Consider the following 230,686-nt stretch of genomic DNA (forward strand, 5'->3'; position numbering starts at 1 on the left):
GACGTAGTGCCCAGGCGGTTCACGAGCGTTTCGCAAGCTTCGGACTTGGTGGCGAGGCGTTCAGCGAGACGTTCCCGCTGGTGGCGTTGAACGTGCCGGCGGGTGCTGACCTGGCCGCGATCAAGCAGTTGTTGGTGTCGGGGGAGGCGCAGGGCTGGTGGAAGTTCGAGGAGGGTTGCGTCACCGACGCCTGGCGCGCCGCATAGCCGGTTTGGTCGGCGTCGTATGAGGCCGAGGTGGCGCCCGGACGATGCGGGGCAAGGGACTGCTCTGCGCGGAGGCGGCGAACGCGTGCCGCTGGCGTGCCGGCTGGTGTTGTCCGCGCAGGAGTGGGCGCTTCCCGTGGGCAGACCGGTCGCGCCCTCGGCCGGAACTGCCGGTCGTTGACCTCGAGTAAGAACAAGTGCTGGGGGTCGCTAATCGGCTGGCCGCTCGGCGGGTGGTAACGGCGGACGGGAGCGATTCGATGCTGTGGCGCCGGTCGGATCAATGCAGGTCGTTGACCGCGACGCCCTCGACATCGGCGTCGTTCGCCAGGGCGGCGCGTAGGTGGCTGCGCCCGATCCGCCCGAAGCCGTTGGGGCCGATGCGTACCGCCATGGCGTTCACTTCCTCCTGTCGTTCTTGTCGTTCGGCGTGGATGGTGCCGCCGCCCGGAACACGTCGAGGGCGCCGGCGCGGGCGTCGTCGAACGGGCCCGGGTCCTGCTGCGCGATCGCGAGGGCGATCACGGACTCGCCGATGGCCGGGCGGATCCGTGACCGGCTGCCTTGGCACCGGTGACCGGACGCGGCGCCCACCGGCGCCGCGTCCGGGTCCTCCCTCAGTACCGGTAGGCGCGGATGACGGTCTGGTTGACCGTGTTACCGCTGGTGTCCGTCGCGGCGGACCGCAGCGAGACGAAGCCGGTGCCGGCCGGGTTGCGCACCCAGGCGACCGCCTTCTCGCCGGACCGCCGCACGGGCAGCTGCCGCCAGGTCTTGCCGTCGTCGAAGGACGCTTCGACGGTCAAGGTCTTGGTCCGGCCCGGCGCCGCTCCGACCTGACGGTCGAGCGAGACTGGGATCGCGAACAGCCGGCCGGCCGGCGCCCGGTTGTCGATGTCGAGCTCCGGGGTGTACCGGATCGCCGTCATCGGCAGCTTCACCAGGTCGCCGTCGCTGACGTGCGCGGACTTGAAGGTCCACTCCGCGTCGACCACGGTCGACAGGGTGAACGCCGGGTCGCTGCGGAAGGTTGCGGCCAGCCGGTAGTCACCCTTCTCCGCCGGCACGTCCCACGACCAGGGCGCCTGGTTCGCGTCGCCGACCTTGACCCCGTTGCGGTAGAGGTCCACCTGCACGCTGCCGCCGACGATCTGCCGGAACCCCATGTGCCCGCTGCCGTCGCCGTGCAGCGGCCCCGGTCCGCCCATCGTGTCGCCCCAGTAGCGGGTGGCGAACTGTTGGCCGAAGTTCGGCTCTGGGAAGACCGGCCCGGCCACCGCGTTGGCCCACTTCACCGTGTACGTGCGGCCGGGCCGGAAGCTGGCCCACGTCGACTGGTAGTAGGTGTATCCCTGCTGGGCCGAGGTCGACTGCCACACCGCCAACTTGTCCTGGTTGTAGTACTCGGTGATGGTGCTCGGCACGTCGTAGGTGAAGCTCGGCGGGGCCTGGCGCCCGTCGGCCGACCGGGTGATCGGCGAGTTGCCGGGCGCGTGCGCGAACGCGAGCCGCGAAACCGGCACGCCGGCAACGTCCGCGCCGACCTGGGAGCGGACCGTGGCGAAGTCACCCGTGCGCAGCTTGCGGGTCAGCCCGGTCATCATCCTCTGCGGTTCGTAGAGGTAGACCCGGTAGACGTACGGGCTGTTGTGCAGGCGGCCGTCCTGGGCCACCTGGCCCCACGTCCCGTTGACGTAGGAGACGAAGCCAGGTGTCTTGCCGGCCCCGATCTGTGCGGTCCGCACGTGGTCGAAGGGAACGTTCATCAGCACGCCGTACGGGTCGTTGCTGCCCCAGATCTGCGGCTGCTCGGTCCGGATCGTCCAGCCGGACTCCTGGAAGACTGCGGTGGCCTTCGGGTTCGGCACCGACACCGCGATCGGCTTCGCCAGGCGGGTGTCCATGGTGAGCGCCTGGTCCCTGGTCAGGTCGAGGCTCGGGCGCACCAGCGACGTGATCTGCGGGAAGGACGGGTCGCCGCTCTGTAGGTAGGTCTGGACCAGGTAGCGGCCCGCGCGGATGCGGTACCGGGTGGTCGCGGGGTCGCCGAGCACCAGAATGGCCTGCCGGTCCAGGTCGGTCAGGATGGTCACCCAACCCTGCCCGGCCGTGGGTGCTCCGCCGTCCGGCCCGACGAGCTTGAGGGTCAGCAGGTGGCGGGCGACGTCGAGCGCGACCGGGGTCTGCACCTGCGTGCCACCGCCGGTGGCGGTCACCTCACCGCCGAAGTAGCGGTCGGGCAGGTCGACGCTGGCCTGCACGGTGATGGTCACGGTGGCCGTGCCGCCGGCCGGGACCGTGACCGAGGAGGCGCTGAGGCTGAACAGGCCGGCCGGTGCCGGGGCGCCGTCGGCGTCCTTGGCGTCGAGGGAGACGGCCAGGGTGAGGGCAGAAGAGCCGCTGTTCGCGTACGTGACCGTGTGCGTCTGCGCAGCGGTGGTCCGTTCGAAGGCGACGCTGGCCGGGCTAGCCGTGACGGTCTGCTGGATCGCCCGGGCGACGTCGACGAAACCCGCGCCCTGCTCGTAGACGCCGATGGCAGCGCTCGGCTGCGCGGCCGCCATCAGCGTGGACTTGATCCGCTCAGGCGTCCAGTCCGGGTGCTGCTGGGTCAGAATCGCCGCCGCGCCAGCAATGTGCGGAGTCGCCATCGAAGTGCCGGAGAGGCTGGCGTACTGCGGGTTCTCGTCGTCCGGCCACAGGTCGGAGGTCGAGCTGCGCGCGGCGACAATGCCAACACCGGGTGCGGTGAGGTCCGGCTTGATACCGGCGTCACCCGCGCGCGGACCACGGCTGGAAAACTCGGCCAGCTCGCCCGTCCTGGTCACGGCACCCACGGTCAATGCCTCGGCCACGCCGCCGGGCGAGTTCACCGTGGACTCGCCGGCCAGGCCGTCGTTGCCCGCGGCGACGACGAAGAGCATGCCGTAGCGGTGGGTGAGGTCGGCCAGGGCCGCCTCGATCGGGTCGGTCTCCGGGCTGTCCGGGCCGCCGAGGCTCATGTTGGCGACCTTGACGCCCTGCTGCGCCGTCCAGGTCATGCCCGCCAGGATCGCCGACTCCGGGCAGCCCTCTGCGGTGCAGACCTTGGCGCTGTAGAGAGTCGCGCCGGGTGCCATGCCCTGGTAACGGCCCTGGGATGCGGCGGCGCTGCCGGCGATGGTGGAGGCGACGTGGGTGCCGTGGCCGACGCGGTCGAGGGCATCTGGGTCGGCGGTGAAGTTCTCCGCGGCGGCGACCTGTCCGGCCAGGTCGGGGTGGGTCTGGTCGACGCCGGTGTCGATCACGCCGACCTTCACCCCCGTTCCCGTCCAGCCTGCCTTCCAGGCCTGCGGCGCGCCGGTCAGCGGGACGCTGACGTCGAGGGTGGGTTGGCGCAGTCCGTCGAGCCAGATCTTGTCGAACCCGGGCCGCAGTTGCCGTTCGGTGCCACTCGCGGCGGACGTGATGCTGTTCCAGAAGGACACCGCGTCCGCGCGGCTCTGCGCGACAGCGCTCGCCCCGGAGAGCGCCCGGGTGGTCCGGGCGCCGACCAGGCCGGTGGGGGCGACGCTGCTGTGCTGGACGATGAGTGGCAGGGCGGCCCGGGTGTCGTCGTAGCCGAAGCGGACCAGCATCGAGATGTCGAAAAGCCGGGAGTCGAGCTTGCCCCGGTTGAGCAGGCCCACGGCGTCGGCGGGGATGACCCGCACGTCCTCGCCGGCGCTGTGGGTGATGAACGGGATCCGTTCCCGTCCCTTGCCCGGCACGACGTCGACAGCGGTCTGGCCGTCCACAGCACCGAGGCGGACCACGTCGCCGGTGAGCAGAGTGACCGTCCGGGGCTTGGACGCGACCACGGGTGTGGTCGCCGGCTTCCCGGCCCCGGGCTGCGCCGACGCCGGCACACCGCCCGGAGTCACCACCGAGACGCCCAGCACCAGCAGTGCCAGCGCCGACAACTTGCGAACTGAACGCATCATTCTCCCTGGATCGAACGCGAGAGGTATCCAGGTGATCTTGACCCGACCGGCGAGTGGAAGTTTATCCCGAGTGACCTGGGTCACTGTGCGGGGTCAGGCCTCCGTGGGCGACGGCGGGCGTTGCCGGGCGAAGCGCCGCGCGCTGGGGACGGTCGCGGCGAGCGCGGGGGCGAGGAAGCAGACGAGGGCGCTGGTGCCGAGTACGGCGGTCGTGCCGAAGGTGTCGATCGCGGGGGCGATGAGGGCGAGGCCGAGCGGGGCGAGCCCGTAGGAGGTCAGGAAGTCCAGCGAGGACACCCGGGCGAGTTTGCGGGGTTCCACCTCGCGTTGGGTGGCGGTGAACCACGGCACGTTGAACAGTTCGATCCCGACGCCGGCGAGCACGTACGCGGTGATCACCAGGAGGGGGTGCACGGGCAGCATGAGGCTGAGCGGGGCGAAGCCGTAGCAGGCCAGGCCGGCGAGCGCGGCCCAGCCCTGGTCCCGCGGGCGCCACCGCGCGATCAGCAGAGCGCCTGCGAGTGCGCCGACGGTGTACGCGGTGGCGGCGCCAGCCAGGACGGCCTCGGTGCCGTACCGGTCTCGGCTGATCAGCGGTAGGGCGACACCGGTGGCGGAGTAGCCGGTGGCGATGACGGCGGTCAGCGCGCCCAGGCCGGCGAGGAACCAGGGGTGTCGGCGGGCTTCGCGCACCCCGTCGGCGAACTCGGCGAAGAAGGTGCCGTGGGACTGTCCGGCCTGTGGCACGGGTGCTCCCGCCGGGGGCAGCAGGGCCGTGACCAGCCAGAGCAGGGCAATGCCGAGGAGCAGGGCGCTGGTGTCGAGAACGGTGGCCAGCAGCGCGGTCAGTGCGGGTGCGACCAGCGTGGTGACCCGGACGGAGAGGGTCATGGCGGCGTTGGCCTGCTGGCGCTGTTCTTCGTCCACGACTTCGGCGGTCAACGCCTGGAACGCCGGCCGGCATGCGCCCTGTCCGGCCCCGGCGACCACCGCCGCGACGGTTGTCAGCGGCACCGACCAGCCCATTCCCGCCGCGATCACTGGCGTCGCGGCCGCGGCGGCCAGTCCGGAGAACAGGACCACCCTGCGGCGGGAGTAGCGGTCGGCGACTACCCCGCCAACGGCGACCGCGGCGAGGAAACCCACTGTGCGGGCGGCCAGCAGCAGCCCGAGCCCGGCGGGGGAGAGTTCACGGTCGAGTACCGCGAGGCCGAGGACGAACGGCAGCGCCCAGGTCGCCAACCCGGACGCGGTGGTGCCCGACCACAGGCGGAGAAACGCCTGATCCCGCAGGACGGACGGCTGCCTCGGGGCGTTCTGGGAAAGGCGGGGCGGTGCGGTCACGAGCGAGGGCTCCTCCTGCGGCGCCGGCTGCCGCGCCGTCACCGGGTACTAATAAGAATGGTTGTCGTTACAGTACGACTGACGGCTCTTCGGTAGCTCGGCGCCCCTGAAGAGACGGAGCCGTCGAGGTTGCCGGACGGTTCGCGGCCTGGGCGACCTGTCAGGGGCGACAGAGAGCCCGCATGGGCTCACGACCTGTGTATCCGGGCTGCTCGCGCCGGCGCAGGGTCGTCGGTACCTCGCGGGGTCGAGGCAAGAAATGCACCCGATCACGCGCAATCAGGCACCTTGCTAGGACATGGCTCGGAAGGACCGCTAAAGTACCCTGGTGAAAATGGTTTCCATCGCAAGCGTACAGGGGTACCTCGGATGAAGATCGCGTTCGTCGGCAAGGGCGGCAGCGGCAAGACCACGCTGGCCGCCTTGGTCGCCCGTCACCTCGCCGCCGCGGGTCGTCCGGTGCTGGCCATCGATGCCGACATCAACCAGCATCTGGCATGCGCGCTCGGTGCCGATGTGCGTCAGGCGGCACAGCTTCCGCCGCTGGGCGAGTCCCTGACTGAGATCAAGGAGTACCTGCGGGGCGACAATCCGCTGATCAGTTCGGCGGCGGCGATGGTCAAGACCACTCCGCCCGGCACCGGTTCCCGCCTGCTGCGGATCGTGGAGGACAACCCGATCTACGCGGCCTGCGTTCGCGAGGTGAACGGCGTACGGCTGGCCGTCACCGGCGCCTTCACCGAAGCCGACCTGGGCGTGGCCTGCTACCACTCCAAGGTCGGCGCGGTCGAACTCCTGCTCAACCACCTCGTCGACGGACCCGGCGAATACGTCGTGGTCGACATGACCGCCGGTGCCGACTCGTTCGCCTCCGGCCTGTTCACCCGCTTCGATCGCACCTTCCTGGTCTGCGAGCCGACGCTGCGCAGCGTCGCCGTCTACCAGCAGTACGCCGGCTACGCCCGCGACTACGGGGTCGCGCTCAGCGTCGTGGGCAACAAGGTCGAGGACCCGTCGGACGTGGACTTCCTCCGCGACCATGTAGGCGCGGACCTGCTCGCCTGGATCAGCCGCTCCGGGTACGTGCGGGCGGCCGAACGTGGCACCGTCGGCCCGCTCGACGAACTCGAAGCCGCGAACCACGCCGTGCTGGCACAGTTGACCGAGACGGTCGACGCGACGGCCCAGGACTGGGTCGCGTTCACCCGGCACGCCCACGAGTTCCACCGCCGCAACGCCAGCGCCTGGGCCAACGACCGTACCGGGGTGGACCTCACCGCACAGATCGACCCGGATTTCGCGATGGGTCCGGCCGCGCTGCGTCGTCCGGTGCCGATGGCCGGCTGAGCTTCGGGTAACGGCGGTGGGGTCAGCGCGCGCAGGTGGCGCAGGTGCCGAAGATCTCGAGGGTGTGACCGACATCGGTGAACCCGTGCTGGGCGGCCACCTGGTCGGCCCAACGCTCCACCGCCGGCCCGGCCACCTCCACCGTCCGGCCGCAGTTGCGGCAGACGAGGTGGTGGTGGTGCCTGCCCTGGCTGCATCGACGGAACAACTGCTCCCCGCCGGGTAGCCGGGTGGAGTCGATCTCCCCGGCGTCTACGAGCAGTTGGAGCGTCCGGTAGACGGTGGTGAGTCCGACCCGCGCCTCACGGGCAATCAGCATCTGGTGCAACTGCTGCGCGGTGTAGAAGCCCTCGACCTCGCGCAGCAGGGCCAGGACCTCGGCCCGCTGTCGCGTGTTCCGGGTCACGTTTGGCATTGCCTGGTTCACCGTACCGCCGTCTCCGTGAATGTCTCCGCTGGCAGCGCAGCCAACCTTGAAGGCCTGGCCGCGTCGTGGATAACGCCTGATGGCAGGCGTATCCATTATGCGTCGTCCCGAAGGTCGGCGGCTCGTCACAGCACGAAGCGGTCAGGGCGGTTTCCGTCGTGATAGTGGAGCCGGCGGCCGTTGCCGGACAGGGAGATCGACTTCCGCGCCGGTGCGGACCGTCCCGGCGCCCAGCTCCGACAGGTCGTGCCGGACCAGTAGTCGCGATGGGTCGTCAGCGAGCAGGGCGTGCCGGACCGGCAGCCGCGATGGGTCGTCAGCGAACAGGGCGTGCGCCACCGCGACGGTGATGCCCGGCGCCGTCGGCGCGGTCCGCGGCCGGCCGGCGGGCCAGGGATCTTGCCGGCCCTGGGGTACCCAGCTCGACGCACCCGTGATGAAACTGGTTTCCAGTACCATCTAGTCGGGTGGTTTCATCGCGGGGAGGAATCGTGGAAGGTGACCCGTACTCGGAGTCGGGCGAGTACCTGGACCTGCTCAGCCGGGGTGCGTGGCGGGCGTTGCGGGTGCCGGTCGGGGAGGCGTTGCGGCAGGCGGTACCAGTGGCCGGGCCGGTGGTGGATGTCGGTGCGGGGACCGGGCTCGGCGTCGTGGTCGCCGCCGAGGCGGTAGCGGGCGCTGGCATCGTCGCCGTGGAGCCGTCGCCGGTTCTGCGGGCGGTGCTGCTGGCGAGAGTCGCCGGCGTCGAGGAATTGCGGCGGCGGGTGACGGTGCAGGCCGCGGACGTGGCGAGCATGCGGTTGCCGGCTGAGGTCGGCGGAGTCATGGCGATCAGCATGATCGGCCATCTCTCGCCAGCGCGGCGGGCGGCCTTCTTCGCGGACGCCCGGAAGCGGCTGGTTCCCGGGGCACCGTTGATCGTGAACCTACAGCCGCCGGCCGAAGTGACCACGATTCCGCAGACCGAGTTCGCCTCGGTGGCCGTCGGCGACCGGACCTACGTTGGCAGCGGGGCGGCGCGTCCGGCCGGGGAGGACAGCGTTACCTGGACGATGACATACCGGGTCCTGACGGTTCACGGTGTCGTCGAGCGGGAGGTCGTGGTGGATTACCAGTGGTACGTGCTGTCCCGGCAACAGCTCCTGGACGAGCTGGCCGGAGCGGGATTCACCGCGTCAGTGGGGGAGATGGACGTGGTCACCGCCACCCCGCACGACTGAATGCCACGTGTCGTCAACCGCTGTCGGGCCATGCAGACAAGCGGATGGCTGAACCGAGTGGCTGATGCGCACAATTCTCCTGTTACCGGATGTATCGGTTGCCAGAGCGGGGCCGGATCACCCCTTGCGGTTCGCCGCGTCGAGCGGGCAGGTCGGCATGTGTAGCTCTGCGCATCTTGTTGCGTTTGAAAGTCATGTTCGACAAGATGGTGCCCGTTCCCCGGGGGGCCACGACGGCGGTACCTCCGGCTGGTCCGTGACGTCGGGGAGGCGGTATGACCGAGGAGGCGCGGCGCAAGGCGGCCCTGGTGGGGGCCTTCGACCGTGGGGCGGCGACCTATGACCAACTCGGGGTCGACTTCTTCGGTCCTCCGGGGGTGGAACTGGTACGCCGCGCCGGGGTGCGGACCGGCCAGCGGGTGCTCGATGTCGGTTGCGGGCGGGGTGCCGTGCTGGTGCCGGCGGCCCGCGCCGTGGGTGTGGCCGGTCGGGTCGTCGGTATCGATCTGGCGCCGGCGATGGTCGAGTTGACCCGGGCCGAGGTCCGCGCGGCGGGACTGTCGCAGGTCGAGGTCGAACTGGGCGATGCCGAGTCACCCCCGCTGCCGTCGGGGGAGTTCGACGTGGTGCTCGGTGGGTTCGTGGTGTTTCTCCTGTCGGATCCGGTCGCCGCGCTGCGTGGATACCGGCGGTTGCTGTGCCCGGGCGGCCGGATCGGCATGACCACTTTTGCCAGCCAGGACCCGAGGTTCACCGAGGCGATGCGGGGGTTGGCCGGTTATCTGCCGGCCGATCGGCGGCGGTCGCCGACTGCGGAGCAGGATGCGCTGTTCGCCACCGTGGACTCGACCGCAGCGCTGCTACGGGAGGCGGGATACCGGGACGTGGACGTCACGGAGGCCGCGTTCCAGAGCCGGTTCCGGGACGTCGAGCACTGGTCGGCCTGGGTGTGGTCGCACGGCGCGCGCAGCCTGCTGGAGCAGATCCCGGCGCAACGGTTGCCGGAGGCGTTCGCCGAGGTGACCCCGGTGGTGGAGGGTGCCCGCGCGGTGGACGGCGACCTCGTGTTCACCACCACCGTCCGGTTCGCGGTAGCGGTCTCGCCAGGTTGACCGGACCGCCGGGCGTCATTGACTGATTCCCCCATCCGTGCTGGTCCGGCGGGCGGTCCGGCCTCCAGTGCGCCCGGTCCATGTCCGAAGACCCTCGACAAAGTTGAAAATGATTGTCATTATGCTTAGGTGACTTCCTCGCACCCGTTCGCCGGCTCGACAGTGGATGCCCTGCACCCGACAGATGGCGCCGCGCTGGTGGTGTCCGTGCGGCTGCTTGCTGGGCAGGGGCCGGTGGGCCCTGACATCGCCCGGCTCGTCGAATCGTTCTCGCGACTCGCCCGGGCGCCCCAGGTCGCCCGGCCAAGGGCCGTTCCGGAGCCGTGGGTGTTCCGGATGCTGCTCGACTCCCGGACCGTCCTACGGGGTGAGGGGGAGATCCCGCTCACCCGCCGGGAGTTCGACCTCCTCCGGCACCTGGCCCAACATCCGCGCCGGGTCTTCACCCGGATGCAATTGCTGCAGCAGGTGTGGGGTCACGCGCATGTCGGCCAACGCACCGTCGACGTGCACGTCAGGCGACTCCGGGTCAAGGTCGGGCTCGAAGTTCCGCTGGTCGCCACGCTGCGCGGCGTCGGCTACCGGCTCGGTGACGACGTGACGGTGGCGGTGGTGCCCGAGGTGGCACCGCCTCAATCGAGCTGCGCGGCGTCGGCTACCGGCTGGGTGACGACGTGACGGTGGCGGTGGTGCCCGAGGCAGCGCCGCCTCAACCGAACAGATGATGCAGAAACGAAAACGATTCCCGTTATAGTTCCCAACTTGAGGGAGGCAACCGTGTCCAGACGATGTGAGGTCAGCGGGGCGCAGCCGAGCTTCGGCAACGCCGTGTCCCACTCCCACCGGCGTACCCGCCGCCGCTGGAACCCCAACCTGCAACGCCACCGCTACTGGCTCGCCTCCGAACGGCGCTGGGTCACCCTGCGCCTCACCGCGAAGGCGATGCGTACGGTGGACCGCGACGGGATCGCGCGAGTGGTTGCCGGGCTCCGGGCCCGAGGGGTGCGGGTCTGATGGCCCGCCGTACCGACCTGCGGCCCATCGTCAAGCTGCGCAGCACCGGCGGCACCGGCTACACGTACGTCACCCGGAAGAACCGTCGCAACAACCCGGACCGGCTCGTGCTGCGCAAGTTCGACCCGGTACTGCGCCGGCACGTCGACTTCCGCGAGGAGCGCTGATGGCCCGGCGCAGCCTGGTCAACCGGCAGGCCCGCCGGGCGGATCTGGTCCTCCGGTACGCCGAACCCCGGGCCGAGCTGAAGCGGATCATCGCGGCCCCGCAAACCGAGCCGGCAGTACGCGCCGACGCGGTGCGCCGGCTCAGCGCCCTGCCCCGGGACTCCAGTCCGGTACGGCTGCGTTCCCGCGACCAGCTCGACGGACGGCCCCGAGGCGTGTTCGGCCGGTTCGGGTTGTCCCGGATCCGGTTCCGGGAGCTGGCGCTGCGCGGCGAACTGCCCGGCGTCCGCAAGGCGTCCTGGTGAGAACGAGTCCAGCGGCGGAGGTGCCGGGGAAGAGCCCGAGCGGCCCAAACCGAGGCGAAGAGCTGCCGTGCGCGGGAGCGCCCGGCTGTCGGGAAAGGAGCATGATGATTGTTAGATCGCGGCCCCGAGGGATCGGGGTCCTGGTCACGGTGGGGGCGGTGATCGCCGGCACGCTGCTGGCGCCGGCAGCCGCCTCCGCGGCGGAGAGGGTGGTGCTGGCGAAGGGGCATACCGACGCGGTCGACGTGCACTATGCGGACGGCGCGCTGTCGTTGAAGGTGAATGACGACACGATCGAGCCGTCGGTGATCCGGGATCCGGCCGACGTCACGTTCCAGGTGTTGCCGGGTGCGGAGGCACCGGTGCCGGACGACGACCGGTTCGCCTTCCTCGGGCCGGCGGGAACGGCGATCTGGCTGTTACCGATGACCCAGGACCCGGAGCTGCTCTGGCCGGGCTGGAACACCACGACGCTCGCGTCCGGTGTCTTCACCGGCGACCAGGTGCGGCTGAGCCTGCTCGACGTACAGGGGCCGGGTGCGGTGAACGTGTTCACCCAGGACGTGTTCGGCGGGCCGATCGTCAAGTTCCGCAGCGACGACGGGCTGCCGGACGTGATCGACGTGCCGGTACACACCCACGCGCACGCGAACTGGGCGTTCAGCGCGCTCGGCAGCTACACCCTGACCTTCCAGGCCGACGCGACGTTGGCCGGCGGCGGCACGGTCAGCACCGGACCGGTGGACTACTCGTTCGTGGTGGGCGAGCTACCGGACCCGACACCGCAGACCGAACTGAGCATCACCGGCCTCGCCGGGGAGTACCAGCCGGGCGAGACGGTGACGCTGACCGCCGTACAGACGCCGCCGTCCGAACTGGACCACTACCACTGGTTCAGCAGGTGCCAGGGCGCCGAGGACTGGACGGTGATCTCCGGCGAGGGCGGTGCCGGCTACTCGTTCACCGCGACCCGCGAACTCAACGACTGCCAGTACCTCGTCCGGCTCTACGACTCCGACCACAACGTGGTGGACAGCAGCCCGCCGGTCACCTTGCGGGTGGCCACGGCGCCGTCGACCCCGGGCGCATCACAGACGATCACCGCCTCGATCGACGGTACCCAGGGCGGGCTGGTGGTCAGCGTCGACCCGGACGACCGGGCCGTGGTGCTGCCGCCGGCCCGGCTCAACGCCGCTGGCGACCGGTGGGAGAGCACCGGCGAACTGCGGCCGGTGACTGTCACCGACACCCGTACCGGCGGTCCGGGTTGGAATGTCTCCGGGCAGATACCGGCGAACTTCACCGGTCCGGACGGGGCGACCTTCGGCGCCGACCGGCTCGGCTGGACGCCGCGGATCCTCAGCCAGGGGACCGGGCAGGGTGTGGTCGCCGGTCCGGCGGTCGGCCCGGCCTCCGGGGGCGGGCTCGCTGCCAGCAGCGTGCTCGGCTCGGCACCGAACGGGGCCGGTCGGGGTACCGCACAGCTCTCCGCCGAGCTGCAACTGAGTCTGCCGACCGAAACCGCCGCGGGTACGTACACCTCGACCCTCACCCTGACGGCGATCTGACCGTCACCTGATTGCCCGGGGCGGCGGCTCGATCCCGATCAAGCTCCTCCGGACCGCCTGCACCGGGTAGCGACCCGGCCGAGGGGTGGAGCCGAGCGGTCTGCATACGCTCGTCCACCCCTCGGTCGCGGTCGCGACGACGACCCACGAAAGACCTACGAACGGAACCCGCGACCCCGCCATGCGACTGCCAGCCGTCACCGCCGTCGGCGTCGTCCTGATCGGCCTGGCCCCACCCGTGGCCGTGACCGCCCCGACGCCGACCCCCGCCGCGCCGACCCCGGCCGCGTCCGCCACTACCGGTCCCGCCGGCACCACATCCCCGCCCGCCAGGTCCCCGCTCACCTGGGGCGTGACACCGTCGAGTCCGAAGGGACCGGACGGCAGGGCCTCGTTGCGCTACAAGCTCGACCCCGGTGCCAGCGTCACCGACTACGTCGCGGTCACCAACCACTCCGCCGAGCCGCTCACCCTGACCGTCTACGCCAGCGACGCCTTCACCACCGGACAGGGCGGCTTCGACCTGCTCGCCGGCCAGGAGAAGCCGGTCGACGTCGGCGCCTGGGTCCGACTCACCACCCGGACGCTGACGGTCCCGGCGACCTCCCGGATGGACCTGCCGTTCACCCTGACCGTGCCGGCCAACGCCACGCCGGGCGACCACACCGGCGGCATCGTCGCCTCCCTCGCCGCCACCGGCACCGACGCCCAGGGCAACCAGGTCTCGGTCGACCACCGGGTCGGCACCCGCGTCTACCTCCGGGTGACCGGCGAGCTGCGACCCGCGCTGGCCCTGGAAGACTTCCGGGTACGGCATCGGGGCTCGTACAACCCGATCGCCGGCGGCGAACTGACCGCGAGCGCCATGCTCCGGAACACGGGCAATGTCCGGCTCGGCGGCCAGCCGGCGCTGCGGGCGACCGGGCCGTTCGGGCTCGCCGCCCGGACCGCCACCGGCGCCCCGTTGCCGGAGATCCTGCCCGGCGACGCGGTACGGGTGAGCGTCCAACTGTCCGGGGTGCCGCCGCTGTTCCGGCTGACTGCCACCACCACCGTCACCCCGGCGACGGTGGACGGCCAGGTGATCGACCCGCCGCCGGTCTCCGTAGCCGACAGCAGGGCGGTCTGGGCTGTGCCGTGGAGCCAACTGCTACTCGCCGTCGCGACGATCGTCGGCTGCTGGGCCCTGGTGGTGCTCCGCCGACGCCGACGGCAGCGTACGGCGCGAGAGCTTGCCCAAGCTGTTGCCGCGGCCAGGGAACAGGGACGCATCGAGGCTGCGGAAGGACCCGCGGACAGCTCCGCCGACGGGGCGCCGAACCGACTGAACGGCCGGACACCCGGCGCCGCTCCCGGTGCGACCCGCTCCGCTGAGGAGTCGTCGGAGGACCCCGAGAGATGAGCGCGCGATCCGGTCTTCGCCCCGCCCCGCCGGCCGGGGTGTGATCTTGAGAATTCTGCATGCCAGCAAAGGAGGATGATGAGAATTCGCAGTTTGCGCGCCGGTGCCGCCGGCCTCGCGGCGGCCGTACTCGCGCTGGTCGTCGGGGTCGCACCGGCCCGGGCCGCCCCGGTGCCGGTCAGCGCCGGCGGCGCCGACCTGATGTCCGTCTCACTCGTCGACGGCACACTGTCCCTGCGGATACGTGACGCCAGCCAGATCGCCCGGGGAGTCCCCGGACACGATCCGGCCGATGTCGTCCTGGGACCGGAGGGCGGAGTGGCCGGCCGGGTGCCGGCCGACAGCCGCTTCTCGTTCCTCGGCGCGCCCGGTCAGCCGGTGTGGCTGCTCGCCACGGTGGGCACCGCCTTCCCCAGCTTCGACAGCACCGGCGTGGGCCGGGGGGCGGTGCGGGGGGACAGGATCACGGTGTCGTTGCGTGCCGCCGACGGTCCTGGCCGGTTCACCGCCTACCGGTTGTCCGGCCTCGGTGCGGTCGCGCCGCTGTTCGGCACCGGCATCGCCGGTCATGTCGAGCTGCCCACCGCGACCCGGACCCCGGCGGTGCTCTGGGCGTTCGACGCCGCCGGCGACTACCGGGTCACCCTTGCCGCGTCGGCGACGTTGCCCTCCGGCCAGGAGGTGAGCACCGAGGCGACCTACCAGGTGACCGTCCCACCGATCACACCGGGACCGTCGGTGGCTCCGCCGTCCCCGGCGGGCCCGGCCGGCGGGGCGAAGGCCCTGCCGCGGCCGATGGCGGAGGCACCGGCGGCACGCCGAGGCAACCCACCGGCGCTGAAGGCACCCGCGCAGGCGCCGCCCCCGAAGGTCGCGGCCGCGACGACCGGCACTCGCAAGGTCATCTCGGACGGGCACGTCGACATGGGGCCGCAGTTGACCGGTGACGCGTGGAGGATCCGGCTCAAGGACGACACGGTCAGCCCGGCGGTCTGGCGGGAGCTGTCCGATGTGGTCCTGCATGTCAAGGACAAGGCCAAGACCACGGTACCGGCCGGGGCGGACTTCCTGGGCAAGGAGGGGGACACGGTCTGGCTGTTGCCACAGGCGCAGCAGTCCGGGGTCGTCTGGCCCGGCTGGAACACCCAGCACGAGTCCGTCGTCGGGGCGGTTCGGGGCAACGTGGTCTGGACCCTCAAGGGCGTCGACGGCCCCGGGAGATTCGTGCTCTTCCTGACCGGCTCGTTCGGCAGCGCCGATGTGCTGTTCGACTCGGCCGAGAGCCTGCCGCAGCAGTTGAGCATCCCGCCCAACACCCACGCGCACGGCAACTGGGGGTTCAGCGAGCCGGGACTGTACCGCCTGGAGGTGCAGATGAGCGGCACCACCAACGCCGGAAAGGCGGTCACCGACACCAAGACCCTGACGATCGCGGTCGGCGACAGCACGGATCCGGACAGCGGCTTCGGCGGCGGCGGATCCGGTGACGGGTCCGGCAACGGCTCGGGCAACGGAAACGGCGGGCTGCCCCGTACCGGTGAATCGTGGGTGGTTCCGGCCAGCTTCGGTGGGGCGCTCCTGGTGGCCGTCGGGGTGCTGCTGGTCTACCTGGCCAGACGACGTCGCCCGACCGGCCCTGGGCACGTTCAGGAGAACGGCGCGTAACGGCCGGTGCTACCGGCGGCGCGGAGTCGCACCGGTGGCCATTCAGCGCCCGGGCTTCCCATCTGCCGTTCGGATGGGAAGCCCGGGCGCTGTTTGTTGTCACGCTCGCCACTTCCCGGGGCAACCAAAAACGACTATCGTTTTCAACAAGCGGTCCGTCGGGGATCGCGGGGAAAGGAGTTCTCCGTGCGTAGTACCTCCCGCCGTCTACTCGTGGTGGGCACCATCGGGGCCGCATTGGTCGCCTCGGCGGTGCCGGCCCAGGCTCAGGTGGCCACCGCGTCCCGCGTCATGCTCGCCGCCGGCCATGTCGACGTGGTCGACGTCGAGTACGAGGACGGCGCCCTCGAGATCGGCGTGCACGACGAGACCGTCGAGCCCGGCGTCGAGCGTGAGCCGGACGACGTGCTGTTCAAGGTCAAGCGCGAGGCCGGGACGACCGTCCCGGCCGATCCCGCGTTCGGGTTCCTCGGTGCTCCCGGCGCCCCGGTCTGGATCCTGCCCGAGGCGCAGGACGAGAACCTGCTCTGGCCCGGTCTGTCCACTGAGGAGTTGGAGACCGGAGTGTTCTCCGGCGACGCGGTCACGCTCAGCGTGGTACGGGTCGTCGGGCCCGGCCAGTTGGCCGTCTACACCGAGAACGCCGTCGGGCAGCCGAACGTGCTGGTCGACAGCGGCGACGGGACTCCGGACGCGATCGGCCTGAGCGTCGCAGACCACCTGCACGCCAACTGGGCCTTCGACCAGCCGGGGACCTACACGGTGAAGGTGAAGGCGACGGCCACGCTCGCCGCCTCCGGCCAGCGGGTCAGTTCCGAAACCGTCAACCTCCGCTTCGTCGTGAAGCCCTGACCGGAGAGAAGGACCTGTGCGAGGCAAGCGAATGAGTATGCGTAGCGGGGGCCTGGTCGGTCTGATCCTGGCCGGCGCGTTGCTCGGCGGGACGGCGGTGCCCGCCCAGGCGGCGCCGGTCGTGCTGACCAGCGGCCATGTCGACGTCCTCGACGTCGACTACGCCTCCGGCGCGCTGGTGGTCAACGTGCTCGACGGGACCGGGGCCACCGACGTCGAACGCGACCCCGCCGACGTCGTGTTCCGGGTGCCGCCGGCGGCGAAGGTCAACGTGCCGGGCGGATCCGCCTGGTCGTTCCTCGGCACCGGCGGGCAAGCCTGGATACTCCCGCAGGCCAACACGAGTGGACTGCTCTGGGCCGGTTGGAACACCACCGAGGTGCCCAGCGGGGTCTTCCAGAACAACCGGGTGACCTTCCGGCTCACCAGCGTCAGCGGACCCGCCGGATTCAGCATCTACACCACCTCTCTGGGATCACCGAGCGTGCTGTTCGACAGCGGAAACGGTCTGCCGGACAACCTGAACGTCAACTACAACTCCCACGCCCACGTCAACTGGGGCTTCGACGCGGCGGGTACCTATGCCGTCACCTTCCAGGTGACCGGCACGCTCGCGGCGACCGGAGCCACCGTCAGCTCCGGATCGAAGACCTTCACCTTCGAGGTCCTCGCCTAGTCCGCGCGCCCGGACCGGGCAGGTCACCGTCGGAAACGGTCGGCCGGTGCGGCGTCCCACAACCGGCGGGGCGCCGCACCGGCCGTCGGCGGTGCCGTCGGTCGAGATCGGCGACGGGCGGCGGGAAGTGGTCCGGGCGGTGGCGGCGGCCACCTGGGTGGTCAGGGAGAGCACGATCGTCGTGCTCGTCGCCGAACTGACGGCTGGGACCAGGGGCCCGATCGGCAGGCCCGGTCACCGTGTCGGGAGAGGATGGTGTACCTGGCCGTCGACGGGGTCCTCCGGCAGTGGGTCCGGGGTGGTCAGGTCGAGCACCTCGGAGGCGAGCCGGGCGATGTTGTCGACGGTGGTCCGCCGACCGCCGGCGGCCTCGACCATCAACAGCAGATGCCGTACGCCGGGAACCGCCGCCGCCTCGGCGAGCCGCTGCCGGCAGCGGGCCGGGCTGCCGATCGGGTGGATGTCCAGGAGCGTGTCGACATATCGGCTCCGCTCCGGCCGAGGCGACCGCGAGCCGTCGATGCGGACGTACTCGTCGGTGCCGGACAGCAGCCCCGGCAGCCCGGCGCGCACGGCGGCCTCCGCCTCGGCGTCGGTGTCGGCGACGTAGGCCAGCTGGGCGCTCGCGTGTGCGACGCTCGCGGGCAGGTGGCCGTGCGCGGCCGCGACCTGGGCGTACCGGTCGAGCAGTTCCGCCTTTTCCGCGTTGGTTGCGTGCATGCCGAGCAGCAGCGGGAGCCCGCGCCCGGCGGCCAACTCGACGGTCGGCACGGAGGTGGCGGCGATCCAGACCGGGATCTGTCTGCGCGGCCGGGGCACCACGCGGACCGTACGGAACGGGAACCGGCCGCCGCCGGCCACGTACTCGTCGCCCTGGAGCCAGCGCGTCAGCAGGTCGACCGACTCGGCGAAGCCGTCGGTGTACCTGTCCAGCCCGGTGCCGAAGACCTCCAGGTCGACCCATGGCCCGCCCCGGGCGACGCCGAGGGCGAACCGTCCACCGGAGAGCTCGTCGAGCAGGACCGCCTCCTCGGCCAGCGCCACCGGGTGGCGATTGGACAGGATGCAGGCCGCGGTGCCGACCGTCACGCGTCGAGTGGCGCCGAGCAGGTGCGCGGCGAAGGCGGGAGCGGACGGGCAGACGCCGTACGAGGTGAAGTGGTGCTCGGCGATCCATACCCCGGCGTAGCCGTACCGTTCCGCTGCCAGGCCGTACTGGTGGGCCGCCGCCAGGGACTCGGCTGCCGTCGTGCCGGGATGCTGCCCGGCGAGCAGGAACAGGTGCGCTGCCACCTGCTCCGCCCGCCGGACGGCCTCGGGCGGATCAGCAGTCACGCAGTTCGGGTGACTGGTTGAGGAGCTGGCCGCGGGCGGACACGAAGCGACGGTAGGCGTCGGAGTCGACCGCGGCGGGACGGAACGCGGCCACGCGGTGGCAGTTCTGGAAGGCGAGCCGGACGCCGAAGTGCTGCTCCAACCCGGCTCGGATGGCGTCACTGGCCAGGGCGCGCAGCAGTTGTCCGCGCTCGGCCTCACTTGGTGGCGGGATGACGTTGTCGGCGAAGTCGTCGTCGGAGGCGTTGAGGTCGGCGACGACGTGGCTGACCGTCTGCCATGCGTACGGCAGCGAGTCGCGGACGCAGGCGACGAATTCCGCATCGTCTACCGGGCCTCGTTCGGCGGCTTCCAACAGGGCGGGGGGAACAGCGAGAGACATGGCCCTCCTCAGACGTTGACCGAAACGATCGTGACACCCATTTTCTTCTTTACGATGTGTGTGCGCAACGGTCGGAAAGAGTAATTCTGCTGTGGACGTGCCATGAGCGGGTCCCGCGGGTCGGTGCCCGGGACGTTGGTGGCCCGTCGGTTTGGACGCTCGGGCTCCGACCGGTTCCGGGAGGCGGACCGTAGAGTAAGTTGATAACCGTTCCCATTTTCATGGTATCGTGCTGTCGGTTCGTGGTGGTCGCCGCAGCCGGGAACAGCGACTCGTCTCCAACCTGGCCGGGACGACAGACGCAGGGTCCGTGACACGTGGGGAGGGTCGTGCGTATGCCTGCCGTGAGGCGGCTTCCCCGCAGCGCGGTCGTGCCGCTGATCGGGTACCGGAGGCGAATGGTCGCGCTGACAGTGCTCGTGGCGCTCCTCGCCAGCGGTTGCCGGTCGACCGTGATGCTGAGCGGGCACGACGAGCGGGTGCAGGTCGTCACCACCACCGGCATCCTGCGGGACCTGGTACGCCATGTCGGCGGTGACCGGGTCGCGGTCGGCTCCCTGGTGCCGGACGGTGCCGATCCGCACAGCTACGAGCCCTCGCTTCGCGACGTCCGCAACGTGGTCTACGCCGACGTGGCGTTCAGCAACTACCTGCTGCTGGAAGAGCACGCGATCATCAAAACGCTGGACGCCAACCTCCGGAAAGGCGTACCGAACATCTCCCTCGCCGAAGGGGCGGTGAAGTACGCCGCCGAGATCATCCCGCTGGTCGAGGACGTCTCGCTCGACACGATCTGGCTGGGCATGCGGGTCCGGGGCACCGGTACGGCCGATGGTGCGAACCGTTCCTCGGACATCCTGCTCAGCGCCACGGGCGCCGCCGGACCGGGCACCATGACGGCCTACCTGACCGAGTCGTTCGGCAACCCGTCGTTCTACGTCAACTCCGCCGACGGGTTCGACCCGGCAAACGGGTTCAAGGACGACACCGCCCGACTTCCCCCGGACGCGCACACCCACATGAGCTGGGCGTTCACCAAGCCGGGCGTCTACCGGCTGACCATGCGCGCCCAACTCGCGGTCACGCCCGAGACGAAACCCGTCCCGGTCGGGGAGCAGACCTTCACCTTCGCCGTCGGGGTGGACCCGCACTCGGTGCCGGGAATGGCCGGTGCGGAGGTGCTGAACTCGGGGCACGCCGATATCACCGTCGACCTCGACCAGAGACGGCTGTACCTGTTCGCCGACCCGGAGGGCGGCGGCGAGGCCGACCAGCGAGCGTTCGACCCGGCGACGACCGTGATCGAGGTACCGAACAAGGCGTTGCTGGAGGTGCCCGGCGACCGCAAGTTCCGGTTCCTGGGCCGGCCCGGCACCCAGGTCCACCAACTACCCCAGGCGGTCCTCGGCAAGCACGTACACGGCGAGATCGACCCGCACCTGTGGCAGAACGTCCGCAACGCCATCGCCTACGTGGAGCTGATCCGGGACACCCTGACCGGGATCGACCCCGCCGGCGCCCGCGAATACCGGGCACATGCCACGGACTACATCGCCGAACTGGAGCGGCTCGACACCTACGTCCGGGACACCATCGCCCAGATACCCCCGCCGCAGCGGCACCTGGTCACCACCCACGACGCGTTCGGATACCTGGGCGACGCCTACGACGTGCAGATCTCCGGATTCGTCACCCCGAACCCGGCCACCGAGCCCAGCCTCGCCGACCGACGCCGACTCACCGAGACGATCCGCAACCTGGACATCCGCGCGGTGTTCCTGGAACCCAACCTGGCGGCCCGCTCGACGACGCTGACCGAGGTCGCCAGCGAGCAGAGCCTACGGATCTGCGAGATCTACGGGGACGGCTTCGGCGGCGACGTCCGGAGCTACGTACAGATGATGCGGTTCAACGCGGAATCGCTGCGAGACTGCCTGACCAGGCCGAACAACGGGAGGCGACAGTGATCGGCGCACCGGTGCGATCGAGCGGGCGCGGGATGGCGAGGGCCGCCGTCCGGTGCGGTGCGGCGGCAGCCGCGCTGCTGGCGCTGATCGCGCCCGTGACACCGGCGGTGGCCAGGGAGCCCACGCCGGGGCTGGACCAGTCGATCGCCCCGGACCAGCCGCTCGCCACCGATCGGGCAGTGCTGAGGGCCGGGCACGTGGACATCGGCCCCCGGTACGTCGACGACCGGTGGACGCTGCTGGTCCACGACGACGCGGAACGGCCGGTGTGGCGCAGCACCGACGAGACCGTACTGCACGTCTCCGATGCCGCCCTCCAGACCGTTCCGGACGATCCGGCGTACTCGTTCCTCGACGTCGAGGCCGGTGCACGGGTGCACGTGGTGCCGCAGACGCAACAGCCGGACGTGGTCTGGATCGGCTGGAACACCCAGGATCCCCGGGTGATGCGGGACATCGACCGTGGCGTGACGCTGACGCTGCTCGGCGTCCGCGGGCCGGGCGCGATGACGGTGTACCTCCAGTCGGGCAACTTCGCCGCGCCGCAGGTGTTGTGGCGCTCCGCCGAGCCGAAACCGCAGCCGCTGTGGGTGGAGGTGAACACCCATACCCACGCCAACTGGGTCTTCACCCGGCCGGGTGTCTACCTGGTGGCCATCCAGGTCTCGGCAGACCTGGCCAGCGGGGAGCAGGTCTCGGACACCAGGCTGCTCCGGGTCGCCGTGGGCGACGCGACCAGCACCGACGAGGCGTTCACGGCGAGTGCGGACATCCCGTCCGGGCCGGCGGTCCAGCCGGCGTCGGACAGCGACACCGCTGCGCCGGACCGCTCCGGCGGCGGCAGGTCGGCCCTGATCGCCCTGCTCGCCGGGGTCGCGGTGCTGCTCGTCGTCGCCCTGGTCTGGGTGCAGGTCCGCGGCGGCAGTGCCAGGCGCCGCGCCGAGCGCGAGCGAGCCGTACGGGCAGCGGCAGCGCCGACCGACGGAGATCCGACGTCGGAGAGCCGGCCGTGAGGGCGCTCGACATCGCCGACCTGAACGTGGATCTCGGCGGCCGGCCGGTGCTGCGGGACGTACGACTGCACGTCGAACCGGGTGAGCTGGTCGGGCTACTCGGGCCGAACGGCGCGGGCAAGACCACCCTGCTGCGGGCGGTGCTCGGGTTGGTCCGCACCCGGGGCGGGCAGATCCGGGTCGACGGCGAGCCGGCACGGCGCGGACGTACCGCGATCGGCTACGTGCCGCAGCGCCACGAGTTCAACTGGGACTTCCCGATCTCCGTCGAGCAGACCGTGCTGACCGGCCGGACGGGGCGGCTCGGGCTGCTGCGCCGGCCCGGCGTACCGGACTGGCGCGCGGTGGGGGAGGCGCTCGACCGGGTACGGCTGGCCGGGCTGCGTACCCGGCCGGTCGGTGAACTCTCCGGCGGCCAGCGGCAGCGGGTCCTGGTGGCCCGGGCTCTCGCGCTGTCGCCGCGGATCCTGCTCCTCGACGAGCCGTTCACCGGGCTGGACCTGCCCACCCAGGAACTGCTGGGCGACCTGTTCGGCAGCCTCGCCCAGGAGGGCCGGGCGTTGCTGATGACCACCCACGACCTGGTCGCGGCGTTGCAGTCGAGTAGCCGGCTGGTGCTGCTGAACGGCCGGGTCACCGCCGAGGGGCGGCCGGCGGAGCTGCGTGACCCTGAGGTCTGGCAGCGGACGTTCGGGGTCAGCGAGCGTTCCGCGTTGCTCAAACTCGTGAAGGCGGCCTAGTTGTCGATCACCGACTTTCTCACCGACCTGTTCAATCCCGACCTCGCCTTCCTGCCCAAGGCGTTGGCGATCGCGGTGATGTCCAGCGTGGTCTGCGGCGTGGTCGGCTGCTATGTCGTCCTCCGGGGGATGGCCTTCATCGGCGACGCCGTGGCGCACGCGGTCTTTCCCGGGCTCGCGGTCGCCTTCGTGTTGCAGGGCAGTCTGGTGCTCGGCGGCGCGGTCGCCGGTATCGCCACCGCGCTGATGATCGCGGTCTTCGCGCAGAACCGGCGGTTGAAGGAGGATTCGCTGATCGGCGTCTTCCTGGTCGCGACGTTCGCCCTCGGCATCGTGATCATCTCGCAGGCGCCCGGTTACGCCGGCTCGCTGCAACAGTTCCTGTTCGGCTCGATCACCGGCATCCCGGACCGGGACCTGTACCTGGTGGGCGGCACCGGGCTGCTCATCCTCGGCCTGGTGTTCGCGTTGCACAAGGAACTGGTGGCGGTCAGCCTCGACCGGGAGATGTCCCGGGCCATCGGCCTGCCGGTCTTCTGGCTCGACATCGTGCTCTACGTACTGGTGACCCTGGCCGTGGTGATCTCCCTGCAGACCATCGGCAACATCCTGGTACTGGCCCTGCTGATCATCCCGGCCGCGACCGCCCGGTTGCTCACCGACCGGCTGGGCGTGATGATGCTGCTCGCCCCGGTCGTCGGCGGCGCGTCCGCGGTCGTCGGGCTCTACCTCTCCTGGAGTTACGACACCCCGGTCGGCGGCACCATCGTGCTGGTCGCCACCGCCGCGTTCCTGGCGTCCTGGCTCTTCGCACCCCGGCACGGCCTGCTGACGAAGCGTTGGCGCCGACCACGAGGTAGCGCATTCGACGAGCAACTGCCCGCGAGTGACCTGGCGTACCAAAACTCCTGAGCAAGAGTCGGGTCTCCACCGCTGGGTCGTCTGCATGGCGGGGACAGATCCGTCGCCGGGGTCAGGGTCGGAGGTTTCGGAGGTATCCGGCGAACTTCTCCAGGCCGTCGACGTTGCGCGGTCCGCTGATTCCCTCGTTGTAGTCGAGGACGAAGAACCGGTTGTTGACCACGGCGGGCAGGTTCTTGGTGGTGGGGAAGGTCTTCAGGAAGTTGATCTTCTCCTGGGCTGGCTTGTCTCCGTAGTCGAGGATGACGATGATCTCCGGCTGGCCTTGGACGACGGCTTCCCAGCTCACCTGGGTCCAGCGTGCGTCGAGCTGCTCGAAGATGTTCCGGGCGCCGGCGAACGAGATGATGTCGGTCGGCGGTACCTGCCGGCCGGCGGTGAAGGGCTGGTCGGTGCCCGAGTCGTACAGGAATACCGGGGTCCGGTCCGTGCCGGTCGTCTGGGTCTTCACCGCCTCGACGCGTTGCCGCAGGCCCTGGACGACCTCGGTTGCCCGTGCCTCGACGCCGAAGATCCGGCCGAGGCGTTCCAGGTCCGTGTAGAGGCCGTCGAACGGGGTCGTCCGCTCGGGGAAGCCCGGATAGTTGAAGCAGGATTCGGTGTGCATGAAGCTCTGGATGCCGAGGCCGTCGAGGATCTCCGGGGTGATTCCCCGCTTGTCGCTGAATCCGGAACCCCAGCCGGCGACCACGAGGTCGGCCTTGGCGTCCACGACCAGCTCCCGGTTGAGTAGGTCGTCGCTGAGGAATTCCACCTTCGCGTACTCCTGCGCCCAGGGTGACTCGGTGACCGGTGGGTTGGCCGGTGGCATGACGTACCCGTGGACATGGTCGGTCAGGCCGAGCGCGAACAGCTTGTCGGCGCTGCCGCCCTCGTAGACGACGGCCCGTCGGGGGGTGCTGTATTCGACCTTCTCGCCGCAGCGCTGCACGACCACCTTCCGGTCCGGGGCGGCGGACTTGTCGACGGTGGCTCCGCAGGCGGACAACAGCGCGACGGCGACGAGGCCGGTGGCGGTGCCGCGGATGGTCGCGGTCCGGCGGTGCGGGTTGGGCATCAGTGTGCTCACTTTCCGATCGGTGTCGGGTGCGTCGTGTGGGGTGGCGCGAGGGAATACAGCAGTTGTGGGTCGCCGGTCAGGGGATGGGTGACGACGGTGGCGGCCACCCCGAAGACGTTCCGTACGAGGTCGGCGGTGAGAACCTCTGCGGGCGTGCCGGCGGCGACGAGCCGCCCGCCGGAGAGCACGCCGATCCGGTCACAGGTCGCGGCGGCGAGGTTCAGGTCGTGCAGGACCACCAGGACCGTCAGCGAGGTGCCTTTGAGCAGGGAGAGCAGGTCGATCTGGTGCCGGATGTCCAGGTGGTTGGTCGGTTCGTCGAGGACCAGGATCTCGGGCTCCTGCACGAGCGCCCGGGCCACGAGCACGCGTTGGCGTTCGCCGCCGGAGAGACTGAGGACGCCCCGGTCGGCGAGATGGGCGATGTCGAGCCGCTCCATGGCGTGGTCGCACAGTTCCCGCTCCCGGGCGCTGAGCGGCCGGTTGCCGCGCAGGTGTGGTGTTCGGCCCATGGCGACGACCTCGGCGACGGTGAAGTCGAGGTCGGTACCGCCGTCCTGGGTCAGCGCGGCGATCGACCGGGCGCTCTTCCGCCGCGGCACGGTGGCGAGGTCGTCGCTGCCGACGCGTACCATGCCCCGGCTCGGCCGGAGCGCCCGGTAGACGCAACGCAGCGCGGTGGACTTGCCGGAGCCGTTCGGTCCGACCAGCCCCACCGTCTGCCCTTGGCCGACGGTCAGGGACAGGTCGCGGACGAGCAGATGACCGTCGACCGCGACCGTGACGGCGTCGAGTCGCAGATCCATCGTCACCGGCCACCGAACAGGTAACCCCGGCGACGCATCAGCGCGATGAACGCCGGAACCCCGACCAGTGCCGTGATCACGCCCAGCGGAAGCTCCCGGGGAGCGACCACGGTTCGTGCGAGCAGGTCGACCCAGACCATGAACAGCCCCCCGGCCAGCGGCGTCACGACCAGGACCCGGGCATGGGCCGCGCCCACCACGATGCGGACCAGGTGCGGCAGCACCAGCCCCACGAAGGCGATCGCCCCGCTGACCGCGACCATCGCGCCGGTGACCAGCGAGGTGACGACGAACAGGCCGGTACGGGCCCGGGTGCTGTCGACGCCGAGGCTGGCGGCGGTCTCGTCCCCGAAGGTCATCACGTCGAGCGTTCGGCTCCGGTGGTGCAGCAGGAGTGTTCCGGCGAGCACCGCGACGGCGACCGGCGGCAGTACGCCCCAGGTGGCCGCACCGAAGCCGCCCATCGACCAGAACAGCAGCGTGCTCGTCGCCTCGCTGTCCGGCGAGAAGTAGATGATCATCGCCATGACGGATTGGAAGCCGAAGGACATCACCACACCGGTCAACACCAGCCGCAGCGGCGTGAGCCCGGCCCGGCTGTAGGAGGCGAGGAACACCAGGGCGGTGGCGACGAGCGCGCCGACGAAGGCACCCGCGGAGACCGCGTAGACCCCGGCGAAGGCGAGCCCGCCGGAGACGGTGACCGCGACCGCCCCGACCGACGCGCCGGAGGAGACACCGAGCACGAACGGATCGGCGAGCGCGTTGCGCACCAACGACTGCACCGCGACCCCGACCGCGCCCAGGCCCGCGCCGACCAGCACCGCGAGCAGAACCCGAGGGGTACGGATCTGCCAGACGATCTGATAGCGGGTCACCTCGTCGCTGCCGATGGAGCCACCGGTCAGTCCCGCCCAGAGATACCGCACCGTGTCTGCGGGCGGCACCACCGCCGCGCCGAGACCGATCACCACCGGCACGGAGACGAGCAGGGCGCTCAGCAGCAGACCGACGAGCAGTACCAGGTTGCGCCCCGCCGGCCCGGAGGTACGTCGCACCCCTCGGTCTGACGCCGCGCGGGCGTCGACCGCCGCCTCGGGTCGGGCTACCCCGTCCGGGAGGGGGCGCGTCGACACGGCGAAGTCTCCTAGTAAATGAAAGTGGTTTTCGCTTCCGCCTGGACGCTAGCACAACTGTTCCGGTCGACGGCGGGTACCCCGAGCAGCCGAGCGAGTGCCCGGCGTGGCGATGGGCGGCGACAGTTGCGTGGTGGATCATGCCCACGCATGGCCCAACTGCCCGACCGGATGTAGCGGGCGGCCCTACGGCGCTACCCAACTGACCCAACTGGCAGCCAACTGCGCGCGGAAACCGCAACCTGAAGATCTGACCGCGCGGTCACCAGCCGTGTCGTTCGTCGGTGGGCAGGATCAGGATCGCGGCCGCGACGTCGAAGCTCATCAAGGCCAGACAGTGGACGGCTGTCGGTGCAGGACCCGCTCGGCTGCCTCATGCTCGGGCAATCGAACTGTCCGCGACCAAGCTCAACGTGGAGTTGACGTTTCGACGGGCGTCGAGCGCGGCAACGCCAGCGTCGCCGATCCGGGGCCGGGCCGGCCCCGGATCGCCCGGTTCAGGGTTGGTCGTCGTAGAGGCGGGTGAGGGCAGCCGCGCCGAGCCCGGCCGGCCGGAGCCGGTTCTCCACGACGGCCGCGGGCACGCCGAATCCGAGCAGGTAGAGGACGGTCTCGCCGGTCCCGTCGATGCCGAGCGCCCGCTCGACCTCGCTGTCGCGGAAGGCGGCGGTCTGGTACGGCCCGAGGCCGTGGGCCGTGGCGACGAGCGCGAAGGTCTGGCCGAGGTGCCCGGCGTCGAGGTACATCACCCGCAGCGCCCGGGCGTTGTGGTACTTGTGTGCCAGCCGCTCCACCACTCCGGTCACGAAGAGCGTCACCGGCGCGCGCGCACACATCACCTGCTGGTGCGACAGGTGCGTGAGCTGGGCCTGGTCCAGCCGTTCGCGGAGGAATTCGAGGCAGTGCGCGACCGGCTCGTAGTGGTACAGGCCGTCGTCCAGTCCGGCGACGCCCCGCAGGTTCACGTAGATCTCGAGTTCCGATCGGGCTCCTCCGTTGGCGTACGGCCGCAATGGCAGCGCGCCGAGCCCGTCGATGTCGACAAAGGATTGCGGGGCGAAGGAATAGAACAGTACGGCGGAGAGCTGCTCGACCTCGACCGCCCGCTCGTCGAATTCGCGCACGGTACGTCGGTTCAACAGGACGTCGACGAATCGGCGCGACTCCACGGGACGGGGCCGGGGCAGCACGACGGTCGGCGCTTTGGGATAGCGCTTGAACAGCGGCGGCTGCGCGTGGGCGGAGACGTCGGCGTAGACCCGCTCGGCCTCCTCGGCGGAGGCGGCGAACGGAACGTCCTTGGTACCGAAGTGGAACAGCATCGCCTCCGGTCCCCAGCGCCGCCACGCACCGTTCGCGTCCGGATTATCGCCGCCGGCCGCGGCTCGGCGTACCAGCCCGGCGGCGTGGAGTTCGGTCAGCGTGGCGTGGACCTCGGCGGGGTCGACGTCGTAACCGTCGGCACGCAGGTCCTCGGTGACCTGCTGCACGGTCGCCCCACCGGCGCAGCGGTCGAGAATCAGCAGGGTGTCCCGGCTGACCTCGCAGACCTGACCGGTCATCGCGTCCAACGCGGTCGCCCTGCCGTCGTACCAGGAAATCGTGAGGGTTGATCTGGTGACGAACTCCATCGCGTGCCGACCTTTCCCGCCGCGCCGGTGTGTGCCCCCTGGGAGGCACACACCGGCGCACCGCAACGCGTCCTACTTCGCTGACGGGGCGTACGCGACGCTGACCGACGGCGAGTACGCGACGCTCGCGGCCGGCGAGTACGCGACGTCCACCCGGGACTTCACCACCCGCGTCACCGTGGCCTGGAGCTTCTTCTTCAAATCAGACACCTCCATCTGATGTCCGTGGGCATCTGCCCTGGAATTGCTCGTCAGTACAGTTGCCGGCCGAATGACCGTCAAGGTCCGGCAAAATGAGTCGTGAACGACCGGCGGCAGGCCGCAGCGCCGCACGGCACCGGCCCGAGTCAGGGCGGCGGCCAGCATCACGCGCCGAGGGAGAGGCGCGGAAACGCGCGCGCAGAGAAGGCGCGCGAGGAAGAGCGCGCGGGAGAGGACGCGCGGAAGGTCGATCGGGCGGGGGAGCGGACTCAGCTCAGGTAGTCCTCCTTTCCGCCGTCGCGGACGATGTCGAGGGTGACGCAGTGGAACCCGCCGCCGAGGACCCGCGCGTGCCGCAGCCGCCGTGGGATCACCGTGATCCCCTTGCTCTCCAGAGCCCGGAGCAGCGCCGGCTGGGTCGCGTCGACGATCGCGGTGTCGGGGTTGACCATCAGGAGGTTCATGCTGATCCACCGCTCACTGAGGGTGTGTGGCAGCGCCGTCGGTGCGGTGGCCATCTCCGGGCACCACAGGATGTCCCACGTGTCGAACGGCTCCGGAACGGCGTCCGGCGTGATCCGTTCCGGGTTCAGCAGGACCAGGCCGGGACGTAGCAGGGCGATGGTGCTGTCGATGTGGGTGTAGCCGTAGACCCCGCGCAGCGGATGCAGCCGCAGCTCGGGATCGATCAGGTGCAGCGTCGAGGCGAGCCACCGCATTCCCAGCTCGTTGCCGCTGCGGGAGATCTGGTAGAACAGGTCCCGGCCGAGCCGGAGTACGTTCGCGGCGTCGAACACCGGTTCCGCCTCGCCGAGCAGCGGACGGCCGAGGTCGTCCCACTCGTACAGCTCGTCGCGGAGCTGCGGCCGGGGCCCGGCGATCCAGCCGGCTCCCTCCCGCAGGTAGTCCTGGAACATCGGCCGGAGGTTGAAGACCTCGAAGTAGCGGGAGCGCATCGGGCTGGGCACCTCGATGATGGTGGATCCCACGATGAGCGTGATGTCTCGCGGACAGTAGGAGATGTAGCCGTCGGCGGACCAGTCCGGGCTGGTGAACTCCCGGCGGTGATCGACGGCGGGCGGGCGGTGCGTCTTCACTCCCAACTCGCGGAGCGTCTCCACCAGTTCGGCCAGGTCCTCGTTCGACTCCTCGATCACCTGGCGGGGGAACTCGCCCTGGTGCACGGCCCCGAGTTCGGCCGGGGTGAGGGTCGGATAGCAGGCGAGCCATGCGGAGGGGTCGGTCATCCGGGGCACCCGGGCATGGGTGGCGTCGCCCACGACGATCTCACGGAGCTGGGTGAACTCGTCCCACGAGTTGACGGCGGCGGTACGGGACATCTCTGATCCTTTCGACGGGTCACCGACACCTCCGGCTGGAGGCGTCGTTCTCCACGTATCGGCGGGCCGCGCGCAGGCCGGCGCGCCCGAGTCTGATGAGGTAGCGGGTCTCGTCGCTGCGGTTGCCCTTGAGCACCCACTCCCGGGCCGCACCGAGCAACTCCATCGCGGCGGTCGCGTGCACGTACCGGGGCAGCGCGTGCTGCTCGGCGGGGGTGAGCGGCGCGGCGGGGTACATCCCGAGCAGGGTGTCGACCCGCTCCCCGAGCGACCGGGGGTCGCCGTGCATGAGGTTGACCGCGACCATCGCCAGCTCGTGCACCCGCGGACAGCGGTTGGCCACCGCGAAGTCGAGGATCGCGACCCGGTGCGGCGAGGTGGGCAGCACGTTGGCCTTGGTGAGGTCGCCGTGCACCAGCGCGTGCGGCAGGACCGCCCGGTCGACCTCGGCGAACGACGCCACGGCCCGTTCCACCTGGATTCGGTCGTCGGCCGGCAGCAGCGGCAGCATCTCGCGGGCGAGCGCACTGATCTCGTGCACCGCCCACCAGTCCGGCACCGGCGCGAAGTCCCGCTGGATCCGATGGATGCGGCCCACCTGCGCCATCAGGTCGGCGAGTTGGTCGGCGTTGGGATGTCCGTCGCGATCGAGGAAGGTACCGCCGTCCAGGTGGTCCATGACGATCAGGCGGTTGCCGGACGGCGGATGGCACAGCAGCGCCTCGCCGGCGGTGGGGTGGAGGCGGGGGTGCCGCACCCCGGCCGCGAGCGCGGTACGGATCACCTCGACGTACCGGGTGGTCAGGGGCTCTGGCCGATGGATCGTGAAGATCTTGAAGACGTACCGGCCGGTCCCGGTCTCCACCAGGAGATTGCAGTCGTCGTAGCCGACCGTGCAGACGCGGTGGTGGTACACCGGGCCGAGGTCACAGCGGGCCGCCGCCCAGGACACGAGGTCGGGCAGGAGCTCGGGCCGGTGGATGCGCCGGAGCGGGTCCGGATCGTTGTCGATCAGCATGCCGACCCGGCCCTCGACGGGGATCCGGCACCGGTGTCGGCACGCCACGCGCTGGCCTGCACGCCGGCGGCGACGACCGTGACGGCCCCGGCGAGGGCGAACATCGCGGTCAACGAGATCGCGCTGGTGACCCAACCTCCGGCCAGCGCGCCGAGCGTCGAGCCGCCGCACAGGGCCACCCGGTGCACCGAGGTGACGCGGCCGAACAGGTGGGCCGGGGTGCGGCGCTGCCGGGTGGAGAACGCGATCACGTTCCACACCGCGAACCCGGCGCTGCTGAACGCCAGCAACGGAAGCACGACCGGCAGCGGTGGCGCGACGGCCAGCGCCAGCGCGGGCAGGCCGGCGACGAGCACTGCCCCGGTCAGCAGCGGCACCGGCCCGGCGTACCGGGCGAGCCGCTCGGCGGCCAGCCCCCCACCGGCGCCGCCGGCCGCCCCGGCCGCGAGCAGCAGACCGTACCCGGCCGGCGGGAGGTGCAGGACGTCGGCCGCGAAGACGACCAGGACCGCCCACCACGCCGCGTCGGCGAACGCGAGCAGGGCGCCGGAGGCGGTGACGGTACGGAGCTGCCGGTGCCGGGCCAGCCACCGGATCCCCACCCCGAGCTGGGTATGCAGCGGTGAACCAACCACCGCCGGTTTCGGCACCCCCGGCTCCGGCGCGGCCGGCACTGTCGTGGCGCGTTCCGGCGCGGCCGGCACTGTCGTGGCGCGTTCCGGCGCTACCGCCGATCGGATGCTCCGGGGGAGGGTAAACACCAGTGTCACGGCGAGGGCGAGCACCAGGCCGTCGGCGGCCAGGGGCAGCGCCATCGCGACCGCGAACAGTGCCGCGCCCAGCAGCGGTCCCAGGAACTCGTTGCCGAGCACCTCGCTGCTGAGCAGGCGGCCGGCCGCCCGTTCGAGAAGCCGGTCGCCGACCAGCCGGGGCAGCAGGCTCGGTGCCGCCGTGTCGCGGAAGGTCTCGGCCGTGCCGATCACGAAGGCGACGGCGACCAGCAGTGCGATGGTGGCCACCCCGACGGCGACGCAGCCGAGCAGCACCGCCAGCACGGCCACCCGGCACACGTCGGCGACCAGCAGGATCCGGGCCGGCGGATGGCGGTCGGTCAGTACTCCGGCGTAGAGCCCGAAGGCCAGCCACGCGGCGTGCTGCGCGGCGAAGACGGCGGCCACCCCGACGGGCTCTCCGGTGAGCGCCGCCGCGAGCAGCGGAAACGCCCCCGCCCGGATGCCGTCGGCGAGGTTGGTCGAGGTGGTGGCGGCCCAGTACCGCCAGTAGGCACCGCCCAGCCGGTCCCCGGCCGCCGTTGTCGGCACCACCTGGCACTCAGGCAAGGATGTCTCCAATCGGCGGCAGCCCGGACGACGGGTACCGGGAGGCGGTCCACCGGTCGTTGTAGACCGTCTCCAGGTACCGGTCGCCGAGATCCGGGCTGACCGCGACGATCCGGGAGCCCGGTGGGATGGTGGGGATCAGCCTGCGGACGGCCGCGAGGACGCTGCCGGTGGAGGCACCGACCAGCAGGCCGTAGCGCCGGGCAGTCTCCCGACAGGTGGCGATGCTGTCCACCTCGCTGACGTGGCAGGTGTCGAAGTCACCGCCGTCCTCGCGCAGGATCGCGGGCCGGACGCTGGTGCCCAGTCCCGGAAGGTGCCGTACGCCCGGCGGGGCGCCGAAGGTGACGGATCCCTCGGCGTCCACCGCGACGATCCGGGTCTGCGGGCTGTGCTCGCGGAAGTAGTCCACGCATCCGATCAGGGTTCCGGTGGTGCCGGCGCCGACGAACAGGACGTCGACGGTGCCGAACTCCTTGTGGATGCTGCTCGCGGTGTGCGTACGGTGCGCCCGCGGGTTGGCCGGGTTCGCGTACTGGTTGAGCCAGACCAGGCTCGGGTCGGCGGCGAGCGCCCGGTGGATGTGCTCGATCCGGCTGCGGAGGAACCCGCCGCCGGCGTCGGGGGTGGCGATGACGGTGACCGTCGCGCCGAGGCAGCGCATCGTGTCCACGGCGGCCCGGTTGGCGTTGAGGTCGGTCACGATGGTGAGCGGGTAGCCCTTCGCCGCGCAGACCATCGCGAGTGCCGTCCCGAGGTTGCCGGAGGAGGACTCGATGATCCGGGACCCCGGGACGAGGAGCCCGTCGCGTTCGGCGTCCTCGATCATGGATACCGCCGGCTTGAGCTTGATCGAGCCCGCCGGATTCAGCGCCTCGATCTTGAGGTACAGCTCGACGTCCGCCCGGTCGGCGAAGCGGGGGAGCACCAGGAAGATGTCGTCGGTGACGATCTCGTGGACACCCTGGTAGATCATCGTGGCGCCTCGCACCAGGTACTGCCGCGCGCCGCACCGTGCAGGGCGTTCGCGACGGCCGGCGTCGAGTCGGGCAGCAGCCGGCACCACCACCCGGACGGGCGGCCGGCCACGGTGAACAGCCCGGGTTGGATCTGGGCGATGTCGATGACGACGTCCTCGTCGCCGGGCCCGGCCGGCCGCAGCCACGGGAACGGCACCGGCATCGGTGAGACCAGCCGTTGGAGCACGGACGGCGTCGCCGTGGCCGCGTCCCGGACCGCGGCCCGGAACTCCTCGGCCGACCGCAGCGCGCCGATCACCACGCCCGCGCCGAGGCTGCCGATGCAGGGCTTGACGATGAGCGCCTCCGGGACGAGGGGCAGCGGATCGGCGCGGCCCAGCCCGGCGAATCGCCAGTGCTCCGGACCGGCTCCGGTAAGCATCCAGGTCGGCGGGACGTACCGGTCGACCATGTCCCGTTCCGCCGCGGTGAGCAGGCCGCGGCCGGCGGCCTCGTGCAGCATGGCGAACGAACCCTTCTGCGCCAGCCACTCGTGGCGGAATCCGGACACCAGCACGACGTCGCCGTTCTCGGCCGCGGCGAGGATCTGGTGGGCCGACCCGGCGTCTTCGATCAGGTCCTCGATGACGAAGTCCCGGTGGACCGCGTGCACCGGAAGCCGCCCGTGCCACAGCCGCCCGTTCGCGTACCGCAGCTCGGTCTGCGCGCACACCACCGGGTCCAGGCCGCCGGCCCGGTACCGGGCGGCGAGCTGCGGGTACTCGAGGGGGAAGTTCTCCAGGTACCCCGCCCAGTCGACGATCGCGACCCGGGGCCGGTCCTCGACCGGCAGGTCGGCGCAGCGGGTCAGCACCTCGGCGACCAGTACGTCGACCGGCGCCACGTTGCCGGCCCGGTGCGCGTCCAGGAACTCGGCGAGGAACGGTTCGGCGCGTACGTGCCGGTCGTAGTCCCCCACCAGCAGGCCACCGACCGAGGCGCCGTTGTTGATCTCAAGGAGCCGCCAGCCCTCGTCGCCGAGCAGGAAGTCGGTCCGCGCCACGGGTATCTCCCGGGGTACCTCGGCACGGATGAACGGCCGCATGCCGGCCGGTACGCCGAAGGCGTCCAATGCCCCGTCGAGATCGCCGAAGAGCAGCCGGGGCAGCCGGGGCAGCAGGTCGCCGACGACCCGTCCCACCTCGGCGAGGACGCTGTGGTCTGCGGCGTCCAGCAGCAGCGGCACCGCGCCGAGCGGGGCCCGCAGCCGCGGCGACCACTGCATCACCTGGTCGGCGGCGAGCCCGTCGGCCAGCGTACGGAGTGCGACCGCCGCCCGGTCCCGGTGCCGGTCGAGGTGGGCGACGAACTCGGTGTGCAGCCGCATTCAGCCTCCTTCCGGACGGGCCGGTACGGGTGCTCGGGCAGCCCGCCACCACAGCGTTCGCAGCTCGGACGTCAGGGTCCCGTCCGGTGTACTCAGCCACAGTCGCGGCGGCTCGGGAAGCATCTCGGTCAGGGTGAGGGTGGTCGCCGTACCGACGGTGCGGACGAAGCTGCGCACCGACAGCACCGACCCGAAGTCCAGGAACATCGGCTTGGCCTCGGCGTCCACCAGGTAGAAGGCGTGCCGGGGCAGGCCGAGCCGGCGCCGCCAGTCGTGCAGCCGGCGCCAGTCCCGGGCGGTCGGCTCCGGCCCGCCGAACGTCGGCACGTCGGCGGGTCGCGGATCCCAGCGGCGGCGTTGCAGCACGACCCCGTCCACCACGATGCGCGGGGTACGTTCGCCGACGCTGATCCGCGGGAGTTCGAGGGCGGGCGTCGCGCAGCACACCAGCCCGCCGACCGGTACGTCGGTGTCGTCGTACTCGGGCAGCAGCCACAGGTCCCGGCGGGTGTGCGGGTCGTGGAGTCCGATGAACCCGTTCGCCCAGCGCCGTACCCGCAGGGCGTCCACGGGTACGGCGCCCGGCACCGGCGACGCGGTGTCGAGGCAGAGCAGCCGGTGCCCGGCCGGCGAGTTGTCGGTCCCCTTCTGTACCCGCCGGACCTCCTGCACCGTCGGCATGGCGGGGGCGAGCTGCTCGGCGAGCAACCGCCCGAGCTGTGGTACGCCGAGTTGCTCGTCGGAGTAGAGGCCGCGCACCGGTCGGGCCAACTGCGGCCAGATGTGGTGCAGTTCGCTCAGCACGACGAGCGGCTCACCGCCGCCGCCCCCTGCACCGCCGCCGACCGCCTCCGGGCCGGCCGTGGGCTGGCCGACGAGCATGAGGTCGGCGGCACCGAAGAGGGGCCAACGGTCGAGATCGGTGCGGATGAGCCCGGCGGCCTCCAGGTCGGCACGGGTCAGCCGGACCGTCGCCACCGCCGGGTCGACGAGTCGGGCCAGCCGCTCGGTCGCGCCGGCCGGGAGGGACGGGGACCACCGCCGTACCTCCGTGGCGGGCAGGTCGGCGCAGCTCCGCCCGGACAGCAGTTGGTCCAGCTCCCGCTGCCCCGCGACGCGCTCGTCGATCGCGAGCGAGGCGAGGAGGTCCAGCACGGTGCCGAGCCGGTCGGCCAGCCGCCGTGCCCCGGCGTCACCGATCCGCAGTTCGCGGACGTTGTCGAGGGCGTCCTCGTACAGGATCGCCCGGTCAGCCGAGATGCGCCCGCCGCCGCGCCAGGCGGCCCGGCCGGTCAGCGCGGTGAACCGGTCGGCGAGCGCCGACAGCGCTTCGGGCCGGCGCGGATACCGGAGGTCGGCGAACCGGGTTATGTCGTCGAGCAGGGCTGCCGCCTCGGCCGCCGGAGGGGCGCCCGTTCCGGCGAGCAGTCCGCGCAGGTCGGCCCCGGGGTCGGCGGTGTGGTCGCGGAGGTGTCGGTCGAGTCGCAGGAGACCGCGTCCGGCGAGTTCGGTGGCGATCGCGACGGTCTCGCCCAGCCCGGTCTCGGCCGCGATGCCAGCCAGGGTCCGGCTGCCGTCGGCGCGGTCCAGCACGGCCCGCTCGGCGCGGCTCAGCCCCGTCTGCCCGACGCCGATGACCCGGCGCGGCCGGCGCAGGCGCACCCCGAGGACGGGGTCGCTCAGCACCGCCTCCGCCAGCGCCTCCGCAGCCCAGAAGCTGATCGAGGTACGGCGCCGTCCCCGGCGGCCGTCGCCCAGGCACCAGTAGGCGAGTTCGCCCAGCACCGGGTCGCGGTACGCGGCACGGACGCCCGACCCGGCGGCGGTCGGGGACGCGTCGCCGACCCGTACCAGGCTGAGAGGTCCGACGTGCCCGGTCGTCTCGGCCTTGGCACAGAAGCGCTGAAGGTACCGGTAGGCGGTGGTTTCGACCCGCGGGCTCATCCGGCCGCGTTCCACCGACCGGACCAGCTCGTCGTGGGCGTGCGGGCTGGCCATCAGCACGCCCTCGAGGAAAGCCTCGTCGTACGCGCGTTTCCGCAGCAGCTCGCCCTCGGCGGCGAGGGCGGTGCCGAGCGACGCGGCCAGGGCTGCCTCGGCCGCGTGGTGTGCCGTCAAGGCGGTGTGCCACCAGTGCGTGACCTGGGCGGCGACCGGCGGGACGGTCGGGGCGGGTCGATAGTGGATCACGGCCTTGAGCGTGCGGTTCAGGGCCGGCCGCTGCTCGTGGTCGCACTCCGCTTGCGCCCGCTTCAACGCCGCGATCACCTCGGTACGCACCCGGCCCAGCTCCGCCGCGCTGGCCGCCGCCGCCTCGGCCCGGGGTTCCAGCTCCGCCTGCCCGAGGTCGTCGAGCCACTCGAACGGCAACCCCGCCGAGCGCAGCAGCCCGACCGGAAAGAGCTGCCACGGGGTGCGGCTAGCCATCGGCGGACAGCCTCTCGCAGGCGGCGGAGAGCCGGGCGAGCCCTTCCTGCCAGCGGGCGGGCGGAAGCGCGAACGAGAGCCGGAGGAAGTACCCGCGCCGGCGCCACCAGGAGGTGGAGTGTCCGAAGGCCGGACCGGGCAGGGTCTGCACGCCGTACTCGCGGAACAGGCGGTGGGTCGTGGCCAGGACGTCGCGTCCGTCCAGGGCCGGAAGCCGTACGAAGGTGTTGAAGTCCCCGCACCAGGGCGGGGCACCCACGATCGTCTCTCCCCAGCCGGCCAGCGAGGCCACGTTCCCGGCCAGGGTCTTGCGCAGCGAGTCCCGCCACCCGGCGAGTCCGTTCGCGGTTCTGGGCGTGCCGAGCCGGGCCCCGGCCCGGTCGAGGAAGCCCCGGAGCCCGGGCAACCCGGCGTGGTACGGCCGCAGCAGTTCCTCGAGGCGGTCCCAGGGGTCGTCCGGCGCGGACCGGGCACTGTCCGCCGCCACCGCCAGCATGCGGTCCATCAGCAGCGCCGGAGCGGCCAGCCCCGGCGAGGAGGGCGCGATCAGCTCGTTGAAGCCGGCCAGCCGGGCGATCAGGTCGGCGTCGGCGATCATCCAACCGATCCGGAAGCCCGGTACGGCCCGCGACTTGGACAGGCTGCCGACGGTGACCACGCCCCGGGCGTAGTCCTCCTCGGCGGCGATCGACAGCAGGTGCGGCAGCCCGCCGACCGCGGCGACATCGGACGAGACGGTGTCGTGCAGCACCGTCACCCGGTGCTCTCGCGCCCAGCCGACCAGCTTGCGCAGCTCGGCCTCGTCGTACCGCTCGCCGGTCGGGTTGTTGAACGTGTTGACGTACACCACCCGGGTGTCGGCGGTGGCGGCGGCGGTCAGCTCGTCGACGGTCGGCAGCCACCGGTCCGGCTCCTCGGACGTCACCTCGGTGATCCGGAATCCCGCGTCGGCGAGGGCGGCGCCGGCGAGCGGGAACGTCGGTGCCGGCAGCACGGCGTGCGCCCCGATGCCACCACCGGGATGCAGCCCTCGGGCGAGGAGGGCGAGGGCCGCGCTGGCACCCGCGGTGACCAGGACGTTCTCCACCCCGACCGCGACCTCGGCCCGGGTCGCCTCGTACGCCGCCACGGCGGCCCGGCCGACGAGGTGGCCGTCGGGCCCGTCGTAGTCGTGCCAGAACAGCGGGTCGCGGGCCGCACCGAGCGCGAAGTCGACCAGTTCCCACGGCGGCTCGGTGAGGTTGACCCCCGAGGAGAGGTTGATGATCGCGTCACCCGGGCGGCGCGCCCGATAGCCGACCTGCTCGTCGAGGGCGTAGTTCACGGCGTCGACGGCCAGCATGAACCGCCACGGCGCGAACGGGATCTCCAGGGTCGGCATGGCTAGCGCTCCTCGGCCGGACGGTAGACCGAGACGTGCTCGGTGCTCTCGGCGGTGAACGGGGTGCCGGCCCAGTCGGCGTACCGGGCCGCGAGCCGCAGCCCGGCGAGCCGGGCCATCAGGTCCAGCTCGCTCGGCCAGACGTACCGCTGCATCAGAGGGCGCAGCTCGGCTCCGCCCTCCCTGATGATCATCTGCTGGGTACGGAGCTGCTGCCGGACCGGATCGTGCAGGGTGATGTTCAGGTCCACGTACGCCGTCTCCACCTCGAAGATCCGTACCTGCTGGCCGTCCCGGAGGCGCCCGACGTCCGGCACGTTCACCTGCACCACGAACGCGCCACCGGGGCTGAGCTGCGCCGCCGAGTTGGCGAACGCGGCCACCTGTTCCTCCTGGGTCAGCAGGTGCAGCAGCGTGTTGAAGGCCGCGTAGACGACGTGGAACGGTGCCCCGTCGACCCGTACCGCGGTCATGTCGCCGATCGACAGCCGCAGCCGACCGTCGGCGTCGGCGGTACGGCAGCGCGTCAGCATGGCCCCCGAGGTGTCCACCCCGGAGACGTCGCAGCCGAGCGCGGCCAGCGGTATCGCCACCCGACCGGTGCCGACGCCCCATTCCAGTGCCCGGGGTGGCTCGACGCCCTCGGTCGCCGCCGCGGCCCGGGCCGCGAGGTCGTGCAGGAACGCCGCGGCCCGGTCGGCGTCCGGCGGCGTCTGCCCCGGCTTGTCGTAGATGTCCGCGATCCGGTTGCCGTACGTCGACGAGGTGTATCCGTGCACTCAGGTCCCCGCTTCCCAGTGGTCGTCGACGCCGGTGCCGTCGGTCGGTGCGACCCCCGGCGTCAGGCCGGTGGCGATCCGTGGCGTCAGCCCGGCGGCGATCCGGTCGGCCCGGTCCCGGGCCTGCCGCCAGTCCGCCCCGTCGGCGATGACCCAACCGAGCCGGTCCTCGCCGCTCCGGGGGCGCCGGACGGGCGTACCTTGTTGTCGGTCGACTCCGATCCGGTGGAATCCGGGGAGGGTGAGGGCGGCGTCGACCCCCGCGATGCCGGCGAGCCGGCCCGCGCGGTCGGCCACGAGGAACCGGATCGCCGCCGCGCCGCGCCAGGTCGGGTGCCAGCTAGGTGCCCGGCCCAGGCTCAGGTCGTAGACGACGTCGTACGGGTTGGCGCCGCTGCAGCGGGCGACCAGGTCCATGATGTAGTCGCCGCCGGAGCGCGCGTTCACCTCGACCACCCTCGGTCCGGTGGCGGTAAGGAAGACCTCGACGTGTACGAGGGTGTGGTCGGCACCGACCGCGCGGGCCGCGTCGAGCGCCGTCGCCACCACCGGATCGGCGTCCGTGCCCCGGTAGGGCAGCGCGTGTCCGAGTTCGACGGGATACCCGCCCCCGGTCGTGGTCTTGTGGGTGACGCAGATCGGGGTCGGCCGGCCGTGCCACACGAACGCCTCGACGCTGTACTCCTGGCCGTGCACCAACTCCTCGACCAGCAGCGGCGGTTCGTCCCGGGACCGGGGGCCGGCGAGCTGGGCGTGGGCCGCCGCCAGCTCGTCCGGGCCGGCGACGCGGATCTTGCCGGCCCCGGTCTGGTCGGCCACCTTGAGGATGGCCGGGTAGCCGACCCGGGCGGCGGCCTCCCGCGCCGAGGTCAGGTCGGTGCAGGTCGCCCACTCCGGAATGGATACTCCCGCCTTCTCCAGGGCCGTGCGTTGCTCGATCTTGTTGGCGTTGCGCAGGGCCGCACCAGGGTCGACGAACGGCAGCCCGAGGTCGGCAGCCACCTCTGCCACGAGCGGGAACAGCTCGTCGTACAGGGTGAGGACGGCGTCGGGGCGGGCGAGCCCGACCGCCCGGTCGATCCCGGCCCGGACGCCTCGGGCGTCCAGGATGTCCGGCACCGGCACCGCCAGGTGCGCCCAGGACAGCAACGGCGAGGTGGCCTCCTCCACCAGGACGATCCGGTAGCCCCGCTCCAGCCCGGTACGCAGGGCCAGCTCGCGGTGCTCGACCGCGCCGACGATGAGCACAACCTTCGACACCAGCGGATTCCTTCTAGATGATGCGGCGGCCGTGGGACCGGAACCGCGGCAGCGAGGCGCAGACCATCGTGCGCAGCAGCCACCGGTCGGTGCCGTCGTGCCGGGCGGCGAACGGAGTACGGGAATGCACGACCCGGCGGTTGTCGATGACCAGCAGATCGCCGGGACGCAGTACGTGTCCGTGGTGCACGGCGTCGAGTTGCGTACGCAGTTCGCGCAGTGCCTCCTTGCCCTCCCCGTCCAGCGCCGTGAGGTAGTGGTCGTCGTAGCAGATCTCCGGGGCGTGGGGCGCACCGAACAGCACCGGCGTACGGCAGGGGGAACCGTCGTCGAGAACGTGCGCCGAATCGGGCGCCATCTCGAAGCGCGGCTCGGAGAGAATCCGTCGGGTCCGGTCGTCGAGTACGACATCCCGAGCGGCGGCGTATCGGGTGACCGCGGCCTCGGCTCCGCGTAGGCACAGCAGGCCGAAATAGTCGCAGCGGTCGGGGCTGAAGCCGTCCTCCACGTGCCAGTCGAGCATTCCGCCGCTGCTCTCGCTGGTCTGGGTGAATTCCATGTTCGGCGCCGGTACGACGTGCTGCACGAGCTTTCCCTGGTACAACGTCCGGAAATTGAACGGCTCGCCGAGCAGCATCGTGATTCCGAGGAGTTGGAGCGCCGCGTGCTGGACGGCGTGGCCCGCCAGCGGTGCCGCCGACGCCGACGGGTTGGTGCCGAAGTTCGTCTCCGGCAACACCCCGCGAACCAGGAGCACGTCACCGTGCTCGGCCCGGCTCCGGTAGGCGTGGACCGCCCGGACCAGCGCCGGCGGGGTCGCGGCGGCCACGGCGGTGGCGGCGGCCATCATCTCGTCCGGGTCGGACCGGACAAGGTCGGTCGCCCGCAGGACCTCGTCACCGGCCCGCCACATCGGGGCGGACTCGGCGGGGCGCAGACTCACCACGTGGCCTGCGGCCGTTGGCAACGTCGTCAATGCATCCTCCCCCGTTTTGCGTCGACGCTGTTATGTACTCAGCCGGATCGGCACCGGTCAAGGTGGGTGACGTGGTCGCACACGAACGGGCACCCGGGTAGTTGGGCCGGGTCGGGCTGAAGTTCTTGAAGAAGATCAGGAAGAATTGCGGCCCGGGTGTCCGGACATGGATTGCCGGCACCCAGGAACGGACCCGGCTTAGCCCACCAGAATGGTGGGAAATTGCCGTCCCGCACCGATCTGGGCGCCCGCCGCACGGCGTGGGCACGCTTTCTCCTCGGCGCCGACCGGTGGTCGGGTGGAATCGGTGCCGGCGGCTACCCTTCGTCGCGGCGGGACGCCCCGTCGCGGATCCGCAACGGACAGTCCCAGTTCGGGCCGACGGGCGCACCGGAAAATCCCGGCGCCTGCGGATCGTCCAGCGTATCCGGCAGCGACGGGTTGACCGATCCCTGCAACCGGGCGTCACGCTCGCGGATCTTGTCCTGGAACCGCAGGAATTCCTCGTCGGAGGGAAACTTCGCCCGGTCCTGCTCCGGCGGATTGAATATCAGCGTCGGCCACGCGAAGCGGCGGGCGTACCGGGATGCGCCGGGATAGAGCGTCACCACCAGATGACCGAGCCCGGCGAACGAGAACGCGAAGTCGGCGTGACCGGGGTCGGTCGAGTACCGGGCGTCCCACGGCTCGTCGTCCAGGTCGTGCAGGTCCTGGAGCACGCCCCACACCAGCCGGTCCCAGTCCCGCTCGTCGGCGACCACGCGGGGCTCCAGGAAGCTCCCCACGTACGTGTAGAGGTCGCCCATCCGGCGCCGCACCGTCCGGAAGTGGCGGAGATCGGCGGCCAGGCTTCGGGTGCTTCCCGCCGCGCCCAGCTCCTGGTGGACGTTGAACAGGTAGCTTCCCACCCGGAACGCGGACCGCGCACCCAGGCAGGGAAAGGGACCGTCCAGCACGAGGGCCCGGAGCTGCGCCTCGACCAGGCGTTTCACGTCGTCGGGCACCGGGCCGGCGGCCACCGCCGACCCGGGCCGCGGCGGTTCCCCGGACAGCCGGTTCACCTGCCCGCCCTCACGGTCGTCTCCGGTGCGCCGCCGGCACCGCCCGGGTCGACCTCGCCCGTGGCCTGGATCCGGCGTTCGAGCGCCCCGGCCAGTTCCCGCCAGGCCGCCGCGCAGTCGAGCGCCATCTCCGCGATGAGGTACGCGCAGTGTGGCGGCACCGCGTCCAGCAGGTCCGCCCAGTCCTCGGTGCCGATCAGGTGGACGTCGAGCCAGCGGATCACCTCGCGGCCCACGGTGGTGTGCCGCAGCGCCGGGTCCCGGGCGAGGTTGCGCAACCGCTCCCGCTGCGACTCCGGTGCGACCCGATCCGGCAGCCGACGGGGCGCGCTGGCTGCCCGTACCGACCCGCCCGGGTTTCGGGCGCCGGCCGGGACCGGATCGAGTCCCTTGCGGAGCCGTTCCCGAACGTCGCGTACGGTGCCCGGCGAGACGCCGGCCACCTTCGCGACCTGGCGCAGCGACGCGTCCGGGTTGGCTCTGATGAACTCGGCCGCCCGCCGCCGGCCGGTGCTGATGTCGACCGGCCGCACCCGACCGTCCCGGCCCAGCCGGGCGTGCAACCGCGGATCCGCCGCGGTTGCACGGCTCCGGATCCCGGCGACCGTCCTGGCGGCCAGCCCGGTAGCCCCTGCGATGGCCCGGTCCGACCAGTGGGGATGGGACGCGACGATACGTGCTGCGGCCGCCTCCCGATCGGCCAGCGACAGCGGCAGGCCGTGCGCGGTGTTCTCCTCGACCGCGCGGACGAACGCCGCCTCGGCGTCGCCGTCGAAGAAGACGGCCTTGATCCGCTCGTCACCGCGGAGCTGGGCGGCCCGCAGCCGGTGCACCCCGTCGATCACCCGCATCGTCGGCAGATGCACCAGGATCGGCGGCAACGACGCCTCGATGCCGGCGAGCAGGCGGACATGTTCCGGATCCTCCCCGGCCAGCCTGGGCGAGTCGGCGATGCCGAGCCCGGCCACCTCCAGCAGCGCCGCCGGCCGTTGGTCGGCGGCCGGCTGGTGCGTCGACAGGGCGCCGCCGGAACCGGACGTACGGCCCCAGCCGGCGGGGCGGGTCACCGTCGCGGTACGTGGCAGTTCCCCCTCCACCCGACCCGGCGCGGCGACCGGTACGAGCACCGGGCGCCCGTGGTGGTGCGGCCGCACGGTGGCGACGGCGTGCGTACTCCTGGCCTCGGACATGACAGGCGTCCCTCCCTTTCGAGAGCCGACGTGTGCGTACCGACAGGGTGTTGCCGGTCGGTCGCGGCGGACCTCACCAGGCGGGGTGGGCAGATGCCGGGCCGACCGGGGGTCGACCCGGACCGGTGCGAGGCACGGCGCCATCACCGGCGAGCACGCCCGGGTTGGGTGATGACCCGCGACCTTCGTCGGGTCACCCCGGTGCCGTGCGCTGGCATCTCGGCCGGGCCTGGATTCGGCCGGGCCCGGCGGCCGTACAGTTCGTCGTCCTCCCCGCCGACGACTGCCGACAGTCAACCGGAGGGCGTCTTCAGATCGGCTTCACGCCGGTTTACCAGCGTCGGTACGAGGCACGGGCAGACCTGCCCCGAGTACGGCCGGCCCGCCGACACGTCCCTGACCCGCGGTGGCGAACCAGCACACGGACCCGCAGCCTGCCGGACACGTTCGTCTACCGGCTCGGTGACGGACTCGGCGACACCGCCACCGTGACCGTCCGGATGAAGGACTGACCACCCAGCTGGTACCCGGCCTCGGCCCGGTGCGGTAGCACTTCCGCCTCCGACGGACCGCAAGGGGAGGTTGAAAGAGGTTCAGTGATGGTGTGATCGTCGAACGCCCACGAGTCGACTCGTAGCGGTCATACGGCGGTGCGGTCCGCCGTTCCGCTGCCGGGGCCGGACGTCCACCTGTGGGGGTTGGCTGATCGGCGTGCACGGCTGGACGCCTGGACGACGTGTGACCTTGCGACTGCGCAGAGTAGCTTCGGGGTGAGGTGTCGGCGGCCGTGGACTCGATGCCTTGAATCGCGGGCGGTCCGTCCGCCGAGAGATCCCGTTATCTGGACCACGGCCTCGGCAAGGAGCTGTGTCATGTCCGTTGCCAGCACCATCCTGACCATCGGCTGTCGTCGGACTGGCCGGCGTGCCGGCCCGTACCTCGGCACGCTCCTGCTGGCGGCGGGGTTGGTGACCGCGGTGCCGGCACCGGCCGCGGCGGAGGTCACCGGCACGGAGGTTCTCGCCTGGGGGGCCAACCAATACTTCCAACTGGGCGACGGTACCGATACGCCGCGCCCGCTGCCGGTGCGCGTGTTGCTGCCGACGGGCACCACATACACCCAGATCAGCTCGGGTGGGGCCCACAGCCTGGCAATCACCAGCGACGGGTACGTGTACGGCTGGGGGCAGAACGCCTTCGGCCAGCTCGGCGACGGGAGCGACTTCGTGCGGACCACTCCGGTGCTGACGTTCATGCCCGCGGGCAGTGCGGTCGCGGTCTCTGCCGCTGAGCGCCACAGCGTGGGGCTGACCTCGTCCGGGCAGGTATACGCGTGGGGAGCGAACGAGTTCGGGCAACTGGGCAACGGCATGGCGGAAGAGTCCCAACCCTGGCCCGTCCCGGCGGCCATGCCGGCCGGCACCACGGTCGTCGCGATCTCGGCCAGGGGCGGGCACAGCCTGGCATTGACCTCCACCGGGCAGGTGTACGCCTGGGGCATCAACAACGCCGGCCAACTTGGCAACGGCACCACCGAGCGAAGCCACGTGCCGGTGCCGGTGTCGTTACCCGCCGGCACCACGGTTGTCGCCATCGCGGCCGGGAGCGCCCACAGTCTCGCGCTGACCTCCACCGGCCAGTTGTTGGCCTGGGGCAGCAACGGCGGTGGCCGGCTCGGTGACGGCACCACCACCCAACGGACCACACCGGTGCCGGTGTCGCTGCCCACGGGGACCTCGGTCACCGAGATCGTCGCCGGTTCCTCGCACAGTCTGGCCATCACCCCGACGGGGCAGGTACTGACGTGGGGGAGTGGTCGTACGGTGCCGGTGCCGGTGCCGCTCCCGGCCGGCACCACCGTTGCCACCGTTGCCGCCGGAGGCCACAGCCTCGGCCTCACCTCGACCGGACAGGTGCTCGTCTGGGGTACCGACGACAGCTCCACACCGACGGTGGCAACGCTCCCGGTCGGCGTCTCGGTGACGGCCGTCGCCGTCGGTGCCTCCTTCAGGGTGACGCTCGGGTCGCGGCTGCCGGCCCCGGTAGCGGGCTGGGGAAGGAACGGATCCTTCGAGCTGGGCAACGGCTCCAGTCTCGACTACCGGGCCCCGGGCCGGGTCGCGCTGCCGGCCGGCACCACGGTCGGCGACGTCGCCGCCGGCTACCACCACGGCCTGGTGGCCACCTCCACGGGCGGTGTGCTCGGCTGGGGGGCCAACGGTAACGGTCAACTCGGCGACGGTACGACCACGAGCCGCGCCATCCCGGTGCCGGTGTCGCTGCCCGCCGGCACCGTGGTCACCGCTGTCGCCGCCGGACTCGCGCACAGCCTCGCCCTGACCGACACCGGTCAGGTCTACGCCTGGGGACGCAACGGCGCGGGACAGCTCGGTGACGGCACCACCGTCTCCCGCACCAGCCCGGTACCGGTGTCACTCCCCACCGGCGTCACGATCACCGCCATCGCCGCCTACAACGTGCACAGCCTCGGGTTGACAACCACCGGTCAGGTCTACGCCTGGGGGAACAACACCTACGGTCAGCTCGGCGACGGCACCACCGTCTCCCGTAGCACCCCGGTGCCGGTGTCGTTGCCGGCGGGCACCACCGCGACCGGACTGGCCGCCGGCGGGTTCCACAGCCTCGCCCGGACCGCCGCCGGCCCGGTGCTGGCCTGGGGATACAACAGCGTCGGTCAGCTCGGTGACGGCAGCACCACCAGCCGCAGTACGCCGGTGCCCGTGTCACTGCCGGGCGGCACCACCGTCACGAGCCTCGCCGCCGGCCTCCTGCACAGTCTGGCGGTCACCTCCACCGGGCAGGCGCTCGCCTGGGGGAGCAACAGTGTCGGCCAGCTCGGTGACGGCACCATCACCAACCGCAGTACACCGGTGTCCGTGTCACTGCCCGCCGGCACCACCGTCACCGCGGTCGCCGGCGGCAGTGTCCACAGCCTCGCCGCCACCTCCACCGGTCTGGTCCTCGGCTGGGGACGCAACAACTACGGCCAACTCGGCAACATCGACATACCGGTCAGCAGCCAGGTTCCGGTGCCGACGACCCAGCCCCTCGCCACCCCGGCCGTTGACGTCACCGCCGGCGAGCACCACAGCCTCGCCCGATAGCGGCCGCAGGCGCCGGGTCCGGTCTTCTCGTTGCCGGTCTTCCGCCTACTGGACCGCGAATCGCTCCATCCGGAGAGTGCCGGAAGCCCGCGTTGGCCGGGGCGACGATGACCGGTACGCTGCGGGGCGGCCCAGGTGTAGACAGGATCGACAGGAGACGCCGTGCCTCCCGCAGAAGCCGTTCCGATGTTCAGCCCGGAGCTCCGTCGCGGACTCGGCCGGCTGCTCGCCCTCGCTCTCCTGCTGACCGTCGGTCTGGCCGCCACACCGGCCCAGGCGGCGACCAACCTGGTGCGGAATCCGGGGCTGGAGACGTTGGGCGCCGACGGGTTCCCGACCTGCTGGGAGCGGTCCGGGTTCGGCGACAACACGTACACGTTCGGCCCGACGACCGACGCGCGCAGCGGTAACCGGGCCATGCGGATCGCCATCACCGAACTGACCTCGGGCGACCGGAAGGCGATGATGCTGGAGAACGCGGAGTGCGCTCCCCGCGTCACCGTGGGTCGCCAGTACGACCTCTCGGTCTGGTACAAGTCGACCACCGCCGCCAACGCGATCACGCTGTTCCGGCACGACACCCGGGACGGCTGGCAGTACTGGCTGGATCCGGCGACGCTCGCGGCGACCACCGCCTGGCAGCAAAAGGTGGTGCGTACGCCCCCGATCCCGGCGAACACCGACCAGATCACCTGGGGCGTCAGCATCTACAGCACCGGCACACTCACCACCGACGACTACTCGATGGTCGACGTGAGCGCGCCGACGCCCACCCCCAGCGGGTGCAGTGACGCCACCGGCTGCACCAGGGGCAGGTGGCAGGTCATGCCGTACGAGTCGACGGTGCGCGGCATCCACGCGGTGATGCTGCACAACGGCAAGGTGCTGCTCGTCGCGGGCTCCGGCAACGACCCCAGCGCCTTCGAGGCCGGCACGTTCAAGACCGCCGTGTACGACCCGGCGACCGGCGCCTTCACCAACGTCGCCACGCCGGTCGACCTCTTCTGCGCCGGGCACGTGCAGTTGCGCGACGGCCGGGTGCTCGTGATGGGCGGCAACAAGGACTACCCGAGCGCCGACGGCACCGTGGGTTACCAGGGCCTGAAGAACTCGTACATCTTCGACCCGGCCACCAACAAGTACAGCCGGACGAACGACATGCTCGCCGGCCACTGGTACCCGTCGGCAACCATGCTCGGCAACGGCGACATCCTCTCGCTCGGCGGCCTCGGCGAGGACTCCACCGGCACCACCACCACCGACTACTTCAGCTCCGCCCAGCAGCGCTGGCTGCCGATGAACGAGGTGAAGCAGACCTGGTCCTGGTGGGGCCTGTACCCGGCGATGGTGCTGATGCAGGACGGCCGGCTCTTCTACACCGGCAGCCACACGTTCGGCGTCGGCCTGCCGGGCAGCGGAGCGTCGATCTACAACTACGGCACCGGGGCGATCACCGACGTGCCCGGACTCCAGCGCAAGGACGAGCGCGACCAGTCGATGAGCGTGCTGCTCCCGCCGGCCCAGGCGCAGCGGGTGCTGACGGTGGGCGGCGGCAACGGCGACGCGGGCGCGACCGCGCACCGGCTGACCGACATCATCGACCTCAAGGCCGCCAGCCCACGGTACGAGCCGGGTCCGCCGCTCCCGCAGGGCACGCTGACCGGTGGCGTGCCGCAGGGCGACGACCAGGGCAAGATGTACGTCTCCCTCGTACTGCTGCCCGACGGCACGGTCTTCGAGACCGGCGGCGCGCTGCACAACCGGGCCGACCCGGTCTTCGAGGCGTCGATCTTCGACCCGCAGACCAACCGGTTCCGCCAGGGCATGGCGACCGACCCGGTGCCGCGCACGTACCACTCGTCGGCGTTCCTGCTGCCCGACGGGCGGGTCATGGCGGTCGGCGACAACCCCGGCAACGGGTCGTTCGACACCCGGATCTCGATCTACTCGCCGCCGTACCTCTTCAAGGGCGCCCGGCCGGTGATCCAGACCCTGGCCAGGACCAACTGGGGGTACGGCAGCACCCAGCGGATCACCGTCAACGCGGCGGTGACCCGGGCGTCGCTGATCCGGCCCGCGGCCGTCACGCACTCGTCCGATCCCAACCAGCGGTTCGTCGAGCTGCCGATGACGGTCAACGGCAACACCATCGACCTGAACGTGACGAGCAACCCCAACCTGGCCCCGCCCGGCTGGTACATGCTCTTCGTGCACAACGCCAACGGCGTACCGTCGATCGCCAAGTGGGTCAAGCTCGGATGAGTCGCTGGTTCCGTGCCGTCGCCGGCTGGGTGAGGGCCAGCGGTCGCCGTGGACAGCTCGGCATCGCGGCGGTGCTGGTGGTGCTCGTGCTCGCGGTCGGCGTCGTCGGTGTGCTGGTGGCCGGCGGCGGCGATCCCGACATCCTCTGGGGCGGTGGCACCTCGGCGGCGCCGGCCGACGAGCCGGCGGTGGAGAGCGGCGGTGAGTCGGAGCCGGGGCAGCGCGACGACGCGCCGGATCCGACCGGCCCGGTGGGGTCGCCACCGCCGTACGTGCAGCCCTTCGCCGAGCAGCCGGGTGCCAAGCCGCGCGGGGCGCGGCCGTCGCCCACCGCCGGGGTCGAGATCGCCGAGGGTACGGACGGCTGCGACCACGCGTACGGCGACCGCGACGTCTGCGTACCGTGGAAGTTTCCGGACGGTGTGACCGACAGGTGCGGGTGGCTGCGAGAGCGCGGGTTCGAGCCGCTTAAGATCACCGGTGGGCGCGACCGGCACGGTCTGGATCGCAACGACGACGGGACCGCGTGTGGCGCTGGGGATTGACACAATCGCCTGCCCGACAAGGGGATTTGCATGTGTCGGCACTGTTCTATCCTGCTCCGATGAATAGGGCCGCTCGCTCGCAGCTCCCGGTGGCGACCCCCAACGGAGAGGTGCACATCCCGTTGCCGCGCCGGGTGGGTCTGGTGGAGACACCGGAGCCCGCGGCGGACGCGACCATCCTGCTGCCGAAGTCGCCGACCGAGGAGGAGGCCGAGCGCCGGCAGCGGCGGGCGGCCTGGCAGCGCCGGATCGCCTGGGGCGCACCGGCTCTCGTGACACTGGTGCTCTGTGTGATCGGCCTTACCGGGCCCGGGCTGTGGGCCGACGAGCTGGCCACCTGGGGCATCACCACCGTGTCGTGGTCGGAGCTGTGGCGCCAGCTCGACGGGACCGACGCGACCATCGGTCCGTACTACGTCCTGATCCGGGTCTGGACGATCGCCTTCGGGGATTCCGACCTGTCGCTGCGCCTGCCGTCGGTGCTCGCGATGGTCGGTGCCGCCGCGGTCGTCGGGCGGATCGGCACCCGGCTCGGCTCGCACCAGATCGGCCTGCTCGCCGGGCTCACCTTCGCGATCCTGCCGATAACCACCCGCTTCGGGCAGGAGGCCCGCCCGTACGCGCTGGCCACGCTCGCCGCGGCGGTGGCCACGCTGCTGCTGCTCCGCATGCTGGAGCGGTTCACCCTCGGCATCGCGCTGATGTACGCGGCCGCCGTCGCCGCGCTGGGCCTGATGCACCTGGTCGCGCTGCTGCTGCTCGCCGCGCACGGCCTGGCCGTACTCCTCATGAAGCCGAAGCTGCTGTGGCGGTGGACGCCGAGCGCGATCGCCGGGCTGATCCCGCTCTTGCCGATCATTCTGATCGGACGCCGCCAGCAGGGAACCCAGATCGGCTGGATCCCGTTCACCGATCTGCACCAGGTCGAGGCGTACGCCCTGGAGTTCTTCGGCGGCGCGCTGATCGGCGGCGCGGTGCTCGCCCTCGGCGTGGCCGCGATCTCCCGCGAGCGGGGCGCCGTGGTGGCGATCAGCCTCGGCGTCGTACCGGTCGGGCTGCTCATGGCGCTCGGTTCGGTCACGCACATCTGGCAGCAGCGGTACGTGCTCTACACGATCGTCGGCTGGGCCGTGCTGGTCGGCCTCCTGCTCGCCAAGCGCGGGCTGCTCGCGGCGATCTCGGCGATGGTCGCGCTGGTTGTGCTCGCCCTGCCCGGGCACGCCGAGGTGCGCAAGTCCTCGTTCCGGTACCAGGACACGAAGGCGGTGGTGGCACTGATCGAGCGCGACTACCGCCCCGGCGACGGCATCGTGTACGGGCTCAAGGACCGTGGTCCCGGCGTACTCAACCGGGACATCATCGCCCACTACCTGCCGGCGGACCGCCGCCCGACCGACCTGCTCATGGACCGCCCGATGCGTACCGACGGGTGGATGGTGGCGAGCGAGCACCAGGACGTGGCGGCCCGGCTCGGCGAGACGCAGCGGCTCTGGGTACTGCGCCTGGGCGAGTACGGCGACCCCCTGGACGACCTCGACGGAGCGAAGAAGGACGTCCTGAAGGAACGTTATGATGTCACGGAAAGCTGGTGGACAACGGGCTATACCGTCGCGTTGCTGACCCGGAAGGACTCCGCGTGACGATGCACGTCGCCGCCTCGCGCCGCGACGAGCCGGGTGAGCGGACCCAGATCATCCCGCAACAGCGCTCCGGCGAGACGCACGTCATGCCGGCCGTACGCATCCCGATCACAACCCGTGCGACCACGATGGCGCAGCGTCATGCGAGCTGGCTGCCCCGGATGTGGCCGCTCGTCGCGTGGTTCGTCGTCGTCCTCGGGGTCACGCTCTGGCTGAGCGTCAAGTCGACCGGGCCGCTCGGTGCCGTGGTGACCGTCCTGTGGACGTATCCGGTGATCGGGACGATCCTCGGCCTGGCCGGCGCGTTCGTGACGCGGCGGCGGCTGCGTCGCGACCGGCTCACCGCCGCCGACGACCAGATCATCCGGTGCCGCGACCGGCTCGTGGTGGTGGTACCGACAATCGGCCGGCACGACACCTACCCGGCGCTCGACCGCGTCGTGCACTCGTACATCACCTACCTGCCGGAGTGCTTCCCCAAGCTGCGCGTCGACGTCGTCATCGAAGAGGGCTGCGAGGCGGCGGAAAAGATCTACAAGCTGGGCGAGGTCAGCCGGTACATCCGGGTCGTCACCGTGCCCCGGAGCTACCACACCGTCAACGGCACCAGGTTCAAGTCGCGGGCCAACAACTACGTGCACGAGCTGCGCATCGCCCAGCACGAGGACCGGGACGACGTCTGGGTGCTGCACATGGACGACGACACCGGCGTGGGGCTGGACACGGCGATCGCGCTGGCTCGCCTCATCGAGCAGCAGCGCGACCTCGGCGACAAGGCCTGCCACCTCGCCCAGGGCATCCTCACCTACCCGCGCGAGCACGCCCGCAACCGGCTCACCTGGCTGGCCGACGCGAGCCGGCCGATCGCGGACGTGACCATCTACTCGGCGTTCACCGGTGGCGGCCACCCGCTGGCCGGCGTGCACGGCGAGCTGCTGCTCGTCCGTGCCTCCGTGGAGGCCGAGATCGGCTGGGACTTCGGCCCCGAGGCGATCGTCGAGGACGCCCAGTTCGCGCTGATCTTCAGTCGGCGGTACCCCGGGCGGAGCGCCTGGTTCGCGGGCCGCTGCTACGGCGCCTCGCCGGCCACCGTACGGGACTTCTTCCGGCAGCGGGAACGGTGGGCGTGGGGCTTGATCGGGCTGGCACTCGACGACCGGATCCCACTGCGCGACCGGCTCTACATCGGGTACTCGACGTTCACCTGGGTGGTCAGCCCGCTACAGCACATCGGCACCGTCATGCTGGTGGGCTGGATGCTCGGGTCGTACGACACGGTGCCGATCACCCTCCTGGTGCTGCCGATCTGGGCGCTCAACATGGCGTACGCGATCTGGCTCTACACGGAGGGCCTGCGGATCAACGTGAGCGTCTCCCGCCGGGCGAAGTACCGGTGGTGGGAGGGGATAGCGGTGATCCTGCTCGTACCGATCTTCTCGCTGATGGAAGGGGCCGGCGCGATCCGTGGCCTGATCCGGCACCTGCGCGGCGGCCAGCAGCAGTTCGTAGTGATCGCAAAGCCGATATGAGGACCGTCGGCATCCGGGGAAGGGCCGTGGCGCGCTGCGCCACGGTGCTGGCAGTGCTGCTGGCGGCCGGCTGCTCGTCCGGCGAGGGCGGTCCGCTGACCCGCCTCTCCCAGGCACCGCCGGGCGCGTCCGGCCCCAGCGCGTCCGCCGAGCCGCAGGTGACAAAGGTGCGGCTGCCGTGGCAGCCCGGCATGCGTCAGCACGGCATCGCGATCTACTGGGAGAACAACCAGAACGACACCGACCAGATCGTGCGCGCCAAGGCGCAGAAGGTGCTCGACCACGTGGTCGGGCTCGGCGCAAACTCGATCTCCGTCTCGTTCTCGTTCGTGATGGACTCGGCGTACGCCAGCGCGGTGCGGATGGATCACCCGATCACCCCGTCGCCCGCCCGCCTGGAGATCGTGCTGGACGAGGCCAACAAGCGCGGCCTGCGTACCGCCGTCCGGCCGATGCTCAACGAGCGCAACCTGACCACGGACGACCCGGACATGTGGCGGGGTTCGATCCGTCCGCAGAGCCGTACGAAGTGGTTCGCGTCGTACCGAGACATGCTGGTCACGTACGCGAAGGTGGCCGAGGCGGCAAAGGTCGCCACGTTCGTCGTCGGCACCGAGCTGAACTCGCTGGAGAGCAGCACCACCGGCTGGCGTACGGTCGCGACCGGTGTGAAGGCGGTGTACAAGGGGGAACTCGACTACAGCGCCAACCACGACCGGCTCCGGAAGACCGGTCCGGCGTCGGGCATCACCCTCTCCGTCGACGCGTACCCGCCGCTGAAGGTGGCTGACAGCGCCCCGGTGAGCCGGCTCGTCGACGGGTGGAACGACTGGCTCGACGACAACCGTGGCGAGGGCCCGATCCGCAATCTGGTCCTGGCCGAGGTGGCGATCGGTGCGCGCCCCGGGGCGTACGAGGAGCCGTGGTCACCGCACGCCAAGGGTTCGATCAAGCCCGAGATCCAGCAGCGCTGGTTCGACGCGGCCTGCCAGGTGATGCGCGAGCGGGACCTTGCCGGCATCTACTTCTGGATGATCAACCTCGACGCCGACCCGAAGGCGAAGCCGTCGGGCAAGTCCCCGATGGACTTCCTGGGCCGGCCGGGCGAGCAGAACATCACGCGCTGCTTCACGAAGGACGCCAAACGGGCTGGCTGACGGCGGCCGATCCCTAGGTCAGATCCCGGATCAGTACGTCGGAGCGGAAGCCGACATACCTGGCCGGGCCTCGTCTGGTGTGCACGGCCGTCCGCGAGTACGAGGAGTCGAACGCGCGCCGGAGGGTGGCCCGGCTCTCGGTCGCCCACGACGGAGAGATACTGCTGTCGGAGCTTGAGGACCGAACCGACCGGGCGACCGTAGCTCTCAGGTATGACCGCGCCTTTGGCGCCTCGGTGTGACGACGTCCGAGGTGGATCGGTGGTTGCCTTCCAGGCCATGGGATCCAAGGGTGTGCTCAGCTATCTTCTGATCGCTTTCGGACTGGCGTGGGCGGCCGTCTTCGTCGCGCACGCGGTGCTCGGCTGGTCGATGGCCGACCCGGTGACCCAGCTGACCGTGGGGCTCCCGATGGCGTTCGGGCCGGCGATCGCGGCCGTCGTCGTACGCCGCTGGGTCACCAGGGAAGGCTTCGCCGACGCCGGCTTGGCGCCGCGCCTGCGGGCCGCGAAACGCTACTACCTGATCGCCTGGGTCGGCCCCGTGCTGGTGCTGGCCGTGACCGTCGGCTTGGCCACCGCCTTCGGGCTATACGAGCCGGCCCTGGCCGATCTCCCCGGCCCCGCCACGCTGCTGGTGCTCGTGGCGCCCGTCGTCCTGACCCCGTTGTTCTGGGGTGAGGAGTTCGGCTGGCGGAGCTACCTCCAACAGCGGGTCGGTCGCAGTCCCGCCCGCGCCGCGCTCATCACCGGTCTCGTCTGGGCCGCCTGGCACTACCCGTTGGTCTTCACCGACTACGCCGGCTACCCGAGCCCGCTGCTCGGGATCGTCACCTGGACTCTCCTGATCGTCGCTCAGGCCGTGATCCTGGCCTGGCTGTTCCTGCGCTCCGGCAGCGTCTGGGTCGCTTGCCTTGCCCACGCCGGCAACAACATGGTCATCGGGACGCTCTCCGCCGTCCTGCTGGTCGACGCCGGCGGCCTCGACCCCGCATCCGCCGACCTGCTGGGCCTGGTCCCGCTGGCGGCCATCTGTGCCTGGATCCTGCTCACCGGCCGGTTGGTGCCACCCGCCGAGCGCGAAGAGCCATGACCCGGCGCGTGGGTACCCTCCGGTCTGGAACGTCTGTGCAAGTCGGGGCCGGGGTTGTGTCTCGGCGCTTCACCCCGCTGGCCGTCACCGTGACGGCCAGCCCATCGAGATGAGCTTCGGCATGTCGACGATGCCGGTGGCGAGTGCTTCGCTGATTTCCCGTAGGGCAGCTTGCTGGTCCCGGGTGAGGCGGTCGAACAGTAGCGATCGAACTTGTTCGACGTGACCGCGAGCGGCTTGTCGGACCTTCTCCATGCCCTCGTCGGTGAGTTCCGCCAACTGACCCCGGGCGTCTGAGCGGGACGGCACTCGGCGGACCCAGCCATCGCGTACCAGGCGGTCGATCGCGTGGCTCAGCCTGCTGCGGTCGAAGACGCACGCTGCTGCGAGGTCGGCCATCCGCATCGAGCGTCCGGGCGCCTCCGAGAGCCGGGTGAGGATCTCGTAGTAGGCGAAGGAGAGGTCCGCGTCCTGTTTCAGCCCCTGCTCCAGCCGGTCGGACAGCAGACGGCTGGCCAGCAGGAAGCTGCGCCACGTCCGCTGCTCCTCGTCGTCCAGCCACCGAGTATCCGTCATCACAACCTCCCGTCGAGTAGTTGAACTTTCATCATCCGATGCTACTGTAAGACAGGTGCTGAAAATTCAACTACTTTGCGGGAGGGATCTTCGATGAACCGCCTGGAAGGCAAAGTGGCGATCGTCACCGGTGCGGCCGGCGCTCTGGGATTGGCGGGAGTGCGGGCGATGGCGGCCGAGGGTGCGCGCGTCGTGATGATGGACCTGTCCGCGACCGTCCACGAGCGGGCGAAAGAGCTCACCGAGGATGGCTACGATGTCACGCCCTACGTCGGTGACGTCAGCGTCGAGGACGACATCGCAGGCGTCGTGGCGCTCGCCAAGGAGACCTACGGACGGCTCGACGTGCTGTGGAACAACGCCGGGCTGGTGTCCGCCGAGTGGATTCTCCAGGACACCGACGTGGTCGGCATCAGCCGTGACTACCTGATGCGGACCCTGGAGGTGAACACCGGCAGCGTCTTGCTCGGCAGCAAGTACGCCATCCCAGTGATGGCCGAATCCGGCGGTGGATCCATCATCAACACCTCATCGGTCCAGGCCGCGGGCGGAGACCTCGCACTGGTCGCCTACGGCACGAGCAAAGCGGCGATCAACTACCTGACGAAGTCGGTAGCCACCTCCTTCGGCCATCTCGGGATCCGCAGCAACGCGCTGGCTCCGGGGCTGATTCCACCGCCCCCCTCAGCAGGAGGATCCGGCGGACCACACCGGCTCGAGGACGTAGCGCCGACAAAGCTCGTCCTGGACTCCCAGATGCTCAACGCTGTCGGGCAGCCAACGGACGTCGCCAACGCCGTCGTGTTCCTCGCATCCGACGAGTCGAAGTTCCTCACCGGCCAGCTCATCTATGTCGACGGCGGGGTGACCGGTCATCTACCGACACTCGCCGACCGTCGCAGGCTGGCCAGTACCTGAGCGCTCGCCCGCACTGCCAGCAGAACCGCATTCGTCACAAGAGAGGCCCCACCATGTCCAACCTCGTCAACCTCGCCGTGATCTACTACTCCGCGACAGGCACCGGCACGGCGATCGCCAATGAAATCGCCGGCGCGGCCGAATCCGCTGGCGCCGCGGTGCGGGTCCGCAAGGCCGCCGAACTGGCGCCGCAGGCCGCGATCGACTCGAACCCGCACTGGGCCGCTCACCACGCGGCCACCGCCGACGTGCCGACTCCGAGCCCCGAGGATCTCACCTGGGCGGATGCCGTCGTCTTCGGCTCACCGACGCGATTCGGCAACATCGCCGCCCAGCTGAAGCAGTTCTTCGACACATTGTCGCCGCTGTTCCAGGCAGGCGCGCTCGCCGACAAGGTCTACAGCGGCTTCACCTCGACCGGAACCCGACACGGTGGGCACGAGTCGACCCTGCTCGCCATGTACAACAGCATTCACCACTTCGGCGGAATCATCGTGCCGCCGGGATACACCGACCCGGTCAAGTGGGTCGACGGCAACCCCTACGGCACCTCCCACCACGCGGTGCTGGGCCCCGACCTCGGCTCGATCGACGAAGACACCCGCAACGCCGCCCGCCACCAGGCCGAACGGGTCGTGCGGATCGCGCGGGCGCTCAAGCAGGGAAGCCCCGCCTGACGCGCGGCCTCGTGCCACCAACCACCAACCACACCTGGAAGCCATCTCAGAAAGGAAATCACCGTGGCACGCATCTGGCTGGTCACCGGAGCCGGCTCCGGTCTCGGTCGCGAGATCTCCCGAGCAGCCCTCGCCGCGGGGGACACGGTCGTGCTGAGCGATCGCCGTACGGCGGGGGCGGAGGAAGTCGTCACCGCATACCCAGACCGCGCCCGCACCCTGGAGCTCGACGTGACCGATCCCGCACGAGTCAACGCGGCCGTCGAAGAGATCGTTGGTCAGTACGGGCGGATCGACGTGCTCGTCAACGCCGCGGGCCGGGGCCACATCGGTGCGGTCGAGGAGACCACCGAGCCCGAACTCCGTTCTCTCATGGAGCTGATCTTCTTCGGCCCAGCGGCCCTGACCCGGGCGGTCCTGCCTCACATGCGAAAGCAGGGCAGCGGCGCGATCGTCCAGGTCAGCAGCCTCGGCGGGCAGTTGTCAGTCCCCGGCATGTCCGCCTACTCGGCAGGCAAGTTCGCGCTGGAAGGCTTCTCGGTCGCCCTCGCCCAGGAAGTCGAGCCACTCGGAATAAAGGTCCTGATCCCACAGCCCGGACCGATGCGGACCAACTTCGCCGGCGCCGCTATCACCGAGTCCGCTCACATCGACGCCTACGACGGCACGGTCCGCAAGCTGCGCGAGCACGTGAACGAGGTCGGCGGCAAGGAGGCAGGCGACCCCACGAAGATCGCAAGCGCTATCCTGACCGCGTTGGCCCACGACAACACCCCACTGCGGCTTCCGATGGGCAACGAAACCCTGGATCGCCTCAACGCCACCGCCAAGCAGACACAGCAAGAGCGGACCGCCTGGGAAGCCGTCATCCGTGGCACCGACTTCGACAAATGAAAACCCCCACTCCGGCGCACCTCGCCTGCGGGTGTGTCAGAGGGACTGCGTAGATTGAACCTTTTTCAACCTCTCCTTGCGGTCCGGCGGACCGCAAGGTCGGACGTGGTGCGTAGGCGTCGCGCGGTCCAGGTTGAAAAAGGTTCATTCATCGACACACTCCGGACATGAGCGGATCGCCACGCGCGGATGTCGGCGCGGCCTGGCCCAGCACGTCCCCGCCAGAATCGGCCCCGCCGGAACACAGGTTCGCGGCAGTGGTTTGCGGCTCTGGAATCCGATCGCCGCGCTGCCGTCGCCGATCTATGCTGCGTGTCCGGTCGTACGGCGAAGGGCTATTTGTGAGCTTCCCTCAGTTGCAGGCCCGTACCCGCAGATTCACCCATGGCCTGCCGCAACGGTTCCAGATCCGTGGCGACGGACGTCAGATGCTGTTCACCCGCACGCGTGCTGGCGACGACCCAATCGCATGTCTCTGGCTGTACGACGTTGCGGCACGCAGCGAACGGCTGCTGTTGGACCCACGCGAGCTGGCTGTCGACGACGGTGACCCGCCTGCGGCCGAACGGCGCCGCCGCGAGCGTGCCCGCGAAACCGGTGGCGGGGTCACCGAGTACGGCTGCGATGCCGACCAGTCGATCGTCGCGGTAGCGCTCGGCGGCAAACTGGTGGTGCTCGACCCGGCCACCGGCGCTACCCGGACCCTTCCGTCCGCCTGTGGTGTGGTCGATCCCCGGCCAGACCCGAACGGCCGGTCCATTGGATATGTCAGCGGCGGTGGGCTGTACGTCGTCGACGTCGACGGCACCGGCATGCGGACCCTGGCCGCGCCGGAGGCCCCGCAGGTGAGTTACGGACTCGCCGAACACGTCGCAGCCGAGTCGATGCACCGCCGACGGGGCTGGTGGTGGGCCCCGGACGGTCAGCGCCTGGTCGCGGCAAGAGTAGATGAGAGTCGCGTGCAGGTGTGGCACCTGGCCAACCCCGCCGACCCCACCACCACGCCGGTAGCCATGCGCTACCCGGCCGCGGGTACCGCCAACGCCGATGTCAGTCTGGTCGTCCTCGGCCTCGACGGCAGCAGAGTCGAGGTCGACTGGGACCGGAAGGAGTTCGAGTACCTCAGTGCTGTCACCTGGGACCGCAACGGTTTAACCATCGCCGTACAAAACCGGTCCCAGACCTGCGTCCGGGTGCTCCGCGTCGATCCGGACACCGGCGCCAGCCACGTCGAACACGTACAGACGGATCCGGCCTGGGTATCGCTGGTGCCCGGCGTACCAGCACGTACCGCCGACGGCGCTCTGGTCTGGACCGCCGACATCGAAGAGACCCGGCACCTACTCGTCGGCGGTGAGCCCGTCACGCCGCCCGGACTGCAGGTACACGAGGTTCTCGATGTCGACGGAGACATCGTGTTTTTCGCCGGTTCGACCGACCCGACCGAGCGGCACGTATGGACCTGGTCCGCCGTTGCCGGACTGTCCCGGCTGACGGCTCCCGGTGTGCATGACGGCCACCGAGCGGGCGGAACGACCGTCCTCATAAGCCGCAACCTGGACGAGCCGGACCCGCAGATCAGCGTGCGAACCATCGACGGATCTTCGGCCCGACTCACCAGCCACGCCCAGACGCCGCCGTTGACCCCTCGGGTCGACCTGTTCGAGGCCGGCCCCTTCCGGCTGCGGACCGCCGTGATCCTTCCTACCGGCTATCAGCCAGCAGACGGCCCGCTTCCGGTGCTGATGGACCCGTACGGCGGGCCAGCAGGCCAACGGGTACTCGCCGCGCAGTCGGTGTACCTGACCTCGCAGTGGTTCGCCGACCAGGGCTTCGCCGTGGTGATCGTCGACGGACGCGGCACCCCAGGCCGCGGCCCACGCTGGGAGCGGCTGGTGCACGGCGACCGCGGCACGGCACCACTGGAGGATCAGGTCGAGGGCCTGCGTGAGGCAGCACGCCGATACCCGCAGCTAGACCTGACCCGCGTCGGGATCCGCGGCTGGTCCTTTGGCGGCTACCTCGCGGCGCTGGCCGTGCTACGCCGCCCCGATGTGTTCCACGCCGCGATCGCCGGCGCAGCAGTCGTAGACCAACGCCTCTACGACACCCACTGGCAGGAGCGTTTCCTCGGCCACCCCGACGACAACCCAGAAGCCTATGACCGCAACACACTGCTCGGTTACGCTCCCGAACTGCGGCGGCCGCTGCTGCTGATCCACGGACTGCTGGACGACAACGTCCATCCGGCCCACACGCTACAGCTTTCCGCGAAACTACTGGCCGCCGGGCGGCCACACAACGTGTTGCCACTACCCTCCGGCACCCACATGATCAGCGAAAGCTACGCTGCGCGCCTCTTGGACGCCCAAGTGGACTTCCTCCGCACAGCGTTAGGCACTGCCGCGACCGTCGTGGCCGACCCCGACAGGACCGGCGCAACGTAGTCCCGGTGTCGGACATCCCGCGGTCCGTGGGGGTGAAGTTGGATCTTGCGCGACCGAGCGGGAGGCGGCAGGATGCTGGAAAGCGCTTGCCCAACGGAGGGCGATGCGAGATGGAGAACAAAAGTGCGAAAGACACTACGTGAACTCGTACCCTTGCCCCTGACGCTGGCCGTGAGCCTGTCCCTGTTCGGCTTCAGTTCTCCGGCCGCGAGCGCTGCCCCTGCGTCCAGCCCGCGCAAGATGGAGTATCTGACACGCGGCTTGGTCGCCGCCCAGACCCCGGACGGCGTATTGCTGAGTTGGCGCTTTCTGGGCAACGAACCTGACGGCATCTCCTGGAACGTCTACCGCAAAGACGGTGATGCGGACTTCGTGAAGATCACCACGATCGCGCCTAGGGACGTCCAGCCGGAAAGCGACTACGACACGAACCCCGGCATTGTGAAGGAAGACGTCACCCCGTCCAACTACACCGACCCGGACGGCGTTCTCGCCTCCGTCTACGAGGTCGCTCCGGTCGTCGACGGCGTCGAGGGCGAGAGACAGGGCATGAGCGTGCCCATGTTGTCAGCCCTGGCCGGGCAGGCAGGCCAGGCCAACAGGGGTGCGGCGACTTACATCCCGCTCAAGCCCGCGCCGGCTCCCGTGCCGCTCGTGCACTTCACCTACCGTGGCCAGCGGTTCGGCCCGGGCACCAATCTGAACGCGGCCAACATGGTCATCCCGGGTACCGGGAACCAGAACTGGTACGTCGTCGACATGGATCTGCTGAGAGCATTCCGTGTGGCGTACGACGATCAGGCGACCGTGACGCAGGAGCAGTTGGACGGTTGGGTCGCCACGCTCAACGAGCACAACATGACCCCCAACGCTCTCGGCGTCGCCACCTATACCACCGCTCGGCCGCTCACGAACTCCCTCGTGAACGGCAAGATCACAGAAGCGCTGTACAACGAGCTGGAAGCCGAGTTCATCAAGTATGTGGAGAACCTGGATTCCGGCACGTCGCTTCCCTACGCGAAGACCAGCACCGGCGCGGTACACACGTCGCAGAGCAGCGCCTACTCCACGCACGACATGACGGTGGGCGATTTCGACGGCGACGGCGAATACGAGATCGTCGTCAAGTGGCGCAGCACCCAGCAAGACCCGATGTATTCCGAGCCGATCTTCGGCGGCAGTAACACCACGACCGCGCCAGAATACATCGATGCGTACAAGCTGGACGGCACCCTCCTGTTCCGTGTCGACATGGGCTACAACGTGAGAGCGGCCAACGACCACGAGACCACCCTGTTCAGCGAGGACTTCGACGGTGACGGCAAGGCTGAGCTGATGCTCAAGACCGGGCTGGGCACCCGCATCGGCAACTGGGACGAGGCATCGCAGTCCGTCGTGTATCCGGACACCCTCGACACCGTCGTGGGCGGCGAGGACGGCCTGAAAACGACCACGGACAAGTTCGAGGAGTACTTCGCCAGCGGCAACACCGCGGCTCTGGACACCTACTGGTCGCTCCTCAACAGCTTCACCATCAGCTACCGCAGCCCGGTGGCCGGAGGTGGCAACGACGGAGTCAACGATCCGGCCCTCAAGCGGTGGATCAAGACTTACCACGTCGGCCCGATCGGCCCCGCCAAGGACGACCAGGAGTTCTTCTCGGCCTTCGAGTGGGACGCCGACGCCGGCAAGGGCGTGCTCATGGACAGCGCCAAGTACCCGTTCCCCTACGAGGGCAGCGTCGACGGCGACAACTGGGCCATGACACCCGCCACCCAGCGCGGCAATTTCTCTTACCTGGCCTACCCCGGCCCCGGCGCCGGTAGCGGCCCTGGTGATTACAAGTCGCAGATGATGGCCCCCTCGGAGGCCTACTGGCTTGAGCACCCCTGGAAAGCGGCCGTGTGGGGCGACGCGCAGGGCAACCGCGGCAACCGCTACGTCGGCGTCGTGGCCGCCCTGGACGGCAAGCACAACTATGCGGTCTCCCAGCGCGGCTATTACGTGCGGACGACTATGGCCGCCTTCCGTATCGTCGACGGCAAGGTCACCCTCCAGGCCAGCTTCGACTCGGACGACCCGCAGTACTGGTCGCTGGGCGGCACCGCCTACGACTACCAGAACCGCGGCAACCACCACACCGATTCCGGCGACCTCGACGGCGACGGCCGGGATGAGATCGTGATGAAAGCCATGGTCCTCGACCTGAACGCCGACGGTACCAAGATCTTGCCCGAGGTGGTCAACGGCGACACCATGCCCACGATCGAGGGGCAGAACAGCGTTCCTCCGGTTGCCGGCAGCTTCGAGTTCGCCACCGACGCGGTCCGGAACAACCCGCTGAACACGTGGGCTCCGCTCCGCCACGGCGACCGCAGCGCGCTGCTCCCGGTCGACAAGGACAACAACGTCCGCATGTGGTCCGGCAGCGAGGAGAACCTGCTGGACGACATCCGCACCGGTAGGCAACATGGCTGGATGCCCGGCCCGGAGGCGCACGACCCGATGAAGGGCAAGCGGCGCAACGACCAGGGCGAGGTTGTGCACGAGAACTCGATGATCTTCGGCGTGTACGCCGGTACCGACGCGGAGGGAGCGGTCGCCGGCAACTTTTCCAACCGCTGGCCCGGCGCGCAGGGACACTCGCAGAACGGTGCCAGGAGCATGGTCACCGGCGAGCTCCTGAACGGCAGCCACAACGTGAGCAGCGGCCAGTACGCCATCTGGTTCGGCGGTGGCCTGACGGCCATGGCCGCCAGCAACGCGACCATCAGCACGGTCGACGATCTGACCTTCACGCCCTCCTCGTATCTCGCGACCGGCCTCACATCGACCGGCAACAAGAGCACTCCCACGCTCAAGGCCGACCTGTTGGGCGACTGGCGCGAGGAGCTTGTGCTCCGCGCGTCCGGCAACCGCCTGGCCATCGTCACCACCCTGTCGCCGACCGAGTACGGCATCCGTACGCTGATGCACGACCCGATGTACCGCCTCGGGGTGGCGAACAAGAACACCGGCTACGACCAGTTTGGATTCGCCAGCTTCTATCTGGGTGACGAGGCTGAGCTGCCCCCGATGAGGACGGACATCTCCGTCCCGGCCGCGCCCGACACGACCGCTCCGACGATCACGGTCAAACCGGAGTCGAAGGGTAGGGACGGGGTCTACAGCAATGTCTCCTTCAAGCTGTTCGACGCCGGCAAGGTCGACAAGCTCACCCTGAACGGGGTCGAGAAGGACCTGACCGACAACACCCACTCCGATCTCAACGGGGTCGCGCCGGGCGCGTTCGGCGGCAAGGCCGGTAGCAACGAGCTGAAGGTGTACGACGTGGCGGGCAATGTCACGACGCTGACCTTCGTGTTGGACGTCACGGGCCCGACGGTGACGGTGAAGGACGGTGCCACCGAGACGGTCGGTACGGCTACGGCCGGGTACGAACTGGTGTCGTTCAAGCTGTTCGACGCCGGCAAGGTCGACAAGCTCACCCTGAACGGGGTCGAGAAGGACCTGACCGACAACACCCACTCCGACCTCAACGGGGTGAAGCCCGGTGTGTTCGGGGCGGTGCTCGGGGCGAACGAACTGAGGGTGTACGACGTGGCGGGCAACGTCACGACCGTGGCCTTCGCGCTGGTCGAGCCGAAGCCAGCGGTTCCGGCCTGGGACTCGAAGAAGGTGTACAAGAACGGCGACCAGGTGTCCTACAACGGAGCGATCTACATCGCCCAGTGGTGGACGCAGAACGAGAAGCCCGGCAGCACCACGACTGGTTCGTGGATAGAGCAGGGCGCCCTCGTGCCGGCGGCCGGGGCCGACGTCCGGGCCTGGACCGCGTCCTGGGTCTACACCGGAGGCGAGGTGGTCGCGTACCACGGCCACACCTGGAAGGCCAGGTGGTGGACCCGGAACCAGCAGCCGGGCGGCCCCAACGGCCCCTGGCAGGACCTCGGCACGTACTGACAACGGACGCCAGGGGAGGGTCGGTCCGCAGGGGCCGGCCCTCCCTGCTGCACCGAGAGCCACGAGTGGCACCCTTCCGCGTCCGCCAGTTGCGACTTGTGGGGCTCGAATACTCAGCCGTGGGTCCCGCCCCCTGGGTTCGCGGGGCCGACGCCGGACCAGCGAAAGCGGGTGGTCGCCGTCCAGCGCGACCGGCGTACGCCCGCCGGGGGATTTCCGCGTCGGAGAACGTCGATGCTTCGACGGCGGCCGTTCATGTACGTACCGGCTCCGCGAAAGCACACGTCGTTACGTTCGTCGGACCCGCCCAGAAGGAGGTCCACAATGGATCGGCGTAACATGCTCCGTGCCACGGTACTCGGAGCCGGCGCGGTAGCGCTGCCGTTCACCGCTTGGTCGGCGGCGTACGCGGCACCGGCGCAGGTGGCGCCCGGCCCGTACGGTTCGCTGCAAGCGGCCAACGGACACGGCATTCAGCTCCCGGCCGGCTTCACCAGCCAGATCGTCGCCCGTTCCGGTCAGGTCGTGCCGGGCACCTCGTACACCTGGCACAACGCCCCCGACGGCGGTGCGGTCTTCGCCAACGGTAGCGGCTGGATCTACGTGTCCAACTCCGAGACCAGCGCCGGCTCCGGCGGCGGTGCGTCCCGAATCCTCTTCGACTCCAGCGGAGCCGTCATCGGAGCGTCCCGGATCCTCTCCGGCACCAACAACAACTGTGCGGGTGGCAGGACGCCCTGGAACACCTGGTTGTCCTGCGAAGAGGTCAGCCTCGGTCGGGTGTGGGAAACCTACCCGCTCGGCGGCACCGCCGTGGTCCGCCCGGCGATGGGCCGGTTCAAGCACGAAGCCGCCGCCGCCGACCCGGACCGGCGGGTCATCTACCTCACCGAAGACGAGAGCAACGGCAAGTTCTACCGGTTCATCCCGGACACCTGGGGTGATCTCTCCACCGGCAGGCTGCAGGTGCTGGTCGCCGGCAGCGGTACCTCCGGCTCGTTCAGCTGGGCCGCCGTGCCCGACCCGGACGGCTCCCCGACCACGACCCGGTCGCAGGTCTCCGGGGCCAAGTCGTTCAACGGCGGAGAGGGCTGCTACTACTCCAACAACACGGTGTGGTTCACCACCAAGGGCGACAACCGGGTCTGGCAGCTCAACCTCGGCAGCAACACCTACGAACTCGCCTACGACGACAATCTCGTCAGTCCCGGCGCGGCGCCGCTGACCGGCGTGGACAACATCACTGGTTCCACGTTCGGCGATCTCTATGTCGCGGAGGACGGCGGCAACATGGAGATCTGCATGATCACGCCGGACGACAAGATCTCGGTCTTCCTGCGGATTACCGGCCAGGGCTCGTCGGAGATCTGCGGTCCCGCGTTCACCCCGGCCGGCAATCGGCTGTACTTCTCGTCCCAGCGCGGCACCTCGGGTTCCTCCTCCGGCGGCATCACATACTGCGTGACCGGACCGTTCCGTACCTGAGCCCGGCTCCGCCCCGCACCACGACCACCACCGCAGACGCTTTAGAACCCGCACCGGTGTGTGCGGTCGACGTCCGGGGTGATCCGGGCGTTGGAGAGCGAGAGCCCGATGCCGGACCGGTACGGCGGCCGACCAGCCTTCGGACGGCCGCCGGCCGCGTTCAGCCGCGGCCGCGCACGAGCGGCAGAAACACCTCGTCCACGATCTCGACCAGCACCTCGTCGGGCACGGCGGGAACGCCGCGCATCGCGTATTCGGCGCGCAGCAGCATCATCGGCGTCGTCGCGACCCGGTGGTGCGCGGCCGGGGCGGGTGCCTCGCCCCGGGCCACGGCGCGCTCCAGCATCGCCAGCCAGGCGCGGTCCATGGTGTCCGCGCCGGAACGCTCCCGCATCAGGGTGAGCAGCTCGGGGTCGTCGGCCGCGGCGGCGAGCAACCCGCGCAGGATCGCCCCGTGCGGCGACGACCACGTCTCGTTGGCCCGCCGCAGCATCTCCAGCGCGTCGGCCCGCAGGGTGCCCGTGTCCGGGTTCGGCATCACGGCGTCGGACAGGTGACGGTACGCCGCGATACCCAGTGCCGCCCGGTGCGGCCACCGGCGGTAGATGGCGTTCTTGTTGGTCCCGGCCCGGGCGGCGACCCGGTCCATGGTCATCCCCGGATAGCCGGACTCGCGCAGCTCCTCCGCCGCCGCGTGCAGGATCGCCCGCTCCAGCTCCTCGCCCCGGCGCCTCGTGCTCATGTCTTGCAGGGTACTGGACGTACCCTATAAGGTACGCCCAGTACCTTACGAACGGGGGAGCCGTCCGATGCGCGTCTTCGGCATGAACTACGACACCGGTTTCGTGAGCGCGGGGTCCACGACCCACGAGCCGTTCGACCCCGAGACCGTGCGGCGCGACCTGCGCGTCATCCGCAACGAACTGCGCTGTGACGCGGTGCGCATCACCGGCGGGGTCCAGGACCGGCTCGAGCTGACCGCAGGGTTCGCCGCCGAGGCCGGGCTCGAGGTGTGGTACTGCCCGTTCACCAACGGCCTCGACCGCCACGGGCTCATGGCGTTCGTGCTCGACGGCGCGGAGCGGGCCGAGCGGATACGGCAGCGCGGGGCGTCCGTCGTGTACCTCACCGGCTCCGAGATCGCCATGTTCACCGACGGCTTCCTACCCGGCCGCGACCTGGCCGAGCGCATGGCACTGTTCACCGACCCGATGCGGATGCGGGAGGCGGTCCCGGCCGCGCGCGCCGCGGTGCGCGACTTCCTCGCCGAGGCGGTGCCCGCGGTGCGGGAGCGGTTCGGCGGGCCCGTCGGCTACGCCTCGATCCCGCTGGAGGCGGTGGACTGGGCGCAGTTCGACATCATCGCCAGCGACGCCGGTTACCGCGACGCGACCAACGCCGCGGCGTTCCCGCAGACCCTGGCGGCCGCGGTGGGGCAGGGCAAGCCCTACGCCGCGACCGAGTTCGGCTGCTGCACGTTCCGGGGCGCGGCCGACGTCGCGGGCGGGCCGGAGCCGGTGACGTACGACGAGCACGGCCGCGCCGCGAAGCTCACCGCGGGGCTGGAGCGCGACGAGGAGGGCCAGGCCCGTTACCTCGTGGACCTGCTGCGCGACTACGAGGCCGGCGGGGTGGAGGCGGCGTTCGTGTACACCTTCGCGAACCGGCACCTGCCGACCACCGACGACCCGGAGCGCGACTTCGACCTGGCCGCGCGCGGGATCGTCCGGGTGCTGCCGGACGGCTCGTGGACGCCGAAGGCCGCCTTCCACGCCCTCGCGGCGTACGGCCGCTCGCGCGCACACCAAGGGTGAAGCTGAGGTCGCGTCGGCCAGCACCTGCCGGGCCGCGGGAGGCGCCTTGCGGATCACGAAGGCCGCGGGCGTGGCCGTCGACCCGAACAGCGTGCACGGACCGGGGTCGGGGTGGGCGTATCGGCGCCCGACCCCAAACCCCGGTGCTGGCTTGCCGGCCTGTTGCGGCCCGCGCCCGGAACTATTCGGTCCAGGGCAGGCCGGTCGGGCTCGGGTACCAGGCCGGACCGTCGCTACCCCAGCTCCAGTGAGGGCTGGTGCTGGTGCCGGTCAGCGCGACCGAGTCGCGACGCTCGGCCGTGTTCGTCCGGAAGACCAGCGACGCCGTCGAGGTCACGTCGGGCCGCTTCGGGGTGAAGCGCACCGCCACGACGCAGGTCCGGCCCGGGGCGATCGTACGACCCGAGCACTGGTCCCGGTCGACCCGGAACACGTCCTGCTCACGGTCGCCACGGAAGCTGTCGCGCGTTTCCCGGATCGCACCCTCGATCTCGGTCGAGTAGATCCGCAGCGGCTGGTCGCCGGTGTTGGTGACCGTGACCTTGCGCACCTGGCCGAGCGTGCCCACCGGCTGGGCGGTGAAGACCGGGGTCTCGGTGGAGAACTTCGGCCCGGCAGCCGCCGGTCCGATCTGGATGGTCTTCGAGGTGGTGATCGGCGCGAGCGAAGCGCTGTCCGTGTACTGCCGCATCGAGTCGTTCGTCACGGTGACCGTGACGGAACCGCGGCGCAGTGCCGTCAGCGTCCGCGTCTGCGGGTCGAGGATCGCGACCTTGCCGGCGCGGCGGGCCTCGGCGGTGGCCTCGGCGCCGCTGCCGATCGCGAGGCTCGACGATCCGCTCCAGTGCACGGACATCGGGTACTGCAGCGGCACCACCCGCGTGCCGGTGGACACCCCCTGGGGCTGGACGATGCTGCCGCTGAGCTGCGCCGTCCTGTTCAGGTCGAGCGTCTCCGGCGCGTTCAGCGTGATCGACTGGGCAAACGCCCGCACGTCCGCCTCCAGCCACTGCTGGTCCGCGTGGCGGAGGCTGTTCACCGACCAGTTCACCCAACCGGTGAAGCCGCCCCGGTCCGGCGTGCCGTACGGGTCCTTGCCCGACGACGGCAGCACGACGTACGGGACGCCTTCGACGCGGTGGACGTTGGCGATCTGGGCGTGGGAGCCGAACATCACGGCGCCCTTGCCGGAATCGTCGCGGAAGTCGGTGAGCAGCTTCTCGACGAGCGCCACCTCGTCGCGATCACCGAGCTGGCTGGCCTTTACCTCGGCCGGATCGTCGACCGGGTGGTGGGCGGCCACGACGACGTTGCGTACCGACGGGTCACGCCTGGCGCCGTCGAGCGCCTGCTGCATCATCGGCAGTTGGGCCCAGGCCGTGCCGCGAAGCGTGCCGAGGGAGCTGGCCAGCAGGATGAACCGGGTGCCCTTGTGGTCGAACGTCCGGTACGGCTGTCCGAACTCGGCCTTGAACGCCGAGAGGTCCGACTGGGTGTTGTTGAGCCCGTAGGACTCGTGGTTGCCCGGGACGTAGTAGCAGGGCACCTTGCCGCTGCGCGGGTCGGGCGTGCTGTACTCGGCCGGCTCCTTGCCGACCGGGATCAGATCGCATCCCGCGTCGGTCAGCACCCGCCGGGCCAACGCGAGATCCTGCGGCAGGCCGCGGTCGGTGATATCACCGTTGAGGATCACCAGGTCCGGCTTGGTCTGCCGGATCCGCTGGAGGGCGGCCGTCGCGACCTGGGTCAGGGTCGGGTTGTCCGCGGTGAACTGCACGTCCGACAGCGACGCGAAGCTCCAGGTACCGATCCCGTGCGCCAACGAGCCGTCGGGCGACACGAGCCGGTCCGCCTGCGGCTCCGGCTGCTCCGGAAGGTCGATCGAGGTCGGGACGTCGGCCTCGATCCGGTTGAGGACGAACGTGCCCGGACGCTGCTGGGCCACGCTGGTGTTGATCCCCTGGAAGCTTGAGATCGAGATCGGGAACGCCGTGTCGGCGGGCAGCGTGAACGTGGCGTACTGCCAGTCGTCGCTGGCCGCCAGCGCCGTTCCGTAGACGCCCGAACCCTTGCCGTTGGCGTCGGCGTAGCCCAGGTAGGTCAGCCCGTTCGGCACGGCGATGCTCGACTTGATCCGTACCCGTACCCGCAGCGGCTGGCCCGGCACCGCCACCCGGTTGGCGACGGAGGTCGCGGCGACCCCGACGTTGCGCATCGCGGCGAAGTCGATCCGCAGGCCGTCGGGATCCTTCGAGAACGTGGTCGCCGCGGTGCTGTTGTTGCGCCACCGGGCTAGCACGTCGTCGCCGAAGTCGTACGCCGACACGGTCTGCACCCCGACGGTGATCGGCAGTTGCACCGACTGGCCCGCGACGGAGATGGTCAGGATCGTGCCGGCGGCCTTCCGCGGGGTGATCTTCAGTTTGCCGGCGGACGGCTGGACGTCGACGACGCTGTGGTCGTAGTCCAGGGTGAGGTCCACCGGGTCGATCGGGGCGGTGTAGCCCTGGCCGTCGCGGCCGGTGACGCTCACCGTGGCCGCGGCGTCGGGGGTCGCGTCGGCGATGGAGAGTCGACCGGCCGACAGCTCCAGGCTGTCGACCTTGCCGAGCACGTCGACCTGCACCGAGGCGTCCGTACGGCCGACGGCGGCGGAGACCGAGATCGGGCCGGACGCGCGCGACGGGGCCTGCAGCACGCCGGACTTGACGGACGCGCCACCGGCGTGCCAGCGGACCGACTCCGGATTCACCGCAACGGGCGTCTCATGGTTGTCGAGGCCGTGGGCGACCAGCGTACGGTGCAGGCCCGGGAAGACCTTTGCGCCTCCGTCGCTGGCGATCCCGCCCTCGGCCGGCTTGACCAGGAGCTGGTGGAGCTTGCCGTCCCCCGGTGTGACGAACACGCCGACGCCGTTCGGGTCGTTGCGCTCGTGCCCGTCGGACGGCACGTTGCGTACGGTCGCCTCGGTCCCGCCCAGCGCGCGGGCGACCATCGTCGTGGAGCCACCGCCGTCGAGGTTGACCGCGGTCTCCACACCGAGGGCGGCGAGGTCGCGCGCCTCCTTGTCGATGCCGACGCCGCCCTTGCCGGTGCCGCCCGGCCCATCCCAGGTGGCGAGCACGAGGGTGCGGCCGTCGTCGGAGAAGCCGAGCGCCGTACGCGGCGCGATCGAGGTGTCCAGGCCGGGGGCGACCTTGCCGTCGGAAACGATCGTGCCGCCGTTGCCGAGCGCGAACTTCATCGTCTTGGCCACGTCGTCCGAGAGCGAGTAGGTCAGCGTGACCGCGTCACCCGGGTGCAGCGCGCGCAGCGCCGTCGCCGCGGCGTCACGACCGACGAGCGCGAAACCGTCCTCCGGGATCGCGCCCGAGCCGGCCGGTCCGTTCGGCGCGACGGAGACGACCTTGCCGCCGGAGACGACAACCTCGGCGATCCGGCTGACGTCGACCCCGGTCAAACCGCGATTGCGGCTGTAGGTTCCCCACGCCGCGGTGAAGGCGATCAGGCCGTCGGCGGGTACGCCGCCGCCGTTGGCGGCATTGATCGACAGGACCTTGTGGTCCGCGCCGGCGAAGTTCGCGAACGAGTCGACCGCGAGGTCGACGAGCTGGGCGATTCCGTCCTGGCTGACGCCGACGTGCTGCCGTCCGCCGATGTCCGCCGTCTTGATCAGTTGGCCGTTCTGGATCTCGCCACCGAGCGCGGCGTTGCTGCCGCCGATGTCGAAGAACTCGCCGTTGACACCGGCCACGGCGCCGGCCTTGTTGGCCGCGACGCTCAGCGGGCCACCGGACGCGACCGGGCCGGAGGTCAGCAGGTCGGTGCTGACCGCGCTGTTGGACAGATCCACCGTCAGGAACTGCGCGTCATACCAACCACTCTGGTCCAGCGCCTTCACATGCCGCAGACCGATACCCGGCCCGATCTTCTCACTCGTGTTGACCAACGGAAGCCCGCCGGTGACAGGTGCGTCCGGCTGACGCGGTTGGGCCTGCGCAACCGCCGGAAACGCCACCAGCGTGACCGCTGCGGCGAGCACGCCCACCAGCGGCGTGACCCGCCTGGGATTCGGGACCTTCGAATTCACCTGGATCCTTAGTTCAGAAGACAGCATGCGGTGCAGCACGCTCCGCCCCGCGCGGTCCGGGGACCGCGCCACGCTAATGATCTTGACCGAATCCGAGATGAATCGGCTCTGACCAGGCAATGAATGCACAACGAGGGACCTGCCCACTCCCTCCACCGCTGTGAGGCGCCCGCCTCGGCAACCGACCAGCGATCCAAACCCGGACGACGGCCCGACGATGCCCGGTGCGGAAATGCCCTCGAACCGGCCGAGGCGCCGCCGGGCGGACCACCTACGGCCCGTCCGGCACGAGGGCACCTGGTACTGCTCGTCGAGAGCCGCGTCGGCGCCCGGTTCGAGTTGGCCGAAGCTGGACGCGCGGGGTCACGCGTCCGCGGCGTGACCGTGGTGCGCGAGGAGGGGAGCGAGCCGCTCGGCCATCAGGCGGTAGCCGTCCGCATTCGGGTGCAGGCCATCGGGCAGCAGGTGGGCCTCGTCCGGTCCGAGCACGCTCGGGCCGTCGACGAGATGCAGCCGCGCCTCGCCACGGAGCCGGAGGACGGCCACCGCGTCGCCGACAGCGCCGCGTACGTCTTCGAGGGTCATTGTCGCCGCGTTAGGCAGCCGCTCGCGGCTCGGCGAGGTGATCGGCGAGATCACGACGACGGGTACCCCGGGATGGGCGTCGCGGACGGTCTGGATGAATCCGGACACCTGGCCGGCGAGGGTACGGGGGCCGAAGCTCCCGCGACCGTAGACGTTGATCCCGAGACACAGCGAGATCAGGTTCGCGCGGGTGTCTGCGATGGCCCGGGCGGCGATCGGATCGAGGTGGCACTCCCCGCTGAAGCCGAGGCAGGTCAGATCCCATCCGAGGCGCCGGGCCACCAGGGCCGGCCAGGTCTCGCTCGGTCCCGAGGCCGTACGGCACTGCGTGATCGAACTCCCGTACGTGACCCAGCGGAAGTCCCCGTCGTCGCCGGTGGGCTCGGCGGTGGTGGCGCCGTGCAGGATCAGTGGGCCGACCCGGGCCTCGCCGTACTGGGGCAGCCAGACCTCGACGACCTTGGTGCCGGGCGGCAACGTGACGCGGCTCGTCGTGGCTCCGGCGCCGAGCGGCTCTCGCCGCCACAGCGCGCCGTCCACGAGCACGTCAACCGGCGCCACCTCGTCGTCCAGCGCGATGACCCGCAGTTCCAGCGCGGTCGCGTCGGTACGGACGGTCGCCCGGACGCCGGCTGCCATCCGCGCCCGCAGGACGAGGTCGGGGGCGTGGGCGGTGTCCACCCGGTCTGGTGGCAGCCGCCATGGCTGCCAGGCGCCGTCCTCCCCGGTCCAGGCCAGGCTTCCCCGCCAGATTCCCGGGGCGTCCGGGCCCAACCGGAGGACCGTCACGTCGGCGTCCGGCTGCCGAGGAGCGCCACGTTCTGTCCTGCGACTGTCCATTTCCGGTCGGTCCCCTTCATCTCACCGCGTGGGCGGCAACCGGTACCGGGTGGCCGCCCGCACCCACGACACTCCAGACACCGCCAGCGACCACCTCGGATTCCGCAACCGGGTGTTACCTCGGGTCGCTCGGCGGCGAGGTCGGCCTGCTCGCCAGGATCGGTGACCGAACACGGCCGTACCTCCAAAGTCCGGTGAAGGTACGGCCGTGTCCACCTGACACGCGGTCGCCGCTTCCGAGCGATCTGGCCTTGCCGTCAGGGTGTCGGGTCGGTGGTGCCGTTCAGCGGAAGGTGCAGGGCCAGTCCGTTGGTAGGTGTGGTGTTGTTGGTGCGCATTGCGTCGAGTTCGGCGACCGACAGCGCTCGGGTGTACACGTGCAACTCGTCGAGGCCACCGGTGAACGTGTCGGTGCCGTCGAGCTTCTCGCCGAGATGGATGCCCCGAACGCCGTCGGGGTAGCCGGCGGTGAGCGATCCCGTCGGGGCTGGTGCGGTGCCGACGTCTGCACCGTCGACGGACAGGACCAGTTGGCTGGCGGTGCGGCGCAGGGCGAGGAAGTGCCAGGCATTGTCGGCGTATGCGTTGCCGCTGTCGACGCGGACGACGCCGTCGGGGGTTCTGGCTGAAGCGGTGATCGTGTTGTTGGCGGGGTCGGCGCGGACCCACAACTGGCTGCTCGCCTCGTTGACGCCGTAGCCCCACAGCAGTGTCTGCCTGGCGGTGCCGCCGGAGTACCTGAACCAGGTGGCGACCGTGAACTGGGATGATCCGAGGTTTGTCGCGTTGCTGTACGGGATGTGGACCCGGTCCTCGACGCCGTCGAAGGTCATCGCGTTGCCGAACTTGCCGGGACCGGACACCGCCTGCCGGACGAAACCGTCGTTGTCGTTGGCCGAGGCGTCGTCGGTGGTCTTGAAGTTCGGGTGGAACGGCAGCCGCAACAGTGCGCCGGGGACGTTGACGGCGTTGGTGGCGTGGATGCGGCCGATCTCGGCCTCGGTGAGCGCCCCCTGGTAGAGCCGAACCTCATCCAGTGACCCGGCGAAGTGCTGGGCACCGTCGATCCGCTGCCCGATGGCCATCCGGAAGGGCCGGCCAGGGCTGACCGTGCTGGTCGGACCGGTGGCGGTGCCGGTGAGCGCGCCGTCCACGAACAACCGCAACGTGCTGCCCTGTCGCTGGAGCGCGACGTGGTGCCACCTGCCGTCGTTGTACGCCCTGCTCGACATCACCGAGCCGCCGTTGGCACCACTCTGGACACGGCCCTGGATGCGGTTGCTCCCCGGTTCGGCCCGCAGCCACATCTGGGAATGGTCGTCGCCGACGCCGTAGGCCCAGAAGATCGGGTGGTTGCCCGTGGTGGCGGTGTACCTCACCCACGCCATCGCGGTGAAGTCCGCGTCGTCGACCGCGAGCGACTCCGCGAACGGCACCTGCACGTGGTCGTCGACCCCGTCGAGGGTCACGCCCCCGTCGAACCGGCCGTCGCCGCCGTGGGTCGTGCCCCGGATGCGGGCCGTGTTGCCCAGCCCGGACGTGTCCGGGGTACCGGTGCCGCCGGAGTAGCTGTCGGGCAGGCCGAGGTCCGCCTCGGTGAACGTGGTGAACCGGACCTCGTGGTGGGACACCTGTCCCTCGTCGCCCGCTTCGAAGGCCAGGGCGATCCTGCCGTCCGGCAGCTCCGCCATGCTGGTATAGCTGGCAGGGCCGGTGTGGATCGTCTGGCTGTCGGAGTCGTTGACGCCCTGCCAGGTGCGGCCCTCGGTGTAGCTCGACCGGATCACCATCCGATGGCGGTCCTTCGTGCTGCTCCCGGCCCTTTCTCGGTATTCGACGGGCGAGGAGAACAGCACGCGGTTGTACCTGTCACCGTCCAGGGTGGACCGCAGGCGCAGGACGGTGCCGTACACCTTCGGCGCCACCAGGTTGTCGACGACCTGGGACGGGCCGGTGAACGTCTCGCCGCCGTCGGCGCTGATCCCGAAGGTCTTGGTGTCACCCAGGTCCTCGGCGCCCTGGTTGCGCGCCATGACGTAGATGGCGCCGTCGTTGCGCTCGAAGATGCTCGGTTCGCCCGACCACTCCCCGGTGGACGTGGCGCCACGGGTCCAGCTCACGCCGCCGTCGTCGCTGTAGATCAACTGGGTCTTCTGGGGTGTCGTGTCGAGCCACATGGCGACGACCAGCCGCCCGGCGTGTGGTCCGCGCTCCAGTTGGATGCCGTGGCTGGGGCCGGGGCGGGTCACCCACGGGTACCTGGCGGTCTCCCGCCATGTCTGGCCGTTGTCGTTGCTGGTCAGCACGTACGACACGGACTCGTCGAAATCGGTGTCCGAACCGTCGCGGACGAACAGCATGATGTTGCCGGTGTGCTGGTCGACGACGGGAGTCGCGGAGAGCATCCTGCCGTTGCCCTCGGGGTTGGAGCGGATCTTCACCAGCGGACCCCAGGTGCCGTTCTGGGACCTCCGCCGCATCACGATGTCGGTGTGGGTCAGGTCCGGACACTCTCCTGTGCTGTTCCGGTACTTCGCACTGCCGAGGGCGATGAGGGTGCCGTCACGGGCGGGCACCAGCTTGGCTCCCCGGATGCAGTCGTAGCCACCCATGCCTCGGGTGAAGAGCACTGTCGGGTTGGGGATCGCCGCATCGGACGATGTCGGCGGCGGAACCACCAGCAACGTGCTGGCCGTCAGCAGCAGTACGGACAGTCTGATCCACAGCGTGCGGGATCTCACGGTCAAACCTCCAACGTCGGGGCGGAACCTGACTGCGTGGGTTTCTCTGCGGGCGGCGGCGTTTCCGCCGGCGGGTCTTCGGTGAGTTTGGACTCGATGCCGATGTAGTGGTCCTGGATCGCCGCACGCGCCCGGTCCGGGTCGCCACTGAGGATCGCGTCGAGGATGTCGGCGTGGCCGCGGTAGGCATCCATCGGCGTGCGACCGCGCGACGGTGGCGCCGCGGCGTGGAAGGCGAGCCAGAACTGGTCGAACAGCCGCAGCAGCATCCCGTTGCCGAGATCGCGGAACAACAACTGGTGGAACTGGCGGTCCTGCTCGGCGAAGCCCTCCCCCTGCTCGGCGAGCCTGCGCATCGTCTCCAGGTTCTCCCGCAGCGCGGCGACGCTGGTGGGCGACATGGCCCGCATCGCGTCGGCGACCAGGCTGGCTTCGAGGGTCTTCCGCAACGCGACCAGCTCTCGCAGGGCCCGATAGTCCTGCATGAGACCGTAGGGGAGGTGCTCGAGCAGCGGGGTGAAGGAGAAGTCGCACACGTAGACGCCGCTGCCGCGACGCGTCTCCAGGACGCCGGTGGACTCCAGCGCCTTGACCGCCTCTCGGACCGAGTTGCGACTGACCCCGAACAGCCGGGCCAGTTCGGACTCCGGCTTGAGCGGGTCACCGGGGCGCAGTCCCTGCTTGAGGATGTAGCTTCTGATCTCCTGCTGCACGACCTGGTGCAGCGGAGGGGTGTTGCCAAGCCGCCGGAACTCCGGCTGCACGTCGTCCTGCCGAGTCGCCACGCTCTCGATCGACCTCCGTTCACGCCAACTTGTAGGATATCTTGCCACTCTTGACACCCTAGTAGGTGCCGCCTACGGTAGCGAAATCTGTAGGACATCTTGCAGCAACGCGCCGGCAATTCGGCGCGAAGGAGGCCGTCGGTGTCAGGTGGAGCCCTGGAAGGTGTGGTCCGAGACGCGATCGCCCGCAGCGGCACCACGCCCGTCGTGCCGGACCGCGGTACCGGCCAGCCGGTGCTGAGCGTGCGGAACCTGGTCGTCGAGTTCTCGACGCCCGCGGGCGTGGTGCGCGCGGTCGACGGGATGAGCTACGACGTCTACGGCGGCGAGACGCTCAGCGTGGTGGGGGAGACCGGGTCGGGCAAGAGCGTCTCGGTGCTCGCCGCGCTGGGCCTGCTCCAGACGGCGAACCTGCGGCGGGTCTCCGGCGAGGTGATGCTCGCCGACGTGGATCTGCTGAGCCTGCCGGAGGCGGAGCTGCGGCGGCGACTCGGGCGGGACGTGGCAATGGTCTTCCAGGACGCCATCTCCGCCCTCAACCCGGTTCAGCGGGTCGGCGACCAGATCGCCGAGGCGCTGCGGGTGCACGACCGGGCCCTGTCCGCCAACGCGGCGCGGGATCGCGTCGTGGAGCTGCTCGAGATGGTGGGCGTGCCCCACCCGCGGGCCCGCTACGACCAGTATCCCCACCAGTTCTCCGGGGGGATGTGCCAGCGGGTGATGATCGCCATGGCGATCGCCAACCGTCCGAAGGTCCTGATCGCGGACGAGCCGACCACGGCGCTGGATGTGAGCGTCCAGGCGCAGATCCTCGACGTGCTCCGGTTGGCGCGGGAGGAGACCGGTGCCGGCGTCGTGCTGATCACCCACGACCTCGGAGTGGTCGCCGAGACCGCCGACCGGGTCGCCGTGACCTACGGTGGCCGGATCGTCGAGACCGGCGACGTCACGTCGGTCTTCACCCGGCCGCGACATCCCTACACCGCCGCCCTGATGCGCGCGCTGCCCCGGCTCGACAGCACGGCGGAACGGCTGCTTCCGATCCCGGGACAGCCGCCCGACCTCACCGAGATGCCGCCGGGCTGTGCGTTCGCGCCGCGCTGCCCGACCGCCCACGGCCGCAGCGCCTGTCTACAGACCCGGCCGGAGTTGCGAGCCGACGACGCCGGCACCGGCGCGAGCGCCTGCCACTTCCCGGACGAGGCGGCAGCGAGGCCCGGAACCGGGGACGGCGCGCCGGCACCGAGCAGCGACGCGCCGGCACCGAGCAGCGACGCGGTGGAGCCGGTGGCCACGCCGGCCGGTGCCGGCGAGGCGGCACCGGAGTCCGGCGTGCCGGTGCTGGAGGTCCGGGACGCGGCGAGCCGGTTCCCGGTGCGATCCGGGGTCTTCGCGCGGGCCACCGCCTGGGTACACGCGGTGGACGGGGTATCGCTGCGCATCCCGGCCGGGGGAACGCTCGGCCTGGTCGGTGAGTCCGGCTGTGGCAAGACCACGCTCGCGCGGCTCGTCCTGCGGCTGGTGGATCCGACCGGCGGCCAGGTCCTGGTGGAGGGCGACGACGTCGGGCGGGCGGGCCGGGCCGGCCTGCGGCGGATCCGGCGCCGCGCGCAGATGGTCTTCCAGGATCCGTACGCGTCGCTGAACCCGCGCCTGACCGTCGGCGACAACGTTGCCGAGCCGCTACGGCTCCAGCGCCTGCCGCGCGCGCGGCGCCGCGAAGACGTGCGCGAGCTGTTCAGCCGGGTGGGCCTGCGACCGGAGCACGTCGACCGGTTCCCGGCGGAGTTCTCCGGCGGCCAGCGGCAGCGGGTGGCGATCGCGCGCGCCTTGGCATCCCAGCCCCGGCTGCTGATCCTCGACGAGCCGGTGTCCGCCCTGGACGTGTCGGTGCAGGCGCAGGTGCTGAACCTCCTGGCGGACCTGCAGCGGGAGTCCGGGATGGCGTACCTGTTCGTCAGCCACGATCTTTCGGTCATCCGCCAGGTCGCCGACCAGGTCGCGGTCATGTACCTCGGGAAGATCGTCGAGTCCGGGCCGGTGACCCGGGTGTACGACGACCCGCGCCACCCGTACACCCGGTCGCTGCTGGCGTCGGTGCCGGTACCGGATCCGGTCGGCCGAGAGAACCGGCGCCGGGTGCCGTTGGGCGGTGACGTCCCCAGTCCGGTGAACCCGCCGTCGGGGTGCCGCTTCCGCACCCGGTGCCCGATCGCAACGGCCCGTTGTGCCGAGGAGGAACCATTGCTCCGTCCAGTCGCCGGTGGACACACGGCCTGCCACTTCGCCGACGAAGTCCCCGATCTGGTACCGCAGGTGACGGCATGAGCGCGCCACCCGCCGGGGCTCCGATAGTCGCGCCCCGACGGCGACGGCTGGCGGCAACGCGCCGATTCGCCCGGTCCCGGTCCGCCGTCGTCGGTGCGGTCGGGTTGGCCACGCTCGCGGTGCTGGCGCTGCTCGCGCCGGTCGTCGCCCCGTTCGACCCGGCCGCGCAGGGCGGCGAGCCGTTGCTCGGCCCGTCCGGGACGCACCTGCTCGGCACCGACCAGCTCGGCCGGGACATCGCCTCCCGGATGATCCACGGCGCTCGTGCCTCGCTGCTCGTCGCGGCTGGTGCCGCCGCGGTCGGCGCGGGCATCGGGGTCCCGCTGGGGCTTGTCGCCGGGTACCTGGGGCGGTGGGCCGACGCGGTCGCGATGCGGGTGGTCGACCTGCTGCTGGCGGTGCCCGGGATCCTGCTCGCGCTGGTCATCATCGCGGTGCTGGGACCGGGGCGGCTCAACCTGATCCTGGCGATCGGGATCGGCGCGATACCGGAGTTCGCCCGGCTGACCCGGGTGGCGACCCTGGAGGTGCGCGAGCGCGACTTCGTGCTGGCGGCCCGTGGAATGGGCGCGAGCACGCCGGACACGATGACCCGCACCGTACTGCCGAACGTGCTCGGTCCGATCATGGTCCAGTTCGTCATCACCGCGTCGATGGCGGTCGTGATCGAAGCGGGGCTGAGCTTCCTCGGGCTCGGCACCCCGCCGCCGGCACCGTCGTGGGGCGGCATGCTCCAGGACGCCCGTTCGTACCTGTACCAGAGCCCGACCTACGGGCTGTTCCCGGGGATCTGCCTGGCCGCCACCGTGTTCTTCCTGGAACGGATCGGGCGTGGTCTGCAACTTGCGGTCGGTGGCGGCGGGACGCGCGCGGCGGCGCGCGGCATCGGCAGAGGAGCGGTGTAGATGTACGGCTATCTGGTTCGCCGGCTGCTGCAGTTCGCGGTGGTGCTGCTGCTCGGCTCGGTCGCGGTGTGGGCCTTCGTGTTCCTGCTGCCCGGCGACCCGGCCACGGTGTTGATCGGCCCGGACGCGACCGAGGCCGAGTTGGCCGCGACCCGCGCCCGGATGGGGCTGGACCAGCCCTTCCTGGCGCAGTACGGGGTCTGGCTCGGCCACGCGCTCACCGGTGACCTCGGCGCCTCGTACTACTCGGGCCAACCGGTGCTCACCGAGCTGCTGGACCGGATCCCGGCGACCGTGCAGCTCGCCGGCTTCACACTGGTGCTCACGCTGCTCATCGCGGTGCCGGTCGGCATCGTGGTGGCGCTGCGGCCGTACTCGGTCGTCGGCCGGGTCCTGCAGGGCTACCTCACGGTGGGCCTGGCGGTGCCGGCGTTCTGGCTCGGTCTGCTGCTCATCATCGTGCTCGCCGTGCAGCTACGGTGGCTGCCCGCCTCCAGCGACTTCGTGCCGCTGTGGCAGGACCCCGGTGCCGCGCTGCGCAGCACCATCCTGCCGGCGGCCGCCATCGCCGTGCACACCTCCAGCGTCACCGCCCGGTTCCTCGCCAACTCGCTGGGCGAGGTGATGGGGAAGGACTACATCCGTACCGCCCGCGCCAAGGGCGTACCGGAACGGGACGTGATCCGCCGGCACGCCGTGCGGAACGCCGCACTGCCGACCGTCACCATCGTCGGGCTCCAGCTCGGCAGCTTTCTCGGCGGCACCGTCGTCATCGAGGCCGTCTTCAACTACCCCGGACTCGGGCGGCTGCTCTACACCGCTATCGGGGAACGCGACTACGCCCTGGTCCAGGGCGGGGTGCTGTTCGTCGTCGCTACGTTCCTGCTGCTGAACCTCCTGGTGGACGTGGCCTACGGCGTTCTCGATCCGCGTATCCGACTCGCCTGACATCCACCCCCACTCCATTTCAAAAGGGCGTCACCATGAGCATTTCTCCGCGACAGTCCCGCCTCATCTCCCGCCGCGCGCTGCTCCGGACCGGCCTGGCGGCCACCGGTGCGCTCGCCACCGCGCCGCTGCTGAGCGCCTGCGGCTCCGGCGACAGCGCCGGCGGCGACGCCGGCACCGGCAAGCTCACGCTCGGTACGACGAAGATCATGCAGTTCGACCCGTACCTGACCAACACCGACATCCACATCCACGCCTTCTACACGTACCTGGTCGACTACCCGACCGACGGCACGTACCAGGCCATCCCCGCCGGAGCCGAGAAGTGGGAGCACGCCGCCGACCACACGTCGGTCACCGTCACCCTGCGGGAGGCGAAGTACCACTCCGGCGCGCCGGTTACCGCAGCCGATGTCGTCGCCGGTATCAAGCGGGCGCAGAACCCCGATACCGCGTTCACCCTCGCGCAGCCGTCCGCGTTCATCGCGACGGCCACCGCGGTGGACGACCGCACCGTACGCGTCAACTTCAAGGGGCCCACCCCGGAGTCGCTCGTCATCGACTGGATGTTCGCGTTCCCGCTGATTCCGGCGGACAAGAACACCCCGAAGCAGCTCGAACACGAGCCGGCCGGCTCCGGGGCGTTCCGGCTCGGGGAGTTCCGGCGCAACCAGCGCCTGAAGCTGACGAAGAACCCCGACTTCTACGATGCGGGCAAGCCATACCTCAACGAGGTCGAGTACCGGTTCTTCACCGACGAGGACGCGTTGGTGGCCGCGCTCGAGTCGGGGTCCGTCGACGGCGCCGCGTACATCCGGTTCCGGCACTCCGAGCGGCTGAAGGGTCGGTTCACCCTGGTGGAGGGGGGCGGCCGGATGACCCTGTTCTTCATGAACGCCACCATCCCGCCCTTCGACAACAAGCTGCTGCGGCAGGCGCTGGCGCGGGCCATCGACCGCGAGCGGATCATCAAGCAGGTCAACTTCGGCATCGGCGACCCGATCTACACGGCCTTCATGCCGCCGTCGCCCGCGTTCGACCCGGCGTACCTCGAATCGCACAGGTTCGACCTGGACGCCGCGGCCGCGATGCTGGCGCGCTCCGGTGACGTGCGCAGGGCGGTGGCGGGCGTGGCATCGGGGACCCCCGAGGTGGAGGTGCTGCAGATCATCCAGGCAGACCTGAAGAAGATCGGGTTCGAGTTGGAGATCGCCCCGCAGGAGGAGGCCGCGTACCTCGAGGCACTGTTCGCCAGCAAGCTGCAGTGCACCGTCGCCGCGCAGCCGAACAACCTGCAGAGCCCGTCGCTGATCGCCCGGGGCCGGCAGATGCTGCCGGGCAAGGGGAACACGACGTTCCGCGAGAAGGTGCCACCCGCGTACGTCGACGCGGTGGCCGCGGCTGGCTCCGCGATCACACCGGCGGACCAGAAGGCCGCGTACGAGGCGCTGAACAAGGTGCTGGCCGACGAGTCCTGGGCGATCGGGATCTCCACCCAGCCGTCGCTGTTCGCGCTGGACAAGCGCGTCACCGGCCTGGCCACCGATCCCCGCGACTTCGTCACTCTGGTCAACACCAAGGCCTGACCTGCCCCACCGGCCAACTGAAAGGAACCCCATGACAGGGTTGCGCTACTCCACCACCGGACCGGGCATGGCGCTGCTGACCGCCGTGTTCACGCCGTTCGACGAGGCCGGCGAGCTGGCTCTGGACACCGTCGCGAAGCAGGCGGACGCGCTACTCGCGTGGGGGTCACCGGCGGCTTTCGTCGGCGGGACCGCCGGTGAGGGCGCGGCGCTGTCGACGGCCGAGCGGATGGCGCTGGTCGAGCGGTGGTGCGAGGTCGCGGCCGGCCGGCTGGACGTCATCGTCCATGTCGGACACGCCAGCCTCACCGAGGCGCGCCAGCTCGCCGGCCACGCCGAGCGGGTGGGTGCGAAGGCGATTTCCGCGGTCCCTCCGTACTTCCACCGCCCGGAGACGGTGGACGCGCTGGTGGACGCATGCGCAGTCATCACCGACGCCGCACCGACACTGCCGTTCACCTACTACCACATCCCCTCGATCACCGGCGTGCACCTGCGGGCCAGCGACGTGCTGCTGGCGGCCCGGGAGAGGATTCCGTCGTTCGCCGGTGTCAAGTTCGCTGCCAACGACATGGTGGACCTGCAGCGCTGCCTGCACCTGGCCGGCGAGCAGGAGATCTTCGTCGGTGTCGCCAAGCTGGTGCTCGCCGCCTGGCAGTGGGGGGCACGGGCCGCGATCGGCTCGGTGTACAACTTCGCCGGTCCACTCTTCCGGCAGATGCTCGACGACGCGGCCCGCGGCGAGTTGGCCAAGGCGCAGGAGTATCAGCTCCGGGCGCAGCAGGTGATCGACGCGGCCGCGCGGTCGGGCGGCGAGCTGACCGGTTTCAAGGCATTGGGCTCGGTGCTCGGTGTCGACTGTGGACCCTGCCGGCCCCCGCTGCCGTCACTCGGCCCGGAGCAGGTGGCCGTGCTGCGAGCCGAGGTGGCCCGGCTCGGGTTCGGCGTCGACGGCGGTCGCTGATGGCGCCGAATGTGCTGGTCATCCAGGCGGACCAGTTCCGCGCGGACTGCCTCGGCGCGGCCGGCAACCCGGACGTGCGTACCCCCCACCTGGATCGGCTGGCCGGGGACGGGGTCCGCTACCGCAACGCGTACTGCCCCTTCCCGGTCTGCACCCCGTCCCGGTACTCGCTGCTGTCCGGCCTGCACGTCCGTCAGCATGCCGGCTGGACGAACCGGTGCACGCTCGCGCCCGGCATCGACACCTTTCCCCGGGCGCTGCGCCGGGCCGGGTACCGGACGGCGGCGGTCGGCAAGATGCACTTCACGCCGACGTACCTCGATGTGGGATACGACCATCTCGAACTGGCGGAGCAGGACGGGCCCGGCCGGTACGACGACGACTACCACCGGGAACTGGCGGCGGCCGGGCTGGCGCCGGTGACCGACCTCGTCGACCAGGAGCAGGAGTTCCGCGCGACGGCACCGCGGTCGTACTGGGAGACCTACGGCAGCGGCCGGTCGGACCTGCCGGAGGAGTGGCACTCCACCACCTGGATCGGCGAGCGGGCGCGGAAGGTCGTCGCCGGCTGGTCCGGCGACGGTGGCGAGCTGCTGCACGTGTCGTTCGTCAAGCCACACCACCCGTTCGACCCGCCCGCCGGCTGGGACACGATGTACGACCCGGCGGCGTTGACGACGTTGCCGGGTTGGACGGACGGGATCCCGCCCGCTGACGAGCGGTACCGGCAGCGGTACTTCGACTTCGAGCCACTGACCCTGCCGCTGCTGCGGCGGGTGATGGCGCACTACTACGCCACCATCTCGCACCTGGACCACCAGGTCGGACTCCTGCTCGACACGCTGCGACAACGCGGGCTCTACGACGACACCTTGATCATCTTTACTGCGGACCACGGCGAGTACCTGGGCTTCCACCACCTGCTGCTCAAGGACGGCCCGATGTACGACCCGGTGGTGAAGGTGCCGCTCCTGGTCAAGTTCCCGGGGTGCCAGCGCGGCGGCGAGACCGCCGACGGGCTGGTCTCGCTGATCGACGTCGCCCCGACGGTCCTGGCGACCTGCGGAGTGTCACCGGCGACGCCGCTGCCGGGCCAGGACCTGACCGATCCGGCTGCCGGGCACGACTGCGTCTTCGCCGAGGACCGCCGGCAGGAGGCCGCGGGGATGGCCCGCGCCGGCCGGTACAAGCTGCTGTGGTCCGACGCCGCCGGGGAAGCCCTGTTCGACCTGGCCACCGATCCGCACGAGCTGACCAACCTCGTCGACGACCCGGGCCATGCCGACGCGCTCCGGCGGTTGCGCGACGCCGTGGCGCGGTGGGCGCTGCACGATGCCACCCCGCCGACCTATCTGGACCGCACCGCTCCGTCCCACGTCCAGGTCACCGACGACGACCGCGCCACGCGGCAGGAACTGTTCGCGGCCGCGGTCGCACGGCACCGTCCCTGACGCTCGATCCGCACGAGCACCCTCACCCCCCACGAGGAGAGTGACGATCGTGACTACCGATTCCCGCCGCCGGCCTCGCAGACCCAGATACCGGGCGGCGCTGCTCGCCGTCGGGGTGACTGCGGCGGCGGCGCTGATACCGGTCCGGGCGGCGGCCGATGCCACCGCGGCGGCGGCGGACCGGTTGGAGGCGAAGACCACCGTGCTGTTCTCCACCCCGTACGTGCCGGCCGGGTGCTACCGGGTCCCGGCCATTGTGCGCGCGGTGGACGGCTCGTTGCTGGCCTTCGCCGAGCGCCGGATCCACACCTGTGCCGACAAGTCCCACATGGACCTGGTGGTCCGCCGGCTGCCGGCCGGGGCAACACAGTGGCTGCCGGCGGAAACCGTGCTGGGGTCCACACCGGAGAGCCCTGCGACGTGGGGCAACCCGGGACCGGTGGTGTACCGGAAGCTGCCCGGCGCGCCGGCCACCAGCGCCCCGGACGGCCGGATCGTGATGATGAGTACCCACAATCCGGTAGACCCGGCCACCCCCGGCAGGAACCACGAGGGCTACCCGCGCACCCCGTACGTGCTGCACAGCGACGACAACGGAGTGACCTGGAGCCCGGCGCGCAGCCTGTACGAGGAACTCGACGACCCGTCCTGGGGCCACCTGCAGACCGCGCCGGTGCACGGCATCCAGCTCACCCGTGGGGCGCACGCCGGCCGACTGGCGGTGGGCGTCAACTACCGCGTCGGATCGATGTTCGGCCTCATGATTGCCTACAGCGACGACGCCGGCACCACCTGGCACAAGGGTGCCCAGGTCGAGTACCCGCCCGTCGCCCGGCAGAACGTCGGGGAGCTGAGCCTGGTCGAGCTCGCCAACGGCGACATTCTCGTGTGGGGCCGGCAGAACACCAACACGGGAACCCCGGAGGAGCTGGCCGACCCCAACGTGGTGCCGCACCGGTCGATCGCCATCAGCAAGGACGGCGGCGAGACCTACCACGGCGGCTACACCAACCTGCCCGGGTTCGAAGCGCCGCCGATCCAGTCGGCGTCGTTGCGGACGGACGCGACCGACGAGGGCGACGCGTACAACCGGATCCTCGTTTCCGCGCCGTCGGTGAACCAGGAGCCACGGATCCGGCCGACGGTCCGGGCCTCGTTCGACGAGGGCCGTACCTGGCAGGGCGTGGACACGCCACTGCACTCCACCGACGAGGGTGTGCAGGTGTACGGCACCAACGATCGACGCGTCCCGGTGCAGGAGTGCGCCTGCTACGGCGGCTATTCCGACATGGTGGAACTGCCGGGCGGTGACGTCGGTTTGCTCTACGAGCGCGGTACCACCGACTACCGCTCGGAGATCGCCTTCGTCCGGCTCGACGACCGGGACCTGCACACCCCGGGCACCACTCCGGACGTGCCGGGCCGGTCGGCGCTGGTGTTCGACGGTGTCACCACCACCCATGGCGTCTACGGCCGGGCGCTGGCGTTCGACGGGCAGCGGGGTCGGGTCCAGTTGCCGTACCGGACAGCGCCGGTGCTGGGCTCGGGCGACTTCACCGTGTCGACCTGGATCAGGTACGACGACGACACCAGGGACCAGGCCATCTTCTGGGCGTACGGCCAGGACGGCGAGCCGCAGGTGTGGTTGCGGGCCGAGCCCGGCAGTGACCGTATCCGTGGCATGGTGACCACCGCTGCCGGATCGGTGGCCGTCACGTCCGATGGCGCGTACGCCGACGGTCGGTGGCATCACGTGGCGCTGCGCCGGCAGCGCGGCACGGTCGCCCTGTTCGTCGACGGCCTGCGGGTCGGCTCCGGGTCCGGCGCCGCCGGTGCCGTGCAGGGGGACGATCCGACACCGATATACCTCGGGCAGCGCCCCGACGGGGCGAACCGGTTCCACGGCCGCATGGACGAGTTCCGGATCTACGACCGCGCGCTGAGCGGCGCCGAGCTGACCTGGCTGCGCATCAGCAACACCAACGGCATTCCCGGCCGCACCGCACACCTGCCGATGGACGCCGTCATCCGACCGGGCGCCTGGTCCTCCTCGTCGTGAGAACCCGCATCCGCACGAGAACCCTCATTCCGGCACGAGAAAGAGGAGCGACGACCGTGATTGTTCGTAGCAGGCGCGTTCATCGCAAACCCAGATACCGGGCAGCGCTGCTCGCCTTCGGGGTCAGCGCGGCGGCGTCGCTGGTACCGGTCCAGGGCGCGGCGGCGGACGTCACCGCGGCGACGGTCGACCCGTTCGAGGCGAAGACCACCGTGTTGTACTCCAGTCCGAACGTGCCGTCCGGGTGTTACCGGATTCCGGCGATCGTCCAGGCGGCGGACGGTTCGTTGCTGGCCTTCGCCGAACACCGGTTCCACACGTGTGCCGACAAGTCCAACATCGAGACGGTGGTTCGGCGGCTGCCCGCCGGCAGCACCCAATGGCTGCCGGAGCAGACGGTGGTGCGGGGCGAACCGGGCGACCCGGTGGCGCCGGCAACCCGCGGCAACCCCGGTCCGGTGGTGTACCGGCGACTGCCCGGCGCTCCGGCGGCCGACGCCCCGGACGGCCGGATCGTGCTGCTGGGCACGCACAACCCGGTGAACCCGGCCACCCCCGGCAGCAACCACCGGACCGCTCCGCGCACCCCGTACGTGCTGCACAGCGACGACAACGGGGTGACGTGGGGTTCACCGCGCACACTTACCGAACTCGACGACCCGTCCTGGGGCCACTACGCGACCGGACCGGTGCACGCCATCCAACTCACCCGCGGCGCGTACGCCGGTCGGCTGATCGCGGGAGTCAACTATGACAACGGGGCGGGATTCGGCGCCATGCTCGTCTACAGCGACGACGCCGGCGTCACCTGGCACCGGGGAGCCCAGGCGCACTACCCCGCCGACCGTCGGCTGATCCCACAGGAACTCAGCCTGGTGGAGCTGGCCAACGGCGACCTCATGGTGTGGGCCCGGCAGAACTGGGTCGGTGGTACTCCCGAGGAGGAGGCCGACCCGTTCGTCCGTCCACACCGGGCGGTCGCGGTCAGCAAGGACAGCGGGGCGACGTACCACAGCGACTTCACCCTGCTGCCCGGGTTCGAGGCGCCGAACATCCAGTCGTCGTCGCTGCGGCTGCGATCCACCGACCAGGGTGACGCCTACAACCTGATACTGACCATGGCGCCGTCGGTGAACGTGGAGCCGCGGATCCGGCCGACCGTCCGGTCGTCGTTCGACGAGGGCCGTACCTGGCAGGGCGTGGACACGCCGTCGGACTCGACCGACGAGGGTGTGCAGGTGTACGGCACCAACGATCGGAGCGCCACGGTGCAGGAGTGTGCCTGTTACGGCGGTTACTCGGACATGGTGGAGCTGCCGGGTGGCGACATCGGGCTGCTCTACGAGCGCGGCGCCACCGACTACCGCTCGGAGATCGCCTTCGTCCGGCTCGACGACCGCGACCTGCACACCCCGGCGACCACTCCGGACATACCCGGCCGGTCGGCGCTGGTGTTCGACGGCGTCACCACCACCGCGGGCCGGTACGGCCGGGCGTTCCGCTTCGACGGGGAGCGCGGCCGGGTGCAGTTGCCCTTCCGGACCGCACCGGTCCTGGGCACTGGTGACTTCACCGTGTCGACGTGGATCAGGTACGGCGAGACCGGCAGGGACCAGGCATTGTTCTGGGCGTACGGCGTCAACGGCGCACCCGAGGTGTGGCTGCGGGCCGAACCCGGCAACAACCGGATCCGTGGCACGGTGACCACCGGCACGGGTTCGGCGAGCGTCAGCTCCGCCCGCGCGTACGCCGACGGTGCCTGGCACCACGTCGTGCTGCGTCGTCAGGCGGGCAATGTGGCGTTGTTCGTGGACGCTGTCCGGGTCGGCGCCGCGTCCGGTGCCGCCGGGGCGGTCCACGGCGACGATCCCACGCCCATCTACCTGGGGCAGCGGCTCGACGGAGCGAACCGGTTCCAGGGCAGCATGGACGAGTTCCGCGTCTACGACCGCGCGCTGACCACCACCGAGGTGTTCCGGCTGCGCACCAGTAACACGGCCGCCATCCCGGGCCTCACCGCCCGGCTGCCGATGAACGCCCTCGTCCCGGCCGGCGAGTAGATCGGAGACTGACGATGTCCCGTAAGCGCCGCTGCCGCCTCGTCGCTGTACCGCTCCTCGCGGCGGCGCTCGCCGGCACCCCTGTCGCGATCGCACCGACTGCCGCGTCGGGCTCGCCCGCCGTGCCGGCGTCGGCGGTGCGTGCCGGATCCGTGCCGAGGCTGACCGCCGGGACATTCGCCGATCCGCCCTCGTCGGTGCGTCCGAAGTATCGCTGGTGGATGCCGATGGCCTTCACGGAGGACGAGCAGCTTCGCGCGGAGCTCGCCGACATGAAGGCGATCGGCGCCGGCGGCGCGGAGGTCGCCACGACCACCGCCGTCGGCCCGCGGGCCTTCGACCCCGAGTTCCTTGCGGAGTACGGCTGGGGCTCGCCGCGTTGGGCCCAGAAGGTCCAGAGCATGCTGGAGACCGCAGGCAAGCTCGATCTGGCCCTGGACTTCACGATCAGTCCACGATGGCCGGCGATCGTACCCACGGTGACCGATGTCAACGATCCGCGCGCGTCGCAACAGCTGGTGTTCTCGCACACCTTCGTCAAGGGCGGTACGAGGTACGGCGGGGTCCTGCCGACCAACTACCGCCCGCAACCCCCGGTCGGTGCCCGGCGCACCCCGGTCGCCGTGCTGCTCGCCCGATGCGCGGACCCGGCCTGCGACCGCCAGGGCAGCGGTCCACGGATGCTCCACCGCGACAGTGTGCGGGACCTCACCGGCAGCGTCGGCGACGACGGCACGCTGAGCCTCGACGTGCCCGGCGACGCCGGCGACACCCATGTGCTGATCGGCTTCTTCCAGACCGGCGACGGCCAGCTTCGCAACAACTTCACCACGACCAAGCCGAACTACGTCCTCGACCACCTCAGTGCAGCGGGAGTCCGGGCGACAACGCAGTTCTACGACTCGTCGGTTCTCACCCCGCCGGTGCGGGAGGCGCTCGACGCCGTCGGCAGGGTCGACCTCTTCGAGGACTCGCTCGAACTCGGGGACTCGCAGAAGTGGACGTGGGACTTCGCCGACCAGTGGGAGCGGCGTCGCGGCTACTCGCCGATCCCGGTACTTCCGGCGCTCGCCGACGCCGGAGCCGGGGGCCTCAGCACGGCACCGTTCTTCGACTTCACCGACGGCAGCGGCGTGGGTGTCCGGACCGACTACCGGCAGACCTGGAACGACCTGTACATCGACTCCCGGCTCGTGCCGTTACGCCGATGGGCGAACGAACGCGGCATGGCGCTGCGGAGCCAGCCGTACGGCGGGCCCGTCGACACGCCGCAGGCCGCCACCCAGGTCGACGTGCCCGAGGGCGAGTCGCTGGTGTTCTACGACAACATCGAGCCCTACCGGTTGGTGTCGGTCGGCGCGCACGTGAACGGCACCCCGGTGGTTTCCAGCGAGTGTTGCGCGGCGCGGGCGGACGTCTGGGCGTCGACCGCCGGCGGCTGGCGGGAGCCGGGCAACCTGCGCTCGGTGTACCGCGGATATGCGGGTGGCGTGACGCAGTTGGTGTGGCACGGCTACCCGTACCTGACCAAGGGAGAGGGGACGTCCGACCAGGCGGTGTGGCCGGGCATGTCGTACGGGGGCAACACCTCGTTCGCCGAGGCGTGGGGTGCCAAGGGCGGCCCCAACTGGCCGGACTACCGGGCGATCAACGACCACCTCGCCCGGCTGCAACTGGTGCTTCGGCAGGGCAGGCCGACCTTCGACGTGGCCGTGTACCTACAGGACTTCGGCCTGCGATCACCGGCCACCACGCTCACCGGACCGAGGACCCTCCTGGAGAGCGACTCGCCGCTGGCCGAACGGGGCTACACCTACGAGTACCTCAGCCCGGCGCACCTGCGGATGCCTTCGGCGAAGGTGTCGGACGAGCGGCTGTTCCCGGAGGCCGGCGCGTACCGGGCGATCGTCCTCGCGGATCAGACGACGATGGCGGTCGACACCGCGCGCCGGTTGCTCGACCTGGCCCGGGACGGGCTGCCGGTCGTCTTCGTCGGCGAGCTGCCCTCGTCGACTCCGGGCTTCCCACCCGGGGCACGGGATGCCGAGCTGCGTCGCCTGATCGCCCAGTTGGCCGCCCGGCGTGGCGTGCACCGGGTCGCCGACCTCGCCGCCGTGCCGGCCCTGCTCGCCCGGCTCGGGATAGCGCCGGCCGCCGCGCACGCCACGCCGTCCGCCGACGTGTTGAGTGTCCGCCGCTCCGCCCCGACCACCGACTACTACTACCTGTTCAACCAGCGGTCATGGGCGACCGAACAGCGACTGACGCTCACGGGGGAGGGGCGACCGTACAAATTGGACACCTGGACCGGCGAGATCACCCCGCTCACCGACTACCGGCGGACACCGCACGGCGTGGTCGTCGACGTCGCCCTGGCGGCGTCCGACACCGCGGTCATCGCGCTGTCGACGCGCCACGACGAGACGTTCCGGTGGTCGGCCGCGGTGGAGCACGGTCCGACCGTCGCCCGCAATACCGGGTTGGGCACCGTGCTCCTCGACGATTGGACTCTCCAGGTGCAGAGCTGGTCCCGGGGTGAGTCGGGGCTGCCCGGTGACACCGCCAAGACCACTCTTCCGGCCGTCGTACCGGTCGCCGGTGAGCGGGGAACGCTTCCGCCGTGGTCGGCGATCACGCCGGCGAACGGATACGACGTCGACCTCGGCGACGTGTCCGGGGTCGGGACGTACACCTCGACGTTCACCCTCGACGACTCCTGGGACGGGGTCCGTACGGCACACCTGGACCTGGGCGCCGCCGTCGACACCGTCACCGTGACACTGAACGGCACCCGCATCCCGGCGCGCAGCCCGCAGGACCTCGGGCATATCGAGGTGGGCCGCTATCTGCGGGCCGGTGACAACACCCTGACCGTGCGCGTCGCGTCGACCCTCGTCAACGCGGTCCGGGTCGCACCCGGCACCGGCGCGGCCGGCCGGGCACGCATGGACTACGGGTTGTTCGGGCCGGTACGCCTGACGCCGCGCGAGGCCCGGCAGCCGACCCTGGCGGTGGAGGCCCTCGAGCGGGAACTGCCGCTGGCCGCCGGCGGCACCAACCAGGCGCGGGTCCGGGTCGCCAACAACTCCCCGAAACCGGTGTCGGTGTCACTCGACGTGACGACCGACGACGGCGTCGAGGCAGCGTTGGACCGGCCGACGCTGCGGATTCCCGGACGGTCGTCGGCAACGGTGCCGGTACGGCTGAGCGGTCAGCGCGGGTCCGGCTCGTCCGTTCTCGTCATCGACGCGGTGGCGGCCAACGGGGCCGGCGGGCAGGCGCAGGTCACGCTTCGACACTCCGACAACCTGGCGCTCAACGCGACGGGCAGCCCGTATCCACGCGTCTTCGCGTCGAGCTACCAGTACCAGCATCCGCCTTCGTTCCTGACCGACGGATCGGCGTCGACGTACTGGGTCTCCGGCGGTCACACGCCCGGACAGGCCCCGACGCCCGAGACCCCGGAGTTCGTCGGCGTCGACCTCGGACTGGCCACGGTGGTGCGCGCGGTGGGGTTGAGCGGTCGGGAGAACTGGGCCCCGCGGTCGTACGACGTGCAGACGTCTCTGGACGGCGTGCGGTGGACGACCGTGCTGTCGGTCACGGACGACGCCCGGAACGCGGCGACCCGCACGGCGGTCACGCCGACGGAGGCGCGTTACGTGCGGCTGCGCATCACCGAGGGCTGGTACCCCACCTCGCCGGGCCACAACACACAGTTGGCCGAGTTCGCCGTCTACTCCGTCGGCGCCTGAGAACGGATACCTGCGATGCGTCATATCACTCGGCACCGCCCGCCACGATCCGTCCTCGCCGCGGTCACGGCCCTGACCGCTGTCGCCGCGGCCACGCTGGTCGCATCCCAGGTCGCACCGGCAACGGCGGCCGACGACGACGACAGCCTGCGGCTGGTGGCGCTGTCGGCCCGGCCCGAACTGGTGACGGCGGACGACGTGCTCGTCACCGCGACGGTGCCGCGCGACACGCCGTTGGACGGGGTACGGCTCACGCTCAACGGCGCGGACATCAGCGGTTCCTTCCGGGCCGACGCGAACGCGCACGCCCTCACCGGCCTGGTCGATCGGCTCCGCCCCGGACACAATCACCTCGTCGCGATCGCCGGGCCGCTGCGCGACCACCTCGTCATGACAAACCATCCGGCCACCGGACCGGTGATCAGTGGTCCGCAGGAATCACCGTACGCCTGCACCACGGCGCTGTTCCGGCTGGTCGACGGCGGCACGCTCGGCGATCCGCTCGACGCCGACTGCTCGGCGGCCACCCGGGTCGACTACGCGTACCGATCGACCGCCGGCAGGACGAGGCCACTGCCGGATCCGACGGTCCGACCCGACGACCTCGCCTGGACGACGACCGTCGTCGGCGAGACGGTCCCGTTCCTCATCCGGATCGAGACCGGCACGCTCAACCGGTCGATCTACCAGATCTCCATGCTGCACGACCCGGCAACGGAACAACCCACCTTCTACCGGCACAGTCCCGGCTGGAACGACCGGCTCATCTACACGTTCGGCGGCGGCTGCCGGCGCGGCTGGTACACCCAGGGCACCGAAACCGGCGGCGTCCTGGACCCGCAGATGCTCGGTCGCGGCTACGCGGTCGCGTCGGCCTCGCTGAACGTCTTCGGCAACAACTGCAACGACCTGCTCGCGGCCGAGACGATGATGATGGTCAAGGAACGGTTCGTCGAGCACTACGGCGATCCGCTGTTCACCATCGGCTGGGGTTCTTCGGGAGGCTCCTACCAGGCTCACCAGATCGCGGACAACTACCCAGGCCTGCTGGACGGCATCGTGGTCGGGCGGACGTTTCCCGACGTCGCGTCCGCGACGAACATCACGCTGTTCGACGCCCGGCTGCTCGAGCACTATTTCACCGAGGTCGCGCCGGGCGCGTTCAGCCGGGAGGAGCAGCGCCGGGTCGCCGGCTTCCTGCGGTGGGAAAGCATTCGCAACCTCAGCGACGGGGCGAAACGGCTCGACCCGGTCGCCGAGTTCCCCGCCGAGTTGCCGGCGGAACTGCGCTACCACCCGCAGGCCAACCCCGGCGGGGCGCGCGCGGACGTGTACGACCACACCGTGAACGTCTACGGACGTGATCCGACCACCGGATTCGCCCGGCGGCCGCTGGACAACGTGGGTGTGCAGTACGGGCTGGCCGCGCTGAACTCGGGCGCGATCACCACCGCGCAGTTCCTCGACCTCAACGAGGGCATCGGGGGCCTGGACCTCGACGCCAAGCCGGTGCGGCGGCGCACCGCGGCCGACCCGATCGCGAGGCACGCCGCCTACCGCACCGGGCGTATCCTCTTCGGCGGGGCGGGCCTCGCCGGCACACCGATCATCGACTACCGGTCGTACTCCGAAGACGCCACGAACGGCGACATCCACATGATGACGCACGGCTACGCCACCAGGGCGCGGCTGGAGGCGGCGAACGGCGACGCGGACAACCAGGTCTTCCTCGTGGAGGACAGCCGTTTCGGCGGGTTCAGCCTGACCAGCCCGACCCTGCGGTACGCCCTGACGAGCATGGAGGAGTGGCTGACCGCACTCGTGGGCGACGACGCGCGGCTACCGGCGCACCAGAAGGTGGTGCGGAACAAGCCGGCTGATCTCACCGACACCTGCTGGAGCCGCGACGACACGCCCCGCAAGATCGTTCAACGGCTCACCGCGGACAATGCCGGGGAGTGCGGGCAGCTGTTCCCCGCCTACTCCACCCCACGGCTGGTGGCCGGCGCTCCGCTGACCGACGACGTCGTGACCTGCCACCGCAAGGCCATCGACTGGAGCGACTATCGGGTCGCCGTCAACCCGGCCGAGCGCCGTCGACTGTTGCAGATCTTCCCGTCCGGCGTGTGTGACTGGACGAAGCCCGGAGTCGGGCAGTGGCCGTTGCGCGATACCTGGCTGTCGTTCGACTGAGCTCGGGTGCGCTCCGGACCCCCGCACACGTGTTCGTCGACCGGTACAGCGCCGCCGCCGACGATCTACGGACGCCGTGCTATTCGACGGGGATCCGGAAGGCGAGCAGACCCATACCGCGGGCGTCGACGACCCGGGGGCCGGCGCGCCGGTGGGCGAGGTACGCCACCGTCGCGTCGGCGGGTACCGGCCGGTCCAGCGTCAGCACCAGGCCACGGCCGCGTTGCCAGCGCACGGATTCCACCACTGTGCCCGGCACCTGGAAGTCCGCGGCGGCGCCATCCTCGACGGTCAGCCGGACGGCGGGGGAGCGGAGGTTCACCACCAACTGGTTCGGGCGGTCGTCGATCCGGTGAGCCGCTCTGGGGTTCGGCGGCGCCACCTTCGGGGCACCCGGACGGTACAGGTCGTCGAGGAGCATGGCCGCATTGTGGTTACCGAGGGTGCGGTAGCCGTCGAGGTAGTCGAAGTGACAGCCGTCGTGGCCGTTGAGGCCGGTCGTCGACAACACCCGCAGGTTGTCGACGGTGTCCGGCAGCCGCCGTTGCGCGTCTCGCAGCGCCACTGGGATCGCCTGGTCGCATGGGGAGTTGCGGACCTGGTGGACGTAGACCGGCAGCTCGGCGCCGTAGTCCTGGCGCCAGTCCGCGACCAGCTCGGTGAACCCGGCGACGTGTACCTCGGCGTTGTCGCGGTCGGCCTCACCCTGATACCACAGCATGACGTCGATGGCGCCCGGCCCGGTCAGGCCGGCCCGGGTGAGGCGTTGCAGCAGTATCCCGTAGCTGGTCGTACCATCGGTGGGCGCGCTGTCGTTGCGGGCGAAGTAGCCGATCGGTTGGCCACCACGGGCACCGTTGACGATCGCGATCGGTACGCCGAGCTCGGCCGACATGAGCTGTCCCATCCTGACCGCCCACTGGCCGATCGCCGCGACCCGCTGGATGTTGTCGCCCATGGCGTAGGTCCAGCCGCCGATGGCGGCGGCCAGCCGCGAGTTGTTGTTGTTGGAGGTGCCGAAGGTACGCACCCAGCGGGACCGGTCCGCCTCCGACGACGTCGAGTTCGGCTGCTGGCCGGCCTGCGCGTTCGACTGTCCCTGCACCACGATGACGTCACCGGCGACGACGTCGACCGCGCGGGCGATGCGGTGGCTGCCGCCGTCGGAGGTACGCGCGACGAGTTCCAGATCGGTCGACGTCCGCGCCACCGGCAGCGAGACGGTGAACGAGAACCGCGGTGCCGCCGGTGACACGGTGGCTCGGCGGGTCGTCTGCTGGCCGTGGCGGGTTGTCCGCAGCTCGACCGCGGTGACGTGCGGGTCGAGCGCCACCCCACTGACCGGCACCGACACCTCGGTGGCGGATCGGCCCGGGCGGGGGACCACCTGCCGCGAGATCGGGGCGGCGTCCACCCGGGCCAGCGAGGGCCGGGCGTAGAAGGTGAGCCGCCGGGCGGTGTAGTCGCCAGCATTCCGGGCGAACGTCCAGTCGGGGTTTCCGACCGTGTTGGCACCGATGCCGACGTCCATCGTCTGCGGGCCGGCGGTGGTGAAGGCGTTGACGGCCAGCACCGGAGTCGCGGTGGCAGCGTCCGCGGGCCGCGGGCCACGGGCGTCGCCGGCGTCGGCGAACACGTGTACCTGGAACGAGCCGTACCCGTTCGCCCACAGGACCGCGTCGTCGGCATCGTGAACGGTTTCGGACGCTCCCGGTACCTGCCGGGAGCCCGTCGCGTCGTACTGGTTGGGCCACATCTCGACCCAGCCGGAGCCGCCGTCGACCTCCGGTACGCCGGGCACGTTGGAGGCGACCGTCAGATCGTCGACGAACTGGTGCCGCGACTGCTCCATGCGGATCGGCAGGCCGACGTCATCGGGGTTGCCGCTCAGCGCCTCCATCGACGTCCACACCCAGGTCGTACCCACCTCGGTGGTCAGCTCCAGGCAGTAGCCGACCCGGTCGAAACCGCCGGCGACGGTTGCGGTCTCATCGAATGTGTACGGCGGCGTGGTGTCCCGCCAGTTCGCTGCGGTGGGCAGGTCGAGCCCTCGCACCGGCCGGTAGCCCGCGGCCTCGGCATCGCAGGACGTGGACCAGGCGTCGCTGGCCGTTGGTTCAGCGGCGGCGACGCTGATGGCGGAAACGGTTGCCGTGCCGAACGCCAGGGCAGCGCATCCGCTGGCCAGCAGGCGGCTGTCGAGCCGACGTCGCGGCATGGGCCCTCCTCCATGGGATCCGATCCCGGGTGGCTGCACGCTATCCGCGTAACCGGGAAGAAACAGATGAGTGCCGGCGCTGTGCGGCCAATGGTGATCTGCAAGCGATGATCGGTCCAGGGTTCCGCGCTGGACGGCCCGGGTCTGAGAAGTCCATCCGGCACGGCGTGGCCGCGACCCCGGACAGCCGGTCGCAGATGCTCACCCCGGTCACGTTACGAGGCGCGGCCGACCACCCGCAGAGTGATCCCGAGCGCCACGGCAACCAGCCAGGTGACGGTGTTCACGACGGTCACCGCGGTGAAGCCCGCCGCGTCCGGAAGTGCGGTCAGCCAGGTACCCACCACCACCGCCAGCCCGCCCGCCGCGACGGCCGCGGCACGCGGTCCCGGCAGCGTGCGGATCCCCGATCCGACGAGTACGGCCAGTGCCAGTGCGGTGACCGGTCCCGGCTCCTGCGGCAGGTCCGCGACCCGGGCCACCACGACGGCCACCGCCGCGACCGCGAGCCCGCCCGCCACCGGCCAGGTCCGCTGCTGCCCGCGCAGCAGCGCGAGCACCCCTGCCGCCGTCCCGGCCACGCAGTCGAACAGCCAGTACAGCCCGCCCCAACTGTCCGCGATCAGGTACGCCGTGAGCCCGAGCCCGGCGACGAAGACCAGCCCCAGCATGGCGTTCGCCGCCGTTCGGTGTGTCGTGTCCATGCCGAGAACGCTAGGAAATCACCGGCCCGCCCGAACCGGCCGAAAGTAGGGTCGGCCGGGTACCGAACCCTTCTTCGGACCGATGCCCGGCCCGGCCCGCCGTTCCCAGGATGGGCCCATGGAAACTCCATTCGTGCTGCGCGCCGAGCGGCTGACCAAACGGTACGGCCGCCGCACCGCACTGACCGACTGCGACCTGAAAATCCCGCGCGGGCATATCGTCGGGCTGGTCGGCCCGAACGGCGCCGGCAAGTCAACGCTCCTGCAACTGGCCTGCGGCCTGATCCGGCCGTCCTCGGGTACGTTGTCCGTCCTCGGGTCCCGGCCGGCAGCCAACGCGGCGCACCTGGCCCGGGTCGGCTTCGTCGCCCAGGACACTCCGGTGTACGCCTCATTCAGCGTCGCCGACCACCTGAAGATGGGTGCCTGGCTGAACCCGTCCTGGGACCCGGCGCTCGCCGGGCGACGGATCACCCAGGTCGGCCTGGACCCCGCGCAAAAGGCAGGCCGGCTCTCCGGCGGCCAGCGCGCGCAGCTCGCGATGACCATCGCCGCCGCGAAGCGCCCCGAGGTGCTCATCTTCGACGAGCCCGCCGCTGCGCTAGATCCCTTGGCACGCAAGGACTTCATGCGCAGTCTCGTGGAGTTCGTCGGTGAGTTGGGGGCCAGTGCCGTACTCTCCTCGCACCTGTTGAGCGATGTCGAGCAGGTCTGTGACTACCTCGTCGTGCTCTGCGACTCGCGCGTTCAGGTCGCCGGCCCGGTACGGAACCTGCTCGCCTCGCACTACAGGATCACCGGCGATCCGGCCACGATGCCCACCGGAGTCGAGGTCATCTGGGCGGAGCACGGCCGCGCCCTGGTCCGAGACGACACAGCGGTACGGCACAGCGCGGCGGCGCCGGACGGCGGGCCGATCACGCTGGAGGAACTGGTCCTCGCCTACATGTCGCGGGCCGCCGCACCGGTTGCCGCGCCCCGCGGTGGTGCGGCGGTGGCGCGATGATCCGAATGAGCCTGCGGCAGTTCCGCATCCAGGCGCTCGCCGGAGCGATCCTGTTGGTCCTGGCCGCCATCTACCTGCTCAAACTCGGCGCGGACATCCGTGCCGCGCGCGAACCATCCCAGCTCCCGAGCCAGTACGGGCAGACGATGCTGTTCCTCGCCGCCGGGTTCGGCCTGATACCCGCGCTCATCGGAGCGTTCTGGGGTGCGCCGCTCATCGCCCGGGAACTGGAGACCGGCACCCATCGACTGGTGTGGAACCAGAGTGTGTCCCGCCGCCGCTGGCTCGCCGTCAAGCTGGCGGTGCTCGCCCTCGCCAGCATCGCCGGCTCCGGTACGCTCAGCGCGCTGTTGACCTGGGCGGCGGCCCCGGTCGACCAGGTGGCCGGCGACCGGTTCAACGCACTCCTGTTCGGCGCACGCGTCGTCGCGCCCATCGGGTACGCCGTCTTCGGTTTCACCTTCGGGGCCGTCACCGGGCTGCTGGTCCGCCGTACCCTACCGGCGATGGCGATGGTGTTCCTGGCCGTGATCGCGGTGCAGTTCGTCGTACCGAATCTGCTGCGACCGCACTACATGCCCGCCGAGCGGACCACCGTCTCCATGAGTGCCGACGCCATCAACCAGGCCCGGTCGCTGGGCAGTATTACCGGCGGGCCGGTCGTCGGAGGACTGCAGATACCGGACGCCTGGGTCACGGATACCAGTGCGCTCTTGACGCCTGAGGGCCGGCAACTGTCCGACGCCGCCTTCGACGAGTGTCTGGACAACGCCCCGAAGACCGGCGCCAGCGGCAGGTTCGGTGACACAGCGGTGTGCCTCGGCAAACTCAACCTCCACGTGGAGCTCACCTATCAGCCCAACCGGCGCTTCTGGCCGTTCCAATGGATCGAACTGGCGCTGTATCTCGGGTTCAGCTCGCTGCTCGCGGTGGTCGGCCTGTGGCGGGTTCAGCGCCGGGTCAGCTAGGGCGGTGTCCACCAGGGCCCCGGCAGGCCGAAACATCGACCGCCGGATAACTACCTGGATCGGGGGGCGCCCCAGGTGCAAGGGTTGCCGCACCGGGGCGCGCCTCAGCCCACCGCCTGCTTCACGAGCGCGCCGATCCGCGCCTCCACCTCGGCGTTCACCTCGGTCAGGGCGAGAGCGGCCGGCCACATTGTGCCCTCGTCCAGCTTTGCCTGGTCACTGAATCCCAATGTCGCGTAGCGCGTCTTGAACTTCGGTGCGTACCGTGGAGACGCACGTCTCCTCGCTGCTGCGCAAGCTGGCGGTCCCGGATCGGCGTGCGCTTGCCCGGCGTGCGCCTGAACTGGCCGGCACCGGCCGGGCTCACCCGGAGCCGGTTCTGCCGGCCCCGCTGACCTCGTTCATCGGGCGGGTGAGCGAGCGGACCGAGCTGACCGAGCTGATCAAGGCACACCAGCAGGTGACCGCGGTCGGCCCCGGCGGAGTGGGCAAGACCCGGCTCGCGCTGACGGTGGCCGCGGAAGCCGCAGGCGGGTACTCCGACGGGGTGTGGTTCGTCGACCTGGTCCCGACCACCGACCCGGACATGGTTGCGACCGCGGTCGCCGGGGCGCTCGGCCTCGGCGAGCAGCCCGGCCGCGACATGACGGAGTCCGTGGTCGATGCGCTGGCCGACCATCACGCGTTGCTGGTGCTGGACAACTGCGAGCAGGTGGTGGACGGGGTGGCGCTGTTTCTCGAGCGGCTGTTGGCAGCGTGCCCTGGAGTGACGGCGCTGGCGACCAGCCGGGCGCGGCTGATGGTGCCGTTCGAGCGGGTGTATCCGGTGCCGCCACTGTCGCTGGCTGTCGACGGCGGGTCTGACGCGGTCGCGTTGTTCATGGAGCGGGCGGCGGCGGTGGGCCGGCCGCTGGATCCTGCACTGCGCGACCAGATCGCCTCGATCTGCGAGCGGCTCGACGGCATGGCGCTGGCGATCGAGCTGGCCGCCGCCCGGTATCCCACGCTCGGGCTGGATGGCATCACCGCCGCCCTGTCCCATCCGCTCCGGATGCTCACCGGTGGCTCCCGTGCCGATGACCGGCACCGTTCGGTGCGGGCGGCGCTGGACTGGAGCCACGCACTGCTGGAGCCGGCCGACCGGGCGCTGCTGCGCCGGGTGTCGGTCTTTGCGGCGCCGTTCACCGCTTCGGCGGCGGCGGAGGTCGCCGGGTCAGAGGAAGGCCTTGTCGCCGACGGACTGGCCCGGCTCGCCGAACAGAGCCTGCTGGTGGTGACGGCCTCCCCAGGCGGTACCCAGTACCGGGCGCTGGAGACCATCCGCGAGTACGGGACGGAGCGGGTCACCGAGGCTGGCGAGCTGGTCGACGCCCGATCCCGGCACCTTCGCTGGTGCCTGGCCAAGGCTACCGGCCTGGCGGAGGCAGGAGCGGACTGGCGAGCCCGATTCGACGCGGTGGCCGACGACCTCCGTTCGGCCCTGGCGTGGGCGGCCGACCGGCCGGAGCAGCGCGCGGACGCCTATCGTCTCGCCCGGTGCCTGGCGGAGCTGACCTTCACCCGTCACCTGATCGGCGAGTCCCAGCGGCGCTATGAGCAGGCGGCCGGGCTCGCGGACGACTTGGCCGCCACCGCGTCGATGCTCCGGCAGGCCGCGGCTGTGGCCGGATGCCGGATGCGCGGTGATGAGATGTACGGCTTCCACCGTGCGGCCGCGGAGGCAGCCCACCGGTCCGGGGACACCGCCGGCGCCGCCGCTGACCTGGCGACGGCCGCCACCAACGCCTACCGGTTCTCGACCAAATTCGCCCGGATCCCGCCCCAGGAGGAGGCGATCGCGCTCCTCACCGAGGCGCGGGAGTTGGCCGGCGAGGACCGGGCCGCCCAGGCCGCGGTGGCGCTGGCCGAGGCGGGAGTGCTCGCCGACGCGTTCGGCGCCGCCCAGGGCCCACCCGACAACGCCGTACCGGAGACGATCGCGCGCGCCGAACGGGCGGTCGAACTCGCGCACCGTACGGGCGACCCGCTCGCCGAGTCCGCCGCTCTCGATGCGCTCACCGGCGCCCAGAGCTGGGCCGGTGACACGTTCGCCGTCGCGGCCACGGCCCAGCGGCGGATCGCGCTGCTCTCGTCCACGCCGGATACCCCGGCCAGCACCCACGAGCTGATCGACGCACTCGGGATGGCCACCGAGGCCAGCCTCGGTGCGGGGGACCTGCCGAGCGCCCGCCGGTGGGCGCGGCAACTCGCGGATCACCCGTTGCTGGCAGAGGTCGGCCATCGTGCCACGAGCTGGCTGCTGGTGGCCGACGCGTTGGCGGGCAACGTCGACGAGGTACTCGCCGGCAGCGTCCGGTTCCTCGAAGCGTGGCAGCGGGCCGGCAGCCCCGCCAGGCCGGTCCTCGGTCCGGCGGCGGCCGGCGTTGCGATGATCCACGGCCTGCGCGACGACCGGGAGGCCCACCGCGTTTGGCGCGCTGTCCTGAATCAGCTCGGCACCCCGCCGGAGCACATCTACGGGTACGGGGCGGTCTTCGACGCGATGCTTCTGCTGCACCGCGGGCAGGCACCAGAGGCGCTGGAGCGGATGGTGCCCGAGCCCGGCGAGGTGTGGAAGTGGGTCACCTGGATCTGGCTCCACTGGTACGTCGCGCTGCGCGCCGAGGCCGCCGTACTCGCCGGGAGCCCCGACGCCCGCGACCGCCTGGCCGAGGCCCGGGCCATCGTGGCCGGCAACCCCGTCGCCGGTTCCTTGGTGGAACGAGCCGAAGCCCTGCTCGACGGCGACCAGGAGGCGCTGCTCGCCGTGGCAGATGCGTTCGACGCCGCCGGCTGCCGCTACCAGTCCGCACGGACCCTGGTGCTCGCCGGCGGAGTCCATGCCGCGCGCGGCGCGGCCGCGCTCGGCGACCTTGGACTCGCCCCGATGGGCCCCGGCCGACCCCGGACCACCACAACCTGAGGGTCACGCCGCGCGCAGCCGGTTGATCAGCCCGGTCCGGGAGCGGACGTCCAGCTTCGCGAACATCCGCGACAGGTGCGACTCGACGGTCCGCCGGCTCAGGAACAGCCGCGCCGCGATCTCCTGGTTGGTCAGGCCCATCGCGACCAGGTCGGCGATCTCCCGCTCTCGGGCGGTCAACGTGCGCACCGGCCGGTCCCGCTCGGCGACGGCCACGGCTGCCAGCCAGCCGGCGCCGCACTCCCGGTAGCCGGCGAGGGCGCGATCGAACGCCGCTCGCCCCCACTCGACGTGACCCGCCCGGCCGTGCGCGCGACCGGCGAGGTGTTCCGCGAGCGCCGCGTCGAACGGGGCGCCGGCGGTGGCCAGGTCGGCGGCCGCGCCGCGGGCCAGTCGGGCCGCCTCGCCCGACCTGCCCGCCCGTACCGCGATGGACGCCCGCGCGTAGCCGGCCAGCCCCAGCTCGTACGGCAGGCCGGCGCCGGCCGCGGTTAGCTGCGCCCGCTCTGCCGTCATCCTGGCCGCGCCGAGGTCGCCCGTGCCGGCCAGCGCGACCGCCCGCAGCACCTCCGCGTGCACGGCGGCCGGCGCTTCGACCGACGGTGATGCGTGGGCTGGCGGTGCCGCGGTGGCTCGTGGTGGTGCGACGGGTGGGGCGTTGGCCGGTGCCGCCGCCGATGCGTCGGCCGGCGCCTGGGACGGCGACGGGCCAATGGCCAGCCGGTCGAGGCACTCCTGCGGGTGCCCGGCGGCCAGCGCCGCCACGGCCAGGTTCAGCCCCGCGACCCGCCGCCACGTTGCGGTGCGGGGCCGGTCGGCGTCCGCCAGCCGGCGGGCCACGGCGGCGGTCGCGCCGGGACCGGCCGTCCACAGCAGCGGTCGCAGCAGCACGGCGTCCGCCATCGCCGCCAACTCGGCGCTGCCGGCGCGCCGGGCGGCGGCACCGGCCTCCCGAGCGAGCCGCAGCGCCGCGGCCAACCGGCCGGCCCGGGTATGCAGGGCGGCCTCCAGCACCAGCAGGTACGGCAGCACGCCGCGCTGGCCGGTGTCCTCCGCCAGCTCCCTGGCCCGGGCCAGGTGCCGGCCCGCCGCCGCCAGGTCGCCCAGGTCCGCCGCCGCCGAGGAGACCGTGCCGAGCAGGTCGAGGTGCGGCCACAGGGACTCGTCGGCGGCGGCATCCACCAAGTCCGTCGCACTGGCCAGGTGAATGCGGGCCGCCGCGATACGTCCCTCGGACAGGGCGGCCACCGCGCTCAACCCATGCGCCATCCCGGCGAGCACGGACCGGTCGTTCCCCGCACCCGCCAGCGCCCGTTCGGCGTGTATCCGGGTAGCGCCCGGGTCACTGCGCAGCGCCTCCGCCGCCGCCAGCCGTACCCGGCGCCCGACCTCGGCCGCCGCACCGGTCCGACCGCGGCGCAGCAGCTCGCGCAGGATCGCCGCGGCCTCGTCCGCATCACCCCGAAGCTGCGCGACCAGCGCCCGAACGTCCCCCACCCGTGTCCCACCCTCGTCGGGCAGCTCGGCCAGGTCGTCGGGCAGGTCGGTGAGCACCGCCTGGGGGCGGTTCAGGTCCCCGGTCAGGGCCAGGGCGCGCGCATACCGCAGTGTGACGGTCGGCCGCCGTGGGTCCCCTTCGGGCAGGACCCGTAGCGCGGCGGCAAGCCACCGGCCGGACTGCGCCGGGGCGGAGAACACACACGACAGGCCCGCGTCGACGAGGATGCGAGCGGCGGTCTCGTCGCCGGGCCCGGCGGACCGTTCGGTGTGATGCGCCAGCGCCCGCAGCGGTCCGCCGTGCGTACGCAGGTAGCCGGCGACCCGCGCGTGGAGTCCCACCCGGGTGGCGGGCCCCACCAGCGCCCGGACGGCCGCGCGCAGCACCGGGTTCGGGAATCCGAACCGGGTGCCGTACACCTCGACATGACCTAGCCAGCACAGCCGGTCGACGGCGGAGGTCACCGCCGTGACCGTCAGTCCCGTCACGTGCGCGAGGAGGTCGACGGTGGCCTGGTCGCCCGCGACGGCGGCGGCCTGCGCCACGGCTCGGGTGTCCGGATCCTGCGCGATGATCTCCGCGGCCAGGCCGGCGAGGACGTCCCGTGCCGTGCCGCCGATGTCCCGGTCTCCGTCGTGGTCCCCGCCCGACAGCAGTGCGGCCAGCGCATTGTCGCTCAGCCGGCACAGCGCCCGCACGAGGCCCGGACTGCCACCGCTGGCCCGCAGGATCAGCTCCCGCCGGCGGTGCGGCAGATCCGGCAGGAGGCTCTCCAGGTCGCTGGGACCCAGCCGGGCCAAGTCGATCCGGATCGCCGCCGGCCCGTGGCCGACCAGGGCGTCCACCACCCGCACCGGCGGCCGGCTGTGCCGGAAGGTGACCGCGATCAGCATTGGCCGCGGTGGCGGCCGGCGGATGAGGTGCTCGGTCAGTTGGAGTGACGCGGGGTCGGCCCAGTGCAGATCGTCCAGCAACAGCACGCCGCCCAGCAGCCGGCGTACTCCATGGTAGACCTCCAGTCGGTCGGCGTTTTCCGGCGCCCGCCACCCGAGCGGGCCCAACGCCTCGGCGAACAACCCGTAGGGGCGGCTCTGTTCCACCTCGACGGCCCGGCCCGAGCAGGTCGACAACCCCGCCGCCGCGGCCCGCTGCCGAAGCTCGGACAGCAGCCGCGTCTTGCCGACGCCCGGCCCGCCGGATATCTCCACCCCGGTGAACCGGCCGGCCGCGACCATCGAGAGCGCCCGGTCGAGCAGTTCGAGTTCGGCGGCACGTCCCACCATCGGCGTCACCTCATCACCCACGGAGCTCAGGGTGCCGGCCGCCTCTGGATCGCCACTGGACGCCGAATGGACGGCCACCCGAAGCGCCATTTGTCGGCCGATGACGGCTACCACCACTTGCCCATGAACAACGGTCTCTTCCGACAGCTCCGCAACGGATCCGCTTCCATGCCCTTCGCCGCGGCCATCCGGAGCGAGCGCACCATGGCCAGCCGCGCGTCCGGGAGGCCGTCGGCGCCGAGGTTGCCCACGTCCGAGTTGACGTCGGTGCCGGAGTGGGCTGACCCGCGGTCGGCGACCGGTGCGGATGGTCGATCGCGAACGTCTATCGCTGGCCGGTGACGAAGGCTGCCGCCAGCGTGGTGACTACTTCTTCGGGGGAGGGCATGGCGGCGATCTGATCGGCGATCCTGCGGGCGTTGCTCCGGTAGGTCGGTGTGCCGAGCAGCGTGTCGACGGCCTGGGCCAGAGCTTCCGGAGTGAAGTCGTCTGGCAGGAGCTGAATGGCGGCGCCCGCGTTGGCCGCCCGTTCGGCGTGCAGGAACTGGTCCGCGCCCTGCGGTACGACCACCATGGGCAGCCCGGCGGTCAGCACGCCGAGCACGGTCCCGGCGCCGCCGTGGCAGACCGCCAGGTCGATGTCGGCCAGCAGGTCGCGCATCGGCACGAACGGCTCGAAGGCGACGGCAGTGTGGTCGACGTCGAAGTCGTCGGCCGAGGCGGTGAGCCCGACGGGCACCCGGAGGGCGGCGCCGGTGGCGGCGAGTACCCGCAGGATGGGATTGAGCCGCCGGGCGTCGGTGAAGAGGGTGCCGAAGGTGACCAGGATCCGTGGTCGCCCGACCAGCGTTCGGAGCGCGGGAGTGCGCTGGTCTCGTGGAGCCCGGTGAGCCTCCGGGCGCAACGGCAGCCACCCCTCGGGCACCTGCCAGTCGTCGATCTGCAGACCCGGGGGGCAGACGTCCAGCACCCAACGGGCCCGCCGGGGCGCCGATGCGCGGCTCAGGTACTGCCCGGCCACATTCTCGTTCAAGGCCAGCCGGAACTCCTCCGAACCCTCTGGCCCGTACGTCAGCGTGGCGAAGGGCACGTCCAGCAGGACGGCGACCAGCGGCCCGAGGACATCCCCCGGGTCGACGACGATCAGATCCGGCCGCCAGGCCCGGGCCGTGGCCAGACTCTCCGCCAGGGAGAGGTCGATCCGGGCGTTGCCGAACGCCTCAAGCTGCGCTCCGAGCGACGCCCCCGCCAACACGTCCTCACCCGTACGGCGCAGGACCTCGGCCTGGAGCGCGCTCGCATCCGCGCCAGCGGGAAGAATCTCGAACTCCTCGGCGGCGAAGACCTTCGCGACGGACTCCGGCACCATCAGCGACACGGCGTGCCCCTGGTCATGGAAGGCTCGGGCCGTCGGCAACTGCGGCAGGAGATGACCGAGCAGCGGGGCCCCGGTGAAGACAACCCTCATGCAACTGTCCATTCTAGACGAATGCGTGCTCCAGCGACGAGCCGAACGACACGATCCTGGTCCGGGAGAGCAGGTCCAGGTCATCCGGCTGGTAGGTGTGCCGTGACTTGTCGGCGTGGCGCACGTAGACGTAGTTGAACCGGTCGGTCGCGTACGTGGCGCACCCCTGTCGCGCGCAGTCGATGAGGAACGCGATGTCCTCGCCCCTCGTCCGGTCGGCGAACTTGACCGCGTGGCACAGATCCCGGCGCATCAGGAGTGTCCCGCCGCACAGGGGCGGTCCGTACACATGCTCGTTGCCTGGGAAGATCACCCCGAGCGCGGGTAGCTTCTCCAGGTAGATGAATCTGGTCCACTTCCCGACGACGTCCGCCTCGGTGTACTCGAAGGCGCGCATCTGATCTTCCAGATAGTGCGCACCGTAGAAGTCGTCGTCGTCCATCCTGGCAACGTGCGTCCCGGACGCGGCCTCGATCAGCTCATTGCAGATGGACCCCAGCGACCGCTCACTCGGCAGTCGCACGATCGTGAGGTTGTGCAGCCCCTGGTCGCGCGCGACATCTCGGATGCGGGACTCCGGTTCATCGACGCCATGCAGCCCGAGGATCAGCTCGAAATCCCGGTACGTCTGTCGACCCGCGTTCCTGATGATGCTCTCGTACCCGCCGAGCCGATGGGTCGGTGCCACGATGGAGACCAGCGGACGTGAGCGGGGAGCGGCGTCGAGGCCGACGGTCCTCAGGAGGTCGTCGACGCGGCCCGCATAGGTATGGTCCCGCATGACCCGCCGGACACCTTCCACCGCCTTGCGGTCCCTCAGCTCGGTGCTCGCCAGAAGGGCCTTGACCAGCATCCGCGACGATGACGTGTCGGAGCCGACCTCCACCACACCGGAGCCCAGCATCGGAGCAATCGCGGACGAGGGCCCACTGATCACCGGAGTACCGCAGGCCAGCGATTCCAGGAGTTCGGGCGGGAGCCTCGTCGGGGAGTCCGGTGCCGGGTTCGCGCTGAGCAGGATTCGATAGCGCCGGTACGCGCTCAGCAGTTGGTCATACGCCAGACGGCTGACGACGTTGTTCTCGGGGCCGGTGGGTAGCCCGGAACGGGACTCGGACTCGCCGAGCGAGAGGATGTGCAACCCGAGACCAGCGGTGGCGCCCAGGAGGTTGTCGATCTGCTCCGCGTCCGCCTGACGGCCGGCATCGTGACCTGACGCCGCGTACGCGATGTCGCCGACGCTGTGCGAGAAGGCTCCCACCGGATTGTGAATGCGCGGCTGGATCGCGAACGGCAGCACGCCGACCCGGTCGTGCCCAAGGTCCGCCCGGTACCGGACTACACAGCTCGCGTCCACGGTGAACACCCAGTCGAAGTGGCGGGCGCTGCGCAGGAGCGACTCGTAGTTCAGCGGGTCGTCGTTGTTCCAGAAGACGGTGGGAACGGCGTGTTGCCGACAGTGGTCGAGCAGGTCCAGCGTCCATCGGCTGAGCCCGCCATCCGCGGTGAACGGACCGCCCGTACCGCGGGCCGGGATGCTCGACTCGACCAGCAGGAGTTGCGGCGGGTCGGGCCGGAAGGCGGCAGGCCACGAGTCCCGCCATACCGGCTCCAACGCGAACTCGTACCGCAGCGCCGAGCGCGAGCGCTCGCCCAGGACGGCCGCGACGCGGAGGTCGGGCCGCCGCGACGGCCCGGTCGGAAGACTGGCCGACTCGAACCGGACCGTCTCCGCCGCTGTTCCATTGCTGTTCGCCACGTCGATCCGCCACGGCCGGCCGGCGGTCGGCGAACCATTGCCGACTGCCTGTTCGATGTCACGGTCGCGTATCATGCACATGAGCGCGGCGGCGGCATCGGCGGTCGAATCGATGGTCTCTACACGTACGTCGACTGGTTTTCGAGCGGTCCGGTTCCGCGCCTGGATGACGACGCGACCGTCGTTCGACGTGATGGAGTGAACGTCGAAACCTCGGAGAATCGCCGCGATCATGTCCGGAAAGCGGATCTTCAGAGCGTCGACGAGATCGTCGTCGCGCGCCACGAACTCGATCTCGCCGCCAACCACCACTACGCGACCCAACTCGTCGAACAACCGTTGAAGCCGCGAGACGTTGAGCACCTCCAGTCCGATGACGGCGCGATCGAACGTGGCATCCTGGAACGGCAGGACGTCCGGTGTCCCGCGAGCCGGCCAGAAGCTGGACGGTGGCGGAAGCCGAGTTAGGTCGAGCGTGAGTGGTGACGTCGAGGGCTCAGCCGGCATCCTGTATCTCCGTCGCGATTGACGAGGACCTTCCGTAACCCCAGCGTGCGCATCGATCTTCGAGGTAGTCGGGAACGGGCTCGGTGCTCGACCGCTCCGGCCGGGGCTGGAGCCGACCCGAGCGGATAGCGGTGCCGAAGTCGCCGATTCCCGGCTGGAACGGGCCGTGGTCTGCCCGGCCGTACTCCAGCATGCTCGGTTCCCAGTCAACCTCAAGATAGGCACAGACAGCCTTCGTCGTCTCGACCGGCTCAGCTATCAGGCCCTCGTACCGAACCGTGATGCCCGGCAACTCCCGCCGAGCTTCTTCAACCCCGTCGATCATCCTGAGAACGATAGGGACGACCTCGGACTCTGGATCGGGCCCCGCCCGCAGCGCCGATTTCATGATGTGTGCTGGATTGCGTAGCAGGAATATGTTGCGGGCCCGCGGCCAGCACTCGCTGAGCCGACGCCAGGACAGGGAGTTCAAGGGCGTCTTCTCGACGATCAGTGACTTCTTACTTGCTTCAAGCAGGCGATGGAGGATTCTGTCCCACAGGAGGAAGTCAAGTTCCTCGCCGACGAGTCCGGCGGTCCGCAGCGCCAGTTCGGCGTACCAGGTGGGGACCTCGACCTTCATGGAGGGCAGATGAAGCTCATGTGGTGCGTAGATCTGTGAATGTGTGTTGAGAATGCAGCGAAGCAAGGTCGATCCGGATCGGACGGCCGACAGGATGAAGACCGGCCTCTCCACGAGCCGAGCCCCCTGGTCGGTCCGCACGAGTGCCTCCGCGTGGTCGTTCACCTGAGTTCGTGAGAAAGGATCGTCGGTCCCGATGCGCCGGGCGGGTTGGATCCGGTGACCTCGCGAAGCCAGTCGGGCAACCGTCCTTCGTCGAGCAGGTCCAGCACCGCGGCCTTGCTCATGGGATTGGAGAAGTGGATGTGGGCGGCCTGGCTGGGGGTTCGCAGCAGCTCTTCGAGCCGTTCGCGCTCCTCCCGGTAGCTGGCCGCCTTCCGGTCCTGCGCATAGAACTCGTAGTGGCCGAGCAAGATCTTCAGGTCCCACACGTCCGGTACGCGCGGTCCGAGGTTCTCGAAGAGCAGGGCCTTGTGGTCGAGTGCTACCGTCCCGCCTTCGACAAGTTGTACCAGCGTCCAGTAGTACTGGTCGCTGAACGCGTACCGCTCGTCGGTGTCGTAGTCGAACAGTCGCAACTTCTCCAGGAGTTCGAACCGCTCGCTCGGGGGCTTCGGGTATCTGTTGTAGAGATCGAGCAGAACGCCGGCCGGGCCGACGAAACCACCGCTGTTGAGGAAGGGGTAGGGATAGATCGGGGGAGTGTCCAGGAGGGCGAACCCGAGGGCGCCCAGCGGCCAACTACCGGCTTCGGCGCCGAACACGACCGGTTGCGAAAAGCTCGTGTAGAGATCCTCGATATGCTGCTCTCCCCGAATGAACAACGTGTCGTACGCGTCGGTGAACACGATCAGTTCGTCGGCGTCCGCGTGCCGCGCGAGATAATCCGTGAAGATCGACCGCTTGTCGCTGTGTCGAAAGCCTTCCTGGGTCGAGTGCAGGATGATCAGGTCGAGTCCGAGTATGCCGCAGGACGGGATCAGCAGTCGTTGCAGGAAGGGCTGATCGAGATCGGATGCTATGGTGACGACCTTCATGGTGCCTCCCGTGATTCACACCGCAAATGATGACCGCGACCGGCCGATGCCGATTCCTCCGGCGAGCACGTGTTGTTCGAAGCTGATGCCGAGATCCCGTTCCCAGCGTTTCATGATCTCCTGCTCGCCGGGTCGGTTGACGTCGTCGAGCACGATGGTGTAGTCGTCGGCGAGCAGCGGGGAGAAAAATGGAATCGCAGGATACCGCGCGTGCTGCCGCGCGACGTCGTTCGCGGGCGGGCCGTCGATGACGAGCAGGTCGATCGTCCGGTCGGCGATCGTCCGTCGAATGGCCTCCGATTCGTACCACGCGTTCTCCTCGTCGGGCCACGCCGACTCCGTCGGCGCCAGCGGGGCGCGCACGACCGTCACTACGTCCTCCAGCGACTCGTCTGCGAACTCCTGCTCAACGGCGTCTGCCCATTGTTCGTCGTGTTCCACGGTCCAGACATGTCCTCCTCGCTGTCGCAGAAGGCGTCCGATGTAGATGGACGAGATGCCGGCCCCCAGCTCTACGATGCATCGCCGCCGGTTGATGATGATCTCGTTGAGTACGGTGACGACACCGCTGGGCCGCATTGCCGCCATATTCCATGGCAGATAGCTCGATGACAGCGGTGCCAGAACCTGTAGCGCGAGTACGTCCTGCCAAAGCTGATCATTCATGGGTCGCCGCCTGAGGTAGGGATCGCGCCACCAGTGGTACGTGGCGTTCGGGCCGGTGTCCCGGTGCGCGCATGGTGGACCCGGCCGACGTGGAACGCTGCAGCAGTTCTACCAGATTGTCCTAGCGAGTGCGTTAGGTAAAACTACGCAATACCAACGAGTAGTTGTGGCCGCTAACGACTGTGCGATGGCCAGCCGATGTGCAGTTGACCAGGGACAACCGCCACAGCATTGACGATCGTCGGTGCCAGGAGATTGGTTCCGTCGACTTGACCGCTCGTTGGGATCCCGGCTAGGTTGCTGACCGTCATCACTGCCAAACGCTTGTCTGGGTATTTGTGGGAAGCCGCTTCGGCGATGCGTACTCCGAGGAGAGTCGAGTGTCGGAGATAGACGGCGAGTCGGCCGGTGGCGGCGCCGACGCGGCGCCGCGGATTTCAGTCATCGTCCCCACCTACAACCGCGCCGAGGATCTGCGCCTGACGCTTGAGAGCCTGTGCGCGCAGACGCTGCCCGTCGACCGGTACGAGGTGGTCGTCGCCGACGACGGGTCACGCGACGAGACGCGGTCCGTCGTCGAATCCTTCGCGGGCAGACTGCGGTGCAAATACCACTTTCAAAAGGATCTCGGTGCCCAGGCCGGGCCGGTGCGCGACAACGGCGTGACGCGGGTGCGCAACGCCGGCGCGCGGCTGGCCACCGCACCCCTGCTGGTCTTCCTGGACTGTGCCACGCTGGCCGGCCCGGATCTGCTCGCGGCACATCTGCGCGCGCACACCCCACCCGCCGTGCCGGGCCGGGCGGTTGCCGGGTACGTGTACGGATACCCGCCACGGAAGACCGACGATCCGGATTACCGGTGCCCACCCGGACTGGCCGAGGCGGTTCGGACGCTGACACCGCAGCAGGTGGCGGACCGCTATCGGGACGAGCCGGGGTTTCGCGACCCACGGCACGGCGAGTTCGAGAAGGTCGGCTTCGACCTGCGGAACCGCATTTTTCCGGAGGAGTTGTTCTGGAGCTCGAACTGCTCCGTGCCCGCCGCCGACTTCTGGGCGGTCGGCGGCTTCGACGAGGACTTCCGCGGTTGGGGCCTGGACGACGTCGACCTGGGCTACCGGCTGGTACGCAACGGCACCGCGATTCACCTGAGCCTGGACGCGTGGGCGATCGAGTCACCGCACGAGCGGGACGGGGCGGTGAACCTCGCGGGCTTCCACCGCAACGCCCGGAGCTTCTTCGACAAGTACCAGTTCGCCGAGCCGCCGCTCGAGCTCGGCTGGCTGGTCATGCAATCACCCGGCGGGCCCGCGCTCGCCACTCTGGAGACCCTCAACCGCCAGGTGGCGGACTGGACCCACCAATGCGCCGGGCTCACCGTCGCTGCGGAGTTGGCGCACGCGTTCGAGCCGATCGCGCCCGATGAGCGCGTTGCGGTGTTCGGCGCCGGCGCCGTCGTGCCGGCCGTCACGCAGTCGTGCGTTCTCGCCGATTTCGACCGGCAGGTGGTGGACCGGCTCCTCGCGGACGGCGCGGGCGCGCGCCACGACGTGCGGCACAACCTGGGCATCCAGACCGCATTACCGGACAAGGCCGTGGACACCGTCGTGATCACGTCGAGGCTGGATGGGCTCTGGAGTGCCTTCGGCTCCGCGATTTTGGCCGAGGCGCACCGGATCGGCACGCGGGTATCCGTCCTCACGGCGAATCGCCGGCATGGGTGACCCGGTCCAGCTCCGGAGACTCGCGTCGAGAAGCGAGTGGGACCCGCACCGGAGGGACGCGGTCGAGCTGATCCTCCCGGCTGCGGTGACCCGCTCGCCCCGCCGCAGAGTTCCGCCGCTGAACGATCGGGACGCCTCCATCCTGGAGGGTGTCGCCTCGGGCGCCTCGAGCGTGCAGCTCGCGGCGAGCCTCTTTCTGAGTCAGCAGGGCGTGAGCTACCACATCGGACGGCTGCTGCGCAGATTCCGCGTGCCGAACCGGACGGCACTGGTCGGCAGGGCGTACTCCCTGGGCATATTCGACTCCGGCTCCTGGCCGCCCAAAGTGCTGCGGGAGTTCGTCGCCGACGAATAGCGTTCGTCGACCCAACCTGTTCCGTACCGCAACCTGAGGGACCGGCAGGCGTGGACCGCAAGCGTGCTCTCTCCGAGACGGAACCGGTGGCTGCTGGTCCCCGCCCGGAGATCCTGGGCGATCTGACATTCCGTACGGATCAGCTCGCATTCGGGCTGGCCGACGGATCAACCGGATACTGGCGGCCGAGTGGCGTGCCGGGTCGCATCGGTAGGCGCGGTCAGACCGTCCCGGGCTTGCGCGAGGCCGCGGTGTCCAGGACCACCCGCGCCGCAACCCGGGCACCGTCCGGAAAGCGCTCGTAGGCGCTCATCATCTCGCGGGCACGGGCGCGGTACGCCGGCCGGGTCAGCACCGTGCGCACGGCGTGGCGAATCCGCTCGGCCGTCTGCCGCTCCTTCTTCAACCACACGCCGGCACCGGACCACGCCACCCGGGCATTGTTCTCCATGTGGTCCTCCGAGTTCCCAACCGCGACCAGCGGCACCCCGTGCGCCAGCGCGGTCTGCACACCTCCGAAACCGCCGTTGGTGACCATGAGGTCGACCTGCGGCAGCACCTCGGTGAACGGGATGTATGGCTCCAGCACCACGTTCGCCGGGTGGCGATCCGCGGACAGCACCTCCCGCGGATCGCGGCCGCCCGACGTGGCGATCACCAGCATGTCCTCGTCTGCCAGCCCGTCGATCGCCGGTAACAGGAGGTTCTCCGGGTCGGTGGCGGCGGTGCCCTGCGTGACGAACACCACCGGCCGGCCGGCAGCCCGTGCCTGCGTGACCCGACCCCACCACGCCGGCCGCGCCCAGGCGTCCAACCCGTCCAACCGCGTCGGTCCGCAGAACACCACGGAGCTGGGAAGGTCGCGTCGTGGATATTCGAGCTGCGGGATGCTCGATTGGATGTAGCGGTCCACGATCTGCTGCGGCCAGGAGAAGAAGAAGCCATCGAGCGGCGGCAGGTCGAGTGCCGCCCGGATCCGGGTCGCGGCGCGCTGCGGCTCGCGCATCACGACCCGGCGGACCAGGTGGTAGAGCAGGCGGTTGCGTATCCGGCCGAACGGCCCGCGCAAGGGCCGCAGGCCCGTGCCGTACGGTGCCGTGTCCACACTCGACACGTGCAGGGCCCCGGTCGAGAAGACCACCTGGGGGATGCCGCGGCGCTCGGCCGCGAACATCCCGGCCAGGAAACTGTGGTCGGAGACCACCACCTCGGGCGCGAAGGAGTCGATCAGCTCGTCGATGTCCGCGACGAAGGCCGGCACGGGGCGGACGAACACCTCCAGCACGGTGGCGCCGTACCCGCCGACGCCACCGGTTCGGCCCGGCGCGCTCCGCAGCGCGTCCGCGGCGCCGGCGTCGGCCCCGGCGCGCGTGCTCATCGGTGCGAACTTCGCGCCGGTACCGACGACCAGGGGCTCGAACACCCTCCCGGTGTACCAGAGCACGTCGTGGCCCCCGGCGACCAACTCCCGGACCAAGGGTGTCGCGTAGCGCAGGTGCCCGGTGATGGCGTGCGTGGTGACAAGGATCGTTGTCATGTGGGTCAGCCTCCCGCGACAGCGGCGGAACTCCGCCGCGCCGGCAACGCGTCCGAGGTCACTCCGCCACGCGCGCGAACAGCCGTCCGGCGAAGGCGAGCGACAGGACGGCACCGCCAATCGCCAGGCCGAACGCCCACGCGACCCCGCTGTTCCAGGCATGTCCCGCAAACAGTTCCCGGGCGCCTTCCACCACCGTCGTCAGCGGGTTGGCCAGGGACAGCCAGCGCAGCCAGTCCGGTGCGTACGTCATCGGCACGAAGATGCCCGACAGCAGCAGGAGCGGCATGGTGATCAGGTTGATCCCCGGACCGAGTACCTCGTTGGTCTTGAAGATCAGCGCGAGGGCGTACGAGAGCGGCGCGATGGACAGGGCGAGCAGCAACAGCAGGCCCGCCATCTGTAGCAGTTGGACGGGGTACAGGCGCAGCCCGAGCACTATCGCCGGCAGGGTGATCATCGTGCACTGGAACAGCAGCACCGCCGCGTCGCGCAGACTCCGCCCGAGCAGCAGGGCGAACCTGCTGACCGGGGTGACCTGGAACCGTTCGAGCACGCCGAAGTGCGTCTCGGTGACCAGTGAGAAGCAGGCGTAGAGGCAGGTGAATATCGCCATCTGCACCAGCAGGCCCGGGAAGTACAGGTTGAGCACGTCATCCGGGTCTGCCCCGCGCAGGCTGCTCTTGAGTAGCGGGGCGAACAGGATCAGGAAGAACAAGGGCTGGACGAACATCACCGCCACCCCCATCCTGCTGTGGATGGTCCGGGTCACGGCGCGCCGGAACACCAGCCAGGTCTCGCTTGCGATCTTCACGGTGTACTCCTTGGTCGTCCGGGGGCGGCGGTGTCACTTCGCATCGCGTAGCGACCTGCCGGTCTTGCGCAGGAACACGTCGTCGAGCGACGGCCGCTCCAGCGTGATCGATCGCAGTTCGAGCCCGTTGGCGTCGAGCAGGCGCATCACCTGCGGCAGCGCGGTGTCTCCCTTGTCCACGTACAGCCGGATGGTCTGCTGGTCGGTGTCGTCCACCTCCCGCACGAACGGCTGCTCCGCCAGCAGCTTGCGGCCGATCTTCGGGTCGCCGGCCACGCCGACCGCGACGATGTCTCCGGCGATCTCACGCTTGAGATCCTGCGGCGTGCCCTCCGCGGCCACCCGGCCGTGGTCGATGATGACCAGTCGGTCGCACAGCGCGTCCGCCTCGTCGAGATAGTGGGTGGTCAGGAAGACGGTCATGCCCTCCTCGCGCAGCCTGCGCACCTGGACCCACAGGTTCGCCCGGCTCTGCGGGTCGAGGCCGGCGGTCGGCTCGTCGAGGAAGACCAGTCTGGGTGAGTGCACCATGCCGAGCGCCAGGTCGAGGCGCCGCCGCTGCCCGCCCGAGTACGTGCCCGTCCGCCGATCCGCGCACTCGCCCAGTTCGAAGGCGTCGACCGCCCACTGTGCCCGTGCCTGCGCCGCGGACTTGGTCATGCCCTGGAACCGGCCCTGGATGATCAGCTCCTGCCAGGCCGTCATGGTCGGGTCGGTGCCGCCTCGCTGGCCGACGTAGCCGATGTGCCGGCGCACTTCGGCCGGCTGCTCGACGAGGTCCGCGCCGAACACCGTTGCCCGACCGAAGGAGGGCCGAAGCAGCGTCGCGAGCATCCGGACCGTCGTCGTCTTACCCGCACCGTTCGGCCCGAGGAAGCCGAAGATTTCTCCGGGCTCCACCACGAGGTCCACACCGCGCACCGCCTCGACCTGCCCGCGACGACCGCGGAATGTTTTGCCGAGTCCAATAGTTTCGATCATTTTTTCTCGCTTTCAGGACGCGTCCGCGCGCGTCTCCGGCTCGATGAGCAGTCCCATGTACTCGATTCCATAAGTGCCGGGCCGGGAACGCAGCCGCGGCGGCCGCTCCGGGTCGATCGACATCCGGTCCAGATGCGGGTAAATGGCCCGGAACGCCTTGCCCGCGAACAGCTTGCCGAGCACGGCGCCTGGGCAGAAGTGCGGGCCGGCGCCGAAGGCCATGTGGTCCTCCTTGTTCGGGCGGTCCAGGTCGAACGCGTCCGGGTCCGGGAACTTGCGCGGGTCGCGATTGGCCGCGGCGAGCAGCGTGTGCACAAGTGCGCCGCGGGGGATCACCGTGTCGTGCAAAACAACGTCTACCTCTGCGCGGCGCAGTAACCAGGGAGTCGGGGTGTATAGGCGCAGGTATTCGTCGATGAAATCATCTGTGCGGTCGGGGTCCGCGGTCAAGACCCGGCCCAGATGCCGGTCCTCCAGCAGCATTCTCATCCCACCGCCCAGCAGGTTCATGGTGGTTTCCATGCCGGCGGCGACATAGGACCACCCGAGGCCGACCATTTCGTCGTGGTCCACATCCCCGGACTCCCTGCGACAGACCAGGTCACTGAGGATGTCGCCGCGGTGCGGGCAGCCGGCGCGCTCGGCGGCCAGCTCGTCGATGTAGCCCACCAGGCCCATGAAGTCCTCGAAGAAACCCGGGACCAGTTCGGGGTCGAGCCCGCCCATCACGGAGAAGACCTCGATGACCGCCTGGGACCAGCGCTGCATTTCGGCCTTGCGCTCCATCGGAAAGCCGAGCATGCCGCCGACGACCCGCAGCGGCAGCGCGGTGCTGAACTGGTCGACGAACTCGACGGAGCGTTGGGCGAGCAGGTCCTCGACGAGTTCCTCGACGGTTTCCTGGATCCACCCGTTCAGGGAGCTCAGCGCGCGTGGACCGAGGGCACGGTTGGTCACCCGGCGCAACCTGGTGTGGTCCGGGGCGTCCCGGTTCACCATGATCGGCAGATCGAGGAAGTCGCCCCGCCGCACGTGTGAGGAGAACTGCCTGCGGTCCCGCAGTGCCATCGCCACGTCGTCGTACCGGCTCAGAATGTAGAAGTCCTCGCCATCGACGGTGGTGGCGGCCATGCGGTGTACCGGGGCCTCCTCGAGCAGACGCCGGTACATCGGCCAGGGCAGGACGCGGTGCTCGGGATCGGCCGGGTCATAGATGATCGGCTCATTCGCTACGGACTGCACGGACTGCTCCCTTCGGGGCGGCGACGAACCGGGCGGAGATGAACCTTCGCAGATAGGTGTGCACGAGCCCGGTGGTCAGCGGCGGGCAGACCAGTCCGGTACCGGTCAGGGCGTGGCGGGTCCGTGCCGAGTCGAAGCGCGGTACCCGCGCGTCGTCGATGGTGTCCACCAGGAAGGGCACCAGGCCGAGTAGCGCCATCGTCCCGGAACGCGAGCCCGTGATCCGGTCGCGCCAGTCGTCGAAGGTGGTCAGGTCGATCGGGTAGCCGAACTCGCGCACCATGTCGAACAGTTGCGGCCAGGTCAGCTCGGTGTCGTTGACCAGGTGGAAGGTTCCGCCGCTCAGTTCCGGGCGGCGGGCGATCTCCACCACGGCCGCCGCGACATAATCGATCGGCGCCGGCTGGAGATGGACGTTGACCTCCTGCGGCCCCACCCCGGCCTCGATACAGCCCTTGAGCATCATGCTGAGGTGGTCGAGCCGGTTGAACGCACCGGTGCGGCTGTCCCCTCCAGTGTTGATCCGGTGGATCGTGGTGGGCACGCCCCGCTCGTGCGCGGTACGGATCATCTGTTCGGCGACCCATTTCGACTGCGCGTACCCGACCGCCAGCGGTCCGCTCTCGATCGGCAGTTGCGACTCGTAGACGGCGTCCGGCTCGTATTCGACCGAGGAGAACACCCCGACGGTGGAAATGAAGTGCACGGGGCGAACCGGGCCGCCCATAGTGGCGAGGCGCAGCACCTCGCGGGTGCCGTACACGTTCGCCCGTTCCAGCGCTCTGTACGGATAGGTCCACTTGACCTGGGCGCCGCAGTGCACGATGTCCCCGCACCGCGCGTGCAGGTCGGCGAGCGCCTCGTCCGCCAAGCCGAAGCCCGGCTCGGTCAGGTCACCGGGCAGCGCGACGATCCGGGACCGGTGCCGGGCGACGTCGATGCCGTAGGTGTCGAGGTTGGTCAGGATCCGCTCCAGCGCCCGCCGCGGGCTGCTGGCCCGGGCCAGGCAGTAGACGTCGCCGGCGCGCCGTTCGAGCAGTTCGGCCAGCAGGAAGGCGCCGACGAAGCCGGTCGCACCGGTCAGCAGGGTGCCACGCGGTGCGCTGTCGGGATGCGACGCCGGCTCGGTGGCGGCGATCGATGGCGGTAGCGCGGCACGCGCGGCCATCTCGTCCACGCCCATCCGGGTGAGCTTGCCCGTCTTCAGGATCGACAGCGGACTGGGCTGCGTGGCGACCACGGGGTCGACGGTCGGCGCCGACGCGTCCGGCACGATGGCGGGCTTGGCGGTTTCGGAGGCAGCGGTGCGGATCTCGTCGGCGATCGTCGTGGCGAGCGAGGCCGGCGAGGCGGCGTCGAAGAGGACGTGCATCGACAGCCGCACGCTGAGGTCGTGGTCGACCGCGGTCACGAACTCGGCGAGCATCAGCGAGTCGGCCCGGGTGATCACCGGCTCGGCAGGGTCGATCTCCTCCGCCTCGCAGCCTTCGATCGAGCCGAGCAGCGCGACGAGGTACTGCTCCAGGCGTTGTCGCGCCTGTTGCGGGCTCGCCTGGCGCAGCCGCGCCGGGTCGGGCCGGGCCACCTTCGCACGCCCCGGGGCCTGGTTCGGGGAGCCGACGGGCGCCGGCGCGGCGGTCAGCCGCTCGACGGTCTCCGCGGTGAGTGGACGGAAGGACACGCCGCTGATGAGCGCGAAGAGCACCCCGTCCTCGTCGGTGATCGACACGTCGCCGACCACGCCGTCGTCCCGGCCGCGAGCGGGGTCGTCGCGCAGGACTGCGGTGCAGCGTATTTCGCCGTCGGTAAAGCTTCGCTCGACCGTCATGCCCTCGAAGCCGGTGCCCACGTACACCGGCCGTTCGGCTCCGGCGCCAGGGCCGGCGGCGACCGCGATCAGTTGCACGCAGGTGTCCATCAGGAGCAGGTCGGACCGTACCCCGGCGGTCAGCGCGGCACACTCCGGGTCCGGCGCCGCGACGAGCCCGACCGCGGCCGCCCGGCCACGCAGCGCCGACTGCACCAGCCGGAAGCTCGCGCCCAGGGCGAAGGAGGGATGCCAGGCCCGTCGGTAGAACTCTTCGTGGTCGAGTTCGTCGAGGCACCGGCCGCGGGCCCGCTCGAACTCCTCCGGTTCCAGCTCGTCGGCGTTCCCGGAGTCGGCCGCGACGACGTCGGCTTCGAGTAGTTGCTGCCAGCCGCTGTGCGGATCGCGTGCGAAGACGCGGATGCGGGCGTGACCGTCGCTGTCCGGATCCAGGATGGCCTGCACCGTGCGCGCGGCGTCGTCCGCGAGGATCAGCGGCCGGGTCAGCGCCAGGTTCCGCAGGGCGAACGGTCCATCGAGGGCGCGGTCTGCGCAGCGGTGCATCAGCTCCAGGAAGACGATGGCGGGGACCACGATCCGGCCGTGCACGCGGTGCTCGTCGAGCAGCGGCAGCTCCGCCAGCGACAGCTCCGTTTCCGCGATGAGCTGTCCGGCCGCCGATTCGGTGAAGCGCGGCCGCAGTGCGACGCCCTCGTCGGCCGGTACGAGGGCCATTTCGTGCCGCAGCGACGGAACCCAGTAGTCGCGGTGGTCGAACGGGTAGCGCGGAAGATCCGGGATCTTCTCCGGGCGCTGGCAGACCGCGGACCAGTCGATCACGGCTCCACGCGTCCACAGCATCCCGAGGGACTGCTGCATGAGGTGCCGGTGTTCCGGGTCGGGATCGTCGGGGGCGTAGGTCGGGAGGTAGAGGGCTGCTTCCCCACCGGGACACTGCCGGACGAGGTGCTCAAGACCGCGCGGGCCCAGCTCGACGAAGATCTCGGCGCCGGCGGTCGCGGCCGCTTTGACGGCGGTGCGGAACTCCTCGGGATCGTCCTCGGTGAGCACGGTGTCCGCGACTACCCCGCGTTCCCGCCACCAGGCGATCAGGGAGTCGGGGTCCTGCGTTGCGGCGGGCACGAGGAAGGTGGTGTGTGGGGTGGTGGTGGGTGGGGTGTGGTGTTGGGTGAGGTGGGGGTGGGGTGTGTTGGTGGTGAGTGCGGTGAGGGCTTGGGTGAGGTGGGTGTGGTTGGTGGTGGTGATGGTGGCGCGGTGGGGGTGGTGGGTGCGGGTGTGGGTGGTGGTGTAGGCGAGGTGGGGGAGGGGGGTGGGGTGGTGTTGGAGGTGGTGGAGGAGTTGGGTGGCGGTTTTGTGGAGGGTGGTGGGTGTGGTGGCGGAGAGGGTGATGGTGTGGGGTTGGTTGGTGTTGGTGGTGTCGTTGGTGTTGGTGTTGGTGTTGGTGTTGGTGTTGGTGTTGGTGTTGGTGTTGGTGGTGGTGGTGGTTGGGGTGGGGTGGTGTTGGAGGATGATGTGGGCGTTGGTGCCGCCGAAGCCGAAGCTGCTGGTGGCGGCGGTGGGGGTGGGTGTGGTGAGGGGGGTTGGGGTGGTGGGGATGTGTAGGTGGGGGTTCCAGGGGATGTGTGGGTTGGGGGTGATGGTGGTGGGGTGGGGTGGGATGGTGCGGTGGTGGAGGGTGAGGATGGTTTTGATGAGTCCGGCGATGCCGGCGGCGGCTTCGAGGTGGCCGATGTTGGTTTTGACGGAGCCGAGGTGGAGTGGGTGGTGGTGGGGTCGGTTGGTGGTGAGGGTGTGGGTGAGGGCGCGGATTTCGATGGGGTCGCCGAGGGTGGTGCCGGTGCCGTGGGTTTCGACGTAGTCGATGTGCTGCGGCTCGATCCCCGCGTCGGCGAGTGCCTTGCGGATCACCTCCTCCTGCGCGGGTCCACGGGGCACCGTGATTCCCGCGCTCGCGCCGTCCTGGTTGACCGCTGAGCTGCGGATCAGCGCCCAGATGTGGTCTCCGGCCTCCTGCGCGTCGGACAGTCGCTTGAGGACGACGATTCCGCAGCCTTCGCCGCGGACGTAGCCGTCGGCGTTGTGGTCGAAGGTGTGGCATCGGCCGGTGGGGGAGAGCATGCGGCCTTTGCTGAGGGCGATCATGGCATCGGGGGAGAGGATGAGGTTGACGCCGCCGGCCAGGGCGGTGTCGGTTTCGCCGGTGCGGAGGGCTTGGCAGGCCAGGTGGACGGCGACCAGGCTGGCGGAGCAGGCGGTGTCGACGACGAGGCTGGGGCCTTGCAGGCCGAGAGCGTACGAGAGCCGGTTCGCCGCGAAGTTCCACGCACTGCCGACGGCCAGGTATCCGTCGATGGCGGTGATGTCGCGGGCACCCATCCGTTCGTAGTCGCTTCCGCGCATTCCGATGTAGACGGCGGTGTTGGTGCCGTGCAGGCTGTCGGGTGGGATGTGGGCGTGTTCGAGGGCGTGCCAGGCGGTTTCCAGGATGATGCGGTGTTGGGGGTCGATGGCGGCGGCTTCCCGGGGGGTGATGCCGAAGACGGTGGGGTCGAAGCCGCGTACGTCGTGGAGGAAGCCGCCGTGGCGGGCGTAGGTGTGTCCGGGGGTGTCGGGGTCGGGGTGGTAGTAGCGGTCGTTGTTCCAGCGGTCGGCGGGGATGGGGGTGATGGCGGTGCGTGCCTCGGTGAGTAGTTCCCAGAACTGTTCGGGGCCTTCCGCGCCGGGGAACCGGCATCCGATACCCACCACCGCAATCGGCTCGCGGCGGGCTGCCCGCAGCGCGGCGGCCTCGGCCCGTGCCGCCTTCACCTCGAGCAGGGCGCGCCGGAGCAGTTCCTCGCGCTGTAAGCGGCTGTCCCGCTCCGCGGGCGTCGCGGTCCCGTCATCGGTCGTCATGCGGTGCCTCCCGTTTCCAACTCCTGCTTCAGGAGCTCCAGCAGGTCGTCCTCGGCCAGATGGGCCAGCTCCGCTTCGAGCCCGGTCAGGCCGACATCCCGCCCGACCGCGTCGCCCGGTGCCTGCCCGGCCGGCTTCACCAGCTCGGCCGGCTCCGCCGACTCGCCGACGAGCTCGGACAGCAGAAACCTGGCCAGCGCAGCGACGGTCGGGTTTTCGAAGGCCGCGGTGGCGGGCACCTCGGCGCCCAGCCGCCGGGCGAGCCGGTCGCGTAGCTCGACGCTGGTGATCGAGTCCATCCCGGCGTCGAAGAAGCCGAGTTCGCGATCCATCCGGGAACCGGCCGGACGGCCGAGGACCACCGCGAGCTCGACCTGTACGGCGTCCTCCAGCACCCGGATCCGGGCCGCCGGGTTTCCGGCCTCGCGCAGCCGGCTGGCCAGCTCCTCATCGCGCGCGGTGCTCGCCCCGTGCGCCGGCCGCATCGCCTCGAACATCGGCCGCCGGCGCTTCGCCTCGAGCGTCGCGAGCAGCCTGTCCCAGTCCAACGGCGCTACCGCGGCCTGGATCCGGGCCGGGCCGGTAGCCGGGGCCGTGAGCCGGTCCAGTGCGGCGAAGCCGAGCTCCCGGCTCACCGGCGCGGTTCCGGTCGCCCGGAAGGATTCCCCGTGCTCCTCGGCGAGCGAGCCGTCGGCCCACCAGCCCCAGTCCACGGTCAGCGCCGGAAGGCCGCGCCGCGCGCGGTCGTGCGCGAAGACGTCCTGGAAGTGGCACGCGGCGACGAGGTGCCCGGCGAGCGCGGCCCCGAACACGGACCACGCGGAGCCGCAGGAGACGAAGAAGTCGAGCGCGGTGCCCTCGGCGGCGGCGGCGAGGATGAGCGAACCCTCGACCTTCGGCCGTAGCACCGCCCGGAACCCGGCCCAGTCGATGTCCGCCAGCGGCCGGAGTTCGAACAGGCCCGCGGCATGGATCACACCGCGTACGGCCGGCCACGGCCCGCCGCGCGGGTCGAAGACCGTGTGCATCGCCTCGGGGTCGCTGACGTCACCGTCCGGGGTGTACACGGTGGCGCCGTCGCGCCGCAGCCGTTCGATCGCGGCGAGCACCCGGCCTTCGGCGTCACCCGGGCCGGCATGCCCGTTGTCCGAACCCGGGCCGGCATGCCCGTTGTCCGAGCCCGGGCCGGCATGCCCGTTGTCCGAGCCCGGGCCGGCATGCCCGTTGTCCGAGCCGCCCCGGGCCAGCGGGGTACGTCCCAACAGGATCAGGTGCCGCGCCCCGCGCCGGTACAACCATTGCGCGAGAAGCAGGCCCAGCGCCCCGCGGCCACCGGTGACGAGGTAGGCGGCCGTCGGATCGAGCGCGAGTGGCTCGGGCGCGGCGTCGCCCGGACCGCAGCCGGCTCCAGCCCGTACCAGCCGGGGAACCATGCGCTGTCCGGTGCGGTATGCCACCTGGTCCTCCGCGTCCGGGTGCAGGATCTCCCGGGCAATCGTCGCGGCTTCGGCGTCGGGGTCCCGGTCCTGCGGATCGAGGTCGATCTGGCCACCCCAGATGCCCGGCTGTTCCATCGATACGGCGCGCCCGAGGCCCCAGGCGGGCGCCAGCACCGGTACGCACGCCGCGTCGCCGGCCGGGACGGCGCCCCGGGTGACCACCCACAGGCGCGCTCCGGCCGCGATGCCGGGCGCCGACAGGGATCGCGGCGCGGTCAACAGCGGGCCGCACGAGGCGGCGAGCGCCTCGTCCCACTCCGGTCCGGGTGTGCGCAGCGCCGGGTCGGCGTCGAGTGCCGCGAGGTGGACGACGCCGCGCAATGTGGCGCCGGCGCCGCGGACCGCCTCCGCCAGAGCGCGGAACCCGTCGTCCGGGTCGAGCATCCGTGGCGGGATCCGCAGGCAGGTGTAGCCCGCCGCCTCGAGGAGTGCGGACAGCCGGTCCGCCACGCCGTTCCCGGCGCCGCCGGTCAGCACCCAGTGACCACCGCCTCCGGAACCGGCGCCGCCGTTCGCCGTGGCACGGTCCGCGCGGTCCGGCTGCCACACGACTTCGTACATGGACGCGTCGACGTCGTCCCGGATGCCGCTCCCGCGCTCGTCCGGTGCCGGGACCGCCCGGTCCTCGCCGCGCGCCACCAGGGCCCGGGCCGGCCGGTCGGGAATCCAGAACCGCTCCCGCTGCCAGGGATAGCTCGGCAGCCGGACCCGCCGGCCGCCGGCCGGCTGCACGGCCGCGTGGTCCAGCGGGTAACCGTTGACGTGCAGCGTGCCCGCGGCGGCGAGCATCGACGCGAGGCCGTCCCGCTGCGCGCGCATGGACTCGACCGCGAGGACTGCCGCCCCGTGGCCGTCAAGGCACTGCAGGATCGGGGTTGCCAGGGCCGGATGCGGACCGATCTCCAGTACGGCGTTGTGCCCCGCGCCGGCAGCACGGCGCAGCGCGTCCTCGAAGAGCACCGGTTCGGTGACGTTGCGCGCCCAGTACCCGGCAGCGGCGAAGCCGGGCTCCGCGGGTCCGCCGGTCACCGTCGAGTACACGGTCAGCGTCGGCGGCGCGGGAGTGAGATCCGCCAGATCGGCCCGCAGCGCCCGCGCGCAGTCCGCCATCGCCAGCGTGTGGAATGCGTACTGCTCCTGCACGACTGACCAGAAAACGCCGCGGGAGCGGGCTTCGCGCCCCAGGTCCAGTACGGCCGGACGGTCACCCGCGACGACGGTGTTGCGCGGGCTGTTCACCGCGGCGACCGACACGGCCGCGCCGCACCGCGCGATCAGCTCGGCGGTCTCCTGGCGGTCGAGCCCGACGACGGCCATCATCCCGCGACCCCGGGTCGCGGCCATCGCCTCCCCGCGCCGCACCGCGATCTCGCACGCTTCTTCCAGCGCGAGGTATCCGGCCGCGTAGGCGGCGGCGACTTCGCCGACGCTGTGCCCGATGACCGCGTCGGGCCGCACCCCCCAGGCGCGCCACAGTTGGGTGAGCGCCGCCTGGACGGCGAAGACCGCGGGCTGGGCGACAGCCGTGTCGTCCAGCCGCGACCGCTCGCGCCCGGCGGACAGCTCGTCACGCAGCGACCAGCCGGCAAGCCGGTGCACCACCGCGTCGCAGCGCTCGACGACCTCGTCGGCGGCAGGGTGGCGGACCAGGGCGCGTCCCATGCCGGGCCACTGGGACCCCTGGCCGGTGTAGACGGCGATCAGCCTGGTCCGGCCGTCCTGGCGGGCGAGGCCGCGGCGGACGAGGTGCGGATCGTCCCGCCCGCCGGCGTCGGCAGCGCGCCGTCCGGCCACCGACCCGGCCAGCAGTTCCCCGGCCTGCTGTGCGGAATCGGCGACCACGGACAGCCGGTGGGGCAGGTGGGTCCGGTGCAGCGCGGCGGTGCGGGCCACATCGGCGAGGGCGGGCCCACCGTGCCGCGTCTGGTCGAGCATCCGCCGGTACGCCTCGGCAGTGGCGTCGAGCGCTTCGGGCGAGTGCGCGGAGAGCAGGAGCAACTGGGTACCCGGTCGCTCGGGGCGCGACGGGGACGGCACAGGATCCGGCACCTGCTCGGGGGCCTGCTCCAGCAGGACGTGCGCGTTGGTGCCGCTGAAGCCGAAGGAGCTGACTCCGGCGATCCGCGAGCCGTGCCAGTCCGCCCATTCGACCGTCCGCCGGGGGATCTGGACGGGGATCTCGTCCCACGGTATGTGCGGGCTCGGCTCGTCGAAGTGGAGCTGGGCGGGAATCTGGCGATGGTGCAGGGCGAGCGCCACCTTGATCAGACCACTGATACCGGCTGCCGCCTCCAGGTGCCCGATGTTGGTCTTGACCGAACCGACGTGGAGCGCCGCACCGCGCTCCCGTTCCGGCCGCAACGCGTCCACCAGGGCGCTGACCTCCAGCGGGTCACCGAGCGGCGTCCCGGTGCCGTGGGCCTCGACGTAGCTCACCTCCTCGCGCCGTACCCCGGCGTCGCGCAGCGCTTCGCGCAGCACCGCCACCTGCGCCCGCCCGTTCGGTACCGTCAGCCCGGCGCTGCGGCCGTCCTGGTTGACCGCGGAGCCCCGGACCAGCGCCCAGATGCGGTCTCCGGCGGACTGCGCGTCGGCGAGCCGCTTGAGGACGACGACGCCGCAGCCCTCGCCGCGGCCGTACCCGTCGGCCCGGGCGCTGAAGGTCTTGCACCGTCCGTCCGGTGCCAGCGCGCCCATCCTGGCCAGGCTCGCCGTGGTCAGCGGGGAGAGCATGAGGTTCACTCCGGCGACGATCGCCAGGTCCGCCTCGCCCGAGCGCAGGCTGCGGGTGGCCAGGTGTACGGCGACGAGCGAGGAGGAGCACGCCGTGTCCACGGCCAGGCTCGGGCCGTGCGTGCCCAGCAGGTGGGACAGGCGTCCGGCCGCGACGCTGAAGGTGTTGCCGGTGGCCAGGTACGGGTCGTCCGCGGCGGCCGGGTGCGCGGCGAGCAGGTGCAGGTAGTCCAACGTGTTGATGCCGACGTATACGGCGGTCGCCGAGCTGTCCAGCGTCCGCGCGGTGATGCCGGCGTCTTCGAGCGCCTCCCAGGCGACTTCGAGGAGCAGGCGCTGCTGCGGGTCCATGCTGCGCGCCTCGCGGGGTGAGATCCCGAAGGCGGCGGCATCGAATCCGTCGACCGGGTCCGCCAGGAACCCGCCGCGCCATCCGGGCGAGGCGCCCGACCCGTACGGCGCCGGCGGCTCCCAGCGGTCGCCGGGTACGTCGCGGGTCGCGTCGCGCCCCTCGCGCAGGAGCCGCCAGAATGAGTCGGGATCGACGGCACCGCCGGGCAGCCGGCACGCCATGCCGACGATCGCGAGGGGTTCGGCGCCGACGGCTCGCCGTTCGCCTGGTGCGGGTGTGGTGGCCGGGTGCCGCGCGGGTGCGGGTGCCGGAGCGCTGACCCGGGACGGCTCGATCCCGGCCAGGTATCCGGCCAGCCTCCGGATCGTGGGGTGGTCGAAAACCAGGGTCACCGGCAGCTTCAGGCCGAATTCGCCTTCCAGCCGTGCGCGTACCTGCACGATCATCGCCGAGGTGAGCCCGAGGTCGAAAAGCCCGGTGTCGGGGCCGAGTTCCTCGGGGCGGCGTAGTCCGAGCACGGCCGAGAGTTCGGCCTGCAGCCGGTGGATCAGCTCGCCCGCCCGGGCCGGATCGACGTCCGGCACCGCGACGGGAACGGGCCGGGTATCGGGCGGGGGCGCGTCCGCCGCGCGGTCTCCCGCAATGCCGCCGGAGGCTCCGTCGGAACGAAGGCCGCGGAGGAGCGGAAGCACGTCGAGCACACCTGCGTCGCCGCCTCCACCGACGGCCACTTCGGTCGAGTCGCTCGCCGCGTCGGCCGTCGCGGGCACGTCGACCGTGCGGGACCTCTCGCGGTGTGGATGCGCCGTCGGGATCCAGTACTCGCGGCGTTCGAAGGGGTACCGCGGCAGGTCCGGCAGCACGGCCGGCCGGGTGGTCCGCGGCGACCAGTCGACCGGCCCGCCGGCGACCCAGGTCCGCGCGAGCGCCTCGGTCAGCTGCGTGGCCGGTTCGGCCGCGCGGGAGAGCGTCGGCACGCAGGTCCATTCGGCGCCGGCCGCGGCCGCGACCGAGGCCGCCGAGCCGAGCAGGCCGCCCGGCCCGAGTTCGATCAGGATCGTCGTCCCCTGGTTCAGGGCGGTGTGCAGAGCCTCGTTGAAGTGGACGGGCTCGCGACTGTGCCGGACCCAGTACCGCGCGGTGGCCGCTTCCGGCCCGGCGAGCAGCCCCGTGGTGTCCGACACGAACGGTACGGTGGCCGGTCGCAGGGTGGTCTGGGCGAATGCGTCGCCCAGCGCACCGAGCATCGGCTCCACCTGCGCCGTGTGGAAGGCGACCGGGACGCGGAGGCGGACCGTGCGCAGGCCCTCGTCCGCGGCCAGCGCCGCGAACTCGTCGACGGCGCTGGACGGTCCGGCGATGACCGTCTCGCGTGGGCCGTTGTAGAGGGCGATGTCCACCGCGCCCGAGACGACGGGCGCCAACCCGGCCAGGCGTTCCGGTTCGCAGAACACCGCGAGCATCGCGCCGTCTCCGGGCAGGTCCGCGATGAGTCCGCCGCGCAGCGCACTGAGGCGGGCGCCGTCCTGCGGCGAGAGGATTCCGGCGAGTGTGGCTGCCGCGTAGGCGCCCGCGCTGTGTCCGAGGACGGTCTGCGGCACGATCCCGTGCGCCCGCCACCACGAGGCCAGGGTCAGCGCGAGCGCATAGAGCGCGGGCTGGATGTGGCGCGGGTCCTCGCGCCCTGGCGACCCGGAGTCGAGCAGGACGCTGATCGGCGCCGTGCCGGCCGGGCCGAGTACCTCCGCGAGCGAGTCCAGCGCGGCGGTGATGTGCGGGTCGTTTCGGTAGAGCCCGGCCAGGGCGCCGTGGACTGCGGTGCCGTGACCCGGCACGAGGAAGGTGGTGTGTGGGGTGGTGGTGGGTGGGGTGTGGTGTTGGGTGAGGTGGGGGTGGGGTGTGTTGGTGGTGAGTGCGGTGAGGGCTTGGGTGAGGTGGGTGTGGTTGGTGGTGGTGATGGTGGCGCGGTGGGGGTGGTGGGTGCGGGTGTGGGTGGTGGTGTAGGCGAGGTGGGGGAGGGGGGTGGGGTGGTGTTGGAGGTGGTGGAGGAGTTGGGTGGCGGTTTTGTGGAGGGTGGTGGGTGTGGTGGCGGAGAGGGTGATGGTGTGGGGTTGGTTGGTGTCGTTGGTGTCGTTGGTGGTGGTGTCGCTGGTGTTTGTGGTGGTGGTTGGGGTGGGGTGGTGTTGGAGGATGATGTGGGCGTTGGTGCCGCCGAAGCCGAAGCTGCTGGTGGCGGCGGTGGGGGTGGGTGTGGTGAGGGGGGTTGGGGTGGTGGGGATGTGTAGGTGGGGGTTCCAGGGGATGTGTGGGTTGGGGGTGATGGTGGTGGGGTGGGGTGGGATGGTGCGGTGGTGGAGGGTGAGGATGGTTTTGATGAGTCCGGCGATGCCGGCGGCGGCTTCGAGGTGGCCGATGTTGGTTTTGACGGAGCCGAGGTGGAGTGGGTGGTGGTGGGGTCGGTTGGTGGTGAGGGTGTGGGTGAGGGCGCGGATTTCGATGGGGTCGCCGAGGGTGGTGCCGGTGCCGTGGGTTTCGACGTAGTCGATGTGCTGCGGCTCGATCCCCGCGTCCGCCAGGGCGCGTAGTACGACACGTTCCTGCGCCTCGCCGCTCGGCGCCGTCAGGCCGTTGCTTCTTCCGTCCTGATTCACCGCGCTGCCGCGGATGACGGCCAGGATGCGGTCCCGGCGGGCCAAGGCCGTGCTCAGGGAGCGCAGGACGACGATTCCGCAGCCTTCGCCGCGGACGTAGCCGTCGGCGTTGTGGTCGAAGGTGTGGCATCGGCCGGTGGGGGAGAGCATGCGGCCTTTGCTGAGGGCGATCATGGCATCGGGGGAGAGGATGAGGTTGACGCCGCCGGCCAGGGCGGTGTCGGTTTCGCCGGTGCGGAGGGCTTGGCAGGCCAGGTGGACGGCGACCAGGCTGGCGGAGCAGGCGGTGTCGACGACGAGGCTGGGGCCTTGCAGGCCGAGAGCGTACGAGAGCCGGTTCGCCGCGAAGTTCGCCGACGCCCCGATCGCCGTGTATTCGTCGATCGAATCAGGGGCCGGCGTGGCCAGCCGCTCGTACTCGCCGGCCCGCATTCCGATGTAGACGGCGGTGTTGGTGCCGTGCAGGCTGTCGGGTGGGATGTGGGCGTGTTCGAGGGCGTGCCAGGCGGTTTCCAGGATGATGCGGTGTTGGGGGTCGATGGCGGCGGCTTCCCGGGGGGTGATGCCGAAGACGGTGGGGTCGAAGCCGCGTACGTCGTGGAGGAAGCCGCCGTGGCGGGCGTAGGTGTGTCCGGGGGTGTCGGGGTCGGGGTGGTAGTAGCGGTCGTTGTTCCAGCGGTCGGCGGGGATGGGGGTGATGGCGGTGCGTGCCTCGGTGAGTAGTTCCCAGAACTGTTCGGGGCCTTCCGCGCCGGGGAACCGGCATCCGATACCCACCACCGCAATCGGCTCGGACACCGCAGGCGTCGACCCGTTGCGGTCTGATCCGTCCGCCGGGAGCGCCAGTGCGCGGGCGGCGGCGGCGATGGTCGGATGCTCCCAGGCGAGGGTGGTGGATACGTCGCGGCCGAGCCACCTCGACAGCCGCTCCGCGACGCTGACCGCCCGCACCGAGTCCAGGTTGAAGTAGCTGAACGACTCCCTCGGCGAAACGTCCCGTACGGCGCAGCGTGCCGACTCCGCTATCAGCAGTCGTAGCTGGTTCTCGATCTCCGCCGGCGTGCGGGTCGGCGAAGCGGCGTAGGAGACGGCGGCCTGCTCCGGCGGCGGAGCCGGAGTCTGCTCCGCCGTGCGCGGTGCAGCGTCGTCACCGGCGTCGTCGGCGCCGATGGGTACCGGCGGCGGATAGCCGCCTTCGAGGTATCTGGCCCGAGCGGCCTTGCGCTGGATCTTGCCGCTCGACGTCGTCGGCAGGGCGCCCGGCCGGACCAGCACGATCGTGTCGGCGGCCAACTGATGTTCTTCGACGATCCGACGGCGGATGGTCGCGGCCATCCGGGCGCGGTCGGCGGGCCCGGTCCGGCGTCGCGGCAGCTCCTGGACGATCACGAGTGAGGGCTCGCCCTCCGCCGGGACGGCGAACGCGGCGCAGCGCGTCGAACCGAGCGCCGGATCGCTGTCCAGGCTCGTGGCCTCGACGTCCTGCGGGTAGACGTTGCGTCCCCGGAAGATCATCATGTCGTCCACCCGGCCCGCGATGTACAACTCGCCGTCGATCATCGCCCCGAGGTCGCCGGTGCGCAGATATCGCTCCTTACCGGTGCCGATGGTGTTGTGGAACGTCCGCTCGGTGGCCTCGGGGTTGTCGAGGTATCCGCCGGCCACGCTCTGGCCGCCGAGCCAGATCTCGCCGACCCGGTCGGCACCGGTACGACCGCCGGTCGATGGATCGACGATCTCCACCACGACGCCGGGCATCGGACGCCCCGAGCTGACCAATGGCTGTGCCTGCGCCAGGTCGGTCGGCGGCAACAGCCGGCCCGCTTCCATCCCGGGCCGTGAGACGTAACGCACGACCGGACCGGCGCCGATCGCGCTGGCCGACACCGTCAGGGTGTTCTCCGCCAGGCCGTAGGCGGGAACAAAGCTCGACCTGCGGAATCCGCAGCCGGTGAAGGCGCGCGTGAAGGCTTCGAGCGTGGTCACCCGGACCGGCTCGGCGCCGTTGATCGCCCGGGTCCAGGTGGACAGGTCGAGATGCTGTCTGGCCTGTTCGTCGATCCGGTCGACGCACATCTGGTACGCGAAGTTCGGGGCGAAACTGACCACCCCGCCGTACCGCGTGATGGCCTCCAACCAGCGCACCGGCGAGCGGACGAAGGCCGCGGACGCCAGGTGCGTCGACGGGAAATTCGAGTACAACGGGTAGATCAGGCCGGAGACCAAACCCATGTCGTGGTAGAGCGGGAGCCAGTTGACGCCCCGCACCTCGGGGTCGAAGGAGTAACAACTCTGCGCCGACCGGGCATGCGCGAGCAGGTTGGCGTGGGAGACCATCACACCCTTGGGCGAACCGGTCGAGCCCGAGGTGTACTGGAGGAACGCCAGTGCGTCGCCGGCCGTGCCGGGCGGACTCCAGTCCAGTCCGGAGCCCTCGGCGACCTCCTGCCGGACGGACAGCCAGCGCGCGTGCCACAGCGATGACCCGGACTGCTCGGTCAGGTCGGCCGGCACCTGATTCGACTCCGCCTGGTCCGACAGTACGACGGCGGCGTCGCAGTCGCGCGCAATCGCCTCGATGCGGTCGTAGCGGCCCGACGCGGCTGGTGGGTATGCGGGTACCGCCACGAGTCCGGCGTGCAGGCTGGCGAAGAAATAGGTGATGTAGTCCAGGCCCGGCGGGCACAGCATGAGCACCCGGTCGCCGGGCTTGGCCACCTGGCTGAGCATGGCAGCGACATCTCTGGCCCGAGCTTCGAGCCGGCCGTAGGTCAACTCGGACACGACGGGCTGGGCGGACCCCGCATATTCGAGGAACCGGAACGCGAGCCGGTCGGGATCCTGCTCGGCGCGTTGCCGGAGCAGCTCGGTGACGGTCCGCGGGCCTGAGGTTGAGCGTGCGGTCACGGCTGCATCCCCCGTCCTCGTACATTCGCACCCCGCGCTTGACGGCGCGAGGTGTCTGACGGCACTTGGGTAATGGCGTCGGGTACGAGTGTGCGGCGCGGGGGACTAGAAGATCTTCCAATTCTTGCCGGATCATCAGCGTGCGGCCGGACCCGCAGTGCCAGCTCTCGCCGGGTCGAGACATCGGCCCGGTCGAGCGGCTGCTCGTCCGTCCACTGTGTACGCCTTACCGTCCGTCATCGGCGTGGGTATGCTGGCCGACGTCGCACCGCAGGCGTGACGGCGCTCGCCGGCCAGTGTGAGGAGGACTCGTGACCGAGGCCGCCAGCACCGAAGGCATTGTGGAAGATCACTTGATCCTGGACAACGCGCGACTGGCCAACCCGCATGAGCTGTACCGGGTGCTGCGTGCGCAGCGACCGGTCGTGCGCGTCACCGTGCCGTCCGGGATCCGGGCCTGGTTGGTCACCCGCCATCAGGACGTGCGGGCCGCGCTCGCCGACCCGCGGCTGGCCAAGGACAGCGCGTCGATCATCCGTCGGCTGGAGCATCACACGGACCCGAGTCGGTACCCCGCGGTGGCCAAGTCGTACGCCGAGCACATGCTCAACTCCGACCCGCCCGACCACACCAGGCTGCGGCGCCTGGTCGGCAGGGCGTTCACCCCGCGCGGCATCGCGCAGTACCGGCCGCGCATCGAGCAGATCGCGGGTGAGCTGCTGGACGCGGTGGCGGCCGAGGCGGCCAGCACCGGCGGTACGGTCGATCTGCTGGACAGCTTCGCCTTTCCGCTGCCGATAACCGTGATCACCGAACTGCTGGGCGTACCGCTCGACCGGCGCGACGAGTTCCGCGAGTGGTCGAACGCGAGCCTGTCCAGCGACCCCGCAGCACCGCGCCGGTACGCGGCGATGGCCGCATACCTACAGGACCTCATCGACGACAAGCGGCGCCATCCCGGTCCGGACATGCTCTCGACGTTCGTCGCCGCCGGCGAGGACGCCGACCGGCTCTCCGATCGGGAGGCGGTCGCGATGGTGTTCCTGCTCCTGATCGCCGGCCACGAGACCACGGTCAACCTGATCGGCAACGGCGTCCTCGCGCTGCTGCGCCACCCCGAGCAGATGGCCGCCCTGCGCGCCGACCCCTCACTCACCCCGCAGGCGGTGGAGGAGTTCCTGCGCTACGACGGCCCGATCAACATGGCCACTCTCCGATACACCACCGAACCCGTCGCGTTCAGTGGCACGACGATTCCCGCCGGTGAGGTCATCTTCGTCGCGCTGGCCTCGGCCAACCGCGATGTCGCACAGTACCCGGACGCCGACCGGCTCGACATCCGACGGGAGGCGGGAAACCTCGCCTTCGGCCACGGCCTCCACTACTGCCTCGGCGCCCCGCTGGCCCGCCTCGAAGGCGAGATCGCCTTCAACTCGCTGCTGGCCCGGTTTCCGCACCTGGAACTGGCCCGCGCACCCGCCGAACTCTCCTGGCGCTCGGGCACCCTCATCCGCGGCCTGACCGAGCTTCCTATCCGGATCGGTCGCTGACCTTCCTGCCCCGCCGCCGAGCTGTCGTCGGGCCGGTCGACTTGCGCCGAGCGGCTCAGCCGACCAGGCGGTCGAAATAACCCTGGATGTCGGCGTCGCTGACCACCCCGCGGGCGGCGAGAATGTCGAGGCACCGGATGACGAGTTCGAAGGAGAAGAAGACCGCGTCGGCGAAGATCGCGAGGTACTTCACCTGTTCGGTGGCCATCTCCGGAAACACCGGATTCTTTATGTAGACAGCATCGCCGTCGACAGCCTGGTTCCACGTCATATCCTTCGGCAGGTTGCCGAAACGGGAGTGGTTGATGCCGGTGGACTTGACGAACAGGAACTTGTGGAAGAAGAACCCCCGTGAGCGCAGGTAGCTGTCCAGCCCGCCGATGTTCGGCTCGCTGTCGTACAGCTGCATGAACCGGACCTCCGGGATGATCGCCACAGCGTCCGCGAGTCGCTTCTGCCCGCCTCGCATTGCCTCAACCTCGTAGCCCTGGCAGTCGATCTTGAGCAGGTCGACGTTCTCCATCTCGGACAGGTCGTCGATCCGGTGGGTTTCCAGGTCGATCGTCTTCACCAACGTGGTTTCGTCGCGCCACCGGTCGATGAAGTCGATTGACGGCCCATGGATCGGGTACATGCTGCTGAACGCGTCATTCCTGAAGATGTGCAGGGTCGCCGCGCCACCTTGGCCAATGGCGTTGGGGAGGTAGTGCTCGTTCTCCCGCTTGGTCTTCAGCAGCTTCTGGTAGGCGTCCTCCTGCGGCTCGACGCCCCACAACTCGCACAACCCCTGCTCAACAAGAGTCTGGTAGGGAGGCCGGTCCCACCCCAGCGGGTTGGCGCCGACGTCCAGGATTCGGGGCAACCGCTCGGGCTTCAAGAGCTCCACCAGAGCCGCCGATCGCTTCGCGTCGATATTGCCGGCCATGATCGACCACATCCAGACGTAGACTGGAGCCTTCGTGGGCAACAGCTTCGCACCCTCCCGTGCTCGTCATCAAGTCACGACTGGGGGCATGGACGCGGCTGGGAATGCCTGTTCCGATGAACCCGACGACGCGTCCATCATCGATCCGCGCACCTCTGATCCGGCGGAAGGGGCCCGAGCGGGTAGCCGCCGGCGCGACGCCGACATCGTGCGGGTCCGCCCGGTCGTCCCTGCGGGGTAGCGCCGCACGTCGCCAGCGCCGCACGGGGGTATCACCGATCCCACTGCACGGCTGGCCCGCAGAGCGGGCACAGGAATCCGGCACCCGTACCTGCCGATGGCCGTCGGGGACTACCTGCGGTCGCCGTGAGGACTCCGGCAGGCGGTGGTCGCTTTCGTGGTCAGCTGCCGGTACCGTGCCAACAGCCATCGTGCAGCGGACAGTTGGGGGAGCGGGCATGGGTGCGAAGACCGCGTTGTTTGCCTTCACTGACGGGGACCTGCTTCCGGCGTTGCTCGGCGCAACGGTCTGCGATCCGGCCGAGGCCGAGGAAGTCGTGCGGCGGGTCCACCCGGGGCACGAGGTGACGCGCATCGGCGATGGCACGTTGTTCGACCGGCCGTACCCGCCGGATGACATCACCTACGCCACCGTGCTGGCCGGCGCCGAGCTGCTGTGCGATCGCAGGCTGGTGCGCGATCGTCCGTCCGAACTTCCCGAGCACCTGCGCGCGGCCGGCGCTGGTCGGCGGATCGTCATGCACGGGATGCATTCCGTGGTGGACTGGCTGTGCTTCGCCGTCTGGGAGGACGGGAGACTGGTCCGCTCGCTGAGCCTGTCGCCGGACAGCGGCATCGAGGAGAACATCGGCGAGCCGTACGACTTCGAACGGCCGTTCTGGGCCGGTGAGCATCCGGTCGAGCCGATGCCTGGATGGCCGGACCAGGGTCCTTACCCGTTGCCGTTCCATCCGCTGGAACTGGGCGAGGTGGCGCTGCGTGCGCTGTTCGGCTTCGTGGTCGAAGGCCGACCAGACCCGGACGACATTGCTGCGGAAGCCGTTTCCCTGCACGGCTTTCGGGTGACCGACCCGACCGGGCGGGAGCAGGCCGAGCGCGAGGCCGACTACCAGCGAGTGCGCGAGATGATGGGACCGCCCCGGCTGTTCCGAACGGGACCGGACGGGACGATGCAGGAAGTCGGCTTCGACGCGCTCTGAGTCACCAGAACGTTGGCCGTGCCTCGTTGACGGGAAGTCGAGAGCGGCGCGGGCGGCGCCATCGGGACGTGGCTCTGGTACGCCAGGTTGGTCAGGCTGCGGCAGCGGGTCTGTCGTGCACCAGCCGCCAGCCCAGTACGCCGTACCAGACCATGACCGGCAGGTGGAGGGCGTAGCCGAGCTGTTCCAGCGTTGCCGTGGGGCCGTCGATCCCGGTTGTCCACGGCAGCAGAACGGCGGCGAGGCCCGACAGCGCGGCGACCACGCCGGTGCGGCGGAGCCCGGTGGGCAGCGGGGTGCCGAGCGCGGTCGTCACGGTCGCGGCGGTCCAGAGCAGCCCGGCCAGGTTGACGGTCCACTTGGCGGTCAGTAGGACCGCCCAGGCCACCGTGGTGGCCGCGGGGTCGGTGGGATCGGCGGCCAGTTGGGTCAACGCCAGGTTCCCGGCGTCGTGGAGCAGGCCCGCCAAGCCGGCGCAGGCCAGCAGCCCGGCGGCCAGCGTCACGAGGTATGGCCTGGACGTCGTGGGGCGGGCGACCATTATGAGCCCGGCCGCGAGCAGGGCGAGCCAGCCGGTTGCGTCGAGCCCCAACTCGACCAGGTGCAACCCGACCCGTGCATGCACCGCCGCCAACACGGCGGCGGGGTCGGCCGGATTCAGGGTCAGCCCCGATGGCACGACGACCGCCACACCGGCGAGCATGGCCGTCAACGAACTCAACAGCAGCATGCCCGTCAGTCGGGCCGCGGCACTACGGTCAGTGGGATTCATGGCCGGGACGCTAGAACCCTGACGCAGGGAGAAGGTCAAGGCAGGAGGAGGAAGCTGTGTGGCGCATCGGAGTGCTGGCGGGGATGGTCGGAGTATCCGAACGCACCCTGCGCCACTATGACAAGATCGGGTTGCTGGTCCCCGCCACAGTGGACCGGGCCACCGGCTACCGGTGGTACGGCGTGACCGAACTGAGCCGGCTGGAACGCATCCGAGGACTACAGCACCTCGGCCTGTCGCTACGCCAGATTGCCGACATCCTGGATGCCCCCGACGCGCACCTCCGGCAGGCCCTGGCCGAAACCGTGGCCGCACTACGTCGCGACATCGCACTGAAGGCCGCAGCCCTCGCCGCGGCTGAGGACCGGCTCGCCACGCCAGCGTCGGTCCTGCCCCAGCAGGCTACGGTCGGTGGGCGCCGCCTGCACGTGCGCTACCTGCGAATCGCCCACCCGTCCGAACTGGCCGTCCTGTGCCCGTCATCCCCGGCGGCCCTGCTGACCTGGCTCAGCGGGCAACCCACCGGGAATTTCCTGGCGGCGGTCACTGCCGGACGCGGAGGCGAACGGCTCGACCTGCCCGCCCGCACGGTGGTGCGAGCCGTCGTCCCACCGGCAACCGGCGTGGTCCGCGCCGGCCTCGACCTGTTCGACTGGCTGCGTCGGCGTGGCCTGACCGTCGCCGGACCCACCCTGGAAGAGCACCTGGTCGACGCCGACGCGGCCAGCGCCACCGTGCTCGAGGTACCGGTGCAACCCGCGACGCTGCCGGCCCACCCCGCGGCCGACCGGACCTGACTCCCGCTGAAACGCCCGGGCCACCGACAGCGGCCAGGCACCGCAGGCGTACGGGGTCCCGGACCGTACCAGGCTCGGCCGGGCGAAGAGGCGTCGTTCTACTATCCTGATCGTTCATTGAACCTTTTCAACCTGAACCGCACGGCGCTCGGGGCTCGCGGGTGGGCGAAGCGGAGTCGAACGGGGTCAGGCGACGGTGTGGTGGCCGGCCTTGACGACGTCGTCGTACTCGCGGCGTCGGGTGTCGTACGCGGACTCCAGGAACGCCTCCGAGTCGCGACCGACCGGCAGCCGCAGCGGTGGCGACTGCATCCCGCTGAGGCGCCAGACGACGTCCGCGAAGACCTCGGGCGGATTGATGTCCTGCTTGTCGTTCATGCTGCGTAGCGCGCCGAGGGTGCCGTCGCTGATCGGAGCGTAGTCCTCGATCCGCTGCTCAGGCAGCCTCAGCGCGGTGGCGTACCCGGTGGCGAAGCCCCCCGGCTGCAGGATGGTCACCTTCACGCCGAGGTGGCCGGCCTCGGCGGCGAGCGACTCGGCCATTCCCTCCAGCGCCGCCTTGCTCGCGTTGTAGGCGGTGAGGCCCGGGAACGGCACCGTGCCGGCGATCGAGCTGACGAAGACGGCGTGCCCGGACCGCTGCGCCCGCCAGAGCGGCAGCACCACCCGGGTGAGCCGCCACGGCCCGAAGACGTTGGTGTCGAACTGCGCGGCGAGCTGGTCCTCCGACACCTCCTCCAGGGTGCCGAACTGTCCGTAGGCGGCGTTGTTGACCAGGATGTCGATCCCGCCGAAGGTGTCCAGCGCCAACTCGACCGCCGCCTGACACTGCGCCTGGTCGCGTACGTCCAACGCGGTGGACAGCAGATTGTCAGGGTACTGGGCGACCAACTCGGCCAGAGTCTCCGGCCGCCGTGCGGTGGCGAGCACCCGCTCTCCCTCGGCGGCGAGCCGGGCGGCGAGGGCGCGCCCGAGTCCGCTCGAGCAACCCGTGATCAACCAGCGCTTTGCCATCGTACGAGAGTCCCATCCAGACAGTTACGTGCCGACCGCAGCCTGTCAGGATCCCCGGTCCAGGTGAAGAGGCATCTCCTGTCGTCTATCGGATAGACCGGCGCACCGGCCCAGGCCCGGCACCGCTTCGAGGAGGCCCCGCTACGACGGGGTGCTGGTAGCCCTGCTGGTGCGTGTCGCGCTGACCCGAGGACGAGCGAGGCCGAGGCCAGTACCTCCGCACGGTGTCGGACACCGAACGGCGCTGGGTGGACGAGGAGATCTTCGTGCGGGACGACGGCGAGTACCGCTTCGGTTGAGCTGTCCGGGCGTCGCCGGTGACTGGTGCCGCTCGGCCCGACCGCCCTACTCGATGTCGCGGATGGCGAGCAGGCCGCGGCCTACGGCGACTCCTGCAACGGCCACACCTCAACGACACCCCGCGCTACCGCACAAGGCGTTTTCGACACGAGTTGCACCGCTTCCTCCATCGTTGCGGCTTCGATGATCGCGAATCCGGCCACCGGGAGAGCAGAGGACATGAAGGGGCCGCTCTGCACGGTCATGCCGGCATCGTCGTGGTTCCGCACCTGCACGGGCGCGCCGGCGATGCCCATATCAGCTCCCGCCGCACGCAAGCGCACGTCATGCGCGTGGGCGCCGTCGCGTACCGCCGCGTCGGTGCGGTGGTAGCCGTCCTGGTCGCCGTATCCGATGGTCACGAACTTGGCCATGACGGCTCCCTCCTCTGGTTCGTACGGACTGCCTGATGGGCGTTCATCGGTCGTCTCCCTTGGTGACGGTCGGGCGTCAGATCTGTGCGGGGGCGGGATGGCCGCGCGGCGTGGCGTCCGCTCCTCGCTTCGTGCGGGGTTCAGCCCGAGCGGGCCGACGGGTTGCGTGATCGACGAACATGTCGACCACGTCGTCCAGATGGCGGGCCCAGCGGTCGCCTCCCGGGTCGTTCGCGATCTGCTGGTCGACCAGGCCGGTGACGAGTGCGGTGGAGATGTCGATGTCCGCCGGGTCGCTGACGCCGAGTCGGGCGAGGTTCTCCGTCCACTGCGACGGCAGCCGGCCACCGGCGAGCGCCTCCGGAGCCAGCGCATATGACTCCGCCGACGGTTCGAACCCGGGGATCGGGCGCTGGAAGAGGAGCTGATAGCGGGCGTTGTCGGCGACGCAGAAGGCGAGGTAGGCGCGGGCGACCGCCTTGAGGCCGGTACGCGGGTCGGCGGAAGGCGGCACCTGTGCCATCGCCGCCAGGAACCGGCGGTATCCGTTGGCGAACATGGCGTCGTAGATCGCGTGCTTGGAAGGGAAGTACGAGTACAGGGACTGCGGGCGCATCCGTACCTTGCCGGCGAGGTCCCGCAGGGACAGGCCGGCAAGGCCCTGCGACTGGGTCAGGTCCCAGGCGGTCCGGATGATCTCCGCTTTGGTTTCCTGATGCCGTTCGGAACGCCTGTCGCCGGTCGGTTTACCTTCCATGCACAGGAGCATGACGCCGCGTGGCGCGGCTGTCAACAACTCAAGGAACGGGGCGGCCGATCGAGGCGGTGCGGCTCGGCTCAGGTCGTCGACGACTTGAGGGCACTGCCCAGCGTGGTGAATACGAGCAACCCGGCCCGGAGCTGCCGTGGGCCACGCGTTACCGATTGGAGAAGGTTCAACGGTGTGATTGGTCTGTCGAAAGGGGCGACCGGCCGCCCGAGACGTGATGGACGGCCGGCTGCCCAGGGTTCAGGCGATTCTGCGTCGGTAGGCGAGCATGGCGAACGCATAGGCGACGACAAGAATTCCGACGCACCAGGCGAGGGTGATCCAGATTTCGCCGCCAACCGGCTGCCGTTCGAGGAGCGCCCTGATCGTGTTGACGATGGAGGTGACCGGTTGGTTCTCCGCGAAAGCGCGCACTGGCCCGGGCATCGTGTCGGTGGGGACGAACGCCGAGCTCACGAAAGGCAGGAAGATGATCGGATATGAGAAGGCGGTCGCTCCGTCCGTGGAGGATGCCGAGAGTCCGGCGATCACCGCGACCCACGTCAGCGCGAGCGTGAAGAGCACGAGGATCCCGGCCACGGCGAGCCACCCCAGCACTCCCGCCGACGAGCGGAAGCCCATGAGAAGCCCTACCAGGACGATGACCACCACGGAGATGGCGTTGGATACCAGCGAGGTCAGCACGTGTCCCCACAGCACGGACGAACGTGCGATCGGCATGGAGTGGAAACGCTCGAAGATGCCGCCCTGCAGGTCGTTGAACAGTCGGTAGGCGGTGTAGGAGATGCCGCTGGCGATCGCCATGAGCAGGATGCCGGGCATCAGAAAATTGACGTAGTTGTCGGTGCCCGCCTGGATGGCGCCGCCGAACACGTAGACGAACAGCAGCATGAACGCGATCGGCATGATCGTGACCGTGATGATGGTGTCCATGCTGCGCGTGACGTGTCGCACGGAGCGCCCGAGCATCACGCTGGTGTTGCTGAAGGAATGCGCGGTCATCGCTGCACCTGCTTCTCTTTTTCGTGGGTCCTGTCGCTCCCGACGATCGCCAGGAAGATTTCCTCCAGGGTGGGTTGCCGTTCCACGTATTCCACTTTCGCGGACGGGAGTAGCTTCCTCAGCTCTGCCAACGTGCCGGACACGATGATCGTGCCCTCGTGCAGGATCGCGATCCGGTCGGCGAGCTTCTCGGCCTCTTCCAGGTACTGGGTCGTGAGCAGGACCGTCGTGCCGCTGTCGGCGAGGTTCTGGATCACCTGCCACACTTCGATGCGAGCCTCCGGGTCCAGTCCGGTGGTTGGCTCGTCGAGGAAGATGATCGGTGGGTCGCCGATGAGGCTCATGGCGATGTCGAGGCGGCGGCGCATGCCGCCCGAGTAAGCCGACACCCGGCGTCCGGCCGCGTCGGCAAGGCCGAATCGTCCGAGCAGGTCGTCCGCGACCCGGCGGGGATTCTCCACCTGCCGCAACTTGGCGATCATGACCAGGTTCTCCCGGCCGGTGAGGATCTCGTCGACCGCCGCGAACTGCCCGGTCAGGCTGATCGACTCCCGCACCCGCGCCGGCTGGGACAGGACGTCGAACCCGTTGACGCTTGCCGTGCCACCATCCGGCTTGAGCAGGGTGGCGAGGATCCTCACGGTCGTGGTCTTGCCGGCACCGTTGGAGCCGAGCAACGCGAAAATGCTCCCGCTGGCCACCTCGAAGTCGACGCCCTTGAGTACCTGCACCTTCTGATAGGACTTGCGCAATCCGTTGACCCGGATAGCCAGGTTCTGTGCTTCCATGCTTCGCGTCTCCCTACGCAACAGTCACGTTGGACAGGTCTGCTCCGAGACCTTTGAACTCGACCCAGGTCAGGCGGTCGGGTTCCCACGGACCAGATCGGATGTGACCTTGTCGGTGGACTGGCACCGTGCCGGTCCGGGCGGATTGCGTGATGGTCATGGTGAACCCTTTTTCGGGATGTGGATCAGGAGCGGTGGATGATGATGTCGCCGTAGGAGGTGCGACCGCGTACCTCGACGGTTTCGTCGGCCTCCTCGGGTCGGATGGCGTTCTCCAGTTCGTTGCGTACGTGTCCGAATCCGGTGTTGACCTCGAACCAGGCGGCGGTGCCGTCGGCGACGCCGATCTCCAGGTCGCCCATGGCGGTCCCGAGCGTGACCGAACCGCGGGCCACCTCGCCGAGGTGGATGTTGCCGTTGGAGGTCTTCGCGTCGACGCCGGCGCCGGCCCGTTCGATCCGGATGTGGCCGTTGGCGGCGCGTACCCGTACGTCACCGGTGACCACGTCGATCGTGGTGTCGCCGTTGGAGTTCTTGACCACCGCGGTGCCGTCGATCTCGCCGATCTGGATCTTGCCGGATCCGGTGGAGATCTCGGTGTTGCCGTTGATGCCGTCGGCGGTCACGTGACCGGCCGACGTGTCCGCGTGCAGCGGGCCGGTTCGTTCGAGCCAGACGTTCCCGGCGGAGGTCTTGAGCCTGCACCGCCCGAGCCGGCCGGCGCAGCGGAGGTCGCCCACCTGGAGGTGGGCGGAGAGCTGGGAGTCGCTGGGCAGTTGGATGGTCACGTCGACCGACCTGGTCTTGCGGGAGAAGTCGAAGGCGCGCGCCTTCGGGCCGGTGATCCGGAGCGTGCCGTTGGTGTAGTCGACCCGGACCTGCTGGGCGGCTTTCACGTCGGACTCGTCGGCTTCGTCGCTCGGGCGGACCTCGACGAGGGTGTCGGTCCGGTTGCTCGCGGTGATTCGCACGTCGGCGACGCCGAGTTCGAGCGTGACGGAGATCGGCTCGGGGGTCTCGAATTTTGGCATGGTTGTCCCCGCTTCATGGGTAGGTGAGGCGTCCCCGCAGGTCGGGGACGTGGGATGAGATAAGCGTGGGGTGGTTAGCGCACCCAGCCGGTGAAACGTTGCTTGGTCCGTTTCACGCTGCCGGACGGCTCGGATCGCTGGTGCTGATCGGGGCGCTGCAAGGTGGTGGCGGCCGCCCGGACGAGCCAGGCGTTGACTGAGCGGCCCTCCTTGGCCGCGGCCTCCTCGATCGCGGCCTTGAGCTGCTCGGGTAGCCGTACGTTGATCCGCGCGGCGGGGCCGTTCTCGGCGATCAGCAGATCGTTGTCCGGGGCGTTGTCGAGCGTCGCTGTCGCGTGCTCGGCCGCGAGTTCGAGCGGCTCGGCGGGTGGCGGGGTCACGACGAAGCTCGGGTCGCGTCCGCGCAGGCGCAGTTCCACCGAACCTGGAGCCAGGTCTCGGGTGATCTCGTCGGCGGCGGCCGACAGCGCGTCCAGCAGCGTCATCCGGATCGCCGATTCGAGCGACCCGGTCAGGCGCTCGACCAGGGCACGCGCCTCCTCACCGCCGGCTTCGGCAAGCGTGGCGAACTCCCGTCCGAGGTTGCCCACATATGAGGTCAAGTCCATGGCACCATCATGGCACACTCATGGCACACCGACAAGCCGCGTTGGCTCAGTGCTGGTGCCATGGTCGATGCCAGAGGCTCCCTTCCCCTTCGGCGGGACGCCGCCTTGATGGTGCCGGTGCACGACCAGGCCGGCGGTAGCACGTTCCGGAGACGCCGGAAATGCAGGGTGTTCGTCCCGCGAGCCCCGTCCGGCTAGGGTCTCTCTCTACCGCAGGTGGGGCGCCGCGCGGCGAGGGGAGAACTCGAGATGAGCATGCCGCTGCTGCCGGGGGAACGGACCCGGCTCGGTAGGTATGAGCTACTGGGCCGGCTGGGCGAGGGCGGCATGGGCACCGTCTACCTCGGGCGAGATCGAGACGGGCGCAAGGTGGCTATCAAAATGGTCCGGCCCGAGTTCTCGAGCGACGCCGAGTTCCGTGGCCGCTTCCGCAGCGAGGTCAGCCGGGCGCGCCAGGTGCCGCCGTTCTCGACCGCTGAGGTACTCGATGCCGACCCGGACCACGACCCGCCCTACCTCGTCGTCGAGTACGTCGACGGCCCGAGCCTTGCCACGGTCGTCAGGGAGCAGGGACCACTGTCCGCCTCCGCGCTGCACGGGGTGGCCGTCGGCATCGCCACCGCGCTGACCGCCATCCACGGTGCCGGGGTGATCCACCGCGACCTCAAGCCGGGCAACGTACTGTTCGCCATGGGCGGCCTCAAGGTTATCGACTTCGGCATCGCCCGCCCCTTCGAGGCGACCAGCCAGCACACGCGTACCGACCAGATAGTCGGCACGGTGGCCTACATGGCGCCGGAGCGCTTCGACCCGGAGAACGGTCGGCAGGTGAGTTTTGCCGCGGACATCTTCGCCTGGGGTGTGGTGGTGGCGTACGCCGCGACCGCGCGTACCCCGTTCGCCGCCGACTCCGCACCAGCCACCGCCATGCGCATTCTCACCCAGCCGCCCGACCTTTCCGGGCTGTCCGGGCCGCTCCGCGATCTCGTGGATCGGGCACTCGTCAAGAATCCCGAGGAACGCCCGACAGCGCGGGAACTGCTCGACGGCCTGCTCGCCGGCGACACCCCGCAGCCAGAGATCACCACTGCGGTTGCCGCGGCGGCACTGACCGCTCGCGACAGGTTCCGGCTGGCCGGCGGTAGTCCCGGGAAGGCGCAGACCGAAGCCCGGCCCGAGGCCACCCGCCGTAGACGGCTCCTGGGAGCCGGGGCAACCGCCGCAACTCTCATAGTGCTGCTTGGCACTGGCCTCGCCGTTCTGAACGCCTTCGGTTCCGACGGCGGTGACCGGGACGGCTCCGGGGAAGCGTCCGCGCCGGCCGGCCCGGGTCCGACGAGTACTCGGCCTGCCCCGGCGGCCCCGGACCCGGATGCTCCGATCCTTCAGGGAAACCGGCGTACGCTGATCCATCTCGCCGAGATCGACCGGGACCTGGCACTGGACTACCACCGGTACGAGGTGGAGGCTTCCGACGGCACCGGCATGAAGTCGCAGTTCGTGCTGGTGCCGATGGGCGTGGACTATCTGATCAGGTCGCTGCGCGGTGCGGATCGCGGCGACAACTCGGAGACCTGCCTGGGCGTCAAGATCACGCCGGACAAGCCGTCGTCGCTGGTCGCCGCCGAGTGCGTTCCGACGCAGGCGACGCTGTTCTCCCTCACTCCCACCGGCGCCACGGACGACAAGAAAAGGCGGACCTACCACATCTACAACGAGGCCTACGGCTTCGTCCAGTGGAGCGTGGAACGCAAGGCGGTGTTCGTCGAGGAGGTCGGCGACGCCACCCCCACCGCGAGCTTCAGCCTCGTCGACCGGGGCGCGCTCTGAGCCCCGACCTCGGCTACCCCGGGGCCGCGGGGCGCGGAGAAAGGGCGGGACCCCCCGGGGCCACGGACCGACACATCAGGTTGAGCCCGGTACCCGCGCTCGGCAAGCAACGGGACATCGAGGCAGCAAGCCGGCAGGGACCCCCTCGACTCTCGCTCAGCGGCTGATCGTGCCTGCGGTCGGCGGGACCTCTCATCCTCCCGGGGTGATGCGGCAGCACACCCCGACGGGTCACGCTCACCTCGGTGGACCGTGCCGGGAGGTGAGGCGGAGATGGCAGACCCGACCGTGGAGTACTTCGCCGGACCGGCGCGGCAACGGGCGGACCTGCTGCCCAGTGGCTTCTCGGCGACCGTCCGTCTCGACCTGCGCCGTGCCGGCCGAACCGATCACTGGTATCTCGTCCTGGACGAACGGGACGTCACGATCAGCGAGGAGGGTGAGCGCGCGGCCGACTGCGTGATCTCGGCGGACGGCGAGGTCTTCGACCGCATCGTCGCCGGGGCGGACGCGACAGCGGCGACCCTGCGCAACGAACTCACCTACCGGGGGGCACCGGTCGTCCTGATCTACTTCCAGCGGCTCCTGCCGGGGCCGCCCGGCTCGCACGGTCCGGACCGGGTCGACCGCGGAGACGGCGGGGACCGTGGACGCTGAGGCAGTCACCGTCCTGGAGGGACTGACCTACATGGTCAGCGGCCGGAACGGCGACATCGACCCGGTCCTGGGCGACCCGGCCGGACTGTACTTCCTCGACACCCGCTTTCTCTCCAAGTGGGTCCTGACCGTCGACGGTGAGCGGTTGAGCCCGCTCTCCATCGACGACCTGCAGTATTTCGAGGCGCGGTTCTTCCTGGTCCCGGGTGAACCCACACACTATGTCAGCGCCACACTCTCGGTGATCCGGCACCGGACGATCGCGGCCGGGCTCGACGAGGAGATATCGGTCCTCAACCACAGCATGCGGCCGGCCGAGCTGACGATCCGGCTGGAGGTGGCGAGCGACTTCGCCGACATCTCCCACATCGACGAGCCCGGCGGGCCGGTAGATGCCACACAGGGAAGGAAGGGACGCTGCTCACACCAGATCGCGGAAGGGGAACTGCGGCTGCGGTACGAGCGCGAGAAGTTCCACCGGGCCACAGTGATCCGCAGCAGCGAGCCGGCCGGGATCGACCAGGACGGGCTGACCTTCCGGGTCCGGATCGGCCCGCACGGGAGCTGGTCCACCCGACTGCACGTGGTGACCGACATCCGAGCCCCGGGCGGGGAGGACGTCTCCGGCGGCGGGGTGAACCTGATCCGTGAGATGAAGGAGGGGATGCGGGAGGAACTGGATCGGTGGATCGCCCGGGCGCCCCAGTTGGAGTGCGACTTCGCGCCGCTGGCCCGGGCCTACCAGCGGAGCCTGGTGGACCTGGCCGCGCTGCGGAATCCGGGCCTGGACAGCGGGGGCAAGATCCCGTCCGCGGGCCTGCCGTGGCTCAACACCGTGATCGGCCGGCAGAGCATCTTCACCAGCATCCAGGCACTGCCGTACCTGCCGGAACTGGCCGCGACCACCCTGCAGGTGCTCGCCGCCTTCCAGGCGACGAAGCTCGACGACTTCCGGGAGGAGCAGCCGGGCAAGATCCTGCACCTGCTGCGGCTCAACGAGTCGGCCGCCTTCGAGGAGCGTCCGTACGCGCGGTACTACGGCTCGGTCGACGCGACCCCGCTGTTCGTCGTGCTCCTCGACGAGTACGAACGCTGGACCGGCGACGCGAACCTGGTGCACCAGTTGGAGAAGGAGGCCCGCGCCGCGCTGCGCTGGATCGACGAGTGGGGAGACCTGGCCGGCGACGGGTACCTCTGGTATCAGCGGCCACGGGTGCGCGGGGAGCAGCCCAACCAGTGCTGGAAGGAATCCGAGGGGGCGATCTGCTATGCCGACGGCCGGCTGCCCGGATTCCCGCGCGCCACCTGCGAGGTGCAGGGCTACGTCTACAACGCGAAGCTGTGCGGCGCCCGGCTGGCCCGTACCTTCTGGGCCGACCCGGCCTACGCCGATCGGCTGGAACACCAGGCGGCCGAGCTTCGGCACCGGTTCAACCAGGACTTCTGGCTGCCGGACCGCGGCTACTACGCGTTGGCCCGCGAGCCGGACGGCAGCCTGGTCGACGCGCTCGCGTCGAACCTGGGACACCTGCTCTGGAGCGGAATCGTCGAACCCGAGCGGGCCGGGGCGCTGGTCGAGCACCTGCTCGGCCCCGGCCTCTTCACCGGCTGGGGCGTACGGACCCTCGCCGAGGGGCAGGCGGCCTACAACCCGGTCGGCTACCACGTCGGTGCCGTCTGGCCGTACGACAACTCGATCATCGCCGACGGAATGCGCCGCTACGGGTTCGCGTCCGAGGCGGCGGCGGTGGCACAGGCGATGTTCGAGGTCGCGCGCTACTTCGACGGCCGGCTGCCGGAGGCGTTCGCCGGCTACCACCGTAACCTCACCGCCTTCCCCGTGCGCTATCCCTCCGCCACCAGTCCGCAGGGCTGGTCGGCCGGAGCGATCCTGCTGCTGCTCCGCACCGTCCTCGGCCTGCACCCGCACGCCGACCACCTGGTCGTCCGTGCCACCGTGCCACCCCGGCTGGGGCAGATCTCCCTGTTCGGCATCTGCGGTCGCTGGGGCAAGGCCGACGCGGTGGGCCGGCCCGGCGGTCCCGGATCGAACTGCTGACACGGCCGCCGTCGACGCCGCGCACGACCGGTGTTCCGAGCCGATGGCAGGAGCGCGGGTCTCGATGCGGTGGGTTCGGTGGATGGCGGGGGCTGTCGATCCGGGTCCATGACGGTTCAGGGTGGTTCAGGCCGGCTCGGGGCGGTAAAACCACGGTGAAACCGCGGCGATCCGGTGCGGCGGCACCGTCGTGTGCATGACGAACATCCCGACCGAGCCGGCCATCGCGGTGACCGGCCTGCGCAGGTCGTACGGCAGCCAGGTGGTGCTCGACGGCATCGACCTGCACGTCCGCGAGGGCAGCATCTTCTCGTTGCTCGGACCCAACGGGGCCGGCAAGACCACGATGGTCCAGATCTTGTCGACCCTCATCCGTGCCGACGCGGGGTGAGGTCCGCGTCCGCGGTCACGACGTGGTTCGTGATCCGGACCGGGTGCGGGCGGCGATCGGTGTCACCGGCCAGTTCTCCGCGCTGGACAACTTCCTCACCGGCGAGGAGAACCTGCTGCTCATGGCCGACCTGCACCATCTGGGCCGGGCCGAGGGGCGGCGACGGACGGCGGCCGCCACCTCGCGGACCACGTCGTCGTCGGCGACGATGCCGGCGAGCGGTACGACGGTGACCGTCAGCACCTCGGCGCGGCGGGCGACGACGTTGGCGAGCCGAGTCTTGCCCAGCCCGCCCGGCCCGACGATCGAGGTCACCCGGGAGGTACGCAGCAGCGCCTCCACCGCGGCGACGTCGTCGTCCCGGCCGAGCAGCGGGTTGGGCTCGTGCACGATGCCGCGCTGGACCGTGGGTACCACGCCCTGGAGCAGCCGCCGGTGCTCGGCCTGCAGCGCGGCGCCCGGATCGGTGCCGAGCTCGTCGCGCAGCGCCCGCCGGTAGGCGTCGTAGCGGGCCAGCGCCGTGGCCGGGCCGGCCGTCGCCGCCTCGCACCGCAGCAGCTCGATCAGCACCTCCTCGTCGCGCGGTCGATCGCCGGCCAGTTCGGCCAGCCGGTCCACCGCCTCGGCCGCCCGGTCGAGACGGGCCAGGGCGAGCGCGCGGGCCCGCACCAGCGTGCGGTAGGTGGCTCGGCGCTCCGCTCGTAGCGCGCTGACCGGGCTGTCGGCGTCGTCGGCCGGGCCGGGCCCGGCGCCGCCCCACAGGGCCAGGCCGGCGTCGGCGTGCGAGAGCGCGGCGGCGTGGTCGCCGGCACGCGAGCACCGGTCACGGCACCAGGGTATCGATCCCGGACGGCACCGCGATCCGCGGCAGCGCCGCAGGTCCGCACGTCGCGGCTGTCGCGCCGGCCGTCCGGGCGCGGTACGCGGTCCGGTCCTCGCCTTCGCGAGTTCTTCCGACACCGACCTGTCGGGGCGGAGGCGCCTGCCGCAGCGGTCACCCGCCGTTCAGCGGGCGAGGTAGCCGCCGTCCACGCTCAGGATGGTGCCGGTGATCCCGGCCGATTCCGGCGAGGCGAGGAAGACGATCGCCCGGGCCACCTCGTCGGGCGTCGACATGCGCCCGATCGGATGGTTGCTCAGGGTGACGGCCAGGCTCGCCGCGGGATCGGTGTCGGCGGCCCGCGCCTCGGCCATGAACTCGGTGTCGACCGCGCCCGGTGCGACGGCGTTGACCCGTACGCCACGTGCGGCGTACTCGATCGCGAGTTGCCGGGTCAGCTGGACGATCGCGCCCTTGGTCATCGCGTAGACGCTCTGGTTGGCCACGCCGATGAGCCCCGAGATCGAGGCGGTGTTGACGATGCAGCCGCGAGTCTCGGTCAGCAGCGGCAGGGCGGCGCGGGTGAACCTGAACGCCGGCCGTACGTTGACCGCGAACAGCGCGTCGAAGTCGTCGTCGCTGGTGTCCCGGATGGGCCGGCGCAGAAACCGTGCGGCGTTGTTGACCAGGAGATCTAGCCGGCCGAACTCGGCCGTTGCCCGGCCGATCGCGGCATCCGGTGTCGCGTCCAGGGTCACGTCGGCGACCATCGGCACCACCCCGCCGTCCTCGGCCAGGTCGGTCACCGCGGGTGACACGTCGACCGCGACGATCCGGTAGCCCGCGGCCCGCAGCCGCGTCACGACACTGCGACCGATGCCCCGAGCTGCGCCGGTCACGACGGCGGTCAGATCCATGGTGTCGTCTCCTTCGGCTGGTGCCCTGATGATGTTGTCGGCCCCTTGCCGGCGGGCCGAACCGGTGGAGCAGCGAAGCATCGTGCCGGAGGCCGGCGTGTAGGTCAAATATCGTATGACAGTCATACATCCGCAAGGGCGGCGGAAAATCTACCGGGCATTGCCGAGCTTCCGCGACCGGGTCTCAGACCCCCGTCCTTGGCCTGCTACGACGGCCCCGGAGTCGTTGCAGTTTTTGTATGACAATCATATAGTCGGACCGGCGGTCTTCCGTCGACTTCGGTGTCCCCGTTGCGAGGAGCAGGCATGTCAGACAGTGGGATCGAGGCTTCCGGAGCTACCTCGCCGGGGTGCGCCGGCGAGGTCGTCGCGTTTCCCGGCTGATGGCGGCCACCGACCGGTACCAGGTGACCGTCGTCAAGTACGGCACCCGGCAGACCGTACGCAGCGACGTCTACCTCAACCACCATCTGTACGGCGAGCCGGACGGCCCGATCGGGATGGACTACTTCTTCTGGCTCGTCCGCAACGCCCACCGCACGATCGTGGTGGACACCGGCTTCTCGGCGGCCGGCGGTGCCCGCCGCAACCGCAGCACACTGCTCGACCCGGGCGCCGCGTTCGACGCGCTCGGGGTGGACCGGGCCGCCGGGCCGCCGGTCGTGGTCACCCACGCGCACTACGACCACATCGGCAACCTGGACCTCTTTCCCGCCTCGCCGCTGACCGTCGCCGCCGCCGAGTACGCCTTCTGGACCGGCCCGTACGCGGACCGCACCCTGCTGCACCACTCCGTGGAGGACGTGGAGCTGGCCTACCTGCGGCGGGCCGAGCGGGAGGGCCGGGTCCGGACCTTCGACGATGACGTCGAGCTGGCTCCGGGCGTACGGGTGATCCGGATCGGCGGGCACACCCCGGGGCAGAGCGTCGTCACGGTGAACACCTCCGACGGCACCGTGCTGCTGGCCTCCGACGCGGTGCACTACTACGAGGAGTACGAGCGGGCCATGCCGTTCACCCAGGTGGCGTGCCTGGTCGACATGTACGCCGGGTTCGAGCGCATCCGCGGGATGCTCGACAGCGGCGAGGTGCGGCACCTGGTCTCCGGCCACGACCCGGACACGCTCGCCCGGTTCACCCCGGTGCCCGGGGCGTTGGCCGGGCTGGCGGCCACGATCGGGGAGGAGTGCTGACGCGCTTCCCGGCGCGGTCGCCGCGGCGTCCATCGCCGACGGCGGGTCGGGCCGTGGCGCCGGTGCCGCAGCCCCAGCAGCAGGATCGAGCGATGGACGGAGATCAGTGATGAGGATCGGCTTCGCGGGACTCGGCAACATGGGTGGCCGGATGTCCGCCTGCATCGTGCGGGCCGACCGGGAGGTACTCGGCTACGACCTGCGCCCCGACAACATCGCCGCCGCCGGGGCGAAGGCCGCGGGATCGGTCGGCGAGGTGACCGACGGCAGCGACATCCTGCTGTTGTCGCTGCCGGACAGCCGTGCCGTCGAGGCGGTGGTCCTGGGTGACGACGGTGTGCTGGCGCACGCGCGCCCGGGCCAGATCGTGGTCGACCTCTCCACCGCCGCGCCGGATTCGACCACCCGGATCCACCGGCTGCTCGCCGAGCGGGGAGCGGCCTATCTGGATGCCGGGATCTCCGGTGGTGCGGCGGCGGCCGAGAAGGGGACGCTGACCCTGATGGTGGGCGGCGAACCGGGCGTGCTCGACCGGGCCCGCCCGGTCCTGGAGCTGTTCTCCGCGAACATCTTCCACTGCGGGCCGAGTGGGGCCGGGCACACGGTGAAGCTGCTGAACAACTTCCTCAACGCCGTCGCCCTGTCGGCCACCGCCGAGGTGATGGTCGCCGGCAAGAAGGCCGGTCTAGACCTGGAGACGGTGCTCGCCGTGCTCAACGCGAGCTCCGGCGTCAACTTCGCCACCCTGAACCGCTTCCCGAAGATCATCCACGGTGACTACCTGCGGGGCGGGCTCACCAACACGCTGATGCTCAAGGACGTGAACCTCTATGTCGAACTCGTCGCGCGGCTGGGTGTGGTGAGCCCCAACTCGGCCGGCCCGCTGGCCAGCTTCGGCCTGGCCCGCGCGCTCGGGTACGCCGACGAGATCAGCAACACCGTGGTCGACGCCATCGGGGACCTCTCCGGCGGTGTCCGGCTGCACACGAAGGAGGAGCCTGCCGCATGAGAATCATCCACGGACGTGCCGAACGCGTCCGGTCGGAGCAGCGCACCGCGACGGTGACCGGTGAGGCGTGGTTCGACCAGGTCCTGCCGCCGACCGACGGGAACACCATCGTGACGGTGTTCTTCGCCCCGGCTGCCCGGACGTACTGGCACAGCCACGAGAACGGCCAGATCCTCCAGGTGGTGGCCGGGCGGGGGCTGATCTGCGCCGACGGCGGGAGACCGCAGGTGATCGAGGCCGGCACCAGCGTGTGGGTGCCGGCCGGGGAGCGGCACTGGCACGGGGCGGCGCCCGACTCGTACCTGGTCCACACCGCGATCTCGCTCGGCGTCACCCGGTGGGCCGAAGAGGTCGCCGAGGCCGACTACACGGCGCCCACCGGCGGAGAGTGAGATGTCCACCGACGACGACGTCACTGCCACGCAACGCTCCGGAACCGGGTCGGTGGCGCGCCGGGAAGGCCTCGGGGCCGAGCCCACGGCCGAGCCGACCGAGACGGTCGGGTTCATCGGGCTCGGCAACATGGGTGGGCCGATGGCGGCCCGGCTGGTCCGGGCCGGCTACCGGGTACAGGGCTTCGACCTGGCCGAGCCGGCCCGGCAGGCGTTCGCCGGCACCGGCGGGACGGTCGCCCCGGAGCTGACCGGCGCGGTCCGCGGCGCGTCCGTGATCGTGTTGATGCTGCCCAACTCCGACATCGTGGAGGCCACGGTCCGGGACGCTGGGTTCGCGGTGGAGCACGGCGCGACCGTCATCGACATGAGCTCCTCGGAGCCGATGCGTACCCGGGCACTCGCCGCCGAGCTGGCGCAGCGGGGCGTCACGCTGGTGGACGCGCCCGTCTCCGGCGGCGTGTCCCGGGCCCGGACCGGCGAGCTGACCGTCATGACCGGTGGCGAACCGGCCGACCTCGACCGGGTCGCGCCGATCCTGACCCAGCTCGGCACGGCCACCCGGGTCGGCGCGGTCGGCAGCGGCCACGCGGTCAAGGCGCTGAACAATCTGCTCTCCGCCACCCACCTGCTGGTCACCTGCGAGGCGATCCTCGCCGGCGAGCGGTTCGGCCTGGACCCGGAAACGATGCTGTCGATCTTCAACGGATCCAGCGGCCGGAGCGGGTCGACCGAGAACAAGTGGCCCAACTTCATCCTGCCCGGGACCTACGACTCGGGCTTCGGGCTGCGCCTGATGCTCAAGGACGTTCGCATCGCCACCGCACTTGCCGATCAGGTGGGCGCGCCCGATCCACTCGGGCACGCGACCGCCGAACTGTGGGCGCGGGCCGCCGAGGCTCTCGAGGCCACCGCCGACCACACCGAAATCGTCAACTGGCTGCGAAAGGACGCATCACGATGACCCTGACCGCCCGGCAGGAAGAGATCAAGCAGGAGTTCATCCGCGTGCGTGGGGCGTGGAGCGACACCTGGGAGGGGGTACTCCGGCTCGATCCCGAGTTCCTCAAGGCCTATCTGGACTTCTCGGCCGTGCCGTGGCGCAAGAACCACCTCGACGACAAGGTCAAGGAGTTCATCTACATCGCGATCGACGCGAACGCCACCCACATGTACCTGCCGGGAGTACGCCAGCACATCAGGGCCGCCCTCAAGCTGGGCGCCACTCCACAGGAGATCATGGAGGTTCTCGAACTCTCCGCGACGCTGGGCATCCACGCGATGAACATCGGCGTGCCGATCCTGGCCGAGGTACTCCGGGAGAAGGGCCTGCGTACCGGGCCGGCCCCGCTGACCGAACACCAGGAGCAGATCAAGGCCGAGTTCACCAGGACGCGGGGCTACTGGCACGCCTTCTGGGACGAGATGCTGGAGCTCGATCCGGAGATGTTCGCCGCCTACACGGACTTCTCGTCGGTGCCCTGGCGCTCCGGCACGCTGGAGCCGAAGGTGAAGGAGTTCGTCTACATCGCGTTCGACACCGCCGCCACGCACCTGTACGTCAAGGGGCTCAAGCTGCACATCGAGAACGCGATCGGCTACGGCGCCACCCCGCAGGAGATCCTGGAGGTCATGGAGATCGCGTCGGTGCTCGGCATCCACGGCGTGACCGCGGCCGCCCCGATCCTGCTGGAGGAGATGGAGAATCTCGGGGCGGCCGAGGGCTGACGGTCGGCGTCCGGATCCGGGCGCCGGGCCGGCGGAACCGGTCCGGGCTCCGGTCGGCGGAACCGTCCGGGCACCGGTCATGCGGTCGGTGCTCCGGCGCCGGTGCCGGGAGGCGGGGCCACGATCGCCCGAGCACGACGTCGCTGCGCGACAGCCGTGGGTGCCGCGCCGCGACCTCGATCGCCCGGACGCCGCAGCGACCCCCGGGCCGCTGCGGCGTTCACGACGATGCCGGTGGCGTTCAGCCCAGCAGCAACTGCCCCGCGTTCGTGCCGACCAGTTGCCTGATGTCCGGCTCGGAGATGCCGGCGTCGAGCAGGCCACGGACGGCCCGGCGGTAGAGCGTCACCGGCAGCGGGTTGTTCTTCTGACCGGAGTCCGAGGAGAGCACGGTCTGCCCGACACCGACCTCCTTGATGAAGGTCAGGAGTTCGTCCAGGTCCCGCCGGCGTTCGGGGCGGCCGAAGTACATGACGATGCAGTGTTCGATGTGCACGCCCTGCCGGGCCCAGGCCACCGCCTGTTCCACCGGGGCACCGACGACGAAGCAGGGATGGTTGACCACGATCCGCCGGACGCCTGCCTCCAGGGCGGCGTCGATCAGGCACTGCGACTCCGCTACGCCCAGGTGGCCGCAGGTCAGCACGGCGTCCTCGGCCGCGATCACCGACAGGATGTCCCGGACCTCCGGTAGCACCGCGCCGCGCTCGTCGAGGATGGAGATGATCTCGTTGGGCCGGAGGTCCACCTCCGGCGTGGGGAAACCGGTGTCGTGGTCCTCGTGGTGCCGCACGTGCGCGGCGGACGAGAGCGTGGGGAACCACACCATCCGGCCGCCCATCCGCAGCGCGAGCTCGACCGCGTACGGGTTGAGGCCGCCGACCGTCCGGTTGAGCGCGATCCCGCCGTACACCTCGGTCGACAGCTCCGCCAGACCTGCCGTTCGCAGCGCCAGGATGTCGGTGACCATGCTGTGGTGGTGAGACTTGGCCACGATCGCCCGGAACCCCGCACCCGCGGCGTCGCGGGCCGCGTCGAGGATGCTCATCCGCCGGGGGAACGGGCTCGGGCCGGGGTGCTGGTGCAGGTCGACCGCTCCGACGAGGAGGCTGTCGGCCTCCTCGTCCGGCACCTTCCGGTCAACGTCGGCGTCGGGGTCGAACGGGTAATCGACTTCGGTCATCTCGGCTTCCTCACGGTCGAACTTCACTGAACCTCTGCGATTTCTCCCTGCGGTCCGCGGTGGCCGCAGGGGGAAGTCGGGGCGCACTCGCCGGGTGGTTCAGGTGGAGAAGGTTCACTCGGACACCAGGACCTGGTCCTCGGGCCGCCAGTGGGCGACGACCCGGGCACCCGGATCAACTGCCGCCGGCGTGCCGACGGGTAGCACCGCACAGCCGACCGAGTCGTCGCCGAAGGCCAGCTCGATCCGGTAGTACGTGCCGTAGAAGGAGACGTCGGTGACGGTTGCCGGCGCGGCGTTGCTGCCGGGCGGTACCGACTCCTCGTCGAGGGCGAGCCGCATGCGCTCCGGCCGTACGACAAGGGCCCGCTGCTCGCTGCCGGGTGCCTGCTCGTCGACCGTCCACTTGCGGTCGTGCCACTCGTACACGTCCGCCGCCCGGTAGCGGCCGGCGAAGACGGTCGACTCGCCGAGGAACCGGGCGACGAACTGGGTCGCCGGCCGGTGGTAGAGCTCGGCAGGCGTGCCGAGCGCGACGATCCGGCCGTGGTCGAAGATCGCGATACGGTCCGACAGCGTCATCGCCTCGTCCTGGTCGTGGGTGACGAAGACGAAGGTGAGCCCCAACTCGTCGTGCAGCCGCTTGATCTCGCGCTGGAGCGACTGCCGGAGCTTGCGGTCGAGCGCGCTGAGCGGCTCGTCGAGCAGCAGCACGCTGGGGGAGAAGACCACGGCGCGGGCCAGCGCGACCCGTTGCTGCTGCCCGCCGGAGAGCTCGTGCGGCCGGCGGTTGTCCATGCCGCCCAGGTCGACCAGCTCCAGCGCCTCGCCGACCAGTCGTGCCGTCTCGGCGGCGGGCACCTTGCGCTCGCGCAACGGGAAGGCGACGTTCTGGGCCACCGTCAGGTGGGGGAAGAGCGCGTAGTTCTGGAAGACCATGCCGAAATTGCGTTTGTGCGGCGGCATCCGGGTGATGTCCCGGCCGTTGAGCTGGATGCGCCCCGAGGTCGGTTCGGTGAAGCCGACGATCATGTTGAGCGTGGTGGTCTTCCCGGAGCCGCTGGGCCCGAGCAGGGTGATGAACTCGCCCGGCTCGATGTCGAGGTTGATCTGGTCCACCGCGGGCCGGTCGCCGGCCCCGTACCGCTTGCCGAGGTCCACCAGCTCGACCCGGCCGCCGCTGGCGCTGATCGCCGCCGCCGGCGCCGGTGGGATCGGCGGTCCCGACGTGTGCTGGTCCAACGGAGATCTCACCGGGTACCTCTCTTTCCGCGTCGCGCGCCGACGATCTGAGCGAGCAGGATGGGGACACTGACCAGGACGACCATCAGGCTCGACGCGGCGGAGATCGTCGGGTCGATCTGGACGGTGACGCTGTTGAACATCTGCACCGGCAGCGTGATCGCTCCGGGCGCCTGGAGGAACAGGGCGATCACCACCTCGTCGAGCGACGTGACGAAGGCCAGCACGGCGCCGGACAGGATGCCCGGCATGACCAGCGGAAGGGTGACCCTGCGGAACGTCGAGACCGGGCTGGCGCCGAGGCTCGCCGCCACGCCGCTGAGCCGGCTGTCCATTCCCTGCAGCCGTGCGGAGACCGCGATCACCACGAACGGCAGGGCCATGGCGGTGTGCGCCAGGATGATCCCGATGAGCGTGCCGTTCAGGCCGAGCCGCAGGAAGGCGGAGAAGACCACCAGGGCGACGAGGATGTGCGGGACGATCATCGGCGAGAGCAGGAGTCCGTTGAGCGCGCCACGCCAGCGCCGGGGCAGCCGGGCCAGGCCGAAGGCGGCCGTGGTACCGAGCACGGTCGCGATCAGCGCGGTGTAGACACCCACCTGGAGGGTGTTGAGGATCGCCGCCGTCCACTCGGGCGAGGTGAACAGTTCCTGGTACCAGCGCAGTGACCAGCCGTCCGGCGGGAACCGGAAGGTCTCGGCCGACGAGAAGCTCATCGGGATCACCACGAACGTGGGCGCGACCAGGATGATCGCGACGATCGTCGTGTGCACCCGGAGCCAGGGACGCACCTCGGACGAGCGCTCCCCGCCGGCCCGGGTGACCGCCGCCTGGCCGCCGGCCGCGACCGACGCGACGTTCTGCCCGGCCAGGCGGCGGCTGAGGCCGAGCACCACGAGCACGACGGCGAGCAGGAACATGCCCATCGCGCCGGCGCCGCCGAAGTCGAGCAGTTCCTTGGTACGCACGTTGATCACTTGGGCGATCATCGCGCTCCGGGTGGAGCCGAGCAGGGCCGGAGTGACGTAGAAGCCCAGGGCCAGTACGAAGACCAGGGACATGCCGGCGACGACGCCCGGCGTGGAGAGCGGTAGGTAGACCCGGCGGAAGGCGCGGGTCCGGGGCGCGCCGAGGCTCTGCCCGGCCGCCACCAGCCGCCCGTCGATCTGCTCCATCGCGCTGTACATCGGCAGCACGAGGAACGGCAGCAGCACCTGGGTCATCGAGATGCCGACGGCCAGCGTGGTGCCGAGCAGGGTGACGTCGCCCAGCCCGAACGGCCGGAGGATCTGCTGGATCGCGCCCCCGTCCTGCATCAGGACCAGCCAGGCGAAGTTGCGGGCCAGCATGCTCGTCCAGAACGGGACCAGCACGATGGTCACCAGTACGGCCCGCATGGTGGGCCCGACCAGGGTCATCGCGTACGCGTACGGGTAGGCCAGCAGCACCCCGACGACGGAGACCACCAGGGCGACGAGCAGGGTCCTGCCCAGTACCCGGATGGTGTAGCCGTCGGTGAACAGCGAGGCGTAGTTGCCCAGCCCGGTGGTCGGCTCGGTGAAGCTGTCCACGACGAGGTTCACCAGGGGCAGCACGAACAGCAGCAGCAGGGCGGCCAGCGACGGCAATAGCAGCAGCCACCCGGTGGCGTGCGCCCGGTCGAGCCGGGCCGGGCCGAGGCGCCTGGTGGGCGCCTCGGCCGTGGCTGTCGGAGCGGCCATGCTCAGCCGACCTTCCAGCTCGTCCACCGCTTGACCAGCGCGTCGGTGTTCTCGATCCACCACTGCTTGTCCTGCTCGACGGTGGTGCCGCGGTCGGGCAGGAAGGCGTTGAACTGCTTCTGCTGCTCGGTGTACCCGACCGAGTTGAGGTCGACGTCGGGTCGGGCCGGCGCCGTGCCGGTCAGCTTGGCGTACGCGATGCCCTGCTCGGGTTCGGTGACGAAGGCGAGCATCTGCTGGGCGAGCTGCTTGTTCGGGGTGCCCTTCGGGATGACCAGGGCGCCGATGTCGGTGGTGTTGAAGTCCCAGACCGCGACGAGGTTGGCGCCGCTCTGCGCCGAGACGATCGTCCGGGCGGTCACCGTGAGGACCATGCTGGCCTGCTTGTCCACCATCATCTGCTGGATCGCGCCGTAGCTGGGGGCGAAGACCAGCGAACTCTTGATCGTGTCGATCTTCTTGAATGCCCGGTCGACGTCGATCGGGTAGACCTGCTCCGGCGGTACTCCGTCGGCGACCAGGGCGGCTTCGAGCAGGCCGGCCTTCGGGTAGTCGTAGACGACCCGCTTGCCGGGGAAGCGCTTCAGGTCGAAGAAGTCCTCGATCCGGGTCGGCTTCTCGCCCGGGTACATGTCGGCGTTGTAGCTGAAGATGTTGGCGTACCGGTAGGTCGGGACGAAGCAGTCGCCGGTCGTCCCCGCCGGGAACTTGCTGCGGTCGAGGGCGGGGTCGTCCAGCTTCTCGAACAGCTCGCCGCAGTAGGCCCCGGCGTAGATCCAGCTCATGTTGGCCAGGTCCCAGATGGTCTTGCCGGACGTCACCATCGTGCGTACCTGGGCCTGCTCGGCCGGGCTGACGTTGGTGAACGTGGTGCCCGTCTTGGCGGTGAACGGCTCCTGAAGGGCCTTCTTCTCGTCCTCCTGGAACTGGCCGCCGGTGCTGGCCCAGGTCAGGGTCTTTCCGGCCGCGGCACCGGACTCACCACCGCCCACGCCGCAGGCGGAGATCAGCAGGGCACCAACTGTTATCACGGTGAGGAAGCGGAATGTCTTCATCTCTATCGCCTTTTCTCGATCGGGAACCGTCGCCTCGTTCCCGCGCCCGGTGAATCTGGGACGTCGACTCCCCGTCGGCCCCGTCCCGCCTGCCCGCTCCGGCTGTCGCCGAAGCGCTCCGGTGTCAGCCGGCCCCGCCGTCGAGCGGGTTCGCCATCCGCCGGCTGATCGTCACGGCGCCCGCCAGTAGGGCGCGCGCCACCGGACTGTCGGTTTCCTCGGGTACGAACTGCGCAATGTCGACAACGGCCAGCGTCGCCACGACCTGGCCGCCCGGACCTCGGACCGGAGTCGCCACGGCGCTGACGCCGTCGCGAGGGCTCTTGCGGATCGCGATTCCGGTCCGCCGAACCTCCGCCAACTCCGCTTCGGTCACGTTCACAGGTGGTGTTCCGGGACGGAACCGGTAGTACGACTGGTCCCGGAACGCCCAGAAGACCACTGACTGGGCCGCGTTCGGCCCGAGTTGACTGCCGACCGCGATCGAGACGTGTGCCGTACGGCTGCTGTCCTCCCGCACCTTCGCCACCACGGGACAGGTGCCGTTCCAGACGCTGAGCACGACCGTGTGCCGGAGGCGCATGCTGATGTCCTCCATCACCGGGCCGGCCAGGTCGAGGACCCCGAGCCGGGACAGGGCCATCGTGCCCAGTTCGGCGAGGAGGACACCGAACTCGTACCGGTTGCGGTCGCGGCGTTGCAGGAGGCCGTGGTTCTCCATCGACGCCAGGTATCGATGCGCGGTGGATTTGCCGACGCCCAACTCCTCGGCGGCCGAGACCAGGTCGATGGTGTCGTTGGCCGCGAGCAGCCGGAGCAGTTGGACGACTCGGGCGACCACCTGGAGGTCTCCGCTGGCGATCTCCATGCGTGCCTCCTCTGGTTCTGGGCTCGTCCCGCATTGCGGGGCGTCCATCCGGCTATCCGGTACCGAGGAATCTAGGTGATCCATCCCAACGCATGTCAAGGGGCGGGAGAGATTTCCGGCGTACTTCCCGGAAGTTAAATCCGGAGGATGGTTCACGGTCGCCCGGTGTGGCATGATTGTATGACTGCCTGACAATCCATGGCTAGCGGATCAGGGGATCGACATGCGCGGACTTGCCGGTAAGGTGGCGGTGGTGACCGGCGCGGCCGGCGGTATCGGTGCGGCCACCGCCCGGCGACTCGCCGACGAGGGCGCGCGCGTCGTCGCGGTGGACACCGACGAGGCCGGCGCGCGCAAGGTCGCCGAATCGCTCCGCACCGAGGGGACCTGGGTGGGCGCCGACGTGTCGACCGAGGGCGGCGTGGCGGCGTACGTGCAGGCCGCCGTCGACCGGTTCGGCCGGATCGACCTGCATCACCTCAACGCCGGCATCCCCGGTTCGTTCGCCACACTGCCCGAGTTGACCGTGGCCGAGTTCGACCGCGTCATGGCGGTGAACGTCCGGGGCGTCTTCCTGGGCGTCCAGGCGGCCTTCCGCAGGTTCGCCGCCCAGGGCGGGGGCGGGAACATCGTGCTCACCGGCTCCATCGGCAGCCTGCGGGGCAGCGCGGATCTGCTGGCTTACCAGACCTCCAAGCACGCCGTGCTCGGGATCCTGCGGGGCGCCGCCATGTACGGCGGCCCGCTGGGGGTCCGGGTGAACGCGGTCGCGCCGGGCATCGTCCCCACCGACCTGTTCGCCGCCACACCGGACGTGGCCGGCGGCCGGGACGACATGTCACGGCGGGCGAGCAGCACGCCGCTGCGGCGGGCCGGCACCGGCGACGAGATCGCCGGCGTGGTGGCGTTCCTGCTCAGCGACGACGCCGCCTACATGACCGGCGAGGTGGTATCGGTCGACGGTGGCGCGAGCATCGTGAGCACGGTCCGGCCGTCGGGTGGCGCCGGCGCCTGGGACTTCGCCGGGTACGACCGCTCGCTCTACGGCGACTCCTGATCAGCCGACCGGCAGCGGGGCGACCACGTCGATGTCGGTGTGCACGTCGACCACCACCGGGCGCTCGGCGGAGAGCGCCCGGTCGAGCGCCGTGGCCAGGTCGCCCGGCCGGTCCACCCGGATGCCCAGCGCGCCCATCTCCTCGGCGATCCGGGCGAAGTCCACCTCGTGGTACGTCCACAGCTCGCGGGACCGTTCGGTGGCTTGCCCGCCGTAGGCCCGGTCGAAGCCGCGCCGGCTCTGGTTGCCGCCATGGTTGTTGTTCACCACGGTGACGAGGTTGACCTTCCGGCGGACGGCGGTCTCGATCTCGCCGAGGTGGTAATACAGGCCCGCGTCGCCGGTGAAGACGACCACCGGCCGGTCGGGCGCGGCGCACTTGGCGCCCACGCCCGCGCTGAACGCCCAGCCCAGGTGGCCGGCGCTGCGCAGGTAGCTCTGCTCCGCCGAGGTGGTGTCGTGGAACTGGGCCATCCACATCCCGGCGTGCCCGGTGTCGACCACCAGGACGGCGTCGCTCGGCAGCCCGGCGGTCAGTTCGGCGCAGATGCGTTCCGGTCGGATCGGCACCGCGTCGCTGGTCAGCACCTCACGGTAGCGGGTACGCCAGTCCGCCCTGAGCCTCTCCACTTCGGCCAGCCAGGCGGTGCGGTCCGGCTGCGCGTGCTGGGCGGCCAGGGCCAGCATCCGGGTGAGGGCAGCTCTCGCGTCGGCGGCGATGGAGGCACGCAGCGGGTAGTTGCGGCCGAGGTGCGTCGGGTCGAGGTCGATCTGCACCGCCGGGGTGCCGATCGGGGGCACGGCCCAGAAGTGCGTGGTCATGCTGCCGGTTCCGGTGCCGATGAAGCAGACCAGGTCGGCGCGGGCGACCACCCGGTTCGCGCACTCCCGCGAGTACGTTCCCACCACGCCGGCCGAGAGCGGATGCGTGCCCGGAATGGTGTCCTTGCCGTTCGCCGAGGTGGCCACCGGGATGCCCAACGTCTCGGCCAGAGCCACCAGTTCGGCGCCGGCGCGGGAGGACCGCACCCCGCCGCCGGCGACCACGACCGGCCGTTCCGCCGCGGCGAGCAGCCGCAGCACCGCCGCCACGCTTTCGTCGTCGGGCCCGGGGCGTACCGGTGGTACCCGGGCGAAGCCCGGCTCCACGATCGGTTCGGCGTCGGTCTGCGCCGTGTCGAGCTGCCCTTCGTTGCCCTGGATCTGCAGGTGGACCGGGCCGGGCGCGCCGCTGGTGGCCACCCGGAACGCGTGCCGGAGCATGTCGGGGAACCGGTCCGGATCGTCGATCGTTGCGTTGAACTTGGTCACCGGCTCGAACGCGGGCAGGTCGTCGATCTCCTGGTAGACCTGCCGGAACTTGGTGGCCGGGGACCGCCCGCCGGTCAGGGCGACCACCGGGGATCCGGCCAGGAACGGCTCGCGCAGCCCGGCGGCGAGGTTCAACGCCCCGACCACCTGCGCCGCGGCGACACCCGGGCGGCCCGACACCCGGGCGTATCCGTCGGCCATGTAGGCGGCGGCCTTCTCGCCGTGTGTCACCACCCGGGCGATGTGCGGGTGGTGCCGCTCCAGCTCGGCCAGGGTGCGGCGGAGGATCGCGGGAACCAGGAAGACGTGTGTCACGCCGTAGCCGTCGAGCATCTCCGCGACGACCCGGGCGCCGGTGCGCCGGGTCACGCGGCGGTGACCCCGACCGGCTCGCCGTCGATCGCGGCCGACTCCTGCCGCACCTCCTCGATCACCCGCGCGGCGTGCCGGAACGACTCGAGGGCGGCCGGTGCGCCGCAGTACGCGGCGGTCTGCAACAGCACCTCCTGGATCTCCGTCTCGGTGCAGCCGTTGCGGAGCGCGCCACGGACGTGCACCGAGAACTCGTGCGGGCGGTTCAGCGCGGTCAGCATCGCCAGGTTGAGCAGACTGCGGGTGCGCCGGTCGAGCCCGGGCCGGGACCAGACGTCGCCCCAGCAACTCGCCGTCACGTACTCCTGCACGACCTGGTTGAAGTCGGTGGCCTGCTTCATCGACCGGTCCACGTGGGCGTCGCCGAGCACCTCGCGCCGAACCCTGTCGCCGCGCTCGAGCCGGCTCTCGTCATCACTCATGGACCGCTCCTGTCTGAGGTCGATGGGGAGGCACAGCGTACGACCATCATACAATTTTGCGGAACAGATGGAAGCGGACGAAGTCGATGGTGCGCAGGTGGCGGTTACGCCCCGTCCTGCTCGGCGAGGGCGATCAGTCCGGCGCGGCCGGCCTCCTCGACGTGCCGGGCGCAGGCTGCCGCGGCGGCGTCGGCGTCATCGGCCAGGACGGCGTCGACGATCGCGTGCAGTTCCTTGACGCTGTGCTCCAGCCGACCGGGAACCGACAGGGACAGCGACCGCAGCACGCTCACCCGGGCGTGCAGGCTGCCGACCACCGACCGCAGCGCGAGGTTGCCGCCGCCCTCGAACAGCACGTCGTAGAAGGCATCCTTCGCGGCCAGGATCGGTGCGCCCTTCGCCGCCAGTCGGTCGACCTTCTCCAGCGCGCGGACCAGCGCCTTGCGCTGGGCGGTGCTGGCGTGCTCGACGAAGAGCCGGCCGGCCAGGGCTTCCAGCGCCGAGCGCACCTGGTAGAGCTGGCGGGCCTCCTCGGCGCTGACGCTGGTCACCACGGTGCCCTTGTTGGGGATCGCGGTGACGAGTCCCTCGGCGGCCAGTTCGCGCAACGCCTCGCGGACGCTGGTGCGGGAGACGCCGGTGAGTGTCACCAGCTCACGCTCGATCAGACGCTGACCCGGCGCGAGCCGGCGGTCGAGGATCGCCTGGCGCAGGTTTTCCAGGACCTGTGCGCGGATGAGAGCTGGGGTCCGCTCCACACGCAACGCGTTGGCTCGTGTCACTGCCGCCCTCCCTGTCCGCGCTCTCCCGGCTGTTGTGTTTGACATCGTACCCAGCGAAAGCCCCCCGGTGGAAAGGTGTTCCGGCGCGCCGCACCGTTGTTTCAGATCGTATGACGATGCTACAATCTCGAAACCCAAAACCCCTCGTGAGGAGCATCATGGCACGGTTGGGTTTCGCTCGCCGGCTGGCTTCAGCCGACCGGTGTCTGGTCGGCACCTGGGTCAAGATTCCGGCGCTTGAGCCGGTGGAGATCCTGGCCGACGCCGGATTCGACTTCATCGTCATCGACCAGGAGCACGCGCCGCTCACCTTCGAGTTCGCCTACCAGGCGACGGTGGTGGCGCAGGGCGCGGGCATGTCGGTCCTGGTCCGCGTTCCCGACCGCAGCGGCAGCCACCTGCAACGACTGCTCGACGTCGGCGTGGACGGCATCCTGGTGCCGCGGGTGACCTCCGCCGAGGAGGCCGCGTCGGCGGTCCGGCAGATGCTCTTCCCACCCGCCGGCGACCGTGGGCTCGGGACCACGTCGCGCGCCGGGCGGTGGGGCGGCACCCCCCGGGAGGAGTACCTGCGGTTCGGCGACGAGGAGGTCATGCGCGGGGTCCAGTTGGAGGAGCGCGCCGCGATCGAGGCGGCCGACGGGATCCTCGACGTCGCTGGGCTCAACGGGGTCTTCCTCGGCATGGGTGACCTGCAACTGTCGTCCGGCCTGCCGCAGTCGGACCCCGAGATCCAGAAGCTGGTCGACCGGCTGCTGACCGCCGCGCACGAGCGGGGAGTGCCGGCCGGCACCGCGGTGCAGACGGCGGCCCAGGCGCAGGCGGCCGCCGACCGTGGTTACCGGTACGTGATGGTCAGCAACGACACCAGCCTGCTGAGGAGCGCCGCGGCATCCGTCGTCGCCGACCTCCGCAGCCGATCCGCCTAAGGAGCCCCCATGGCGTACGACTCCAGCGATCTGCGCTCCACCCTGCCGTCGAGTACGGCCACGGCGACGGCGCCCGAGCGGTTCTCCGGCTCCGAGCACGTCAGGTTCCGCGACCTGACCCCGGTGGAGAAGACCGGGGACGTCTCGACCTGGTACGCCCGCGGCCAGAACTTCGTCGTCGGCTACTCCGAACTGGACGGCACGACCACCTTCGGCCGGGCCGGACAGCCGGACGAGTACGTGGTGCTGCTGGCCGACGCCGGACTCGCCGCGACCGTCCGGGCGCCTGGCGAGGAGGTGTCGGCGAGCGGTCAGACGATGCTCGTCGTGCCGCCCGGGGACAGCACGGTGACGGTCACCGGAAAGGGCCGGGTGCTGCGGCTGCTGACCACGCGGTCGGCCGACGTCGCCGCGCTCGCCGCCAACGCGGAGTCCTACGCCGAGCCGCACGAGAACATCCCCCCGTTCCAGCCCTGGCCCGAGCCGGTCGGCGGCTATCGGGTCCGCAGCTACGACCTGACCGTGCCGCCGCTGGCGAACCCGCCGTTCCGGCTCTACCGCTGCACCACCTTCATGGTCAACTTTATCGACCCCAAGCAGGGACCGCGCGACCCGGCGAAGCTCTCACCGCACAAGCACGACGACTTCGAGCAGTGCTCGATCGTGCTGGCGGGGGAGTACGTGCACCACATCAGGTGGCCGTGGACCACCAACAAGGCCAACTGGCGTGCGGACGAGCACGAGACCGTGCTGGCCCCGGCGGTCACCGTGATCCCGCCGCCCTCCCTGCACACCAGCGAGGCCGTCGGCCCCGGCACCAACCACCTCATCGACGTGTTCTGCCCGCCGCGCTTCGACTTCTCCGCGATGGAGGGCTGGGTGTTCAACGCCGACGACTACCCGGCGCCGGCGACCCGATGAGGCGCGGGCGGGAACCGATCCGGGTCGCCATCATCGGCGCCGGGCTGGGCGGCATCGCCGCCGCGGTCAAGCTCCGCAGGCGCACCTCGGCCACGTTCGTGATCTTCGAGCAGTCCGCCGGGGTCGGCGGAACGTGGTTCGACAACCGGTACCCCGGGTGCGAGGTCGACGTGCACTCGCACGCGTACTCGTTCTCCTTCCTGAAATACGACTGGCCGCGTACCCACGCGACCCAGCCGGAGCTGCTCGCGTACGCCGAGCACGTGGTGGAGCGCTTCGGCCTCACCCCGCACCTGCGGCTGAACACCCGGGTCACCGACCTGGTGTGGGAGGAGTCGACGAGCTGCTACAGGTTGTCCACCGAGCACGGCGACAGCGAGGAGTTCGACGTCGTCATCTCCGCGCTCGGCCTGCTCAACGTGCCGCGCTATCCCGACTGGCCGGGACTCGACACCTTCACCGGCCCGTGCTTCCACACCTCGCGCTGGGAGGAGCACGACCTCACCGGCAAGTCCGTCGCGGTGGTCGGCACGGGTTCGACCGCCGTGCAGATCGTCCCGTCGATCGCGCCGTACGCCGGGAAGGTCCACGTCTTCCAGCGCGAGCCCGGCTGGATCGAGCCGAAGAACGAGCGGGAGTTCAGCCCGCGAGAGCGGTGGTTCTACCGCAACGTGCCGCTGGCCCAGCGGCTGCACCGGGCCTGGATCTTCCACCAGGGCAACCGGCGGTTCAAGGGCTACGACGTAGGCTCCCGCCGGCAGCGGCGGATGCGCGAGGTGTGCGAGCGGTTCATCGCCGACGCCGTCCAGGATCCGGCCACCCGGGCGGCGGTGACGCCGGACTATCCGTGGGGCTGCAAGCGGCCGGTCATCTCGTCCACCTTCTATCCCTCGCTCAACCGCGACAACGTGGAACTGGTACCGCACGCGGTGAGCCGGGTGACCCCGACCGGGGTGGTCGACTCGACCGGGACGACCCGGGACATCGACGTGCTGATCCTCAGTACCGGCTTCCAGCCGACCCGCTTCCTGGCGAGCCTCGACGTCAAGGGCCGCGACGGTCGCGGCATCCACGACGCCTGGCGCGAGCGCGCCAGCGCCTTCCTGGGCATCACGGTGCCCGGCTTTCCCAACTTCTTCATCCTGTACGGCCCGAACACCAACGGCGGGGTGTCCATCATCGCCCAGCTCGAACGGCAGGCCGAGGTCGTCGTCCGGGCCGTGCGGCGGCTGGAACGGAGCCGGCGGCGCAGTGTCGACACGTCGCCGGCCGTGGCGCGCCGCTTCGTCGCCTGGATCGACCGGCGGATGTCCAGCAACGCCTCGGCGATGAACTCCGGCTGCCACAACTACTACCACGACCCGGCCGGCCACAACGTGACGCAGTGGCCGGGCGGCCACCTCAGCTACGCCATCGCCACCCGGCTCATCTCCCGGCTCGGGCTGCGGACACCGCGCTAGGGGTACTGGACGCGGCGCTAGGCGGCGGACACCGCGCTGGGGTGTCGGGTGGTGCGCTAGGCGGCGGACACCGCGCTGGGGTGCCGGATGGTGCGCTAGCCGGCGGACACCGCGCTGGGGTGTCCGCCGGCCAGCGACACCTCCGCGACGTGCAGGCCGTCGTCGAACACCGCGGACGGGAACCGGTCCCACACCGCCGCCTCGTGGAAGGGCAGGATCCGCCGGGTGTCCCCGCCGACACCGGCCAGCAGTTCGTCGGCGAAGTCGAGCCAGCCGGCGGCGCTGCCCGTGGTCATGGCGATCGGGACGAGCACGCCGTCGCCCCGCAGACCCTCGAGGTTCTGGTAGCTGTAGACGTTGTCGCCGGCGAACACCCACGTGCCGTCGGCGGCGTTGGTGACCGCGACCACCTGCGAGCCGGCGGTGTGGGTGTCGTGTGCCGGCCGCAGCTCGATGCCGTCGGTGACCGTGGCCGTCCCGTCGACCAGTGTGGCGGTGCGGGCGGCCAGCCGCTGCGGCAGGTCCGCCTGGCACGACCGGGTGAGGAACTCGAACCGGGCGGGCCGGGCGGCCGCGGCGAGGTAGCACTCGATCTCCCGCCGCTGGATGTAGACGTGCGCCGAGGGGAACGCGTCGACGCAGCCGGCGTGGTCGAAGTGGTTGTGGGTCAGCAGGATGGTGTCGACCTGCTCGGCGCGGACGCCCAGCCGGGCGAGCACGTCCACCGGAGCGGACCATCGCGTGTCGCCGTACTTGGCGGTGAGCCGGTCGTAGATCGCCGGGTCCGCGAAGCCGGTGTCCACCAGTACGCAGTGGTCGGCCGAGCGCACCAGCCCGAAGCAGTACGGCATCCGCCGGTGCCCTTCGTTCGGCTGCCCGGCGAACAGGTTGCTGGCCGGGAACCGGTCGACGTAGCCGTACTCGAGGATCCAGATCGAGTGGTTCACGAGGCCGCCGGTTGAACGTCGAAGACGGCGAGCTGCCAGGCCACCATGTTGTAGTAGCCGACGATGGTGACCAGTTCGAGCAATCCCGGCTCGCCGAGCAGGCCGGCCGCGTCGCGGAATTCGTCGTCGTCCAGCGTGCCGCGGTCGAGGACCGCCCGGGTCGTCCGGAAGACGCATCCCTCCACGTCGGACATGTCGGCCGGCTCGCGGTTGTCGGCCAGTGCCGCCAGGTCGGCATCGGAGAGCCCGGCGGCCTTCCCGGCGCGGGTGTGCGCGTAGAGCTCGAAGGCGCTGCGGTGGTGGTGGCCGACGAGCAGGATCGCGATCTCGCAGGCCCGGGCGGGCAGCCGCGAGCCGAACCGGACCGCGCTGCCGATCTGTTGCAGCGCGTGGCCGAACCCGGGGCTGAGGATCCAGACTGCGGGCGGGCCCTGGAGCCGGCCGTCCGGACCGACTAGCGAGAACGGGCTCTCCGGCGCCACCCGCGGCCCGGTCGTGTAGTACTCGTACAGCGCCCGTTGTTCGTCGGTCATGTCCGCGGGATCGACGTCGTCGACTCTCATCAGAAGCCGCCCGCGAAACCCCTGGCTTTGGCCATGGGGAGGAATGGGCGTTCGGGCGTGGTGTTGGTTGTCGGCATGGTGTCGGCTCCTCTGTGTGGGCGGAACTGTCGGATGGGGCTGGGATGCTTCCAGTTGTGGGCGAGACGATGCGGTACACCTACCGGTTGTGTCCCGGCGCGACCGCCGAGGCGGCGCTGTTGGCCGAGTGGGGGCGGTGTCGCTGGTTCTCGCCACGGCAGCACGCGACCGTGCCGGCGCCGGCGACGTGAGACATGCGAACACCTCCTTCTGCGAGGACGGTCGAGTGCGGTCCGAGCCAGAAATCCCCCGGCTTGCAGCCGCGGGGAAGCGTTAAGAACTCTCTCCCAGGAATGCGCGGGGATTGGTGGCGACCATCGTGGCGATCTGCTCGGCGGTCCAGCCGAGGTAGGCGAGCTGCTCGACGAACATCCGCAGGCACTCCGGCTCGGGTGGCACCCAGCGGGAGAAGACGTCGGTGGTGAGGATCGCCCGCTCCGGCCCGACGGCGCAGAGCGCCTCGTGCACGTCCCGGACGGTCAGGTGCCCGTCCGGGTGCACCAGCGGCGCGTTGCAGAACTCGAGGTACGCGCCCAGGTCGGCGAACTCGCGCAGCCGCGCCGGATCCGTCGTGTAGTGCAGCGGGTGGGTGACGAGCAGCCGTTGCCCGATCTCGGCGCAGTACGCGGCGACCGCGCGGCTCTCCTCGATCGCGGCGTGCCCGGTGGCCAGCGCGAGGCCGAGCGCGTGGCAGGCGTCGATGACCGCCCGCGCCCGGCCGGTGAGGGCACCGTTGGCGTCGCAGAGGGTGATCGCCGTCCGGGCGCTGTATTCACCGAAGGAGGGCGAGACGCGTCGCAGCAGTGTGCTGATGTACCCGTCGCGGGCCACGTCGGCCGCGCCGCCCCAGGTCGGCAGGAACACCACCCGGGCATCGTGCGCGGCGGCGAGTTCGACGATGCTGGGTTCCAGACCGCCGACGGGCGGGTTCAGGGTGATGCTGCCGTAAACCGTGAACGTGGACCCGGCCATCGCCTGTCGCAGGGCCCGGGCCCGGTCCATCGTCGCCCACAGATGGGACTTGAGGACCCAGCCCGAGATGCCGTACTCGTGCGCCAACCGCGCCACCTCGAGGTCGTCACCACGGTTCGGCAGTCCGGCCGACAGGTCGGGCTGACCGTGCACGTGGACGTCGATCGCCCCGCGTAGCAGACGGTCGAACGACTCCGGGTGAGCTGCCGCGAGTAGGTCGCGTTTCGGATCGGTCATCACACCTCGTCCCGGGGGTAGCGGTAGTTAGATTGTATGATGGTATGACTAACGGCAGGGCGGCGGGATCCGCCATGTCGGCGGCAGCGGGGAGGGAACCCATGTCTGAACCACTGGCCGGCAGGGTCGTCCTGGTCGTCGGGGCGAGTGCGGGTATCGGCGCCGACACCGCCCGGGTGCTCGTCGCGGACGGCGCGGCACTGATGCTCGTCGCCCGCACCGAGGCGCCGCTCGCCGCGCTCGCCGCGGAACTGGAGAAGGACGGGCACGACGTCGGCTACACCACCGGTGATGTCGCGTCGGCGGCGGACGTCACCCGGTTCGTCGACGAGACGGTCGAGCGGTTCGGTCGGCTCGACGGCGCCTTCAACAACGCGGCGATGACTCAGGCGGGTCGGTTGGACGAGGTGCCGGAGCAGGACTTCGACCAGATCATGGCGGTGAACGTGAAGGGGACCTGGCTCTGCGTCCGGGAGGAGGTCCGGGCCATGCGGGCGCGGGGTTCCGGCTCGATCGTCAACATGAGCAGCATCGGCGGCCTTCGCGGCAGCTCCGGCATGGGCGCCTACCAGGCCAGCAAGCACGCCGTCATCGGTCTGACCCGCACCGCGGCCCACGACTTCGGGCCGTTCGGCATCAGGGTGAACGTGATCGCCCCCGGCCCGACCGAGACGCCGATGCTCGCCCGCACGCGGCTCGCGATCCCCGGCGGGGTGGAGGCCCGGATCGCGGCAACGCCGTTGCGCAGGGCCGGAACCGGTACGCAGGTCGGCGCGGCGGTGTCGTTCCTGCTCAGCGACCGGGCGAGTCACGTCAGCGGGGTCGTCCTGCCGGTGGACGGCGGATTCGTTGCCTGAGCAGCCGCGCGGCGCGGCAGACGGCGTCGGGGCGCCGGCTCCCCCCGACGCGGGCGGTCGGGACGAGACGTCCTGCTCGGCGTGCCTGGACCGAGGCCATGACGGAGTGCTGATGGATCGGAGCGTCACATGACCCTGTACACCGACCTGTTCATCGACGGGCAATGGCGACCGGGTTCGGGCGACCGGCGCTTCGACGTCGTCGACCCCGCCGACCTGTCCACCATCGCCCGCTTCGCGGTCGCCAGCGAGAGCGACTGCATGGACGCCGTCGACGCGGCGGCGGCCGCGCAGCAGACGTGGGCCGCCACCGCTCCCCGGGACCGCGGCGAGCTGCTCCGCGGCGCCTACGAGATCCTCACGGCCGAGGTGGAGACCTTTGCCGAGATCATGGTGCGGGAGAACGGCAAGTCCTGGGCGGACGCCATCGGCGAGGCGCACTACGCGAAGGAGTTCTTCCGCTGGTTCGCCGAGGAGGCGGTGCGAGTGCCGGGCGAGTACCGGCTCTCTCCCGCGGGCGACAAGCGGATCGTCGTCGACCGGCAGCCGATCGGGGTGTCGCTGCTCATCACTCCGTGGAACTTTCCCGCCGCGATGGCGACCCGCAAGCTCGCTCCGGCGCTCGCGGCGGGATGTACGACGATTCTCAAGCCCGCCCGGGAGACCCCGCTCACCGCGGCCTACATCGTCGAGGTACTGCGCCGGGCCGGTGTACCGCGGGGGGTCGTGAACCTGGTGACTCCGGTGCCGACCGGCCCGCCGGTACGGCGGATGATCGACCGTACCGAGGTCAGGAAACTCTCGTTCACCGGCTCGACCGAGGTCGGCCGAGAGCTTCTGCGCGCGTGCGCGGACAGTGTGGTCAGTACGTCGATGGAACTCGGTGGCAACGCCCCGCTGATCGTGCTGCCCGGCGCGGATCTGGACGCGACGGTGGCCGGCGCCCTGCTCGCCAAGATGCGCAACGGCGGCTCGGCCTGCACCGCCGCCAACCGCTTCTACGTGCACACCTCGCTGCACGACGACTTCGTCGCGCGGATGGACGCCGCGCTCGCCGGGATGACGGTCGGCCCCGGCCTCGACCGCTCGAACGATCTCGGTGCCCTCGTCTCGGTGCCGGAGCGCGACAAGGTGGCGGCCCTTGTCGAGACCGCTGTGGCGGACGGGGCGAAGCTGCTGCGTGGCGGTAACGCCTCGGGCGACGGCGCCTTCTACGACCCGACACTGCTCACCGAGGTCGAGCACGGTTCCACGATCAACACGACCGAGATTTTCGGGCCGGTCACCGCGGTGGTCCGCTTCGACGACGTGGACGACGCGGTCCGGATGGCGAACGACACCGTCTACGGCCTGATGGCGTACGTCTTCGGCGAGGAACGGGAAGCGGTCGCCGTCGCCCGCCGCCTCGAAGTGGGAATGGTCGCCGTCAACCGGGGCGTGGTCAGTGACCCGGCCGCCCCGTTCGGCGGGGTGAAGCAGAGCGGCCTCGGCCGGGAAGGTGGCTCCGAAGGCATCCTGGAGTTCCTCGAGGAGAAGTACATCGCCCTGACCGCGTAACCGTGCCGCCCCCTCGGGAGGGAGCCCGAGCGGGCGTACGGTCGCGGATCGGTAGGTGAGGTGGAAAGAGCTTCAGCCCTGATCGCGCTGCGATTCGCGCCAGTCGCGTACGGCGTCGCGGATCCGGTCGAAGACGGCCATGGGTGGACCGGCCATCAGATTCGCCGATGCGGACTCGCCGCTACGCGGGTGAGGGCGGGTCGGAGCCATCGCCTCGGCCGCGCGCAGTGCGCCGGCCATCCGACCGAGCTGGGCCGCGGAGAGGTTGCGACGCAGTGAGGGAAACTCCTCCGTCTCCTCCCGGGTCGCGTGCGCGACGACCGCGTCGGCGAATTTCGACAGCCGCCTGTCGAATTCGGGATGGTCGACGCCGAGGTCGTAGAGGGCGGCCAGCTCGTGCTTGGCCTCGTCCTCCTCGTGCCGGAGTTGCCCGGTGACGGTGTCGCCTCGGTCGATCTTGCGTTTGGCGGTCGGGTGCACGACGATCTCCTCCGCGCTCTCGTGCACGGCGAGCAGTCGGACCAGATCCTCGAACAGCTCCCGTTTCTGAGTTCCCTCGGCACGGCCGAGCTGACCGAACAGCGTCTTGATCTGCTTGTGCTGCTCGACCAGCAGGTCCAGGACGTCCTGCTTCACGCCTGCTGTCACGTTCGTCACCCTCCTCCGGTCGACCTCGCCTACGCTGCTGTTTCCCGGCGCGGCGGCTTCCATGTGCGCCGGCTTCGAGCGCGGGCGCCGGAGCTGTCCGGCGGCGCCGTACGCGGACTCCCGCCGGTGCCGGAGCTGTCGTTCGGCCGGATCGGGTGGTACGAACGTCGACGGTCTTCGCGGTCGGCACGGTCCTCGGCGCGCTTGGTGCATTTCTGTCGTATTCAGCCGAGCAGTGCGAGCAGCGCCAGTCCGACCAGGATGGCCGGGATGGTGGTGATCACGGTCGCGGTCGCAGCGGCGCGGCGGCGCAGTGCCGCCAGTGGGATCAGGGCGTCCCCGTCCTGGCTGATCGCGTTGGCCACCAGTGTCGTCACGGGCAGGCCGCCGCTGACGAAGATGCCGGTGAAGACGATCTGGACGGCGCAGCCGGGGATGAGCCCGATCAGCGCGCCGACGAGCACCCCGACCATTCCGGCGAACGCCACTTGGGAGCCGTCGAAACCGGTGGTGGTGCTGAGAACCTGCCAGCCGAGGTAGGCCGCCGCGACCCAGACGGTGATGAACGAGGCCTCGTGGGCGCTGTGTCGCATGGCGTCCCGTCTGCTCGCCGGGGTGGCGGTGGCGACCGTGTCGTCGGCGAAGCGGCCTCGTCCGGCGGCGAAGATGAGCAGCGCGACCAGCGTTCCGCAGCAGCCGAGCGCGAGGTAGGGGTCGATTCCGCCGAGCGCGCCGCTGAGGCGTTGCGGGTCGACGGCGTGGAACACGACCGGTACCGACACCAGGAAGGCGGGCATGGTGAGCCCCCAGAACACCAGGGACATCCGGACCGGGCGCCCCGGCACCGCGCCCGGCGCCAGGGCCACGGCCAGCGTCGCCGACGCCGGACAGGTGCCGGCCGCTCCCGCTCGGTCGTCGGTGCCGGCCCGAGCTGCCGGGTACGGCCGCACGGCGCCCGCCGGCAGGCTCGCTTCGGATGCCCGCGCGGCGGCCACCCGCCGGGTCCACCTCCCGGTGCGGGTCCGGACGGCGGTGGCCGGATCGACGCCGAGCAGGTCCACGGTGTACCCGGTGGCCAGACCCACGGCGAAGAGCAGAGCGTGGATCTTGAGCGCGATCACCGGATCCGCGGCGATGACCACCCAGGACGAGTCGCCCATGGTTGCCGCGAGGGCGGCCACGACCGTCCCGAAGGAGACCTTGCCGCGCGCGTACAGCGGCATCAGGATGATGGCGCCGCCGCAGCCCGGGCTGACCCCGAGTAACGCGCCGACCAGGGGGCCGAGCCGGGGGCGCCGGGTCAGGTGGTCGGTGACCCGGTCGCCGTACCGCCAGCGCAGCCAGCCGAACAGCGCGACCATCACCGCGACGTAGACCCCGACCTGCATGAACGCATCCGCCAACGGGCGGGCGAGTAACTCGATCATGATTCTGTCTTCCGGGCGGTGGCCACGCCGATCCGCCGTGGTGGCGACGGACCGGCGCGGCGGAACGGGACAGGACGGTGACGCGGCTGCCCGTCAGGTGCCGGACGGCGGCGTGCTGTGCAGGCGCGGGTCGCCCGGAGGAAGTACCGGCGCCTCCGCGTGCGCGGTCGGGCTCGCCTGGTAGCTGAACTGCCCCTTGCCGTCGGGACTCGGGCCGGCGGCCCACCGTCCCTCGGCCGCCTCCTCCCCGGCGGAGAAGTTGATGTACTGGTAGGCGAACTGGTTCTCCTGCTCGGCATCGGGGAACGCCTCCGGGACCGGCATCTCCTCGAGGCCGTCGTCCTTGAGCTGCTCGATCGCGGCGAGCCACATGTTCTGGTGCATCGTGTCGCGGGCCAGCAGGAACCGCAGCATCTGCTTGACACCCGGATCGTCGGTCATGTGGAACAACCGGGCGACCTGAAGCCGGCCCTGCGCCTCGGCGGTGACGTTGAGGTGGAAGTCGGCGAGCAGGTTACCGCTGGCGGTGATGAAGGCTCCGTTCCACGGCACGCCGCTGCTGTCCACCGGCAACGGGCCACCGCCGGAATGGATGAAGTGCGCCGGATTCGACCCCGAGTAGATCGCGGTCAGCATCGGGTTGTCCTCGGCGGCCGCCTCCTGCAAGGACAGCGGAGCGCTGTCCAGCAGGCGGGCGATCATCGTGCAGATCATCTCGACGTGCCCCATCTCCTCGGTGCCGACGTCGAGCAGCAGATCCTTGTACTTGCCGGGCAGCCGGCAACTCCAGCCCTGGAAGAGGTACTGGTTGGCGACCGTCATCTCTCCCCACTTGCCGCCGAGCACCTCCTGCAGGCGCCGGGCGAAGGCGGCGTCGGGCGCATCGGGCTTGGCCTCGAACTGCAAGTCCTTGACGTGGCTGAACACGGTGTCCTCCTGGTAGAAGTGGCAGACCGTGCCCGGGTACCCGTCGCGATGGCCCGGTCGGGTCAACCGGCGGCCCCGGAGGGCCAGCGGGCGCCGGCACCTCCGGTACCGGAGCGGCAGCGCCGCGCGGGCAGACTCACCCGTACCGCGATTCCCTGCGCGGCGCGGCACACCGTGATCGTGCCGCCCTCGGCGGCGACCAGGTGTCGCACGATCCACAGCCCCAGTCCGGAGATCCCGGGCGGCGGCGCGGCCCGGCGCAGCGCTGCCAGCAGGGGACGGCAGGACCGGCCCTCGTCGGCGACGACCAGCACCAGGAATCCCGCCCGCACCGAGGCGGACACCCGGACGCGGCCTCCGGCGGGGCCGTGCCGCAGCGCGTTGTCCACCAGGTTCAGCAGGATCTGACGGACCCGGTGGGCCGGTACCAGCCGGCCACCGGCGCCCCGGGAGAGCCGGACCGTCAACCGGGGCGGCGCCCCGGCCGGGAGCGCGGTCGGCAGGACCTGGCTCAGCGGGACCAGCCGGTCGACCGGCTCCGCCAGGCTCTGCGTCATCGACACCACCTGCCGCCACAGGTCGGTCAGGTGTGCCGCCTGTTCCCGCGCCAGCGTGGCCATGCCACGTCGTTCATCGGGGCTCAGCGTTCCCGAATCCTCGGTGAGGGCTCGGGTCAGCGAGCGCAGGGACTCGATCGGTGACCGCAGTTCGTGACAGAACATCCGCAGCAGCAGCGTGTGACCGCCCGGTGCGGGTGGCCGGGAAAACTCCGGCGTTCCCCCTCCGGGGCTGGCCGATTCCCATACCTGGCGGCTGATCCGGCCTCCGGCCAGCAGCGACAGGCGACCCATGATCGCCCTGCCGAGGTTGCCGAACAACGGCCGGCCGGAGGCGGCGTCCCGAGGCCGCCGAGCCCGGATACCGGCGTGATGAGCGGTCTCCGGCTGGACGGGCATGATCGGGCGCAGAGCGGGAAACGCCGCCGGGTGTCCGGATCCGCAACCCTTCGGCTCGTACTGGTCGATGACCATCCTCTTTTCGTCCGTGGCCTCGAACTCCTGCTTCCGGCCAGTACCCAGGGACGGGCGCGGGTCGTCGGATCGACCGGCGACGCCTCCGCCGCCGCCGCGACGGTCCGCCGCTGCGTACCCGATCTGGCCCTGGTCGACCTGCACATGCCGCGACCGGGCGGGATACGGGCCATCGCCGCCATCCGCCGAACCACACCACGGGTACGGATCGTCGCGATCTCCGGGCTCGACGAGATCGACCTCATGGTGCAGGCCCTGCGCGCCGGTGCGGAGGGCTACCTGCCGAAGAGCAGCGAGCCCGAGGAGTTGCTGCCGCCGCTACTGGCGATCCTGGACGGGTGGGCGGTGCTACCTGCCGGCCTGCTCACAGCCCTGCTCCGCCCGGCGTACAACGGCCTGCCGGCGACGGCCACCCTCGACGACGAGGAACGCCGTCTCCTGCAGCTTATTGCGAAGGGATGTCGCACGGTGGAAATCGCTGAAGAGCTGAACTTCTCCGAGCGCACGGTGAAGCGGCTGACGGCATCGTTGCTGCGCAAGCTGCGCGTGTCGAACCGGACCGAGGCGGCCGCCCTGGCCGGCAACGCGGGTCTGCTGTGAGCAGTGTCCGGTCTGGCCGAAGCCGTCCGGGGTTGCGAGGTTTCCGATCGTGTGACCCGGGCCCGCCCGCCAAGCTGGTCGGCCAGCACGATCACGTGAAGCTGACCGTCGGGATCGCGTCCGTCGGACCGGATATTCCAGCACGAACAGGCCGATCAGGATCGCTACCGGCAGCGGGATGTGGCACATGGGTCCCGCGGACGTGTCGAGGCTCTCCGCCGGGGGAGACAGGAGCCGGTGGCGGCCAGCCGGTCGCTGTCACAGATCACCGCCCTGCCCGGTCGTTGTGGGCGACAGGGTGCCGTCCGGCGCCACGGAAGACAACCAGAGGACCAAGATGAAGATCGTCGTTATCGGCGGCAGCGGACTCATCGGCAGCAAGGTCGTGGAGCTGCTCGCCGCGCAGGGCCACCAGGTGGTGGCGGCGTCTCCGAAGACCGGGGTGAACGCGGTCACCGGTGAAGGGCTGGCCGAGGCGCTCGACGGTGCCGAGGTCGTGGTGGACGTGTCGAACTCGCCGTCCTTCGACCCGGACGCCGCGCGGGAGTTCTTCGAGAACTCCGCCCGCAACCTGTTCCCGGCCGAGGCGGCCGCCGGGGTGGGCCACCACGTGGCGCTCTCGGTCGTGGGCGCGGACCGGATGCCGAACATCGGCTACATGGGGGCGAAGGTGGCACAGGAGCGGCTGATCGCGGCGTCGCCGATCCCGTACTCGATCGTGCGCGCCACGCAGTTCTTCGAGTTCCTCGACGCCATCGCCGCCACCGGGACCGTCGGCGACACCGTACGCCTGGGACCGGTGCTCTTCCAGCCGATCGCCGCCGCCGACGTCGCGGCCACGGTGGCGGACGTCGCGCTCGGCGCCCCGGTCGGCGGCATCGTCGAGGTGGCCGGCCCCGAGCGGTCCCGCCTCGACGAGGTGATCCGGTCGGTGCTGCGCGCGGGGCAGGACCCCCGGGAGGTGGTGACCGACCCCGCCGCCGGGTACTTCGGCGCCATGGTGGCCGACGACGCGCTGGTTCCCCTCGGTGAGGCCCGTACCGGTCGCATCCGGCTGGCGGAGGTGCGCGCGGTGGACGGGGGCGGGCGGTAGTCGCCGAGGCGCCTCGTCGTTGTCTGCCCGACCTGCGGCCGGCCCGCGGTGCCGGCCGGAGGTCGGGCCCGCCGCCGGACCCGGTTCGTCGATCGGGCGCGGTCCGGACTTTGCCATCTGCCCCCGAACCTGTGGACGATGGCGTCGTGCAGCCTGCGAGCGACGGACAAGCCGTCCAGACCGACGGTGTGGTCGACTTCGAGGCGATCCGGGGACGACTGTTCGGGATCGCCTACCGGATGCTCGGCACTGTCGGCGACGCCGAGGACGTCGTGCAGGATGCCTGGCTCCGCTGGCAGCGGACGGACCGGCGGAACGTCCGCAACCCTGCGGCGTTCCTCACCACCACGACGACCCGGTTGGCGATCAACGCGGTGACGGCGGCCCGGGCGCGCCGGGAGACGTACGTGGGGCAGTGGTTGCCGGAGCCGGTGGACACCGCCGCCGATCCGGCGCTCGGTGCCGAGCGGGCGGAGGTGCTGGAGCTGGGGGTCCTGCTGCTGCTGGAGAAGCTCGCCCCGGCGGAGCGGGCGGCGTACGTGCTGCGGGAAGCCTTCGACTACGCCCACCGGCAGGTCGCCGAGGTACTGGGGACGACCGAGGCGAATGCCCGGCAACTGCTGAGCAGGGCCCGCCGGCACCTGGCCTCGGCCCGGTCGGCACCGGTCGGCCGGGCCGAGCACCGGCGGCTGGTCGAGGCGTTCGTGGCGGCGGCTCGGGGCGGGGACCTGGCCGCGTTGGAGCGGCTGCTCGCCGACGACGTGGTCGCCAGTTCCGACGGCGGAGGACGGGTGCACGCCTCGCGGAAGGATCTGCACGGCGCGGCCCGGGTGACGACCCTGCTGGACAACGTGCTGCGGAAGTACTGGCGCGACTCGGCGTTCCGGCTCGTCCCGGCCAACGGCGCGGAGAGTCTGCTCGTGGCGGCCGCCGACGGGACCCCGGAGGCCCTGCTCGCCCTGGCGGCCACCGGACGGGGGATCGAGCGCCTGTTCATCGTGGTGAATCCGGACAAGCTGCAACAGTTCGCCGGCCGGGCCTGACAGTTCGCCCGGCCGGCCCGCGCCGCGGAGTGCGGGACAGTCCGGCGGTCGGCGCCCGCCCGAACAGCTCGTGGCCACGGTCGCGGTACGGCTGGATTACGTCAAATCGTCCTGCGGCCCACCCGGCCTGTGTCTAATCGGGTACGTCGGCGCATCACCGCCGGCCGTCCGGCGGTGATTCCGACCGGCCGGTCGGACAGGTCAGGACAGGTAGCGATCATGACTCACGGGGGGTAGTGATGGGCTTCGTCACCGCGATGGACGGCACGGAGATCTACTACAAGGACTGGGGTTCCGGTCCGGTCGTGACCTTCTCGCACGGCTGGCCGCTGAGCGCGGACGCCTGGGACGGCCAGTTGCTGTTCCTGGCGCAGCAGGGCTTCCGGGTTGTCGCGCACGACCGCCGGGGACACGGCAGGTCCGGTCAGGCCTCGGCCCGCAACGACATGGACGGGTACGCCGACGACCTCGCCGCGGTGCTGGATGCGCTGGACCTGACCGACGTCACGCTGGTCGGTCACTCGACTGGCGGCGGTGAGGTGGCCCGCTACATCGGCCGGTACGGCACCGGCCGGGTGAGCAAGGCGGTGCTCATCTCCGCCGTACCGCCGATCATGGTGCAGACCCCGGACAACCCCGAGGGGCTGCCGATCGACGTCTTCGACGGGCTGCGCGCCAAGCTCTTCGCCGACCGGTCGCAGTTCTACCAGGATCTGGCCCAGATGTTCTACGGCGCGAACCGGCCCGGGGCGACGGTCTCCAAGGGCATCCTCGACCAGTTCTGGCTCTGGAGCATGCAGGCCGGCATGAAGAACGCGTACGAGAGCATCAAGGCGTTCTCCGAGACCGACTTCCGGGACGACCTCGCCAAGTTCGACGTCCCGACGCTGGTGATGCACGGCGAGGACGACCAGATCGTCCCGGTGAAGGACTCGGCCCGGAAGACCGCCCAGCTCATCGCGAACGCCCAGGAGATCTACTATCCGGGCGCGCCGCACGGGTTGACCGCCACCCTCCAGGACCAGGTCAACAAGGACCTGCTCGCCTTCCTGAAGAGCTGAACAGAGCCGACTTGGCCGGAACAGGCCCGCTCGGCGGACCGGCACGGGTTCGGACGCGTCCCCCGGTCGCCGCCGGAGCTGCGGCCGGGTGTCTCAGAACTCCTGGCCGGCGACGACCGAGAGGAGTCGCAGCTTCTCGGCGCTCTCGGTGCCGGGGGTGGCGGTGAAGACCAGCAGCGACTGGGACTGGTCCGGGTCGAGCAGGACCTGGCAGTGCAGTTCGAGCAGCCCGAGCCGTGGGTGCCGGATCCGCTTCGGGGCGCAGTACGGGCCGATGACCGGGTGTTCGTGCCACAGTTCGGCGAACTCCGGGCTCCGGGCGAGGAGCACGTCGACGATCTCACCGGCCCGGGAGTCCCGCCCGGCCCGGGTGTACGCCCGGTGCAGGTCGGCGGTGAGCAGCCGGCTGTGCCCGGGATGGTCGTCCTCGGGGTGGACGCGCCGGCTGTCCGGGTCGGTGAACCAGCGGTAGTGCGGGCTGCGCGCCAGCCCGGTGTGGTGGGTCTCGTCGCCGAGCAGGGCGGTGGCGAGCCGGGTCTGCCGCAACGTCTCGCCGAGGTCGCTGACGACCTGGGCGGCGGCGTCCCCGAGCCCGTCGAAGATCCGCATCATGCCCGGGTTGATGTGGTCGGCACGCCGTACCCGACTCGGCGTCGGATATCCGCCCAGCCGGAACAGGTGATCCCGTTCCTCCAGGGAGAGCCGCAGGCCGCGGGCGATCGCGGCGAGCATCTGCTCCGAGGGGCGCGGGCCGCGCTGCTGCTCGATCCGGCTGTAGTAGTCGGTCGACATGTCGCTGAGCGCGGCGACCTCCTCGCGGCGCAGCCCGCCGGTACGCCGCCGCCGCTGCCCCCGGGGCAGCCCGACGTCCTCCGGTTGCAGCGCCTCGCGCCGGCTCCGGAGGAACTCGGCGAGCCGGTCCCGGTCCATGGCGTCTCCTCCTCTTCCGGTCGGTCCGGTCGTTTGTCGACCCGTTGCGAACACCGGACGACCCTGTTCGCGAGCACTACCGCCCCCGGGTGGGGGGACACCGACGACCGGTCGCGAACATCCGCCGGTCCGCGCGACCGGCACGACTTCGGCAACAATCTCGGGACCGGCGGGAATTCCGGGTGGTGCCGATCGTCGCACCGGGGGCGAGCGGCCAGCCAGGCGACGGGTGTCCACGGATCGGCTGTACCTGGTTACGCCCGCCCGGCCGGCCAAGACTCGGATCCATGACTGGACCAACACAGACCGCGACCGGCCACTGGATCAACGGCGGGTGGCACCCGGCCGGATCGCCGGCAACCATCGGCGTGCGGAACCCGGCGAACGGCGAGATCGTCGCCGGGGTACCCGCCGGTACCGCCGCCGACCTGGACCGGGCGGTCGCCGCCGCCCGGGCCGCCTTCCCCGGCTGGGCCGCCACCGCGCCCGCCGAGCGGGCCGCCGTCGTGCGGCGGATCGGCGAGGGCCTGCGGACCCGTGCCGAGGAGATCGCCACCGCGATCACCGCCGAGATGGGCTCACCGATCGGCATGTCCCGGACCGCCCAGGTCGGCTTCCCGGTCGCCGTCGCGGAGTCCTTCGCCACCCTGGCCGCCGACTTCGCCTGGACCGAGGAGATCGGGAACTCGCTGGTGGTACGCGAGCCGATCGGCGTGGTCGGCGCGATCACCCCGTGGAACTTCCCGTTGCAGCAGATCGTGTCGAAGCTGGCGCCGGCCCTGGTCGCCGGGAACACGATGGTGTTCAAGCCCTCCGAGATCGCGCCGCTGACCGCGCGGATCCTCGCCGAGGTGACCGCCGAGGCGGGCCTGCCGGCCGGGGTCTTCAACGTCGTCTACGGCACCGGACCGGTCGTCGGCGAGGCGATCTCCGCCCACCCGGACATCGACATGATCTCGTTCACCGGCTCCACCCGGGCCGGCCGGCGGATCTCCGCCGTCGCCGCCGGAACCGTCAAGCGGGTCGCGCTGGAACTCGGCGGCAAGGGCGCGAACGTCATCCTCGACGACGCCGACCTGCCCACGGCGGTACGGACCGGGGTGATGATGGCGTTCGCCAACGGCGGTCAGGTCTGCGGCGCCTGGCCCCGGATGCTGGTGCCGGCGTCGCGGCAGGACGAGGTCGTCGCGCTGGCGGTCGCCGCCGCCCGGGAGTACGTCGTGGGCGAGCCGACCGACGAGGCGACCCGGATCGGTCCGATGGCCTCCGAGGCGCACCGGGAGAAGGTGCACGGCTACATCGAGCGGGGCATCGCCGACGGTGCGACGCTGGTCTTCGGCGGTCCCGGCCGGCCGGAGGGGCTGGAGAAGGGCGCCTACCTCCGACCGACGATCTTCGCCGACGTCGCCCCGCACTCGGTGATCGCCCAGGAGGAGATCTTCGGCCCGGTCCTGACGATCATCCCGTACGCGGACGAGGACGAGGCCGTCGCGATCGCCAACGGCACCATGTACGGCCTCACCAGCGGGGTCTTCGGCGAGCCCGAGCACGCCCTCGCGGTGGCCCGGCGGCTGCGCGCCGGCCAGGTCGACGTCAACGGCGGCCACTGGAACCCGCTCGCCCCGTTCGGCGGTTACAAGCAGTCCGGGAACGGCCGCGAGTTCGGCCGGGCGGGCCTGGAGGAGTTCCTGGAGATCAAGGCCATCCAGCGCTGAACGGCGGGGTGGCGGGACCCCGGCCACCGAGACTCGTCGCCGAACCGCTGCTCCGGGCGAGGCCGCTGGCACCGCGCGGCGGCCTGCACGGCGCCGGGCCCCGGTGATGGCGGTGCAGCGGGTCGCCGACGGTGTGCCGGCGCCTCAGCTCCGGTAGCGGTCGAACCGGAACGGTGCCAGTTCGGCGCTGCGGTCCTCGCCGAGCACCTCGGCCGCGACCAGGTCACCGGCGTGCACGCTCAGGGTCGCGCCGCTGTGCGAGACGGCGAAGTGGAAGTTGGGCAGCTCGGCGGCCCGGCCCAGCACCGGTAGGCCGTCGCCGGGGATGGGTCGCTCGCCGACGCGTACGCCGCGCACGGACGCGGCCCGGATTCCCGGATAGAGCGCGACCGCCGCCTCGACCACCCGGTCGACCGCCGACTGGTCCACCCGGTAGCCGCCGCCGGCCGCCGGGTGGGCCGCACCGTCGATCTCGGGGCTGTGCAGCAGCAGCCGCCCGTCCCCGTCGGGGCGCAGGTGCACGCGCGGGGCGTGTACGACCCGGGACACCGCGACGGTGACCGGCGAGGTGTAGACGAGTACGCCCCGGGTGTTGCGCATCGGCAGCACCAGCCCGGCGAGTGCGGCGATCTCGGCGGCCTGCGGTCCCGCGCAGTTCACCACGGCGGCGACCGGAAGCCGCCGCCCCGAGGCGAGCCGGACCGCGCGTACCTCGGCGGCGGTGACCTCCAGGTCGGTGACCGCGTCGTCGCGGACGACCTCGGCGCCGCCGGAGACCGAGGTCGCCAGCAGATATCCGATCAGCCCGGCCGGGTCGATCCAGCCCTCGCCCGGGAAGTAGGCGACGCCGTCCGGCGGCAGCTCGGCCGGGGCCATCTCCGGTTCGAGGCGGAGCACGTCGGCACGGTCGAGCCACCGTGCCTCGTACCCGTAGTCGAGCACGCCCGCGACCTTCGCGTGCAGTTCCGCGCGTGCGGCCTCGCCCTCGGCCCACTCCAGGTTGCCGCCCTCGTGGTACCAGTCGCCCTGCGGTGCCTCGGCCGCCAGCCGGCGGTGCGCCGCCATACTCTCGACACTCAAATCGTGGTAGGCCCGGGGCTGCTTGCCGCAGGAGTTGGTCCAGGAGAATGTCGCGCCGGAGGTGCCGCCGGCCGGTGCTCCGGCGTCGACGACGGTGACCCGGGCGCCCCGCCGGGTCAGCCCGGCGGCGACCGCCGCGCCGTAAACTCCGGCCCCGATGACGACCACCTGCGTGACCATGCTGATCGTGCCCCTTTCCGAGGGATTCGCCCCCGGTACGGCTGGACGGTGCGGGGGGTACCCGACCTCGACATCGATCCTCCCGCAGGGGACGGCCGGCCCGGGTGCCACATCGGACCTTTCTCGACCTCCCCTTGCGGTCCGCGCTGGCCGCAGGCGGAAGTCGAGGCGCACTCGCCGCGCGGGTTCGGGCACGCGGACCCGGGTGGGACGCCTGGTATTCACGTCCTCGCCACCGGATGGTCGGTGCCCGGCGATAGACACGCTGACGGACATCAACAACCCTGTGGAGGAAGCATGTCCCTGAGTTCCAGCCGAACCGGCCGGCTGGCGGTCCGCGCCGGCCTGCTCGCCGTCGTCGTCACCGTCGCCGGCCTGCCCGCCGTCGCGTCGCCGGCCGTGGCACACGGCGGTGGTGCGGTGCGGTTCGCCACCTTCAACGCATCCCTCAACCGGGGCGCCGAGGGGGCGCTGCGGTCCGACCTTTCCACCCCGGGCAACGCCCAGGCCCGGACGATCGCCGAGATCGTGCAGCGTACCCGGCCCGACGTGGTGCTGATCAACGAGTTCGACTTCGACCCGGTGGCCGCCCGGCTGTTCCAGCAGAACTACCTGTCGGTCGGCCAGAACGGCGCCCGCCCGGTCGGATATCCGTACCGGTTCATCGCGCCGAGCAACACCGGCATCGCCTCCGGCTTCGACCTGAACAACGACGGTGTGGTGGCCACCGAGCCGGGCGCGGCCGGGTACGGCGACGACGCACTCGGGTTCGGCGCCTTCCCCGGGCAGTACGGCATGGTGGTCTACTCCCGCTACCCGATCGACGTCCGGCAGGCCCGCACCTTCCAGAAGTTCCGCTGGACGGACATGCCCGGCGCGTTGCTGCCCGACGACCCGGCCACCGCCGCGCCGGCCGACTGGTACTCGCCGCAGGAGTTGGCGGCGGTTCGACTCTCCTCGAAGAGTCACTGGGACCTGCCGGTCCAGATCGGACGCCGTACGGTGCACTTCCTGGTCAGCCACCCCACGCCGCCGGTCTTCGACGGTGCGGAGGACCGCAACGGGCGACGCAACTTCGACGAGATCCGGTTCTGGGCCGACTACGTGCGGCCGGGCGGCGGTCGCTACATCTACGACGACCGGGGCCGGCACGGCGGGCTGCGCCCCGGCGCGGAGTTCGTGATCGCCGGGGACCTGAACTCCGACCCCTACGACGGGGACAGCATTCCCGGCGCGGCGCAGCAACTGCTGGACCACCGGTCGATCGACGACCGGTTCGTGCCGTCGAGCGCGGGCGCGGCCGAGGCCGGTGCCGTGCAGGGCGGTGCCAACACCACGCACCGCAGCGACCCGGTGCACGACACGGCCGACTTCGCCGACGTGCCGGGGCCGGGCAACCTGCGCGCCGACCACGTGCTGCCGTCGCGGGGGCTGGACGTGCGCGGCGGGGGCGTGTTCTGGCCGACGGCGGGCGATCCGCTGTCGCGGCTGACCGGGACGTTCCCGTTCCCCAGCTCCGACCACCGGCTGGTCTGGCTGGACCTGCGCCTCCGGCGGTGACCACCCGGGCCGGGTCCATGGTGGCCCGGCCCGTGCCCGCCGTCAGATCCCCCGTTCGCGGAGATAGTCCGCCAGCGCGGGTACGGTGTCCAGCCCGGAGATGTCGTCGTCCGGCTCCACCACCACGCCGTACCGGTGCTCGACGGCCTGGATCAGCCGCACGTAACCGATCGAGGTGCGGCCGAGCAGCCCGAGCGACTCGGGTTCGGCCAGCGCGTCCGCCGCGCTGATCTGGCCGTCGCTGGCCTCGACGACCTGGTGGCGAGGTGCCGGCGACCTGAAGGCGGGACCCCGGCACCAGGCGCAGCGCCGGCCCGGACGGCGGCTCTGTCGGGGGCCGGTAGTAGCTTTCTCGGGTGACCGAGATCGGCGCCGGGCGGTTCGCGACCCTGTTGCACGCGTACGGCCGGGCCATCGACACCCCCGAGCACCTGGCCGTGCTCGCCGGTGGCGACCCGGCCGCCAGGCGGGCCGCGCTGGAGCACCTGTGGTCGGCCGTGATCCACCAGGGCACACCGTGGACGGCGACCCCACCCGCCGCCGTCGCGGTCGCCGCGCTGCTCGGCGATCCCCGGCTCTCCGGCGCCGCCGATGCGGAACTCCGGGCCAACCTGCTCGGCTTCCTCGCCGCCGTCGCCGAGGCCGGCCGGTCGCACCCCGACCTCGACGAGTACGCCGCGCCGGTCGGCGTCGACGTGGACGCCGCCCTGGCGGCGGCGCTCGACTCCGGCGACGAGGACGAACTCTATGCCGACGAGGTGATGGCCAACGCCCTCTACGCCCGCGCCGTGCTCGGCTGCCGCGAGATCGTCCCCACCCTGCTCGCCGCGGCCACCTCAGCGCTGTCCGACCCCGAACCGGCGGTACGCGCGGCCGCGGCGCACGCGGTCAGCGTGTGCTGCGCGGTGCCGGTCGACACGACCGAGGCGGCGAGCCTCGCCGAGCGTCTCGACGCCCTCGCCGCACAGGCCGGGCCGGACGAGCGTGCCGCGCTGGTCCTGGCCATGGGCGAGCTCGGGCTCGCGCCGCGCGCCTACCTCGACGACCCGCATCCGGGTGTACGGGCCTGCGCCGCGCTGGCGCCGACCCTGGCCGACGATCCGACCGCCACCGCCGAAATCCTCGCCGCCCTGGCGGACCCGGCCGCCACCGACGGCTGGTTCACCCACCGCCTGCCGCAGATAGACACCCGGATCCGGTTCACGCTCGTCGCCGCGGCGATCGCCCGGGTCGACGATCCCGACCGGCTGTTGCCGGCCGCGCTGGCCATCGCCCCGATCGCCAGCCGCTACACGGTCCGCCACGACTGGGGGCCGCTGCTGCACGCCCTCTTCGCCGGGCGCGACCCCGGCCCGCTCTCCCCGGCCCAACGCCGCTACCTTGGGGCGCTCGTGGCCAACGAGGACCTGTGGGACCCCCGCAACGGCACCGTCGGTCTGGTCTTCCGCGATGCCGGCCTGAGCTACGACCGGGACGCCTGCCGCGACCTGGTCGGGGACCGGACCCCACCCCCGCCGGCACCCTAGGCGGGGGACCGGTGGGCTCGTGCCATCGCGGGCCGGACGCTCAGACCCGGGTGACCCGTACCGCGTCGGCGACGACGTAACCGGTGCCGGATGTCCATCGGCTCACTCCCACCGTGTTCGCATCCCCTGCGGCCAGCGTGAACACCCCGAGTGACACCCATCGGCCGCCGTTGGCGCGCTGGTTCACCCGTACCGTCTGGTTGCCGCTGGTGGTGGCCACGATGAACGGCGTCGAGTCGTTGTAGCCAGGGTCGGCCGGATACCAGACCGAGACGGCGTAGCTGCCGGTCTCCGGGACGTTCATCCGGTACCAGGCGACGTCGCTGGAGAGCACCGGGTCGGCGAACCGGTAGTCGGCTCCGAACCTCTGGCTGGAGTAGCTGGAGGTTCCCCAGCTCGCGCTCGCGCTGAACCGCCCGGCCGTGGTGTTGTCGGCCGTGCTGCTCCACGGCTGTGCGGTCGAGACGAAGCCGATTCCGTTCGGGACCGCTCGTTGCGCGCCGTCCGACGGGGTGTTGCGGACCGATACCGACGTCGCTCCGGGCATCCGGGCGACCAGGGTGCTCGAACCTCCGCCGTCGAGGTTGATCGCGTCGTCGGCGCCGAGTGACTTCATGTAGTTGGCGAGTTCCACATAGGTCATGCCGACGCTGGCGCTGGACCGGCCGTCCACCACGACCATCCACATGGTCAGACCGTCCGCCGAGAAGCCGACCGCCGTCCGTGGGTTCCGCGGATGCGAGACGGTGGTGGCAACCCCGTCCCTGACCAGTACGAGATTGCCGCCGATCGCGACCTGGGCGGCTCCGGCCCCGCCACGCGGCGAGTAGTTGACCGTGACCGGGTCGCCGACGGCGATCCCGGCCAGGGCGTCGGCACCGGCGTTGACGCCGAGTACGGCGACGGACCCGGCCGGCACCTTGCCGCCGGCGGTGGTGCTGACCCTGCTGACCCGGCCACCGGTCACCTCCACCTCGCGGCTGCGGGTGGCGCCGTCGAGTACCTGGCTGCGCGGCTCGTCGCCCCAGAGGGCGTTGTAGACGCCGATGCCGTCGGCGGCGATGTTCGGTGAGTTGAGGTTGGTGGCGGTGAGTTGGGCGCCGCCGGGCAGCGTGATCTTCGCGTCGAGGAAGATCTGGGCCAGGCCGCCCCGGGTGCCTGTGCCGTTGGCGTACAGCGCGGCCACGTTGTTCCAGCCGGCGGCGGGGCCGTTGAGCAGCGTGCCGTCGTCCAGCCCTATGCCCCGAGGCGCCCCGGTGACGCCGATGTCGAAGAAGTCGCCGTTCACGGCGGCGACCGCACCCACCCGGTTCGCCTGGGCGGTCAGGGTGGCTGTGGCGCCGACGGTCCCCGGATTGAGGTATTTCGGTTTCAGGGTGGGCTCGGACAGGTTCGCGGTGAGGACGTTGATCTGATTGGGGCCGCCCGTCGCGGTGGTGCTCAGGGAGAGGCCGGGTGCCAGTGGCGTGGTGGCGAGCGTTCCGACGTCGGAGGTGGCGGTGACCGCGACCGCCGGGGCGGGCGTCGCGGCGCCGATGCCGACGAAGGCGATCAGTGCGGACAACGGGACGGCGAGGGCTGATCGTCGCATGGCGTCTCCGGTGCGAGCAGGGGCGAGATCGGAGATCGGGAGACTGACGAAAGTTATTGTCACCTGTCGATGCGCGCTTGGCAAGAATCTCCGCTGCGGCGCGACGGGAAGTCCCCGGGTGTCCGATGCGGCGGTACCGGACGCGGATCGCCGGCCCGCCCCGCCGATCCCGATCTTCCTAGCTGAGATCGTCCAGTACGTCGGCGGCCAGCCCCCGCATGGTCTCCCGGTGCTGGACTCCTGCGCCGTGGCCTGGTCGGCGGGGAGCGGGCCGTCGCTGCGGGTGAGGTACAGCGAGACCCCGACGGAGCCGGTGCCCTCGCCCCAGGTGCGGTTGACGTTCTGCCCCACCGGGGTGTCCGCGTCGGCCGCGCCGGGTTTCCCGGGGCCGGTCCTCCGCAACGACGTCGCCGTCCGGCCGCTCAGTGTCGGACACGCGGCGCTGAGCTTCGCCCACTTTCCGGTGAACCCGGTCGAGGAGACACCGGAGGGCGCCGGCACCGGAGCCACGGTGCCCTCCGCCGAGGGTGACCCGGAGGTCCCGCATCCCGTTGCCAGAAGCGGAAGAGCCAGACCGGTCGTAGCCACTCATCGGCGCGAGCCCTCTCCGGAGAACCAGTACGTCGGGTCTTTCTCGCGGGTGGCCTGTCGCAGGGCGGCCCGCGCGTCGTCGGCTATCGCGTCGGCGTCCTCCGGGGCGATGCGCGGGCTGACCTCCGCGCTGGCGACGGTGAACCCGACCAGTCTCAGCTGGAACAGGCCGCGTGGCCCGGAGATCGTCCTCGGCTCGGCGGAGTCCCGGGTGTCGACGAACTGGTCCGCCGCCGCCATGACGTCGTATCCCCGTTCGACCCGCGCCTCCGCCGCCCCCCACTCGGCCCAGGCGTCCCCCGGCCGCGCGGCGGACCCGTCGTCGTGCGGGGACGGGTCCTCGGTCGACCGGGGCGGCGGCGTCCGACCGTGCCGACGCAGCACCGCCATGGCCAGCACTGCCTTGTCCTGGGCGTACTGGAGGGCGTCCAGAATGGCCGAAGCGACGCCCGAAGGTCCCACCGTGTACCACCAGTCGGAGCCGACGCGCAGGTCCACGAAGTCGCCCCGGGCATCGACCACGCAGGTGACCGTGCCGGTCTGGTCGTCGCCCGGGATGCGGTCCAGCCCCCCGACCGGGAGGTGACGGGGCGTACCGGCCAGCGACTCCTCCAGTTGCCGCACGAAGCGTCGGGCCTGGTCCAGCCTGGGATCGTCGGGACTGACGGTGCGCGATGTCTGCAACATGCTTCCCCCATGCCCCGTCGCCGTGCCGGAGAAGGGCCCCGATGTCGGATCCCAGCCTTCGGCCGGCCCACCTCGTGATTCCCAGGTGCTAGATGTTAACCGATCTGTGCCAGCCCGATGGCGCCGTGTGAGCGGTCGACGCCACCGCGTCCCGGCGCGTACGGTGTGCCGCATGCACCCGTTCCAGGCCGCGCAGCAGATCGCGCAGACCCGCGAGGTCGACGCGGCGGCCCTGATCCACGGCCGGTGCGACCTGCGCGGCTATCCGTACCGGCACCTGGCCGTCGTGGCGGGCAGCGACCTTCCGATGCCGCGCACCACCGGCATCCTGATCGCGGTCGAGATCCTCAGCCAGTGGGGCTGGGAGTTGGTCAGCGTCACGAAGCCGTTCGAGTCGGTCGACAAGCTGGTGGCGTTCCTGCGCCGCACCTGAGACCTGCCGGCCCGGTGCGGAATCCGGACCGCGAGCACCACACCGGCCCGCCGCCGGACTTCACCGCCCCGTGGCTCGCCGGTCGAACTTGCCCGCCACCGCGTGGTCGGTGTCGGTCACCGTCCCGGTCTCCAGCACCTGCTTGAGCCGGCGGAGGTTCGCCGCCACCTCTTCGGTCGGCGGCTTGCCGACCAGGGTCAGCGCGGCGTGGCCGAGCCTGCCGAGAGGCGTCTTCAGCACCTCGTGCACCTCCGCCTGCCCGGGCCCGGGCCCGGCGGCGAATCGGACGGTCCAGCAGGTGGCCGTTCCGGGTACGGCGGTTGCCGTTTCGTACCGGCGCGTCGCGGGTCGGCCCGGCGGGGACGCGGGTCAGCGGTCGAGGACCTCGGCGGGAGCCATCACCCGCAGTGCGTTGGCGTCGAGCCCGATCCGGATCGGGGTACGGCCGCGTACCTCGCCGTCGACCTCGACCGGGGCCGGCCGGTCGGTGACGAGCAGGATCTCACCGGCGGTGAGGAAGGGCTCGTCGTCGAGAGTGCGGCGATGACCGGTCGCCGCGTTGCGCGCCGTCGCACGCAGCAGGTCGCGCCGGGTCGGGCCGCCCACCGGGTACGCGACCAGCAGCCGGTCGTCGGCGTTCGCGTCCGCCGTGATCGGCCGGCCGGCCTGGAAGCCGCCGTTGGCCACGTAGAGCTGGTGGGTCAGGAACTCCCGGGCCTGCCCGTCGGCCCGCACGGTGATCCGCATCGGGCGGTGTCCGGTGAGCAGCGCCAGGGCGGTCACCGGGTACGCCAACCGGCCGGTTACCCGCTTGAGCCGGGCCGGTGCCCGGGCCATCACGTCGGCGGAGAGCCCGACGCCGACGTGATTGGCGAACGGCATCCCGTCGGCGAGCCCGAGGTCGACGTCGATGACCTTGCCGCCGGCCAGCGTCGCGACGGCCGCGTCGAGGTCGAGCGGGATCCCGACGGTCCGGGCGAAGTTGTTCGTGGTGCCGAGCGGCAGCAGTCCGAGCGCCATGTCCCGGTGTGCGAGCAGCCGCGCGGCGGCCCCGATGGTGCCGTCGCCGCCGCCGACGGCCAGCAGGTCCGGGCCGAGCGCGGCGGCGGCGGTCAGGCTCGCCTCCAGTTCACCCGGCCGGTCCGCCGGGTAGGTGCCGAGCAGGGTGAAGCCCGCCCCGGTCAGCCGGGTCCGCGCCTCCTGGTAGAGCCGGCGGCCCCGGCGGGAGCGGGCGTTGACCACCAGCGCCGCCCGGCGCTCCCGCCGGATGGCGGCGTCCAGCTCCTGCTTCGACCGCATGGGCCAAGACCCTATCGCCAGCCGTCCGCCCGGCCCCCGGCGGCGGTAAGCCGGCTCCGCGGGTGCTCCGGGGTCACGCGGGACGCGCGGTGAGCAGGTAGTCGTCGGTCTCGGGGCTCCACCGCAGCTCGACCGCGCCGCTGGTGGCGGCCGCCTTGCAGAACTGGAGGAAGCTGCGGTAGCCGAGCTTCTTCTCGCTGAAGTCGGGGCGCGCCCGGCGGAGCTGGTTCTTCAGCCCGGAGAGCGCCACCGAGCCGTCCGCGCCGGCCAGGTCGAGGAGCACGGTACGGAGCAGCCCGAACGCCACCTCCCGGTCGCCGTGTTCGGGCAGCGACACCCCCGGGTCGCCCTTGGCCGGGCCCTCGGTCAGCTCGACGACGTTGTGCTCGGCCAGGTGCCGGAGCAGCTCGCCGAAGGCCCGGAACCCGTAGTCGGACTCGCTGAAGGTCGGATCCTTGCGCAGCAGGGTGCGCTTGAGCGTCGAGGCGGTCACCTCCCCGCTGGAACTGCCCTGCAACCCCGCCACGGTCTGCGCGACCAGCTCGGCGAGGGTGTCGACGTCGCGTACCGGCTCCTCGATGCCCTGTGCCGGCTCCGGTCCCGGCTCCGCCTGCTGGTCCGGACCGCCCGGCGGTGCCTCCGCGCCGGTGGGCCGGGCAGGTCGGCCGCGCCGGGGGCGGGCCGAGGGGATGTCCACACCTTCCAGCCGGTCGTAGTAGAGGAACTCGTCGCAGGCGGGCGGCAGCAGTGCCGAGGTGGACTTCTCCACCCCGACGCCGATCACCCGCTTGTTGAGTTCGCGGAGCTTGTGCACCAGCGGGGTGAAGTCGCTGTCGCCGGTGCAGATCACGAAGGTGGACAGGTAGTCGCGTTCGAAGGCGAGCTCCACGGCGTCGACCGCCATCTTGATGTCGGCGGCGTTCTTGCGGCTCGCACCCATCCGTTGCGGGATCTCGATCAACTCCACGTGTGACCGGGTGAGCATCCGGCGGTCCTCGTCAAAGTACGACCAGTCGGCGTACGCCCGGCGGACCACCACCCGGCCGCGCTCGGCCAGCGCGTCGGCGATCGGGCGGAAGTCGAAGGCCAGGCCGCCGAGATGGTCCCGCGCACCGAGCGCGAGGTTCTCGTAGTCGAGGAAGAGGGCGATCCGGTCTTCTTGATCCACGTGGCCCAGCCTACGCCCGGCGGGCCGCTCCGGGCCGTTCTTCCCCGGCGTGGTGAGCGGACGGTCATGGCCCGGGAGCAGGGCGCGCCGGAGGTCGAAATCGTTCGCCGTACGACGGCCGGGTCGGCGGAGATCGCCCGGCGGCGGAAGGCGGCGCGCGGAGTACCCAGGTCGATAGTGGACGGAGCAGGTGCGGTACGGGACGTGCTGGTCGCCGGGGCGGTCGGCTCCCGCCCGGCGTGTCCGGCCTCGTCCGGGTTGTTGCCTGAAGTCACGCTCGGTACGCTCCCCCACGACAGTTGTCGATGATCACGGGGGGACGAACTGTGCCGGAGCATGTCAGCCGCCGCGCGGCGATCGGGATGGGAGCGGCGGCGGCCGCGCTGGCCGCGACCGGTGGGCCGGCGGCCGCCGCGCCGGCTACCACGGTGGCGGTCGGTCGGGCACCCGTCGGCCCGCCGCGGGTGCCCCGCATCCCGCAGACGGTGATCCAGCAGGCGTACGCGACGCAGAAGGCCCGGGCCGGCGGGGTGTGGCACTCGCACATCGCGATGGTCAACGCCGCTGGCACCCTGGAGACCGTCGTGGCGGACGACGCCGACCGGGTGACCCACGGCTACAGCGTGCAGAAGCTCGCGGTCGCGGTGGCGGTGATGGACAAGATCGATCGTGGTCAGCTCCGGCTCGACCAGAAGCTGGACCTCACCGCCGACATCATCCTCGGCGGCACCGGCATCTACCGGTAGTTTGTCACCTTTATGGTGGTAGATAGAGGTTGAGGGCGTGGCCGTTTCCGACGGCGTTGAGGAGTTGCTGGAGTTCGCGGGGCGGCGGTTTGCTGGTCCAGGCTGTCCAGCAGCGTTGTAGTAGCAGCCATGGGGTGAGCCAGGCACGGACGGCGCGGAGGGCTTTTGGCCAGCTGGGCTGCTCAGCGGTGGGGCTCGGTTCGGTGCCCCCTCTCTCCGGAGTCGTCGGGGACGGATTCCGGGACAGTGGCGGTGTTGTCGCTTGCGGATGGTTGGTCGAACCAGGTGTCCCAGCAGAACGAGAACGCGCAGTGCACGAGCGTTTGGTGGCGGCGGATCGCGATGGCGGAGCGGACTTGGAAGTCGGCCCAGCCGAGTTCGTCCTTGACGTGCTTGTAGCTTTGCTCGATCCAGTGCCGGATTCCGTAGAGCCGCACGATTTCGGTCAGGTCCGCCGCCTCGTGGGCGGCGTCAGTAGTGTCGTGCGGGCCGCCGGGCCGGGGCAGGTTGGTGGCCAGGTACCAGGTGGCCTTGTCCGGCAAGGTGTTCGGGTCGGTGGTGGCGACCACGAGGCGGGTGTGCCCGTCGGGTTCCCACCAGCCCAGTCGGGCGTCGGTGGCCCACCAGGTCTCGGTGTGCCCGTCACGGAAGGTGCGCGTGACCGGGTGCCAGCCGCCGGGATCGTCCGGGCCGCCCCAGGGCACGGCGCGGGCGGCGTCTTTCGGCGTGTATGCCTCGGCACCGTACTGCCAGGTGCCCCTCGACGGCTTGAGGGCCATGACGAAACCCAGCCCGCTCTGGCGGAGCGCACCACGCAGGTCGTCGTGCTCGCCGTAGAAGCTGTCCGCCACTACTGCCCGGCAGGTCACGCCGGCGGCGAGTGCTTTGGCGATCAGGTCGGCGGCGATGTGCAACTTGGTCCGGAACTCGGGGTCGGCCTGCTTGCGAGGGAAATGGGAGGCCGGGGTGTACGGCTGCGCGTGCAACGGATAGTAGACACGCTCGTCGGCCCACACCGTGGTCACGGTGACGATCCCGTTGTCGGTCTTGCCGTAACGGCCCAGCCACTGCCGCCCGACGTGTGCCGTCGCGGTGCCATCCTTACGGTCGCCGGAATCGTCGATCGCGATCACACCATGGGCGTGCGGCGCGGTGGCCGAAGCATTCACCAGCAACTCCAGCCGCCGCCGGTTGACCTCGTCCGCGTCCCATGTGGACTGCGACAGGAAGTACTGCAACCGTTGCACCGCAGCATGCTGCGCGCCGGCGACCGGCTCTGCCCCGGCAAGACCGGTCAAGGTCTTGTTCCGATCACGGGGTGCGAGCAGCCCGGTCAGATACTCACGAAACCCGCGCCGCTGGGCCAGCCGGGAGAACAATCCATCGAAACAGGCCGCGTAATCCTCCAACGGACCCGCAGCCGGCGGACACACCGCACGAACCACCCAGCACCCCAACGCTCGACAGAACACCTACCGAACGCAACGCCACACACCATAGAAAGGTTACGAAGGCGACAAACTACCGCTACTTCCTGCACACCGTCTGGGGCGACGACATCACGGTCGCCAACTTCCTCACCGCGATGCTGCTGGTCTCGGACAACACGGCGGTCCGGATGTGCGGACGGGTGGTGCCGGCGCTGGAGATCAACGAGATCCTCGCCAGCTTGGGCTTCACGCACACCCGCGTCGAGCCGGTCGCCAACCCGAACCGGTTCTTCCTCGGCGTCACCACGCCCCGGGAAACCCACGACCTGCTGTGGCGACTGGCCAACAAGACCATCGTGACGCCGAGGTCGGCCGACTTCCTGCTCGGCATCCTGCGCTGGATCAACGGGTACCACGACGGGGTGCGCCGCAACATGTCCTCGGCCGAGCGCAGCCGGGTAGCCACCAAGTACGGTGCGGACTTCGACGACCTGGGCGCGGCCCGGCACGAGGCCGGGATCATGTTCGACGCGGCGGGCGCGCCGACGCTGACGTACGCGATGTTCGCCGACTCCCTCGCCGACCTGGACAACTACGGGGCGACGCACCCGGCGGTGCAGGCGCACGCGGCGCTCGGCCGGGTCATGTTCGACACGATCGCGACGACCACGAACCGGACGGCGAAGGCCCGGCACTCGGTCGACCCGTTCCGTCCGGTCAGCGGCGGCTGACCGGCACCGACTCCCGGCTCACCGGCGACCGGGGCGATCCGGAGCATCCGGTCGCCCCGGCGCCGGGTCGCCGGGAGGGCGCGCGGAGCGTCGCCACCACCTCGCTCAGAGCGTCACCACCACCTTGCCCGGGCTGTGCCCCTCCTCCTGGTAGCGCACGGCCGCCCGGATCTCCGCGAACGGGTAGCGGCGGTCGACGACCGGGGTGACCTTGCCCTCCTCGATGAGGTCGGCCAGCAGTCGCAGGCACTGCTTCTTGTCCGGGCAGCGGACCGCGTCGGCCATGGCGATCCGCTGGGAGACCAGCGGGTTCACCGCGAGTGCCGCGAAGACCCGGCCGGCAGGCTGTAGCCAGCGACCGGCCGGGCCACCGACGACGACGAGGGTGCCGGTGCGGGTGAGCACCCGCCGGTACGCCGACACGGAACGGCTGCCGGCGTTGTCGAGCAGCAGATCGTAGCGGCCCCCGCGCCGGGTGAAGTCCTCGGCGGTGTAGTCGACGACCTCGTCCGCGCCGAGCGACCGGACGAGGTCGACGTTCCGGCCGCTGCACACGCCGGTGACGGTGGCGCCGAACGCCCGGGCGAGCTGTACGGCGAAGGTGCCCACCCCGCCGGAGGCGCCGTTGACTAGTACCCGCTGACCGGGTTGGATCCGGCCCGCGTCGCGCAGCCCCACCAGGGCGGTGACACCGGCCATCGGCACCGCCGCGGCCTGCTCGTAGGACAGGTTCGCCGGTTTGGCCGCCAGCAGGTCCTCCCGGACGCAGACGTACTCGCCGAAGCCGCCCTCCGGCAGCAGGGCGTAGACGTCGTCGCCGGGGCGGAACTCCGTCACGTTCCGGCCGACGGACTCGACCTGACCCGCCATGTCACAGCCGGGAATGCCGATGCTCGGGCCGCGCAGCCCGGGGCCGTCGGGCATCAGGCGGGCGACCAGGGGCTCGCCGCGGATGTGGTGCCAGTCGTACGGGTTGACGGAGGTGGCCCGGACCCGGACCAGCACCTCGTCGTCGCCGGGAGCGGGCCGCTGTACGTCGGTGAGTTCCAGGGCATCGGGTGGGCCGTACGAACGCAGGACTGCCGCCTTCATCGTCGTCTCCTTGTCCAGGTGCGGTCGCGGGCGGACGGGCGGGTGTCCCCGAGTGGACGCGGTAGCCGCCCTTACGCTGTAAGTCGTACAACGTAAGGTACTCGTACGGCGTAAGGTTGTCGAGGGTTCGCGCCCGAACAGGGACCAATGGTGGATGGGACGGTGTCGGGACCGCCCAAGCCGGACGGCGGGGCGGTCAGCCGCGCTCGCGGATCCGGTCCAGGCCGTCCAGGATCAGGTCGAGCCCGAACTCGAACTCGCTCTGGTCGTCACACCAGCCCAGCGTCGAGTCGGGATCGTCGTGGGCGATCTCGGTCAGCATCCCGACCAGGTGTGGGAACTGCCCGGCCATCTCCGCCATCGCGGCCGCCGGATCGGCGCTACCCGCACCGCTGTTCGGGTCGAACAACTCCTGGGTGAAACCCAACGCCCGACTGCCCAGCGCGTGCAGCGCGCGGTGCGCCAGGTCGTAGGAGAAGCCGCCGTCGCGCATCAGGCCGAGCAGGGCGTCGTAGTAGCGCAGCACCGCCGGGCTGGTGTTGGTGCGGGTCTCGAAGACCCCGGGAGCCCACCGGTGCCGGAGCAGGACCTCGCGGGCGGAGAGGATCCGCTGGCGTACCGCCTTCTTCCAGTCGGCGCCGCTGGCCGGTACGTCGATCCGGTCGACGACCTCGTTGATCTCCGTCGCGATCACGTCCACGACGCCGTCGAGCACGTCCTCCTTGTTGGCGACGTGGTAGTAGAGCGACATCGCCTCGGCCCCGAGGTGCTCCGCGAGACGACGCATCGTCAGCGACTCGATGCCGCCGGAGTCGGCGACGTCGACCGCGGCCCGCAGCACCCGCTCGCGGCTCAACGGGATCCGGGGCTCGGCACCGGGCTCGGCTTGGCTGGCCACCTACCTCAACTTTCCTCCGGGACGACATCGTACAAGGCGTGTCGGGGCCCGGACCGCAGGTGGCAGGTGGCCTGGCGGACGCGCCGGCGGTCGGCGGCGGCCACCGGCCGGCGGGTTCAGTGGATCCGGCGGCCGTGCGCGTCCGGTACTCCGGACTTGCGGAGGAAGTAGGTGTTCACCTTGTCGCGCCACTCCTCGGCACAGCGCAACTGCTCCGCGAGCCGGTCGGTCACCCGGGCGTGCAACGCCGGATCCAGCAGACCCGCCGGGCCGATCCGCTCCCACCGGCGCACCATCTCCGCCACCTGCTCGACACCGGCGAAATGGGTGTCGTAGATGTGCTGGATCACCGTCGACCCGGAGTGCAGTACGTGCTGGTAGGGCACGTGGTGGAAGAAGAGCAGCAACTCGTCCGGGCAGGTTTCCAGCGACTCGTACCGGTCCGCCCAGGGCTGCGGGTACTGGCCGGTGAACCCGGTTCCGGTGGCCCGGGTGCGGTCCACTCCGACGCCGTCCCGGTCGGCGAAGTGGTAGGTGCCCCACCGCGAGTACTCGTAGCCGTCCACGTCCGGGCCGTAGTGGTGCCCCGGCGCGACCATGAAACCGACCCCGAGCGGTGCGGTGTACCGCTCGTAGCCGCGCCACGAGTCGTCCAGCAGCGCGTGCAGCGTCCCGCGCAGCAGGTCGGGATCGGCGGTCGCCGACGGTGTGAAGGTGAGGTCGATCCACTCGTCGAGTACGGCCAGCGGGTCGAGGTCAGGTGCCCAGGCCAGCCGGCCGACGGCGTACAGGTTGGCCTGGGCCAGCGGGTGTCCGGTCCAGTAGTGGTCGTCGCCGACGTTGGAGACGACCACCAGACCGCCGCCCCCGGAAGCGGCAACGCCGCCGTCGTCTCCCGCCGTGCCGGCGGCCACCGAGGCGACCGTCGGCCGGCCCGGACCCCAGGGCGCGAACCGGAGCACCTCGCTCCAGCACGGACCCAGATAGCAGACGTGCCGCTGCTGTCCGGTGTACTCCTGGGTCGCCTGCACCTCCACCGCCAGCCGGGTGCCGGGCATGGCCGCGAGCACCGGGGAGACCGGCTCGCGGGTCTGGAAGTCCATCGGACCGTGCTTCACCTGCACGATCACGTTGTCCCGGAACCGGCCGTCCAGGGGCGTGAAGTGGTCGTACGCCGCCCGGGCCCGGTCGGTGGACCGGTCTCGCCAGTCCTGTCGGTGGTTGTAGACGAAGGCACGCCAGTGCACCACCCCGCCGTACGGCGCCAGGGCGTCGGCGAGCATGTTGGCGCCGTCGGCGTGGGTGCGCCCGTACCGGTACGGGCCCGGCTGCCCCTCGGAGTCGGCCTTCACCATGAAGCCGCCGAAGTCCGGGATGGTCTCGTAGAGCCGCCCGGCGGCCCTGGTCCACCAGGCCCGCACGTCGCCGTCGAGCGGGTCGGCGGTGGGCAGCTCGCCGAGGGTGACCGGCGCGGCGAAGTTGACCGACAGGTGCACCCGGATCCCGTACGGGCGGACCAGGTCCGCGATCGCGGCGACGTCGTCGAGCCGGTCGGTCAGCAGCCGGGTCGCCGTGCCGTACACGTTGACGTTGTTGACCGTCATCGCGTTCATGCCGCAGGCGGCCAGCAGCCGCGCGTAGTCGCGTACCCGGTCGGGGTCGCGGCGCGGCGCACCGTCGCACCAGAAGATCGACCCGCCCGCGTAGCCGCGCTCGACCTGCCCCATCACCGGATGCACGTCGACGTTGTCCCAGTGACTGACCAGCCGTAGCCGCATCGCCGGCCGGTGCCGCTCGACCGGCCGGTCGGCGCCGAACGCCGCCGGGCCGAGCCGGACGACGTGGAACAGGCCGTAGAGCAGCCCGGCCGGCTGGTCGGCCAGCACCGCCGTGACGCCGTCCCGGCGGGCCAGCGCGAAGCCCTCCGGGCCGAGCCCGCCGCGATCCGGTCCCAGCCCGCGCCCGACCTCGGCCGCGAGCGCCGCACCGGCCGGCAGCAGCCCGGTCGTGCCGAGCGCGAACACCAGGTCGTACCGCCCGTCGCTGTCGCTGTCGCTGTTGCCGTCGCTGTCGCTGTCGCCGGTCCGCTCCGGCCCGGCCGCCCCGCCGGGCAGGTGGCCGACCGTGCCGCCGTAGCGGGCGCAGGCCCGGGCGACCTCGTCCCGCACCGTCGCCACGAGCATGCCGTCGCCGCAGACCAGCGTCCGGCCCGAACCGATCGCCCGGAACGCCTCCGGCGGCAACCAGGCCGGATGCGCAGACGTCGGGTCGGCGCCGACCCGGCCGGTGCCCGACCCGTCGGCGGTCATGGCGTCCCTGCCCGGAAGTTGTCAGGATTCGTCGCCGGTCGGGCCGGGACCGGGTCCTCGCGCAGCACCAGCACGCCCGACGGGGCGAGCCGGATCGGCTGGCCCGGCTCGATCCGGCCCCCGCCGAGCAGGTCGGTACCGGCGGTGTGCGCCGCCGTCTCGACCGGTTCGGCACCGTGGTTGAGCAGGAATCGCAGCCGCGTCCCGTCCGGGCCGACCCGCACCGTCGACTCCAGGCCGGGCACGTCCGCGTACGGCCCGACCAGGTCGTGCCGCTCCAGTACCCGGCGGACCACCCAGTGCACTCCCGGCTGGTCGAGGCCGGCGGCGACGTACCAGCCGTGGCCGGCGCCGTAGCTGTTCCGGGTGACCGCCGGAGTACCGGCGTAGAAGTCCGCCTGGTACGTGCCGAGCACCTCGGCACCCTGCGGTATCACCAGCTCGAAGAGAAGCCGCGATTCGACCTCGACCTCCACGTCCGGGCCGGCGCCGTGCAGGCGTACCGGATTGACCACCTCGGGCGGACGGGCGTCCCACTCGTCGATCCGGATGCCCATCAGCGGCCCGAGCGGACCCGGCACGTCCATCAGGAAGGCGTTGTCGTCCTCGTCGACCCGGCCGGACAGGAAGGTGGTCAGCACCGAACCGCCGCGCTCGGCCACCGCCGCCAGCCGCTGCGCCAGGTCACCCTTGAGCATGTGCAGTGCCGGCGCGACCACCACCTGGTAGCCGGCGAGGTCGGCGGTCACCGGTACGACGTCGACGTCGACCCCGGCCTCCCAGAGCGCCCGGTAGTACGCGTGCACGATCTGCTGGTAGCGCAGCAGCCGGGACGGGCCGTCGGAGATCTCCAACGCCCACCAGCTGTCCCAGTCGAAGAGCAGGGCGACCCGGGCCGGGGTCCGGCCGCCCAGCGTCGCCGGGCCGAGCCGGTCCAGCTCGGCGCCGAGTTCGGCCACCTCCCGGAAGACCCGGGTGTCCTGCCGCCCGGCGTGCCCGATCACCGCGCCGTGGTATTTCTCGCAGGCGCCGCGCGAGGCGCGCATCTGGAAGAAGAGCACGGCGTCGGCGCCGTGCGCCACCGCCTGCCAGCTCCACAGCCGCATCACCCCGGGCCGCTTCAGCGGGTTGACGTCCCGGGACGCGGTGTAGCTCGGGGTCTGCTCCATCAGCCAGAACGGCTGGCCGCCCTTGAGCCCGCGCATCAGGTCGTGGGCCAGCGCCATCCAGGCCGGGGAGTTGTCGTCCGGCGGGTAGTTGTCCCAGGAGGCGAAGTCGAGGTGCGGGGCCCAGCGGTGGTAGTCGATCGGCCGGTACATCCCCATGAAGTTCGTGGTTACCGGGACGTCCGGACTCGACTCCCGGATGGCCGCCTTCTCGTCGGAGAAGTTGGCCAGCATCGCGTCCGACATGAAGCGCAGGTAGTCGAGGGTGATGCCCTGAAAGGCGGTGTGGTTCGGCCCGCGCCAGTGCTCGGTCAGCGCCGACGGCGGCTCGATCTCGGCCCAGTCGGTGAAGGTGTGCGACCAGAAGGTGGTGTACCAGGCCGCGTTGAGCGCGTCGATGCTGCCGTACCGGTCGCGCAGCCAGTCGCGGAAGCCGGCGGCACAGAGGTCGCAGTAGCAGGCGCCGCCGTACTCGTTGCCGACGTGCCAGGCGACGACCGCCGGGTTGCCGCCGTACCGGCGGGCGATCCGCCGGGCCAGTTCGGTGGAGAGTCGACGGAAGACGGGAGAGCTGGGGCAGGAGTTGTGCCGCTGGCCGTACCGGTGCTTGCGGCCCTCGAAGTCCGTCCGGGTCACCTCCGGGTGGGCCCGGGCCAGCCAGGCCGGGTGCGCGCCGGTGCCGGTGGCCAGGCAGATCTGCCGGCGCTGCGCGGTGGCCTGCTCGACGATCCGGTCCAGCAGGCTGAAGTCGTAGACGTCCGGCCCGGGTTGGGTCAGCGCCCAGTCGAAGACGCCGAGCGTGACGGTGTCGATCCGGGCGGCGTCGAAGAGCCGGTAGTCCTCCTTCCAGACGTCCTCGGGCCACTGCTCGGGGTTGTAGTCCCCGCCGAATGCGACCTTCGGAATGGCGGGCAGGCTCATGCCGGCACTCCGCTGCGCTCCGTGCCGTCCTGAGGCTCGTCGGCGCCGGGTTTGATGGTTCGCTCGCTGCGCTCGCTCACGCGGTGAACTCCTCTTCGACCTTGCTGACCAGTGGGCGGCAGTTGCGGAGCAGGGCCAGCGTCAGCACCGAACCGAGCAGCCCGAGTACCGCCTCGGAGGAGACCCAGACGACGCCGGCCGCCACCACCAGCAGGCAGGCGTTGCCGAGGGTGACCCCGGGGGTGTGCCCGAGGAAGTGCATCGCCAGCCGGGCGACGTCCCGGATCCGGAAGCTGAACAGCGACGTGATCACCAGGGCGTTGATCCCCCACAGGGTGACGCCGAGCGCCACCAGCAGCAGCGGTACCCGCCACCATCCGGGTACGCCGGCGGCGCCGAAGTAGCTGAGGTTCAGCGCGACGATGGTCAGCCAGGCCAGCCAGGGCAGCCAGATCGCCAGTACGCCCCGGGCGTTGGCCCGGTAGCCGCGCCAGAACAGGGTCGCCGGGTTCAGCTCGGTCAGGTCCGGGCGGTGGTGGCGCAGCGCGTACAGCGCGGCGGAGAGGGCCGGCCCGAGCGGCAGCGCGCAGAGCGCGACCAGTGGAAGGTTGCTGGCGTGCCGGTCCAGCAGGAAGAGCGGGACCAGGCCGGGCAGCGTGGTCAGCACCAGCAGCAGCTCCACCACCAGCAGGCTGTAGAGCAGCGCCATGGCCCGGGACAGCGGTCCGGTCCCGAACCGGCTGCCGGCCTGCCTCGTGTCGTTCACTCCGGCTCCTCTCGGGGCGTTCGGTCCGCCGGTGCCAGGCCGAGGAGCCGGTCCTCGTCCCACCACGGCGGGGTCTCGTCGACCACCGCCGTGATCTCTACCAGGGTCACCTCGTGCCGGGCCAGGGTCAGGTCGAGATCGGCCCGGCCGGCCACGACCGGCAGGCTCCGATGGGTGCGGGCCGGCTCGGCCGCCTCCCGCAGCGCGTCGAGCTGGCCGGGGCGCGGCGAGCGCGGCCGACCCATCTCCGACCAGGCCGTCCAGGCGTTGCCCAGCTCCTCGTTGACCGTCGCGCGGAGCAGGAAGGCGGAGGTGGCGCCCGGCGGTCCGACCGGGACGGAGAGCGCCACCCGATGCCGGTCGACGGGTGCCGCCCCGGTGACGTCCACCGGGGCCCAGGCGAGCACCGCGATCCGGCCGGCGGAGTCCCGGGTCACCAGGTGGTCGGTGCCGCGCGCCAGCACCTGGTCACCGAGCCGGGCCAGGAAGGCGTACAGGTGGTAGGTGGGTTTCTTGATCTGGCGGTGGGTGAGCAGACCGAAGCCGCCGTGGAAGAGCGAGGTCGGGATGCCGACCTCCTCGAACATGTCGCTGAAGGTCCAGTACGAGAAGGAGTCGACCAGCTCACCGCCGCCCGCCAGCACCGGGGCCAGGTACGCGGCGTGGAACGCCGTGTCGTGGATCGGGTTGTCCGGCCGGTACGACGAGTTGAACTCGGTGACGTGCACCGGCAGTCCGGCCAGGGCGGTGTCCCGGAGCAGCTCCCTCGGCGTGCCGAACTGCTCCAGCAGCCGGGATGCCGGAGCCAGCGTCTGGTGTACGCCGAACGGCACGTGCTGGGCCGGCCCGGAGGTGTACGCGTGCTTGCTGACGAAGTCGACCGGCACGTCACGGGCCGCGACGAACTCGGCGAAGCGCGGCAGCCACTCGTCGGCGCCGGGGGAGATGGCCGGCCCGCCCACCTGGAGGTCGGCGTCCACCTCCTTGACGGCGTGCGCGGTCACCTCGTAGAGCCGGTGGTACGCCTTCTCGTCGGCGCCCTGCCAGAACTGCTCCAGGTTCGGCTCGTTCCACACCTCGATCGGCCAGCGGCGTACCTCGGCGAGGCCGTACCGGTCGACCAGGTGCCCGACGGTGGCCCTGACCAGATCGGTCCACTCCGACTCCGAGCGGGGCGGGGTGACGTTGCCCTGCCACCAGAAGACGGTCTGGTCGCCGGAGGCGAGCGCGGCCGGCATGAAGCCCAGCTCGACGAAGGGCCGGATGCCGAGTTCGAGATAGGCGTCGACCACCTGGTCGACGTAGCTGAAGTTGTGCTGGATCCGGCGCGAGCCCTGGTGCTGGTAGGGCCGGTAGACGCCGACACCGTCGCTGAGCAGCCCGTGCCCGCGGATGTGCCGGAAGCCGATCTCCCGCTGTACCAGCGCGAGGGAGTCCTGGTAGTCACGCCGCAGCGCCAGGTCGAAGCGGCCCGTGCCGACGCAGGCCCGCCAGGCGTCGGTCAGCCGACCGCTCGGCTGCTCCGGTACGCGGATGTGCATCGTGGTCCTCTGTTCCGTGTCGCGCGGACCCGCCCGCACCGGTGGTGCGGGCGAACCGCTGCGCCGACACCCGGTCCGGTCGCGCCCGCGGCGGGCACGACCGGACCGGGAAGGTCAGCCGTGTTCCTTCTGGTACCGCTCGTACGCCTTCTGCACCTGGTCCATGTAGGCGTCCATGTTCTTGCCCTTCAGCTCGGCCAGGTAGGCGTCCCACTGGGCGAGGTCCCGCTGACCGAGGATGAACTGCAGGGTCGCCTGGTAGACGAAGTCCCGCAGCGGCGTCTGCCACAGCGACACCTGCTCGCGCTCCTCGTCCGTGAACGGGTACGGCGGCGCCACCGCCCGTGGCGTACGGGCGTTCATCACCTTCTGGAACTCCTGCTCCTCGGGGGAGAAGAAGGACTGCACCAGCTCCGGCTTGCCGCCGTAGGCGAAGACGCCGTTGTAGAACCCGAAGTCCTTCTGCAGGTGCTTGGGAGCCTTGGGGTTCAGCCCGATGACGTTGACGTCGGGGGCCAGGGTGGGCTTGCCGGAGGCGTCCCTGACGAAGGTGGTGCCCTCGACGCCCCAGCGGGCGAACGTCTGCCCGTCGTCGGAGTAGAACAGCCAGTCGATGAACTGCATCATGGCGACGAAGTTCTTGCTGTCCCGGGCCTTCTTGGAGATCATGATGCCGTTCTCCAGCCGGGGGGCCGGGTTGATCTCGCCGGCCGGGCCGATCGGCAGCGGGATCTTGGTCAGCTTCGCGTTCGGCAGAGTCTTCGCCAGGTCCGGGCGGTAGTCGTTGACCAGCGTCTGCGCGTTGCTGCTGATCACGAACGACTTGCCGTTGGCCAGCTTCTGCCGGGCGTTGTCGTCGGTCTGGGTGAAGCTCTCCGGGTCGAGCAGCCCCTCCTTCACCAGCTTGTTGAGGTAGGTCAACATCTCCCTGTACTTGTCGCTCGCGGCGGTGTAGAAGAGCTTCTTGGCGCTCGGGTCCCAGCTCACGTGCTGGAAGTTCCAGCCGGCGCCCTCCATGCCGTACGAGGCCGCGAGGATGTTCAGCAGGTTGCCGGCCGGGTTGGGCTGGCTGAACCGGTCGGAGAACGGGAAGGTGTTCGGGTACGCCGCCTTCATCGCCTTGAGTACGGTGTAGAGCTCGTCCCAGGTCTTCGGGATCTCCAGGTTCAGTTCCTCGAGGATGTCGGTCCGCATCGCGAGCGAGTAGTCGTGCCAGGGCTTCTCGTGCACCCCGGGCAGCAGATAGAACTTGCCGTCCGCCTGGCGCCGCTGGTTGATCTCAGGAGTGAGGTTCCACTTCTCGATCTTGTCCTTGAAGTTCGGCATCAGGTCGAGATAGTCGCTGACCGGAAGGATGGCACCGGAGGAGACGAAGGTGTCCTCCTGGGGCGGGTACGTCTTCGGGATGATCATCGGTGCGTCGCCGGCACCGATCAGCAGGCTGCGCTTCTGCTCGTAGTCGCTCAGCGGTACGGCGACCGGCTCCAGCGTGACGTTGGTCCGCTTGTTCAGCTCCGTCCAGAACAGCCAGTCGTTCTTCAGCGGATAGTTCGGGTGGTTGTTGTAGAGGATGGAGAAGGAGACCGGCTCGGTCGCCTTGAACTGCTGGTTGACGCCGAGTTCGGCCATTGCGCCGGCGCGGTTCTCCGAGAGGTCCTCGGACTCCGCATCGTCGCCACTGCCGCAGGCGACGAGCGAGAGGGTGAGCGCGCCGGCAGCGACCACCGCTGCTCGGCGCCGGGCTCGTTGGAACATCAGGCTTCCTTTCGCTGGTGGTTCGTGGGTTCGACGGCTCACCTCCGCCTGCCGGGCTATCCCTTCACCGCGCCGAGCATCACGCCCGACACGAAATACCGCTGCACGAAGGGGTAGACCAGCAGGATGGGCAGGGTGGTGAGCACGATGGTCACGGCCTTGAGCGTCGCCTCGGCCTGTACCTCGTTCGCCTCGTTGATGGCGCCGACGTTCTCCGCGCCGACGGCCCCGGCGATCAGGTTGCGCAGATAGACGGTGACCGGCAGCAGATCCTGCCGATCCATGTAGAGGAAGGCGGAGAACCACGAGTTCCAGAAGGAGACGGCGTAGAAGAGGATCATCGTGGCGATCACCGCTTTCGACAGCGGCAGCACGATCCGCAGCAGGATCCCGTACGTGTTCAGGCCGTCGACGGCGGCGGCCTCCTCCAGCTCCACCGGCAGGCTCTCGAAGAACGCCTTCATGACCAGCAGGTTGAAGACGCTGATCGCGTTCGGCAGCACGATCGCCCAGATGGTGTTCGTCATGCCCAGGCTGCTGATCAGGACGTAGTTGGGGATCAGCCCGCCGTTGAAGAACATGGTGAAGACCGCGATGCCGATCAGCACGGTGCGGCCCTTGAGGTGGTGCTTGGAGAGCACGTAGGCGAAGCAGGTGGTCAGGACCATCGCGATGGCCGTGGCGACGACGGTGTAGACCACCGTGTTCCGGTAGTTGGTCCAGAACAGCGAGTCCGACATCACCAGCTTGTAGGTGTCGATGTTGAAGCCGCGCGGCACCACGCTGACCTGGCCGGCGATGATGTACGCCTCGTCGCTGAGCGACCGGGCCACGATGTTGAGGAACGGGTACAGCGTCACCACCACGACGCCGGTCAGCACGATGGCGTTGATCACCTGGAACACCCGGTAGCCCCGGGTGGTCTGGATGCCCCGCCGTCGCCGGGGCCGGCCGAGCCGCTCGGTGGCCCGCTCCGGGTCGGCGGCTTCGGGTCGTACGGTGCTGGAATCCACGGTCACCACAGGCTCGTCCCCACTGTGCGACGGGAGATCGCGTTCGCGGACAGGACCAGGGTCAGCCCGATCAGGGCCTCGAAGAGTCCGATCGCGGCGGCGTAGCTGAAGTTGCTGGACTGGAACGCCATCCGGAACAGGTACGTGGAGATCACGTCCGCTGTCGGGTACGTCAACGGGTTGTAGAGCAGCAGGATCTTCTCGAAGCCGACCGCCATGAACGTACCGATGTTGAGGATCAGCAGCGTGACCATCGTGGGCCGGATGCCGGGCAGGGTGACGTGCCAGGTCTGCCGCCACCGGTTGGCGCCGTCGATCCGGGCCGCCTCGTAGAGGTTGTCGTCGATCGTGGTCAGGGCGGCGAGGTAGAGGATCGTGCCCCAGCCGACCGTCTGCCACACCTCCGAGGAGACGTAGATGGTGCGGAACCACTCGGGCCGTTGCAGGAACGGGACGGGATCCCCGCCGGTGGCCTGCACGAGCTGGTTCACCGTGCCGTCGGTGGAGAGTAGCTGCATCACCATCGCGGCCACGATCACGATCGACAGGAAGTGCGGCAGGTAGGAGACCGACTGGACGAACCGTTTGAGCTTGCGGGTCCGGACCTCGTTGAGCAGCAGCGCCAGGATGACCGGCAGCGGGAAGCAGACCACCAGGGTCAGCGTGCCCAGGATCAGGGTGTTGGTGAAGACTTCCCAGAACGTCGGGTCGGACAGGAACATCTTCACGTAGCGCAGGCCGACCCAGTACTCGCCGAAGACGTTGCCGCCGGGCTGGAAGCGCCGGAACGCGATGATGTTGCCGAGCATCGGCAGGTACCGGAATGTCAGGAAGAACAGCAGCGGCAGGATCGCCAGCGAGTAGAGCTGCCAGTCCCGGCGGATCGCCTGCCGCCACGTCCGGCGGTGTTTTCGGGACCGGCGGCCGGTGGCGCCGGGGTCCGGCCGGTCGGGCTCGACGGTCACGGGCGGTGGGCCCGCGGTTGTGGGTGCACTCATCCTCGTACCTCCGCGGCGGTGGGCGGGAGCGTGGGGACCGGCTCGACCCGGGCCGGCGACAGCAACCGCCGCCGGTGGCCGACCTCGCGTTCGGCGCCGGTGAGGCGGAGCCGGATCGTCGCCGCCTGGTCACCGCTGGAGCGGCCGAACCGCAGCTCCACGTCGCCCGGCTCGACGATCCGCCGGCCGTGCAGCCCGGTGAACGAGGTGACGTCGGCCGGGACCGTGAACGTCGCGTACGCCGCCTGGCCGGCCTCCAGCGGGACCCGGGTGTAGCCGACCAGCCGGACCACCGGTCGGGTGGTCTGCGCGACGGGATCGTGCAGGTAGAGCTGCACCACCTCGGTGCCGGCCCGGGAGCCGGTGTTGCGGACCGCGACCCGGACGGTCACCTCGCCGTCGACCGGCCAGCCGGTGACCAGGTCCGGATCCACCTCCGGCCGCCCGTCCGGCCCGACGACCTCCGGGGTACCCCACTCGAACGTCGTGTAGCTCAGTCCGTGCCCGAACGGGAACGCCGGGGTCGGGTCGACCGACGACACCTCCGAGCGGTGGCCCAGCGGCGGGGCGAGATAGCTGGCGGGCAGCCCACCGGCGTCCCGGGGCACGCTCACCGGCAGCCGTCCGGACGGGTTCACCGCGCCGGTGAGCACCTCGGCGAGCGCCTGCCCGCCCCGCTGACCGGGGAAGAAGCCTGCCACGACGGCGGCGGCCGGGTCGAACTCGTCGCCGAGCGCGTACGGGCGACCGGCCAGCAGCACCAGCACCACCGGGGTACCGGTGCCGAGCACCGCCGCCACCAGTTCGGCCTGTACGCCCGGCAGCCGCAGGTCGACGGCGTCACATCCCTCGCCCGAGGTCCCCCGACCGAACAGACCGGCCCGGTCACCGACGGCGAGTACGCAGACGTCGGACTCCCGCGCGGCGGCCACGGCCTCGGCGAAGCCGGAGGTGTCGTCGCCGGTGATGCCGCAGCCCGGCGCGTACCGCAGTCCGGGGTGGAACTCGCGCAGGGCGTCGCGCAGCGAGGGGATCTCCACCCCGAGCCCGTGCTCGGGATGCCGCACTCCGACGTGGGCGGGGAAGGTGTAGCAGCCGAGCATGCCGATCGGGTCGTCGGCGAGCGGGCCGACCAGCGCCACCCGTTGCTCCGGGGCCAGCGGCAGCACGCCGTCGCCGTTGCGGAGCAGGACGACGGACTCCCGGGCCAGTCGCAGCGAGACGTCCCGGCTGACCTCGTCGTCCAGGCGCAGCCGTTCGACGTCGTCGGGCACCGGCCGCCAGTCCTCGTCGAGCAGGCCGAGCTCGGCCTTCTGCGCGAGTACCCGGCGCAGGGCCCGGTCGACCAGCGCCTCGTCGACCGCGCCGGCGCGGACCGCCTCGACCAGCGGGGCGCCGAAGGCGTCCACAGTGGGCAGTTCGACGTCGATGCCGGCCCGCAGCGCGAGCCGGGCGGCGTCGCCGGGCTCGGCGGCGACCCGGTGCAGGGTCTGGAGGAACCGGACCGCGAAGTAGTCGCCGACCACCGTGCCGGTGAAGCCCCACTCGTCGCGGAGCAGGCCGGTCAGCAGGCTCTCGTCGGCGGCGACCGGTACGCCGTCGATCTCGGCGTAGGAGTTCATCACCGAGCGGGCGCCACCGAGGCGCAGCGCCATCTCGAACGGCGGCAGGATGACGTCGGCGAGTTCCCGGCGCCCCATCGGTACCGGGGCGAGGTTGCGGCCGCCCCGGGATGCCGAGTAGCCGGCGAAGTGCTTCAGGGTGGCGACGACGCCGCCCTGCTCCAAGCCCCGCACGTACGCCGCGCCGATCGTGCCGACCAGGTACGGGTCCTCGCCGATGGTCTCCTCGGTCCGGCCCCACCGGTAGTCCCGGGTCACGTCCAGCACCGGGGCCAGGCCCTGGTGCACCCCGGCGGCGCGCATGGAGCGGGCGATCCGGCCCGCCGCCTCCTCGACCAGCTCGGGATCGAAGGAGGCTCCCCAGCTCAGCGGCGCGGGATAGACGGTGGCCCGCCAGGCGGCGAAGCCGGTGAGGCACTCCTCGTGGACCTGGGCCGGAATGCCGAACCGGCTCGCCGCGACGATCTCGGCCTGTGAGGCCGCCAGTGAACGCGCGCCGGCGACCGGGTCGACCGGCGCGGTGCCGAACGGGCGGGTGAGCTGGCCGAGCCCGTGCCGGATGACGTCGTCCCACCGCGGCGCGTCGTCCATCATCTCGAACTGGTGCGGGGCGACCCCCTCGCCGGAGGCGTCGGCGCCGACCCACACCCCGACCAGTTGGGCGACCTTCTCCTCCAGCGACATGAGGGGGATGAGAGCCTCGGCCCGGTCGGTGGCGGAGAGTCGCGGATCGCGCCATGGCGCGGCGATGTCCGTCGTGGCGCCCCGGGCCACGGGCAACTGGCTCTTCATGCCACCCCTTCGGGCCGACCGTGGCACCGTCCGGTCCGGACAGTGGGCTGGTCAGGCCGGCGAGTCTTCGAAACTTTCGGCAATATCCGCGTTACCTGTGCGGGGGAACCTATGCGTCGTGGCGAAGATGTGTCAAGGGTGTCTGAACTGCTGGATCCGTGACCACATCGCATATCGTGCGTAGAGCGGTCCGGACGGTCAGCCGGATGTCGCCGCAAGATCGAACCGTGGCGGGTCCGCCCGGTGTTAGGGTTTCGCACCGAAAGTTTCGGATAGTTGCGGGAGGCTGTCGATGACGAGGTCCCGGCGGATCGTCAGTACCGGTGCCGCGACGATCGCGACCATCGCCGACGAGGTCGGGGTCTCCCTGACGACCGTCTCCAAGGTCCTCAACGGCCGCTCTGACGTGGCGCCGGACACCCGGGCCCGGGTCGAGGCCAGCCTCGAACGGCACCGGTACCGACGTCGCACGAAACGCCAACCGACCGAGGTGGAGCAGATCGACCTGGTCTTCCACCAGCTCGACTCGGGCTGGGCGACGGAGATCATTCACGGCGTGCAGGCGGTGACCGGCGCCGCCAAGGTCGACGTGGTGCTCTCCCAGTTGGGCGGCGAGCACCGGCCCTCACAGCAGTGGCTGGAGGGGGTACTGCTGCGGCGGCCGCTCGGCGTACTGCTGGTGCTCTGCCACCTGACCGAGCCGCAGCGGCAGCAGCTCCAGCGCCGGTCGATTCCGCTGGTGGTGGTCGACACCGACAGCGCGACCTCGGCCTCGGTGCCGACCGTCGGCTCCAACAACTGGAACGGTGGGCTGCTCGCCACCCGGCACCTGCTGGAGCTGGGCCACCGCCGGGTCGCCTGCATCTCCGGCCCGGAGGACGTGCTGTGCAGCCGGGCCCGGGCTGCCGGTTTCCGTTCGGCACACGACGAGGCCGGGATCCCGGTCGACCCCGAGCTGGTCCGGTACGGCATGTTCGCCGCGCACGCCGGCTACCAGCACGGGCTGGAGCTGCTGACCCGGCCCGACCGGCCAACGGCGATCTTCGCCGGTTCCGACATGCAGGCGCTGGGGGTGCTCCGGGCCGCCCGGCAGCTCGGCCTCGACGTGCCGGCGGACCTCTCGGTGATCGGCTACGACGACCTGCCGGTGGCCTCCTGGGTCGGCCCGGCCCTCACCACCGTCAACCAGCCGCTGCGGGACATGGCCGGCACCGCCACGCAGATGCTGCTCGACCTGGCCCGGGGGGTGGAACTGTCGACCACCCGGATCGACCTCGTCACCGAGCTGGTCGTCCGGGAGAGCACCGCACCACCCCGGCGGCCCGGCTGAGCGCCGGCTGCCCGCCCCCGCTACGGCGGGCGGTGCTAGGTCGGCCACCGGAGGCCTGACCGGCCGTCGTCACCAGTCGGCGTCCTGGCACACCTTGTGCGTGGTGGGCGGCTCGATCTGCAGGGTGCAGTGGTCGATGCCGAAGCCGTCGTGCAGCCGGGCACGCGCGGCGGCGAGTACCGGGGCGACGTCGGCGCCGGGGGACAGGGCGAGGTGTGCGGAGGCGACGTCCATCCCGGAGGTCAGGGTCCAGACGTGCAGGTCGTGCACTCCGGCGACGCCGGGTACGCCGGTCAGGCTGGTCGCCACGGCGGCGACGTCGATGTGCGGCGGCGCGGCCTGCACCAGTACCCGTACCGCGACCCGGGCCAGTTGCCAGGTGCGGGGCAGGATGAACAGGCCGACGGCGACCGCCACGACCAGGTCGGCGTAGCGCCAGCCGGTGGTGGCGATGACAACGGCGGCGACGATCACCCCGACCGAGCCGAGCAGGTCGCCGAGCACCTCCAGATAGGCGCCCCGGACGTTGAGACTCTCCTTGGCGCCGGCACGCAGCAGCAGGAACGCCACGACGTTGGCGGCGAGGCCGACGATCGCGACCACCAGCATCGGCCCGGCCAGCACCTCCGGCGGGTCGTCGAACCGGCGTACCGCCTCGACGATCACGAAGATCGCCACACCGGAGAGCAGTACCGCGTTGGCCAGCGCGGCGAGCACTTCGAGCCGGTAGAGCCCGAAGGTGCGCTGGGCGTGCCGGGCGGCCCGGCTGGCGGCGGTGATCGCGGCCAGGGCCAGACCGATGCCGAGCACGTCGGTGAACATGTGCCCGGCGTCGGAGAGCAGCGCCAGCGAACCGGTCCACCACGCCGCCCCGGCCTCGAGCAGCAGGACGGTGCCGAGTACGGCTACCGCCGCCCAGAGCGGCCTGCGATGGCGCTCGCCGGCCCGCATCGCCTGGCCGCCGTGGTCGTGGCCCGCGCCCATCTGCCCAGCCTCCCGCCGTCGACGCCGATGGGGACAACATATGCGGACATTGCAATGTATGCAACTTGAAACTGGATCCCGATCCCGATCCAGCGGCCGGCGGCCCGGATGCCGACGCGGAAGCCGCTTTCCGGGCCGGCTCAGCCCAGTGGCTTCACCTTGTCCAGCCAGCCCGCCACGTCCCGATAGATCGGCGCGCTGGCGAGGTAGCTGTACGGGGCGGCCGGCTTCCACGGGTAGACCTGACCGGCCTTCACCGCCGGCAGGTTGGTCCAGGTGGGGATCTTCTCGGCCTTACCCGCCACGCTGGTCACCTCCCGACCGTCGTAGACGACGACATCGGCGGGGAAGCTGCCGATCTGCTCCCAGCTGATCTCCTGGAAGTACTCGCCGGGTCCGAGTTGCGCCGACGGCAGCACGAACGTCATGCCCAGCGCCGCCAGGTGCTTGAGATCCGGGTGGGCGTTCGGGTCGGCGACGTAGAACTTCTCCGGGTCGCGGGAGACGGCGAGTACCCGCAGCCCCGGCTTTGCCGCGACCGCCGCCCTCACCTCGGCGACCGCCGCGTCGAAGTCCGCCCGGGCCGCTTTCACCGGCCCGGCCTCCGGGTCGGCGCCGAGCTGCGCGGCGAGCCGCATGAAGCCGTCGATGATCTGTGGCAGGTCGAGCCCGGGCATCTTCATGCCGATCGACGGGGCCAGTGCGTCGACCTCGTCGACACTGGCCTGCGGGACGTACCAGAGGGTCTTGTCGTCGAAGGAGAGGTCGACCAGGAGTTCCGGGCGCAGTGCGGCGTACCGCTCCAGGTTGAACTCGCCCCAGGTCCTGCCGATGACGTCGAGCTTGTCCAGTTCGATGTTCCCGGCCTGGTAGTTGAGCTTCCCGTCGGTGGTGCCCAGTTCTCCGTACGCCCCGGTCACCCGGAAGCCGGCGTCCCAGAGCGCGGCGGCGGCACTGCTCTGTGCGACCACGCGGGTCGGCCGGCTGGCCAGCTCGACGGTCCGGCCCCGCCCGTCGGTGTAGCGGAACGGCACGGTGCCGCCGGAGGCGCCGCCGCCCGGGGAGCCGGCGTCACCGCAGGCGGCGAGTCCGAACAGTACGCCGGTGGCGCCGACGCCGCGCAGGAAGCCGCGCCGGGTCACGAGGTGCGCAGACATGCTTCTCCAGTCGTCTCGGGTGCGATCGGGTGCGGGAGGGCGACGCCGTGGTTAGGTTAGCCTGACCTAAGGCGCATGGCGCAACCCCCTGTGACCCGCTCCTCCCACCGGCGGAGGATTGAGCCTCAGACGACTCCTCGACGATCAGCGGCAGCGGCTCCCCCGGAGGACGAGCGTCAGGCACTCTCCCGGAGGATCAGCTCGGACGGGTACGCGGTGGCCGGCGGCACCCAGGCCCGCTCGAGTACCGCCGCCGCGGCCGCCGTGGCGATCTGCTCGACCGGATGGCTCGCGGTGGTCAGGGCCGGCGCGCTCAGCGCGGCGAACGGCACGTCGTCGAAGCCGGCCACGGCGATGTCCCCCGGCACGTCGATCCCGCGCCGCCGCAACGCCGCCAGCGCACCGAGCGCCATCGCGTCGCTGTTCGCGAAGACCGCGTCGGTGTCCGGCCAGCGCTCCAGGATCGTCAGCATCGCGGCCTGTCCGCCGGTGGCGGTGAAGTCGCCCGGCACCAACCGGATCGGCAACCCCACCACCCGCGTCACCTCGCGGTAGGCGGTGACGGGCCGTCGGGTGCAGGGCATCCAGTCCGGCCCGGTGATCATCGCGATCCGCCGGCGCCCCGAGGCGAGCAGGTGGCCGATGATGCTACGGGCCGCGCCGCCGTTGTCGACGTCGAACGACGGTACGTTCCGGGAACCGATGCCGATCGACACCGTGCGACCCTGTAGCGCGGTCGGCACCGCCTCCAGGATCCGTTCGGTGGTGTTGACCATCAGCACCCCACGGACGCCACGGTCCTCCGCCAACTGCCGTAGTCGGGCCGGCGCGTGCAGCGGCAGCCACTCCAGGGACACTCCGACCTCCCGACGCGCGCAGACCTCGGCCGCGGCCCGCACCACCCGGTCGACGTACGGGTCGTGCAGCACCGTCGGCACCGCGCCGGCCACCGCCACGACCAGTCGTACCCCGGCGCCGGTGGCCAGGGCTCGGGCCGCCGGGTCGGGCGCGTAGCCGAGTTGCGCGGCGGCCGCGACGACCCGGTCCCGGGCGGTGGCGGAGGCGGCGCCGTATCCGGCGATGACCCGGGAGGCGGTGGACCGGGAGACCCCGGCCGCCCGGGCCACGTCCTCCAGGGTGGCCCGCCGCGGTGGCCCGCCGGTCACGCCAGCTCCCCCGAGCGGACCTGACCGGGGCATGGTGCTGCGGAGACGCGACGACCGGGCTGAGCCATGGAAAAATCATGCACCCGCGACGCAAGCATCGGCGAGCCGGTGCCCGTCTACACGCGTTGTCGGACGACTTCAAGGACCGGCGGCGCGGTCGCGTCCAGTACAGGGACTGCGGTAAGCAGCGCTATCCGCACCCGTCGACCGACGGCGGGCATCTCTGCTCCGGCTGCGCCGGTCGCCGTCGACACCGGAACGATGCGGTGGCTGCGGAGCAGAGGCGGTGGTGGTCGCTCGCGCCGAGGACGGACGAGCCGGTGCCACCGCTGCTGGGTAGCCAACCACCTCGCGCCCTGTTCGGGCTGCGGCCGGACCAGCAGGCCTGTCGCCCGCCGCGACGACGGGAACGCCTCCGCGACCGAGCCGCAAAGCTCGGACTGACGAACGCACCCCATGCCCGTAACGGCGCGCTCGCGGCCCTCGCCGCCCAACGCCACCAGCACTGCTCGCCGACCGGATCGGCTTTGTCGGTTGGTGCCGCCGCGCAGTGGTCCAAGGCCACCGGCGCGACGCGCGGCACCTACGTCGGACTCCGCGAACTTGAGGGCCGAGGGTGTCGCTATGAGGCAGACATGCCATCCGCCGACCTGCATTTTCTTGACGACGGGCGGAAGGTCACCTGCCGTCGGACCCATCGTCGTGTACCGGTCGGGATCCGGCACTCCGGTGCCCGGCCGCCAACCGACGTCGCCGCCCTGGCCGCGCTCAGCCTCAGTCCCGCGTCGCCGGGGGCGCACGCCACCGTGCAGGACGCTCTCGACCGCACCGTGAACAACGCCGGGGCCCCCGGCATCGTCGCCGAGGTCATCCGCGGCCGCTCCCGCTGGTTCGGGTCCGCGGGCCTGTCCGACACCGCCACCGGGCGGGCCCGGACGTCGTACGAGCAGTTCCGCATCGGCAGCGCCACCAAGGCCTTCACCGCCACCGTGGTGCTGCAACTCGCCGCCGAGCACCGGATCGGCCTCGACGACACGGTCGAGCAGTGGCTGCCCGGCCTCGTACAGGGCAACGGCTACGACGGCCGGGCCGTTACGATCCGGCAGTTGCTGAACCACACCAGCGGCATCTTCGCGTACACCAACGCCCAGGAATTCTTCGTCAACGGCATCGGCGCGGCCTGGTACGAGCACCGCTACGACCGGTACACCCCGGCGCAACTGGTGAAGGTGGCGCTGGCGCACCCGCCGTACGCGGCCCCCGGCGAGCGGTTCGTCTACTCCAACTCCAACTACATCCTCGCCGCGATGATCGTCGAGAAGGTGACCGGGCGGACGTTCGCCCAGGAGATCGACCGGCGCATCGTACGCCCGCTCGGCCTGACCGGCACGTACCTGCCCGCCACCGGTGACGCCGGCATCCGCGGCCCGCACCCGGTCCACTACTCGCCCCTGTTCTCCGCCGACCCGAACCCGCAGATCCACGACGCGACGGCCCCGCCACCGCCCTGGTGGCTGGATGCCTTCTGCGCCCCCTCTTCCCTGGCGGAGGCCGCGTCCAGCCGCGGCCTCCGCGACGGCAGCCTCCACGACCCGAGCGCCGAACGACCTCATCGAGTCCACCCCACCCGGCAGACGACTGAGCCGGGTCCGCTACCCAAGCGCGGGGCCGACCACGGCGACGACGAGGCGAAGACGCGGGGTCCGGGGATGGCGAAGACGCGGATGCAGGCACCCAAGACAACGCCGGACAGTGTGCCGGTGAGAAGAAACCGGGTCAGGGGCCAGGCGAGTCCTCCAGCGCGCCGATAGCGGACGAGCGCTCCAGGCCCGGCTACGACGTTGGACAGCAGGTTGGTAGGAGTGACGGCCGGGCTGGGGACGTGCAGCAGGCTGAGCTGGACCGGCAGCAGGAACACGGCGCCGTTGTCATCGGGTTGCGTCGAGAGCGCTCCCAGGGGTGCGATCACCTAGACAGCCCAATCGCGACAGCACGGCGGGTTCGATCCGCGCAGCGCAGCGCGGCGGGCGGCTCGACCTCCAGCCGCCGACCGACGGACCGCACGGGTGGCAGGCCACCCGGTGGCTCACCCGATCGGCCGGGACCGGCGAAGAGGCTGGCCGTCGAGGAAGCGGAGGAGCAGCAGGTGAACGCATCCACCGATACGCACCGGCCACCGGTCGTACCCCGGCAGGTCCTGGCCGCCCGGACCGGCGTCGCCGTGGTCTTCGGGCTCAACGGGCTCGCCGTCGCCTCCTGGTTCGCCCGGGTGCCGGCGGCCCGGGACGCGCTCGGGCTCACCCCGGGGCGGTTGGGCCTGCTGCTGCTGGCGCTCTCCGCGGGTGCCCTGCTGGCACTGCCGACCGCCGGGGCCTTGGCGCAGCGGTTCGGCGCCGCCCGCGTGGTGGCCGCCGCGACGGGGCTGGCCGCGCTCGGACTGGCGCTGGCCGGAGTCGCGGCCGGAAGCTGGCACGCCGTACCGGCCGTCGCGGTCGGACTCTTCGCCGTCGGGTACGGCTCCGGCACCTGCGAGGTCGCCATGAACGTCGAGGCGGCGGCGGTCGAACGGCGGCTCGGCCGTACCGTGATGCCCCGGTTCCACGCCGCCTGGAGCCTCGGCACCGTGGCCGGGGCGGTCGCCGGAGCCGGCAGTGCCCGGCTCGGCGTGCCGATCGGGGTGCATCTCGGGCTGGCCGCCGTGGCGATGGTCGCCGGTACGTTACCCGCGGTCCGCTCGTTCCTGCCGGATCGCGACCCTCGCCCGGCCGACGGGAAGAGCGGCCGGGCCTGGGCCGGCGGTGCGCTGGCCGCCTGGCGGGAGCCCCGTACCCTGCTGATCGGCCTGTTGGTGCTGGTGATGGCCTTCACCGAGGGGACCGCCAACGACTGGCTGGCACTGGCCTTCGTGGACGGCCACCGGGTATCCGACGCCGTCGGCGCGCTGGCCTTCGGGGTCTTCGTCGCCGCGATGACGATCGGCCGCACCGCCGGCACGATCGCGCTGGACCGCTGGGGCCGGGTACCGGTACTCCTCTGCACCACCACGTTGGCCGCGATCGGCGCCACGGTGGCGGTACTGGCCAGCCCGTGGCCGCTGGCGATGGCCGGGGTGCTGCTGTGGGGGCTCGGCACCTCGCTCGGCTTTCCGATGGGGATGAGCGCGGCGGCCGACCAGGAGGACCGGGCCGCCGCCCGGGTCAGCGTGGTGGCGGCGATCGGCTACACCGCCTTCCTCGCCGGGCCGCCCCTGGTCGGGTTGCTCGGCGACCGGGTCGGCAGCCTCCGGGCCCTGCTGGTCGTGCCGCTGATCCTGCTGCCCGCGCTCCTGCTGGTGCCGGCCGCCCGCCCACCCGCCGACGGCCGGCCCGGACACGCCGACGCGGGAGACCGGCCTGCCCGCCCGGGAGACGAGCCCGCTGACGGTTGGGGAACTCTGGGCGACGACCGGGACGGGTCCGCCGTCGGTCGGGCCGCGGCCGCCGGCTCGGCGCCCGGGCCCGGGCTGCCGCCGGTCAGTTCTCCTGAAGGTGCCAACGCTGGTGGAGCCGCCTGAGCGGGGCAGGCGCCCACCAGTTGGCCCTACCGGCGAGTCGCATGACGGCCGGCACCAGCAGCCCACGGATGATGGTGGCGTCCACCAGGATCGCCAGGGCGAGGCCGATTCCCATCAGCTTCAGGAAGCTCATGCCGCTGACTCCGAAGGCGGCGAACGAGACGGCCAGCACTACGGCCGCGGCCGTGATCAGCCGGCCGGTCTTGGCCAGCCCGGTGGCGATCGCCTGGGCGTTGTCGCCGGTGCGGTCGTACTCCTCCTTGATCCGGGAGAGCAGGAAGACCTCGTAGTCCATCGACAGGCCGAAGGCGACGCAGAACATCAGGATGGGCATCGACACGTCGAGTTGGCCGGTGGCGGTGAAGCCGAGGACCCCGGAGAGATGCCCCTCCTGGAAGATCCACACCATCGCGCCGAAGGTCGCCGTCAGGGACAGCAGGTTCAGCAGGATCGCCTTGACCGGGACCAGGATGCTGCCGAAGACGGCGAAGAGCAGTACCGCGGTGGTCGTCGCGATGAGCGCCAGCGCCAGCGGCAGCCGGTCGCCGATGGCGGCCTTGGCGTCCACGAGTTCCGCCGCGTCACCTCCGACACCGAAGTCGAAGGGCGGATCCAGTGCCCGGATCTCCTCGACGAGCCGCTCGCCCTCGGCCGAGCGCAGCACCACGGCGGGGACCACGCTCAGCCAGGCGCCGCCCGGCGCCGCGTGCGGCGTCACGTCGGCGACGCCGTCGACCGCGCCGACCTGGCCGGCGAAGGCCGTCACGGCCCCGGCGTCCGCGCCGTCGGCGTCGACGCCGGGCAGGGCGATCCCGAACTCCTCGGTGCGGTTGCCGGCGAACCCGCTCTCGATCGCCTCGACGACCTGCCGGGCCTCGTTGGACGGCGGCAGCGCCTGGTGCGACGGCAGTCCCGGGTCGACGCCGAGGAACGGGATGCCGAGCGCCAGCAGGAAGACGACGACTCCGGTCGCGACCGGTACCGGCCGGCGCATCACCGCACCGGCGAGCCGGTACCAGAAGCCCGGCCCGGCCGGCCGTCCAGCCTTGCCGGCCCGCCCACCGGTGAGCCGGGCCGTACGCCGGCGCGACCGCAGCGACCCGGCGTTCACCCTCGGGCCGAGGGTCGCCAGCAGGGCCGGCAGGGTCAGCAGGGCCCCGGCCGCGGCGCAGACCACCACCGCGATTCCGGCATAGGCGAACGACCGCAGGAAGGACAGCGGAAAGACCAGCAGCGCCGAGAGCGAGACGGCGACGGTGAGCGCCGAGAACGCCACCGTACGGCCGGCCGTCCGCACGGTCCGCACCACCGCCTCCTCCGTCGGCCGGCCGGAGGCCAACTCCTCGCGGAACCGGCTCAGGATGAACAGCGAGTAGTCGATCGCCAGCCCGAACCCGAGCCCGGTCATCAGATTGATCGAGTAGACCGAGACGTCGGTGAGTCGCGCGATGCCGGAGAGCGCGAGGAGCGCGCCGAGCACCGCGACCGCCGAGACGGCCAGCGGCAGGGTCGCCGCCACGATCCCGCCGAAGACGAACAGCAGCAGAAGGAGTGTCGCGGGGACCGCGATCAGCTCGGCCCGGACCAGGTCGCTGTCGAGCTGCTCGCCGATCGCCTCGTCGATCGTGTACCCGCCGCCCACCCGGACGGTGAGCGGGCCGCGATCTCCGGCGTACTCCGCCGCGATACCGGCCGCGGCCGCCTCGACCTGCTCCTCGTCGCCGGCCAGGTCGACCACGACCAGCGCCGCGCCGCCGTCGGTCGAGCGGAGCGCCGGCTGCCCGCCCGTCGACCAGTACGAGCTGATCCCGAGCACCCCGGGATCGTCGGCGAGTTCACGGGTCAGCGCCGTGCCGGCCGCCGCCACCGCCGGGTCGTCCACCCCGGCGCCGTCGGCGGCCCCGACCAGCAGGACCAACTCGGGTCGGGGCGCGCCGGCCCCGGCCAGGAAGGCTTCGGCCCGGGTCGACTCGGCGTCCGGGTCCGCGAAGCCGCCCCCGCCGAGCTGGCCGAAGACGCCGGATCCGGCCGCACCGGCGGCGACGACGAAGAGGACGGTCAGGGCCAGCACCAGCCGGCGGCGGTGGACGACGAAGTGACCGATTCTGCTGAACACGGCGATCTCCTGGGGTGGCGGGAAGGGACTGCCCGCCATGCTCTGTTCCGGACCCGTCCGGCCACATCGGACCGGCGAACGCTTCGGTACGGGCCCGGGCCGGGTCCGGACCCGTACCGGAGACCGGGTCGGGGGCGTACCCGGGGACGGGGCCGACCGACCCGGCACGGCGGTAGTCTGCGGGCGTGGAGCAGACGGGGCTGCGGGCCTGGGGTGGTTCGTTCACCACCGGCCTGGCCTTTCCGGTCGCGGCCCTGGTGGCGGCGCTGCTCGTCTTCCTGACCACCGGCATCACCGTCGGCCTGGTCGGCACGCTCGTCGTCGCCCTGCTGCCCTGGGCGCTGCTGGCCGGCCAGGTCAGGGTCGGGCCGTGGCCGATGGCGGCGTTCGGCGTCGGCGTGCCGGCGCTGGTGACCTTCTGGTACGACGCGCCGGGCGCCATCTTCCTGGCCATGCTCGCGGTGGCCTGGCTGGCGGCGATGGGCAGGTCGTGGCCGGCCGAGACGGTGGCCGTGGTCGGCGCGGCCGCCGTGCCGGTGGTGCTGGTCGCGGTCGACGGCGAGTGGCGCGAGGACTATCCCGCCGTCGTCTTCTTCGGCACCGGAACGCTGTTCACCTGGTTGATCGGCCGTATCCTCCGGCGGGAGCGGCAACTCGTCGCCGCGCTGACCGAGGCGCACGACCGGCTCGACGTGGCGGCAGCCGCGGCCGAGCGCCGCCGGATCGCGCACGACGTGCACGACGCGGTCGGGCACGGGCTCACCGTCGTGCTGCTCAACCTGGTCGGCGCCCGACAGGTGCTGGACCGCAACCCGGCGGCGGCGGCCGAGGCGCTGGACCGGGCCGAGCAGGTCGGCCGGGACAGTCTCCAGTCCGTACGGGCGATCGTCGGCCTGCTGCGCGATCCCGGCGAGAGTGGTGGGGCGCAACCGCCGCTGCCCGGTGCGGCGGACATCGTCGACCTCGTCCGGGGCGCGGCCGAGGCCGGTTTGCCGGTCCGCACCGAGCTGGTCGGCGACCTCGGGTCGGTCGACACCTACACCGGGCTCGCCGCGTTCCGGATCGTGCAGGAGGCGGTCAGCAACGTCCGGCACCACGCCCCGGGGGCCGAGGCGGTGGTCCGGATCGTCCGGCACCCGGACCGCCTCGCGGTGTCGGTACGCAACGGTGCCCCGGCCCGGACCCCCACCCCGAGCGGTCGGGGCGGCGGCACCGGCCTGGCCGGCATGCGCCAGCGCGTCGACGCGCTCGGCGGCACCGTGTCGGCCGGACCGGACGGCGACGGTTGGCTGGTCGAGGCGTCGTTGCCGGTGCGGCGTACCGGCGCGGAGGTGCCCGGGTGATCCGGATCGTGCTCGTCGACGACCAGGAACTCGTCCGGGCGGGACTGCGGCTGATCCTGTCGGCCCACGACGATCTCGCGATCGTCGGCGAGGCGGCCGACGGCCGGGCCGGCGTCGACCTCGCGGGTCGGCTGGGCCCGGACGTCGTGCTGATGGACATCCGGATGCCGGTGCTGGACGGGATCGAGGCGACCCGGCGGTTGGCCGGCGTGGAGGGGGCCCCACCGGTGCTGGCACTGACCACGTTCGGGGACGACGAGGTGCTCTGGGGTGTCATCGAGGCCGGCGCGGCGGGTTTCGTGCTGAAGGACGCGCCCGCGGCGGAACTGGTCGGCGCGATCCGGGTCACCGCCCGGGGCGGCTCGTGGTTCGACCCACAGGTTGCCGCCCGGGTGCTGGCGCTGGTCCGGGGCCGCCGCGCGGGCCGGCCGGCGTCCTCGGTGGCCGCGCTGACCGGCCGCGAGCTGGAGGTGCTCCGCCTGGTGGCGTCGGGCGCGAACAACGTCGAGATCGCCGGGACGCTGCACCTGAGCGAGCGGACCGTGAAGGGACACGTCTCGGCGATCTTCCTCAAGCTCGGCGTCCGGGACCGGGCCGGCGCCATCGTCCGGGCCTACGACGCCGGCATCGTGCCCGGCCGGTGACGGCCTCGGCGACCGGCGCTGGTGACCTTGCCGCGTGCTGGGCGCTGCTGGGCAGATGCCGGACGGTGTGCGCGGGGCCGAGTTGGCGGCGCGCCGCCGTCGCGCCGGGCTCGAACCGCTGGTGGACCACGCACGGCAGCGGCGCCAGCGGGACCGGGATGGCGGCTGCCCGGTCGAAAGGTGAGGACGTCCGGAAGCATGGCCACACCGAGATCGGGGAGCACCGGAATGGCGAGCACGGCGGCGGAACTGCCTGATGTTCTGGAACACGCTGGTGGAGCCGTCGAGCCGTGGAGCCGTGGAGCCGTGGAGCCGTGGAGCCGTGGAGCCGTGGAGCCGTGGAGCCGTGGAGCCGTCGAGCCGTCGAGCTGACGAGGCGTCGAGCCGTTGAGCTGACGAGGCGTCGGGCAGCCGGTGCGGGGCGCCCTGCGGGCTTCCGGGCTGGAGCCTGGGTCCGACGCCGGACGACCAGCCCGGTGGGGCTGGTCGTCCGGATCCGTGCGGTGCCCGCCGGCCGGGTCACGGCCGGCGGGCACCGGTGTGCGGGGTCAGCGTCGGGTCGCCACCGGCGTCCGGTGCCGGGTCGGTGGCCGGCGGGGCGCCGTCGATGGCACCCGCCGCGGTGGCCGCGTGGGTGGCCGGGTCCGGCAGGTCGAGGCTGGTCCGCAGGGTGACCGGCTTGAGCAGGGCGGCGGCGATCACCCCGATTACCGCGATCGCCGCGGAGATCAGGAAGATGTGCCCGGTGGCGTCGCCGTAGGCGTTGCGGACGATCTGCGCGACGGCGTCCGGCAGCCCGGACAGGTTGAGACTGCCGCCGGCGCTGCCCGCTCCGGACGCCGGGATACCGGCTGCGGTCAGGTCCTGGGTGATCTGCTCGGTGACCCGACGGGCGAGCACCGCACCCAGTACGGAGACTCCGATGGTGCCGCCGAGTGAGCGGAAGAACGCGACCGAGGAACTCGCCGCCCCGATGTCCTTCAGCGGTACGGCGTTCTGCACGGCGAGGACCAGGTTCTGCATGGTCATCCCCACCCCGATCCCGACGAGCAGCATCGCCCCGCTGATGAAGACCAGGGACGTCTGGTGGTCGATGGTGCCGAGCATCAGGAAACCGGCGACCAGGACGATCGCCCCGACCACGATGTACGGCTTGATCCGGCCACTGCGGGTGATCAGCCGCCCCGCGACGATCGACGACGCGAGCACCCCGACCATCATCGGGATGGTGAGCAGGCCGGCCTCGGTCGGGCTGTAGCCACGGCCGATCTGGAAGTACTGGCCGAGGAAGACGGCGCCGCCGAACATCGCCATCCCGACCGCCAGGCTGGCGACGATCGACAGTGCCGTGGTGCCCTGCCGGACGATGTCGAGTGGTACGACCGGCTCGGCGGCGCGGGCCTCGACCACGACGGCGAGGCCGAGCAGGACCAGCGCGGCGCCGACCATGGCACCGGTCTGCCAGGAGAGCCAGTCGAACGAGCCGTCGACGAACGAGATCCAGACGAGCAGCACGCTGACCCCGGCGGCGATCAGGGTGGCGCCGAGATAGTCGATCTTCACGTTCTGGCGGCGGATCGTGACCAGGTGAAGGGTGGCCTGGAGGACGAGCAGGGCGATGATCGCGATCGGTACGCCGACGAAGAAGCACCACCGCCAGCCGAGCCAGGACGTGTCGACGATGAGCCCGCCGAGCAGCGGTCCGCCGACGGTGGCGAGCGCCATCACGCCGCCGAGGTAGCCGTTGTAGCGGCCGCGCTCCCGGGGCGGGATCATCGCGGCGATCACCACCTGGACCAGGGCCTGCAACCCACCGACCCCGATGCCCTGGAAGGCGCGGGCGGCGATGATCTGGCCGGCGTTCTGGCTCAGCCCGGCCACCACGGAGCCGAGTACGAAGATCACGATGGCGGTCTGGACCAGGGCCTTCTTGTTGAACAGGTCGGCCAGCTTGCCCCAGATCGGGGTGGTCGCGGTCGCGGTGAGCAGGGTGGCGGTGACCACCCAGGTGTACTGGGTCTGCGTTCCGTTCAGCGCTCCGATGATCTTGGGTAGCGCGGTCGAGACGACGGTGCTGCTGAGCATCGCGACGAAGAGCACCAACAGCAGGCCGCTGAGCGCCTCCAGGGTGCGCCGATGGGTCATCGGCTCCGCTTGCGGCGCGGGTGCGAGGGTTGTCGGTGCGCTCATCGCGCGGCCTCCAGCTTTTCTTGAGGGTTGATCTGTCCCGGGGCCCGGTCGAGGCTGCCCTGGATGTCGGTGACGAACCGGTCGAGCGCGCTGGTCAGCGCGTCGATCTCCGCCGGGCTCCAGTCGGCGAGCGCGGCGCGGAGCAGGTCGCCGTACCAGTCGCGGGCGTCGGCCAGTGCCGTACGCCCCTCGTCGGTGAGCACGAGGAAGCTCGCCCGCCGGTCGGCCGGGTCGGCGCGCCGGGTCACCAGGCCCCGCGCCACCAGCGCGGCGACCGCCCGGCTGACCGTCGACGGGTCGAGTCCGGACCGGTCGGCGAGTTCCTTGGCGTGGCAGCCGGCCGCCTCGTCGGTCTGCAACAGCATGCCGACCAGGCCGGACGGTACGGCCGGCCGTTCGATCGCGCGTCGGTGCCGGATCAGCCGCATGGCCGACATCAGGTCGCGGAGCCGGTCACCGAGCTCGGTGTGTCGAGCGGTGGTGTCCACCTCGCCTCCTCGGTCGGTTGGTTGTCACACACAAGGATTCCGAGTCGCTGCTCAGTGCGCAAGTTTTCGCTTTGAGAAATGAATCACCGCCACGTAGGCTGTTCCCGATGGATGAGACGGTGGGGCGGCGGGAGCGCAAGAAGGCTGCGACGCGCGAGGCACTGCACCGGGCGGCGCTCCGGCTCGCCGCCGAGCAGGGACCGGACCGGGTGACCGTGGAGGCGATCGCGGACGCCGCCGACGTGTCCCGCCGAACGTTCTCGAACTACTTCGCGAACAAGGAAGAAGCCCTCTTCCATGCCGATCTGGTGCGAATCCGGCGTCTGCTGGAGTTGGTGCACGCCCAGCCGCTCGACGAGCCGCCCTGGACCGCGCTCACCCGGGCTGCCGAGCAACTGGCCCGGGAGAGCGACGGCCTCGACCCGCTGTGGTTGGCCCAGCGGCGGTTGATCCGCAACCATCCCAGCCTCGCCGCCCACCAGATCACCGCGTACGGCGCCGTCGAGCAGGAGTTCACCGCCGAGATCGCCCGTCGGCTGCCCGAGGCGCCGGAGAGCCCGCTACGCGCCCGGGTACTCGCCGGGACGTTCCTGCACGCACTGCGCGCGGCGACCCAACACTGGACCGACCATCCGGAGCGCCCCCTGGTCGAACTGGTGCGTGCCGCCCTCGGCTACGTGACCCCATGACCGGCGGACCGGCCTCGACCGGTCGCCGGAACGGGCTCCGGTCGGTGTCACAGGGGCCCGGAGCCTGCCGGTGTCACCGGGACCCGGAGCCGGGACGTCACGCTCGACCTCCTCGTCGGCGCGACCCGCTCGCCGGTTCGCCGGACCTGCCGCTTGCCGTCGGTCGCCACCGCAGCTCGCTGCGCGCGGGGTCGCCGACCGGCGCGGCGGGACCGGGGCCGCGCCCGAATCAGGCGGGGTTCGGTAGCGGCTTACCGAGCCGTGCCCGGGTCTCCGCCGCGAACGGCGAACCGATCGCGGCGAACAGCTCCGCCGCCTCCCGCCACCGTTCCGTCGCCTCCGGGCGTTCGCGGAGCGCGGCGACCTCGCCGAGCAGGACCAGCGCCTGGGCCTGGCCGAGCCGGCATCCCGACTCGCGGTGCAGCGTCAGCGCCAGCTCCGCGTCGTCCGACGCGTCGTCGAGCCGGCCCTCTCGTAGCCGCACTCGGGCGCGCAGCACCAGGGCCTTCGCCTCCATCAGCCGCAGCCCGGCCGCCCTCGCCCGGATCACCGCGTCCGGCTGAGCCGCGGAAACCGCGGTGCCGGACGGACCGGCCGGCGTGCCCGGGCCTCCGGTTGTCGGTGGACCGGCCACCGCGATCGGCGCGTTCGGTGGCTTCTGGTGCGAACCCGACCCCGGCGGGGACGGCAACGGCTCCCGGAGCGTCGGACCCGGCGGCGGTGCGGACCGGTCGGTGTCGAGGGCCTCCAGCAGGGCGAGACCGGCCAGCGACTCGATCTCGACCCGGGGATAGCCCAACTCGACCGCGAGGTCGTGGCTGCGCGCGTAGTGCGCCACCGCCAGGTCGGGTCGGTCGGTCAGCAGGTAGATCGAGGCGAGCGTGGCGAGCGAGTCGGCGGCGTACCGCCGGTGCCCGATCTGCTCGGTCAGCTCGACCGCGAGCCGGGCCTGCTCCTCGGCCCGGTCGTAGCGTCCGGCGTCCCGGTGCACCGTCGCCAGCCCCTGCCGCGCGATCGCCTCCTCGGGTCGCGCCCCGCACTCCTGATATCTGCCGAGCGAGTCCTCGAAGAGGACCAGTGCGCGGTCCAGGTTGCCCAGTTCCAGTTCCACCGCGGCGAGGTTGACCAGGGCGGTCGCCGCGCTGAACGGCGAGCCGTGCGTCTCGGCCAGCTCCAGGGCACGCGCGAAGTAGGTCCGGGCCCGGTCCAGCTCGCCGAGTTCGAGGCGGGCGACGCCCAGGTTGATCAGGGTGGAGACGGTCCGGGCCCGGGCCGACTCGCCGATCACGTCGACCCAGCGCAGCGAGCGGTCGAACTGCGCGGCGGCCTGCGTCAGCTCGCCGAGGTTGAGATGGACCAGTCCCCAGATGTTGGCGATGCTCGCGGCCAGCTCGGCCTGCTGGTGCGCCTCGGCCAGCGGCTGCGCCTCGGCGAGGTGGCCGAGCGCCTCCTGGAACCGGTTGGTGGCCACCCCCAGCGTCCCTCGGGTCAGCAGCATCATCGCCTCGGCCTGCTGGTCGGCAGTACGCCGGGCGGCGTCCAGCGCGGCCTCACTCATCGCGTCCAGCTCGGCCATGTGGTAGCGCAGCAGCATGTCCGGCCGGATCGCATAGGTGAGCAGCCAGGCGTACCGGGTGGGGCCCTGCCGCGCGGAGTGTTGCACGGCGGCGCAGATGCCGGCCCGCTCCGCGTCGAGCCAGTCCAGGGCGGCCCGGGCGGAGTCGTGCTCGGGTGTGCGCAGCCCGGACGGTGGCTCCGGGAGGCTGGCCGGGTACATCATCGGATAGCACCGGATCGTCGCGTCGTTGGCGCCGTAGAGATACCAGTCGAAGAGGCGGCGCAGCGCGGCCGCCCGCTCGTCCGCCGACTCGTCGGCGGCGGCCCGGTCGGCGGCGTAGAGCCGGAGCAGGTCGTGCAGGCGGAACCGCTCCATGGTGTGCCGCTCCACCAGGTTCGCCGCGGCGAGCTGGTCCAGCAGCCGGCCGGCGCGCTCCTCGTCGAGACCGAACAGCGCCGCCGCGCCCGGCACCGACACGTCTGGCCCGGGTACCAGCCCGAGCAGCCGGAACGCCCGTCGCTGCGCCTCGTCGGAGCCGGCGTAGGACAGGTCGAACGCCGAGCGGACCGTCAGGTTCTCGTCCCCGTCGGCGGTGAGCTTCGCCAGCCGGTCCCCGGCGGCGAGTTGGCTGGCGTACCGGGCCGGGTCGAGCGAGGGCCGGCCGGCCAGGTTCGCGGCGACGATCCGCAGCGCCAGGGGCAGTCTGCCGCAGAGGTCGGCCAGTTCCGCCGCCTCCTCGGCACCGAGCTGGTCCGGCCCGACGATCCGGCGGAGCAGCTCGTGCGCCTCGTCCGGGACGAGCAGGCCGAGCACCAGCCGGCGGGCGCCGTACAGCGCCGTCACCCCGCCGAGGTCCGAGCGGCTGGTGATCAGGACAGCGCAGCCCGGCCGACCGGGCAGCAGCGGCGCCACCTGCGCGGCGTCGGCGGCGTCGTCGAGGAGCAGCAGCACCCGACGGTCCGCGAGCCGGGACCGCAGCAGTGCGGCGCGTTCGTCCGTGTCGTCCGGCAGACCGACCGGATTTACCCCGGCGGTACGCAGCAGCTCGGCAAGTACGTGTGCCGGATCCCGCCGGCCCGGTCCCGCGCCGCGCAGCCGGACATACCACTGGCCGTCCGGGAAGTCGGCCCGGATCTGGTGGGCGACCCGGATACCGAGTGCGGACTTGCCCA

The 230,686-nt window shown here is 70.9% G+C and carries 179 protein-coding genes and 3 pseudogenes (2 of these 182 only partly in view); 84 read left to right on the top strand and 98 right to left on the bottom strand.

The genetic code is table 11. The annotated features are described in order from the left end of the window. On the top strand, nucleotides 1–206 hold the final stretch of the coding sequence (locus tag ACQEVC_RS25380; protein WP_432881947.1) for a DUF4265 domain-containing protein. 298 nt of this gene lie to the left of the window's left edge; the window shows 206 of its 504 coding nt (coding positions 299–504); the start codon falls outside the window, past its left edge; it ends in the stop codon at nucleotides 204–206. A 280-nt stretch (nucleotides 207–486) separates the two neighbouring features. Here the strand turns inward: ACQEVC_RS25380 and ACQEVC_RS25385 are convergent, their stop codons facing one another. From ACQEVC_RS25385 to ACQEVC_RS25400, 4 genes are all read right to left on the bottom strand, one after another. Beyond that, nucleotides 487–600, bottom strand: a complete 114-nt coding sequence (locus ACQEVC_RS25385) for a glyceraldehyde 3-phosphate dehydrogenase NAD-binding domain-containing protein (protein WP_432881950.1) — start codon at nucleotides 598–600, stop codon at nucleotides 487–489. A gap of 5 nt (nucleotides 601–605) precedes the next feature. Then, nucleotides 606–731: a hypothetical protein gene (locus ACQEVC_RS25390; RefSeq protein WP_432881953.1), complete on the bottom strand. Its 126-nt coding sequence runs from the start codon at nucleotides 729–731 to the stop codon at nucleotides 606–608. Between the two features lie 92 nt (nucleotides 732–823). Continuing rightward, complete coding sequence (locus ACQEVC_RS25395; RefSeq protein ID WP_432881955.1) at nucleotides 824–4,165, bottom strand: S8 family peptidase; 3,342 nt, start codon at nucleotides 4,163–4,165, stop codon at nucleotides 824–826. Nucleotides 4,166–4,261: 96 nt separating this feature from the next. Next, the gene (locus tag ACQEVC_RS25400) at nucleotides 4,262–5,512 is read right to left on the bottom strand and encodes an MFS transporter (protein WP_432881958.1); all 1,251 of its coding nucleotides are present in this window, start codon (nucleotides 5,510–5,512) and stop codon (nucleotides 4,262–4,264) included. A gap of 369 nt (nucleotides 5,513–5,881) precedes the next feature. Here ACQEVC_RS25400 and ACQEVC_RS25405 point away from each other — a divergent pair, with 369 nt between their 5' ends. Further along, nucleotides 5,882–6,859: an AAA family ATPase gene (locus tag ACQEVC_RS25405; protein ID WP_432881961.1), complete on the top strand. Its 978-nt coding sequence runs from the start codon at nucleotides 5,882–5,884 to the stop codon at nucleotides 6,857–6,859. A 22-nt stretch (nucleotides 6,860–6,881) separates the two neighbouring features. Here the strand turns inward: ACQEVC_RS25405 and ACQEVC_RS25410 are convergent, their stop codons facing one another. Continuing rightward, nucleotides 6,882–7,274 (bottom strand): Fur family transcriptional regulator, encoded by a 393-nt coding sequence (locus ACQEVC_RS25410; RefSeq protein WP_432881964.1) that lies wholly within the window; start codon nucleotides 7,272–7,274, stop codon nucleotides 6,882–6,884. A gap of 503 nt (nucleotides 7,275–7,777) precedes the next feature. Between ACQEVC_RS25410 and ACQEVC_RS25415 the strand changes: the two genes are divergently transcribed. The 11 genes from ACQEVC_RS25415 (at nucleotide 7,778) to ACQEVC_RS25465 (ending at nucleotide 17,267) form a co-directional block, all read left to right on the top strand. After that, nucleotides 7,778–8,506 (top strand): methyltransferase domain-containing protein, encoded by a 729-nt coding sequence (locus ACQEVC_RS25415; protein WP_432881966.1) that lies wholly within the window; start codon nucleotides 7,778–7,780, stop codon nucleotides 8,504–8,506. A gap of 275 nt (nucleotides 8,507–8,781) precedes the next feature. Continuing rightward, a complete protein-coding gene (locus tag ACQEVC_RS25420) occupies nucleotides 8,782–9,618 on the top strand; it encodes a class I SAM-dependent methyltransferase (protein ID WP_432881969.1) in 837 nt (278 codons plus the stop codon). A 129-nt stretch (nucleotides 9,619–9,747) separates the two neighbouring features. After that, nucleotides 9,748–10,296: a winged helix-turn-helix domain-containing protein gene (locus tag ACQEVC_RS25425; protein ID WP_432881972.1), complete on the top strand. Its 549-nt coding sequence runs from the start codon at nucleotides 9,748–9,750 to the stop codon at nucleotides 10,294–10,296. 99 nt (nucleotides 10,297–10,395) lie between these two features. After that, nucleotides 10,396–10,632, top strand: coding sequence for a 50S ribosomal protein L28 (gene rpmB / locus ACQEVC_RS25430; protein ID WP_432881975.1), 237 nt, complete (start codon nucleotides 10,396–10,398; stop codon nucleotides 10,630–10,632). Next, nucleotides 10,632–10,799: a 50S ribosomal protein L33 gene (rpmG, locus tag ACQEVC_RS25435; RefSeq protein WP_432881977.1), complete on the top strand. Its 168-nt coding sequence runs from the start codon at nucleotides 10,632–10,634 to the stop codon at nucleotides 10,797–10,799. The genes rpmB and rpmG overlap by 1 nt, the downstream gene beginning before the upstream one ends. Beyond that, nucleotides 10,799–11,104 (top strand): 30S ribosomal protein S14, encoded by a 306-nt coding sequence (gene rpsN, locus ACQEVC_RS25440; RefSeq protein WP_432881980.1) that lies wholly within the window; start codon nucleotides 10,799–10,801, stop codon nucleotides 11,102–11,104. Before rpmG ends, rpsN begins: the two co-directional genes overlap by 1 nt. 104 nt (nucleotides 11,105–11,208) lie before the next feature. After that, nucleotides 11,209–12,672, top strand: a complete 1,464-nt coding sequence (locus ACQEVC_RS25445; RefSeq protein WP_432881982.1) for a choice-of-anchor M domain-containing protein — start codon at nucleotides 11,209–11,211, stop codon at nucleotides 12,670–12,672. A gap of 181 nt (nucleotides 12,673–12,853) precedes the next feature. After that, a complete protein-coding gene (locus ACQEVC_RS25450; protein ID WP_432881984.1) occupies nucleotides 12,854–14,074 on the top strand; it encodes a WxL protein peptidoglycan domain-containing protein in 1,221 nt (406 codons plus the stop codon). A gap of 78 nt (nucleotides 14,075–14,152) precedes the next feature. After that, the gene (locus tag ACQEVC_RS25455; RefSeq protein ID WP_432881987.1) at nucleotides 14,153–15,739 is read left to right on the top strand and encodes a TIGR03773 family transporter-associated surface protein; all 1,587 of its coding nucleotides are present in this window, start codon (nucleotides 14,153–14,155) and stop codon (nucleotides 15,737–15,739) included. Between the two features lie 186 nt (nucleotides 15,740–15,925). Next, nucleotides 15,926–16,591 carry a choice-of-anchor M domain-containing protein gene (locus tag ACQEVC_RS25460; protein ID WP_432881990.1) on the top strand — a complete coding sequence of 222 codons (666 nt, stop codon included), beginning with the start codon at nucleotides 15,926–15,928 and terminating at the stop codon, nucleotides 16,589–16,591. Nucleotides 16,592–16,622: 31 nt separating this feature from the next. Next, on the top strand, nucleotides 16,623–17,267 hold the full coding sequence (locus tag ACQEVC_RS25465; RefSeq protein WP_432881992.1) for a choice-of-anchor M domain-containing protein: 645 nt from the start codon (nucleotides 16,623–16,625) through the stop codon (nucleotides 17,265–17,267). A 234-nt stretch (nucleotides 17,268–17,501) separates the two neighbouring features. Here the strand turns inward: ACQEVC_RS25465 and ACQEVC_RS25470 are convergent, their stop codons facing one another. Beyond that, complete coding sequence (locus ACQEVC_RS25470) at nucleotides 17,502–18,602, bottom strand: LLM class flavin-dependent oxidoreductase (protein ID WP_432881995.1); 1,101 nt, start codon at nucleotides 18,600–18,602, stop codon at nucleotides 17,502–17,504. Further along, nucleotides 18,592–18,984, bottom strand: coding sequence for an SCO5389 family protein (locus ACQEVC_RS25475; protein ID WP_432881997.1), 393 nt, complete (start codon nucleotides 18,982–18,984; stop codon nucleotides 18,592–18,594). The genes ACQEVC_RS25470 and ACQEVC_RS25475 overlap by 11 nt, the downstream gene beginning before the upstream one ends. Before the next feature lie 398 nt (nucleotides 18,985–19,382). On the opposite strand from ACQEVC_RS25475, the gene ACQEVC_RS25480 reads away from it, so the two are divergent. The 4 genes from ACQEVC_RS25480 to ACQEVC_RS25495 are packed head-to-tail and all read left to right on the top strand — an operon-like array spanning nucleotide 19,383 to nucleotide 23,616. Then, nucleotides 19,383–20,951, top strand: a complete 1,569-nt coding sequence (locus ACQEVC_RS25480; RefSeq protein WP_432882000.1) for an anchored repeat ABC transporter, substrate-binding protein — start codon at nucleotides 19,383–19,385, stop codon at nucleotides 20,949–20,951. A gap of 32 nt (nucleotides 20,952–20,983) precedes the next feature. Next, the gene (locus tag ACQEVC_RS25485; protein WP_432882002.1) at nucleotides 20,984–21,964 is read left to right on the top strand and encodes a choice-of-anchor M domain-containing protein; all 981 of its coding nucleotides are present in this window, start codon (nucleotides 20,984–20,986) and stop codon (nucleotides 21,962–21,964) included. Between the two features lie 26 nt (nucleotides 21,965–21,990). Beyond that, nucleotides 21,991–22,704 carry an anchored repeat-type ABC transporter ATP-binding subunit gene (locus tag ACQEVC_RS25490; RefSeq protein ID WP_432891695.1) on the top strand — a complete coding sequence of 238 codons (714 nt, stop codon included), beginning with the start codon at nucleotides 21,991–21,993 and terminating at the stop codon, nucleotides 22,702–22,704. Continuing rightward, nucleotides 22,705–23,616, top strand: a complete 912-nt coding sequence (locus ACQEVC_RS25495; RefSeq protein ID WP_432882005.1) for an anchored repeat-type ABC transporter permease subunit — start codon at nucleotides 22,705–22,707, stop codon at nucleotides 23,614–23,616. A 61-nt stretch (nucleotides 23,617–23,677) separates the two neighbouring features. Here the strand turns inward: ACQEVC_RS25495 and ACQEVC_RS25500 are convergent, their stop codons facing one another. The 17 genes from ACQEVC_RS25500 to ACQEVC_RS25580 form a co-directional block, all read right to left on the bottom strand. Further along, the gene (locus ACQEVC_RS25500) at nucleotides 23,678–24,694 is read right to left on the bottom strand and encodes an ABC transporter substrate-binding protein (protein WP_432882007.1); all 1,017 of its coding nucleotides are present in this window, start codon (nucleotides 24,692–24,694) and stop codon (nucleotides 23,678–23,680) included. After that, nucleotides 24,691–25,491: an ABC transporter ATP-binding protein gene (locus ACQEVC_RS25505; protein ID WP_432882010.1), complete on the bottom strand. Its 801-nt coding sequence runs from the start codon at nucleotides 25,489–25,491 to the stop codon at nucleotides 24,691–24,693. The genes ACQEVC_RS25500 and ACQEVC_RS25505 overlap by 4 nt, the downstream gene beginning before the upstream one ends. 2 nt (nucleotides 25,492–25,493) lie before the next feature. Beyond that, nucleotides 25,494–26,627: a FecCD family ABC transporter permease gene (locus ACQEVC_RS25510; protein ID WP_432882012.1), complete on the bottom strand. Its 1,134-nt coding sequence runs from the start codon at nucleotides 26,625–26,627 to the stop codon at nucleotides 25,494–25,496. 497 nt (nucleotides 26,628–27,124) lie between these two features. Then, nucleotides 27,125–28,258, bottom strand: a complete 1,134-nt coding sequence (locus tag ACQEVC_RS25515; RefSeq protein WP_432882014.1) for a SagB family peptide dehydrogenase — start codon at nucleotides 28,256–28,258, stop codon at nucleotides 27,125–27,127. 72 nt (nucleotides 28,259–28,330) lie between these two features. Next, on the bottom strand, nucleotides 28,331–28,474 hold the full coding sequence (locus tag ACQEVC_RS25520) for a hypothetical protein (protein WP_432882017.1): 144 nt from the start codon (nucleotides 28,472–28,474) through the stop codon (nucleotides 28,331–28,333). Between the two features lie 254 nt (nucleotides 28,475–28,728). Then, a complete protein-coding gene (locus tag ACQEVC_RS25525) occupies nucleotides 28,729–29,799 on the bottom strand; it encodes a scyllo-inosamine-4-phosphate amidinotransferase (protein ID WP_432882020.1) in 1,071 nt (356 codons plus the stop codon). A 19-nt stretch (nucleotides 29,800–29,818) separates the two neighbouring features. Beyond that, nucleotides 29,819–30,817 (bottom strand): phosphotransferase, encoded by a 999-nt coding sequence (locus ACQEVC_RS25530; protein ID WP_432882023.1) that lies wholly within the window; start codon nucleotides 30,815–30,817, stop codon nucleotides 29,819–29,821. After that, nucleotides 30,811–32,157, bottom strand: a complete 1,347-nt coding sequence (locus ACQEVC_RS25535) for an MFS transporter (protein WP_432882025.1) — start codon at nucleotides 32,155–32,157, stop codon at nucleotides 30,811–30,813. The genes ACQEVC_RS25530 and ACQEVC_RS25535 overlap by 7 nt, the downstream gene beginning before the upstream one ends. Next, nucleotides 32,150–33,133 carry a 2,3-diaminopropionate biosynthesis protein SbnA gene (gene sbnA / locus ACQEVC_RS25540; protein WP_432882027.1) on the bottom strand — a complete coding sequence of 328 codons (984 nt, stop codon included), beginning with the start codon at nucleotides 33,131–33,133 and terminating at the stop codon, nucleotides 32,150–32,152. Before sbnA ends, ACQEVC_RS25535 begins: the two co-directional genes overlap by 8 nt. After that, a complete protein-coding gene (locus ACQEVC_RS25545; RefSeq protein ID WP_432882030.1) occupies nucleotides 33,130–34,503 on the bottom strand; it encodes a hypothetical protein in 1,374 nt (457 codons plus the stop codon). The genes sbnA and ACQEVC_RS25545 overlap by 4 nt, the downstream gene beginning before the upstream one ends. Beyond that, a complete protein-coding gene (locus ACQEVC_RS25550; RefSeq protein ID WP_432882032.1) occupies nucleotides 34,504–36,930 on the bottom strand; it encodes a hypothetical protein in 2,427 nt (808 codons plus the stop codon). Further along, a complete protein-coding gene (locus tag ACQEVC_RS25555) occupies nucleotides 36,923–38,311 on the bottom strand; it encodes an aminotransferase class I/II-fold pyridoxal phosphate-dependent enzyme (protein WP_432882034.1) in 1,389 nt (462 codons plus the stop codon). Before ACQEVC_RS25555 ends, ACQEVC_RS25550 begins: the two co-directional genes overlap by 8 nt. A gap of 2 nt (nucleotides 38,312–38,313) precedes the next feature. Next, nucleotides 38,314–39,090, bottom strand: coding sequence for a class I SAM-dependent methyltransferase (locus ACQEVC_RS25560; RefSeq protein WP_432882037.1), 777 nt, complete (start codon nucleotides 39,088–39,090; stop codon nucleotides 38,314–38,316). Continuing rightward, complete coding sequence (locus tag ACQEVC_RS25565) at nucleotides 39,091–40,350, bottom strand: ATP-grasp domain-containing protein (protein ID WP_432882040.1); 1,260 nt, start codon at nucleotides 40,348–40,350, stop codon at nucleotides 39,091–39,093. A gap of 13 nt (nucleotides 40,351–40,363) precedes the next feature. Next, on the bottom strand, nucleotides 40,364–41,326 hold the full coding sequence (locus ACQEVC_RS25570; protein WP_432882042.1) for a TauD/TfdA family dioxygenase: 963 nt from the start codon (nucleotides 41,324–41,326) through the stop codon (nucleotides 40,364–40,366). A 317-nt stretch (nucleotides 41,327–41,643) separates the two neighbouring features. Then, nucleotides 41,644–42,387: a guanitoxin biosynthesis heme-dependent pre-guanitoxin N-hydroxylase GntA gene (gene gntA / locus ACQEVC_RS25575; RefSeq protein ID WP_432882044.1), complete on the bottom strand. Its 744-nt coding sequence runs from the start codon at nucleotides 42,385–42,387 to the stop codon at nucleotides 41,644–41,646. Further along, nucleotides 42,384–43,577 carry a ParB/RepB/Spo0J family partition protein gene (locus tag ACQEVC_RS25580; protein ID WP_432882046.1) on the bottom strand — a complete coding sequence of 398 codons (1,194 nt, stop codon included), beginning with the start codon at nucleotides 43,575–43,577 and terminating at the stop codon, nucleotides 42,384–42,386. Before ACQEVC_RS25580 ends, gntA begins: the two co-directional genes overlap by 4 nt. 872 nt (nucleotides 43,578–44,449) lie before the next feature. Here ACQEVC_RS25580 and ACQEVC_RS25585 point away from each other — a divergent pair. From ACQEVC_RS25585 to ACQEVC_RS25625, 9 genes and pseudogenes are all read left to right on the top strand, one after another. Then, nucleotides 44,450–45,382 (top strand): annotated as a pseudogene (locus tag ACQEVC_RS25585) (RCC1 domain-containing protein); the annotation flags it as partial. A gap of 207 nt (nucleotides 45,383–45,589) precedes the next feature. Then, on the top strand, nucleotides 45,590–46,702 hold the full coding sequence (locus tag ACQEVC_RS25590; RefSeq protein ID WP_432891697.1) for an RCC1-like domain-containing protein: 1,113 nt from the start codon (nucleotides 45,590–45,592) through the stop codon (nucleotides 46,700–46,702). 162 nt (nucleotides 46,703–46,864) lie between these two features. Then, nucleotides 46,865–48,964, top strand: a complete 2,100-nt coding sequence (locus ACQEVC_RS25595; RefSeq protein WP_432882049.1) for a galactose oxidase-like domain-containing protein — start codon at nucleotides 46,865–46,867, stop codon at nucleotides 48,962–48,964. Next, the gene (locus tag ACQEVC_RS25600) at nucleotides 48,961–49,509 is read left to right on the top strand and encodes a hypothetical protein (RefSeq protein ID WP_432882052.1); all 549 of its coding nucleotides are present in this window, start codon (nucleotides 48,961–48,963) and stop codon (nucleotides 49,507–49,509) included. The genes ACQEVC_RS25595 and ACQEVC_RS25600 overlap by 4 nt, the downstream gene beginning before the upstream one ends. Before the next feature lie 59 nt (nucleotides 49,510–49,568). Continuing rightward, nucleotides 49,569–51,149, top strand: a complete 1,581-nt coding sequence (locus ACQEVC_RS25605; RefSeq protein ID WP_432882054.1) for a glycosyltransferase family 39 protein — start codon at nucleotides 49,569–49,571, stop codon at nucleotides 51,147–51,149. Between the two features lie 2 nt (nucleotides 51,150–51,151). Next, entirely contained in the window at nucleotides 51,152–52,678 is a 1,527-nt protein-coding gene (locus tag ACQEVC_RS25610) for a glycosyltransferase family 2 protein (protein WP_432891699.1), read from the top strand. Nucleotides 52,679–52,704: 26 nt separating this feature from the next. After that, complete coding sequence (locus ACQEVC_RS25615) at nucleotides 52,705–53,835, top strand: glycoside hydrolase family 113 (protein ID WP_432882055.1); 1,131 nt, start codon at nucleotides 52,705–52,707, stop codon at nucleotides 53,833–53,835. A 77-nt stretch (nucleotides 53,836–53,912) separates the two neighbouring features. Continuing rightward, the gene (locus ACQEVC_RS25620) at nucleotides 53,913–54,077 is read left to right on the top strand and encodes a hypothetical protein (protein WP_432882057.1); all 165 of its coding nucleotides are present in this window, start codon (nucleotides 53,913–53,915) and stop codon (nucleotides 54,075–54,077) included. 37 nt (nucleotides 54,078–54,114) lie between these two features. Then, nucleotides 54,115–54,927 carry a lysostaphin resistance A-like protein gene (locus tag ACQEVC_RS25625; RefSeq protein ID WP_432882059.1) on the top strand — a complete coding sequence of 271 codons (813 nt, stop codon included), beginning with the start codon at nucleotides 54,115–54,117 and terminating at the stop codon, nucleotides 54,925–54,927. An 84-nt stretch (nucleotides 54,928–55,011) separates the two neighbouring features. Here ACQEVC_RS25625 and ACQEVC_RS25630 read toward each other — a convergent pair whose 3' ends face one another. Then, on the bottom strand, nucleotides 55,012–55,503 hold the full coding sequence (locus tag ACQEVC_RS25630; RefSeq protein ID WP_432882061.1) for a MarR family winged helix-turn-helix transcriptional regulator: 492 nt from the start codon (nucleotides 55,501–55,503) through the stop codon (nucleotides 55,012–55,014). Nucleotides 55,504–55,596: 93 nt separating this feature from the next. Here ACQEVC_RS25630 and ACQEVC_RS25635 point away from each other — a divergent pair, with 93 nt between their 5' ends. The 6 genes from ACQEVC_RS25635 to ACQEVC_RS25660 all read left to right on the top strand — a co-directional run bounded on the left by ACQEVC_RS25635 (nucleotide 55,597) and on the right by ACQEVC_RS25660 (nucleotide 65,887). Beyond that, nucleotides 55,597–56,421: an SDR family NAD(P)-dependent oxidoreductase gene (locus ACQEVC_RS25635; RefSeq protein WP_432882063.1), complete on the top strand. Its 825-nt coding sequence runs from the start codon at nucleotides 55,597–55,599 to the stop codon at nucleotides 56,419–56,421. Between the two features lie 53 nt (nucleotides 56,422–56,474). Beyond that, nucleotides 56,475–57,098, top strand: a complete 624-nt coding sequence (locus ACQEVC_RS25640; protein ID WP_432882066.1) for a flavodoxin family protein — start codon at nucleotides 56,475–56,477, stop codon at nucleotides 57,096–57,098. A 63-nt stretch (nucleotides 57,099–57,161) separates the two neighbouring features. Next, nucleotides 57,162–57,992, top strand: a complete 831-nt coding sequence (locus ACQEVC_RS25645; protein WP_432882067.1) for an SDR family NAD(P)-dependent oxidoreductase — start codon at nucleotides 57,162–57,164, stop codon at nucleotides 57,990–57,992. Between the two features lie 428 nt (nucleotides 57,993–58,420). Continuing rightward, nucleotides 58,421–60,439: a prolyl oligopeptidase family serine peptidase gene (locus tag ACQEVC_RS25650; protein ID WP_432882069.1), complete on the top strand. Its 2,019-nt coding sequence runs from the start codon at nucleotides 58,421–58,423 to the stop codon at nucleotides 60,437–60,439. A gap of 153 nt (nucleotides 60,440–60,592) precedes the next feature. Then, entirely contained in the window at nucleotides 60,593–64,402 is a 3,810-nt protein-coding gene (locus ACQEVC_RS25655; RefSeq protein ID WP_432882072.1) for a carbohydrate-binding protein, read from the top strand. 324 nt (nucleotides 64,403–64,726) lie between these two features. Continuing rightward, nucleotides 64,727–65,887, top strand: coding sequence for an alkaline phosphatase PhoX (locus ACQEVC_RS25660; RefSeq protein WP_432882075.1), 1,161 nt, complete (start codon nucleotides 64,727–64,729; stop codon nucleotides 65,885–65,887). A 160-nt stretch (nucleotides 65,888–66,047) separates the two neighbouring features. Here ACQEVC_RS25660 and ACQEVC_RS25665 read toward each other — a convergent pair whose 3' ends face one another. Further along, on the bottom strand, nucleotides 66,048–66,629 hold the full coding sequence (locus tag ACQEVC_RS25665; RefSeq protein WP_432882078.1) for a TetR/AcrR family transcriptional regulator: 582 nt from the start codon (nucleotides 66,627–66,629) through the stop codon (nucleotides 66,048–66,050). Between the two features lie 67 nt (nucleotides 66,630–66,696). Here ACQEVC_RS25665 and ACQEVC_RS25670 point away from each other — a divergent pair, with 67 nt between their 5' ends. Then, a complete protein-coding gene (locus ACQEVC_RS25670; RefSeq protein ID WP_432882080.1) occupies nucleotides 66,697–67,701 on the top strand; it encodes a hypothetical protein in 1,005 nt (334 codons plus the stop codon). A gap of 181 nt (nucleotides 67,702–67,882) precedes the next feature. Here ACQEVC_RS25670 and ACQEVC_RS25675 read toward each other — a convergent pair whose 3' ends face one another. The 4 genes from ACQEVC_RS25675 to ACQEVC_RS25690 form a co-directional block, all read right to left on the bottom strand. After that, complete coding sequence (locus ACQEVC_RS25675; RefSeq protein ID WP_432882083.1) at nucleotides 67,883–71,791, bottom strand: phosphodiester glycosidase family protein; 3,909 nt, start codon at nucleotides 71,789–71,791, stop codon at nucleotides 67,883–67,885. 363 nt (nucleotides 71,792–72,154) lie between these two features. Then, on the bottom strand, nucleotides 72,155–73,165 hold the full coding sequence (locus ACQEVC_RS25680; protein WP_432882085.1) for a GDSL-type esterase/lipase family protein: 1,011 nt from the start codon (nucleotides 73,163–73,165) through the stop codon (nucleotides 72,155–72,157). 308 nt (nucleotides 73,166–73,473) lie between these two features. After that, nucleotides 73,474–75,957, bottom strand: a complete 2,484-nt coding sequence (locus ACQEVC_RS25685; protein WP_432882088.1) for a LamG-like jellyroll fold domain-containing protein — start codon at nucleotides 75,955–75,957, stop codon at nucleotides 73,474–73,476. Nucleotides 75,958–75,959: 2 nt separating this feature from the next. Continuing rightward, on the bottom strand, nucleotides 75,960–76,742 hold the full coding sequence (locus ACQEVC_RS25690; RefSeq protein WP_432882091.1) for a FadR/GntR family transcriptional regulator: 783 nt from the start codon (nucleotides 76,740–76,742) through the stop codon (nucleotides 75,960–75,962). 141 nt (nucleotides 76,743–76,883) lie between these two features. Here ACQEVC_RS25690 and ACQEVC_RS25695 point away from each other — a divergent pair, with 141 nt between their 5' ends. Genes ACQEVC_RS25695 through ACQEVC_RS25740 form a run of 10 tightly spaced genes read left to right on the top strand, consistent with a single transcriptional unit; the run spans nucleotide 76,884 to nucleotide 94,991 of the window. Beyond that, entirely contained in the window at nucleotides 76,884–79,070 is a 2,187-nt protein-coding gene (locus ACQEVC_RS25695) for a dipeptide ABC transporter ATP-binding protein (RefSeq protein ID WP_432882094.1), read from the top strand. Continuing rightward, nucleotides 79,067–79,975 (top strand): ABC transporter permease, encoded by a 909-nt coding sequence (locus tag ACQEVC_RS25700; protein WP_432882097.1) that lies wholly within the window; start codon nucleotides 79,067–79,069, stop codon nucleotides 79,973–79,975. Before ACQEVC_RS25695 ends, ACQEVC_RS25700 begins: the two co-directional genes overlap by 4 nt. Next, nucleotides 79,976–80,923 carry an ABC transporter permease gene (locus ACQEVC_RS25705; protein WP_432882100.1) on the top strand — a complete coding sequence of 316 codons (948 nt, stop codon included), beginning with the start codon at nucleotides 79,976–79,978 and terminating at the stop codon, nucleotides 80,921–80,923. It abuts the gene before it with no gap. Between the two features lie 35 nt (nucleotides 80,924–80,958). Next, the gene (locus tag ACQEVC_RS25710; RefSeq protein WP_432882103.1) at nucleotides 80,959–82,509 is read left to right on the top strand and encodes an ABC transporter substrate-binding protein; all 1,551 of its coding nucleotides are present in this window, start codon (nucleotides 80,959–80,961) and stop codon (nucleotides 82,507–82,509) included. Nucleotides 82,510–82,540: 31 nt separating this feature from the next. Beyond that, entirely contained in the window at nucleotides 82,541–83,473 is a 933-nt protein-coding gene (locus tag ACQEVC_RS25715) for a dihydrodipicolinate synthase family protein (RefSeq protein ID WP_432882106.1), read from the top strand. After that, nucleotides 83,473–84,924 (top strand): sulfatase-like hydrolase/transferase, encoded by a 1,452-nt coding sequence (locus ACQEVC_RS25720; RefSeq protein ID WP_432882108.1) that lies wholly within the window; start codon nucleotides 83,473–83,475, stop codon nucleotides 84,922–84,924. Before ACQEVC_RS25715 ends, ACQEVC_RS25720 begins: the two co-directional genes overlap by 1 nt. A gap of 49 nt (nucleotides 84,925–84,973) precedes the next feature. Further along, entirely contained in the window at nucleotides 84,974–86,983 is a 2,010-nt protein-coding gene (locus ACQEVC_RS25725) for a LamG-like jellyroll fold domain-containing protein (protein ID WP_432882111.1), read from the top strand. Nucleotides 86,984–87,039: 56 nt separating this feature from the next. After that, nucleotides 87,040–89,043 carry a LamG-like jellyroll fold domain-containing protein gene (locus ACQEVC_RS25730; protein ID WP_432882114.1) on the top strand — a complete coding sequence of 668 codons (2,004 nt, stop codon included), beginning with the start codon at nucleotides 87,040–87,042 and terminating at the stop codon, nucleotides 89,041–89,043. Between the two features lie 14 nt (nucleotides 89,044–89,057). Beyond that, nucleotides 89,058–92,798 carry a glycosyl hydrolase gene (locus tag ACQEVC_RS25735; RefSeq protein WP_432882116.1) on the top strand — a complete coding sequence of 1,247 codons (3,741 nt, stop codon included), beginning with the start codon at nucleotides 89,058–89,060 and terminating at the stop codon, nucleotides 92,796–92,798. Between the two features lie 15 nt (nucleotides 92,799–92,813). Continuing rightward, nucleotides 92,814–94,991 carry a DUF6351 family protein gene (locus tag ACQEVC_RS25740; RefSeq protein WP_432882119.1) on the top strand — a complete coding sequence of 726 codons (2,178 nt, stop codon included), beginning with the start codon at nucleotides 92,814–92,816 and terminating at the stop codon, nucleotides 94,989–94,991. A 79-nt stretch (nucleotides 94,992–95,070) separates the two neighbouring features. Here ACQEVC_RS25740 and ACQEVC_RS25745 read toward each other — a convergent pair whose 3' ends face one another. Both ACQEVC_RS25745 and ACQEVC_RS25750 read right to left on the bottom strand, forming a co-directional pair. Then, nucleotides 95,071–97,209, bottom strand: coding sequence for a sialate O-acetylesterase (locus ACQEVC_RS25745; RefSeq protein WP_432882121.1), 2,139 nt, complete (start codon nucleotides 97,207–97,209; stop codon nucleotides 95,071–95,073). Between the two features lie 215 nt (nucleotides 97,210–97,424). Beyond that, entirely contained in the window at nucleotides 97,425–97,913 is a 489-nt protein-coding gene (locus ACQEVC_RS25750) for a hypothetical protein (RefSeq protein ID WP_432882124.1), read from the bottom strand. Nucleotides 97,914–98,031: 118 nt separating this feature from the next. Here ACQEVC_RS25750 and ACQEVC_RS25755 point away from each other — a divergent pair, with 118 nt between their 5' ends. Then, nucleotides 98,032–98,919, top strand: coding sequence for an ABC transporter ATP-binding protein (locus ACQEVC_RS25755; protein ID WP_432882126.1), 888 nt, complete (start codon nucleotides 98,032–98,034; stop codon nucleotides 98,917–98,919). Then, nucleotides 98,916–99,887 (top strand): ABC transporter permease subunit, encoded by a 972-nt coding sequence (locus ACQEVC_RS25760; RefSeq protein ID WP_432882129.1) that lies wholly within the window; start codon nucleotides 98,916–98,918, stop codon nucleotides 99,885–99,887. The genes ACQEVC_RS25755 and ACQEVC_RS25760 overlap by 4 nt, the downstream gene beginning before the upstream one ends. A gap of 104 nt (nucleotides 99,888–99,991) precedes the next feature. Here the strand turns inward: ACQEVC_RS25760 and ACQEVC_RS25765 are convergent, their stop codons facing one another. Then, nucleotides 99,992–100,117, bottom strand: a complete 126-nt coding sequence (locus ACQEVC_RS25765; RefSeq protein WP_432882131.1) for a hypothetical protein — start codon at nucleotides 100,115–100,117, stop codon at nucleotides 99,992–99,994. A gap of 26 nt (nucleotides 100,118–100,143) precedes the next feature. Here ACQEVC_RS25765 and ACQEVC_RS25770 point away from each other — a divergent pair, with 26 nt between their 5' ends. Continuing rightward, nucleotides 100,144–102,849 (top strand): ATP-binding protein, encoded by a 2,706-nt coding sequence (locus ACQEVC_RS25770; protein WP_432882134.1) that lies wholly within the window; start codon nucleotides 100,144–100,146, stop codon nucleotides 102,847–102,849. A gap of 3 nt (nucleotides 102,850–102,852) precedes the next feature. On the opposite strand, the gene ACQEVC_RS25775 is transcribed toward ACQEVC_RS25770, so the two are convergent. The 3 genes from ACQEVC_RS25775 to ACQEVC_RS25785 form a co-directional block, all read right to left on the bottom strand. Beyond that, the gene (locus tag ACQEVC_RS25775; RefSeq protein ID WP_432882137.1) at nucleotides 102,853–105,651 is read right to left on the bottom strand and encodes a LuxR C-terminal-related transcriptional regulator; all 2,799 of its coding nucleotides are present in this window, start codon (nucleotides 105,649–105,651) and stop codon (nucleotides 102,853–102,855) included. Nucleotides 105,652–105,955: 304 nt separating this feature from the next. Further along, entirely contained in the window at nucleotides 105,956–107,098 is a 1,143-nt protein-coding gene (locus tag ACQEVC_RS25780) for a glycosyltransferase (RefSeq protein ID WP_432882140.1), read from the bottom strand. Between the two features lie 13 nt (nucleotides 107,099–107,111). Further along, nucleotides 107,112–108,932 (bottom strand): glycosyltransferase family protein, encoded by a 1,821-nt coding sequence (locus ACQEVC_RS25785; protein WP_432882143.1) that lies wholly within the window; start codon nucleotides 108,930–108,932, stop codon nucleotides 107,112–107,114. 123 nt (nucleotides 108,933–109,055) lie between these two features. On the opposite strand from ACQEVC_RS25785, the gene ACQEVC_RS25790 reads away from it, so the two are divergent. Continuing rightward, nucleotides 109,056–109,325, top strand: a complete 270-nt coding sequence (locus ACQEVC_RS25790) for a hypothetical protein (protein WP_432882145.1) — start codon at nucleotides 109,056–109,058, stop codon at nucleotides 109,323–109,325. A gap of 28 nt (nucleotides 109,326–109,353) precedes the next feature. On the opposite strand, the gene ACQEVC_RS25795 is transcribed toward ACQEVC_RS25790, so the two are convergent. Genes ACQEVC_RS25795 through ACQEVC_RS25805 form a run of 3 tightly spaced genes read right to left on the bottom strand, consistent with a single transcriptional unit; the run spans nucleotide 109,354 to nucleotide 111,689 of the window. After that, the gene (locus tag ACQEVC_RS25795) at nucleotides 109,354–110,151 is read right to left on the bottom strand and encodes a sulfotransferase family protein (RefSeq protein ID WP_432882148.1); all 798 of its coding nucleotides are present in this window, start codon (nucleotides 110,149–110,151) and stop codon (nucleotides 109,354–109,356) included. After that, complete coding sequence (locus ACQEVC_RS25800; RefSeq protein ID WP_432882150.1) at nucleotides 110,148–111,023, bottom strand: glycosyltransferase domain-containing protein; 876 nt, start codon at nucleotides 111,021–111,023, stop codon at nucleotides 110,148–110,150. Before ACQEVC_RS25800 ends, ACQEVC_RS25795 begins: the two co-directional genes overlap by 4 nt. Before the next feature lie 15 nt (nucleotides 111,024–111,038). Beyond that, nucleotides 111,039–111,689 carry a class I SAM-dependent methyltransferase gene (locus tag ACQEVC_RS25805; RefSeq protein WP_432882153.1) on the bottom strand — a complete coding sequence of 217 codons (651 nt, stop codon included), beginning with the start codon at nucleotides 111,687–111,689 and terminating at the stop codon, nucleotides 111,039–111,041. Nucleotides 111,690–112,069: 380 nt separating this feature from the next. Here ACQEVC_RS25805 and ACQEVC_RS25810 point away from each other — a divergent pair, with 380 nt between their 5' ends. Both ACQEVC_RS25810 and ACQEVC_RS25815 read left to right on the top strand, forming a co-directional pair. Next, on the top strand, nucleotides 112,070–113,413 hold the full coding sequence (locus ACQEVC_RS25810) for a glycosyltransferase (protein WP_432882156.1): 1,344 nt from the start codon (nucleotides 112,070–112,072) through the stop codon (nucleotides 113,411–113,413). Then, on the top strand, nucleotides 113,406–113,768 hold the full coding sequence (locus tag ACQEVC_RS25815) for a LuxR C-terminal-related transcriptional regulator (protein WP_432882158.1): 363 nt from the start codon (nucleotides 113,406–113,408) through the stop codon (nucleotides 113,766–113,768). The genes ACQEVC_RS25810 and ACQEVC_RS25815 overlap by 8 nt, the downstream gene beginning before the upstream one ends. Before the next feature lie 220 nt (nucleotides 113,769–113,988). Here ACQEVC_RS25815 and ACQEVC_RS25820 read toward each other — a convergent pair whose 3' ends face one another. The 6 genes from ACQEVC_RS25820 to ACQEVC_RS25845 all read right to left on the bottom strand — a co-directional run bounded on the left by ACQEVC_RS25820 (nucleotide 113,989) and on the right by ACQEVC_RS25845 (nucleotide 133,207). Then, nucleotides 113,989–115,305, bottom strand: a complete 1,317-nt coding sequence (locus tag ACQEVC_RS25820) for a glycosyltransferase (protein ID WP_432882160.1) — start codon at nucleotides 115,303–115,305, stop codon at nucleotides 113,989–113,991. Nucleotides 115,306–115,363: 58 nt separating this feature from the next. After that, a complete protein-coding gene (locus tag ACQEVC_RS25825) occupies nucleotides 115,364–116,119 on the bottom strand; it encodes an ABC transporter permease (RefSeq protein ID WP_318400365.1) in 756 nt (251 codons plus the stop codon). 33 nt (nucleotides 116,120–116,152) lie between these two features. After that, nucleotides 116,153–117,100 carry an ATP-binding cassette domain-containing protein gene (locus ACQEVC_RS25830; protein WP_432882164.1) on the bottom strand — a complete coding sequence of 316 codons (948 nt, stop codon included), beginning with the start codon at nucleotides 117,098–117,100 and terminating at the stop codon, nucleotides 116,153–116,155. Between the two features lie 12 nt (nucleotides 117,101–117,112). Beyond that, nucleotides 117,113–118,231 (bottom strand): cytochrome P450, encoded by a 1,119-nt coding sequence (locus ACQEVC_RS25835; RefSeq protein WP_432882167.1) that lies wholly within the window; start codon nucleotides 118,229–118,231, stop codon nucleotides 117,113–117,115. Nucleotides 118,232–118,322: 91 nt separating this feature from the next. After that, the gene (locus ACQEVC_RS25840) at nucleotides 118,323–123,065 is read right to left on the bottom strand and encodes a thioester reductase domain-containing protein (protein WP_432882169.1); all 4,743 of its coding nucleotides are present in this window, start codon (nucleotides 123,063–123,065) and stop codon (nucleotides 118,323–118,325) included. Beyond that, nucleotides 123,062–133,207, bottom strand: coding sequence for a beta-ketoacyl synthase N-terminal-like domain-containing protein (locus ACQEVC_RS25845; RefSeq protein ID WP_432882171.1), 10,146 nt, complete (start codon nucleotides 133,205–133,207; stop codon nucleotides 123,062–123,064). Before ACQEVC_RS25845 ends, ACQEVC_RS25840 begins: the two co-directional genes overlap by 4 nt. A gap of 311 nt (nucleotides 133,208–133,518) precedes the next feature. On the opposite strand from ACQEVC_RS25845, the gene ACQEVC_RS25850 reads away from it, so the two are divergent. Next, a complete protein-coding gene (locus ACQEVC_RS25850) occupies nucleotides 133,519–134,757 on the top strand; it encodes a cytochrome P450 family protein (RefSeq protein ID WP_432882174.1) in 1,239 nt (412 codons plus the stop codon). Between the two features lie 55 nt (nucleotides 134,758–134,812). Here ACQEVC_RS25850 and ACQEVC_RS25855 read toward each other — a convergent pair whose 3' ends face one another. Further along, the gene (locus ACQEVC_RS25855; RefSeq protein WP_432882177.1) at nucleotides 134,813–135,694 is read right to left on the bottom strand and encodes an FkbM family methyltransferase; all 882 of its coding nucleotides are present in this window, start codon (nucleotides 135,692–135,694) and stop codon (nucleotides 134,813–134,815) included. 446 nt (nucleotides 135,695–136,140) lie between these two features. Between ACQEVC_RS25855 and ACQEVC_RS25860 the strand changes: the two genes are divergently transcribed. After that, nucleotides 136,141–136,902, top strand: a complete 762-nt coding sequence (locus ACQEVC_RS25860; protein ID WP_432882179.1) for a DUF6928 family protein — start codon at nucleotides 136,141–136,143, stop codon at nucleotides 136,900–136,902. Nucleotides 136,903–136,993: 91 nt separating this feature from the next. On the opposite strand, the gene ACQEVC_RS25865 is transcribed toward ACQEVC_RS25860, so the two are convergent. Further along, on the bottom strand, nucleotides 136,994–137,674 hold the full coding sequence (locus ACQEVC_RS25865; protein ID WP_432882182.1) for a hypothetical protein: 681 nt from the start codon (nucleotides 137,672–137,674) through the stop codon (nucleotides 136,994–136,996). Between the two features lie 56 nt (nucleotides 137,675–137,730). Here ACQEVC_RS25865 and ACQEVC_RS25870 point away from each other — a divergent pair, with 56 nt between their 5' ends. Then, nucleotides 137,731–138,471, top strand: a complete 741-nt coding sequence (locus ACQEVC_RS25870) for a MerR family transcriptional regulator (protein WP_432882185.1) — start codon at nucleotides 137,731–137,733, stop codon at nucleotides 138,469–138,471. A gap of 186 nt (nucleotides 138,472–138,657) precedes the next feature. Here the strand turns inward: ACQEVC_RS25870 and ACQEVC_RS25875 are convergent, their stop codons facing one another. From ACQEVC_RS25875 to ACQEVC_RS25905, 7 genes are all read right to left on the bottom strand, one after another. Further along, a complete protein-coding gene (locus ACQEVC_RS25875) occupies nucleotides 138,658–139,485 on the bottom strand; it encodes an SDR family oxidoreductase (protein WP_432882187.1) in 828 nt (275 codons plus the stop codon). Nucleotides 139,486–139,865: 380 nt separating this feature from the next. Beyond that, nucleotides 139,866–140,198: a YciI family protein gene (locus ACQEVC_RS25880; RefSeq protein WP_432882189.1), complete on the bottom strand. Its 333-nt coding sequence runs from the start codon at nucleotides 140,196–140,198 to the stop codon at nucleotides 139,866–139,868. Between the two features lie 76 nt (nucleotides 140,199–140,274). Next, on the bottom strand, nucleotides 140,275–140,955 hold the full coding sequence (locus ACQEVC_RS25885; RefSeq protein WP_432882192.1) for a TetR/AcrR family transcriptional regulator: 681 nt from the start codon (nucleotides 140,953–140,955) through the stop codon (nucleotides 140,275–140,277). A gap of 252 nt (nucleotides 140,956–141,207) precedes the next feature. After that, entirely contained in the window at nucleotides 141,208–141,969 is a 762-nt protein-coding gene (locus ACQEVC_RS25890; protein WP_432882194.1) for an ABC transporter permease, read from the bottom strand. Further along, the gene (locus ACQEVC_RS25895; protein WP_432882196.1) at nucleotides 141,966–142,757 is read right to left on the bottom strand and encodes an ABC transporter ATP-binding protein; all 792 of its coding nucleotides are present in this window, start codon (nucleotides 142,755–142,757) and stop codon (nucleotides 141,966–141,968) included. The genes ACQEVC_RS25890 and ACQEVC_RS25895 overlap by 4 nt, the downstream gene beginning before the upstream one ends. Before the next feature lie 185 nt (nucleotides 142,758–142,942). Then, nucleotides 142,943–143,788 carry a DUF4097 family beta strand repeat-containing protein gene (locus tag ACQEVC_RS25900; RefSeq protein WP_432882199.1) on the bottom strand — a complete coding sequence of 282 codons (846 nt, stop codon included), beginning with the start codon at nucleotides 143,786–143,788 and terminating at the stop codon, nucleotides 142,943–142,945. Nucleotides 143,789–143,862: 74 nt separating this feature from the next. After that, nucleotides 143,863–144,396, bottom strand: a complete 534-nt coding sequence (locus tag ACQEVC_RS25905) for a YlcI/YnfO family protein (protein ID WP_432882202.1) — start codon at nucleotides 144,394–144,396, stop codon at nucleotides 143,863–143,865. Between the two features lie 249 nt (nucleotides 144,397–144,645). Between ACQEVC_RS25905 and ACQEVC_RS25910 the strand changes: the two genes are divergently transcribed. The 4 genes from ACQEVC_RS25910 (at nucleotide 144,646) to ACQEVC_RS25925 (ending at nucleotide 149,333) form a co-directional block, all read left to right on the top strand. Beyond that, complete coding sequence (locus ACQEVC_RS25910) at nucleotides 144,646–146,226, top strand: serine/threonine protein kinase (protein WP_432882205.1); 1,581 nt, start codon at nucleotides 144,646–144,648, stop codon at nucleotides 146,224–146,226. A 273-nt stretch (nucleotides 146,227–146,499) separates the two neighbouring features. Beyond that, nucleotides 146,500–146,883, top strand: coding sequence for an SCP2 sterol-binding domain-containing protein (locus ACQEVC_RS25915; RefSeq protein ID WP_432882208.1), 384 nt, complete (start codon nucleotides 146,500–146,502; stop codon nucleotides 146,881–146,883). Continuing rightward, on the top strand, nucleotides 146,873–148,942 hold the full coding sequence (locus ACQEVC_RS25920) for an amylo-alpha-1,6-glucosidase (protein WP_432882211.1): 2,070 nt from the start codon (nucleotides 146,873–146,875) through the stop codon (nucleotides 148,940–148,942). Before ACQEVC_RS25915 ends, ACQEVC_RS25920 begins: the two co-directional genes overlap by 11 nt. Nucleotides 148,943–149,138: 196 nt before the next feature. After that, complete coding sequence (locus tag ACQEVC_RS25925) at nucleotides 149,139–149,333, top strand: ATP-binding cassette domain-containing protein (RefSeq protein WP_432882213.1); 195 nt, start codon at nucleotides 149,139–149,141, stop codon at nucleotides 149,331–149,333. Between the two features lie 15 nt (nucleotides 149,334–149,348). Here ACQEVC_RS25925 and ACQEVC_RS25930 read toward each other — a convergent pair whose 3' ends face one another. Then, nucleotides 149,349–150,293, bottom strand: coding sequence for a BTAD domain-containing putative transcriptional regulator (locus ACQEVC_RS25930; protein ID WP_432882215.1), 945 nt, complete (start codon nucleotides 150,291–150,293; stop codon nucleotides 149,349–149,351). Between the two features lie 45 nt (nucleotides 150,294–150,338). Continuing rightward, the gene (locus ACQEVC_RS25935) at nucleotides 150,339–151,070 is read right to left on the bottom strand and encodes an SDR family NAD(P)-dependent oxidoreductase (RefSeq protein WP_432882218.1); all 732 of its coding nucleotides are present in this window, start codon (nucleotides 151,068–151,070) and stop codon (nucleotides 150,339–150,341) included. A 383-nt stretch (nucleotides 151,071–151,453) separates the two neighbouring features. Here ACQEVC_RS25935 and ACQEVC_RS25940 point away from each other — a divergent pair, with 383 nt between their 5' ends. The 5 genes from ACQEVC_RS25940 to ACQEVC_RS25960 all read left to right on the top strand — a co-directional run bounded on the left by ACQEVC_RS25940 (nucleotide 151,454) and on the right by ACQEVC_RS25960 (nucleotide 155,392). Then, on the top strand, nucleotides 151,454–152,263 hold the full coding sequence (locus ACQEVC_RS25940) for an N-acyl homoserine lactonase family protein (protein WP_432882220.1): 810 nt from the start codon (nucleotides 151,454–151,456) through the stop codon (nucleotides 152,261–152,263). A gap of 109 nt (nucleotides 152,264–152,372) precedes the next feature. Continuing rightward, complete coding sequence (locus tag ACQEVC_RS25945; RefSeq protein WP_432882222.1) at nucleotides 152,373–153,272, top strand: NAD(P)-dependent oxidoreductase; 900 nt, start codon at nucleotides 152,373–152,375, stop codon at nucleotides 153,270–153,272. After that, the gene (locus tag ACQEVC_RS25950; RefSeq protein WP_432882223.1) at nucleotides 153,269–153,664 is read left to right on the top strand and encodes a cupin domain-containing protein; all 396 of its coding nucleotides are present in this window, start codon (nucleotides 153,269–153,271) and stop codon (nucleotides 153,662–153,664) included. Before ACQEVC_RS25945 ends, ACQEVC_RS25950 begins: the two co-directional genes overlap by 4 nt. A gap of 1 nt (nucleotide 153,665) precedes the next feature. Then, nucleotides 153,666–154,628, top strand: a complete 963-nt coding sequence (locus ACQEVC_RS25955; RefSeq protein ID WP_432882225.1) for an NAD(P)-dependent oxidoreductase — start codon at nucleotides 153,666–153,668, stop codon at nucleotides 154,626–154,628. Beyond that, on the top strand, nucleotides 154,625–155,392 hold the full coding sequence (locus tag ACQEVC_RS25960; RefSeq protein ID WP_318395511.1) for a carboxymuconolactone decarboxylase family protein: 768 nt from the start codon (nucleotides 154,625–154,627) through the stop codon (nucleotides 155,390–155,392). Before ACQEVC_RS25955 ends, ACQEVC_RS25960 begins: the two co-directional genes overlap by 4 nt. Before the next feature lie 241 nt (nucleotides 155,393–155,633). Here ACQEVC_RS25960 and ACQEVC_RS25965 read toward each other — a convergent pair whose 3' ends face one another. The 5 genes from ACQEVC_RS25965 to ACQEVC_RS25985 form a co-directional block, all read right to left on the bottom strand. Further along, nucleotides 155,634–156,575, bottom strand: coding sequence for a DUF6282 family protein (locus ACQEVC_RS25965; RefSeq protein ID WP_432882228.1), 942 nt, complete (start codon nucleotides 156,573–156,575; stop codon nucleotides 155,634–155,636). A 114-nt stretch (nucleotides 156,576–156,689) separates the two neighbouring features. Next, nucleotides 156,690–157,829, bottom strand: coding sequence for an ABC transporter ATP-binding protein (locus ACQEVC_RS25970; RefSeq protein ID WP_432882230.1), 1,140 nt, complete (start codon nucleotides 157,827–157,829; stop codon nucleotides 156,690–156,692). Then, nucleotides 157,826–159,538 (bottom strand): ABC transporter permease subunit, encoded by a 1,713-nt coding sequence (locus ACQEVC_RS25975; RefSeq protein ID WP_432882233.1) that lies wholly within the window; start codon nucleotides 159,536–159,538, stop codon nucleotides 157,826–157,828. The genes ACQEVC_RS25970 and ACQEVC_RS25975 overlap by 4 nt, the downstream gene beginning before the upstream one ends. A 2-nt stretch (nucleotides 159,539–159,540) precedes the next feature. Then, entirely contained in the window at nucleotides 159,541–160,593 is a 1,053-nt protein-coding gene (locus ACQEVC_RS25980; RefSeq protein WP_432882236.1) for an extracellular solute-binding protein, read from the bottom strand. 124 nt (nucleotides 160,594–160,717) lie between these two features. Beyond that, the gene (locus ACQEVC_RS25985; RefSeq protein ID WP_432882239.1) at nucleotides 160,718–161,461 is read right to left on the bottom strand and encodes an IclR family transcriptional regulator; all 744 of its coding nucleotides are present in this window, start codon (nucleotides 161,459–161,461) and stop codon (nucleotides 160,718–160,720) included. Between the two features lie 223 nt (nucleotides 161,462–161,684). Between ACQEVC_RS25985 and ACQEVC_RS25990 the strand changes: the two genes are divergently transcribed. Beyond that, a complete protein-coding gene (locus tag ACQEVC_RS25990; protein ID WP_432882241.1) occupies nucleotides 161,685–162,518 on the top strand; it encodes an SDR family NAD(P)-dependent oxidoreductase in 834 nt (277 codons plus the stop codon). Here the strand turns inward: ACQEVC_RS25990 and ACQEVC_RS25995 are convergent, their stop codons facing one another. The 3 genes from ACQEVC_RS25995 to ACQEVC_RS26005 all read right to left on the bottom strand — a co-directional run bounded on the left by ACQEVC_RS25995 (nucleotide 162,519) and on the right by ACQEVC_RS26005 (nucleotide 165,405). Then, complete coding sequence (locus ACQEVC_RS25995; RefSeq protein WP_432882244.1) at nucleotides 162,519–164,198, bottom strand: thiamine pyrophosphate-binding protein; 1,680 nt, start codon at nucleotides 164,196–164,198, stop codon at nucleotides 162,519–162,521. Further along, nucleotides 164,195–164,623 (bottom strand): carboxymuconolactone decarboxylase family protein, encoded by a 429-nt coding sequence (locus ACQEVC_RS26000; RefSeq protein ID WP_432882246.1) that lies wholly within the window; start codon nucleotides 164,621–164,623, stop codon nucleotides 164,195–164,197. Before ACQEVC_RS26000 ends, ACQEVC_RS25995 begins: the two co-directional genes overlap by 4 nt. Before the next feature lie 104 nt (nucleotides 164,624–164,727). Beyond that, complete coding sequence (locus tag ACQEVC_RS26005) at nucleotides 164,728–165,405, bottom strand: GntR family transcriptional regulator (protein ID WP_432882249.1); 678 nt, start codon at nucleotides 165,403–165,405, stop codon at nucleotides 164,728–164,730. A gap of 158 nt (nucleotides 165,406–165,563) precedes the next feature. Here ACQEVC_RS26005 and ACQEVC_RS26010 point away from each other — a divergent pair, with 158 nt between their 5' ends. From ACQEVC_RS26010 to ACQEVC_RS26020, 3 genes are read left to right on the top strand one after another with little or no spacing between them, the layout of a single operon-like run. Then, on the top strand, nucleotides 165,564–166,334 hold the full coding sequence (locus ACQEVC_RS26010; protein ID WP_432882251.1) for an HpcH/HpaI aldolase family protein: 771 nt from the start codon (nucleotides 165,564–165,566) through the stop codon (nucleotides 166,332–166,334). Nucleotides 166,335–166,343: 9 nt separating this feature from the next. Beyond that, the gene (locus tag ACQEVC_RS26015) at nucleotides 166,344–167,255 is read left to right on the top strand and encodes a hypothetical protein (protein WP_432882254.1); all 912 of its coding nucleotides are present in this window, start codon (nucleotides 166,344–166,346) and stop codon (nucleotides 167,253–167,255) included. Next, complete coding sequence (locus ACQEVC_RS26020) at nucleotides 167,252–168,715, top strand: flavin-containing monooxygenase (protein ID WP_432882256.1); 1,464 nt, start codon at nucleotides 167,252–167,254, stop codon at nucleotides 168,713–168,715. Before ACQEVC_RS26015 ends, ACQEVC_RS26020 begins: the two co-directional genes overlap by 4 nt. Before the next feature lie 95 nt (nucleotides 168,716–168,810). Here ACQEVC_RS26020 and ACQEVC_RS26025 read toward each other — a convergent pair whose 3' ends face one another. Together ACQEVC_RS26025 and ACQEVC_RS26030 are read right to left on the bottom strand one after the other, a co-directional pair. After that, complete coding sequence (locus tag ACQEVC_RS26025) at nucleotides 168,811–169,662, bottom strand: N-acyl homoserine lactonase family protein (RefSeq protein ID WP_432882259.1); 852 nt, start codon at nucleotides 169,660–169,662, stop codon at nucleotides 168,811–168,813. Continuing rightward, nucleotides 169,659–170,195, bottom strand: a complete 537-nt coding sequence (locus ACQEVC_RS26030) for a carboxymuconolactone decarboxylase family protein (protein WP_432882261.1) — start codon at nucleotides 170,193–170,195, stop codon at nucleotides 169,659–169,661. The genes ACQEVC_RS26025 and ACQEVC_RS26030 overlap by 4 nt, the downstream gene beginning before the upstream one ends. A 152-nt stretch (nucleotides 170,196–170,347) precedes the next feature. On the opposite strand from ACQEVC_RS26030, the gene ACQEVC_RS26035 reads away from it, so the two are divergent. Next, complete coding sequence (locus tag ACQEVC_RS26035; protein WP_432882263.1) at nucleotides 170,348–170,494, top strand: hypothetical protein; 147 nt, start codon at nucleotides 170,348–170,350, stop codon at nucleotides 170,492–170,494. 82 nt (nucleotides 170,495–170,576) lie between these two features. Here the strand turns inward: ACQEVC_RS26035 and ACQEVC_RS26040 are convergent, their stop codons facing one another. Continuing rightward, the gene (locus ACQEVC_RS26040; protein ID WP_432882264.1) at nucleotides 170,577–171,512 is read right to left on the bottom strand and encodes a DUF6282 family protein; all 936 of its coding nucleotides are present in this window, start codon (nucleotides 171,510–171,512) and stop codon (nucleotides 170,577–170,579) included. A gap of 101 nt (nucleotides 171,513–171,613) precedes the next feature. Here ACQEVC_RS26040 and ACQEVC_RS26045 point away from each other — a divergent pair, with 101 nt between their 5' ends. Both ACQEVC_RS26045 and ACQEVC_RS26050 read left to right on the top strand, forming a co-directional pair. Next, a complete protein-coding gene (locus tag ACQEVC_RS26045; protein WP_432882265.1) occupies nucleotides 171,614–172,369 on the top strand; it encodes an SDR family NAD(P)-dependent oxidoreductase in 756 nt (251 codons plus the stop codon). 129 nt (nucleotides 172,370–172,498) lie between these two features. After that, nucleotides 172,499–173,926: an NAD-dependent succinate-semialdehyde dehydrogenase gene (locus tag ACQEVC_RS26050; protein ID WP_432882266.1), complete on the top strand. Its 1,428-nt coding sequence runs from the start codon at nucleotides 172,499–172,501 to the stop codon at nucleotides 173,924–173,926. Nucleotides 173,927–173,998: 72 nt separating this feature from the next. On the opposite strand, the gene ACQEVC_RS26055 is transcribed toward ACQEVC_RS26050, so the two are convergent. The 4 genes from ACQEVC_RS26055 to ACQEVC_RS26070 form a co-directional block, all read right to left on the bottom strand. Next, entirely contained in the window at nucleotides 173,999–174,574 is a 576-nt protein-coding gene (locus ACQEVC_RS26055; protein ID WP_432882269.1) for a hemerythrin domain-containing protein, read from the bottom strand. Between the two features lie 224 nt (nucleotides 174,575–174,798). After that, nucleotides 174,799–176,001 (bottom strand): putative manganese transporter, encoded by a 1,203-nt coding sequence (locus ACQEVC_RS26060; protein ID WP_432882271.1) that lies wholly within the window; start codon nucleotides 175,999–176,001, stop codon nucleotides 174,799–174,801. Between the two features lie 93 nt (nucleotides 176,002–176,094). After that, nucleotides 176,095–176,994 (bottom strand): manganese catalase family protein, encoded by a 900-nt coding sequence (locus ACQEVC_RS26065; RefSeq protein ID WP_432882273.1) that lies wholly within the window; start codon nucleotides 176,992–176,994, stop codon nucleotides 176,095–176,097. After that, on the bottom strand, nucleotides 176,991–177,779 hold the full coding sequence (locus ACQEVC_RS26070) for a sensor histidine kinase (protein WP_432882276.1): 789 nt from the start codon (nucleotides 177,777–177,779) through the stop codon (nucleotides 176,991–176,993). The genes ACQEVC_RS26065 and ACQEVC_RS26070 overlap by 4 nt, the downstream gene beginning before the upstream one ends. A 135-nt stretch (nucleotides 177,780–177,914) precedes the next feature. Here ACQEVC_RS26070 and ACQEVC_RS26075 point away from each other — a divergent pair, with 135 nt between their 5' ends. The 4 genes from ACQEVC_RS26075 to ACQEVC_RS26090 all read left to right on the top strand — a co-directional run bounded on the left by ACQEVC_RS26075 (nucleotide 177,915) and on the right by ACQEVC_RS26090 (nucleotide 181,756). Next, entirely contained in the window at nucleotides 177,915–178,559 is a 645-nt protein-coding gene (locus tag ACQEVC_RS26075; RefSeq protein WP_432882279.1) for a response regulator transcription factor, read from the top strand. Nucleotides 178,560–178,896: 337 nt separating this feature from the next. Continuing rightward, nucleotides 178,897–179,652, top strand: coding sequence for an SDR family oxidoreductase (locus ACQEVC_RS26080; RefSeq protein WP_432882280.1), 756 nt, complete (start codon nucleotides 178,897–178,899; stop codon nucleotides 179,650–179,652). A 146-nt stretch (nucleotides 179,653–179,798) separates the two neighbouring features. After that, entirely contained in the window at nucleotides 179,799–180,695 is an 897-nt protein-coding gene (locus ACQEVC_RS26085) for an RNA polymerase sigma-70 factor (protein WP_432882283.1), read from the top strand. 239 nt (nucleotides 180,696–180,934) lie between these two features. Beyond that, nucleotides 180,935–181,756 (top strand): alpha/beta fold hydrolase, encoded by an 822-nt coding sequence (locus ACQEVC_RS26090; RefSeq protein ID WP_432882285.1) that lies wholly within the window; start codon nucleotides 180,935–180,937, stop codon nucleotides 181,754–181,756. Between the two features lie 93 nt (nucleotides 181,757–181,849). Here ACQEVC_RS26090 and ACQEVC_RS26095 read toward each other — a convergent pair whose 3' ends face one another. Beyond that, a complete protein-coding gene (locus tag ACQEVC_RS26095) occupies nucleotides 181,850–182,686 on the bottom strand; it encodes a helix-turn-helix transcriptional regulator (protein WP_432882287.1) in 837 nt (278 codons plus the stop codon). A 287-nt stretch (nucleotides 182,687–182,973) separates the two neighbouring features. Here ACQEVC_RS26095 and ACQEVC_RS26100 point away from each other — a divergent pair, with 287 nt between their 5' ends. Then, entirely contained in the window at nucleotides 182,974–184,401 is a 1,428-nt protein-coding gene (locus tag ACQEVC_RS26100; protein ID WP_432882289.1) for an aldehyde dehydrogenase family protein, read from the top strand. 144 nt (nucleotides 184,402–184,545) lie between these two features. Here the strand turns inward: ACQEVC_RS26100 and ACQEVC_RS26105 are convergent, their stop codons facing one another. Continuing rightward, complete coding sequence (locus ACQEVC_RS26105; RefSeq protein ID WP_432882291.1) at nucleotides 184,546–185,661, bottom strand: NAD(P)/FAD-dependent oxidoreductase; 1,116 nt, start codon at nucleotides 185,659–185,661, stop codon at nucleotides 184,546–184,548. Between the two features lie 297 nt (nucleotides 185,662–185,958). Here ACQEVC_RS26105 and ACQEVC_RS26110 point away from each other — a divergent pair, with 297 nt between their 5' ends. Continuing rightward, nucleotides 185,959–187,221: an endonuclease/exonuclease/phosphatase family protein gene (locus tag ACQEVC_RS26110; protein WP_432882293.1), complete on the top strand. Its 1,263-nt coding sequence runs from the start codon at nucleotides 185,959–185,961 to the stop codon at nucleotides 187,219–187,221. 42 nt (nucleotides 187,222–187,263) lie between these two features. Here the strand turns inward: ACQEVC_RS26110 and ACQEVC_RS26115 are convergent, their stop codons facing one another. Further along, complete coding sequence (locus ACQEVC_RS26115; protein WP_432891701.1) at nucleotides 187,264–187,452, bottom strand: phosphopantetheine-binding protein; 189 nt, start codon at nucleotides 187,450–187,452, stop codon at nucleotides 187,264–187,266. 125 nt (nucleotides 187,453–187,577) lie between these two features. Between ACQEVC_RS26115 and ACQEVC_RS26120 the strand changes: the two genes are divergently transcribed. After that, nucleotides 187,578–188,747 carry a hypothetical protein gene (locus ACQEVC_RS26120; protein WP_432892121.1) on the top strand — a complete coding sequence of 390 codons (1,170 nt, stop codon included), beginning with the start codon at nucleotides 187,578–187,580 and terminating at the stop codon, nucleotides 188,745–188,747. 40 nt (nucleotides 188,748–188,787) lie between these two features. Here ACQEVC_RS26120 and ACQEVC_RS26125 read toward each other — a convergent pair whose 3' ends face one another. After that, the gene (locus ACQEVC_RS26125) at nucleotides 188,788–190,338 is read right to left on the bottom strand and encodes a phosphodiester glycosidase family protein (RefSeq protein ID WP_432882296.1); all 1,551 of its coding nucleotides are present in this window, start codon (nucleotides 190,336–190,338) and stop codon (nucleotides 188,788–188,790) included. Between the two features lie 588 nt (nucleotides 190,339–190,926). Continuing rightward, nucleotides 190,927–191,616 carry a hypothetical protein gene (locus ACQEVC_RS26130; protein ID WP_432882298.1) on the bottom strand — a complete coding sequence of 230 codons (690 nt, stop codon included), beginning with the start codon at nucleotides 191,614–191,616 and terminating at the stop codon, nucleotides 190,927–190,929. 172 nt (nucleotides 191,617–191,788) lie between these two features. Between ACQEVC_RS26130 and ACQEVC_RS26135 the strand changes: the two genes are divergently transcribed. Next, on the top strand, nucleotides 191,789–192,049 hold the full coding sequence (locus tag ACQEVC_RS26135) for a transcriptional regulator (protein WP_432882300.1): 261 nt from the start codon (nucleotides 191,789–191,791) through the stop codon (nucleotides 192,047–192,049). A gap of 60 nt (nucleotides 192,050–192,109) precedes the next feature. Here ACQEVC_RS26135 and ACQEVC_RS26140 read toward each other — a convergent pair whose 3' ends face one another. The 3 genes from ACQEVC_RS26140 to ACQEVC_RS26150 all read right to left on the bottom strand — a co-directional run bounded on the left by ACQEVC_RS26140 (nucleotide 192,110) and on the right by ACQEVC_RS26150 (nucleotide 194,516). After that, on the bottom strand, nucleotides 192,110–192,289 hold the full coding sequence (locus tag ACQEVC_RS26140; RefSeq protein WP_432882303.1) for a hypothetical protein: 180 nt from the start codon (nucleotides 192,287–192,289) through the stop codon (nucleotides 192,110–192,112). A gap of 129 nt (nucleotides 192,290–192,418) precedes the next feature. Continuing rightward, nucleotides 192,419–193,348 (bottom strand): diacylglycerol/lipid kinase family protein, encoded by a 930-nt coding sequence (locus tag ACQEVC_RS26145; protein ID WP_432882305.1) that lies wholly within the window; start codon nucleotides 193,346–193,348, stop codon nucleotides 192,419–192,421. A 73-nt stretch (nucleotides 193,349–193,421) separates the two neighbouring features. Next, nucleotides 193,422–194,516 carry an NYN domain-containing protein gene (locus ACQEVC_RS26150; RefSeq protein ID WP_432882308.1) on the bottom strand — a complete coding sequence of 365 codons (1,095 nt, stop codon included), beginning with the start codon at nucleotides 194,514–194,516 and terminating at the stop codon, nucleotides 193,422–193,424. Nucleotides 194,517–194,842: 326 nt separating this feature from the next. Between ACQEVC_RS26150 and ACQEVC_RS26155 the strand changes: the two genes are divergently transcribed. Beyond that, nucleotides 194,843–195,262, top strand: a complete 420-nt coding sequence (locus ACQEVC_RS26155) for a serine hydrolase (RefSeq protein WP_432882310.1) — start codon at nucleotides 194,843–194,845, stop codon at nucleotides 195,260–195,262. 182 nt (nucleotides 195,263–195,444) lie between these two features. Here the strand turns inward: ACQEVC_RS26155 and ACQEVC_RS26160 are convergent, their stop codons facing one another. Continuing rightward, entirely contained in the window at nucleotides 195,445–196,734 is a 1,290-nt protein-coding gene (locus tag ACQEVC_RS26160; protein ID WP_432881180.1) for an IS701 family transposase, read from the bottom strand. 113 nt (nucleotides 196,735–196,847) lie between these two features. On the opposite strand from ACQEVC_RS26160, the gene ACQEVC_RS26165 reads away from it, so the two are divergent. Beyond that, the gene (locus ACQEVC_RS26165) at nucleotides 196,848–197,423 is read left to right on the top strand and encodes a serine hydrolase (protein WP_432882313.1); all 576 of its coding nucleotides are present in this window, start codon (nucleotides 196,848–196,850) and stop codon (nucleotides 197,421–197,423) included. Between the two features lie 105 nt (nucleotides 197,424–197,528). On the opposite strand, the gene ACQEVC_RS26170 is transcribed toward ACQEVC_RS26165, so the two are convergent. From ACQEVC_RS26170 to ACQEVC_RS26215, 10 genes are all read right to left on the bottom strand, one after another. Next, nucleotides 197,529–198,515 carry an NAD(P)-dependent alcohol dehydrogenase gene (locus tag ACQEVC_RS26170; RefSeq protein WP_432882316.1) on the bottom strand — a complete coding sequence of 329 codons (987 nt, stop codon included), beginning with the start codon at nucleotides 198,513–198,515 and terminating at the stop codon, nucleotides 197,529–197,531. 196 nt (nucleotides 198,516–198,711) lie between these two features. Continuing rightward, nucleotides 198,712–199,413 carry a TetR/AcrR family transcriptional regulator gene (locus ACQEVC_RS26175; protein WP_432882319.1) on the bottom strand — a complete coding sequence of 234 codons (702 nt, stop codon included), beginning with the start codon at nucleotides 199,411–199,413 and terminating at the stop codon, nucleotides 198,712–198,714. A 116-nt stretch (nucleotides 199,414–199,529) separates the two neighbouring features. Continuing rightward, the gene (locus tag ACQEVC_RS26180) at nucleotides 199,530–201,722 is read right to left on the bottom strand and encodes an alpha-glucuronidase (protein ID WP_432882322.1); all 2,193 of its coding nucleotides are present in this window, start codon (nucleotides 201,720–201,722) and stop codon (nucleotides 199,530–199,532) included. Then, the gene (locus ACQEVC_RS26185; RefSeq protein ID WP_432882324.1) at nucleotides 201,719–203,809 is read right to left on the bottom strand and encodes a beta-galactosidase; all 2,091 of its coding nucleotides are present in this window, start codon (nucleotides 203,807–203,809) and stop codon (nucleotides 201,719–201,721) included. Before ACQEVC_RS26185 ends, ACQEVC_RS26180 begins: the two co-directional genes overlap by 4 nt. Nucleotides 203,810–203,885: 76 nt before the next feature. Next, nucleotides 203,886–204,575 carry a hypothetical protein gene (locus ACQEVC_RS26190; protein WP_432882327.1) on the bottom strand — a complete coding sequence of 230 codons (690 nt, stop codon included), beginning with the start codon at nucleotides 204,573–204,575 and terminating at the stop codon, nucleotides 203,886–203,888. After that, the gene (locus ACQEVC_RS26195) at nucleotides 204,572–206,116 is read right to left on the bottom strand and encodes a GH39 family glycosyl hydrolase (protein ID WP_432882330.1); all 1,545 of its coding nucleotides are present in this window, start codon (nucleotides 206,114–206,116) and stop codon (nucleotides 204,572–204,574) included. Before ACQEVC_RS26195 ends, ACQEVC_RS26190 begins: the two co-directional genes overlap by 4 nt. A 114-nt stretch (nucleotides 206,117–206,230) precedes the next feature. After that, nucleotides 206,231–207,871 carry an ABC transporter substrate-binding protein gene (locus ACQEVC_RS26200; RefSeq protein WP_432882332.1) on the bottom strand — a complete coding sequence of 547 codons (1,641 nt, stop codon included), beginning with the start codon at nucleotides 207,869–207,871 and terminating at the stop codon, nucleotides 206,231–206,233. A gap of 56 nt (nucleotides 207,872–207,927) precedes the next feature. Next, entirely contained in the window at nucleotides 207,928–208,890 is a 963-nt protein-coding gene (locus ACQEVC_RS26205) for a carbohydrate ABC transporter permease (RefSeq protein WP_432882334.1), read from the bottom strand. Continuing rightward, nucleotides 208,887–209,882 carry an ABC transporter permease gene (locus ACQEVC_RS26210; RefSeq protein WP_432882337.1) on the bottom strand — a complete coding sequence of 332 codons (996 nt, stop codon included), beginning with the start codon at nucleotides 209,880–209,882 and terminating at the stop codon, nucleotides 208,887–208,889. The genes ACQEVC_RS26205 and ACQEVC_RS26210 overlap by 4 nt, the downstream gene beginning before the upstream one ends. After that, nucleotides 209,879–212,296, bottom strand: a complete 2,418-nt coding sequence (locus tag ACQEVC_RS26215; protein WP_432882339.1) for a glycoside hydrolase family 3 N-terminal domain-containing protein — start codon at nucleotides 212,294–212,296, stop codon at nucleotides 209,879–209,881. Before ACQEVC_RS26215 ends, ACQEVC_RS26210 begins: the two co-directional genes overlap by 4 nt. Before the next feature lie 292 nt (nucleotides 212,297–212,588). Between ACQEVC_RS26215 and ACQEVC_RS26220 the strand changes: the two genes are divergently transcribed. Then, on the top strand, nucleotides 212,589–213,626 hold the full coding sequence (locus tag ACQEVC_RS26220) for a LacI family DNA-binding transcriptional regulator (protein ID WP_432882341.1): 1,038 nt from the start codon (nucleotides 212,589–212,591) through the stop codon (nucleotides 213,624–213,626). A gap of 69 nt (nucleotides 213,627–213,695) precedes the next feature. On the opposite strand, the gene ACQEVC_RS26225 is transcribed toward ACQEVC_RS26220, so the two are convergent. The 3 genes from ACQEVC_RS26225 to ACQEVC_RS26235 all read right to left on the bottom strand — a co-directional run bounded on the left by ACQEVC_RS26225 (nucleotide 213,696) and on the right by ACQEVC_RS26235 (nucleotide 216,933). Beyond that, entirely contained in the window at nucleotides 213,696–214,610 is a 915-nt protein-coding gene (locus ACQEVC_RS26225; protein WP_432882344.1) for a cation diffusion facilitator family transporter, read from the bottom strand. Nucleotides 214,611–214,750: 140 nt separating this feature from the next. Then, the gene (locus tag ACQEVC_RS26230) at nucleotides 214,751–215,767 is read right to left on the bottom strand and encodes an ABC transporter substrate-binding protein (RefSeq protein WP_432882346.1); all 1,017 of its coding nucleotides are present in this window, start codon (nucleotides 215,765–215,767) and stop codon (nucleotides 214,751–214,753) included. A gap of 176 nt (nucleotides 215,768–215,943) precedes the next feature. Next, nucleotides 215,944–216,933 carry a LacI family DNA-binding transcriptional regulator gene (locus ACQEVC_RS26235; RefSeq protein ID WP_432882349.1) on the bottom strand — a complete coding sequence of 330 codons (990 nt, stop codon included), beginning with the start codon at nucleotides 216,931–216,933 and terminating at the stop codon, nucleotides 215,944–215,946. Between the two features lie 635 nt (nucleotides 216,934–217,568). Here ACQEVC_RS26235 and ACQEVC_RS26240 point away from each other — a divergent pair. Continuing rightward, nucleotides 217,569–218,744: a serine hydrolase domain-containing protein gene (locus ACQEVC_RS26240; RefSeq protein ID WP_432882352.1), complete on the top strand. Its 1,176-nt coding sequence runs from the start codon at nucleotides 217,569–217,571 to the stop codon at nucleotides 218,742–218,744. Here ACQEVC_RS26240 and ACQEVC_RS26245 read toward each other — a convergent pair. After that, nucleotides 218,711–218,902: pseudogene (locus ACQEVC_RS26245) on the bottom strand (sulfite exporter TauE/SafE family protein); the annotation flags it as partial. The gene ACQEVC_RS26240 and the pseudogene ACQEVC_RS26245 overlap by 34 nt on opposite strands. 177 nt (nucleotides 218,903–219,079) lie before the next feature. Here ACQEVC_RS26245 and ACQEVC_RS26250 point away from each other — a divergent pair. Continuing rightward, nucleotides 219,080–220,351: pseudogene (locus tag ACQEVC_RS26250) on the top strand (MFS transporter); the annotation flags it as partial. Between the two features lie 94 nt (nucleotides 220,352–220,445). On the opposite strand, the gene ACQEVC_RS26255 reads toward ACQEVC_RS26250, so the two are convergent. Next, nucleotides 220,446–222,602: an MMPL family transporter gene (locus ACQEVC_RS26255; protein ID WP_432882355.1), complete on the bottom strand. Its 2,157-nt coding sequence runs from the start codon at nucleotides 222,600–222,602 to the stop codon at nucleotides 220,446–220,448. A 185-nt stretch (nucleotides 222,603–222,787) separates the two neighbouring features. Here ACQEVC_RS26255 and ACQEVC_RS26260 point away from each other — a divergent pair, with 185 nt between their 5' ends. Next, a complete protein-coding gene (locus ACQEVC_RS26260; RefSeq protein ID WP_432882358.1) occupies nucleotides 222,788–223,945 on the top strand; it encodes a sensor histidine kinase in 1,158 nt (385 codons plus the stop codon). Continuing rightward, nucleotides 223,942–224,589 carry a response regulator gene (locus ACQEVC_RS26265; protein ID WP_432882360.1) on the top strand — a complete coding sequence of 216 codons (648 nt, stop codon included), beginning with the start codon at nucleotides 223,942–223,944 and terminating at the stop codon, nucleotides 224,587–224,589. Before ACQEVC_RS26260 ends, ACQEVC_RS26265 begins: the two co-directional genes overlap by 4 nt. A gap of 519 nt (nucleotides 224,590–225,108) precedes the next feature. On the opposite strand, the gene ACQEVC_RS26270 is transcribed toward ACQEVC_RS26265, so the two are convergent. Further along, the gene (locus ACQEVC_RS26270; protein ID WP_432882363.1) at nucleotides 225,109–226,779 is read right to left on the bottom strand and encodes an MDR family MFS transporter; all 1,671 of its coding nucleotides are present in this window, start codon (nucleotides 226,777–226,779) and stop codon (nucleotides 225,109–225,111) included. Then, the gene (locus ACQEVC_RS26275; protein ID WP_432882366.1) at nucleotides 226,776–227,267 is read right to left on the bottom strand and encodes a MarR family winged helix-turn-helix transcriptional regulator; all 492 of its coding nucleotides are present in this window, start codon (nucleotides 227,265–227,267) and stop codon (nucleotides 226,776–226,778) included. The genes ACQEVC_RS26270 and ACQEVC_RS26275 overlap by 4 nt, the downstream gene beginning before the upstream one ends. Before the next feature lie 107 nt (nucleotides 227,268–227,374). On the opposite strand from ACQEVC_RS26275, the gene ACQEVC_RS26280 reads away from it, so the two are divergent. Then, nucleotides 227,375–227,956: a TetR/AcrR family transcriptional regulator gene (locus ACQEVC_RS26280; RefSeq protein ID WP_432882368.1), complete on the top strand. Its 582-nt coding sequence runs from the start codon at nucleotides 227,375–227,377 to the stop codon at nucleotides 227,954–227,956. 229 nt (nucleotides 227,957–228,185) lie between these two features. On the opposite strand, the gene ACQEVC_RS26285 is transcribed toward ACQEVC_RS26280, so the two are convergent. After that, nucleotides 228,186–230,686, bottom strand: partial view of a BTAD domain-containing putative transcriptional regulator gene (locus tag ACQEVC_RS26285; protein WP_432882371.1) — the 3' portion only. It continues 886 nt past the right edge of the window; the window shows 2,501 of its 3,387 coding nt (coding positions 887–3,387); the start codon falls outside the window, past its right edge — the gene reads right to left on this strand; its stop codon occupies nucleotides 228,186–228,188.

The sequence above is a fragment of the Plantactinospora sp. CA-294935 genome, assembly GCF_050936445.1.
Lineage (GTDB): Bacteria > Actinomycetota > Actinomycetes > Mycobacteriales > Micromonosporaceae > Plantactinospora.

Bases quoted from the DNA above. Each gene is read 5' to 3' on its own strand.
- ACQEVC_RS25385 (WP_432881950.1), bottom strand. From the start codon at position 600: ATGGCGGTACGCATCGGCCCCAACGGCTTCGGGCGGATCGGGCGCAGC.
- ACQEVC_RS25395 (WP_432881955.1), bottom strand. From the start codon at position 4,165: ATGCGTTCAGTTCGCAAGTTGTCGGCGCTGGCACTGCTGGTGCTGGGC.
- ACQEVC_RS25405 (WP_432881961.1), top strand. From the start codon at position 5,882: ATGAAGATCGCGTTCGTCGGCAAGGGCGGCAGCGGCAAGACCACGCTG.
- ACQEVC_RS25410 (WP_432881964.1), bottom strand. From the start codon at position 7,274: ATGCCAAACGTGACCCGGAACACGCGACAGCGGGCCGAGGTCCTGGCC.
- ACQEVC_RS25420 (WP_432881969.1), top strand. From the start codon at position 8,782: ATGACCGAGGAGGCGCGGCGCAAGGCGGCCCTGGTGGGGGCCTTCGAC.
- rpmG (WP_432881977.1), top strand. From the start codon at position 10,632: ATGGCCCGCCGTACCGACCTGCGGCCCATCGTCAAGCTGCGCAGCACC.
- rpsN (WP_432881980.1), top strand. From the start codon at position 10,799: ATGGCCCGGCGCAGCCTGGTCAACCGGCAGGCCCGCCGGGCGGATCTG.
- ACQEVC_RS25445 (WP_432881982.1), top strand. From the start codon at position 11,209: ATGATTGTTAGATCGCGGCCCCGAGGGATCGGGGTCCTGGTCACGGTG.
- ACQEVC_RS25450 (WP_432881984.1), top strand. From the start codon at position 12,854: ATGCGACTGCCAGCCGTCACCGCCGTCGGCGTCGTCCTGATCGGCCTG.
- ACQEVC_RS25455 (WP_432881987.1), top strand. From the start codon at position 14,153: ATGAGAATTCGCAGTTTGCGCGCCGGTGCCGCCGGCCTCGCGGCGGCC.
- ACQEVC_RS25465 (WP_432881992.1), top strand. From the start codon at position 16,623: ATGAGTATGCGTAGCGGGGGCCTGGTCGGTCTGATCCTGGCCGGCGCG.
- ACQEVC_RS25475 (WP_432881997.1), bottom strand. From the start codon at position 18,984: ATGTCTCTCGCTGTTCCCCCCGCCCTGTTGGAAGCCGCCGAACGAGGC.
- ACQEVC_RS25480 (WP_432882000.1), top strand. From the start codon at position 19,383: ATGGTCGCGCTGACAGTGCTCGTGGCGCTCCTCGCCAGCGGTTGCCGG.
- ACQEVC_RS25485 (WP_432882002.1), top strand. From the start codon at position 20,984: ATGGCGAGGGCCGCCGTCCGGTGCGGTGCGGCGGCAGCCGCGCTGCTG.
- ACQEVC_RS25505 (WP_432882010.1), bottom strand. From the start codon at position 25,491: ATGGATCTGCGACTCGACGCCGTCACGGTCGCGGTCGACGGTCATCTG.
- ACQEVC_RS25515 (WP_432882014.1), bottom strand. From the start codon at position 28,258: ATGGAGTTCGTCACCAGATCAACCCTCACGATTTCCTGGTACGACGGC.
- ACQEVC_RS25520 (WP_432882017.1), bottom strand. From the start codon at position 28,474: ATGGAGGTGTCTGATTTGAAGAAGAAGCTCCAGGCCACGGTGACGCGG.
- ACQEVC_RS25525 (WP_432882020.1), bottom strand. From the start codon at position 29,799: ATGTCCCGTACCGCCGCCGTCAACTCGTGGGACGAGTTCACCCAGCTC.
- ACQEVC_RS25530 (WP_432882023.1), bottom strand. From the start codon at position 30,817: ATGCTGATCGACAACGATCCGGACCCGCTCCGGCGCATCCACCGGCCC.
- sbnA (WP_432882027.1), bottom strand. From the start codon at position 33,133: ATGATCTACCAGGGTGTCCACGAGATCGTCACCGACGACATCTTCCTG.
- ACQEVC_RS25545 (WP_432882030.1), bottom strand. From the start codon at position 34,503: ATGCGGCTGCACACCGAGTTCGTCGCCCACCTCGACCGGCACCGGGAC.
- ACQEVC_RS25550 (WP_432882032.1), bottom strand. From the start codon at position 36,930: ATGGCTAGCCGCACCCCGTGGCAGCTCTTTCCGGTCGGGCTGCTGCGC.
- ACQEVC_RS25555 (WP_432882034.1), bottom strand. From the start codon at position 38,311: ATGCCGACCCTGGAGATCCCGTTCGCGCCGTGGCGGTTCATGCTGGCC.
- ACQEVC_RS25580 (WP_432882046.1), bottom strand. From the start codon at position 43,577: ATGTCCGAGGCCAGGAGTACGCACGCCGTCGCCACCGTGCGGCCGCAC.
- ACQEVC_RS25600 (WP_432882052.1), top strand. From the start codon at position 48,961: ATGAGTCGCTGGTTCCGTGCCGTCGCCGGCTGGGTGAGGGCCAGCGGT.
- ACQEVC_RS25605 (WP_432882054.1), top strand. From the start codon at position 49,569: ATGAATAGGGCCGCTCGCTCGCAGCTCCCGGTGGCGACCCCCAACGGA.
- ACQEVC_RS25610 (WP_432891699.1), top strand. From the start codon at position 51,152: ATGCACGTCGCCGCCTCGCGCCGCGACGAGCCGGGTGAGCGGACCCAG.
- ACQEVC_RS25625 (WP_432882059.1), top strand. From the start codon at position 54,115: ATGGGATCCAAGGGTGTGCTCAGCTATCTTCTGATCGCTTTCGGACTG.
- ACQEVC_RS25630 (WP_432882061.1), bottom strand. From the start codon at position 55,503: ATGACGGATACTCGGTGGCTGGACGACGAGGAGCAGCGGACGTGGCGC.
- ACQEVC_RS25635 (WP_432882063.1), top strand. From the start codon at position 55,597: ATGAACCGCCTGGAAGGCAAAGTGGCGATCGTCACCGGTGCGGCCGGC.
- ACQEVC_RS25640 (WP_432882066.1), top strand. From the start codon at position 56,475: ATGTCCAACCTCGTCAACCTCGCCGTGATCTACTACTCCGCGACAGGC.
- ACQEVC_RS25650 (WP_432882069.1), top strand. From the start codon at position 58,421: ATGCTGTTCACCCGCACGCGTGCTGGCGACGACCCAATCGCATGTCTC.
- ACQEVC_RS25660 (WP_432882075.1), top strand. From the start codon at position 64,727: ATGGATCGGCGTAACATGCTCCGTGCCACGGTACTCGGAGCCGGCGCG.
- ACQEVC_RS25665 (WP_432882078.1), bottom strand. From the start codon at position 66,629: ATGAGCACGAGGCGCCGGGGCGAGGAGCTGGAGCGGGCGATCCTGCAC.
- ACQEVC_RS25670 (WP_432882080.1), top strand. From the start codon at position 66,697: ATGCGCGTCTTCGGCATGAACTACGACACCGGTTTCGTGAGCGCGGGG.
- ACQEVC_RS25700 (WP_432882097.1), top strand. From the start codon at position 79,067: ATGAGCGCGCCACCCGCCGGGGCTCCGATAGTCGCGCCCCGACGGCGA.
- ACQEVC_RS25705 (WP_432882100.1), top strand. From the start codon at position 79,976: ATGTACGGCTATCTGGTTCGCCGGCTGCTGCAGTTCGCGGTGGTGCTG.
- ACQEVC_RS25710 (WP_432882103.1), top strand. From the start codon at position 80,959: ATGAGCATTTCTCCGCGACAGTCCCGCCTCATCTCCCGCCGCGCGCTG.
- ACQEVC_RS25715 (WP_432882106.1), top strand. From the start codon at position 82,541: ATGACAGGGTTGCGCTACTCCACCACCGGACCGGGCATGGCGCTGCTG.
- ACQEVC_RS25720 (WP_432882108.1), top strand. From the start codon at position 83,473: ATGGCGCCGAATGTGCTGGTCATCCAGGCGGACCAGTTCCGCGCGGAC.
- ACQEVC_RS25735 (WP_432882116.1), top strand. From the start codon at position 89,058: ATGTCCCGTAAGCGCCGCTGCCGCCTCGTCGCTGTACCGCTCCTCGCG.
- ACQEVC_RS25740 (WP_432882119.1), top strand. From the start codon at position 92,814: ATGCGTCATATCACTCGGCACCGCCCGCCACGATCCGTCCTCGCCGCG.
- ACQEVC_RS25745 (WP_432882121.1), bottom strand. From the start codon at position 97,209: ATGCCGCGACGTCGGCTCGACAGCCGCCTGCTGGCCAGCGGATGCGCT.
- ACQEVC_RS25750 (WP_432882124.1), bottom strand. From the start codon at position 97,913: ATGGACACGACACACCGAACGGCGGCGAACGCCATGCTGGGGCTGGTC.
- ACQEVC_RS25755 (WP_432882126.1), top strand. From the start codon at position 98,032: ATGGAAACTCCATTCGTGCTGCGCGCCGAGCGGCTGACCAAACGGTAC.
- ACQEVC_RS25760 (WP_432882129.1), top strand. From the start codon at position 98,916: ATGATCCGAATGAGCCTGCGGCAGTTCCGCATCCAGGCGCTCGCCGGA.
- ACQEVC_RS25780 (WP_432882140.1), bottom strand. From the start codon at position 107,098: ATGAGGGTTGTCTTCACCGGGGCCCCGCTGCTCGGTCATCTCCTGCCG.
- ACQEVC_RS25785 (WP_432882143.1), bottom strand. From the start codon at position 108,932: ATGATACGCGACCGTGACATCGAACAGGCAGTCGGCAATGGTTCGCCG.
- ACQEVC_RS25800 (WP_432882150.1), bottom strand. From the start codon at position 111,023: ATGAAGGTCGTCACCATAGCATCCGATCTCGATCAGCCCTTCCTGCAA.
- ACQEVC_RS25805 (WP_432882153.1), bottom strand. From the start codon at position 111,689: ATGAATGATCAGCTTTGGCAGGACGTACTCGCGCTACAGGTTCTGGCA.
- ACQEVC_RS25815 (WP_432882158.1), top strand. From the start codon at position 113,406: ATGGGTGACCCGGTCCAGCTCCGGAGACTCGCGTCGAGAAGCGAGTGG.
- ACQEVC_RS25820 (WP_432882160.1), bottom strand. From the start codon at position 115,305: ATGACAACGATCCTTGTCACCACGCACGCCATCACCGGGCACCTGCGC.
- ACQEVC_RS25830 (WP_432882164.1), bottom strand. From the start codon at position 117,100: ATGATCGAAACTATTGGACTCGGCAAAACATTCCGCGGTCGTCGCGGG.
- ACQEVC_RS25835 (WP_432882167.1), bottom strand. From the start codon at position 118,231: ATGGCCGCCACCACCGTCGATGGCGAGGACTTCTACATTCTGAGCCGG.
- ACQEVC_RS25840 (WP_432882169.1), bottom strand. From the start codon at position 123,065: ATGACGACCGATGACGGGACCGCGACGCCCGCGGAGCGGGACAGCCGC.
- ACQEVC_RS25855 (WP_432882177.1), bottom strand. From the start codon at position 135,694: ATGTGGTCGATCATGGCCGGCAATATCGACGCGAAGCGATCGGCGGCT.
- ACQEVC_RS25860 (WP_432882179.1), top strand. From the start codon at position 136,141: ATGGGTGCGAAGACCGCGTTGTTTGCCTTCACTGACGGGGACCTGCTT.
- ACQEVC_RS25865 (WP_432882182.1), bottom strand. From the start codon at position 137,674: ATGAATCCCACTGACCGTAGTGCCGCGGCCCGACTGACGGGCATGCTG.
- ACQEVC_RS25875 (WP_432882187.1), bottom strand. From the start codon at position 139,485: ATGGCAAAGCGCTGGTTGATCACGGGTTGCTCGAGCGGACTCGGGCGC.
- ACQEVC_RS25880 (WP_432882189.1), bottom strand. From the start codon at position 140,198: ATGGCCAAGTTCGTGACCATCGGATACGGCGACCAGGACGGCTACCAC.
- ACQEVC_RS25885 (WP_432882192.1), bottom strand. From the start codon at position 140,955: ATGGAAGGTAAACCGACCGGCGACAGGCGTTCCGAACGGCATCAGGAA.
- ACQEVC_RS25890 (WP_432882194.1), bottom strand. From the start codon at position 141,969: ATGACCGCGCATTCCTTCAGCAACACCAGCGTGATGCTCGGGCGCTCC.
- ACQEVC_RS25895 (WP_432882196.1), bottom strand. From the start codon at position 142,757: ATGGAAGCACAGAACCTGGCTATCCGGGTCAACGGATTGCGCAAGTCC.
- ACQEVC_RS25900 (WP_432882199.1), bottom strand. From the start codon at position 143,788: ATGCCAAAATTCGAGACCCCCGAGCCGATCTCCGTCACGCTCGAACTC.
- ACQEVC_RS25905 (WP_432882202.1), bottom strand. From the start codon at position 144,396: ATGGACTTGACCTCATATGTGGGCAACCTCGGACGGGAGTTCGCCACG.
- ACQEVC_RS25910 (WP_432882205.1), top strand. From the start codon at position 144,646: ATGAGCATGCCGCTGCTGCCGGGGGAACGGACCCGGCTCGGTAGGTAT.
- ACQEVC_RS25915 (WP_432882208.1), top strand. From the start codon at position 146,500: ATGGCAGACCCGACCGTGGAGTACTTCGCCGGACCGGCGCGGCAACGG.
- ACQEVC_RS25925 (WP_432882213.1), top strand. From the start codon at position 149,139: ATGACGAACATCCCGACCGAGCCGGCCATCGCGGTGACCGGCCTGCGC.
- ACQEVC_RS25935 (WP_432882218.1), bottom strand. From the start codon at position 151,070: ATGGATCTGACCGCCGTCGTGACCGGCGCAGCTCGGGGCATCGGTCGC.
- ACQEVC_RS25940 (WP_432882220.1), top strand. From the start codon at position 151,454: ATGGCGGCCACCGACCGGTACCAGGTGACCGTCGTCAAGTACGGCACC.
- ACQEVC_RS25945 (WP_432882222.1), top strand. From the start codon at position 152,373: ATGAGGATCGGCTTCGCGGGACTCGGCAACATGGGTGGCCGGATGTCC.
- ACQEVC_RS25950 (WP_432882223.1), top strand. From the start codon at position 153,269: ATGAGAATCATCCACGGACGTGCCGAACGCGTCCGGTCGGAGCAGCGC.
- ACQEVC_RS25955 (WP_432882225.1), top strand. From the start codon at position 153,666: ATGTCCACCGACGACGACGTCACTGCCACGCAACGCTCCGGAACCGGG.
- ACQEVC_RS25960 (WP_318395511.1), top strand. From the start codon at position 154,625: ATGACCCTGACCGCCCGGCAGGAAGAGATCAAGCAGGAGTTCATCCGC.
- ACQEVC_RS25965 (WP_432882228.1), bottom strand. From the start codon at position 156,575: ATGACCGAAGTCGATTACCCGTTCGACCCCGACGCCGACGTTGACCGG.
- ACQEVC_RS25975 (WP_432882233.1), bottom strand. From the start codon at position 159,538: ATGGCCGCTCCGACAGCCACGGCCGAGGCGCCCACCAGGCGCCTCGGC.
- ACQEVC_RS25980 (WP_432882236.1), bottom strand. From the start codon at position 160,593: ATGAAGACATTCCGCTTCCTCACCGTGATAACAGTTGGTGCCCTGCTG.
- ACQEVC_RS25985 (WP_432882239.1), bottom strand. From the start codon at position 161,461: ATGGAGATCGCCAGCGGAGACCTCCAGGTGGTCGCCCGAGTCGTCCAA.
- ACQEVC_RS25990 (WP_432882241.1), top strand. From the start codon at position 161,685: ATGCGCGGACTTGCCGGTAAGGTGGCGGTGGTGACCGGCGCGGCCGGC.
- ACQEVC_RS26000 (WP_432882246.1), bottom strand. From the start codon at position 164,623: ATGAGTGATGACGAGAGCCGGCTCGAGCGCGGCGACAGGGTTCGGCGC.
- ACQEVC_RS26010 (WP_432882251.1), top strand. From the start codon at position 165,564: ATGGCACGGTTGGGTTTCGCTCGCCGGCTGGCTTCAGCCGACCGGTGT.
- ACQEVC_RS26015 (WP_432882254.1), top strand. From the start codon at position 166,344: ATGGCGTACGACTCCAGCGATCTGCGCTCCACCCTGCCGTCGAGTACG.
- ACQEVC_RS26020 (WP_432882256.1), top strand. From the start codon at position 167,252: ATGAGGCGCGGGCGGGAACCGATCCGGGTCGCCATCATCGGCGCCGGG.
- ACQEVC_RS26030 (WP_432882261.1), bottom strand. From the start codon at position 170,195: ATGACCGACGAACAACGGGCGCTGTACGAGTACTACACGACCGGGCCG.
- ACQEVC_RS26035 (WP_432882263.1), top strand. From the start codon at position 170,348: ATGCTTCCAGTTGTGGGCGAGACGATGCGGTACACCTACCGGTTGTGT.
- ACQEVC_RS26040 (WP_432882264.1), bottom strand. From the start codon at position 171,512: ATGACCGATCCGAAACGCGACCTACTCGCGGCAGCTCACCCGGAGTCG.
- ACQEVC_RS26045 (WP_432882265.1), top strand. From the start codon at position 171,614: ATGTCTGAACCACTGGCCGGCAGGGTCGTCCTGGTCGTCGGGGCGAGT.
- ACQEVC_RS26050 (WP_432882266.1), top strand. From the start codon at position 172,499: ATGACCCTGTACACCGACCTGTTCATCGACGGGCAATGGCGACCGGGT.
- ACQEVC_RS26060 (WP_432882271.1), bottom strand. From the start codon at position 176,001: ATGATCGAGTTACTCGCCCGCCCGTTGGCGGATGCGTTCATGCAGGTC.
- ACQEVC_RS26070 (WP_432882276.1), bottom strand. From the start codon at position 177,779: ATGGGTCGCCTGTCGCTGCTGGCCGGAGGCCGGATCAGCCGCCAGGTA.
- ACQEVC_RS26080 (WP_432882280.1), top strand. From the start codon at position 178,897: ATGAAGATCGTCGTTATCGGCGGCAGCGGACTCATCGGCAGCAAGGTC.
- ACQEVC_RS26090 (WP_432882285.1), top strand. From the start codon at position 180,935: ATGGGCTTCGTCACCGCGATGGACGGCACGGAGATCTACTACAAGGAC.
- ACQEVC_RS26095 (WP_432882287.1), bottom strand. From the start codon at position 182,686: ATGGACCGGGACCGGCTCGCCGAGTTCCTCCGGAGCCGGCGCGAGGCG.
- ACQEVC_RS26100 (WP_432882289.1), top strand. From the start codon at position 182,974: ATGACTGGACCAACACAGACCGCGACCGGCCACTGGATCAACGGCGGG.
- ACQEVC_RS26105 (WP_432882291.1), bottom strand. From the start codon at position 185,661: ATGGTCACGCAGGTGGTCGTCATCGGGGCCGGAGTTTACGGCGCGGCG.
- ACQEVC_RS26110 (WP_432882293.1), top strand. From the start codon at position 185,959: ATGTCCCTGAGTTCCAGCCGAACCGGCCGGCTGGCGGTCCGCGCCGGC.
- ACQEVC_RS26125 (WP_432882296.1), bottom strand. From the start codon at position 190,338: ATGCGACGATCAGCCCTCGCCGTCCCGTTGTCCGCACTGATCGCCTTC.
- ACQEVC_RS26130 (WP_432882298.1), bottom strand. From the start codon at position 191,616: ATGTTGCAGACATCGCGCACCGTCAGTCCCGACGATCCCAGGCTGGAC.
- ACQEVC_RS26135 (WP_432882300.1), top strand. From the start codon at position 191,789: ATGCACCCGTTCCAGGCCGCGCAGCAGATCGCGCAGACCCGCGAGGTC.
- ACQEVC_RS26145 (WP_432882305.1), bottom strand. From the start codon at position 193,348: ATGCGGTCGAAGCAGGAGCTGGACGCCGCCATCCGGCGGGAGCGCCGG.
- ACQEVC_RS26165 (WP_432882313.1), top strand. From the start codon at position 196,848: ATGCTGCTGGTCTCGGACAACACGGCGGTCCGGATGTGCGGACGGGTG.
- ACQEVC_RS26170 (WP_432882316.1), bottom strand. From the start codon at position 198,515: ATGAAGGCGGCAGTCCTGCGTTCGTACGGCCCACCCGATGCCCTGGAA.
- ACQEVC_RS26180 (WP_432882322.1), bottom strand. From the start codon at position 201,722: ATGACCGCCGACGGGTCGGGCACCGGCCGGGTCGGCGCCGACCCGACG.
- ACQEVC_RS26185 (WP_432882324.1), bottom strand. From the start codon at position 203,809: ATGAGCCTGCCCGCCATTCCGAAGGTCGCATTCGGCGGGGACTACAAC.
- ACQEVC_RS26195 (WP_432882330.1), bottom strand. From the start codon at position 206,116: ATGCACATCCGCGTACCGGAGCAGCCGAGCGGTCGGCTGACCGACGCC.
- ACQEVC_RS26200 (WP_432882332.1), bottom strand. From the start codon at position 207,871: ATGTTCCAACGAGCCCGGCGCCGAGCAGCGGTGGTCGCTGCCGGCGCG.
- ACQEVC_RS26210 (WP_432882337.1), bottom strand. From the start codon at position 209,882: ATGAGTGCACCCACAACCGCGGGCCCACCGCCCGTGACCGTCGAGCCC.
- ACQEVC_RS26215 (WP_432882339.1), bottom strand. From the start codon at position 212,296: ATGAAGAGCCAGTTGCCCGTGGCCCGGGGCGCCACGACGGACATCGCC.
- ACQEVC_RS26220 (WP_432882341.1), top strand. From the start codon at position 212,589: ATGACGAGGTCCCGGCGGATCGTCAGTACCGGTGCCGCGACGATCGCG.
- ACQEVC_RS26225 (WP_432882344.1), bottom strand. From the start codon at position 214,610: ATGGGCGCGGGCCACGACCACGGCGGCCAGGCGATGCGGGCCGGCGAG.
- ACQEVC_RS26230 (WP_432882346.1), bottom strand. From the start codon at position 215,767: ATGTCTGCGCACCTCGTGACCCGGCGCGGCTTCCTGCGCGGCGTCGGC.
- ACQEVC_RS26240 (WP_432882352.1), top strand. From the start codon at position 217,569: ATGCCATCCGCCGACCTGCATTTTCTTGACGACGGGCGGAAGGTCACC.
- ACQEVC_RS26270 (WP_432882363.1), bottom strand. From the start codon at position 226,779: ATGAGCGCACCGACAACCCTCGCACCCGCGCCGCAAGCGGAGCCGATG.
- ACQEVC_RS26280 (WP_432882368.1), top strand. From the start codon at position 227,375: ATGGATGAGACGGTGGGGCGGCGGGAGCGCAAGAAGGCTGCGACGCGC.